This window comes from Endozoicomonas sp. PH6C (genome assembly GCF_059322965.1).
This window is the reverse complement of sequence record NZ_CP185342.1, coordinates 3,582,044-3,812,729: the sequence shown is the minus strand read 5'-3', so window position 1 is coordinate 3,812,729 and position 230,686 is coordinate 3,582,044. Positions and strand designations below refer to the sequence as shown.

The 230,686-nt window shown below is 46.7% G+C and carries 187 protein-coding genes, 4 tRNA genes, 1 other RNA gene and 2 pseudogenes (2 of these 194 cut by a window edge); 97 read left to right on the top strand and 97 right to left on the bottom strand.

The annotated features are described in order from the left end of the window. The 9 genes and pseudogenes from ACOMG9_RS14605 to ACOMG9_RS14565 all read left to right on the top strand — a co-directional run. On the top strand, positions 1-1,048 hold the 3' portion of the coding sequence (locus tag ACOMG9_RS14605) for a glycosyltransferase family protein (RefSeq protein ID WP_494529004.1). Its footprint begins 1,244 nt before the window's first position; the window shows 1,048 of its 2,292 coding nt (coding positions 1,245-2,292); its start codon lies off the left edge, out of view; it ends in the stop codon at positions 1,046-1,048. Then, positions 1,039-2,694, top strand: a complete 1,656-nt coding sequence (locus ACOMG9_RS14600) for a glycosyltransferase (protein WP_494529003.1) — start codon at positions 1,039-1,041, stop codon at positions 2,692-2,694. Before ACOMG9_RS14605 ends, ACOMG9_RS14600 begins: the two co-directional genes overlap by 10 nt. Then, entirely contained in the window at positions 2,691-3,329 is a 639-nt protein-coding gene (locus ACOMG9_RS14595; protein WP_494529002.1) for a NeuD/PglB/VioB family sugar acetyltransferase, read from the top strand. Before ACOMG9_RS14600 ends, ACOMG9_RS14595 begins: the two co-directional genes overlap by 4 nt. Before the next feature lie 12 nt (positions 3,330-3,341). Further along, on the top strand, positions 3,342-4,475 hold the full coding sequence (locus ACOMG9_RS14590) for a glycosyltransferase (RefSeq protein WP_494529001.1): 1,134 nt from the start codon (positions 3,342-3,344) through the stop codon (positions 4,473-4,475). A gap of 85 nt (positions 4,476-4,560) precedes the next feature. Further along, positions 4,561-5,523, top strand: coding sequence for a UDP-glucose 4-epimerase family protein (locus tag ACOMG9_RS14585; RefSeq protein WP_494529000.1), 963 nt, complete (start codon positions 4,561-4,563; stop codon positions 5,521-5,523). Between the two features lies 1 nt (position 5,524). Then, positions 5,525-6,073, top strand: a complete 549-nt coding sequence (locus ACOMG9_RS14580; RefSeq protein ID WP_494528999.1) for a sugar transferase — start codon at positions 5,525-5,527, stop codon at positions 6,071-6,073. Between the two features lie 224 nt (positions 6,074-6,297). Further along, positions 6,298-6,405, top strand: a pseudogene (locus tag ACOMG9_RS14575) (IS5/IS1182 family transposase); the annotation flags it as partial. Between the two features lie 222 nt (positions 6,406-6,627). Beyond that, a complete protein-coding gene (locus tag ACOMG9_RS14570; RefSeq protein ID WP_494528998.1) occupies positions 6,628-8,658 on the top strand; it encodes a polysaccharide biosynthesis protein in 2,031 nt (676 codons plus the stop codon). A gap of 90 nt (positions 8,659-8,748) precedes the next feature. Continuing rightward, positions 8,749-9,309 carry a Uma2 family endonuclease gene (locus ACOMG9_RS14565; RefSeq protein WP_494528997.1) on the top strand — a complete coding sequence of 187 codons (561 nt, stop codon included), beginning with the start codon at positions 8,749-8,751 and terminating at the stop codon, positions 9,307-9,309. Here the strand turns inward: ACOMG9_RS14565 and ACOMG9_RS14560 are convergent. Both ACOMG9_RS14560 and ACOMG9_RS14555 read right to left on the bottom strand, forming a co-directional pair. Then, the gene (locus ACOMG9_RS14560) at positions 9,306-9,740 is read right to left on the bottom strand and encodes a DUF29 domain-containing protein (protein WP_448217399.1); all 435 of its coding nucleotides are present in this window, start codon (positions 9,738-9,740) and stop codon (positions 9,306-9,308) included. The genes ACOMG9_RS14565 and ACOMG9_RS14560 overlap by 4 nt on opposite strands. Positions 9,741-9,809: 69 nt before the next feature. After that, positions 9,810-10,244, bottom strand: coding sequence for a DUF29 domain-containing protein (locus ACOMG9_RS14555; protein ID WP_422134183.1), 435 nt, complete (start codon positions 10,242-10,244; stop codon positions 9,810-9,812). Between the two features lie 408 nt (positions 10,245-10,652). On the opposite strand from ACOMG9_RS14555, the gene ACOMG9_RS14550 reads away from it, so the two are divergent. From ACOMG9_RS14550 to ACOMG9_RS14520, 7 genes are all read left to right on the top strand, one after another. Next, on the top strand, positions 10,653-10,901 hold the full coding sequence (locus ACOMG9_RS14550; RefSeq protein ID WP_448217398.1) for a type II toxin-antitoxin system HicA family toxin: 249 nt from the start codon (positions 10,653-10,655) through the stop codon (positions 10,899-10,901). Beyond that, positions 10,898-11,287 carry a type II toxin-antitoxin system HicB family antitoxin gene (locus tag ACOMG9_RS14545; RefSeq protein WP_448217397.1) on the top strand — a complete coding sequence of 130 codons (390 nt, stop codon included), beginning with the start codon at positions 10,898-10,900 and terminating at the stop codon, positions 11,285-11,287. Before ACOMG9_RS14550 ends, ACOMG9_RS14545 begins: the two co-directional genes overlap by 4 nt. Before the next feature lie 465 nt (positions 11,288-11,752). Next, a complete protein-coding gene (locus ACOMG9_RS14540; protein ID WP_422134180.1) occupies positions 11,753-12,037 on the top strand; it encodes a ComEA family DNA-binding protein in 285 nt (94 codons plus the stop codon). A 112-nt stretch (positions 12,038-12,149) separates the two neighbouring features. Further along, entirely contained in the window at positions 12,150-12,647 is a 498-nt protein-coding gene (locus ACOMG9_RS14535; protein ID WP_494528996.1) for a CvpA family protein, read from the top strand. Between the two features lie 175 nt (positions 12,648-12,822). Continuing rightward, entirely contained in the window at positions 12,823-14,334 is a 1,512-nt protein-coding gene (purF, locus tag ACOMG9_RS14530; protein WP_448217396.1) for an amidophosphoribosyltransferase, read from the top strand. Between the two features lie 100 nt (positions 14,335-14,434). Then, on the top strand, positions 14,435-14,695 hold the full coding sequence (locus ACOMG9_RS14525; RefSeq protein ID WP_448217395.1) for a type II toxin-antitoxin system Phd/YefM family antitoxin: 261 nt from the start codon (positions 14,435-14,437) through the stop codon (positions 14,693-14,695). Next, positions 14,692-15,003, top strand: coding sequence for a type II toxin-antitoxin system VapC family toxin (locus ACOMG9_RS14520; protein ID WP_448217394.1), 312 nt, complete (start codon positions 14,692-14,694; stop codon positions 15,001-15,003). The genes ACOMG9_RS14525 and ACOMG9_RS14520 overlap by 4 nt, the downstream gene beginning before the upstream one ends. A gap of 83 nt (positions 15,004-15,086) precedes the next feature. Here ACOMG9_RS14520 and ACOMG9_RS14515 read toward each other — a convergent pair whose 3' ends face one another. Further along, the gene (locus ACOMG9_RS14515) at positions 15,087-15,866 is read right to left on the bottom strand and encodes a 5'-3' exonuclease H3TH domain-containing protein (RefSeq protein ID WP_448217393.1); all 780 of its coding nucleotides are present in this window, start codon (positions 15,864-15,866) and stop codon (positions 15,087-15,089) included. 366 nt (positions 15,867-16,232) lie between these two features. Here ACOMG9_RS14515 and ACOMG9_RS14510 point away from each other — a divergent pair, with 366 nt between their 5' ends. The 4 genes from ACOMG9_RS14510 (at position 16,233) to ACOMG9_RS14495 (ending at position 21,436) form a co-directional block, all read left to right on the top strand. After that, a complete protein-coding gene (locus tag ACOMG9_RS14510) occupies positions 16,233-17,432 on the top strand; it encodes an O-succinylhomoserine sulfhydrylase (protein WP_448217392.1) in 1,200 nt (399 codons plus the stop codon). A gap of 113 nt (positions 17,433-17,545) precedes the next feature. Further along, the gene (locus ACOMG9_RS14505) at positions 17,546-18,445 is read left to right on the top strand and encodes an AAA family ATPase (RefSeq protein WP_494528995.1); all 900 of its coding nucleotides are present in this window, start codon (positions 17,546-17,548) and stop codon (positions 18,443-18,445) included. Positions 18,446-18,450: 5 nt separating this feature from the next. Further along, complete coding sequence (locus tag ACOMG9_RS14500; RefSeq protein WP_494528994.1) at positions 18,451-19,443, top strand: DUF58 domain-containing protein; 993 nt, start codon at positions 18,451-18,453, stop codon at positions 19,441-19,443. Beyond that, positions 19,433-21,436, top strand: a complete 2,004-nt coding sequence (locus ACOMG9_RS14495) for a transglutaminase TgpA family protein (RefSeq protein ID WP_494528993.1) — start codon at positions 19,433-19,435, stop codon at positions 21,434-21,436. Before ACOMG9_RS14500 ends, ACOMG9_RS14495 begins: the two co-directional genes overlap by 11 nt. A gap of 165 nt (positions 21,437-21,601) precedes the next feature. Here ACOMG9_RS14495 and ACOMG9_RS14490 read toward each other — a convergent pair whose 3' ends face one another. Then, positions 21,602-22,780 (bottom strand): macro domain-containing protein, encoded by a 1,179-nt coding sequence (locus ACOMG9_RS14490; protein ID WP_448217388.1) that lies wholly within the window; start codon positions 22,778-22,780, stop codon positions 21,602-21,604. Positions 22,781-23,024: 244 nt separating this feature from the next. Then, positions 23,025-25,616 carry a bifunctional aconitate hydratase 2/2-methylisocitrate dehydratase gene (gene acnB, locus ACOMG9_RS14485; RefSeq protein WP_422134170.1) on the bottom strand — a complete coding sequence of 864 codons (2,592 nt, stop codon included), beginning with the start codon at positions 25,614-25,616 and terminating at the stop codon, positions 23,025-23,027. A gap of 563 nt (positions 25,617-26,179) precedes the next feature. On the opposite strand from acnB, the gene solA reads away from it, so the two are divergent. Next, positions 26,180-27,310 carry an N-methyl-L-tryptophan oxidase gene (solA, locus tag ACOMG9_RS14480; protein ID WP_422134169.1) on the top strand — a complete coding sequence of 377 codons (1,131 nt, stop codon included), beginning with the start codon at positions 26,180-26,182 and terminating at the stop codon, positions 27,308-27,310. A gap of 48 nt (positions 27,311-27,358) precedes the next feature. Here solA and ACOMG9_RS14475 read toward each other — a convergent pair whose 3' ends face one another. After that, a complete protein-coding gene (locus ACOMG9_RS14475; protein WP_422134168.1) occupies positions 27,359-28,072 on the bottom strand; it encodes a hypothetical protein in 714 nt (237 codons plus the stop codon). A gap of 222 nt (positions 28,073-28,294) precedes the next feature. Then, the gene (locus ACOMG9_RS14470) at positions 28,295-28,702 is read right to left on the bottom strand and encodes a hemerythrin domain-containing protein (RefSeq protein ID WP_448217387.1); all 408 of its coding nucleotides are present in this window, start codon (positions 28,700-28,702) and stop codon (positions 28,295-28,297) included. Positions 28,703-28,926: 224 nt separating this feature from the next. Here ACOMG9_RS14470 and ACOMG9_RS14465 point away from each other — a divergent pair, with 224 nt between their 5' ends. After that, complete coding sequence (locus ACOMG9_RS14465; RefSeq protein ID WP_448217386.1) at positions 28,927-29,640, top strand: Fic family protein; 714 nt, start codon at positions 28,927-28,929, stop codon at positions 29,638-29,640. A gap of 111 nt (positions 29,641-29,751) precedes the next feature. On the opposite strand, the gene ppnN is transcribed toward ACOMG9_RS14465, so the two are convergent. After that, on the bottom strand, positions 29,752-31,125 hold the full coding sequence (ppnN, locus tag ACOMG9_RS14460; protein ID WP_448217385.1) for a nucleotide 5'-monophosphate nucleosidase PpnN: 1,374 nt from the start codon (positions 31,123-31,125) through the stop codon (positions 29,752-29,754). Between the two features lie 252 nt (positions 31,126-31,377). On the opposite strand from ppnN, the gene ACOMG9_RS14455 reads away from it, so the two are divergent. Together ACOMG9_RS14455 and yfcD are read left to right on the top strand one after the other, a co-directional pair. Beyond that, positions 31,378-31,536 carry a hypothetical protein gene (locus ACOMG9_RS14455; RefSeq protein ID WP_448217384.1) on the top strand — a complete coding sequence of 53 codons (159 nt, stop codon included), beginning with the start codon at positions 31,378-31,380 and terminating at the stop codon, positions 31,534-31,536. Positions 31,537-31,659: 123 nt separating this feature from the next. After that, on the top strand, positions 31,660-32,199 hold the full coding sequence (yfcD, locus tag ACOMG9_RS14450; protein WP_422134164.1) for an NUDIX hydrolase YfcD: 540 nt from the start codon (positions 31,660-31,662) through the stop codon (positions 32,197-32,199). Positions 32,200-32,208: 9 nt separating this feature from the next. Here the strand turns inward: yfcD and ACOMG9_RS14445 are convergent, their stop codons facing one another. Further along, positions 32,209-35,427, bottom strand: coding sequence for a hypothetical protein (locus ACOMG9_RS14445; protein ID WP_448217383.1), 3,219 nt, complete (start codon positions 35,425-35,427; stop codon positions 32,209-32,211). Positions 35,428-35,479: 52 nt separating this feature from the next. On the opposite strand from ACOMG9_RS14445, the gene ACOMG9_RS14440 reads away from it, so the two are divergent. Continuing rightward, positions 35,480-35,623 (top strand): hypothetical protein, encoded by a 144-nt coding sequence (locus ACOMG9_RS14440; RefSeq protein ID WP_494528992.1) that lies wholly within the window; start codon positions 35,480-35,482, stop codon positions 35,621-35,623. Positions 35,624-35,971: 348 nt separating this feature from the next. Here ACOMG9_RS14440 and lon read toward each other — a convergent pair whose 3' ends face one another. Further along, positions 35,972-38,470 carry an endopeptidase La gene (gene lon / locus ACOMG9_RS14435; RefSeq protein ID WP_448217382.1) on the bottom strand — a complete coding sequence of 833 codons (2,499 nt, stop codon included), beginning with the start codon at positions 38,468-38,470 and terminating at the stop codon, positions 35,972-35,974. A 149-nt stretch (positions 38,471-38,619) separates the two neighbouring features. Here lon and ACOMG9_RS14430 point away from each other — a divergent pair, with 149 nt between their 5' ends. From ACOMG9_RS14430 to ACOMG9_RS14405, 6 genes are all read left to right on the top strand, one after another. Then, complete coding sequence (locus ACOMG9_RS14430; protein ID WP_448217381.1) at positions 38,620-39,207, top strand: DUF924 family protein; 588 nt, start codon at positions 38,620-38,622, stop codon at positions 39,205-39,207. 93 nt (positions 39,208-39,300) lie between these two features. After that, positions 39,301-39,876: a chalcone isomerase family protein gene (locus tag ACOMG9_RS14425; protein ID WP_448217380.1), complete on the top strand. Its 576-nt coding sequence runs from the start codon at positions 39,301-39,303 to the stop codon at positions 39,874-39,876. Positions 39,877-40,108: 232 nt separating this feature from the next. After that, complete coding sequence (locus ACOMG9_RS14420; RefSeq protein ID WP_422410530.1) at positions 40,109-40,387, top strand: hypothetical protein; 279 nt, start codon at positions 40,109-40,111, stop codon at positions 40,385-40,387. A 283-nt stretch (positions 40,388-40,670) separates the two neighbouring features. Beyond that, the gene (locus tag ACOMG9_RS14415; protein WP_448217379.1) at positions 40,671-41,846 is read left to right on the top strand and encodes a thiolase family protein; all 1,176 of its coding nucleotides are present in this window, start codon (positions 40,671-40,673) and stop codon (positions 41,844-41,846) included. Positions 41,847-41,971: 125 nt separating this feature from the next. After that, positions 41,972-43,129: an acyl-CoA dehydrogenase family protein gene (locus ACOMG9_RS14410; RefSeq protein WP_448217378.1), complete on the top strand. Its 1,158-nt coding sequence runs from the start codon at positions 41,972-41,974 to the stop codon at positions 43,127-43,129. Between the two features lie 3 nt (positions 43,130-43,132). Next, positions 43,133-43,906: an enoyl-CoA hydratase gene (locus ACOMG9_RS14405; RefSeq protein WP_494528991.1), complete on the top strand. Its 774-nt coding sequence runs from the start codon at positions 43,133-43,135 to the stop codon at positions 43,904-43,906. 36 nt (positions 43,907-43,942) lie between these two features. Here the strand turns inward: ACOMG9_RS14405 and ACOMG9_RS14400 are convergent, their stop codons facing one another. The 4 genes from ACOMG9_RS14400 to ACOMG9_RS14385 form a co-directional block, all read right to left on the bottom strand. Continuing rightward, positions 43,943-44,224, bottom strand: coding sequence for a peptidylprolyl isomerase (locus ACOMG9_RS14400; RefSeq protein WP_422475602.1), 282 nt, complete (start codon positions 44,222-44,224; stop codon positions 43,943-43,945). Between the two features lie 4 nt (positions 44,225-44,228). Next, positions 44,229-44,744 carry a ProQ/FINO family protein gene (locus ACOMG9_RS14395; RefSeq protein ID WP_448217375.1) on the bottom strand — a complete coding sequence of 172 codons (516 nt, stop codon included), beginning with the start codon at positions 44,742-44,744 and terminating at the stop codon, positions 44,229-44,231. A 102-nt stretch (positions 44,745-44,846) separates the two neighbouring features. Next, positions 44,847-45,230 carry a DUF2237 family protein gene (locus ACOMG9_RS14390; protein WP_448217374.1) on the bottom strand — a complete coding sequence of 128 codons (384 nt, stop codon included), beginning with the start codon at positions 45,228-45,230 and terminating at the stop codon, positions 44,847-44,849. 171 nt (positions 45,231-45,401) lie between these two features. Then, entirely contained in the window at positions 45,402-45,659 is a 258-nt protein-coding gene (locus ACOMG9_RS14385; RefSeq protein ID WP_422134152.1) for a hypothetical protein, read from the bottom strand. Between the two features lie 694 nt (positions 45,660-46,353). On the opposite strand from ACOMG9_RS14385, the gene ACOMG9_RS14380 reads away from it, so the two are divergent. From ACOMG9_RS14380 to recR, 5 genes are all read left to right on the top strand, one after another. Next, positions 46,354-47,715, top strand: coding sequence for a L,D-transpeptidase family protein (locus tag ACOMG9_RS14380; protein ID WP_448217373.1), 1,362 nt, complete (start codon positions 46,354-46,356; stop codon positions 47,713-47,715). A 98-nt stretch (positions 47,716-47,813) separates the two neighbouring features. Beyond that, positions 47,814-47,910, top strand: an RNA gene (gene ffs / locus ACOMG9_RS14375) — signal recognition particle sRNA small type. Positions 47,911-48,036: 126 nt separating this feature from the next. Next, positions 48,037-50,046 carry a DNA polymerase III subunit gamma/tau gene (dnaX, locus tag ACOMG9_RS14370; RefSeq protein ID WP_494528990.1) on the top strand — a complete coding sequence of 670 codons (2,010 nt, stop codon included), beginning with the start codon at positions 48,037-48,039 and terminating at the stop codon, positions 50,044-50,046. 91 nt (positions 50,047-50,137) lie between these two features. After that, entirely contained in the window at positions 50,138-50,464 is a 327-nt protein-coding gene (locus tag ACOMG9_RS14365; RefSeq protein WP_317146116.1) for a YbaB/EbfC family nucleoid-associated protein, read from the top strand. 108 nt (positions 50,465-50,572) lie between these two features. Beyond that, complete coding sequence (recR, locus tag ACOMG9_RS14360; protein WP_422134149.1) at positions 50,573-51,172, top strand: recombination mediator RecR; 600 nt, start codon at positions 50,573-50,575, stop codon at positions 51,170-51,172. A gap of 28 nt (positions 51,173-51,200) precedes the next feature. Here recR and ACOMG9_RS14355 read toward each other — a convergent pair whose 3' ends face one another. The 13 genes from ACOMG9_RS14355 to ACOMG9_RS14295 form a co-directional block, all read right to left on the bottom strand. Beyond that, positions 51,201-52,112: a hypothetical protein gene (locus ACOMG9_RS14355; RefSeq protein ID WP_494528989.1), complete on the bottom strand. Its 912-nt coding sequence runs from the start codon at positions 52,110-52,112 to the stop codon at positions 51,201-51,203. A 68-nt stretch (positions 52,113-52,180) separates the two neighbouring features. After that, a complete protein-coding gene (locus ACOMG9_RS14350; protein WP_422134147.1) occupies positions 52,181-52,789 on the bottom strand; it encodes an acyloxyacyl hydrolase in 609 nt (202 codons plus the stop codon). A gap of 325 nt (positions 52,790-53,114) precedes the next feature. Further along, positions 53,115-54,404 carry a capsule polysaccharide biogenesis protein gene (locus tag ACOMG9_RS14345; RefSeq protein WP_494528988.1) on the bottom strand — a complete coding sequence of 430 codons (1,290 nt, stop codon included), beginning with the start codon at positions 54,402-54,404 and terminating at the stop codon, positions 53,115-53,117. 588 nt (positions 54,405-54,992) lie between these two features. Next, positions 54,993-56,990, bottom strand: a complete 1,998-nt coding sequence (locus tag ACOMG9_RS14340) for a capsule polysaccharide biogenesis protein (protein WP_448217368.1) — start codon at positions 56,988-56,990, stop codon at positions 54,993-54,995. A 187-nt stretch (positions 56,991-57,177) separates the two neighbouring features. Further along, positions 57,178-57,480, bottom strand: coding sequence for a nucleotidyltransferase domain-containing protein (locus ACOMG9_RS14335; RefSeq protein ID WP_448217367.1), 303 nt, complete (start codon positions 57,478-57,480; stop codon positions 57,178-57,180). Then, the gene (locus tag ACOMG9_RS14330) at positions 57,480-57,899 is read right to left on the bottom strand and encodes a nucleotidyltransferase substrate binding protein (RefSeq protein ID WP_448217366.1); all 420 of its coding nucleotides are present in this window, start codon (positions 57,897-57,899) and stop codon (positions 57,480-57,482) included. The genes ACOMG9_RS14335 and ACOMG9_RS14330 overlap by 1 nt, the downstream gene beginning before the upstream one ends. Before the next feature lie 117 nt (positions 57,900-58,016). Further along, on the bottom strand, positions 58,017-58,277 hold the full coding sequence (locus tag ACOMG9_RS14325; protein ID WP_448217365.1) for an adenylyl-sulfate kinase: 261 nt from the start codon (positions 58,275-58,277) through the stop codon (positions 58,017-58,019). Positions 58,278-58,525: 248 nt separating this feature from the next. Beyond that, positions 58,526-58,840 (bottom strand): nucleotidyltransferase domain-containing protein, encoded by a 315-nt coding sequence (locus tag ACOMG9_RS14320; RefSeq protein WP_422134137.1) that lies wholly within the window; start codon positions 58,838-58,840, stop codon positions 58,526-58,528. Continuing rightward, a complete protein-coding gene (locus ACOMG9_RS14315) occupies positions 58,833-59,267 on the bottom strand; it encodes a nucleotidyltransferase substrate binding protein (RefSeq protein ID WP_422138243.1) in 435 nt (144 codons plus the stop codon). The genes ACOMG9_RS14320 and ACOMG9_RS14315 overlap by 8 nt, the downstream gene beginning before the upstream one ends. Before the next feature lie 480 nt (positions 59,268-59,747). Further along, positions 59,748-60,053 (bottom strand): HigA family addiction module antitoxin, encoded by a 306-nt coding sequence (locus ACOMG9_RS14310; RefSeq protein ID WP_448217364.1) that lies wholly within the window; start codon positions 60,051-60,053, stop codon positions 59,748-59,750. A gap of 629 nt (positions 60,054-60,682) precedes the next feature. Beyond that, entirely contained in the window at positions 60,683-60,796 is a 114-nt protein-coding gene (locus ACOMG9_RS14305) for a DUF4160 domain-containing protein (RefSeq protein WP_448217363.1), read from the bottom strand. A 48-nt stretch (positions 60,797-60,844) separates the two neighbouring features. Then, positions 60,845-61,069, bottom strand: coding sequence for a CopG family antitoxin (locus ACOMG9_RS14300; RefSeq protein ID WP_448217362.1), 225 nt, complete (start codon positions 61,067-61,069; stop codon positions 60,845-60,847). Further along, positions 61,066-61,320: a BrnT family toxin gene (locus ACOMG9_RS14295; protein ID WP_494528987.1), complete on the bottom strand. Its 255-nt coding sequence runs from the start codon at positions 61,318-61,320 to the stop codon at positions 61,066-61,068. The genes ACOMG9_RS14300 and ACOMG9_RS14295 overlap by 4 nt, the downstream gene beginning before the upstream one ends. A gap of 115 nt (positions 61,321-61,435) precedes the next feature. Between ACOMG9_RS14295 and ACOMG9_RS14290 the strand changes: the two genes are divergently transcribed. Next, entirely contained in the window at positions 61,436-61,672 is a 237-nt protein-coding gene (locus tag ACOMG9_RS14290) for a hypothetical protein (protein WP_448218683.1), read from the top strand. On the opposite strand, the pseudogene ACOMG9_RS14285 reads toward ACOMG9_RS14290, so the two are convergent. Beyond that, a pseudogene (locus ACOMG9_RS14285) lies at positions 61,583-61,863 on the bottom strand (ISAs1 family transposase); the annotation flags it as partial. The gene ACOMG9_RS14290 and the pseudogene ACOMG9_RS14285 overlap by 90 nt on opposite strands. Before the next feature lie 269 nt (positions 61,864-62,132). Here ACOMG9_RS14285 and ACOMG9_RS14280 point away from each other — a divergent pair. Further along, positions 62,133-62,618: a DUF29 domain-containing protein gene (locus ACOMG9_RS14280; protein WP_448217360.1), complete on the top strand. Its 486-nt coding sequence runs from the start codon at positions 62,133-62,135 to the stop codon at positions 62,616-62,618. A gap of 394 nt (positions 62,619-63,012) precedes the next feature. Here the strand turns inward: ACOMG9_RS14280 and ACOMG9_RS14275 are convergent, their stop codons facing one another. The 12 genes from ACOMG9_RS14275 to ACOMG9_RS14220 form a co-directional block, all read right to left on the bottom strand. After that, a complete protein-coding gene (locus ACOMG9_RS14275; protein ID WP_448217359.1) occupies positions 63,013-64,164 on the bottom strand; it encodes a glycosyltransferase in 1,152 nt (383 codons plus the stop codon). Between the two features lie 6 nt (positions 64,165-64,170). Next, positions 64,171-65,520 (bottom strand): phosphoglucosamine mutase, encoded by a 1,350-nt coding sequence (glmM, locus tag ACOMG9_RS14270; RefSeq protein WP_448217358.1) that lies wholly within the window; start codon positions 65,518-65,520, stop codon positions 64,171-64,173. Between the two features lie 222 nt (positions 65,521-65,742). Then, the gene (locus ACOMG9_RS14265; protein ID WP_448217357.1) at positions 65,743-67,191 is read right to left on the bottom strand and encodes a hypothetical protein; all 1,449 of its coding nucleotides are present in this window, start codon (positions 67,189-67,191) and stop codon (positions 65,743-65,745) included. Between the two features lie 7 nt (positions 67,192-67,198). Then, positions 67,199-69,934 carry a glycosyltransferase gene (locus tag ACOMG9_RS14260; protein WP_448217356.1) on the bottom strand — a complete coding sequence of 912 codons (2,736 nt, stop codon included), beginning with the start codon at positions 69,932-69,934 and terminating at the stop codon, positions 67,199-67,201. A gap of 54 nt (positions 69,935-69,988) precedes the next feature. Then, a complete protein-coding gene (locus tag ACOMG9_RS14255; RefSeq protein ID WP_448217355.1) occupies positions 69,989-71,266 on the bottom strand; it encodes a nucleotide sugar dehydrogenase in 1,278 nt (425 codons plus the stop codon). A gap of 18 nt (positions 71,267-71,284) precedes the next feature. Further along, on the bottom strand, positions 71,285-72,427 hold the full coding sequence (locus tag ACOMG9_RS14250; RefSeq protein WP_448217354.1) for a hypothetical protein: 1,143 nt from the start codon (positions 72,425-72,427) through the stop codon (positions 71,285-71,287). A gap of 232 nt (positions 72,428-72,659) precedes the next feature. Then, on the bottom strand, positions 72,660-72,959 hold the full coding sequence (locus ACOMG9_RS14245) for a nucleotidyltransferase domain-containing protein (RefSeq protein ID WP_448217353.1): 300 nt from the start codon (positions 72,957-72,959) through the stop codon (positions 72,660-72,662). After that, a complete protein-coding gene (locus ACOMG9_RS14240) occupies positions 72,956-73,450 on the bottom strand; it encodes a hypothetical protein (protein WP_448217352.1) in 495 nt (164 codons plus the stop codon). Before ACOMG9_RS14240 ends, ACOMG9_RS14245 begins: the two co-directional genes overlap by 4 nt. 99 nt (positions 73,451-73,549) lie before the next feature. Next, on the bottom strand, positions 73,550-73,861 hold the full coding sequence (locus ACOMG9_RS14235; protein WP_448217351.1) for a nucleotidyltransferase family protein: 312 nt from the start codon (positions 73,859-73,861) through the stop codon (positions 73,550-73,552). Continuing rightward, positions 73,858-74,283, bottom strand: a complete 426-nt coding sequence (locus ACOMG9_RS14230) for a nucleotidyltransferase substrate binding protein (RefSeq protein WP_448217350.1) — start codon at positions 74,281-74,283, stop codon at positions 73,858-73,860. The genes ACOMG9_RS14235 and ACOMG9_RS14230 overlap by 4 nt, the downstream gene beginning before the upstream one ends. 9 nt (positions 74,284-74,292) lie before the next feature. Further along, positions 74,293-74,685: a type II toxin-antitoxin system VapC family toxin gene (locus ACOMG9_RS14225; protein WP_448217349.1), complete on the bottom strand. Its 393-nt coding sequence runs from the start codon at positions 74,683-74,685 to the stop codon at positions 74,293-74,295. Further along, positions 74,672-74,983, bottom strand: a complete 312-nt coding sequence (locus ACOMG9_RS14220; RefSeq protein WP_448217348.1) for an AbrB/MazE/SpoVT family DNA-binding domain-containing protein — start codon at positions 74,981-74,983, stop codon at positions 74,672-74,674. Before ACOMG9_RS14220 ends, ACOMG9_RS14225 begins: the two co-directional genes overlap by 14 nt. Before the next feature lie 381 nt (positions 74,984-75,364). Between ACOMG9_RS14220 and ACOMG9_RS14215 the strand changes: the two genes are divergently transcribed. Then, the gene (locus ACOMG9_RS14215; protein WP_448217347.1) at positions 75,365-75,595 is read left to right on the top strand and encodes a hypothetical protein; all 231 of its coding nucleotides are present in this window, start codon (positions 75,365-75,367) and stop codon (positions 75,593-75,595) included. Positions 75,596-75,735: 140 nt separating this feature from the next. Here the strand turns inward: ACOMG9_RS14215 and ACOMG9_RS14210 are convergent, their stop codons facing one another. Genes ACOMG9_RS14210 through ACOMG9_RS14195 form a run of 4 tightly spaced genes read right to left on the bottom strand, consistent with a single transcriptional unit; the run spans position 75,736 to position 80,136 of the window. Next, positions 75,736-77,373: a polysaccharide biosynthesis/export family protein gene (locus ACOMG9_RS14210; protein WP_448217346.1), complete on the bottom strand. Its 1,638-nt coding sequence runs from the start codon at positions 77,371-77,373 to the stop codon at positions 75,736-75,738. Positions 77,374-77,431: 58 nt separating this feature from the next. Further along, on the bottom strand, positions 77,432-78,685 hold the full coding sequence (locus ACOMG9_RS14205) for a KpsE/RkpR family capsule polysaccharide export protein (RefSeq protein ID WP_448217345.1): 1,254 nt from the start codon (positions 78,683-78,685) through the stop codon (positions 77,432-77,434). Positions 78,686-78,706: 21 nt separating this feature from the next. Further along, a complete protein-coding gene (locus tag ACOMG9_RS14200) occupies positions 78,707-79,360 on the bottom strand; it encodes an ABC transporter ATP-binding protein (RefSeq protein WP_448217344.1) in 654 nt (217 codons plus the stop codon). Next, positions 79,357-80,136, bottom strand: a complete 780-nt coding sequence (locus ACOMG9_RS14195; RefSeq protein ID WP_448217343.1) for an ABC transporter permease — start codon at positions 80,134-80,136, stop codon at positions 79,357-79,359. Before ACOMG9_RS14195 ends, ACOMG9_RS14200 begins: the two co-directional genes overlap by 4 nt. A gap of 867 nt (positions 80,137-81,003) precedes the next feature. On the opposite strand from ACOMG9_RS14195, the gene ACOMG9_RS14190 reads away from it, so the two are divergent. Further along, positions 81,004-81,189 carry a hypothetical protein gene (locus ACOMG9_RS14190; protein WP_448217342.1) on the top strand — a complete coding sequence of 62 codons (186 nt, stop codon included), beginning with the start codon at positions 81,004-81,006 and terminating at the stop codon, positions 81,187-81,189. 51 nt (positions 81,190-81,240) lie between these two features. Here the strand turns inward: ACOMG9_RS14190 and ACOMG9_RS14185 are convergent, their stop codons facing one another. Beyond that, complete coding sequence (locus ACOMG9_RS14185) at positions 81,241-81,684, bottom strand: helix-turn-helix domain-containing protein (RefSeq protein WP_448217341.1); 444 nt, start codon at positions 81,682-81,684, stop codon at positions 81,241-81,243. A gap of 229 nt (positions 81,685-81,913) precedes the next feature. Further along, positions 81,914-81,990, bottom strand: a tRNA-Pro gene (locus tag ACOMG9_RS14180). Between the two features lie 215 nt (positions 81,991-82,205). On the opposite strand from ACOMG9_RS14180, the gene ACOMG9_RS14175 reads away from it, so the two are divergent. The 3 genes from ACOMG9_RS14175 to ACOMG9_RS14165 are packed head-to-tail and all read left to right on the top strand — an operon-like array spanning position 82,206 to position 86,004. Beyond that, on the top strand, positions 82,206-82,823 hold the full coding sequence (locus ACOMG9_RS14175) for a peptidylprolyl isomerase (RefSeq protein WP_448217340.1): 618 nt from the start codon (positions 82,206-82,208) through the stop codon (positions 82,821-82,823). Between the two features lie 57 nt (positions 82,824-82,880). Continuing rightward, entirely contained in the window at positions 82,881-83,810 is a 930-nt protein-coding gene (locus ACOMG9_RS14170; protein ID WP_422134101.1) for a sulfurtransferase, read from the top strand. Further along, positions 83,803-86,004, top strand: a complete 2,202-nt coding sequence (locus ACOMG9_RS14165) for a tRNA(Met) cytidine acetyltransferase TmcA (protein ID WP_448217339.1) — start codon at positions 83,803-83,805, stop codon at positions 86,002-86,004. Before ACOMG9_RS14170 ends, ACOMG9_RS14165 begins: the two co-directional genes overlap by 8 nt. Positions 86,005-86,008: 4 nt before the next feature. Here the strand turns inward: ACOMG9_RS14165 and ACOMG9_RS14160 are convergent, their stop codons facing one another. Further along, positions 86,009-86,251, bottom strand: coding sequence for a hypothetical protein (locus tag ACOMG9_RS14160; RefSeq protein WP_448217338.1), 243 nt, complete (start codon positions 86,249-86,251; stop codon positions 86,009-86,011). Between the two features lie 313 nt (positions 86,252-86,564). Between ACOMG9_RS14160 and ACOMG9_RS14155 the strand changes: the two genes are divergently transcribed. Beyond that, positions 86,565-86,822: a GrxA family glutaredoxin gene (locus ACOMG9_RS14155; protein WP_448217337.1), complete on the top strand. Its 258-nt coding sequence runs from the start codon at positions 86,565-86,567 to the stop codon at positions 86,820-86,822. 67 nt (positions 86,823-86,889) lie between these two features. Here ACOMG9_RS14155 and ACOMG9_RS14150 read toward each other — a convergent pair whose 3' ends face one another. From ACOMG9_RS14150 to pdxH, 3 genes are all read right to left on the bottom strand, one after another. Then, positions 86,890-87,321 (bottom strand): hypothetical protein, encoded by a 432-nt coding sequence (locus tag ACOMG9_RS14150; protein WP_494528986.1) that lies wholly within the window; start codon positions 87,319-87,321, stop codon positions 86,890-86,892. Positions 87,322-87,484: 163 nt separating this feature from the next. After that, positions 87,485-88,381 carry a DNA replication terminus site-binding protein gene (locus tag ACOMG9_RS14145; RefSeq protein ID WP_448217335.1) on the bottom strand — a complete coding sequence of 299 codons (897 nt, stop codon included), beginning with the start codon at positions 88,379-88,381 and terminating at the stop codon, positions 87,485-87,487. Continuing rightward, positions 88,378-89,043 (bottom strand): pyridoxamine 5'-phosphate oxidase, encoded by a 666-nt coding sequence (pdxH, locus tag ACOMG9_RS14140; protein ID WP_448217334.1) that lies wholly within the window; start codon positions 89,041-89,043, stop codon positions 88,378-88,380. Before pdxH ends, ACOMG9_RS14145 begins: the two co-directional genes overlap by 4 nt. A 653-nt stretch (positions 89,044-89,696) precedes the next feature. Between pdxH and ACOMG9_RS14135 the strand changes: the two genes are divergently transcribed. The 5 genes from ACOMG9_RS14135 to ACOMG9_RS14115 all read left to right on the top strand — a co-directional run bounded on the left by ACOMG9_RS14135 (position 89,697) and on the right by ACOMG9_RS14115 (position 98,236). Further along, on the top strand, positions 89,697-91,256 hold the full coding sequence (locus tag ACOMG9_RS14135) for an AbgT family transporter (protein WP_448217333.1): 1,560 nt from the start codon (positions 89,697-89,699) through the stop codon (positions 91,254-91,256). Positions 91,257-91,808: 552 nt separating this feature from the next. Next, positions 91,809-94,610, top strand: coding sequence for an insulinase family protein (locus tag ACOMG9_RS14130; protein WP_448217332.1), 2,802 nt, complete (start codon positions 91,809-91,811; stop codon positions 94,608-94,610). A gap of 243 nt (positions 94,611-94,853) precedes the next feature. After that, positions 94,854-96,146, top strand: coding sequence for a 2-hydroxycarboxylate transporter family protein (locus ACOMG9_RS14125; RefSeq protein WP_448217331.1), 1,293 nt, complete (start codon positions 94,854-94,856; stop codon positions 96,144-96,146). 134 nt (positions 96,147-96,280) lie between these two features. Continuing rightward, the gene (locus ACOMG9_RS14120) at positions 96,281-97,381 is read left to right on the top strand and encodes an enoyl-CoA hydratase/isomerase family protein (protein ID WP_448217330.1); all 1,101 of its coding nucleotides are present in this window, start codon (positions 96,281-96,283) and stop codon (positions 97,379-97,381) included. 123 nt (positions 97,382-97,504) lie between these two features. Next, on the top strand, positions 97,505-98,236 hold the full coding sequence (locus ACOMG9_RS14115; RefSeq protein WP_448217329.1) for an SDR family NAD(P)-dependent oxidoreductase: 732 nt from the start codon (positions 97,505-97,507) through the stop codon (positions 98,234-98,236). A gap of 486 nt (positions 98,237-98,722) precedes the next feature. Here ACOMG9_RS14115 and ACOMG9_RS14110 read toward each other — a convergent pair whose 3' ends face one another. Genes ACOMG9_RS14110 through ACOMG9_RS14100 form a run of 3 tightly spaced genes read right to left on the bottom strand, consistent with a single transcriptional unit; the run spans position 98,723 to position 101,605 of the window. After that, positions 98,723-99,400: a type 1 glutamine amidotransferase domain-containing protein gene (locus ACOMG9_RS14110; RefSeq protein ID WP_422134088.1), complete on the bottom strand. Its 678-nt coding sequence runs from the start codon at positions 99,398-99,400 to the stop codon at positions 98,723-98,725. A gap of 18 nt (positions 99,401-99,418) precedes the next feature. Beyond that, entirely contained in the window at positions 99,419-100,576 is a 1,158-nt protein-coding gene (locus ACOMG9_RS14105; protein WP_448217328.1) for an iron-containing alcohol dehydrogenase, read from the bottom strand. A gap of 18 nt (positions 100,577-100,594) precedes the next feature. Further along, positions 100,595-101,605, bottom strand: a complete 1,011-nt coding sequence (locus tag ACOMG9_RS14100; protein ID WP_448217327.1) for an NADP-dependent oxidoreductase — start codon at positions 101,603-101,605, stop codon at positions 100,595-100,597. A 98-nt stretch (positions 101,606-101,703) separates the two neighbouring features. Here ACOMG9_RS14100 and ACOMG9_RS14095 point away from each other — a divergent pair, with 98 nt between their 5' ends. From ACOMG9_RS14095 to ACOMG9_RS14085, 3 genes are all read left to right on the top strand, one after another. After that, entirely contained in the window at positions 101,704-102,648 is a 945-nt protein-coding gene (locus ACOMG9_RS14095; protein WP_422138192.1) for a LysR family transcriptional regulator, read from the top strand. A 102-nt stretch (positions 102,649-102,750) separates the two neighbouring features. Continuing rightward, positions 102,751-103,065, top strand: coding sequence for an SEL1-like repeat protein (locus ACOMG9_RS14090; RefSeq protein ID WP_448217326.1), 315 nt, complete (start codon positions 102,751-102,753; stop codon positions 103,063-103,065). An 811-nt stretch (positions 103,066-103,876) separates the two neighbouring features. After that, on the top strand, positions 103,877-106,828 hold the full coding sequence (locus tag ACOMG9_RS14085) for a TatD family hydrolase (protein ID WP_448217325.1): 2,952 nt from the start codon (positions 103,877-103,879) through the stop codon (positions 106,826-106,828). 122 nt (positions 106,829-106,950) lie between these two features. On the opposite strand, the gene ACOMG9_RS14080 is transcribed toward ACOMG9_RS14085, so the two are convergent. Both ACOMG9_RS14080 and ACOMG9_RS14075 read right to left on the bottom strand, forming a co-directional pair. Continuing rightward, positions 106,951-107,041: transfer RNA gene (locus tag ACOMG9_RS14080), tRNA-Ser, on the bottom strand. A gap of 84 nt (positions 107,042-107,125) precedes the next feature. After that, a tRNA-Ser gene (locus ACOMG9_RS14075) sits at positions 107,126-107,216 on the bottom strand. A gap of 238 nt (positions 107,217-107,454) precedes the next feature. Here ACOMG9_RS14075 and ACOMG9_RS14070 point away from each other — a divergent pair. The 5 genes from ACOMG9_RS14070 (at position 107,455) to ACOMG9_RS14050 (ending at position 109,553) form a co-directional block, all read left to right on the top strand. After that, positions 107,455-108,126: a Bax inhibitor-1/YccA family protein gene (locus ACOMG9_RS14070; RefSeq protein WP_317146175.1), complete on the top strand. Its 672-nt coding sequence runs from the start codon at positions 107,455-107,457 to the stop codon at positions 108,124-108,126. A 67-nt stretch (positions 108,127-108,193) separates the two neighbouring features. Then, positions 108,194-108,586: a sulfurtransferase complex subunit TusD gene (gene tusD, locus ACOMG9_RS14065; RefSeq protein WP_448217324.1), complete on the top strand. Its 393-nt coding sequence runs from the start codon at positions 108,194-108,196 to the stop codon at positions 108,584-108,586. Positions 108,587-108,588: 2 nt separating this feature from the next. Then, the gene (gene tusC / locus ACOMG9_RS14060; RefSeq protein WP_422134080.1) at positions 108,589-108,948 is read left to right on the top strand and encodes a sulfurtransferase complex subunit TusC; all 360 of its coding nucleotides are present in this window, start codon (positions 108,589-108,591) and stop codon (positions 108,946-108,948) included. After that, a complete protein-coding gene (gene tusB, locus ACOMG9_RS14055) occupies positions 108,948-109,235 on the top strand; it encodes a sulfurtransferase complex subunit TusB (RefSeq protein WP_448217323.1) in 288 nt (95 codons plus the stop codon). The genes tusC and tusB overlap by 1 nt, the downstream gene beginning before the upstream one ends. A 3-nt stretch (positions 109,236-109,238) precedes the next feature. Beyond that, positions 109,239-109,553 (top strand): TusE/DsrC/DsvC family sulfur relay protein, encoded by a 315-nt coding sequence (locus ACOMG9_RS14050; RefSeq protein ID WP_448217322.1) that lies wholly within the window; start codon positions 109,239-109,241, stop codon positions 109,551-109,553. Positions 109,554-109,618: 65 nt separating this feature from the next. On the opposite strand, the gene ACOMG9_RS14045 is transcribed toward ACOMG9_RS14050, so the two are convergent. The 7 genes from ACOMG9_RS14045 to ACOMG9_RS14015 form a co-directional block, all read right to left on the bottom strand. Next, on the bottom strand, positions 109,619-110,875 hold the full coding sequence (locus ACOMG9_RS14045) for a hypothetical protein (protein ID WP_494528985.1): 1,257 nt from the start codon (positions 110,873-110,875) through the stop codon (positions 109,619-109,621). A 170-nt stretch (positions 110,876-111,045) separates the two neighbouring features. Then, positions 111,046-112,320: a hypothetical protein gene (locus ACOMG9_RS14040; RefSeq protein WP_448217320.1), complete on the bottom strand. Its 1,275-nt coding sequence runs from the start codon at positions 112,318-112,320 to the stop codon at positions 111,046-111,048. 151 nt (positions 112,321-112,471) lie between these two features. Then, positions 112,472-113,953, bottom strand: coding sequence for a hypothetical protein (locus ACOMG9_RS14035; protein WP_448217319.1), 1,482 nt, complete (start codon positions 113,951-113,953; stop codon positions 112,472-112,474). Between the two features lie 93 nt (positions 113,954-114,046). Then, positions 114,047-115,324 (bottom strand): hypothetical protein, encoded by a 1,278-nt coding sequence (locus ACOMG9_RS14030; RefSeq protein WP_448217318.1) that lies wholly within the window; start codon positions 115,322-115,324, stop codon positions 114,047-114,049. Between the two features lie 95 nt (positions 115,325-115,419). Then, on the bottom strand, positions 115,420-116,976 hold the full coding sequence (locus ACOMG9_RS14025) for a hypothetical protein (protein WP_494528984.1): 1,557 nt from the start codon (positions 116,974-116,976) through the stop codon (positions 115,420-115,422). Positions 116,977-117,146: 170 nt separating this feature from the next. After that, complete coding sequence (locus ACOMG9_RS14020) at positions 117,147-118,625, bottom strand: hypothetical protein (RefSeq protein WP_494528983.1); 1,479 nt, start codon at positions 118,623-118,625, stop codon at positions 117,147-117,149. Between the two features lie 149 nt (positions 118,626-118,774). Further along, entirely contained in the window at positions 118,775-120,295 is a 1,521-nt protein-coding gene (locus tag ACOMG9_RS14015) for a hypothetical protein (protein WP_448217315.1), read from the bottom strand. 278 nt (positions 120,296-120,573) lie between these two features. Here ACOMG9_RS14015 and ACOMG9_RS14010 point away from each other — a divergent pair, with 278 nt between their 5' ends. The 6 genes from ACOMG9_RS14010 to ACOMG9_RS13985 all read left to right on the top strand — a co-directional run bounded on the left by ACOMG9_RS14010 (position 120,574) and on the right by ACOMG9_RS13985 (position 133,863). Further along, the gene (locus tag ACOMG9_RS14010) at positions 120,574-123,651 is read left to right on the top strand and encodes an ankyrin repeat domain-containing protein (RefSeq protein WP_494528982.1); all 3,078 of its coding nucleotides are present in this window, start codon (positions 120,574-120,576) and stop codon (positions 123,649-123,651) included. A gap of 159 nt (positions 123,652-123,810) precedes the next feature. Continuing rightward, on the top strand, positions 123,811-125,517 hold the full coding sequence (locus ACOMG9_RS14005; protein WP_422134066.1) for a mechanosensitive ion channel domain-containing protein: 1,707 nt from the start codon (positions 123,811-123,813) through the stop codon (positions 125,515-125,517). Positions 125,518-126,046: 529 nt separating this feature from the next. Next, a complete protein-coding gene (locus tag ACOMG9_RS14000) occupies positions 126,047-128,335 on the top strand; it encodes an ATP-binding protein (RefSeq protein ID WP_494528981.1) in 2,289 nt (762 codons plus the stop codon). Positions 128,336-128,773: 438 nt separating this feature from the next. Continuing rightward, positions 128,774-129,484 carry a TetR/AcrR family transcriptional regulator gene (locus ACOMG9_RS13995; protein ID WP_448217312.1) on the top strand — a complete coding sequence of 237 codons (711 nt, stop codon included), beginning with the start codon at positions 128,774-128,776 and terminating at the stop codon, positions 129,482-129,484. Between the two features lie 174 nt (positions 129,485-129,658). Next, positions 129,659-130,804 carry an efflux RND transporter periplasmic adaptor subunit gene (locus tag ACOMG9_RS13990; protein ID WP_422134063.1) on the top strand — a complete coding sequence of 382 codons (1,146 nt, stop codon included), beginning with the start codon at positions 129,659-129,661 and terminating at the stop codon, positions 130,802-130,804. 2 nt (positions 130,805-130,806) lie between these two features. Next, positions 130,807-133,863, top strand: coding sequence for an efflux RND transporter permease subunit (locus ACOMG9_RS13985; RefSeq protein ID WP_494528980.1), 3,057 nt, complete (start codon positions 130,807-130,809; stop codon positions 133,861-133,863). Positions 133,864-133,930: 67 nt separating this feature from the next. On the opposite strand, the gene ACOMG9_RS13980 is transcribed toward ACOMG9_RS13985, so the two are convergent. Then, on the bottom strand, positions 133,931-134,827 hold the full coding sequence (locus tag ACOMG9_RS13980; RefSeq protein WP_494528979.1) for a hypothetical protein: 897 nt from the start codon (positions 134,825-134,827) through the stop codon (positions 133,931-133,933). 171 nt (positions 134,828-134,998) lie between these two features. Between ACOMG9_RS13980 and ACOMG9_RS13975 the strand changes: the two genes are divergently transcribed. Continuing rightward, on the top strand, positions 134,999-135,406 hold the full coding sequence (locus ACOMG9_RS13975; RefSeq protein ID WP_422138176.1) for a hypothetical protein: 408 nt from the start codon (positions 134,999-135,001) through the stop codon (positions 135,404-135,406). Between the two features lie 282 nt (positions 135,407-135,688). On the opposite strand, the gene ACOMG9_RS13970 is transcribed toward ACOMG9_RS13975, so the two are convergent. Together ACOMG9_RS13970 and ACOMG9_RS13965 are read right to left on the bottom strand one after the other, a co-directional pair. Continuing rightward, a complete protein-coding gene (locus ACOMG9_RS13970; RefSeq protein WP_422134059.1) occupies positions 135,689-135,994 on the bottom strand; it encodes an RNA recognition motif domain-containing protein in 306 nt (101 codons plus the stop codon). An 87-nt stretch (positions 135,995-136,081) separates the two neighbouring features. Beyond that, on the bottom strand, positions 136,082-136,282 hold the full coding sequence (locus ACOMG9_RS13965; protein WP_494528978.1) for a hypothetical protein: 201 nt from the start codon (positions 136,280-136,282) through the stop codon (positions 136,082-136,084). A 326-nt stretch (positions 136,283-136,608) separates the two neighbouring features. Between ACOMG9_RS13965 and ACOMG9_RS13960 the strand changes: the two genes are divergently transcribed. The 5 genes from ACOMG9_RS13960 to ACOMG9_RS13940 all read left to right on the top strand — a co-directional run bounded on the left by ACOMG9_RS13960 (position 136,609) and on the right by ACOMG9_RS13940 (position 142,629). Then, positions 136,609-137,604, top strand: a complete 996-nt coding sequence (locus ACOMG9_RS13960; protein WP_448217308.1) for a C45 family autoproteolytic acyltransferase/hydrolase — start codon at positions 136,609-136,611, stop codon at positions 137,602-137,604. Positions 137,605-137,717: 113 nt separating this feature from the next. After that, entirely contained in the window at positions 137,718-140,150 is a 2,433-nt protein-coding gene (locus tag ACOMG9_RS13955; RefSeq protein ID WP_448217307.1) for a DNA translocase FtsK, read from the top strand. 6 nt (positions 140,151-140,156) lie between these two features. Next, the gene (gene lolA, locus ACOMG9_RS13950) at positions 140,157-140,870 is read left to right on the top strand and encodes an outer membrane lipoprotein periplasmic chaperone LolA (RefSeq protein ID WP_448217306.1); all 714 of its coding nucleotides are present in this window, start codon (positions 140,157-140,159) and stop codon (positions 140,868-140,870) included. A 62-nt stretch (positions 140,871-140,932) separates the two neighbouring features. Then, positions 140,933-142,210: a replication-associated recombination protein A gene (locus ACOMG9_RS13945; protein ID WP_448218647.1), complete on the top strand. Its 1,278-nt coding sequence runs from the start codon at positions 140,933-140,935 to the stop codon at positions 142,208-142,210. Between the two features lie 104 nt (positions 142,211-142,314). Further along, a complete protein-coding gene (locus tag ACOMG9_RS13940) occupies positions 142,315-142,629 on the top strand; it encodes a hypothetical protein (RefSeq protein ID WP_448217305.1) in 315 nt (104 codons plus the stop codon). A 3-nt stretch (positions 142,630-142,632) separates the two neighbouring features. Here ACOMG9_RS13940 and ACOMG9_RS13935 read toward each other — a convergent pair whose 3' ends face one another. From ACOMG9_RS13935 to ACOMG9_RS13925, 3 genes are all read right to left on the bottom strand, one after another. Next, positions 142,633-143,340, bottom strand: coding sequence for a class I SAM-dependent methyltransferase (locus tag ACOMG9_RS13935; protein ID WP_448217304.1), 708 nt, complete (start codon positions 143,338-143,340; stop codon positions 142,633-142,635). A 266-nt stretch (positions 143,341-143,606) separates the two neighbouring features. Next, entirely contained in the window at positions 143,607-143,888 is a 282-nt protein-coding gene (locus ACOMG9_RS13930) for an addiction module antidote protein (protein ID WP_448217303.1), read from the bottom strand. Further along, positions 143,872-144,219, bottom strand: a complete 348-nt coding sequence (locus tag ACOMG9_RS13925; protein ID WP_448217302.1) for a type II toxin-antitoxin system RelE/ParE family toxin — start codon at positions 144,217-144,219, stop codon at positions 143,872-143,874. The genes ACOMG9_RS13930 and ACOMG9_RS13925 overlap by 17 nt, the downstream gene beginning before the upstream one ends. Before the next feature lie 250 nt (positions 144,220-144,469). Here ACOMG9_RS13925 and crcB point away from each other — a divergent pair, with 250 nt between their 5' ends. The 9 genes from crcB (at position 144,470) to serS (ending at position 156,768) form a co-directional block, all read left to right on the top strand. Then, a complete protein-coding gene (gene crcB / locus ACOMG9_RS13920) occupies positions 144,470-144,859 on the top strand; it encodes a fluoride efflux transporter CrcB (protein ID WP_422134050.1) in 390 nt (129 codons plus the stop codon). A gap of 112 nt (positions 144,860-144,971) precedes the next feature. After that, complete coding sequence (locus ACOMG9_RS13915) at positions 144,972-146,462, top strand: hypothetical protein (RefSeq protein ID WP_448217301.1); 1,491 nt, start codon at positions 144,972-144,974, stop codon at positions 146,460-146,462. 190 nt (positions 146,463-146,652) lie between these two features. Beyond that, a complete protein-coding gene (locus ACOMG9_RS13910) occupies positions 146,653-148,251 on the top strand; it encodes a hypothetical protein (protein ID WP_448217300.1) in 1,599 nt (532 codons plus the stop codon). Positions 148,252-148,369: 118 nt separating this feature from the next. Beyond that, entirely contained in the window at positions 148,370-149,476 is a 1,107-nt protein-coding gene (locus ACOMG9_RS13905) for a hypothetical protein (protein WP_494528977.1), read from the top strand. Positions 149,477-149,545: 69 nt separating this feature from the next. Then, positions 149,546-150,709: a hypothetical protein gene (locus tag ACOMG9_RS13900; protein WP_448217298.1), complete on the top strand. Its 1,164-nt coding sequence runs from the start codon at positions 149,546-149,548 to the stop codon at positions 150,707-150,709. A 193-nt stretch (positions 150,710-150,902) separates the two neighbouring features. After that, the gene (locus ACOMG9_RS13895; RefSeq protein ID WP_448217297.1) at positions 150,903-151,952 is read left to right on the top strand and encodes a hypothetical protein; all 1,050 of its coding nucleotides are present in this window, start codon (positions 150,903-150,905) and stop codon (positions 151,950-151,952) included. A gap of 143 nt (positions 151,953-152,095) precedes the next feature. Further along, positions 152,096-153,643, top strand: coding sequence for a hypothetical protein (locus ACOMG9_RS13890; protein ID WP_494528976.1), 1,548 nt, complete (start codon positions 152,096-152,098; stop codon positions 153,641-153,643). Positions 153,644-153,789: 146 nt separating this feature from the next. Then, complete coding sequence (locus ACOMG9_RS13885; RefSeq protein WP_494528975.1) at positions 153,790-155,307, top strand: hypothetical protein; 1,518 nt, start codon at positions 153,790-153,792, stop codon at positions 155,305-155,307. A 177-nt stretch (positions 155,308-155,484) separates the two neighbouring features. Next, positions 155,485-156,768 (top strand): serine--tRNA ligase, encoded by a 1,284-nt coding sequence (gene serS, locus ACOMG9_RS13880; RefSeq protein WP_448217294.1) that lies wholly within the window; start codon positions 155,485-155,487, stop codon positions 156,766-156,768. 38 nt (positions 156,769-156,806) lie between these two features. On the opposite strand, the gene ACOMG9_RS13875 is transcribed toward serS, so the two are convergent. Further along, positions 156,807-158,198: an MATE family efflux transporter gene (locus tag ACOMG9_RS13875; protein WP_494528974.1), complete on the bottom strand. Its 1,392-nt coding sequence runs from the start codon at positions 158,196-158,198 to the stop codon at positions 156,807-156,809. 509 nt (positions 158,199-158,707) lie between these two features. Between ACOMG9_RS13875 and cysG the strand changes: the two genes are divergently transcribed. Beyond that, positions 158,708-160,096: a siroheme synthase CysG gene (cysG, locus tag ACOMG9_RS13870; protein WP_448217292.1), complete on the top strand. Its 1,389-nt coding sequence runs from the start codon at positions 158,708-158,710 to the stop codon at positions 160,094-160,096. 59 nt (positions 160,097-160,155) lie between these two features. On the opposite strand, the gene ACOMG9_RS13865 is transcribed toward cysG, so the two are convergent. The 5 genes from ACOMG9_RS13865 to ACOMG9_RS13845 form a co-directional block, all read right to left on the bottom strand. Further along, positions 160,156-161,895 carry a hypothetical protein gene (locus ACOMG9_RS13865; RefSeq protein ID WP_494528973.1) on the bottom strand — a complete coding sequence of 580 codons (1,740 nt, stop codon included), beginning with the start codon at positions 161,893-161,895 and terminating at the stop codon, positions 160,156-160,158. Between the two features lie 158 nt (positions 161,896-162,053). Continuing rightward, positions 162,054-162,179, bottom strand: a complete 126-nt coding sequence (locus ACOMG9_RS13860; RefSeq protein ID WP_494528972.1) for a hypothetical protein — start codon at positions 162,177-162,179, stop codon at positions 162,054-162,056. A gap of 26 nt (positions 162,180-162,205) precedes the next feature. Beyond that, the gene (locus ACOMG9_RS13855) at positions 162,206-163,483 is read right to left on the bottom strand and encodes a hypothetical protein (protein ID WP_494528971.1); all 1,278 of its coding nucleotides are present in this window, start codon (positions 163,481-163,483) and stop codon (positions 162,206-162,208) included. Between the two features lie 5 nt (positions 163,484-163,488). Next, positions 163,489-163,917, bottom strand: a complete 429-nt coding sequence (locus tag ACOMG9_RS13850) for a hypothetical protein (RefSeq protein WP_494528970.1) — start codon at positions 163,915-163,917, stop codon at positions 163,489-163,491. A gap of 418 nt (positions 163,918-164,335) precedes the next feature. Continuing rightward, positions 164,336-165,550, bottom strand: a complete 1,215-nt coding sequence (locus ACOMG9_RS13845) for a hypothetical protein (protein WP_494528969.1) — start codon at positions 165,548-165,550, stop codon at positions 164,336-164,338. Between the two features lie 269 nt (positions 165,551-165,819). Between ACOMG9_RS13845 and ACOMG9_RS13840 the strand changes: the two genes are divergently transcribed. Then, on the top strand, positions 165,820-167,478 hold the full coding sequence (locus ACOMG9_RS13840; protein ID WP_494528968.1) for a hypothetical protein: 1,659 nt from the start codon (positions 165,820-165,822) through the stop codon (positions 167,476-167,478). Positions 167,479-167,885: 407 nt separating this feature from the next. Here ACOMG9_RS13840 and ACOMG9_RS13835 read toward each other — a convergent pair whose 3' ends face one another. The 8 genes from ACOMG9_RS13835 to ACOMG9_RS13800 all read right to left on the bottom strand — a co-directional run bounded on the left by ACOMG9_RS13835 (position 167,886) and on the right by ACOMG9_RS13800 (position 181,588). Further along, complete coding sequence (locus ACOMG9_RS13835; RefSeq protein WP_494528967.1) at positions 167,886-168,869, bottom strand: transposase; 984 nt, start codon at positions 168,867-168,869, stop codon at positions 167,886-167,888. Positions 168,870-169,090: 221 nt separating this feature from the next. Further along, on the bottom strand, positions 169,091-170,641 hold the full coding sequence (locus ACOMG9_RS13830) for a hypothetical protein (protein WP_448217285.1): 1,551 nt from the start codon (positions 170,639-170,641) through the stop codon (positions 169,091-169,093). 88 nt (positions 170,642-170,729) lie between these two features. After that, positions 170,730-172,739, bottom strand: a complete 2,010-nt coding sequence (locus ACOMG9_RS13825) for a hypothetical protein (RefSeq protein ID WP_494528966.1) — start codon at positions 172,737-172,739, stop codon at positions 170,730-170,732. A gap of 93 nt (positions 172,740-172,832) precedes the next feature. Next, positions 172,833-174,329 (bottom strand): hypothetical protein, encoded by a 1,497-nt coding sequence (locus ACOMG9_RS13820; RefSeq protein ID WP_448217283.1) that lies wholly within the window; start codon positions 174,327-174,329, stop codon positions 172,833-172,835. A 228-nt stretch (positions 174,330-174,557) separates the two neighbouring features. Continuing rightward, entirely contained in the window at positions 174,558-176,108 is a 1,551-nt protein-coding gene (locus tag ACOMG9_RS13815; protein ID WP_448217282.1) for a hypothetical protein, read from the bottom strand. Positions 176,109-176,328: 220 nt separating this feature from the next. Beyond that, entirely contained in the window at positions 176,329-177,942 is a 1,614-nt protein-coding gene (locus ACOMG9_RS13810) for a hypothetical protein (protein ID WP_494528965.1), read from the bottom strand. 121 nt (positions 177,943-178,063) lie between these two features. Then, a complete protein-coding gene (locus ACOMG9_RS13805) occupies positions 178,064-179,839 on the bottom strand; it encodes a hypothetical protein (protein WP_448217280.1) in 1,776 nt (591 codons plus the stop codon). A 144-nt stretch (positions 179,840-179,983) separates the two neighbouring features. Then, entirely contained in the window at positions 179,984-181,588 is a 1,605-nt protein-coding gene (locus tag ACOMG9_RS13800; RefSeq protein ID WP_448217279.1) for a hypothetical protein, read from the bottom strand. A gap of 720 nt (positions 181,589-182,308) precedes the next feature. Between ACOMG9_RS13800 and ACOMG9_RS13795 the strand changes: the two genes are divergently transcribed. After that, a complete protein-coding gene (locus ACOMG9_RS13795; protein ID WP_448217278.1) occupies positions 182,309-188,707 on the top strand; it encodes a polysaccharide lyase domain-containing protein in 6,399 nt (2,132 codons plus the stop codon). Positions 188,708-188,754: 47 nt separating this feature from the next. On the opposite strand, the gene ACOMG9_RS13790 is transcribed toward ACOMG9_RS13795, so the two are convergent. Further along, entirely contained in the window at positions 188,755-189,801 is a 1,047-nt protein-coding gene (locus ACOMG9_RS13790; protein WP_448217277.1) for an alpha/beta hydrolase family protein, read from the bottom strand. Positions 189,802-189,920: 119 nt separating this feature from the next. Further along, the gene (locus ACOMG9_RS13785) at positions 189,921-191,525 is read right to left on the bottom strand and encodes a peptide ABC transporter substrate-binding protein (protein WP_494528964.1); all 1,605 of its coding nucleotides are present in this window, start codon (positions 191,523-191,525) and stop codon (positions 189,921-189,923) included. 232 nt (positions 191,526-191,757) lie between these two features. Here ACOMG9_RS13785 and ACOMG9_RS13780 point away from each other — a divergent pair, with 232 nt between their 5' ends. Then, positions 191,758-193,365, top strand: a complete 1,608-nt coding sequence (locus ACOMG9_RS13780; RefSeq protein ID WP_494528963.1) for a hypothetical protein — start codon at positions 191,758-191,760, stop codon at positions 193,363-193,365. A 27-nt stretch (positions 193,366-193,392) separates the two neighbouring features. On the opposite strand, the gene ACOMG9_RS13775 is transcribed toward ACOMG9_RS13780, so the two are convergent. Both ACOMG9_RS13775 and ACOMG9_RS13770 read right to left on the bottom strand, forming a co-directional pair. Further along, a complete protein-coding gene (locus ACOMG9_RS13775; RefSeq protein ID WP_448217274.1) occupies positions 193,393-194,259 on the bottom strand; it encodes a DMT family transporter in 867 nt (288 codons plus the stop codon). A 77-nt stretch (positions 194,260-194,336) separates the two neighbouring features. Then, a complete protein-coding gene (locus ACOMG9_RS13770; RefSeq protein ID WP_422411159.1) occupies positions 194,337-195,485 on the bottom strand; it encodes a pyridoxal phosphate-dependent aminotransferase in 1,149 nt (382 codons plus the stop codon). Positions 195,486-195,841: 356 nt separating this feature from the next. Between ACOMG9_RS13770 and uvrB the strand changes: the two genes are divergently transcribed. After that, complete coding sequence (gene uvrB, locus ACOMG9_RS13765; RefSeq protein ID WP_448217273.1) at positions 195,842-197,848, top strand: excinuclease ABC subunit UvrB; 2,007 nt, start codon at positions 195,842-195,844, stop codon at positions 197,846-197,848. An 89-nt stretch (positions 197,849-197,937) separates the two neighbouring features. On the opposite strand, the gene ACOMG9_RS13760 is transcribed toward uvrB, so the two are convergent. Beyond that, on the bottom strand, positions 197,938-198,687 hold the full coding sequence (locus ACOMG9_RS13760) for a hypothetical protein (RefSeq protein ID WP_448217272.1): 750 nt from the start codon (positions 198,685-198,687) through the stop codon (positions 197,938-197,940). Positions 198,688-199,062: 375 nt separating this feature from the next. Between ACOMG9_RS13760 and ACOMG9_RS13755 the strand changes: the two genes are divergently transcribed. From ACOMG9_RS13755 to ACOMG9_RS13735, 5 genes are all read left to right on the top strand, one after another. Then, positions 199,063-199,139: transfer RNA gene (locus ACOMG9_RS13755), tRNA-Val, on the top strand. A 248-nt stretch (positions 199,140-199,387) separates the two neighbouring features. Next, on the top strand, positions 199,388-200,026 hold the full coding sequence (locus ACOMG9_RS13750) for an RING finger domain-containing protein (RefSeq protein WP_422134016.1): 639 nt from the start codon (positions 199,388-199,390) through the stop codon (positions 200,024-200,026). Between the two features lie 291 nt (positions 200,027-200,317). After that, entirely contained in the window at positions 200,318-201,205 is an 888-nt protein-coding gene (locus ACOMG9_RS13745) for a protein kinase domain-containing protein (RefSeq protein ID WP_494528962.1), read from the top strand. Between the two features lie 46 nt (positions 201,206-201,251). Beyond that, positions 201,252-201,467, top strand: a complete 216-nt coding sequence (locus tag ACOMG9_RS13740; protein WP_448217270.1) for a SecY-interacting protein Syd — start codon at positions 201,252-201,254, stop codon at positions 201,465-201,467. Between the two features lie 173 nt (positions 201,468-201,640). Continuing rightward, entirely contained in the window at positions 201,641-203,500 is a 1,860-nt protein-coding gene (locus tag ACOMG9_RS13735; protein ID WP_448217269.1) for a DUF3858 domain-containing protein, read from the top strand. A 7-nt stretch (positions 203,501-203,507) separates the two neighbouring features. Here the strand turns inward: ACOMG9_RS13735 and maiA are convergent, their stop codons facing one another. The 3 genes from maiA to hmgA all read right to left on the bottom strand — a co-directional run bounded on the left by maiA (position 203,508) and on the right by hmgA (position 206,858). After that, positions 203,508-204,137, bottom strand: coding sequence for a maleylacetoacetate isomerase (gene maiA, locus ACOMG9_RS13730; RefSeq protein ID WP_448217268.1), 630 nt, complete (start codon positions 204,135-204,137; stop codon positions 203,508-203,510). A 4-nt stretch (positions 204,138-204,141) separates the two neighbouring features. Next, entirely contained in the window at positions 204,142-205,452 is a 1,311-nt protein-coding gene (fahA, locus tag ACOMG9_RS13725; RefSeq protein WP_448217267.1) for a fumarylacetoacetase, read from the bottom strand. Between the two features lie 92 nt (positions 205,453-205,544). Next, the gene (gene hmgA / locus ACOMG9_RS13720) at positions 205,545-206,858 is read right to left on the bottom strand and encodes a homogentisate 1,2-dioxygenase (RefSeq protein WP_448217266.1); all 1,314 of its coding nucleotides are present in this window, start codon (positions 206,856-206,858) and stop codon (positions 205,545-205,547) included. Positions 206,859-207,057: 199 nt separating this feature from the next. On the opposite strand from hmgA, the gene ACOMG9_RS13715 reads away from it, so the two are divergent. Continuing rightward, the gene (locus ACOMG9_RS13715; RefSeq protein ID WP_494528961.1) at positions 207,058-209,430 is read left to right on the top strand and encodes a DNA polymerase II; all 2,373 of its coding nucleotides are present in this window, start codon (positions 207,058-207,060) and stop codon (positions 209,428-209,430) included. Positions 209,431-209,666: 236 nt separating this feature from the next. On the opposite strand, the gene ACOMG9_RS13710 is transcribed toward ACOMG9_RS13715, so the two are convergent. The 5 genes from ACOMG9_RS13710 to ACOMG9_RS13690 all read right to left on the bottom strand — a co-directional run bounded on the left by ACOMG9_RS13710 (position 209,667) and on the right by ACOMG9_RS13690 (position 215,200). Continuing rightward, a complete protein-coding gene (locus ACOMG9_RS13710; protein ID WP_448217264.1) occupies positions 209,667-210,800 on the bottom strand; it encodes a hypothetical protein in 1,134 nt (377 codons plus the stop codon). 604 nt (positions 210,801-211,404) lie between these two features. Next, a complete protein-coding gene (locus ACOMG9_RS13705) occupies positions 211,405-212,739 on the bottom strand; it encodes a hypothetical protein (RefSeq protein ID WP_448217263.1) in 1,335 nt (444 codons plus the stop codon). A gap of 143 nt (positions 212,740-212,882) precedes the next feature. Further along, a complete protein-coding gene (locus ACOMG9_RS13700; protein ID WP_494528960.1) occupies positions 212,883-213,503 on the bottom strand; it encodes a hypothetical protein in 621 nt (206 codons plus the stop codon). A 165-nt stretch (positions 213,504-213,668) separates the two neighbouring features. Then, positions 213,669-214,115 (bottom strand): hypothetical protein, encoded by a 447-nt coding sequence (locus tag ACOMG9_RS13695; RefSeq protein ID WP_494528959.1) that lies wholly within the window; start codon positions 214,113-214,115, stop codon positions 213,669-213,671. Between the two features lie 59 nt (positions 214,116-214,174). Next, positions 214,175-215,200: a helix-turn-helix transcriptional regulator gene (locus tag ACOMG9_RS13690; protein ID WP_494528958.1), complete on the bottom strand. Its 1,026-nt coding sequence runs from the start codon at positions 215,198-215,200 to the stop codon at positions 214,175-214,177. A 479-nt stretch (positions 215,201-215,679) separates the two neighbouring features. On the opposite strand from ACOMG9_RS13690, the gene hsdR reads away from it, so the two are divergent. The 8 genes from hsdR (at position 215,680) to ACOMG9_RS13650 (ending at position 228,700) form a co-directional block, all read left to right on the top strand. Continuing rightward, positions 215,680-219,114, top strand: a complete 3,435-nt coding sequence (gene hsdR / locus ACOMG9_RS13685; RefSeq protein ID WP_494528957.1) for a type I restriction-modification system endonuclease — start codon at positions 215,680-215,682, stop codon at positions 219,112-219,114. Positions 219,115-219,156: 42 nt separating this feature from the next. After that, positions 219,157-220,680, top strand: coding sequence for a class I SAM-dependent DNA methyltransferase (locus ACOMG9_RS13680; RefSeq protein WP_494528956.1), 1,524 nt, complete (start codon positions 219,157-219,159; stop codon positions 220,678-220,680). Further along, on the top strand, positions 220,677-222,185 hold the full coding sequence (locus tag ACOMG9_RS13675; protein ID WP_494528955.1) for a restriction endonuclease subunit S: 1,509 nt from the start codon (positions 220,677-220,679) through the stop codon (positions 222,183-222,185). Before ACOMG9_RS13680 ends, ACOMG9_RS13675 begins: the two co-directional genes overlap by 4 nt. Further along, positions 222,182-223,780 (top strand): AAA family ATPase, encoded by a 1,599-nt coding sequence (locus tag ACOMG9_RS13670; protein WP_494528954.1) that lies wholly within the window; start codon positions 222,182-222,184, stop codon positions 223,778-223,780. The genes ACOMG9_RS13675 and ACOMG9_RS13670 overlap by 4 nt, the downstream gene beginning before the upstream one ends. Beyond that, positions 223,780-224,658 carry a hypothetical protein gene (locus ACOMG9_RS13665; RefSeq protein ID WP_494528953.1) on the top strand — a complete coding sequence of 293 codons (879 nt, stop codon included), beginning with the start codon at positions 223,780-223,782 and terminating at the stop codon, positions 224,656-224,658. Before ACOMG9_RS13670 ends, ACOMG9_RS13665 begins: the two co-directional genes overlap by 1 nt. Before the next feature lie 279 nt (positions 224,659-224,937). After that, a complete protein-coding gene (locus ACOMG9_RS13660) occupies positions 224,938-225,321 on the top strand; it encodes a hypothetical protein (protein ID WP_494528952.1) in 384 nt (127 codons plus the stop codon). Next, a complete protein-coding gene (locus ACOMG9_RS13655; RefSeq protein WP_494528951.1) occupies positions 225,269-225,586 on the top strand; it encodes a hypothetical protein in 318 nt (105 codons plus the stop codon). The genes ACOMG9_RS13660 and ACOMG9_RS13655 overlap by 53 nt, the downstream gene beginning before the upstream one ends. A gap of 318 nt (positions 225,587-225,904) precedes the next feature. After that, a complete protein-coding gene (locus ACOMG9_RS13650) occupies positions 225,905-228,700 on the top strand; it encodes a UvrD-helicase domain-containing protein (RefSeq protein WP_494528950.1) in 2,796 nt (931 codons plus the stop codon). 2 nt (positions 228,701-228,702) lie between these two features. Here ACOMG9_RS13650 and ACOMG9_RS13645 read toward each other — a convergent pair whose 3' ends face one another. Continuing rightward, on the bottom strand, positions 228,703-228,936 hold the full coding sequence (locus ACOMG9_RS13645) for a hypothetical protein (RefSeq protein WP_494528949.1): 234 nt from the start codon (positions 228,934-228,936) through the stop codon (positions 228,703-228,705). A gap of 13 nt (positions 228,937-228,949) precedes the next feature. Further along, positions 228,950-230,686: the 3' portion of a hypothetical protein gene (locus ACOMG9_RS13640; protein ID WP_494530381.1), read on the bottom strand. It continues 105 nt past the right edge of the window; only the last 1,737 of its 1,842 coding nucleotides appear in the window; its start codon lies off the right edge, out of view — the gene reads right to left on this strand; the stop codon is at positions 228,950-228,952.

Sequence of the window (230,686 nt, the reverse complement as noted above, 5' to 3'; positions counted from 1 at the left end):
GAATATTTATTCTGAAAGTGATTTTGATGATTTGCATAACTCGATCAAGTGTCGTTCATTTAAATGGAAGAACTTAAATGGTAGTAGTGCTCGACGAGCTATGCGCTATGCTGGTTTCGACGACTGGGAACCAACTCATGATGGCTATATCGTTATTGATGACGGTATTAAGCAACTTCTAGATTGTGATTTATGGGTTATAGTATCAGATCGATTAACTGGTACATTATTACCTATAAGACCAGTAGTTTATATGGTATACGATTATCTTCAGCGTTACTTAGCAATTATGGACGTAGGCATAGACCAGCCTTTTCTGGATGCAGTCCGTTCAGCAGATAAAGTTTTAGTTACTACTAAATTTACTTTTGAGGATGTCACCCAGTATGCAGGAGTGTGTGCTGATAAAGTAGAAAAGTTACCCATGCTTGCACCAACTTTCCATCAATGCAAAAAAATGATAACGACAGAAGGTAAACCTTATTTTATTTGGACCACTAATAAAGCAAAACATAAAAACCATATCAGAGCAATTAAGGCACTACAGATCTATTATTGTGAACTCCAGGGTGAATTTCATTGCGAAGTTACAGGCGTTGGAACTGATGATTTATTCGATGATGCAAATGAGTATATAAAAAAAGCTGGGCCATTATTGAATAATAGTGAACATGTTTACCAGAAATCTATTTCATGTAGGGGGAATTTATCAAATAAACAATATATAGAATTGCTTTCTAGGGCCGCATTTTTATGGCATCCTGCTTTGATAGATAATGGCACTTTCAGCGTTATTGAAGCAGCAAGCTTAGGAGTACCATCATTAAGTAGTGACTATCCTCCTATGCGTGAAATTGATCAGCAGTTTTCTCTTAACCTTGCTTGGATGAACGCAAACGATGCACGCTCCATGGCGATAAGCCTGAAGGAAATGGAGCGAAATTATCTGGAGTACCGAGCGACACTACCGACAATTGAAACACTATCTTCACAGAGTGTGAGTGAGCTATCACAAAGTTACTGGAAATCAATACGCCAATGTCTTTAAAAAAATACGGAATATATTTAGCATATCCTCCAACGGTAGATCTCCGATATGAAGGCCTTGGCCGATATCTAGCTTCATTTCTGAAAGGTGCTTCAATCCGTGAAGACATAAAATTTATTATTGTTTGTCCAAGTTGGTCACGTGAAGGACTAGAAAAACTGTTTTCTTCGGAAGGTGTTTCTCAAAATGGATTTGAAATTATTTGTCCTCTTCAAAAACCTGTTGTGCTTAGGTTATATGAAAAACTGCTTTTTATTAAAAATCGAAAAAGTAAGCTGGGCCCAAGTTTCGGCAGACTGTATTTAATAATCGAAAACGCTAGACGGTTTTTAATCAAAGTGCCATTGATTAATTCCTTAAAAGCTTACACATATAGCTCTTTTATTAAGTATCTGTCACCTGTTTTGTTTGTTATACCTTTGGCTGTGTTAGCACTGCCTTTATTGGTTTTTTTATCCTGTCTCAAATTAATTAATTTCACATTGGGTAAATTGTATTCAATTTTTCGAAAATTATTTAATAATATTCTTACTAAAATCCATGATGTATTTATAGCACCAAAAAATAATGATCATTTGGTTAGAATGTATAGGGAGCTGGAGCATGTTGAAATTCAACGGATGATCAACATAGCAAATAACCTAAAAGATGTACGGTCTTGGTACTGCCCTACAGCTTTTTGGCCTTCATTTAACAAAATTTTAGCGCCTAAGTTGATGTGTGTTCCTGATGTCGTCTTGACTGATTTTCCTATTGGGTTTTCCGATGTAGGTGGTGATCGATTTTTAGAGACCTTTAATATGGTTAATTCATCAATCAATGGCGGGAGTAATTTTGTAACATACAGTGAAAATGTCAAATGGGAAACATTGGTAGATCGATACTTGATTAAACCGTCAAATATAACTGTTATACATCATGCGCCTAATGATCTTAGTGCCTTGATCAACTCTTATGAAGAGAAATGTTCTGAGGTATTTTTAAAGGATTTCTACCAAAAAATATTTTTGCAAGCATTTAAAAGTACAAATTTTAATAATACTTATACATCAAGTTTTCAGAACTTTAATGTGAAATTTGTTTTTTATGCTAGTCAGATTAGGCCAAATAAAAACATTATAAATCTTCTGCGAGCTTATGAATATTTGTTACGAAAGCGTTTTATTCGTCACAAATTAGTTATGACTTGTAACCCTGTTGGACTACCAGAAGTAGAGGAGTTTTTAAAAAAACATTATTTAGAAAATGATGTGATTTTTCTACACGGCCTTAATGTCTCTGAGTTAGCAGCATGCTATAGATTGGCTGACCTAGCTGTAAATCCAAGCCTTAGTGAAGGTGGGTGCCCATTTACTTTTACAGAAGCTCTTTCTGTTAATACTCCTGTTGTTATGTCAAGGATACCAGTCACAGAGGAAGTGTTGATTGGTAAAGAGATACAAGAGCTATCTCTTTTCGATCCATATGCCTGGCAGGATATTGCTAACCGCATAGAATGGGCATTAGGTAATTTAGATGATTTATTAACTATTCAGCAAAAAGCCTACTCAGAGCTGACTAAAAGAACTTGGGGTGATGTGGCTAATGAACATTTAAAAATTATGGATGATATAGCTGATACATATACGAAACTTCATAATCAATGAACAAATATAATTATACCTTGTTAATTTTCGGTTTCGGAGGGCACGCCAGAAGCGTTGCTGATTTAGCTCTCTCTTGTGGGTATAAGAGTTTAGAATTTATCGATGAAAACGCCGAAAAAAATGAGACTTACCTTGGTTTTCCTGTACTCAAACAGCATAGGGCTTGTTTGCTGCCAGATCGAAAAGCCTTTGCAGCAGCAGGCAACAGTACTATTCGTCAACAACAAGTCAACCTAATAAGCAGCTTTGGCATGAAACTTACTACTTTGGTTTCACCATTGGCAAGCATTGCAAAAGGGTGCCAGATTGCAGATGGATGTTTTATAGGTCATAACGCACACATTGGCCCTCAAGCATCTATCGGTTTATCGTGCATCATCAACACAGGTGCTATCGTAGAGCATGATAGTACTATTGGTGATTTTTCTCATATTTCAGTAAATGCGACTGTTGCAGGCAGCAGTAGCTTAGGCTCTTTCTCTTTACTGGGTGCTGGCGCAACTTTGATCGATCAGGTCGATGTTTGTGATCATGTGATTATTGGTGCTGCTGGTGTAGTCGTTCAATCTATAACACAGCCAGGTACATACATTGGTATACCCGCGCGTAAGAAATCAAGTGTTATAACAGAGTAAGTCGAATTAGTTTTGTCACACATTAAATTACATATTTTACATGTTTATAGAACCTACTTTCCTGATACCCAAGGCGGACTGGAAGAAGTTATCCGCCAGATCTGTCTTAATAGCCACCCCCATCAGATAGAAAGCAGGGTTCTTTTCTTAAGTGATAAACCTGAACCATCGGTCATCCAGCGTGCTGAGGCCACTATTTACCGATTTCGAAAAACGTTTGAAGTCGCGTCATGTGGTGTTGGTCTGGGTTCTTTCAAGGGTTTCAGAGATTTGGTCGAGTGGGCAGATATCGTTCACTACCACTTCCCTTGGCCGTTTGCCGACTTTCTCCATCTTGTTTCACGGGTAAACAAACCTTCATTAGTTACCTATCATTCGGATATCGTCCGACAGAAATTTTTGCTGCAATTTTATCGCCCACTAATGAATCGGTTTTTGGGAAGTGTCGACAGGATTGTGCCAACATCACAAAACTATTTTGCCAGCAGTGAAGTGCTAGGGCAGTATGCTGAAAAAGTAACGGTGATGCCAATCGGGCTTAATCACGATAGTTATCCTGTATTGACTGATGAACAACTGGCTGCCCAGAAAACCATTTATGGAGAGGGTTTCTTTTTGTTTATTGGGGTTCTGCGCTATTACAAAGGGCTTCACATTCTTCTGGATGCTTTAAAAGGAACTGATATTCCTTGTGTGATCGCCGGAACAGGGCCTATTGAACAAGAATTAAAGAATCAAGCTCAACAATCAGGCTTAACTAATGTCCGTTTTCTTGGACGGGTCAGTGATGAGGAAAAGGTAGCACTTTTGAAGTTATGTCGTGGTGTGGTTTTTCCTTCCCATATTCGCTCTGAGGCTTTTGGGGTTACTTTGCTGGAAGGAGCCATGTATAGCAAACCTCTGATCTCTTCGGAAATTGGTACTGGTACCAGTTATATTAATCAGGATGGTGAAACCGGGTATGTAATACCACCAGCAAATCCAGCTGCCTTGCGTAACGCCATAGAGGCAATGCACCATAACCCTGAACATGCTGAACAAATGGGAAAGGCAGCCAGAGTCCGTTACGAACAAGAGTTTACCGGTGCCTTGATGGGTGAACGATATGTTCAGTTATATCGGGAAATTTTGAAGGAGAAAAAATAGCACATTTCGATACGAGGCGAAATTTTCTTTCGCCCCAGCAAGACTAGCTTTTATCAGACTAACCCTCATAGAATAATTCCAAATCGTGAGTATATTAACTACCGGTGCCAGTGGCTTTATAGGTAAATCACTGGTCGGCAAATTGAAGACTATGGCGCTAGCTTACCGTTGTGCGGTAAGAAAGTCAGCTTCATCTTCTGATTTTGTCTCTGAAAAAAACATGATAACCATCTGCGATATTAACGGTACAACTGATTGGCAGTTGGCTTTAAACAATATCAAGATTGTTATCCACCTGGCCGCCCGTGCCTATTTCGTGAAAGAATTATCCACCGATCCGCTCAATGAATACAAAAAGATAAATACTGACGGCACATTGAACCTTGCTGTGCAAGCTGCCAGAGCGGGTGTTAAACGTTTCATTTTTGTTAGCACCATAAAAGTCAACGGTGAAACCACTACCGAATTACCCGCTTTTACCGAGCAGTCCAAGCCTGTTCCACAGGATCCTTATAGCATTTCAAAATGGAAAGCTGAAACCGGCTTGCGTCGTATTGCCATTGAAACCGGTATGGAAGTGGTCATTATTCGTCCACCTCTGGTTTATGGTCCCGGCGTTAAGGCTAATTTTTTCAATCTTATGAAGCTCGCAAATAGCTCACTGCCTTTACCATTCGGTGCTATAAACAACAGCCGAAGTATGGTGTACGTTGGCAATCTGGTGGATTTTATCGTCACATGTATTGACCATCCGGCAGCAGCAAACCAAACCTTTCTGATCTCAGATAATGATGATTTGTCGTTAGCCATGCAGGTTAGTCTATTACGAAGCTCGCTTGGGAGACCTGCTCGTCTATTTCCAGTTCCGGCCTACTTGTTATGTGCAGTTGCACGACTTGTTGGTAAACGAGATCTGGTAGACAAGCTAATTGGTGATTTAAAGGTCGACCCGGCAAAGGCAATCAACCTTTTAGGATGGCAACCGACTTATTCTGTGGAGCAGAGTATCCGGGCTACCGTTGAGTCTTATTCCAAAGGTCAACAATAAAGTGTTTCGTTTTTTCGATTGCCTGCTGGCTTCATTTGGTCTGATACTTGGCTCACCTTTGTTTCTTCTGATTTATATTATGGGCCTTTTTGATACCGGTTCACCCCTGTTCAGGCAAGAACGTGTGGGACGTAATAAAAAACCGTTTGTTCTTGTGAAGTTTCGAACCATGCACGAAGATACTGTCTCTATTGCCAGTCATCTCGTCTGTTCATCTTCCATCACACCGCTGGGAGGTTTCCTTCGAAAAACCAAGTTGGATGAACTGCCACAGCTCTGGAATGTTCTGGTTGGCGACATGAGTCTGGTAGGTCCAAGGCCGAATTTGTTTAATCAGGTAGAGTTGATTAAAGCCCGTGAACGACTCGGTGTGTATGATGTCCTACCCGGCGTTACCGGGCTCGCGCAAATCAGCCACATTGATATGTCAACACCTGAACTGCTGGCAGAGACAGACAGCCAAATGATCCGATCTTTAACCCTCCGGGATTATTTTCAATATATTTTGATGACTGCGACCGGGAGGGGTCAGGGAGACCGGGTCCGTTGAGCAATGAGGAACTTGCGAATGCAGCGAAGGTATGCAGGGTTTGCTTTATGAAATCACTTCGGTGCGCTTGTTCGCAGGTTTATTTTGGGTCTTGCTACCCTGTGCTGAGCGACTATCATGCATTTTCGCCAGCTGCGCTAAAAACAACATCTCCGAAAGCTATTTTTGAGGAAATCAACTTCTTGCTTATGTACGTAGCTGTTGTTTTCAGATAAGGAGCATTGGTCGATGCCAGATCATCGAGATTGACTCACACTTTGAAGACAGCTGCCGCTAATCAACATGATTTGAATAAGACCATTGAACTCCTACATGAAAGAGAGAAGATGATTGTCGATTAAGAAGGGGTAGTGCAGCTGAAATGCTCACAGTTTTTCGATATATGGCATTTAATATGTTGAACAATACCAAAACCTTTAAAGCAGGCTTGAAGCGTAAACGGAAAAAGGCAGCCATGAGCAAACAGTACCTGTCTGAAGCTATTGCTGGGTGCGGGTTCTCATGATTATTCTCTGTGTTCGCATAGTTTCTTTCAATTGATTTTCAGGTAATAAATGCGCCAAATATTGCTGTCCCTCCCCCGCTCGGGTAAACGTCTGGTTGCACTATTGTTTGACACTGGAGCGATAACTCTATGTTTATGGGTGGCGTTTTATATTCGCCTGAGTGTGGTGGATTCGTTTTCTCAATATTACCCTGCGTTCATTTTAGCTGTTGCAGTCACCTTACCTTTTCTGGTTAAAATGGGGCTTTATCGTGCTGTGCTCCGGTACATGGGGTCTGACTCTATTATCGCTATCTTTAAAGCCTGTACCTATGCTGCCATCTGTCTGATGTTGGCTGGGTTTCTTTTCGGACAGGTGCATATTCCCCGCTCTATCCCTTTTATATACTGGCTCTTGCTGCTGCCAACAATGACGATCTCTCGATATCTAATCAGAAGCTGGTTATTAGAGGAATCCATAGCAGATATTTTCCCTGAATTTTTCCCTCGCAGGCAGCGTCACTCGAGCAGGGGAATTCCTGTCGCCATCTATGGCGCAGGCGCTGCAGGTGTGCAGGTAATGTCCGCTTTAGACAAAGGGATTGAATACCAGCCAGTCGCTTTTTTAGATGATAAGCAGGACAATGCTGGTCGTGCTATTCAAGGGAGGCGCATATACCGACCATTATGTTTTGAGCAGATGGTTCAGGAGACAGGTGTTCAGGAGGTGTTACTGGCTATACCCTCTGCGAGCAGGCAAAGGCGAATGGAGATAGTTCATACTCTTGAACAACATGGTCTACCTATTCGAACTATACCCGCCATGGCTGACCTGGCCAGCGGCCGCATGAAAATGCAGGAAATTCAGCCAGTTGATATTGGTGATGTGCTTGGAAGAGACGAGGTGGAGCCAAGGCAAGAGCTTTTGGAGAAATGTATCACCGGTAAGGTTGTCATGGTGACTGGGGCAGGAGGTTCTATCGGTTCTGAACTCTGTCGTCAGATTCTTAAAAAGAAACCTTTATGTCTTGTGCTTTATGAGCACAGTGAGTTCAGCTTATATTCTGTCGAGCAGGATTTAATAAAAACGCAAAAGAGTACCAATGACTGTAAAGCGGTACAGCTTGCGGCAGTGCTGGGTTCGGTCAACAATCCGGAACGGTTAATTGAAACCTTGCGAAGATTTGCTGTGAATACGGTTTATCATGCTGCTGCCTATAAACACGTACCTATTGTTGAACAAAATATTGAAGAAGGTTTACGCAATAATACTTTGGGTACGCTTTATACGGCACAAGCCGCCATTGTTGCTCAGGTAGAACGCTTTGTCCTGATATCTACCGATAAGGCAGTACGTCCCACAAATGTTATGGGTGCCTCAAAGCGTCTGGCAGAAATGGCTTTGCAGGGATTGGCTGATGAAAGTTCAGTAAATCTGTTTCATTCCGACAGGTTTGGCTTTAGGCCAGAAACAAAAATACCCGTTAATACCTGTTTTACAATGGTGCGGTTTGGAAATGTATTGGGCTCGAGTGGTTCAGTTATACCAGCGTTTCGCGAACAGATTCGGGTCGGTGGTCCTGTGACAGTGACTCACCCAGACATTAACCGTTATTTTATGACGATTCCTGAGGCTGCACTTCTGGTGATTCAAGCCGGTGCGATGGCCAGCGGAGGGGAGGTTTTTGTGCTGGATATGGGGAAACCTGTCAAAATAGCCAACCTTGCAAAGCGTATGATTAATTTATCTGGCTTGACCCTGAAGGATGAAAGTAACCCTGAAGGCGATATTGAAATTGTCTACACAGGATTACGCCCTGGTGAAAAGCTCTATGAAGAACTGTTGATTGGAGACAATGTGACAGGTACCAGTCATCCTAAAATCAGCATGGCTATGGAAAGCAAAGAATTATGGAGTAACTATAGGCTGGCCCTGGAAACTGTTTTTGAAGTGGCGAGAAGTGGGCGTTTTACCGATCTAAGAGATCTGCTTTCCAGCTGTGTGAATGGTTTTAATCCAACTTCTGATGTGGTGGATTGGATGGATCAGTCCAGGCAAACCGAATCAAAATCTGAGCGAGAAGTTCTGAGCTACCATTGAGCTGTCGTTTGCTATGATGTCTGCTAAATCCCTGTCTATATTGAACGGCTCATATTTCATAATGATCAGTGAGCCAGATGCAAAAACGCTATGAGAAATCCACTGTTATCCGTTGATGAATATTTAGAGTCTGAAAAGACGGCTGAATCGAAAAGCGAGTACATCAATGGATATGTCTTTGCTATGGTGAGTGGCAGTCGAAAGCATAACTTGCTAACAGTTTCTCTTGCAACGAGGCTTCATCAGCATCTGTCTGGCACAGGTTGTGATGTCTTTGCTTCTGACATGAAAGTCAGTGCAGGTTCTGAAAACGATAATATCTTCTTTTACCCTGACATAATGGTGTCCTGTGGCAGTGGCTCTGGTGATGATTATATTGAAGAGAATCCAAAACTGATTATTGAGATCCTTTCAAAATCTACAGAACAGCATGATCGTTTTGCCAAACTTGAGGCATATACTCAAATAGCAACTCTGGAAGAATACATGCTGGTTTCTCTATACGAGCTTCTGGTGGATCTACACCGACGGGAAGGAGGACAATGGTGTACACAGCGTTACGGAGGAGGAGACTCTTTGCTGTTGCGCTCAGTCGGTCTCGAACTTTCTGTTCTGGATATCTACAAGGATATTAGAAGAGTTGAGCATTAAGGCCAGAATTCCGGATCCATTGCCTGCTCATAGCTCCAGGGGCATTCTTTTGGGAAAGTAGTGGAGGGGAGTTCTGTTTCATCTGAGGCATCTTCCATAGCGTCGGAGTAGGCTTCAAGCAGAATTTCTGGCAGCTTGCCTTTCAGTCCTGGATTTTTTCTTAGAATCCGTCTGATCTGCTTGCGTTGCTCCCGGATAGTCCTTTCCCAGCTGTGTCCGGTTTGTCTTTTTTCAGGCTGGTACCGCCATTTCAACAAATGCATGAAAAGCAAACATATTCTGGATTCCAATGCCCTGTAGTCACTGCGCCCCATGCTTTCGATTTCCTCCAGGATATTTTCCAGATCGAGTTCTGCGAGTCGGCCCTCACGGATCAGTTTTGCCTGTCTCTGGGTCCAGCTGTAAAAATCGGTATCGTATAAATCACGCACAAAGATCACCTGCTGTTTTTATAAGATTTCATAGTCACCTTTCAGTTTATATTATTGCCTGGAGAATTATCAGGGCCAGAACTCAGGGCTCATAGCTTGCTCATAGCTCCAGGGACGCTCTTTGGGGAAGGTTGAAGGTGATAGTCCAGTTTCTTCAGTAGCATCTTCGACGGCTCTTTTATAAGCGACAGGAAGCATGGCATCAATTTTGTTTTTCAGACCCGGAGAATCCTGGAGAATTCGTCGTGCCTGTTTTCGTTGCTCACGAATGGTGCGTTCCCAACTGTGACCCATCTGCCTTTTTTCTGGCTGATACTTCCATTTCAACAAGTGCATGTAGAGTATTTCCAGCCGGGATTGTAAAGCTCTGTAATCACTGCGACCCATACTCTCAATTTCCTCAAGGATATTTTCCAGATCGAGTTCTGCGAGGCGACCTTCACGGATCAGTTTTGCTTGCCTCTGAGTCCAGCTGTAAAAGTCGGTATCGTACAAGTCACGCATATAGGCCACCTGCTTTGTCCATTATCAAACTTTCCTACAGTCTATCTTACCCACCTTGCACCTTACGAATCAAAACTGCACCGATAACGATAGTGCAAGTTTCATTTATTGGGCTGGGCGTAGTTTAATACAGAATCAGTAGATGATACTGGCTGCAGTCATGAGTGTACTCATACTCTGGCTCGTTTTGTTCTGAAATTAATACTTGAAGGCTTCAATCCGAAAGGCTCCTGAGGGTTTGTTTTACTCTTGACTTTTTGTTGTCAGAGTCTGAAGAAATAGTTTTATTCATGCTTTTATCGAACTTCAGAGTAAGACCCCCACCGAACTGGGTAGGGGATGTAAGCTTGGCAGTTGCCACAGAGAGCCAAGCGACTATAATTAGTCGCATACTGGAGAGCAAATATTGTGGCTCAGAAAAAGAACATTGAAAAACTGAAGGAAGGCCCGAACACCTTTCCATGGAAAGATGTCTGCTCACTATTGAAGTATTTTGGCTACAAGCAGGAGGAAAAGGCTGGCTCACGGGTACGATTTTACAACAAAAACACGAAACGAATGATAAGACTGCACAGGCCACACCCGGACAAAAATCTGAAAGGGGGAGCCCTGAAGGCACTCATCGAGTTTCTGGATAACGAGGGGCATCTGTCATGACTCAATACCTCAAATACAAGGGCTATCAAGGCACAATAGAGCCACAGATTGATGATGGTACGCTGTTTGGCAAAGTAGCCTTCATCCGAGATCTGATTACTTATGGAGCGGACACGCTGCCAAAGCTGATAGAGGAGTTTCAGCAGTCAGTAGATGACTACCTGAAAGACTGTGAGGAACTGGGCAAAGCCCCTGATAAACCATTCAAGGGCTCGCTGAATGTTCGCGTCGGTGAGGAACTTCACAAGGCCATGGCCATAGCCATCCTCGAAGCACCACTTAATCACACAAGGCCAAAGTCTATCAACGCGTTCATTTGTGAGGCGATAGAGGAAAAGCTAACCAGGGAAAGAAGCAAAGGGATTAGCACCAACACGATTAATTAATTATCGAGTGAGCGTAAAAAACCGTCCCTTAGGACGGGGCGGACATCAAGTTTCATTTATAGGGCTGAGCGTAGTTTAATACAGAATCGATAGGTGATACTGGTTGTAGCCATGAGTGCACTCAATAATCCGGCTCGTTTTGTTCTGAAATTCATACTCTAAGTCATCAATCCGAAAGGCTCCTGAGGGTTTGTTTTACTCTTGACTTTTTGTTGTCAGAGCCTGAAGAAATAGTTTTATTCATGCTTTTATATTGTCAAAACATTGGCTTCGCTGTCTGAGTACTTATTTTGGAGACTGTCCCGAGTTCTTTATAAAATCAGTCGTTTACACCAAATGGCTCTGACATAGTCATAGTTTTTTTTCAATGCGTTTGGTTTTTTTTTAAAATCCGTCTAGAACTGAAAATAACGGTTTTGGAAATATCTAAAGCCAAACTCAAATAATCAATAAGGAAGTTTGATTATGAATAATTTTTTCCCAGCTATCGCTCTTTCCAGTCTTTTGATGTTCTCTGCAGGCTCATTTGCCAATAGCGACGAAAAAGAATGGGTCGTTAATGTCAACACAGCCACCGTTCAGGAACTGGACGAAAAGCTTATAGGTGTAGGCCGACGAACAGCAGAAGAGATAGTCAAACACCGCAAAGCCCATGGTCCTTACAAGAATATGGATGACCTTGATCAGGTGAAGTTCATCGGTGAAGCCTTTATGAAGAAAAACGAATCCAGAATAATTTTTGAAGAGTAGGAATAATACACACAAAAAAGCCCGTCCATAGAGACGGGCTTTTTTGTGTGTTGAGTAGCTGTTCCAAAACCGATAATCTGACCCGAATAAAGACTAATGCAGGAGTTTTCCTTTGACGTTTACCTGGATCGACTGGGTCATTGTGGCCATAGTGGCTGTGTCCTCTCTTATCAGCCTTAAACGTGGCTTTTTTAAGGAAGTCCTTTCTCTTCTGACCTGGGTAGTGGCTATTTTTGTGGCCTGGACTTTTAACGGCAGTGTTGCCAACTTGTTGACCCAGTATGTAGAGACCCCATCCGTTAGAGTAATTTCCGCATCAATCCTGCTTTTCGTCGCAACTCTACTGGTGGGGGGGTTAGTGAATCGTTTGTTTGCAGAATTGGTGGAAGCCACTGGCCTTACTGGGACTGACAGGGTGTTGGGTATGGTTTTCGGAGGGCTCAGAGGCTGCCTGCTTGTAGTGCTTGTGGTGGGACTAATGACATTTGCCCCATTAGAGAATGACGAAGCATGGCAAGATTCGGTATTATTGCCCCACTTTTTGCTGCTTGCAGACTGGTCCAGGCAAACAGTGGTCCAGTGGGTTGAACCATTGATGCAAGCCGGTTGAAATAATCTCTGAAAGCTTCCCGGGAACAGGCAAACGTCCAGGGGGTGCTTTCAATGAACTTTTGAGAAAAAACAGGCTCTAAAGCCAACCAAAAGCATAAAATGCGGGGAGAGCCGATTTTCAGGTTACCCTGCCATAGCTTTAGAGCCGCTGATCCAGCCTGAGGATGTGATAAATGTGTGGAATTGTCGGTATTTCGGCGACAGTGAATGTTAACCAGCTGTTGTTCGATGCGCTGACCGTGCTTCAGCACAGGGGGCAGGACGCAGCCGGAATGGTCACTCTGGGGGGAGGGCATTTTTATCTGAGAAAAGATAACGGGCTAGTCCGTGATGTCTTCAGAACCCGGCATATGAAAAAACTGGTAGGGAATATGGGCATCGCTCATGTTCGGTATCCTACTGCAGGGACTTCGAGCTCAGCCGAAGCCCAACCATTCTATGTGAACTCTCCCTACGGGATTGCCCTTGCCCATAACGGGAATCTCACCAATGCCCAGAGCATCAAGCAAGAGCTCTTCGAAGCAGATCTTCGCCATATCAATACCAGCTCTGATTCAGAGATTCTGTTGAATGTCTTCGCTCACGAACTGGAGCAGTCTGGCAAGTTGCAGCCCAGTCCGGAAGATTTTTTTCAGGCGGTTCGTCGTGTCTATGAGCGTTGTGAAGGGGGTTATGCTGTCGTTGCTATGATCAATGGTCACGGTATCATTGGTTTTCGTGACCCTTATGGTATCCGCCCCCTGATTTACGGTAAGCGAGAAAGCGAGAAAGGCACAGAGTATATGATGGCTTCTGAATCCGTCGCTCTGAGTGCCTCTGGTTTTGAAGTGATCCGTGACGTTGAACCAGGCGAAGCCGTATTTATAGACTCAAACAATCAGCTGCACACTTTCCAGTGTGTCGAGGGCACCAAGCACCCTTGTATGTTTGAGTACGTCTATCTTGCTCGCCCTGACTCAATTGTGGATGGTATTTCGGTCTATCAGGCGCATCAGAGAATGGGGCAGATCCTGGCTAACAAGATTCTCAGAGAGTGGCCAGAGCACGATATTGATGTGGTCATGCCTATCCCTGATACCAGCCGAACATCGGCACTGGAGATTGCCAACCGGTTAGGGCTTCCTTACAAAGAAGGCTTTGTTAAAAACCGTTATATCGGTCGAACTTTTATCATGCCTGGTCAGGAGGTCCGCAAGAAGTCCGTTCGCCAAAAACTCAGTGCTATACGCCAGGAATTTGAAGGCAAGAATGTGCTGTTGGTGGATGACTCTATCGTCAGGGGCACAACCTGTCAGCAGATCATCGATATGGCCAGAGACAGTGGTGCAAAGAAAGTCTATTTTAGCTCTGCTGCTCCTGCGATTCGTTATCCTAATGTTTACGGGATCGATATGCCGACATCTGAAGAGCTTATAGCCTACGATCGGACAGATAAGGAAATTGAGCAGGAAATCGGGGCAGATCGTCTGATCTTCCAGGATTTGGATGATTTAAAGAAGATCGTTTCTTCGTTGAATCCCGAGATTACCGACTTCGACTGTTCTGTTTTTGATGGTAAATACATTGCTGGCGGTATCGACAGTGAATACCTCAGTCGTCTTGCTGCCAGCAGGAACGAACAAACCCGGGCGAATGAAGGAAGTGATTCGATCATTGATCTTCACAATGATGAAGAGCTTGCCTGATTTATCCCTCAACAGCGCCAGTTACCAGAGTCAAGCCCTTGTTAGCTTTGCTAACAAGGGCTAAACTCTACCTAGTTTAATTAGCTGGGGGGACGGCTTAATGTCAGGGTCACAACAAATTACCGTTGGAATGCATGAGGTAATAAGCAGGTTCCCAGAACTTGTCAGGCTGGCACTTGAAGAAGATGCCGATATCGTTATCACTCAGAGGAATAAGCCAGTTATTAGGTTGGTTCCTTACGAAGAGCAGCCTAAAGGCAGAGGTTTTGGTGCTCTGAGAGGGCGGATTGAGATATCCGATGATTTTGACAGTACACCTGATGACGTAATCAATCAATTTTATGGTAACTCCGATCAATGAGATATTTACTGGATACCTGTGCACTTCTGCGTTGGTTAAAAGGTGATTTCAGGATTTCCGGTCAGGTTATTGATGAAATCAATTCACCTGGTAATGAGGTTTATGTCAGTTCGGCGTCAATTTGGGAGATAAGAATTAAGCAGCAGATTGGCAAGCTGAGTGTCGATGAAAACTTTTCAGAGGTTATCGCGTCTTGTGGCTTTCAATCTTTACCCATCACTTTTTTCCATGCTAACAAGATAGTTGATCTTCCAATGATTCATAGAGATCCTTTTTTACAGAGTACTGATTGCCCAATGCCTTGTTGAAGGAATGACGATTGTGACGAGTGATGGCAACATATTTAAATATGAAGTCTCTTCCTTGCCACTATAATTTTCTCCTAAACAAGTTACCCTCTAGATACAGTCTCATACCTCAAATCCTTCATCCTTACTCCAACCTCAAGGTCACAAGTCAAAGTTGCCAATTTCAGGCTTAACAATGCCCGTTCTTTCTGCTTCACTACTTTTCCCGCCGCCCCTTTAGCCTCCTCTCCTAGCAAAAAGATAGTGCTTATTTCCTGATGTTCCAGAATCAGGGAGGTCGCTCCCTTATCGCCTACGCCCTGAACGCCGGGCACATCGCCCACACCGGCAATTGCCCAGAACTGGGTTAGCTTTTCAGCCCCGAAGCCGTAAAGGTTCTGTACACTCTCTCCCTGATAATCAATCTTCTGGAAGTGATCACGCAGTTTTATCTGCGGAACATTCAACAGTTGCAGGAAAATACGGTCGGTTGAAAGGATGGTGGTTTCGGCGTTGGCTTTTGATGCCTTGGAGGCTACAGCGGCAATGACATCATCCGCTTCCAGACCTGTTTTTCTCAATGTTTTTACCCCCATTTTCAGAAAAGCTCTGTTAAAGTCGCCCAGTCTTTTTCTCAGTGCTTCGGGCATGGGCTTGCGACCCTTTTTATAGTCAGGAAAAAGCTCATGTCGCCAGGTCGGAGGGTTGCCATCAAAAACCATCAGGCAATGCGTTGGCGATGTTTCCTTAATGGCCCGAGTTAGCGAAGCAACGGTAGCTGAAATTGCTCCGTCTATCTGGCTGTTTTCATCCGGGGCCCTGACAGCAGCGTGTACTCTTCGGATAAGATTCAGAGCATCAATCAAAAGCAGGTGAGGGCGCATTCTGTTTTTCCTGAACAGCCATGGATGTATAAATCAACACTAAACATTTAATAATCGTGTTCCCAGATTACCACATTCAGGGGCCGGGAATTTTCTTTTATCTTTCTAAAACCGAGCAGTGAGGGTGGTTATTTCTACTGTCAACCGCCGGTTTTTTTCGCTATCTTTGGCATCTCAGCCATCCGGGATATGTCAGACTCAAGGTTCTTTCAGGCCGGGTAGAAAACCTCAGCATGACATATAATCGAAGCCTTGGAATTGTAGGCTCAGAAACAGCCATGAGTGAAAAAATACAGCGTAATTTCTGAATAGCAGAACAAAATATTATTCATGGTAAACTGCCCTCAGCGGTACAAAGGATCAGAAATGAAAGACAACGATGTGAGTAATAACCAGGATCAATGGGCGTTTGAAACTCAGGCTATCAGGACTGGCGTCATACGCAGTGGTGAAAGAGAGCACAGCGAAGCTATTTATCTGACTTCCAGCTTCACTTATGACAGTGCCGAGCAGGCTCAGGCTGTTTTTGCCGGAGATGAACAGGGCAATGTTTACTCACGGTATACCAACCCCTCAGTAAAAATGTTTGAAGAGCGTATGGCGGCCCTTGAAGGGGGAGAGTTGGCCTGTGCCGCCTCTTCAGGCATGGCGGCTATCCTGGGTATGTGCATGGGGTTGTTGAAAGCCGGTGATCATGTGATTTGCTCTCGGAGTGTTTTTGGCACGACGGTCACCATTTTTGCCAAATACCTGGGCAAATTTGGCGTAGAAACCACTTTTGTTGATTTCACGGATTACCAGCAGTGGCGAGATGCAATGCGTCCTGAAACACGTCTTTTGTTTCTGGAAACGCCTTCGAACCCTCTGGGCGAAGTAGTGGATCTGGAAATCATGGCCGCCATTGCTCATGAGAATGATGCTTTACTGATGGTGGATAACTGCTTCTGTACACCGGCTCTGCAGCAGCCTCTGAAGCTTGGGGCAGATATTGTCGTCCACTCTACCACCAAGTTTATCGACGGTCAGGGACGCTGCATGGGGGGAGTAGCTGTCGGCAGCAAGGAACTGATCAGTGAGATGCATCTCTGGCAACGAGCGGCTGGTGCTTCAATGAGTCCTTTTAATGCCTGGAATTTCTACAAGTCCCTTGAAACACTTAATCTCAGGGTCAATGCTCATTGCTGCAATGCAATGGCTCTGGCCCAATGGCTGGAAGCGCATCCTGCTGTTGAAAAGGTTCACTACAGTGGTCTTGAGTCTCACCCTGGTCACAGTTTGGCGAAACGTCAGCAGAAAGCTTTTGGTGGTGTTCTTGCCTTTGAAGTCAAAGGCGGTCGAGAGCAGGCCTGGAAAGTGATGGATGCGGTAACCTTTATTTCCAGAACCGCTAATCTGGGTGATACCCGCACAACGATCACTCATCCGGCCACCACCACGCATTGTCGTCTTTCTGATGAAGACAGAGCAAGAGCCGGTATTACCGAAAATCTGATCAGGGTGGCTGTAGGTCTTGAGAACCTTGAAGACCTCAAGGCTGATCTTGAAATAGGATTAGCCCAGCTTTAAATAAGCTCCCCGTAACAGAAAAGGAATTCTGTTCTTTTGTGTCGATTGACCGATAAAACAGCCTTGAGTACAAAAAGCAAAGTCTTCAAAATAATAAGAACGGTTCCCAATTAATGAATGAAGTCAATCAATGTATTCATGCGCTGAATACGATTATCCGTGGTAAGGACCTGGAAATTCGGCTTGCGGTATGTTGTCTTCTTGCCCGAGGTCACCTGCTCATCGAAGATCTGCCCGGAATGGGTAAAACAACGCTGGTTCATGCACTGGCCCGGGTTATGGGCCTGGACTATCAACGGGTGCAGTTTACCAGTGATTTGTTACCTGCTGATATTATCGGGGTCACCGTTTTTGATAAAAATACCGCCAGCTTTGCCTTTCAGCCCGGGCCGGTTTTTTCCCGGCTGTTGCTGACAGATGAAATCAACAGGGCTTCACCCAGAACGCAAAGTGCCTTGCTTGAAGCCATGGAGGAGCGTCAGGTTTCGGTAGATGGTCAGCCGCAATCCCTGCCCGAACCTTTTTTCGTGGTGGCAACCCAGAATCCTGTCTATCAGGAAGGCACTTTTCCCCTGCCAGAATCCCAGCTTGATCGGTTCTTGATGAGATTAGAGCTGGGCTATCCCGACCCTGAATCAGAGAAAGCCATTTTGAAAGGCGAAGCCGGCAGGGAGGAAATGAATGCGCTGCCTGTCATCTTCAATGCAGATCAATTGATCAAGGCTCAGAATGCATCAGCCCGGGTACATGCCGGAGAGATGTTATTGGATTATGTCATGAGGCTGATTTCTCGTACCAGGGAAGTGGGATGCTTCAATGTTGGACTCTCGCCACGAGCGGGGCTGGCATTAATGGCCGCCGCAAAAGCCTGGGCCTGGATGGAAGGTCGGGACTATGTTATTCCCGAGGATATTCAGGCTGTGTTTGTCTCTGTTGCCGAGCACCGATTACATGCAAAGGAAAAAGGTCAATCGGTCAGGGAGTTGCTGGCTACCACTCAAGTTATGGGATAACAGGTATGTCAGAAGGCGTTGTAAAACGGCGATATCGTCAATGGCTTGATCGACGCATTCCTCCGGCTACCCGGGTGACTCTGGATCAAAAGCGGATATTTATCCTGCCCACAAAAGGGGGCTACATCTGGCTGTTTGTTGCTGCCCTTATTTTTATTCTTGCCGCCAATTATGCTAACAGTCTGGCGTTCGGTCTGTCTTTTTTTATGGTCAGTCTGTTTATGCTGTCCATTCTTCATACCTGGAGAAACCTGGCGGGCATCACTCTGATTTCAAAGTCTGCCGGTTCGGGACATGTTGGGGATCTGATACCGGTTCATCTGCAATTGCAGACAGGTGAGCGAGGTCGACAATCAGTGAGATTAGGCTGGCCCGAAAATGAGCAAGTGATCTATTCATTCGAATCGGATCTGGACTTGAGCCTGAGGGTAAAAGCAACATCCAGAGGCTGGTTTCGTCCAGGAAGGATGAGAGTAGAGAGCCTGTATCCTCTGGGATTTTGCAGAGCCTGGAGCTGGGTTCAACTTGAAATGCACACACTGATCTATCCCCGGCCTGATTACACCCACCCTGTTCCAAGCCCACTGGGTGCGGGGGAGGAAACCGGTGTCCAAACACGATCAGGGCAGGATGATTTTGCCGGCTTTCGCCGCTTTAAAGAGACGGATCTTGCGGGTCATGTTGACTGGAAAGGGTATGCGAGAACCAGTGAGCTGAATACCAAGCTGTTTGAAGAGCCTATTGGTCATCAGGTTAAGCTCTCCCTGGAGCATAATCCCGGCGTAAGTCTGGAAGATAAACTGTCTGTTCTGGCTGGATGGTGTCTGAGATGCGAAGCCACTAACAAACCTTTCAGCTTGTCTGTTCCCGGGACAGAGTTGGCAGCCAATGGAGGGCGCAAGCATTTAAAACAGTGCCTTGAGACTTTGGCTCTATTTGCTTCTGGCTCTGACAGGGCTTCGGGCAGTGTAAAGTCAGGAGGTGGTCGTGCTGAGTAATGCTCAGGTGAGCAGAACCTCAACACTGTGGTTAACTGCAGCCCTTCTGTCAGTCCTGTTGCCCATTTGGAAGCAAGTTCCGACGCTGATTATTTTACTGGGTTGTCTTTCAGCAGGCTGGCGGATTACTATTTTGCTGGGTAGAGGGCAGTGGCCACCTTTTTTGTTGCGTCTGGGACTGATTCTGATTGCACTGGTTACGGTGATAGTCAGTTTCAGGCCGTTGATATCTCTGGAATCATCGGTCTCTGTTCTGGCAGCAGGGTATGCACTCAAACTGTTGGAAATGAGAAGCCAGCGTGATGCGCTCATTGTGGTTTACATCGGCTATTTTCTGGTGGCGACAGCCGTTCTTTTCTCCCAGTCGTTACTACAAACACTCTACCTGATGTTTTGTCTGGTGATGTTGATCGCTGCCCAGCAGGGCTTGTTCCGATCAACGAATGCGACACCTGTTGTTTCCAGTATAAGGTTTGCAGGCCTCCTTGTTTTGCAGGCAGCTCCTTTAACCATTCTCCTGTTTGTCCTGGTGCCCCGGATGGGGCCGCTCTGGTCAGTCCCCCTTCCCGATAATAGTGCCAGAACTGGCTTAACCGATGCCATGACGCCAGGCGATATAGCAAGACTCAGTCGTTCAGATGAGCTGGTGTTTCGGGCACGCTTTGCTGGTGATGTACCACCACCTCAGCAAAGATACTGGCGGGCTGTGGTTCTGGATCAGTTTGATGGCAAGACCTGGAAGCAAACGGACAAGCCTTTTTCTGTTGCCGCCATGTCGCAGAAAGATTGGGTCAGCAGGCAACCTGAAATTGAAGGCTGGTGGAAGAATCGTCAGGGAAGCTATCAATATGAAGTGATGATGGAGCCTACCGGAAAACCATGGATGTATACATTGGGAGCTGCTGGCACAGTGGCTGAAAACAGCTTTTTATACAGGACAATGAGACTGGCATCGGAACGACCGATTGACAGCCGATTGTTGTACTCACTGGATGGGATGTTGCCTCAGGCTCGATCTGTCTTAATGCCTGACTGGCTTGCTGCCTTGAATACTCAGATTCCGGATTTTGGAAATGACCGGAGTCGACAATATGCCCTCAGGCTGTTCAACCAGGCAGGTCAGGATCCCGTCAAAATGGCGGCTCGATTGCTGTCGCTGTTCCGTCTGGATGATTTCTACTACACCGTTGCACCGCCTTTATACGATCAAAACTCTACGATTGATGAATTTCTGTTTGAAGGTAGGCGAGGTTTTTGTGCCCATTATGCCGGAGCATTCGTTTATCTGATGAGGGCTGCGGGTGTTCCGGCCAGGGTCATTGGCGGTTATCAGGGTGGAGAGTTTAAGAAAGCTGATAACCTGATTCAGGTTCGACAGTTCGATGCTCATGCCTGGGCTGAAATCTGGGTGGCAGGGCAGGGCTGGCAAAGGTTTGACCCAACTGCAGCGGTTTCACCCCAGCGAATAGAGTCTGGTCTGGAAGCGGCTATCGGTAACTCCGAAACTTTTTTGCCAGACAGTCCTTTGTCTCTCTACCGTTACCGTGAGTCAGGCATTATTAACAGAGTCAGGCTGGCCTTTGAGAAGGCAGAATATCAATGGCAGAGATCGGTCGTGAATTTCAAGCAGGATCAGCAGGAAGCGTTCATGAGAGGCCTATTGGGTGATAAAGATTTTTATTGGCGACAAGGGATGGCTCTGACGATAGGGGTAAGCGTGATACTGACTATACTGTCCCTGACTTTACTGTATCGCCGACAGACTCTGCCTCCGCTCCAGGAACTCTATGCCCGCTTCCTGAAAAAAATGGCTAGAAGAGGCTTTGTCCCTCGAGAGGGTGAAGCAGAGTTGAGTTTTGCCCGTCGTATTTCCCAATCGGATGACTCGCTTGCAGAACCTGTAATGTCGTTTTGTGAGGCTTATATGCGAGCGGCTTACGGAGAACAACATTCGGAAATGGACGAGTTGAAGCGGCTTTTGGCTAATTTTTAGGGCTAGCAGCCTGTCGGACTTAAGACTGTCCTACTGCGGTTGCAATAAATTGGTCTAAAAATCTCTGTTTCTTCGTCAAATAGCTCGCTATTCTCCTCAGAAACAGAGATTTTTATCCTCAATTTCTTGCAATCCTCGCTACGGACGCTTAAGTCCGACAGGCTGCTAGATGATTTCTCGTTTAGGTGACTTTGGCATCTTCTGGCTCAGATAATGGTTAATATATCGCTGGGTTTCCTGACCTTTTTCAGTGCCGGGGCAAACCAGATACACTTTTGGCGGTTTGGTTTCATAAGGGTGACTGCTCATGTATCGGCTGATGGCTACACAAACAATGGTCGCTGCTCTTTGTGGGGAAAGGTTCATTTCAGAGCTGAAAATGGGGATGGCTATGCTCGACAGATTTTTCCTGTGAGCGGCTTCAATGGTGGATTGGTAGGCGGCGACCAACTCTGAATGAATATTCCCGGAACCGACATGTGGCAGCATGGCATGAACCATGTGACTGAAGCCCCTGTCCTTCAGTGCAGGGCTGGGTGCAATGACGGCCAGTCCTGGTTGCACCTTTTTAATAGCTTCCAAAAAACCTTTTTTTGCCAAACTGCTATCAATTTCGGAAAGCTGCTTCAGTAAAGCCGTCTCATTTTCTGATCCTTTGGGGGTGTGAGGGCAGGCAATGGCTTGAATAGGTGGGGTTTGTAATTCATTCATTCGGCTGATATCTCCGGACATCAAAAAGAGCTCTTTTCCCAGCAGCTGGTCAGCAGGAATTCTGACATCCGTTTGCATCAGAGTGTCTGTAGATTGTTGCCCTGAGGGAGTGATAAGAAGCTCAAGAGGCCTGACAAAATCGGCAAGTTTGTGAGCCCCTCCAACAGGATGTCTCAGAGTCAGATCATTCAAAACAGCTGGCCAGTTAGCGGCGCCCACCCGGTTCACAAGTTTGGAAAAAGCCTGCATGTCTTCCAGCGTTCCCTGTTTGTAGGTTTTGATTTGAAGGCGCCTGGCTTGGGTTAGCAGTTTGTTCCGAAATTCAGATAACAGGTCGGTCTCTTCAGTGAGTGAGCTGACATCAATACCAATGCGGGCAAAGTCAGTCCTGAAGTGTTGAGCGGCTCTATTAATCCTGGACCTGGGACTATCATGGCGTTTGATGTCTCGAAGTCTTATGCCCGAATAAGGATTGTCGCCTCTGGCTCTGGCTTCCTGGAGCAGGGCGGCAGGGTCTTCCAGTACCCGGGTTTTCCGGTTCCAGGTAAAGGCTGAGCGCAGTTTGTGTTTTACCCAGCTTTTGAAAATCTGCCAGTTGGACGCCGAACTGACCGAGTCAGACGTTGGAATCATGCTTAAGCCAGAAAATCTACTGATAGTCTTCAGTATAATCAGTTCATTCCTGATCTCGATTTACAGGGCTAAAAGGTATCTGGCAAGGCTGGCTGACAACGTCAGCCGGATAAGTTATCGACTTTCTGACGAGTCTTTCTGCTGGCTGGAAATACGCTGTCAATTTTTCCACTTCGGCAACCAGGCTTAGAAAAAAAATCCCCGCACAATGACGGGGATTTGAGGTTGACAATCAGGTTACTGATCAGCTTGCTTTGGCGATAACATCATCAGCTGCCTTCTGGTAGGACTCTACCTGATCAAAGTTCAGGTAACGGTAGACTTCACTGGACATGGAATCCAGATTTTGAGCGTATTCCATGTACTCATCAGCTGTAGGAATCTTACCCAGAATCGCGCCAACAGAAGCCAGCTCGGCAGAGCACAGGTATACGTTAGCCCCGTCACCGAGACGGTTCGGGAAGTTACGGGTAGACGTTGACAGTACTGTAGCACCGGGTTCTACCCGTGCCTGGTTACCCATACACAGTGAGCAACCCGGGATTTCGGTACGTACACCGCTGTCCTGATAGATGTTGTAATAGCCTTCTTCTTCCAGTTGGGCCTTGTCCATCTTGGTGGGAGGAGACATCCAGAAGCGGGTTTGCAGAGGGGCCTTGTTCTGCTCCAGCAGTTTACCGGCTGCACGGAAGTGACCGATGTTGGTCATGCAGGAACCCAGGAAAACTTCGTCAATCTTGTCGCCAGCCACGTCAGACAGTGTACGGGCATCGTCCGGATCGTTGGGAGCACACAGGATAGGCTCTTTGATTTCAGACAGATCGATTTCAATCACTTCAGCGTACTCTGCGTCAGCATCAGCGCGCATCATAACCGGGTTGGCCAGCCACTCTTCCATCTTGCGGGCACGGCGCTCCAGAGTACGAGGGTCACCGTAACCTTCACTGATCATCCAGCGCAGCATGGTCACATTCGACTTCAGGTATTCGGCGATGGACTCTTCAGACAGAGTGATAGTACAACCTGCAGCGGAACGTTCAGCAGAAGCGTCAGACAGTTCGAAGGCTTGCTCGGCTGTCAGGCTTTCCAGACCTTCGATTTCCAGGATGCGGCCGGAGAAGGCATTTTTCTTGCCTTTCTTCTCAACGGTCAGCAGGCCTTGCTTGATACCGTACAGTGGAATGGCGTGAACCAGATCACGCAGAGTGATGCCGGGCTGCATTTCGCCTTTGAAACGAACCAGAATGGACTCCGGCATATCCAGAGGCATAACACCGGTGGCCGCAGCAAAGGCGACCAGACCGGAACCGGCAGGGAAGGAAATACCCAGTGGGAAACGGGTATGAGAGTCACCCCCTGTACCCACAGTGTCTGGCAGCAGCATACGGTTTAGCCAGCTGTGGATGATACCGTCACCCGGGCGCAGGGATACACCACCACGGTTCATAATGAAGTCTGGCAGAGTGTGGTGAGTTTCAACATCAACCGGCTTTGGATAAGCCGCCGTGTGACAGAAAGACTGCATCACCAGGTCGGCAGAAAAGCCCAGGCAGGCCAGATCTTTCAGCTCATCACGGGTCATTGGGCCCGTGGTGTCCTGAGAACCGACGGTGGTCATTTTTGGCTCACAGTAAGTACCGGGACGAACGCCTTCAACACCACAGGCTTTACCGACCATTTTCTGAGCCAGGGTAAAGCCTTTCTCGGAGGCTTCAGGAGCAACAGGGCGACGGAATATCTCGGAATGTCCCAGACCCAGAGCTTCACGGGCGCGGTCGGTCAAGCCACGACCAATGATCAGGTTAATACGGCCGCCAGCTTGCACTTCGTCCAGGATGACATCGGATTTGAAGCCAAATTCAGACAGTACTTCACCGGATTCGGACAGGATTTTGCCGTCGTATGGACGGATCTCGATCACATCACCCATGCCCAACTTATCAACGGGGGCTTCGAAAACCAGTGCGCCAGCATCTTCCATCGTGTTGAAGAAGATGGGTGCTACTTTTCCGCCAATACAGATACCGCCTGCACGCTTGTTAGGTACGCCCGGAATATCATCACCGAAGAACCAGAGTACAGAGTTAGTCGCGGATTTACGGGAAGAGCCGGTACCTACTACGTCGCCCACAAAAGCAACGGGCAGGCCTTTGGCCTTGATGTCGTCGATCTGCTTCAGAGGGCCGGTAACACCGTGCTCTTCAGGTTCCAGACCGTCGCGGGTCATTTTGTACATGGCTCGGGCATGAACCGGAATGTCTGGTCGAGACCAGGCATCAGGGGCAGGAGAAAGGTCGTCGGTGTTGGTTTCACCGGACACTTTGAAGACGGCAACCTTGATGCTTTCCTGAACCGCTTGACGCTGGGTGAACCATTCGGCGTCTGCCCAGGACTTCAGGACAGCTTTAGCATGGGCGTTTCCGGCCTTGCTTTTCTCTTCGATGTCGTGGAAAGCATCAAACACCAGCAGGGTGCTTTTCAGTTGTTCTGCGGCCAGCTCTGCCAGTTCGGTGCTGTCCAGCAGTTCAACCAGCGTCTCAATGTTGTAGCCACCATGCATCAGGCCCAGCAGTTCAACCGCTTTTTTCTTGTCCAACAGTGGGGATTCTGCCTCACCTGTAGCAATGGCAGACAGGAACCCGGCTTTCACATAGGCAGCTTCGTCCACGCCGGGCGGAATGCGGTTTTCCAGCAGGTCCAGCAGATACTCTTCTTCACCGGCGGGTGGGTTTTTAAGCAAGGCTACCAGTCCGGTGACTTGCTCAGCGCTTAATGGCTTTGGTGGGACACCTTCTGCTGCACGCTCTTCGACATGTTTTCTGTAGGCTTCTAGCACGGATCAACCCTCATCATCTGTGCGGCCTGCCCGTTCACCCTTGCTGTAATGTTTACAGTGATGGGGCGGACAGTTGCTGATGTTCCTGTGAATATAGGTCCTGCACGGTATGGCTGGGCGGGTAAAGAAGAAAGCTCTGCCGGATACTTCTGCTCCTCCTCCAGAACAGGAGTTTACTTTAGATCACTTTCATGCCCATGACGATGTGTGCAGGCATCGTAAACCGGTCGGAATTATTCTGTATAGATTAGCAGTGAAAAGAACTGTAACCTTCGCTTATTCAGCCAACCGGCGGCGCGGGCAGTATAGCGGATAGCGTTATTCAAGTTAAGGGAAGCCCGCAATCTTTGATATAAATTTGGTGAATACTGGTTGAATCGGTCGGAAAAGCCCTTGTTGCGCCGGTTTTTTTCGTATATCGCTGATTATTACCGCAAATAATGACTGCCATCTGGTCTGAATGAACTTCGATGTCTATTCATTGAAATGACTTAACCCAACTGATCAAGTGATCGGTTTAAGTAGGTCAAGTTCCCATAAAGGTGGGGCAGGGGCATTAGAATATGATGCACTATGATGCCATTATTGTGGGTATGGGGATTATGGGATGCGCTGTTGCAGCCCGACTGACCCAAGCTGGTTTAAGTGTGCTTTGTCTGGAGCAATATGAGTTAGGTAATAAAAGAAACAGTTCTCACGGCCAGACCAGACTCTTTCGACTCTCTTATTTTGAAGACTCTCGCTACGTTCCCCTGCTTAAAGAAGCTCTGGTCGACTGGCAGGATATCAATCGTGTTACAGACGGGAAGATACTCTCTCTGAACGGGCTGCTAATTGCTGGTGATCTGATGTCAAGCCAGACTTTAAAGGGAGTTTTAAGCAGTGCCTCTGAGTATGATCTGGACGTTAATATCCTGAAAGGCAGTGAATGCAGCGAACTTGTTTCCGGTCTGAAAGTCCCTTCAGTCTGGACAGGCATACTGGACCGGCAAGCCGGGTTTTTGGATCTTGATAAGTCATTGCAATATTTCCTTGAAGTATTGAGAAGTCACTCAGGTCAGATACTGGAGAACACTTTAATGGAGTCATTTAAGGAGCATGATAGTGGCGTTGAGGTTACAACCAGTAAAGATGTTTTTTCCTGTTCACACCTGGTCGTAACCGCAGGCTCCTGGCTGAACAGCATTGTCGGTGGAAAGTATCCGCTGGAAATTGAGATGAATCTTCAGTATTGGTTTAAGAGCAGAAACAGTGAGAATTTGTCAGCGGATGCGCCAGCTTTTGCCTTCGACACTCCCGATGGATTTTATTATGGTGTGCCTCAATATGGCGCTGAGCGACTGGTGAAGATTGGCAGACACAAAACGGGTTTTCTGTTGGATAATCCTGAACAGTTGCTTCAAGATTCTCGCAGAAACCTTTCAGAGATCCAGTCAGTTATTGAAAAGTATTTGCCAGGGGTGGTGCCTGAAGTTATCAGGGAAGAGCCATGTCTTTACACTAATAGCCCCGATGGGCATTTCATTATGGAGGCATTACCGGATCACCAGAGAGTCATTGTAGCAGGGGGCTTTTCAGGTCATGGCTTCAAGTTTGCCCCTGTGGTAGGGAGTATTATTAGAAAAATGGTTTTGGAGGAGCCACTGCCTGAAGTATTGGAGCTTTTTAAGCACTCAAGGTTTCAGAATATGTAAAGAAGCAAAAATAAACTATGGCGCTTTGTTTATTTATGAGAAAGGCAGTTATGTGCTTAGATCTTTAACAACCCTTAGACTTCCTTTTTTCCATAGTTCAAAAGTATCTAATATTGATTCAAGATCCTGAATGTAAATATCTTCCTTAGAAAGCTTGCTAATGTATTTTCCATTACCGATATAAACCACACTATGAAAAACTAAAGGTTTTCTTTCAGTGTGGGAAGTATTGTTTGTTATTTGCACAATGTCTCCAAAGTCTAAATCCTTTTCTCCAGTAAATTCATAAATTTTTATGTTCGAAAGCGATTCGTAAAAAGAATCATGAGTGTTATCTCTCGTAGATATTAAAACTGAAAGCCCAAAGCTCAAATAATAAGCAAAGTCGTGACATACACCCTCTATTTTTGATTTATCATCTGGATAGAAAACAGTGCAAACATTTCTAAAGCCTTTTGTTATGATGTCAGAGAGTCTCTTTATTAATTGTTGGTTTTTTTCTTCTTGTTGTCCTGCACAATGTTCTATAAAAATCTCATCATTTTCTGAAACGGAGTCACAACCTGAGGCTTTGTCAATATGGTAATAAGTCTTGCCGTTTAGAATAAATGGATAGACTTTAAAGTCTCCCATATTGTCTCTATTAGTTACTTTATATTGGCATATCTCCAGTTTTCGATTTACTGGCTGATCAGTTTGAGAGATGGATGGGATGTCCATTGCTGGTTGAATTGATGCCGTGCTATTTTGAAATGGTTGCATGGTTCTTCCTTGATAACAGATTGAATGATTAATTAAATCTGTATAAAAAGAAGATGTCACTAACATTCGAGTCAGCGAATATAACAAAGAACTAAAGGGAACATCGGTTATGTCATACTTCGTCTTTGGGATGATTCGGTGGGTCGTGCTATCTGGATTTGTATTCTTCTGGAAGGGAATGATGATCGGCCGGGAACCAGCCGATCATTTGTGCTGGTGGTTTCAGAGACCTTTGATTTTGTCGTAAGTCTTGTAGAGAACGGCTTCTTCTTTGGAAATTCGCTTGCTTAACGCCCTGATGATATTGTTGCAGTCCTGCTGAAAGTTTTCGATGGTGTTATCACCATTTTCATAAAGGTTGAAAAAAACCATCACTTTGGCAGAAATCTTATCCATATCAAGCGCATAGTCAGTCAGAGTAGACTTCAGGCTTTCATCGTTCTCGGCGGCTTCTCTCAATACGGGATACAGGAGCCTATCTTCTTTGTTTAAATGTGCTAGCAGTATTTTTTTGGCGGACAGTATCAAATCCCGACCTTTCTGGTTACCAATGCCAATATCACGTGCTTGTAAAAGTAAGTCACTGATTTGCACATGTTCGCTTTTGAATTCCTCAATTAACTGAGACATTTTTGTTCGCTCCCTGAACATAATGGTTACTAATAGTTTAGGAGGTGATTGCCAGATTTGTCTCAAATCATTAATTATTTACCGTTATGTGTGACTGACTTACCATCCGGGAGTTTTTCATGGGGGCGTTATCTTTTATTGCCCAGACTCTTCGAGCTGCATGACGATAAGAATTCGTGCAGATATAATGTGGAAATTTCAACCACATCTTCTGGGATGAGCCAATGACAACGGCAAAAGATACTGTTTGGGGAATGAACCCTGATCGCGCGATGGCCAGACAGCTTGCCGTTCGTGATATTCCTTCTTTGGTCTATGACGCTGTCAACCTTGAAGGGGTTGCGATGACTCTACCAGAAATTCAAACATTATTAGATGGGATAACTGTTGGAGGCCACAAAATAAGTGACCAGAATATGGCTCTACATCAGGCAGAGGCTTGGAAATATCTGTTTGCACTGGCTGCTGAAGGAAAGTTCTCTTTTTCCAAAGACGTTGCCCTGGCAATTCACAACATTGCGGGTAAAGCAGAAGCTCTCGTGTGGGGGGCTTTTCGAACTGGTAACGTCACGATAAGTGGATCAGCATACGAACCTCCCTCGCCCAATGAGCTGGATAACGTCTGGGCTGAGATTGAGTCGGAAATCGCTACTTGTAACGATGTTTATGATATGGCATTTACCGCTTTTTTGAGAATGGCAAGAGCACAGTTCTTCTGGGATGTGAATAAGCGTATGGGGCGATTTATGATGAACGGTATTTTGCTTTCTCATGGGTTTCCCATTGTCAATGTTCCAGCAAAACGTCAGAAAGAGTTTAACCAGTTGATGCTTGATTTCTATGCAACGGCAGACACAACCCGGATGAATAAATTTCTGAGATCGTGCCTTAATGAGAAAATTATTGAAAATTTTAAATCCGATCCATCGAACGGCTAAAAAAAATCATGGGATTGCCTTTGGATGAGGCATTAAATGGTTGGGTAAGAGTCATTGTGCTAAAAAAGGAGAAAGCGAAGATGTATCACTTCGCTTTCCAGAACTACTTTTTTAGCTTTCGATCTCGTAACAGGGGACATAATGACTGCCCGGCAGCTTCATTCTGAATTGTTCTACAAAAGACTGAAGCAGGCTATCGACCTGTTTCATCAGTTCAGGCTCTCCCTTTAATTGATAGGGGCCTTTTGCCCTGATCTGGCAAACGCCTTCTTCTTTTATATTGCCTGCCACAATACCTGACATGGCGCGTCGAAGATTGGCCGCCAGAATATGGGGAGGCAGCTGGGTATTTAACTCGAGGTTCGCCATGTTTTCATGGGTTGGGTCAAAGGGGGTTTGAAAGTCCTCGTCAATTTGAAGCAACCAGTTAAAGTAGTAGGCGTCGCCATGCTTTCTGCGATAGCGCGTAACCTGCTCCAGTCCACTTCTCATCACCCGGCTGACTTCCAGCGGATCATCAATAATAATCTGGTAGCGTGACTGGGCTTCTTCCCCCAGTGTGTTGCCGATAAATTCATCAATTTTTTCAAAATATTCCCTGGCGGCTTCTGGCCCTGTAAAAACCAGTGGGAAAGGGATTTCCCTGTTGGCAGGGTTGAGTAAAATGCCGAGAATATAGAGAATTTCCTCACAGGTTCCCGGTCCACCCGGAAAAACGGTGATACCATGACCCAGACGAACAAAGGCCTCCAGACGCTTTTCAATATCCGGCAGGATAATCAACTCGTTGACAATAGGATTGGGGGATTCGGCCGCAATAATTCCAGGCTCTGTTAAACCAATGAATCGTCCACGGGACATTCGCTGTTTGGCATGACCGATATAAGCCCCTTTCATGGGGCCCTTCATGGCACCCGGACCACAACCTGTGCAAATGTTCATGCTTCTCAGGCCCAGCTGGTAACCCACTTTCTTGGTATATTCATATTCATGTCGGGCAATGGAGTGTCCGCCCCAGCAAACCACAATACTGGGAACCTGTTGGGTAATAAAAGCGTCAGCGTGTCTGAGAATCTGGAAAACCAGATGCGTGATATCCGTGGAACTGTTTACAGCAAAGCGAGGGTCTTCTGTGATGCGAGACGACACATAAAGTATATCTCTGAGGACAGAAAACAGGTTTTCCCGAACGCCGCGAATCAGTTTTCCAGCGACAAAGGCGTCGGCGGGAGCATTAATTAATTCCAGTTTTAGTCCGCGGTGTTCCTGAACAATACGAATGTCGAAATCCTGGTATTGCTCCATGATTTCTTCGGTGTCATCACCTTCCTGTTCACAGTTGAGTATGGCCAGGGCGCACTGCCGGAACAAACGATGCAACCCTTTCTGACTGGTGTCCTGAAGGCTGCTGACCTCATGGTTTGAGAGAACACGCATGGAGCCTACAGGGTTAACAATAGTGGAAACAGTATTTCTGGCGGTCATGGCACCCCCTGGTTTTTTTTATCGTGAAAATCGTCCAGCGATTTGGATAGCAAAGTGGTTCTGACCTTGTGGCCATGTTATTTAATCGGCCACAGTCTGATTATATGTGGATATAAGACATTTTTTCAGTCTTGACGGATTGTTCATCCTCTGACAAATTGGGAGTGTTAACACCTTGTTGAGAGCCGAATGGTTGACTCACTGGCTCACATTTCATTTCGGCTCTTTCAGGCTTTGCCAGAGGTAGTGAAAATGGCTAAACAAAGAGTAGTGGGCTATCTGAATCATCACCATGTGACCTTTTCAACCCATCGCCAGCCATCCGCTTTTACGGCTCAGGAAGTTGCCGAACAGGCACAGATCAGTGGTCATAATTTGGCCAAAACAGTGATGATATCTCTGAACTTTTGATACTGGGTTGGCAAGACTTTCAGGAGCTCGTGCATCCGGTTGTGCTCTCGAAGAGACAGAGAGATACGATTGCGTGAAAATGTCTCACGGTAAAATAAAACGAATATCCGGAGTCTGGTATTTATGCCATCTAACCCAGAACTGCAGCCTGCATCAGAAAAGGTCATTATTGTCGATGAAAGTAACCAGGTGCTTGGTGCTTTACCCAGAAGCCAGATGAGAGAAAAGAAACTTTGCCACCGGGCTACTTACGTCTTTGTTTTTAACAGTAAAGGGCAGCTCTACGTTCAGGAAAGGACGTTGAGCAAGGATATTTACCCGGGTTATTTTGAGCCGGCAACGGGAGGCGTAGTCGCTGAAGGTGAGAGTTATGACGTGGCTGCCGTCAGGGAACTGGCGGAAGAGCTTGGCATAGAAGACACACCTTTGGAGCCTCTGTTTCACTTTTACTTTCAGAATGATGACTGCAAGGTTTGGGGGAGGGTCTACAGCTGTCAATATGAGGGGGAGCTGAGGTTGCAGGAAGAAGAAGTGGCAAGGGTAATCATGGAGTCGCCTGAAGAGATTCGGTCAAACCGCTTCAACCGGACATACACACCAGACAGTCTCGTGGCTCTTGAACGTTTGATGAATCTCTATGGTGACAGAGAAATATCTGCCTGAACTTTCCGGTCAAATCGACATCATCTTAAGTATTGAGGCCCACTCACGCTTGAGCCCCGGGTCAAGAAAACCTTTCGAAGATCTGGAAAATACAGGTTGGCTAAGCAGCGATGCATAGCTTGAGAAAGAGTTTGAAAGCAAGAAGTTCTCTTCTTCCAGATGGCCCGTTTCATCGGTTGGAGAGATCTTTATTTCCTTATCTTCATCATCGATTGCTATAGGCAAGTCTTCATTGACGGCAGTGGACTTTTGATCAATCGTTGGGTTGTAGGGTGTATCCAAAGCATCGAAAAACTCATCATCTTCTTCCATGCCAGATATTGTCTCAGAGGCCGTGTTGTTTTCGATGCTGGTTTCGGCAACCGGGCCTTGAGATGTCAGCATGGTCAGCAGGTTGGGCTCAACAGGTCCCCTCACTTTTATCAGTAATTCCATAACCCGATCAACCTGCTGATTTGCATCCTGAATCTTCTTCAGCAGCAGAGGTTTGCTTAAGTAGGCTGACTCATCAGTTCGGGCAGTTTTCAGATGCTGTTCAACCTGATTCAGGATTCTCATGCGATCATTCAGACTCAGCGCTTCTCCCTTTTGAAGGTTAAACAGCTTATTGACTGCTTTCACGAAAGAAGCCTTTTTTTCCTCTGTCATCAAAAGATCTTCTGTGAAAATCCCTGCAAGTTCCGGATGGGGTTCTTCTGTAACAAGATCAGCCAGGACGGAAATAGCTGCCTCTCTCATGACCTCCGGGGTTGAGGGAGTCTCTATCAAATGCCTGAGGCGACGAACTTCCTTTTCTAACGTTACACCTTCAGCTAGCTCATCCCTTACCGCCAATTCCACTTTCACCTTAAGAGCTGATGGGTTGCCCTGCCTGATACCAAGGTCAAGCATTCTTGCAGCCTGTCTGGGATCCCCTGACTCAATCAAAAGTTCAGCGGCTTCTTTAAAGCGACCATGCTTGATCAGCAGGATTTTAAGAAAATTCAGAGTGCTATGAGCTTGAATGTTGTCATCTGTCCAGAGGTTTTGAAGAAGAGTCTGTATCGGAAAGTGTTCCAGTGAGCGGGCAACGATGTCCGGATGGCTTTGGTCAAGCAGGTTTAATAATGAGATGAGATGATGAGGGTCTGCAAAGTAGGGATGGTGACTGACCAAGTCTTGAATAAGATCATTCAGCTGCTTTGTTTTATAGAGATTGTTCTTATTGCAGTCGATAAGCAGCTTGATCAATTCTTCTGCTTTTTCCGGATTGGATTTATAGGCAAACTCGGCTAAACGGAAGGCAATGGCTTTTTCCTCGGGCGTGTTTTTAGGGAGGTTTTTTGCCAGATGGATCAGCCATTCAGTGTCAGTCACCAGTTTACTGGCATTTTCGATGTCCTTTCTTTTCAACAGCTGTCTGTATAGCTCAAAGGCTTTCTGTCGTTCAACGACAATCAGCCTGTGTGCGACACTCTCAAGCCATAGCCATTGCTCATCATCCGCTTCTGCAGCTTCCCTGGCGTAGAAAGCTTCAGGGATAGCCTGCAGGGCCATCATGCAGTCACTTTCATGCTGAAATCTTTCCTGATCCCGGACAAAGTGGAGCAGGATCCGGCAGGCAGCCTCGTCACCTCTTGCCGCTTCTATGCAACGTTTTTCCATTAATCTTGGCACCATCCTTACTGGCTGGGCTAAAGCCTGGTCTTCTGAGATGATGTCACTGAGCACTCTACTGAAGGCATCGGGTACAATGAGTACACCCTCTTCTTTTTTGAGTGCTTCTATATGCTGGTGGTGAAGTGCAGGTGACACTTCATCTGACGTATTGCCTGATTGAGATTGACCTGGTATTGAAGCATCTTGAGTGTGCATCTGATTCAGTCGCTCATAGGTGACCTGATCGTGATCTTCTATTCTGGTTGCCGGTTTTCCAGGGAGCAGACCGGGTATCTCGATTTTGCATGCGATAAATTCAAACGGCCAGCCTATTTGCAGTCCTGTTCCACCTTCGTAGGGAACCAGGCGTGTTTCTTTGGCTGTTAGCGCTTTTTTTACCAACCACCCAGTCAGACTTCCACCTGAAACCCTGATACCGTGTTTCAAATCTTTTATCATGACTTCGCCGTGCTGCATAAAAGCGAAGATATCGAGATGAACAGGTTTTGAGAAGAGAGGAGCTAATAGCCAACCAATGTAGGGGATGTTTCGAATGGTTTTGGGGTGAATGATCAGTGAGCTGTTGAAGGTTCCATTATGAGTATCATCGAAGTGCTGAATGTTGACTTTCTTAACCTCCAGCAGGGCAGGCCGGGCTGACTCGTTGACAAGCTTTAACGCATCGAAAGCAAGTATGGATGTTTGTTTTGGTGAAGCTTTAAGCAGGTCGAGAGGTTTGCAAAAGCGGACGCCTTTCATGGTCAGCTTTCCTCTCTCATAACCTACTATGCAGTCTGATTCTTTTGAAGGGTCAGGTACTGCCGTCAGCTCTTCATAAGAGTCCAGATTTTCATATCGGACTTCAACTCTTTCAGCGGAAAGTTGCACCGCTGTTCGATCCTCGGAAGAGGAAATGAATGAGTTTTTCAATATCTGGGAGATGCTGATATCGGTGCCGACTGAGATAGTCGTGTTCTCGAGTCTGATTTGCAACGTCAGTGGAGGTTTATCTTTAACCGGAATTTCAACCGTACAGGAAAGATCCCCTACTTCAAAATGGTTTTTTGTGGCTTGTCCATTGATTAAATAGCTCTCTGATGCCTGGACGACTCTTTTCGAGTCGAAGTTCAGCGCTGTAATTCTAACGGGCAGATCATCGCCATTCTTTATGAGTATCTCATTAAAGTTGAATGGAGTTTGCTCTCCGTCGACAATGACCGCCGTATAACTGCACAGCAAGTCATATAATAAAGAGCGCCACTGGCGTCTTTCATCCTCACGGCTGATCTCAATGCCAGCCTGATGATTGACGAAATTATCAAGCTTTGATGCGACTTTCTCGAAACCTGCTCCAGGAAGGTTCGCCAGTGCTCCGACAGCTCTGCCTGGAAGATCTTTCAGTAAACCAAGGTAACCGGTCTGCTTTTCCGCTTCTTCAGGTTCAAAATCCTTAGTAGGAGGGAGTGTCGAGTTTTTCTTGCCGATGTAACTTTTGTACCATCGCCGGAAGAACCAGGGGCGTCTTTCAGCTTTTCGCTCATTAATCTGAGGGGATTGAGGTGCCCGTTGATCAGATGATTCGTGGCTCAATTGACTCCTGGTGCTTGTCTCACTGATTTGTCTGCCCAGATGGTCCTGTCCAGTGAGTGGAGAAGGGGGCGGATTACGATCGCCAGAAGATCTGGAGGAAGGGGGCGAGTTGTTGCTGCCAGGTGTAAGAGGTGATGACATGTCGCTGCAGTCCGTTATGAGCTTTCGGGTTCATCAGCATTTCAGTATTTATTAACACAGCTTAGCTGATAGCAATAGAGCTTGGCAGCTTGGCTGAGGCGGTAGGAGAAATTGTGTTTTTGCGCTGCTAAAAAGTGTCGAATGAATGGCAGATTGTCAAAGGAAATGGCTGGCATTTTGCAGCGTGACGAAAATTGACTTAAAAAAAAATTCTTATGCTTCAAAATTCTTGATTGCAGATGGACAGCAATCTTCAAGAAGTCAATACTTAGTTCGCTCACTAATGTGTCCTAACGGGGGTCTCCCTCGTTGTTAGAGCATTGAATCATGTGCCGCCCCCTAAGGGGCGGCACAGTTCGTTGTGGGGAAAGAAATTTCCAAGTCCGGGTCGATCTGATTGAACTCAACGCTTCCTCACAGGCTTTTTACGTGCGGTTTTCTTTGTGCTTTTCTTTACAGGCGATATCTTTACAAGCGATGTCTTTACAGGCGATGTCTTTTCAGGAAATGCTGCTTGGCGCACATCTTCGAAGGTTGTGGCAAAGTGAATGGTCATATCTTCTCGAATATAATCCGGCAGTTCATCGTAATCTCTTCGGCATTCTTCCGGAATGATCAGGGTATGAATACCTTGTCGTTTGGCTGCTATGACTTTTTCCCTGACCCCGCCAACAGCCAGAACTTTTCCGGTTAGAGTCAGCTCTCCGGTCATGGCTAGAGAGGCGGGCTTTTTGCTCGTGGCAAGAGATAATAGTGCGGTTGCCATGGTAATCCCGGCTGAAGGACCGTCTTTGGGAGTTGCGCCTTCAGGCACATGAAGATGGATAAAGGCTTTTTCAAAATAGGCTTCCGGAATGCCTAATTTTTCAGCTTGGCTTGAAACAAAGCTATAAGCTATTTCAGCAGACTCCTTCATGACATCCCCCAACTTACCGGTCAGTTTGAAGCCAGCTCGCTGATGATGAATAAGGCTGGCTTCTACTGGCAGGGTTGCGCCTCCCATGGCAGTCCAGGCCAGACCTGTCACTACACCAATGCCTTCAATGCGCTTCTCTTTTCTGAAGTAAGGTGCACCCAGATAGTCAGATAGATTCCTGCTAGTCACACTGAGACTCTTACCGGTGCCTTCAAGCAGTTGAACAACGACTTTGCGAATAATTTTATGAAGCAGTTTTTCAAGGTTTCTCACGCCAGCTTCCCTGGCATAGCCCTCAATGACTGCCTTAAGAGTGAGGTCGGAGAGCCTGATCTGGCTCTTTTTTAAACCCGACTGTTTCAACAGTTTTGGCCACAGGTGATTTTTGGCGATAGCCATTTTTTCTTCTGTGATATAGCCTGAAAGTCTTATGACATCCATTCGATCCAGAAGAGGGCCGGGAATCGTGTCCAATTGATTGGCAGTACTGATAAACAGCACTTTTGAAAGATCGATTCTCATGTCCAGATAGTGATCGAGAAACTCACTGTTTTGTTCCGGGTCGAGCACTTCCAGCATTGCGGATGCGGGGTCTCCACGATAAGAGGCACCGATTTTGTCTATTTCATCCAGCATGATAACGGGATTGGCAACATCGACTTCCTTAAGGGCCTGAACCAGTTTACCCGGCAGTGCACCGATATAGGTCCGGCGATGACCTTTAATCTCTGCTTCATCCCTCATGCCGCCCAGGCTGAAACGATAAAACTTTCTGCCTAAAGCACGGGCGACGGATCGTCCTATGGACGTCTTACCAACGCCGGGAGGGCCTGCCAGTAACATGATAGTGCCTGATATTTCCTGTTTGTAAGCACCAACAGCCAGAAACTCGATGATTCGGTCTTTGACGTCTTCAAGTCCATCATGATCTGCATTTAAAATTTTTCTGGCATGGGCAAGATCAAATATGTCTTCGGAGTATTTGCCCCAGGGGACCGAGGTAGCCCAGTCAAGATAGTTCCGGCAGATGGCATATTCAGGGGAGCCCACTTCGAGAATTGAGAGCTTTTTCATCTCGTCATTGATCTTTTTAAGGGGCGTTTCCGGAATAGCCAGCTCGGCAATCCGTTTTTCAAATGCCTCAATTTCAGCCGTTCTGTCGTCTTTCGAAATGCCAAGCTCTTTCTGAATGACTTTCAGCTGTTCTTTCAGAAAAAATTCACGTTGATGCTTGCTGATCTTGCGGTTTACCTCAGCGTTAATCTCACCCTGAAGGCGGGCCACTTCCTGTTCCTTGCGGATGAGAATCAATACTTTCTCCATTCGACGCTGAACAGAGAACGTTTCAAGGACTTCCTGCAACTCCTTACCCGGCGCAGTGGTGATGGCGGCTGCAAAGTCCGCCAGTGGGGACGGGTCTTTTGGACTGAATCGATTGAGGTAATTTTTCAGTTCTTCGCTGTAGAGCGGGTTCAGCGGGATTAATTCTTTGATGGCCTGAATCAGCGCCAGTGCGTAGGCTTTGATTTCATCGGTGTCATCTTCGATATTGTCAGGGTACTCTACCTGAACCAGGTAGGGTGGGCGTTTTCGAAGCCATTGCTTGATACGAAAGCGCTGCATGCCCAGAGCGATGAACTGGATCTGGTCGCCTTCCGGAAGGATATTATGAATTCTTACGGTGCAGCCCACCTGCGGGAAGTCTCCCGGACTGACCACATCGCCAGCTCCTGTCATGCCAGCAACATAACTGAGTCCCACTACTTTATGTGGGCTCTGGGCGACCCGATGAAGTGTTTCTTCCCACTCCTGACTACTGAATACCAGAGGTTGAACCTGTGCCGGGAAAAACGGCCGGTTTGAGACAGGGATGAGGTAAAGCTTGTCAGGCAGAGCGTGTTCCGGGAGCACCAGTCCGGTACCCATATCCTCTACCTGTTCATCAGCTGAAATAACTTCGGGTTCCTGATTGTCCTGATCTGTCATAGTCTTTTCGGATAACGTCTCGGAATGAATAGTAAGCGGATAATGACTATCTGGAGTCATCTCCAGTGATTTCAATAGGCGATGTAATTAAGTATGGTTGAGTAAAATCTGCGTGCCACTCAACTGACGCGATCAAGGGAGTTAATAATATGAAAAGTTTTCAGGAAGTTTTGGGTTTCTGGTTTGAAGGTGAACCTCTTGGCGATGTGCAAATGTCCCGCTGGTGGAAGAAAAGTGAGGCTCAGGATCAGCAGATCCGCAATCAATTTGCTGGCTTGCCGGAGGCGGTAGAGTCCGGAGAGTGCGACGAATGGCTGGAATCCGCTGAAGGGCGGTTGGCAGCGATTATTGCGCTGGATCAGTTTCCCCGGAATATGTTCCGGGGCCATCCCGGATCCTTTCAGTACGATCATACTGCTCTGACGATTTCCAGAGAGGGTGTAGAGCTGGGTCAGCTGGATCAGCTGACAGAGCTGCAACAGGTTTTTTTTGTCATGCCTTTCATGCACAGTGAGTCGCTTGAAGATCAGGAGCAATGTGTGAGGCTGTTTGAGAGCATTCTTGGCGGGGCTGGAGATGGCTATCAACAATACCTCGCAGGTTCACTGGATTTTGCTGTCAGACATCGTGATATTGTTGCCAGATTTGGACGCTTTCCTCATCGCAACAGCCTGCTGGAACGTGAGAGTACCGATGAAGAATTGAGCTTTCTTCAGCAGCCTGGATCATCTTTCTGAGCTTTTTTCGCCATGTCAGTGGTAAAAATGGGAATAAAGTATCAGCTGCTGTAATATGTCGCGACAAACAATAATAATACCCAAAGGATACTTATGAAAAAGTTGTTTATTGTCGCATTTGGGATGGCCCTCTGGCAGTCAGCTCAGGCTCTTTCGATGAAGGGTATGGAGATCCCTGATGTTGTGAAGTCAGACGACACTGTTTTGCAACTTCAGGGTGCAGCAGTTCGAACATGGTATTTGGTGGTAGACGGTTACATTGGTGCACTCTATCTCGAAAACCCCACCACTGACGTATCCCGCATACTCTCTGAAGAAAGTTATCAGAGAATGAGCTTCACCATTCTGTTATCGAAAATGAGTGCGAGACGTATGGCCAATGCCTTTTACGAAGCGATTCAGATTAATACATCTGAGGAAGAGCAGAAGGAGCTGGAAAAAGGTATCGCTCAGTTTATGGGCATGATTGATGGTACTCTGAGCAAAGGAGAATCTGGAACCTTTGAATACATCCCTGGTAAGGGAGCCAGAGTCATTATTGCCGGGGAGGAAAAGGGGATCATACCCGGCAAGAAACTATTCAACGCAATACTTAAAGTTTGGATTGGTGAAACCCCGCCCAACCAGAAGTTTAAGGAAGGTATTCTGGGTTTGAATGCCAAGGGGTAGAGCTTTTCACAAGATAGAGCTTTTCACAAGATAGTGCTTTTCACAAGATAGTGCTTTTCACAATAGGTTGCTTTCGGTTTTGTCTTCGGGGCTGCTCACAAGGCCACTTTCCTCTGCTGCTAATGTCGAAACTAACCGGTCAGGTATTTATGACCTGAATTCAAGCAATGTTTTTCTCTTCTCAGCCGATGCATGGATAGAGGTGCCTTCGATCAGCCAAGAGGAGAAACTGATGAGTAAGTCTATAGAAAAAGCTGTTCTCACCATGACTGAATCGACCCAGGGGGAATATGTTATCCGGGTAACCCAGGGTGGCACGATTCTCTTTGGGGATGTCATTCTCCGCCTGCCTGCGGGTTTGGGAGAGTCGCTAAAAAGTGATCTGGCTTCAGTCATGGCCAATGCTGTCCTGAGGCACATCAGTTGTGCTGACAAAGAAGCTATCCGCGAAGTTGAAGGCCTCTTCCTCGAGTGGGGATGCTTTGATATTGCGGATGATAGCTGCATCTAACTGAATTAATATTCCCCCCCCCCAAACATCTTGCCTTCTCAGGTTAGAGGTGCCTGTCACAGAAGTGCAATCACGAGTCCAAATGTTCAGGGTGGTATTTTTTGTCCTCTCTTGCAGTAGAATGTTTGAGAGTCGGTCAGTTCTGTCGGATACTGGCTGTATTGTATCGCTGTTCTGCCGTAATCGTTTCAGTGCGATGAAGTGCAGACGAAGTGCAGATGTATTGTACAATGGAGCTTTTTGCCGTATGTGCATTTAGCATCAACAAAAACAAGAGATTACCATGTCTGATCAAGTTAGTATTGTCATCGTTTCAGCTTCACGTACTCCCATGGGAGGTTTCCAGGGGAGCCTTTCAGACGTCTCAGCGCCTGAACTGGGCGCTGTCGCTATCCGTTCTGCCCTTGAGAAAAGTGGCCTTTCTCCCTCCGATATCTCTGAAGTTCTGATGGGCTGTGTGTTGCCTGCAGGCTGTCGTCAGTCTCCCGCCAGACAGGCAGCCAGAGGAGCAGGTCTGCCGGACTCTACTTGCACGACAACTGTCAATAAAGTGTGTGGCTCAGGCATGAAAACCGTCATGATGGGCGCGGCTCAGCTAAAATTGGGCGAGGCTGACGCTGTGGTTGCAGGCGGTATGGAGAGTATGACGAATGCGCCCTACTTTTTGGAAAAAGCTCGCTCAGGTTTGAGATTAGGGCACGGAGAGATTAAAGATCACATGTTCACTGACGGGCTGGAAGATGCCTATGAAGGCCAGGCCATGGGCGTTTTTGCCGAGCAAACCGCCAAACGATTTGAAGTGTCCAGAGAATCAATGGATGACTATGCTCTGGAATCACTGAGAAGAGCCCTGGCTGCCAATGAGGAAGGGGCATTCGCAGATGAAATTGCTCCGGTGGAAACACGTCGTAATGGTGAAGTTACGGTGGATGAACAGCCCGGCAAGGCCCGTCCTGAAAAGATCCGGCAGCTGAGACCCGCGTTCGAGAAGGACGGGTCTGTCACAGCAGCAAACTCCAGCTCTATTTCCGACGGTGCGGCGGCCCTCGTTTTGATGCGTGAAGAAGATGCTTTGGCCAAAGGTTTGGCACCTGTTGCACGCATCAAAGGCTATCAGAGCCATGCCCAGTTACCGGCGGAGTTTACTATTGCCCCCATTGCTGCTATCAGTAAATTGCTGGAAAAGGTGGATTGGCAGGCAGAAGAAGTAGACTTGTTTGAAATAAATGAAGCTTTTGCGGTTGTCACCATGGCGTGCATGCAAGAGCTGGGTCTGGATCACAGCAAGGTCAACGTCTACGGTGGCGCCTGTGCGCTGGGCCATCCACTGGGAGCCAGTGGCGCCCGAATTATTGTGACGCTTCTTAATGCCCTGAAAAAGAAGGGGGGCAGCAAAGGTGTTGCATCCCTCTGTATTGGTGGTGGTGAAGCTACTGCTATCGCACTTGAGCTTATTTAATGTGTCTTGAGCTCAGGATTTTTGACGACTTGGTCGTTTATTAATCGCCACAAGCAAAAGGAGTCTGTAGTGATTTTCTGAAGTCCGGCAGGCTCCTGAGGCTTACAAACAATAAGAGGCCGTTAATGAACTTTACCCTGACAGAAGATCAAATCGCTTTCCGTGATCTTGCCGCCCAGTTTTCCCGGCAAGAGCTGTTACCCCATGCGGCTGACTGGGATAGAGATAGCACTTTTCCCATTGAGACCCTCAGAAGAGCTGGAAAACTGGGATTTTTATCCCTGTATGCACCTGAATCAATGGGGGGGATGGGGTTATCACGGCTCGACTCAAGTCTGGTTTTCGAACAGCTTGCCATGGGATGTACGTCAACCACGGCTTATATGACCATCCATAACATGGTCGTCTGGATGGTAGGACTGGCTGCCAGCGATGAGGTGCTGTCCGAGTGGAGTGAGACTCTGGTGACGGGTGAAAAACTGGCTTCTTATTGCCTGACAGAACCGGGTTCCGGGAGTGATGCTGCTTCTCTGAAAACCCGTGCCGTCAGGGAAGGAGACGAGTATGTCCTTTCCGGTTCGAAAATGTTTATTTCAGGTGCGGGCAGCACCAGTCTGCTGTTGGTCATGGCCCGAACGGGGCAAGAGGGTCCAAAAGGTATCTCTGCTTTTGCGGTTCCTGCCGACAGTGAAGGAATTACTTATGGTCGTAACGAAAAGAAAATGGGTTGGAAAAGTCAGCCAACCCGGCTGGTAAGTTTTGACAATGTCAGGATTCCTGCCAGCTCTCTTCTGGGTATGGAGGGAGAAGGCTTCACTCTTGCTATGAAAGGTCTGGATGGTGGTCGAATTAACATAGCCACCTGCTCTGTCGGTACTGCTCAGCAGGCGCTGAATACTGCCAGAGAATACCTTAGGGAGCGTAAGCAATTTGGAAAAGCTCTGGCCGAGTTCCAGGCCTTGCAGTTCCGGCTGGCCGATATGGCCACAGAGTTGACGGCAGCCAGACAGATGGTCAGGCTCGCAGCTTTCAAGCTGGATCAAAAAGACCCTGAAGCCACTGCCTATTGTGCTATGGCGAAACGTTTTGCCACAGATGTTGGTTTTAAAATCTGTGATGAGGCGCTGCAACTCCATGGGGGTTATGGTTACATCAATGAGTATCCTCTTGAGCGGCATGTCAGAGATACCCGGGTGCACCAGATTCTGGAAGGGACCAATGAGATAATGAGACTGATCATTGCTCGTAGAATTTTGGCTGATGAATACGCAGGACTGGAATGAACTATGTCTGATCTTTTGAAGCTTTCTCTCGAAGGCCATATCGCCACCATCCAACTGAATAACCCGCCGGCCAACACCTGGACACTGGAAAGTCTGGAGCTCCTTCAAGAGATGGTTGATGAATTGAATGAAAATCCGAGGGTGACCGCCCTGATTATTTTCTCTGAAGAAGAAAGATTTTTCAGTGCCGGAGCCGATCTTAAGCTGTTTGCCGATGTTTCGCCTGAGGAGGCCCGGCCCATGGCAGAAGCATTTGGCATGGCTTTTGAGACACTGACAGAATTTAAGGGCATCTCTATTGCAGCAATCAATGGGTTTGCCCTGGGGGGTGGGCTTGAAGTGGCGCTGGCCTGTGATCTGAGAGTGGCTGAAAGACAGGCCTTGTTGGGGCTGCCAGAAGCATCAGTGGGTCTGCTGCCTTGTGCAGGTGGTACTCAAAATTTAATGTGGCTGGTGGGCGAAGCCTGGACCAAGCGGATAATATTGCTGGGTGAGAAAGTGGACGCAGAGAAAGCCTGTCAGATTGGTCTGGTGGAAGAAGTCGTAGAGCAGGGGCAGTCCTGTTCAATGGCTCGGGAGCTTGCTGAAAAGGTGAGTCAGCAAAGCCCTGATTCTGTTGTCGCCAGTAAAAAGCTGATTCAAATGAATCGGCTTTCCTCAAGCAATAGGTACGCTGTTGAGCGAGATCTGTTCCTGAAGTTGTTTAAAGGTCAGAATCAAAATGAAGGTGTTAAGGCTTTTCTGGAAAAGCGCTCACCTGATTGGCGCTACGAGTAAAGCCAAACCCGGCTTGGCCGGGTTGCTATTTGAGTGTCAGTCGTTGCGAAACAGTGTTTGTACCAGGTGGAAGCCGAATTGAGTTCTGACCGGGCCATGAACCTTAAGAACTTCTTTTCGGAACACCACCTGGTCAAAGGCTTTTACCATTTGTCCCTGACGAAACTCTCCAAGGTCTCCTCCCTTCTTGCCAGAGGGGCACTGGGAGTATTTTTTGGCCAGCTGGCCAAAGTCAGCCCCTTTGTCCAGCTGTTTTTTGAGCTTTTCTGCTTCTTCCTGCGTTTTAACCAGGATGTGTCTGGCACCGGCAGTCGCCATAAGATTACTCCTGAGTGGTTGAGCTTTGGTTAGTGGTTGTTTTGCAAGTGTCACTTTGAGCGGGTTGTCCGGTCACCACCAGTTTGAGTTGCCCCACAAAGACTCGTTGATTCTTTTTCTGGCGAGTCAGTTGTCTCTGATACAGAAGAATTTCGGCGTTGACAGCTTCTTTCAGTTTGACTTTGCCGGCAGGTTTGCCATTCAGGTCGACGCGGTTTCTGCCTTCCTTGATCGATGATAGGTAGCGATCCTGCTGAGTAAAGAGTTTCAGGGCTTTTTTGATGGTACTGGCCGGAAATTCACCGGTCTGATTCATTTCATTATGGATGCCGACTTTAAGGGGACGCGGTGAAGCCACCCGAAAGGCTTCAGGCCAGCGTTCCCTGATCAGGCGGAGTGCTTCAGAACTGGATATTTCATCTCTATCGTTAGCTGAAGTCTGTTCATCAGAAGAAGAAAGGTTACTGCATTGAGTATCTGCCCTTGAAATAGTCAGATCTTCTCTTTCTGCATTGTGCATATTGTGCTCATGACTGATTACTTGGGATGTTTGTTCTGTGCAATTGTACTGCATTGTGGACTTCTAATGATATGTTTTGAAACCGAATACTTGTGTCGTTTATTAATGAATATCAAGGGCTTTAGATTTCAATACACCAAAGCTGATCATTTCAAGAGCCTTTTCGTGTGTCGATCTCAAGTAGACTGGAGGGGCGACGCCGGCTTCATAAGCTTGTATCCACCTCTGTGCACACAGACACCATTGGTCACCTTCTTTGAGTCCGGGAAAACGGTAGGCCTGATTGGGGGTAATCAGGTCGTTACCCTGTTCGAGGGAAAACTCCAGGAAATCCTTAGTGACTCTGGCGCAGACAATGTGCTGTCCAATGTCATTCTTGTCAGTATGGCAATACCCATCCCGGTAGATTCCGGTAACAGGATCAAGGCAACAGGGTTGAAGAGGTTCCCCGAGAACATTTTTTTGATCAGAAGCCGATGTGCTCATGCCGTTTTCCGCAGACAGTCCTGAGGTGAGAGTTAACAGCAGGTTGCTTCGGCAGTCAATGAAGAATTTTCAGTAAGATCCTGACGGTAAAGAGAGGAGTATCAGGACCTTGATTCTTATTGCTGTTTGTAGACACAGTCGTTTACTTTGTTTAAGGCATCACTGCTTGTATCAAGGTCTGATAGAGGTGTGGTTTTTTGCCTGTTTGAGAGTCATTTGCAGGGCCTGTTCTCTTGGCAGGACTTTATAAATACTTCTTAGATATTCGGCTTCAAGCGCTAAAGAGTCTTTAACGTTTAAAGAACCTTCTGTCTTGACAGTTTCTTCTAATCTGAGGTTGTTGATTTCTTGATGTTTTTCTTTCAGCTGCACATTGGCTCTGAGGTATTTCAGATAAGCTTCCATGTGACTTTGTTCAGGTTTGCTCATTCTTGTTCCAAATCGCCTTGGTCGAAAAGTGCGTGTTTAGCTAAAAAGTGATCTGTTCGAGCTAAACGTACTTTCAACATTAAAAATAATGAATCCTGTTCACCTGCTGTCCTGACGTCCTTTCTTCGGACAGGCTGCTCGTTGTGGGAGGATAATATGCACAGCCCGTGCCAATGATAGAAGGCGGGTATTAATACCTATTTTGGTGCGTTTTTCCTTTGTTTGGGGTGACTGCGTAAGTGGCTTTTTTTGAGTTGTTCCCCGTAGTGCTACGTTACGATTGGGATCGCGGGTTACACATTGTTCCAAATTAAATCCCGTCGGGGAGTGCTTTTTTTTCATTGAGTTGACAGATTTTTGTCACTGCAAATCATACGGGCAACCACCCACTAATGAAATCTGCTCTTTGTCGGCCAGTCAGGCCTCCTCTTTGCCTGATCGTTTGCAGCGCTCTTTAGTCTTCATATAAGTACCTAACCAGTTGGTTTCGCATATTCTGGACGGCGGCTTTTTCCATCCTTCTGCGTTCCAACTCTGGTTGCGTAGCTAAGGCTACGCGCCCGTCGTTGCGCCTTGAAGGATGAAAAAATCCACTCGCCAGAATATGCGAAACCGACTGGCCAGGTACTTAGCCACTGATTTTGTTTCCCCAGACATTGTCTGTCCCCGGAGCGCAGCTGAAGACGAGGATATTATGCATAGATGGGTTGTCATGCTGATTGGGTTCACGCTTTATGCCAAGGCCGATAATACTGCTTATATCAACTGGATTGCCGGTTTACCAGAACAGGGTATTCCTGTGGAGGACCTGGACTGGCAGCGCCTGGTTGCCAGTCCTTCTTCTGCAGCACTTCAACAAATAGTTCGTCGGTACGCTTTGTATGTTGATAGAGGGCGTCTTGATAAAAGATTGTTTCAGCCAGGCTGGCAGATAGATGACCAGCCACGTAAAGAAAAAGATCAATCGCAACGCTATTCCATTGATGACCTTAAGGGTCTTGAGCCTGACCTTCCCCAATATCGTGCTTTGATCAACAGTCTGAAAAAACTCAAGAACTGGAGCCTGGTGGCTGCTCAGGAATTTCCGGATGATCTGATTTTCTTCAAAGATGACCGGCACTCTGCTGTTGTCCGCCTGAATCAGTGGTTGATGGATCTGGACCTTGCAGAGCATTTGGAAGGAAGTGTTTACACTCAAGCGCATAAGGATGTCCTGACGCAAGTACAGCTTCAGTTTGATCTGATGCCGGATGGCAGGCTGGGGGTCATGACGCGTCAGGCATTGTTAGCCATAACTCACGAAAGAATCAGAACGCTTAAGGCTAATCTTGAGCGTCTTCGCTGGTTGCCATCGACACTGCCATACCCTCACATTCGTGTGGATATTGCGGGTTTCAATGTTGCCTGGGTCAAGAATAAAACCAATCAGAAGATTCATAAGGCGATCGTTGGAATGCGTCATAAGCAGACGCCGGTTTTCAATGATCATGTCGAAAGTGTGACATTCAATCCCGTCTGGAAAGTTCCTCATTCTATAGCCGCCCATTCGATGTTAAGGGCAGAAAGGAAAGAACCGGGATTTTTAAAGCGTGAAGGTTTCGTCGTCTATGAAAGCTGGGAGGACCGGGCACCTGCTGTTGCTATCGATAAAGTCAATTGGCGATCCTTGACGCCCGGAACATTTCGTTACCGGCTTGAGCAGCAACCCGGTGAGAAAAACCGATTAGGGCGCTTTAAGCTGGATCTGCCGAATCCGTTCGGTGTCTATCTCCACGATACGGATAAGCCTGAGTTGTTTGCAGAGGAAAGGAGGATGTTTAGTTCAGGCTGTACCCGGGTTGAAGGGATTGCCGATTTGATCCAAACCATCTTTCATCAGCAATCTATGGCGTGGGTGCACAAAACCACCCCTGAAGAGCTGACGTACAAAAGAATGCTTTTCCAGCCTGTGCCTATCTATTTTGTTTACTTTACAGCCTGGCCCGATGAATCGGGCAGAGTCCGGTTCAGAGAAGATATCTATCAGCAGGACGCTGCCATGACCAGCTGGTTTTGAACATCTGGCAGAGAGACACTATAAGTAGTTGACGGAGTAGGGCGTTTTGTGGAAAATGCGCTGCATCCAGACGAGACGTCTGTTTTTTTGGTGGGCCCTGTCGGTCCCCTCGCAATGATCAGCTGTGAACCCCGCCAGGCCCGGAAGGGAGCAACGGTAGCAGTGACATCATGTGCCGGGGTGTGGCTGGTGGGGTTTGCCTCCATCTGTATTGCCCTGTCCTTGAAATATCCTTATCAGACCCCTGTGAATCGTGCATTCTTTCGTTTTCTTGGTTAGCATAGAGTCCTCAGTTTCAGTTACCGGTATTTAAGCTTTTCAATGAGCTATCAGGTTCTTGCACGCAAATGGCGACCCCGTTCTTTTAAAGAGCTGGTGGGCCAGACTCACGTATTACAGGCTCTGGTCAATGCGTTGGACCAGGATCGGCTGCATCATGCTTATCTGTTCACGGGCACACGAGGCGTGGGTAAGACAACGATTGCCAGAATTCTTGCCAAGTGCCTTAACTGTGAAACAGGTGTCAGCTCTACTCCCTGTGGGCAGTGCGCTGCCTGTTGCGAAATTGATGAAGGTCGTTTTGTTGATCTTATTGAAGTGGATGCTGCTTCCAGAACCAAGGTGGAAGATACCAGGGAGCTGCTTGATAATGTCCAGTACGCTCCCACCAGAGGGCGTTATAAGGTTTATCTGATTGACGAAGTGCACATGCTCTCGGTGCACAGTTTTAATGCGTTGCTAAAAACCCTGGAAGAACCACCTCCCCATGTAAAGTTCCTTTTGGCTACCACTGATCCTCAGAAGTTACCGGTCACCATTCTGTCGCGATGTTTACAGTTTGGGTTGAAAAATATGACACCGGAAAGGATTGTCGGTCACCTGGAAAATATTCTCGGCCAGGAAGCTATCCCTTTTGAAGGTCCGGCCCTCTGGCAGCTGGCCAGAGCAGCCGATGGCAGTATGAGAGACTCTCTGAGCCTGACCGATCAGGCCATCGCGTTCGGTAATGGTCAGGTAACCGAGCAGGAAGTCAGTGCCATGCTCGGTACCATTGATCAGGGCCAGGTCATGAAGATGGTCAGGGCACTTTCTTCGGGTGGGGCTCCTGAAGTCCTGGCCGCTGTTGCCAGCCTGGCTGAACATGCACCGGACTATGGGGCAGTGCTGGACGATATGCTTTCCATGCTGCATCGGATTGCCATTGCCCAGGCAGTGCCAGAGGCAGTGGACAATAGTCAGGGTGATCGTGAGCAGGTTCTGGAGCTGGCAGGTAATATGCTGGCTGAAAACGTTCAGCTGTATTATCAGGTCGGTCTGGTCGGGAAAAGAGATCTTCCGCTGGCGCCGGATCCACGGGGCGGCTTCGAAATGGCTCTCTTGAGAATGCTGGCATTCAGACCTGAGCCTGTTGCCATTCAGGTGCCACAAAGTGCCCGGCGTGAAGTGGAGGCTCAGTCAACAGAGGCTTCAGAACCTGTTGTATCCTCTCCTGATCCGGAACCTGAGCCTGCTGCTGTATTGCAGTCCGAAAATCAGCAGCAGAGGGATAATGAAACAAGCGAGCCTGAAAGTCCTCTGTCATCGCCTGTGACTGAAGAATATCAACCTCAGGCTTCAGCTGGGCAGCCTGTTACCGCTATTACAGAAAATTTCTTGCCGGAAGATTTTTCTCCTTCAACGCCATCCAGTCTGGAGCCAGCTCAGGTATGCGGGCCCGATCAAAATGTCGATGAAGAAGTTCCGCCAACGGTAGAAGCTTCTCAGAAACAGCAAGTGGAGGAGGATGGAGTTCCGCCATCGGTATCCACTTATGAAGCTTATGCATCTGAGCAGGCATCAAGAGAGACGGTCGCTCAGCCAGAGCCAGAGTCAGCACAGGTGATAGAAGAACCTGTTCAGAGTTCTGCTTCTGAAGAAAGAATTTCTTTTGCTGATCTGAATGTTCAGTCCTGGGTGCCTGTTTTCAGAAGTCTTCCTCTGGGTGGTGTGACCCGAACGATTGCCTCTCACTGTGAGTATGTCAGTCATTCAGCAGGTAGAGTCGATCTGCGACTGGATAGTGGCAGAAGTACTTTGTACAACGACATGCATCGGCAAAGGGTTGAGAAAGCGCTGAGCGACTATTTTGATCAGCCGCTCAGGGTTCAGGTGGAAATTGGTCAGGTTCAGGCAGAAACGCCTGCCGCCTGGCGAGAGCGCAAAATGGCTGAACGAATGGCTGATGCTCGCTCCAGTATTTTTAATGATCAGCATGTGCAAAGTCTGATTGATAAATTTTCTGCTGTCGTCATCGAAGACAGTATTCAGCCAGTTGGCAATGTCGTTAAGTGATGAATAGCCGGGTATTTCAATCATCCGGCGGTCGTATTTGTGTTTAGTTCGTCGCTTTTAATAAGCCAAAAGATAACGTAAAGGAGTTTTTATGTTTAAGGGCGGTATGGGTAACCTGATGAAGCAGGCCCAGAAAATGCAGGAAGACATGCAGCGTATCCAGGAAGAGCTGGCGAACGCTGAAGTGACTGGTGAGTCTGGTGCCGGTCTGGTGAAAGTGATTATGAACGGTCGTCATGATGTCAAGGATGTCCAAATCGATCCAAGCCTGATGCAAGAAGACAAGGAAATGCTGGAAGATTTGCTGGCGGCAGCAGTGAATGATGCGGTGCGTAAAGTGGAAGAAAACAGCAAGGATAAAATGAGTGGTCTGACCGCTGGTATGGGTCTGCCGCCTGGCTTCAAGATGCCTTTTTAAGCGTCATTTTCTTGCAGTAGGCTATTCGTTCAAAACACCTTTGGACAGTCATTGGCTACCAGGGTCTACTCAAGGTGAGTGGGCCCTGACCGGAATTTGAGTGCATTTATGTTCAGTCCTCTGATCAAGGAATTGATAGAATCCCTGCGTTGTTTGCCCGGGGTGGGGCCCAGGTCATCCCAGAGAATGGCGTTGCATCTATTGGAAAAAGACCGGGAGGGTGCACTTCGGCTGGCTAAAGCTCTCACCGAAGCAGCAGAAGGGGTTGGGCGCTGCAAGTCTTGCAGAACATTATGTGAGAGTGAATTGTGTGATATTTGCAGTCATCCGGGTCGCGAGAAATCAACACTTTGTGTGGTAGAAAACCCTTCTGATGTAATGGCCCTGGAACAGGCCGGTGGCTATTCCGGACGCTATTTTGTTCTTATGGGGCACCTTTCACCGATCGATGGGGTTGGTCCTGACGAAATCGGTGTGACCGACTTGCTGGAGCGAGTGTCCGATTTTCAGGTTAAAGAAGTCATTCTGGCAACTAACCCGACGGTTGAGGGTGAAGCCACGGCTCACTTTATTGCAGAAGAGCTCAAAAATATGGGCGTTGAAGCGAGCCGGATAGCACATGGTGTGCCGTTGGGTGGTGAGCTGGAATACGTTGACGGCGGCACTCTGGCCCACGCATTGGCAGGCCGACGAAAGCTTGAACTGTAAAGCAGCAGAGGCTGGGAGATGTCGTAGTTCATTTAGGACAAAAGTACTGAATTCGATTTACAAGGCCTGTGGTTTTCGCTTCACCTGTTCGTATTCGGGTGTACTGGTCCGTAGTCATCCAGTCAATGGTTTTCTGTGTGCCTGTTAAAGAATCCGGAAAATAAGTGTTGATATAGAGGGTGAAGCCGCCATTATCTGTACCAAAAGCGGTTTGCCAGCTTGTGTCACTATCGAGCTGCACTCGATAAAAGCAATTTCTGCTGAAGCTGCTGGCCTGAAGCTTTCTGCCTCTGGCTTCATGAATCACTTTTTCAGTTGAATCCGGATCAGGAAACTCTTTCCATTCAATATTCTGACACTGGCTCAGTATTGTGTGGGTCAGCACTTTGATGGCTTGCCCATCCGCTTTCTGAACAAGGGTAGTATTTTTTCTGTTCGACTGAATATGGGCTTTCAGTACGGTTTTCTGGTCGCCGAAGTCTTCGGGTATCAGTTCAAGCCGGGTTTTGTTGTAACAGGTGGACAGGTAATTGTAAAAAGCCTGTTCTTCATTGATCCAATGGAAACAGTCAGGATTAAAGCTGCTGTTGCTGTTGAGATCCAATTTCTCTGCAACAGAAGGGCACCATCTGCGAATGGATTTAAAGCCAAGAGGTTTTTCACTGGTGCCGTCACTGCTTTCAACGATCAGAGTGTTTTTCTGTGCGGCAGAAATTTTGAGTATATAAGTCTCGGCATTTTCCAGGCTGCCGTAGGGGGTAAGCAAGAGAGCATCTTTATTGACGGCGGCTGCAAAGAACCAGGCTTGATCGAACTCAACCTGATAGTGGCAATTAGGGTTGAAATCCTCCGGGGTGTCTGTTGCTACATCCACCCAGGGAGATTCCAGAGGCATCCAGGCAGCAAAAAATCCAAAAATTGTCGATAAGCCAACAGCCATTGGAATACACCATAACACTATGATGTATCCATTCTAGTTATTGTTTTAGAAGGCTGCCGACTAAGTGATTACCAGTTGTAGCCAAATGTCACCGAATGAAAATCAATGGATTCATTCATGCTGTGCAGTCCGGCATTGGAGTAATGGAACCAGCCATAGCTGAGTTCAAATTGCTGATTAGCTCCAAATTCAATACCTGCCATGAGCCGGATCTCGAATTGGGAGTGACCGCCCATATTAATAGGTGATCTCTTTTCTTTCTCCAAATCTTGTTCAGACAGGTAGGCGGCACCCACCCCAAGATCTATAAACGGACGCACGCTGGCGTTGGGGAGAAATCCCATTCTTAATACTGGCGAAAAACTAATAGTAGTTACTTTGTCTTTGCCATCAGGACTGGGATTGTCACTGGCCGAGAGATTACTTTTCCATGAGCTGGCAGCCAATTCAAAATAGCTGCTGAGTACAATGCTATCAGACTGATAAAAGTCCTTTTTCCAGTCCCAGGTGATACCCAGGCGCAGATTGGTGTAATCCGCTGAACGACCTGAAACAAGGTCAAGGTACTGGCCATAGCTAACATTGATACCATCTGGAACAAAGTCCTCTGCGTGAACGCTCTGTGTCTGGATCAGCAGCGACGCTGATAAGCACAGGCTGGCAATAGCACTCTTCATATACTTCCCCTTGATATTATTCTCTTAGTGGTTTCCACGCATTAGCTATCGGCCGATAAAATTGAAACTTTATGAGGAATTTGCTGATAGCTTATTGCCGGGGGGATTTGATGAGAGAAGAGGGCTAACATCCTTTGCGCATTGGTCACGCAGACTTGTTTGTAATAAAGAGTAGTTCTTCCACAACTGTTCTCAACTGGCTGGACATTTCAAGTGACTAACAGGAATCTCCCACCGATATTAGGTAGAGAAGGGTGTTGAGCAGAGGTGTATACGAAGAGAAGGAGAGCCCTGAATGAATATGGCTCGGGTGGTCAATGCTGCTCTACGCAGCACTGCTATAAGAGGAGGGCAGGGGTTTGGCTTGTTCAGAGATCAGGACAGGCGCTTGTTCTGATGGTCTGAATGTTGAAGCGGGTTTCAGAAATTCTTCGTAAAAGCGCAGACTGCTATCACAGGTAAGCCGGTAGTATTTGAAAAAACTGCCATTGATCTGGGTTTTCTGAAACAGGTAGGAATGCAGTTGTTTGAATAAATGACGATCAACAGGCTCCGGACTTTTCCAGAATGACTCCAGAGATCCCTGATGGGTAATGCCCTCGATATCATAAAAAGCTCGTCCCATGACCTTGGTAGGCAGGTGGTGCAGAAGGGCGGAGATCCCAACGGTACTGTTAACGGTCACTACGCCACAGGTGTGATGATATAAATCGGGTAATGGGATGTCGTGGCAGTACAGCACTCTGTCCTGGATGCCCAGATTTGTTGCCAGGTCTTCAATAAACTGCCCGTATTCTGTGTAGCCCCTGTCCATCGGGTGGTGTTTGAAGCACAACACCTTGTCTAAATCTGCATGCTTCCAGAAGGAGACTATGACTTCCTGAATAAAAGCTTTCACTGACTCATAAGGAGAGTGAAAAATCATCTGGGAGTCGTCGTGAACTTGTAGCGGAACCAGATAAAATCTCTGATCAAACTCATTATCCAGACGAAATTGCGTTTGCTTGTCATAACTTTTAAACAGCAGTTTTCTGGCAAACCCTCTCAACCAGTAAAAGCCTTCTTTGACCGGATTAGTAGCCCTGTGATGCCTGTACTCAGAAAATTCATCCCTTGAGAAAGAACTGGCCCAATAATAAAAAGCAGCGTAGCGGGTCCTTCGTTTCATGGTGCCGCCGATTGTCTGGCTGGATTTAGCTGAGCATGGCGTTATTCTCTCCAGGCTTTCGCGGCTGAGATCCATCTGGCTCAGTGAATTAACGCCTCCGGACTCCAGTGTAATGGTATCAGGTCGTAAGTAACCTTCTTCGAAGACACAAAATTGAACCCCCAAGGCATCACAGACCGGCTTTGCAGTTCTGTGATAATAACGGCAGTCACCAAGGAGAAAAACGGCTTCGATACGATGTTCGGTGAGGTACTGTTCAAGAAAAGCGGCCCAGTCAGCTGGTTTTCCCTTGTAGTGGGTCTGAACATCAGCCCATGAAAAAAACCGGTCGCCGCCATTAAAGTTGATTTTGTGGGTGGTGTAACCCGCTCTGGAAAAGGTGCGTGCCAGCCGCTTGAAAAATGGCCCCAGTGGGCCTTGAAGAAAAAGTACGGCAGATTTGGTCATAGCCTAAATCCGATCCTTGTGTATGACCTTGGTCGCTTATCGGTTGTCGTGTGTTGTGCAAATCCTAGCATAAGCCAGTCTAAAAATATAACTGAATGTAATTGAATTGCTGTAGCAAGCAAACTGGTTTGGGTTTTAATATGGTTGTCTTAAACAATACTAGGTTCTGCATTGAGAAGGCTATACGTATAGTACGTGGTAATGATTAAACTCACCTTAACATTGGGTCCTGAAGTGGTTAAACAATTTAAAGTTGATGCAGCCAGTCAACAGAGCCTGTCCAGGCAGGTAGAAAATTGCCTGAGATCACTGTCAATGTCTTGAGAGCGCGATGAGATAAAGTCAGAGGGAGTGGTTGCAGAGCTGTCAGGAGTGATATGCGAGAACGATTATACTGAACCTGATTATACGGACAGTGTCAGGTACGGAGTGAAATGACACTGTGACACATTACGTGAAAATCCACGTCCTTTCGACGTGGTCATGAATTTAAGTTAAGTTTTCTGGCTGCAACATGGCCCTTCAGGAGGGAATCGTGAATACCAATTCAGCTATCTCAGAGAATGCCACTGAATGTATAAGAAATATCTAACTAAACAGAGCCTCTATTAAATAGCCCACCTTTCGTCGTTTTCTGCTCAACCATCGGTTTATAAAGTGCCCACTCTTTGATGTTGAACAACGTTCTTGCTCGATAGCAGCAATAACCCTCTCTGGTGTCGTATACCTTCGGGTTTGCCAGTTGATATACATGGGGTAATAACAGTGCGCAAAATAGATCAGCTCCTCCAGGTTTCTCGTACGATAACGCCTGTTGCAGGTTAAATGATCAACGGTTACCCCCCATCCCCCATAAAAAGGCTGGCCCCAGCAGTGGACTGTTTTTCCGAGTGTCAGGGCTTCAAAACCTGCCAGAGAGGTCATGACGTGCAACTCATCACATTGCTCTATGCAATCAAAAATATCACCATTCGCCACAACATGGTCAACCCAGTTCAAGGCCAGACTGTCAGGAATATGTCCCTCTCTTCCTGCTAAAAGAACATCAGGGTGAGGCTTGTAAACAATAAAAGCATCAGGCGCACAGGTTCTGACCGCCTTGATCAATTCAAGATTGGATGAGATCTCGGGGCTGCCCCATTGAATGGAAGCATCGCTGTCTACCTGACCGGTAATCAGTATCTTGCGCTGATCCGTTCTGGCTGACACAAACAAGGATTGTTCTGAGCCTTGCAGATTATATTTGCTGATTCTTTGCTCTTTCAGCGTTTTACGCAAAGCCTTCGCCTGTTCGAGCTGCTTATCATTGAGCTCAATGGTATTGATCGCAGTTTCAAGATCAGAAGGTCGTGAAGCATCAAAATAGATACCCGTCTGATCCAGAATCAATGAACTGGGTCTTCGCAGGTCTGCGCCCAGACCTACTGAACGAATAAATGCGTCTTCTGCTCTGAAAAGCTTAATATTTGATGGAGGTTTATAATCATGATGTTTAGCACCCCAAACCAGAACGCCATCTTCTGATTTGGCCTTTGCTTCAGCCTGCTGAACTGATTTTACAAACTGAACCTTCTCTGAAATTGCCCGGGTAAAACTCTTTAAAAAGGCTCTTTTCCATAGGCTGAAGCCGACCGCATAGAGTGTTTTGACGGGTTGGCAGCGTGATCTTCTCTGCAGGGGGATAAGCTCAAGAATAGCTTCCAGCTCACACCGTTCAAACGTTTCCGGATCGATATAACGAGTGTATTTCAGGCAGGCAGCAGCAAAGAGGCTTTCAATAGTATGCGTTTGTTTCCGGCGAGGGCAGGGAACCCGGTCATCGGTTAATCCCCAGCCACTGTAAAACGGGACACCAAAACAAACGACATTTTTCTTGTGCCAGAGTGCTTCAAAGCCTAATTGAGAGGTAACAACGTAGACTTTTTCAAAATAGGGGAAAAGCGACTGGGCATTAACCTTGTCGGCAAGAATGCGTATTCTGGGATTATCAGGAAGGTTGCTGCCGAGGTAGCCCTTTTTGGTACCCAGAACAACATCGGGATGAACTTTTATCCAGACTTCAGAATCCGGATTCTCCGCAAGAGCTGCATTCAGCATTTTATTAAAGCTGGAGTCATCGGCTAACCCAAATTTGACGGAACAGTCCCCGTAAGTCTGATCAACCACAAGAATACGTTTCTGCTCTCCAGCTTCAGGCTTCCAGCTATCAACTGGCTCATGATTATATTTAGTGATTTTGTCTTCAGTAATCAGAGTCAGAAGGTTTGAAGACCGCTCTTTTAATGCTGAGCTGAACCAGTCTGGATGGTTGAGAAGATCTTCAATATCTGAAGGGCAGGTAGCATCGTAATAAATGCCCCGTTTATCAACGATCAAAGCAAAGCGTTTGTCACCCAGGGCAGGGTGGCCCAGGTAGCTGATAAAGCCGTCTTCAAGGTGCCAATAAGGTACCTGGTGTTTTTCTGCAAGTTTTACAGCCTGTTGTGTGTTGGCTTTTTTACCCCAGCCGAGAACAACGTGATATGGCTGTATTTTTGTGTAAGGCTTTTTCTTTTCTATGCCATCGCAGTGCAAGAGAGCGGTCAATTCTCTTGCTTTACTGATCCCGCGAGAAAGGGTGATAAAAGCTGGTTTTGGTTTTGGAGAAGACAGCAAGGTAGTCACTGATAGTTGATTGAAATAAATAACCTGGAATCTGAAAATCGATAGGTCTGAAGTGAAAATGTATAAGACAATGTGTTACTTTGGGTAGTACAAGACCTGCCTACGGTACCTACCTCTCCAAAATCAGAGGTTTTGCCTTATCATCAATATGAGCCTTCAAAGGCTCATGAGTGATTGTTCCATAATCCACCACATCAAACAAATAAGGTGTTGGAAGTTCATCCAGAGCCGCAGCAATATGAGCTACTGTGTGAGGGTTATCGGTGGTTAACCAAATTACGATATCAATATCAGATCCTGCCCGATAAGTGCCGATAGCACGGGAACCAAAAATAGCCGCCTGACTGATTTCAGTGAAGCCGGACAAGCAGGCAATAATTTGTTGCAGGGTTGCTTCAGGAAGCCCAAACATCAGGGTGTCACTCGCCCGGTAAAGTAATCTGACAGCGCCACTAAAGCTGGGTGATAACTGTGCTGTATAGCCTTGGCAGCTTGTTGCGCCTTCTGGTTGTCATAGGCATGACTCATGGTATTACGGGCTTCCAGCATATCTATCCATAACTGGCCATCTGATATTATCTGCTGTTGAAATGCCTGCTTAATAACCTGTCTGGGCGACGGTTGAACCTCGATACCCTCATGGTTCAGGTAGTCTTTCATTACTTTCCAGCCAAGCTCCCAACTGAACTTGAAAGACTGGATCAGGGCGATTCGATATAAAATATCTTCGGGTGCTGCCTGAACAGCAGCTACTGCGGAGTCCAGAACAGCAAGGGCATTCTGATAGTTCTCGAAGCGCTGTTTCCAGCGGTTATCAGGCGTTGGGGTCATGTGGATAAATCAGCAATGATAAAAGGATTAAAATAACAGAAAAACGTACATCAGGTGAATTTTTGGATTGTGGTGCGCAAGAACGGTTACCCGAAGCAGCTCTGGTTATTAAACGTCTTATAAGGCAGCACAGAGCCGCAATGATTGGCTCAGTTCTGCAAGAGGTGCTAACTTGTTCAAACGACGCCGAACATTATCACCATCCAAGACATAGGTATGATAACCCTGTCCATGCAGGAAACCGTCAACTGTGTTGGCAACGGTAAACTTACCTGAGCCACTCAGGCCAGTGAACCAGAACAGGCAGGGCTTTTGCGATTTCAGGTTCGAACGTGCTTCTCTGGAAACCCTGTGACTATGCCAGGCAATATTTTCCATAAGACGAAGCTCCGGCTTCGGAGGCTGTAACATGGCAAAATCATGAAAGTGCCAGTTCAGCAAGAGCCTGAGCGAGGAAGTGTGTGCTCTTTGAATTCGACACTGATTTTCTCATCGTAACATCAAACTTCCAGTTAAGCTTATACTCGATGTGCTAATGTTTCCCGACCGGCCTTACCCAATTGCTCTGTCGTTAAGTCTGCCAGGCTGATGAAAGAGCAGGGGAGGGGGTTAATCTTTTCCTGTCTTCAAACCAGGCAAAGCTCTTGATAACAGGATTTAATATTAGTTTTAAAAGACTCTGGTATCGCAGACCAGGACAGTGCCTGCACAATTATGGGAATGTTGGAGTCACGTAAGGCTTCATTAAACGCCGCTAGCTGAGCGAAGCTATCATTCTCATCTTGCTCATCAGGAAAGTGAACGACAATGTCCAGGTCACTGGCATCATAATTAGTACCTTTTACACGGCTTCCATAAGCCCACAGCATGGTACCAACGGGGAATATCTGCGATGCCAGATCACAGACGGACTTGCGATCTTTTTCTCGTAAATCAATCATCTCTGACTCTTCCCAGATGCTGCACTATAGCTTTCTCCAAGGTAATGGCATCAGCGATAAAACCTGGCAGCAACGTTAGCGTGTATTCAGCAAATTTCTTACCATAATCGTGGGCCGTGTTATTACGATTATCCCGATAAATCAACCAGCGTTCGGTTTCCTCAACAGACAAAAGGCTATGTTGCCCCGCCTGCCTGAAGACTTCTTTGAACACAAGGCGATTTATCGCCTTGGGGCTATGAGCAAAATCCTTCAGACACTTGCGGAGAAGTTTACCAGCCTGTTCGAGGATGATTTCAAACTCTTTCACACAGGCTGAACGGTACATATCGTACTCTATACTGCCTTCTTCACAGCCGAGTAAACGGTTATAAGCAGTATCCAGTGTCTTGATGCAACGAGAAAAAAAAGTAGTGTCTATAGTCATGTGTCTTACTGACAATTGATATTTAGACCATCATATCTCAGAAATTTGATTAGTACAGTCAGTGAAGCTTATTCTCAATGTGTCAATATTCCCGGATGGCCTCACCAATTGTTCAGCGGTTAGCTCTTCAGAGCTGATGTAATGGTGAATGCAGACATCATTCAGGCTCACTAGGAGCCTGACCGAGAATAGACTGCCCTACTGCGGCGGCAGCAAATTGGTCTGAAAATCCGCTTTTGTTCGTCAAATAGCTCGCTATTCTCCTCACAAAACCGAATTTTCATCCTCAATTTTCTGCCGTCCTCGCTACGGGCGCTATTCTCGGTCAGGCTCCTAGCTCACTCTCAAGTTATCACCGATAAATTACAACCCAATAATTACGACACATTCAAGTCAATCAAAAAGGCAGGGAGGAATCCGGAGTATAACAGAGTTAAAGGATGTCAAGAATCAAGATCTGACTCTGCTTTCTTCTCTTCGCTACGCTACCTGATTAAAATCAATGCGTTCAAGGTTTGCTGTATCGACCACTTGCCTGGCTTTCCACAAGTCAAAGCTTTCCTGAAGTGTCATCCAGCTTTCAGCAGAACCACCCAGTACTTCGGACAATCGAATGGCCATTTCCGGTGAAACACCTGCTTTTTCATTCAACAAACGATTGAAAGTACTTCTGGCCACGCCCAGTTGGTCGGCAATTCTGTTAGCAGTAATTGAGGTGAACGGCTCAATGTAGGTACGGTAGATCAACGCCCCTGGGTGAGGTGGGTTAAATGGTTGTATAGCCATCAGTGGTAATCCTCATAGTTTACGATATAGGCATCACCGTCTTTAAATTCAAACACAATGCGGCGGTTAACTGAGACGTTTACGGCTCAAACACATGACACCGGTTTTGTGTTGCCGGGTCTCACCACACGGGTTTCTCCGAGTTTCTTCTTTTGGTTACGCGGCATCAAACCTGACTAGCTTACCTGCCTTATCCAGTTTCTCATGCAAGCTACCTGGACTCAGTTCAAAACCATTAGGCCAGCACAAGGCGCCCAACTCAAGGAAAAAACGGCAAAAATACTGTGAACTCTCCAAGGAGCCTGACCGAGAATAGTCTGCCCTACTGCGGCGGCAGCAAATTGGTCTGAAAATCCGCTTTTGTTCGTCAAATAGCTCGCTATTCTCCTCACAAAACCGAATTTTCATCCTCAATTTTCTGCCGTCCTCGCTACGGGCGCTATTCTCGGTCAGGCTCCAAGGGTAATGTCATAGCTGTTTTTTTAGACAGCAACGGAGAAAAATCCATCAATCCGTGGGAACCATCAGAAAAAGAAAGTCGAATTTCTTTATCGTATAACCACTCAGCTTTTATCAATCTAATCATAATCAGCACCCGGAATACGCTCTGGCGGCTGAAGCTCCACTGCTTATTGACAGTTATCAAGTAGTGATGTTTTATGGTCACCACACCAGTCAGATACCAACCTTGCGGTCTTCTTTGGAAGATGGCCATTGAGAACTGTACCATCATTAATACACACTAAAGCCTCGTGACCTTGGCTGAAGGTTAGATACCTCCGACTACCAATTTATGTCCTGGCTTGCCATGTGATGTCGATTTTACGATGCTCTATCATACAATCTTTGAGATAGAGATTGATCAGACTTTGATAAGGTACACCCGTTTCTTCTGCCATTTTTTTGAAATATTCAATGACATCTTCACTAAGGCGCATTGTCACTGATTTTTTCAGCTTTGAAGCGTAAGGGTTTCTGCGGGCTTTCATTTTTGAAAAATCATATTCATCTTTCATGACAAGTTCCCTTCATAATAACTGCGCTCAGTATTAGTGGCTTTCCTTGCTGAGATAATACGGATGGTCTCACCATCGTCTCTCTCGCAATGACACACCAGTAAAACACGGGATTGTTGACTCACACCAACCATCAAAAATCTATCTTCGGCCTCAGAACTTTCCTCGTCATAAAACTGAATAGCATATTCATCATAAAATATACTTTTTGCCTGCTCAGCAAGGACTTCAGCGGGAGAGCCTGTACTCATATTGGCAATAACTCTTGCCTTGAGGGAGGCAGGACACCGGGTGATGTTCATGAGCCTTAACAAGTTGATGGCCACGCTGGAAAAAACACAAGAGGAAAACTGGCTTGAGAGATAAGTGCAGCAACTGCTGTATTCAAGTTGGCTGATACTGGATGAAATCAGTTACTTCCTCATGCATCAGGATGAAGCGTCCGTGATACAGGACTCATTAATGCATTACGCAACCACTCTGAATTATCAAGGGTCAAAGCAACTGAGAGACGTTATGACAGGCATTCATCCAGTCAATAAAGCACTTCTGGAACCGCTTTGGGCTGATGGCACTCACGACTCGCGCTATGGTGTCATTTGAAGGAATACCTTCTTCAAAATCACCCTACTGCTTAAGCCAGTCCAGTGGTTCATGACCAAAGTCTTCGATTTCACCCCAGCCTTCTTCGTCGGCAATGACAGCACAGATGGTCAAAAAAAGATGTCTGTTAGCTTGTGGCCGACTTTCCAAGCTTGGCGAGGGTCACTGATAATAGAGAGCTGTGAAATCAAATCGTGAGCATCATGCTGAGGCCTTATCTGATGTGCAGGTATAAGACCATAGACGTATTAGAAAGAAAACAAATATAAGCTACAGGTCGATAATTTCAGGGGGGTTCATGAGTTTTCCCTGGTCCAACAGTTTGTTGGATATTGGGTTCTTAGGTGAAGGTCGGCCAGGCATCAGCAAAGGCACGCATATGCATTATGAAATCACTGGATAACTTACAAAAGTTGATCTAGGTTGGAAGGTCAATGGAGTTAAACATTAAGAGATGATCATGGAAAACCTCTATAACACCGACTATCACGGCTGGATCGCCCGGCAACGTGAGCTACTGAAAAACAACAGGTTTAACGAACTGGATATACCCAACCTGCTAGAGGCAATGGAACAGGAAATGGGGAATAACCATCATACCCTTGAGTCACATCTGAAGATTCTTTTATTACATTTGCTGAAATACCAGCATCAGGTAGAAGTTATCAACCCGGTGCTGCCGGAGCCATATAATTGTCGTGAATGGTTTGCAAGCATAGACAGGGCGAGGGATGCCATAGGGTCGCTACTCCGCAGAAATCCATCTCTGAAACGGGAGACCGACAAAACACTCCGTGAGGTTTACCCTAGTGCCAAGCGCATGGCTATTAAAGAAATGAACCGCTACGTGCAGAAGCACCAGCAGCTTAATAACAACAGTTTCACACCTGAGTGCCCCTGGACCTTCGGGCAAGTTATTGAGGATGACTGGCTGCCCTGCGATTAAATAGGCTACTCAGCTAACTGCATCTGGCTTTCTGTGCGAACATGGTCTGTTTTGCGGCTCGTTGATAAACAGATTGCAGCGACTGTGCTGGCTTGCGATTTGATCGCTGTAGCCAGAAGTTAGAGTAACTTTTCAGGAATAGGTGTTAAATGGCTGAATCCATTTTTAGACTAGAGCAGGATTAGAGGGGGTCAAGAATCAACACTTGACCCCGGTTCTTTTTGGATGAACATCCTAATCTTCCGGTCAGATTAAGGCAGTTTCGACTATGGCCTGGACCATATCTTACTGAGGTCCCGTGGCATCGAGTGTTACAAGTTAGCCCCTGATTTCCAAGAGTTTCAGGAGTTCGGGGTTGTCGGTTATCACATTAGGCTCCTCTTATAAAATTGTTTCAAGGATTTTCATAATTTTTCCTGATGAACATACTATCTTGAAAAAAAGCTCTTGGATTTAAAATTAGCTTTCGCAATTTCCGCCAGAAACCGCCATTCTTTTTTTTTACACCGGCCTGAAAATGAAACAGACCGGGATATTCCTCAACTGGAAAGCCATTCAATATTTGTTGCTCCCGTAACCAGCAAGGAAAATCAGAAAGTATCGTATCAGAGTCGAAAACACCGTTTTTTAAAACAGCCAATATCTCAGCATCTGCCTGAAAGCCCGGTAAAGGTTCTGGCAATGTCACCGTGGCGTCCTTGAGGATCTCGGCAAAACGGGCTTCATTCTCCTTTCTTTTACGGTGGTACTGTCGAGTCAGTGGCCTTGGGTGCCACTGGTGCAGCAGAAATGTACCCTTAAAAAGATGCGGCACTGCGTAATAACTAAAGTAGCGGCGAAAGCCCCGGTAATCCCCCGGAAACTGACTTTTCACATCCTCAGGATAATCGGCAGGCCGTTTGCCAACAGGGTAATACATGGCCAATCGGTGGATCAGATCAAAGTCTTCATAGCCATGGCCAGCAAACGTCTGACGAAAGCCACCCATCGCCAGAAACCATTCACGATTGATCAGTAAACAGCTGGAGGCCAGGGCGATGCCATCCACTTTACATACTTCACCACGAAACCAGGACTCAAACGCCTCCTGGTAAAAAGCCTGCTGCAAAACAGGCTTAAAAAATTCTGCCGTAAAATGGGCAGAATAGCGTTCTGAAAGGTAAAGGCAGGGGTACATGCGAAAAGCCGGCGGCCCTTCCAGTGTCAATTCCTGAACAAAGCCTGATAGCTGATCAACCATTCCCCGGGCGATCAATAAATCCGCATCAAACAGAAAAATATACTGACCGGTTGCATGGGCAACCGCCGCATTACGGACCTGCCCCGGTGCGAATACACCTGGCTGATACTGATGGAAATAGCGCAGGTTGTCCTGCTGTCCATTAGTCAATTTTAAGCGCGTTGATTGTCGCCCCGTATCAAAAACCACGAGTTCGATATCTGGTTGATCTGCAAAACAGGCAATGGCCTGATCAAGACGCTGAATAGAAGCCCGATCGCCTGACCGCTTCCGAAAAGGGATAATAACGGAAAGAAGCTTATTCAAGGTCTATTACCCGTTCAACACCTTCAATACCTGCTCAACCTTCTCCGCCAACACCTGGCAGTGTTGAGTAATTTCTGCCTTATCCTCACCTTCTACCATCACCCTAACTACGGGTTCAGTACCGGAAGGGCGCAACAATACCCGGCCACAGCCAGCCAGTGCCTGCTCGCATTCGGTAACGGCACGGGTCACTGCAGGAATACGGGCAAGGTCCCGGCGCTCAGTCATAACAATATTGATCAGATGCTGAGGGTACTTGTTCATGCCTTGCTTCAGTTCCGCCAGGGTTTTACCGGAATGCTGAACCGCTGCCAGTACCTGCAAAGCGGCTACAATACCATCACCCGTAGTGGTCACCTGTCGGCAGATCAGATGGCCGGAGGATTCACCGCCCAGATACCAGCCATTGGACAGCAGCAACTCATTAACATAACGGTCGCCCACCGCTGCACGGGCAAACGGAATATTGCGCTGGGCCAGAGCGTGTTCCATTCCCAGGTTGGACATCACCGTGCCCACTACACCGCCCTGCAACAGACCACGGTCTTGCAGTGAGCAGGCCATAATAAACAGCAACTCATCACCGTCCAGCTCGGCGCCATTGCCATCCACCATAATCAGCCGGTCACCATCGCCATCAAAGGCAATGCCCAGATCTGCACAATGTTCCAGCACTTGCTGCTGCAAATGGTTAATACAGGTGGAACCCAAACCGTCATTAATATTGGTGCCGTTGGGCTCAATACCGGTGCTGATCACCTCAGCCCCCAACTCAGCAAATACCGCAGGCCCTACCTTGTAACAGGCGCCGTTGGAGGCATCCACCACAATCTTCAGACCATGCAGATTCAGCCTTGGTTGTACGGTACTTTTGCAAAACTCGATATAGCGACCAGCGGCATCATTAATACGGCGCGCTTTACCTAACTCATTGCAGGGTACACAGCTGAACGGTTCTTCCAGCATTGCTTCAATCTGAAGCTCAACCTCATCGGGCAACTTCAGGCCATCACCACAGAAAAACTTGATGCCATTATCGTAATAGGGGTTATGGGAAGCACTGATAACAATACCGGCACTGGCGCTGTAGGTATGGGTCAGGTAAGCGACAGCTGGCGTAGGCATTGGGCCTAACAAATACACGTCCATCCCCGCCGCCGAAAGCCCGGCTTCTAAAGCCGATTCGAACATATAGCCGGAGATACGGGTATCTTTACCGATCAACACCCGGTTATTGCCCTGGCGGCTTAGTACACGCCCGGCAGCCCAGCCCAGTTTCTGGACAAAATCAGGGGTAATAGGAAATTGACCGACACGGCCACGGATGCCGTCGGTACCGAAGTATTTTCTGGTCATAATAGAATTATATGAATACTGGTTCTGATAGATTTACACAGACAACGGGTGTCAAATAACTGAGAAAAGAAGAACCGGGAAAAATTGAATTGTCAAAATTCCTTGACTTTATTCAAGAATTAATACCTGACCCCGGTTTCTACAGTTTTTCTTGGTTTAGTGAACTCCCTAACAAAAAATATAAATCAGAAAGTTTGCTTGATTTTGATATCGCCAGTTAATTTAATTTATGTAACTAGCGACCCTTTTTAATGTATTGTTTTCAATATTTTTATCCAAAATAACTTCACCTATTTTATTAATTCTGGTAATTAGACTAAAAAAAGACATTGTTTCGTCAAACTTTTCCGTTTTTACATCTGCCCCAGATGAAAATTGAAATACACCATTATCAATGACAAAGGATCTTTTCAGTACCCCATCTACTTCTAACAAATAATCTTTTATAAATATTATGTTGCTTAATGCATCTACATAACAAAATTGTTGATCATACCAAGAGACAATAGATTTATTTCTGTATGGTAAGGCAAAATCGATGTTGTTTTCTTTGCAATAAGAAACCACATCTTCTATTTTCATAAAATCTGAGAAAACAAATAGTTTGTTTTTTCTGTATCTTCTTTCTGAAAAAATTAAATCCCAGTTTTTAGAGACTGTGGCAATAGAAAAATTATTAACAACTTGCTCTCTCGAAAGCCTTGACTCAAAATTAAGTAAAACTTCATTAGAAGCAATCTTCTCCATTTGCTTTATAAGATTCCCAATAGATGAATATCTCCTCCCTAGAGCAGGGTAATTATCAACAACAAACCTTGCTCCAATCTTTGTGCAATACATATGATTTGGGTAAAAAGTAATTGCTCCGAGAGATTTAGCATCATTTAGACAATAACTAAATGTTTCACTATTCGAGACAAATACAAAAAACATTGTTTCAGACATTAAATCCCAATACTCTTTGCTGGAGTATGGCGGGGCAATGACTTTAATTTCAAACCTCTCGGCTAGACTTGTTTTTTTTATCTCTTCAATAATATCATCAATTGCAGAATTATTTTTTGTTACTCTACCTTCTGGAGCTTTTACAAAAGTTATGTATTTTCTATCTTTAACGTCTTTTCCAAAAGAAAGAACATCAGTATCAATACCGAGCTCAAACTCTTCAACTCTTGCTCTAATATGATCATTAGCTGCATAAACTTCACGGTCTGTTTTAGCTGTATGCCTCAGCAAAAGATGAGCAAAGTAAATATCATTTATATTCTCATCTGTTAAGAATTCTTTTGTGGTACCCCATGTGCCTTCAGTACCAAAGATCAACTTAGCCTTTATTTTTTTATTGTTTATAAAATCCAACAATTCACGAACAATAGAAAAAGTATTTTTACTGGCGTTTTGATGAATTACAACAAAGTCAAAGTTACTTAGAGCCGACTTAAAATTATCATCAAAGGATGTGCAATAATAGTGTTCAATTTCATATTTATCAGATAGCATATCGAGAGCTTTATAATTAGCTATATTCAATCTGGCCGTAGAATTAGCTCTAGGCGGCCAATGGCTAGAATTATAAAAAGAAATGTCATTAATAGATAAGTTATCACCCAGCGTTTGAATTTTTTTAATAATAACATCAAAATAGACTGATAAAATTTTTGCTTTTTTCATAAAGACCTCAAATAATCATTTCGCAAGGAGCATTAAATACCCTGCTTTTCTGTTGTTTCGGCAAAAACAGACTGTTTTTTGAATGACAATTTTTATGCCATTCCGAGTATGATTTACGATACTTTTTCCTAAAACTAGATATGCCTATAATTGGATCAATACTGAATAATCCATAAGAAGTCAACGATCTTTCATGATAGCTTGCGATGTATATAGGTGCTTCATAATGATCCAGCATATTAGGTGAGAAATAAGCCTCAACCCTAGAATAGAATTCACTATCAGCAGATGTGCGAACGCTATCAAAAAAACCTACACTATCTAAGACCTCTCTCTTCATGAATAAAGATATAAATGCTTTTCGACACAATGCTTTATTTTGAAAATTTAACTGGCTCAGACTATTGACTCTTACATAAGAACAAAGAGTTGCTATAAGTGAAGAATTATTGTTAAGCCGGATTAATTGGAGTTGAAAACGCTCTGGATGCGACCAATCATCCGAATCCTGAAAAGTAATATACTCACCACTCGCAAGAGACAAACCATGGTTCTTGGCTCTGTATGTGCCTGAGTTCTGCTTTAGCCTGATAACCTTAATCCGTTTATCCTTTTTGCCTCTTACAAACTTTGCCAGCTTTCTGTAAGCATTTTTCTCACTGTGATCATCGATAATAATCAACTCAAAGTTACTGTGAGTCTGATCCAGTATTGATTGTATAGCCACCGGCGTATATTCAGACCAGCCAAAATTGGTCATTATCACCGAGATCAGCGGCTGTGTATCATCACGAATAATAGGAGCCGTTGACTTCAGGTTCATTACTGCAAAAGATTGAGAAACCTTATCCGTACTGGTAAAGCAGCGATGCTCTTCAGGAAAAATGCTGGCAAATAGCTCAAATGACCTTTGATTATCCCCCGATAACCGTGCTGAGTTGGCCAGCAAAAGTTTTCTCTCGCTGGCACCCTTTTCCGTGGCATTGAATACCTCTGATCGTCGGTTCAGGTAGTCATCCGCTTCTGCCAAAGCGCCAGCTTGGATTAAAGAATGTGCATAATACTTGGCAAATAAAACATCAGAATCCAGCTGGTTGTTACTGATTAATGACATACAAGCTTGGTAGTCTTTTTCAACAACCGACTTCAACAATATGTAGTGCAGGGCATTGCGCCGGTTAACCCTGATCTCAATGGCTTCAGTAATCTGTTCAATCGCTTCCGGATAGGCTTTTCGTTCGCAGTAGAGGTAGGAAAGGTAGTAGTGAAGATCACCATTTTTTTCCCCTGCCGCTACTCTGGCTAACAGTTCATGCTCAATGGTAGCTAGTGTACCTTCCTGAAAATGAATCAGCGGCAGGAGCGTTGCTGCGTATTGTGGATGTCTGGCAACATATACACGGGCTGACTCAAAATCACCTTCTGCCCCCATCAGCTCTACAGTGGCAAAAGCCCAGCGCTGCTTATTTCTCTCGGGCTGAAGTTCATAGACCTTTTTGGCTCTTTGCAATGCACTGCCAAAGTCCTTTTCCTTTTTATAGAGATAGTACTCCTGGGTCAGAACAGTCAGTTCAGGCAATTTAGCAGATGCAGCCTTCAGCAGCTCTTTTGCCAACTTAACCTGGTCCTTATTTCTAAGCGCACCAATATAAAAAGTAAAAATTTGATGTTGCTCACGGTGCGCATCAGGCAGCTGTGTAAAAAGATCAATAATCAGATCGTAGCACTGACCGTCGAATAACTGCTTGAAGAGCTTGGCAACGAAAGTTGGTGTTTTCCATAAACAGGCGTTTTTGGCAAAATGCTGGGTCAGCTGCTCTTTGCGCACTCCTGTCACTAATCGAATAAAATAGTATCTTGACGAGGCTTTCTTCAGTTTGAAGAAAAGCTTTTCAATGTCAGACAGATCAGCGCTAGATTCTGAGGCTTCTAATGCCAGCAGTAGTGTTTTTTCATCCCCTTCTGGCAATATAGGAATCGAGCTGAATAAATCGCTTAGAGTTAGCGCTCTAAAACTTAAATCTAAACCTTCTACCAGTGTTGTCAGGTAGAGTTCTACATAACTGGCAGATAGCTCTCTATTTTGAGATTGGTATTGATGCAAAAATGCGATAATCAGTTTACGAATTAAAGGATCTCTGAGTCCTTTTCTAAGCATGACAAAAACGGAGTCACGACATTCGCTACCCTGATATAGCTTTTCCTTCAAGTAGAACAGGTAGAATCCCTTTAGTTTACCTGTGTGCATATAGTTATTTACGGTTTGTGTAATACTTTCTGAAAAATCAGCGAATTTATCGATTGACTGAATTCGGTGAACCAATGCCTGAATCGCCAGGTAGCGTGTATGTTTATACGCTTCATAACCTTTTTCAGCCAGTAATTGTATTTTTTCTGGTTGCCATGCATCAATGCTTCTGAGAATTTCTGTATCAATATTTTCTCTTTGTCGGTTTCTGATTCTCAGAGAGTAGATAAAGCAATCGTATGCTTTATCATTTTTATTTTCTTGAACAAAGTAGTTATTGGCTTCGTTGAGTGTGCGTACAACTGCAGGTGAGCACAGTACTGAAAATGTTGCTTCATTTGCATGAAGATTATTATTTTCTGAACGGGTAATTAAGCTATGCACTGAGGAGTAATTTTTATTAACCCCCGCATTAATAATATCTTTTTTTAACGCTTTGGCTTTTCTTATTTTTTTAAACTCAGCTATAAAATTACTTTTCACTGCAATCGCCACTGGTATTTCAAAGCCCCTGCATTACAGGGGCATGTTATTTGGGTTGAATCGGTCTTAGAGACGACCATCAATCTGATCTACTGGCAGAACGCCTTTAACATCAAAAATCACCCGCTCAGGCTTGGCAAATCTCTCAACTTTTTTGTTATAGTTCTGGACAAAACGATCATGGCCTACTGCAAAAATAACCGCATCATAGGCATTGGTATCTGGTCTGCTGACGATATCACGACCGTACTCTTGCCAACACTCCTGAGGGTTGGCCCATGGGTCATAGACATCCACTTCAGCATTATGAGCTTCTAGTTCTGTGACCAGTTTTTCAACCTGAGTGTTTCTCACGTCCGGGCAATTTTCTTTGAAGGTATAGCCCAAAACTAAGATTCGAGATCCAACCACATGGATACGTTTACCATTCATTAGTCGAACCACTTTGCCTGCAACGTGAGCAGACATACCTTCATTAATCCGACGACCAGACAGTATCATTTGTGGGTAATAGCCAGAAGATTCTGCTTTATGCGCCAAGTAGTATGGGTCAACGCCTATGCAGTGGCCACCAACAAGACCTGGCTGCATCTTAATAAAGTTCCATTTTGTGCCTGCGGCTTCGATTACATCTTTTGTATCAATGTTCAGACGATCAAAAATCAGTGAAAGTTCGTTTACCAGAGCAATGTTAACGTCGCGCTGGGTGTTTTCAATGACTTTAGCTGCTTCCGCAACCTTGATGGTAGGGGCTTTGTGAGTACCGGCAGTAATAATTATGTTGTAAAGATTATCAACATAATCGGCCACTTCAGGAGTAGAGCCAGAAGTGATTTTTTGAATAGTTGTGACGGTATTTACTTTGTCGCCCGGATTGATTCGCTCAGGGCTATAACCTGCAAAGAAGTCTTTATTAAACTTTAAGCCAGAAACACGTTCAACCTCAGGAATAGCATCTTCTTCTGTTGCACCAGGGTAAACGGTGCTTTCGTAGATGATAATATCACCTTTTTTTACCACTTCACCCAACATGCGGCTAGCAGACTTAACAGGTGTCATATCGGGAGTTTTGAATTCGGTAACAGGTGTTGGAACCGTTACTATGTAAACATTACAGTCACGAATTTCATCAAGCTTATCAGTGAACGTTATTTTATCTGACGCTTTTAACTCTTCGCTGGTTACTTCTAGAGTATGGTCAACAAATTCGCACAACTCATTAATGCGCTTTTTACTGATATCAAACCCTTTGGTTTCCAACTTTTTGCCGAATTCAACTGCCAGTGGAAGTCCCACATAGCCAAGGCCGATTACTGCGATTTTTGTGTTTTCTAAATTAAACATACTGTTTGTTGTACCGATTTACTTGATTTTACTACCTAGGTAGCTGTCCTTAAAAAATTGCCTGGGATTATTTATCAGTTTTCTAAATTTTGCATTTAGTTTTATATATGCAAAGGGTTTGAAAATTGAGTAGCCTCCCCAAGGGCTATTATTGGTTAGTAATTTGTTAACTGAATTTTTAATATCTTTGAAATTTTGTTTTTCTTCATGTAAACCATAAAGCATGTATGGGGATGACTCTAGCCACCCTTCTTCATGAGATAAACATAACATTTCAATATTGTTTTTCTTGCAGATTACTGCAAAAGCTGGGTCTACTGCATATGGATATTCGTTTAAAATTTGGCTATTCACTTTTGTAAATAGGCTAGTATGAAATCCACTAACACCAGTCCCCAATAAGTGGCAGACTTTGTCTTCTTTAACCGTTTCAGTGAACTTATAGAACTCCTTTCTATCGGCTTTGAAGTTTGCTACATATTTCTTGAAAATAATACCGTGATAACCAACTATTTTTTTGCGGTTATACTTATCGATTGCAGATACTGTTCTTAGAACATAATTCTCAGGATAAATGATATCATCGTCACATGTCAGATAGTAACCATTTGTTTTTTGTAACCAATGAAATTTTGCTTCTGCTCTGCGGTTACCTGTCTCATCAATAATACAAATAATTTTATTTCGTTGGCTATGCTCTTTGATCTCTAGTGGTATTTCTTGATATTCATTTAAATACAAGAGTAAATAGTCAACCTGATTTATCAATGAATTAATAGTTATGAATAAGCTTCTTTGCCTTGCAGGATAAGTCGCAATTGCAGCGCAAATAGTATCTTGACTGGTATTGAGTTTGATGTTTTTTTGAGTGCAGCCAACTTTTTCTAGACGAAAGTATTTAATAGTCTTATTTGTATTAATTGGTTTTTTGCACTTGCTTGTTAGTTGAATATTAAGGCATTCGGGCTTGTCTTTGGTAAAGAATATTGTTGATATTTCACCGTCGCTTTTTAAATCACGATTTAGTATTAAGCTGCCATCTTTGTTTTTTCCAGTCAGCTTTAATGCTGTGTAGTTGTCTACGTTTTCGACTTTAACTGTGCAGCGATAGACAGAGCTGTCTTCGACATTTGCTGTAGTGGGTAAAATACTATCTTTCATATTAATAAGAACAAGTCACGGAATAGCCTATCGAATAGCATTTTGACAGGTCGTAAAGGGTTGGTGAGTTCAGAAATCAGATCTATCTGTTGTAGGGAAAAATATAAATTACTTGGCCGTTGGTTAATTCAATCTGAACTGGGTTTTCTACCAGTCCATTAAAAGAGGTGACACCTTGTCGTGTGTTGAAAGCCAGGGTATCACCGTAGCCCGTTTATTCAACTGATAGACCCTAAACCAACCGAACACCTTCCAATTTGGCAATTTGGTGAATGGGTTGTTCCGGGTGCTGTGTATCGTGAATCAAAATATCTACTTTTTGCTCACCCCATCGGTCTTCCAGGGCGAGGCGTAAGTTGATTTTCTTTTCGACCGGGTTGCTCAATCCATCGACTTCAATCAACAAGTCAATATCGCCACCTCGTGCGTCATTTCTGGCCCTTGAGCCAAAGAGCCAGACCCGGGCCTGCTCGCTGAGCTCTTTCCTGACCAACTCTATGATGTCGTTTTTCTGCTTTGGACTGATTCTCAATTGTCACCACCTAACTTTAAATTGTGGAGCTTGAGTAGGTAAGCTTCGATCTGATCGGTGATTTTAATCAGTTCGGGAGCCACAGCCCATGCCATGTTGAGAGCTTCAGCCCGTTGTGATTCAGCTTCCGGGTAGTCGTGAGAAAATACATTGCGAATTTCACGCATTTTCCGCCAGCTGTCAGCAGAACTCAGGATATGTCGCTTTTCCATCCGAGATAACGTATCTGCCATATTCAAGCCTTCTTCATCTTCCATTCGTAGTAAGTTTCTGAAGAGCTTGTTGCCAATACAGTCTTGCAGGCCTGCAAATCGAACTCTGAAAGCGTCGAGTTTTTCAAATAGCGCTTCATCTTCCGACTTGAGTGCCTGAGCAGTCAATGGAAAGTGCTCTTCAAGCCTCCTGAGTGAAGCTTTCATGCGTTTAACGGCTATTTGAGATTCAGACCAGTTTTGCTCAAAAAGAGATAGATATTTTGTATTGAGTGGCATTGTTCGTCTCAAGGTTCAGAAGGCTTTGAACCCAGTATGCTGCCAAGATTGCTAACTTACCAGTTTCGCCGTAAAGCTTTGCCCGATAAGCGGGGAGAGTTAGCTCTGATAAAAAAGCTGCCCCACCCGATGAATATGCTCAACCAGCGCCGGGTTATCAATGTCTGCAAGAATCGAGAGATCAAAACTGTAAGGCAGTAACAGGTTATCCAGCGCATCATCGATTTTGAACAGCAGGTTTAAATCCAGTGTTTCACCCTCTGCAGCCACCAGGGTTAGATCAATATCTGAGCCAGTGCGGTAGTTTCCTTTTGCCCTGGAACCATAAATAATGGCGCTTCCAACTTGCTGGTGTCGGCTTAATACGTCTTGAATGGCTTCTATGGTTTTATTACTTAAACCAAATTTCATGGTTGATCATCACTCAGGCTTTTTAACATCTGCTCTAGTGCGTTGAATTCGTTTAAGTACTGGTTGATGATGTTTTCATAGATTTCCTGAGCGACTTCTTCCCGATAGGTGTGGGATGTCAGGTTTCTGCTTTTGATCATACTCATCCAGGTCTCACCCTGCTCTATAAGCCCTTCTTTGAAGGCGAGACGAGTAACATCCCTGGAACCGAACATCTTTTCAGCCCCGCGCTCAGTCAAAAAGTCTTTCAGGGTATTCCAGGCCAGTTCATGAGTGTACTCAAAGGCTTTGATCAAACCCTGTTTCTCAAGCTCACTTAACTCTCGACTGTGTGAAAGACTGACTGCTGCCTGCAATCGGCCCAGGGCGCGCTGGTAGTTATCAAATCGCTGCTTCCAGCGACTATCTTGTTGCTTTTCCATCCTGTTATCTCAGTGATCTGGTTGAATCAGGCTAAAGGCTGCCAGCCTTGATGCTTTTCGGTCAAAGGTCCAGGTCTTTTTGCATTGATGAATGTGGTTATGGTGGCCAATCATTGCATCTGCAAAGTCATACCCTTGTTCATAGTCATCCAGTGCAGCTATGACCGCTTGCCGGTCATCGGTGACAACGCCCTGTTGGCAGATAAAAGCCTTTAATATCTCGCACTGTCGTAGCCGCTTGACCTGATAGAAATGACTGAGTACCCATACCGTTTCTACTAGCACGATGGGGGAGAGATAAACCTTCGGCATTCCGATAAACAGTGACAGTGCCTGTTGGTACTGCTGCGGGTCATCTTTGACCAGGAAGCGGATAAGTACATTTGTATCAACCCCTTCCATTGTCAAGCTCCTTGTTCTGCCCCCAATCCTTAGTGGCGCCCTCCCTGATAGCGGATTCCATATCTTCAAGGGATGCCCGGCGTCCGCCCACATCGTCGGCAAGGCAACCGGCCAGGTGGGTAATATCCTGTTTCATGGGTACCAGGGTGATTACCCCGTCTTTTTCTAAAAACAGCACCTTATCGCCCGGTTCCAACTGGAATTTCTCCCGCAAGGCGCTGGGGATGGTCACTTGTCCCTTGGTGGTAATAGAGCTGCTGGCCATGGCTGACTTCCCGAAAACAAAGGTATTACTCAAAGTAATACCTGGAGGTCTACGTGTCAAAGGGTGCAAGCCGATGTTTGGCACTCAGTGGATACCATGTCATTTAGGAACATCATTTCACCATAGGCTCTCACCAGAACGGTATTGTTTTGCATATACATGGTCATTTATCAATAAAGCAAAGGTTGCACTGAAATTATCGGGATTAACCGTGTAAGCAGACGACGGATTTATTATATATTAACCAGTCATTTGCAAACCGTTCCATTAATAATCAATAGCCCCAGCTATTGACTGGATACTACTGGAAAGGTGAGTGTCCAAAATCGGTTCTGTTAATGATGATTTGCCAATGCACCATGATGCACTATTATCACATTCATGATGTATCAAACTAAAAAAAGGGCTTAAACCATGAGAACAACACTGGATCTAGAGCCGAGCTTGCTTGCCCAGCTCAAAGAGCAAGCCGCCAGGGAGCGCACAACCGTGAGCCAGTTGGCAAACCAGCTCATTCGCATGGCTATTTCCACACAGCAGAATAAACCGGAGCAGGTGCCTTTCCAGTGGCATGTGGCAGAAAATGGCAAACCTGCCGATGGTTTTGATCCATCGGGTCGCGGCTACCTTGATGACCTGGCTTAATGCTCTTCGAGTTGAGCGGAATAAGCCGTATCAGAGATTTTACCCACATTACCAGTCATTCCGATTTGATTGGCTTTTCTACGGATAAGCATTAAAGGGTACTGCCTAAAGTAATACCCTTTCATAACGGCAAAAAAGTGCTATAGCCTCAACACCACCGCCGCACTCATAGCCACCTGATAAATGACCTGCATAATATCACTGGTATATTGCATGGTTTTTTCATCGACTTGTGGCATCACCAGGATTTCGTCTCCGGGTTTAACGTCGTATTTCGCTAAACCACTACTGAACAGACCATCGTTGTATTCAATGCGAGAAATCGTTCCATCCTGATGCAGGACCAGCACTCGGGATTGATCGGCTTTTTGAGAGTAGCCCCCTGCTGCGGAAACGTAGTCGTTGATGGTTTTTTCATTATCAAAGACCATGGCATTGGGGAACATGACTTCGCCATGCACCTGAACCAGAACGGTGTCATTAGGAATAACGATTCTATCCTGGTCTTTCAGCATGACATCCATGCGGGTTTTATTCTGGCCCAGCAGCACCTGACCACGAGGGACTGCCTGTCTGGCTCTTTCTACAAATTGCAGGATCGATTGTGCATCGGCCTTTCTCAAGTTGGCTTCGCCTATGCTTTTGCTTCGTGCCGAGAGTGCCGCTTGCTCAAGCTGTTTTAGCTGCACATCAAGCATGGCTTTCTGGCGTTTTGCTACAGACTCTCTGAAGAGTTGCATGGCTTCCATATTGGACCGGTCGTTAGGGGAGAGCCGGGCCATCAGATCTTTAATGGTGCTGCCGTAAGGAAGGATATAAATAGCCTGACCGTTGTGTTCCCCCTCGACTGATACACTGATGGTTCCCGGCATTTTGTCAGAAACAACGGTGACTTCATCGCCACTATGAAGTTGTACGTCCGCTGTTTTGGCAATAGACAGGTATTCCACGTTGCGCTTGGCCATCTGGTTTCTGGCAATCCGAACGTGGGTGGCTTCGGGTAATACACCGACCATATCCAGAGCGTCTTTCAAAGCCGTCTGGCCGTTGGCGAATTCAATTTGAACCGGGTTTTCAACCAGTCCATCAAAAGCGGCTACCCCTTGTCGTGTGTTGACTACCAGAGTGTCACCGTCGCCCAGTTGAACCTGTTCAATGGTACCTGTGAGAAGAAACTCATAGAGGTTAAAAATGGCTCGGGTCTTGCCGTTGCGTTTTAGCTCAACGTTCAGATAACTACCAGACTCTGGACGTATACCCCCGGCTTTTGCCAGAAAGGCCAGTATTGAATCCGATGAAAAGCCGCCATAAAGGCCGGGTGATTGAACAAAGCCGGTGACAAACAGTTTAACCGGTTCTGCTGCATTCAGGCTGGAGTAGACGTTGACATTTTTTTGGTAAACACTGCGAACTTTTTTCTCGATAACCTGGTTCAGGTCTTTGTTGGCAACACCTTGCAGCTTTACGGGTCCTACCTGTGGAATAAAGACATTACCTTGTGCATCAACCGTAAGTTCTACGGCCACTTCATAAGCTCCCCACATTTGCAGGGTTACTCTGTCGCCAATGGCCAGAGTGTACTCAGGGTTAAAGCCTTTAAACTCGGCCTGTTTGAACCCTTCAAATAAATTTTGACCGAATACCGGATGTTGCTTGACGGTTTCAACGAGTTCCGGGCCCACTGTTTCCGTTTCAGTAGATTCGGGGATCGGTGTGTTTGCGTAAGCAGCCATACTCAGCATGAGTGCGGCTGTTGATGAAGTGAGTTGTAGTTTCATAAATTCATAGTCTGGGAAATCAGGAATGCTTAAACGATGCTTTTTTATTGATCCTTCGTCAATCACGATGCTCACGGATTGTGGCGCGAACCATTCGGGCCAGTGCAAAAATCATCAGCAAAATCAGCATAATGTTAATGAGGGAGTAGGTCACCCTGGGGTACTTGGCATCTTGCGCCTGGTATGGGCTACTGACGACAACCAGCTGCTTTAATTTACGGCTTGCCTCGGTACGTGTTGTTTCCAGGGCAACCAGTGCTGACGTATAGGCCTGAGTGGCCAGGTCCAGATCCAGCTGTAATTCTTGTTGTTGGGCAGCAAGTTCGTTCAGCGAAGTGGCTTCACTATCGACCAGTTTGTCCTTTTCTGTGGTGATCTGAGATTGAAGGGCGTTGATCCGTTGCTTCAATGCAATGACCTGGGCGGAGTTTTCGTTCAGATAGGAAGTCAGGGTCTGTAATTCGGTTTGGCTTCTGATTAATTCAGCCTGCAGCTCATTCATAATGCCACTGAGTGCGGCTCCTTGTTCCTCAACGCTCAGCAATCCGGTTTTGTTCTGAAAATTCAATAGTCTGCGGGTGAAGTCCTTGAGTCTCTCTTCGGACCGCTCTACTTCAGATCGGACAAAGGTCAACTGTTCGTTGGCCAGATTGTGACTGATTTCATTGACAAAGTTTTCGCTTCTTAAAAGAATCAGATCGGTGACTTTTTTGGCGTATTCGGGCTCAAATCCTTGAACCTCCATATCCAGCATGCCATTGGTATCATTGTATCGAACATTGATATGACTGCGATAAAAGTTGAGAAAATCTTCCTGGCTGGCAGACGACGATAGTCTGGAGATCCAGTCGGCAGATTCAATGTAATGCTGTCTTAAGTCCAGCTCTTGATTGAGGTACTCCAGCATGTCGGGGGACTGTATAAAGGTCTCCAGAATTCTCTGGTCATTGCTGGCTTGTGGCGTTACGCCAAACAGACTGAGGCCTTCAATGGCAGTGCCGCCTGAGTCACTTCTCTCAATAAGAAAGCTGGCCTCGGAAACATAACGATCCGATGCTATCAGGGTAAAGTAAATTGCACAGAGTACCCAGGGAATAAGAACAATAGCGGTAAACCACCGTCCGGTTTTATGGGTCAAAAGCGCTGACTTGAGTTTTTGAGTGAGTTTAAGCTGTTTTAGCTTTTTCTTGATGGTATAAACAGGAGCGCCGAGCTGTTCAGGCTTCTGTGGGGTTCGAAGAGCTTCGCTTTTGCTGGCGGGTTGTGCTTCTTTCGGTGGGGCTTGAGGCGGTGCTTGAATTGTATCTGGCATGTCGATAGGGTCAGGTCAAATTTACATGGAGTTATAGGCGGCAATGGCATCATCTATGCTGTTATGAACATGGATAGAGCCGTCTTTTATATAAATGCCAATGTCACACTGCCGCTTTAGCTCATTGATGTTGTGTGAGACAAAAAGAAAATTGGCTATCCCTTTTTTGGCATCGAAGGTTTCGCGACATTTTTCTCTGAATCGCTTGTCACCCACGGCTGTAAGCTCATCAATCAGGTAGTAGTCAAAATCAAAAGCCATGCTGACTGCGAATGAGAATTTGGATCTCATCCCGGAAGAGTAGCTTTTGAGAGGCATTTCGAAAAAGTCATTTAATTCAGAAAAGTTTTTGATGTATTCGATCTTGTCCTTGATCTCATCTTTATCTTTTCCGTATATCCGGCAGATAAATTCAGCATTCTCACGGCCTGTCATACTGCCCTGGTAGCCGGAAAGGCCCAGGGGCCATGAAACATTGCCTGTCATTTTAATACTGCCCTTGTTGGGGAAGTCGACTCCGGCCAACAGCCGCATGAGTGTGGACTTGCCACTTCCGTTGGCTCCGAACACGCCGATGTTTTTATCACCGGGCAAAACCAGGTCTACATCTTTGAGTATGTAGTGGCGGCCTTGGGGAGTCGGGTAATATTTTGTGACGTTTTTGAAAGTAATCACTGCGTCAGCATCCTGCGCCAGTTGGCCCGGAGCATCAGAAGGCCTAAAGTTAGCGTTGTTAAGGCCCACATCTCTACGTATTTAAGGCTGAGCAGGCTGGTATCATAGTGGTATGAAAAAGCTGAGCGCATAAATTCAAATACATGGATCAGTGGGTTCCATAGTAAAAGTTCTTGTATGGCAGAAGGCATCTCGTTGATGGAGAAGAATGTGCCAGAAATGAACATAAGTGGTCTGAGTAAGGCGGGTATAAATTTACCCGGCTCAGGGTAAATCGTATTGATGACACCAAATATCAAACCCAACCCGAACGCAATGATGCTTAGCAAGCAGTAGGCATAAATGAAAATCAGACTGTTGACCAGAGTGACTTCATAACCCACCCACCAGGTGATCAGAATGATCGCGGATAAGACGATAAAAGAGGTAATAAATTCAAGTATGAAACGGGTCAAAAAGGTATCAAATACTCTTACCTGTCGGTATATAAGGAGATTTTGATTGGCGCTAACAGCACCCAATGATTGTGTGATGACTTTATTGAAGTACAGATAGGGCGCAATACCGGTGGCCAGAAATAATGGTATTTCTAGTCCGCCAACAGAGCTTCTTCCACCAAAGTAAAACAGCCCCATAAAAACGGCTATCTGCAGGATTGGCTCGATAAAGGCCCAGGCTATGCCAAGCCGGTAGGCTCCAAAGCGGGTCTTGAGTTCACGTATGAGTAGTGCATGCAGTACAGCATACTGTATTTGTAAGGGAGATCTTGATTGCATCAGAAAAATAAGGGCAGTCAGTCTGAACTATTAGCAGGTTTTAAGCTTGTAGCAGGCTTTAAGCTTGAGTTTTCATCGATTTATATCCAGACACGCTACCGCCCTTCGAGATTTGCTTCATGAATTGTCATAGGACAGGTACGAGCACGCATATACTGAAACAGCGTGTTAGGAAATTTGGCTGAGTACTATAAGCTTTGTGTTTTATTCAGGTAATTGTGTATTGTCGCACTTGATTATTTCGTTTTTGTTACACCGATTATTGCGGCTATGTTCTTGTACAGGTGCGAAGACAAGGAAGGCAATAAACTCTAGGTATAAAGGCGGATCAGGTAGCTCGATTGCTGTTGTTTATATTCATGCTTTGTTCATAAAATGTCTGGTTTTGTAGTCTTTTTGTAATTTATATGGCACTAATGTTTCATGCAATAGGTAGTATACCTGCTTGGAAAAATAAGAAAAGCATGATAATCGTCAATGTCCTATTGGATGACCATGTTAGTGTATTTTAGTGTTTAACCAGTTATGAAAGACTTGATGTAGAGTTAGTGTCGTTTAAAGAGTCGCCAGCATCGCGCAATCCAATCGCACTTTCTGTGCGGTAATGTCTGTGGTCATTTTGCTCAGCGGTGCTGGGTGATTTTTCGCCTGGTTTCCTTGCTTTTAGGCCCTCTTTGTAACTGAGTTGCAGCTCTTCTTCTATCTGCTACGTTCCAATCTCGAATAAAAAACCATTGGGGTAAGTAGTGTGAGTCTTGTGGAGAGGGTCACAGCATTGGAAGAGCATTGGGACAAGGTGCTTGTTGGTATTGAAGCTGCTGTGGGGTTGATTCTCAGGGAACAGGAAGGGATGAAGTAAGAGATGGGGTGAAGAAAGAGATGGACAGGCGCTTTAGCGAGCACGATCAGATACTCACTGGCCTCATAAGCACAGTGGCCTGGATTCTGAGGTGGCAAATATGGGTGAGGGAAGAATTGGCGGATCACACTAGACGCTTCGACAAAGTTGAAGAGCTGCTGGTCCAGATCGTCAACAACCTTGCCAGCAAGTAATCAACTTGTTTCCATGCATTGACCAATAGAGCCTCAGAGCGTATGAACAAGTCAAATCGCTAACGACCACTGATTATTTACAGCCTTGAGCGTCAGCTGTTTGATGGCCTGAGCCTCTTCGCTCTGTGCAAGAAGGTTGAGGAAAAAGCTGATTTTGCTGCTCGTGTTTATGGTTTCCAGATAGATAGATCGAAGTACTGCGTCCGAGGTTCTTGGTATAGCGATTTGATCCTTCTCCCAGCGAGCAACTGTTTGGCTATTAACACCCAATATTTCCGCCATGTTTTTTTGAGACATGCCACACTCGATTCTCAAAAATCGCACCTCCTCACCCAGGAGCGGGGTTTTCTTTTCAGTAATATATTTGGCAATGATTCGGTGAAGACCATGAACATCTTCCACGCCCACATAAGTCTCACCATCTATGGTTTCAATATCGTACCCATCAGCAAGGTAAATGTAAGATAAACCACACTCTGTATAGTGATAATTCATATCTCAGTCCTTTATTCTCGCTGAATGAAAATTGTGCGCGGTTTTTTCGAACTTACCTGCGAATGATTATTTTGAAATTTGTCATCATGATAGACAGTTTTTGAAATTCAGAGTGGGCAAAAGAGAAAAATTCAGGAGGGTGAAAAACTAATGAAAGACTTGCATGTCCCAGACGTGTCCCGCCCTGTTTTTTGAAATGGGCGAAAAACTCTGGAACCCATGGTATGACTGGTCGGAGCGAGAGGATTCGAACCTCCGACCCCCACAACCCCATTGTGGTGCGCTACCAGGCTGCGCTACGCTCCGACGTGCCGCTCTGTGCGGCGGAGCTGTATATTACCTTTCTAATGCGGATTTGCAAGTCTTAGTCTGATTTCCTTCTATAGCAACCTCTATGACAACAATGGATTAGCGAACAGAAAATGAAGAAATGTTTACTTTTTCTCCGTGTCAGACTATAGCCTTAACGACGAATCCAGTAGGATAACGACCTTAATCATCTTTCTTATGGGTTAACGCCAGTGTTAAATGCAATCAAAAGGGTTCTGACGCTATCTTTTTTACTCTTTGCCAGTCAGCTACTGGCAGAGCAGAAAGCAACAGCTCCAGATAAACCCGCTTCAGAAGCTGTGCAGCCTGTTGATGTAGTGATCAAGACCAGCAAAGGTGATATGACAGTTCGCCTGAATCCCGAGAGGGCCCCCGCCACCGTAGAGAACTTTCTCGCTTATGTAGACCAAGGGTTCTATGAAGGTCTGGTTTTTCACCGAGTGATGCCTGGCTTTATGATTCAGGGCGGTGGCATGACCGCAGATATGAGTCAAAAGTCGACGGAGGCACCTATCACGAATGAGTCTGGTAATGGCCTCAGGAACAGTCGTGGCACTGTCGCTATGGCAAGAACCTCTGACCCGGACAGCGCTACCTCTCAGTTCTTCATTAATCTCGTTAATAATGATTTTTTGAATGATCGTCCGGGTCGTCCGGGCTATGCAGTGTTTGGAGAGGTGATTAAGGGTGAAGAGGTTATGGATTCCATAGCTTCCGTGAAAACCGGGAATAGAGGGCCTCATGCAAATGTTCCTGTTGACCCGATCACCATTCTGGCAGTTGAAAGAGTCAGAACGGCACCCAATTAAGTAAAACAGCTATAAGCGTCACTGTTACCCCAATAACTATCAGGTAAATAAGGTTCCATGAAGCGTTGGGCAAAAAATTGTCTGTTAATCATCTTGTTGCCGGTTATCACAGCCTGCGACAGCTTTTGGAATAGCAGGCTGGCATTAAAATCCGTTGATCAACCTGAGATGGAAGCATTGGTCCGGGAGCAGGGCTGGGTCCTGGTCGATGTTCGAGACAGTAACTGGTACAACGGGTGGCCTTCGGGTAATGATCCGGATGGGGGGCATATTCCGGGTGCCCGAAACTTTGACCTGGCTTTGATGACAGCCGACCCTGAACCTGTTCAGAACCTTTTGGCCAGTAAGGGAATATCGCCTGACAACAATATCGTTGTTTATGGTCGCGACAAGCAGGATGCCCAGGTGCTCGCCCAGTGGCTGGTGGATGAGCAGGGCTTTAATGAGGATCGGATTCGTGTGTTTGAAGCAGGCTTTTCTTCCTGGCTGACCCAGGGTGGCAAGCCTGCCAAGTTGCCGGGTTATGAGCGACTGGTTACACCTGAGTGGCTGGATGAGCAGCTTAAGGTAAATTCCGATCTTATGGTACTGGATGTCTCCTGGGGCAGGGGCGCTCGCTATGTCGTTGAGCATATTCCCGGTGCCCTGCATGTTGAAACCGGCAGTCTGGAGTCGATTATCAAGGAGTCAAAAAAACTGGTGTCGGTCCTGCTCAGGCTGGGTATCACTAAAGATACGCCTATAGTCGTTTATGGCGATGATATGATTGCCGCTGCACGAGTTTTGTTTGTTCTTCAATACGCCGGTGTCAAAGATGTACGACTTCTCAATGGTGGACTTAAAGCCTGGACGGGTTCAGGCTTCCCGGTGGAAAGAGGCATTAACCACGCGACACCTGCCAGACAGTTTGGTAGCCGTATTCCTGCTGATTCTGAACTATGGATAGTGACGTTGGCATTAGAAAAAATTGCGGCGGCAAATGGATAAAGTTGAGTCTATCCTGAGGCAGGCGGCTGAAAACAATCATCGTGCTCTATTGGTTTTATCCGGGACAGAAGTCTGGGCACAGCAGCAGGCTGAATGCCTGTTTCAAAATGCACTCCTGTGCTCAAATAATCCGGAGCTACAAGCTCTTTGGGTAGGTGAGCGCAAGCGGGGAAATGAAAGTTCGATCTCTGCATCTAAAGCTACAAGCTGGTTAGGGCGTGAGATTGACTTCCTGGTATTTAACGCCTTTTCCGGTTTTGATGTCGATGCCTTTGGTCAACTCAGTGGTGCTTTGAAAGGGGGAGGGCTTTTCGTACTTCTGGTGCCAGACCTGGATAACTGGCCAGATTACTGCGACCCGGACCATAAAAGACTTGCTGTTTACCCCTATCAGCCTGAGCAGATCGGGGGGCTCTATCTGAAAAGGCTGGCAAACCTTATCAAGTCTGAAACGACGCTCTCTCTGTTATGCGAGAACAGCGATGCTCGATGGCAACAAACTGTTTGTTACACCGATTTATCTGATTCTTGTCAAGCTGGATCAAAAGGCGACAGTGCTTGTAGAACATTGGATCAATCCGGGGCTGTTGAAGCTATTCTTCGCGTGGCAAAAGGCCATCGGCGTCGTCCATTAGTGCTGACTGCAGATCGTGGTCGGGGCAAGAGTGCTGCACTGGGTATTGCCTCCGCCCGCTTACTGCAATCGGGGCTTTCAAGGATATGGGTAACGGCCCCCTCTCTGACTTCTGTCGAAGTCGTCTTTAATACCGCTGAATCATTGCTTGATGGGTGTAAAGTCCACCGGGGAAGACTGCTTTGGGAAGGCAGTATACTTGAATTCAAAGCACCCGACGAACTCCTGCATCCTGAAGATGACTCTGGTTGCGACCTAATGCTGGTCGATGAAGCCGCTGCTATCCCGGTGCCACTGTTGACCCAATTGTTAAGGAATCATTCCAGAATCGTTTTCTCATCCACCCAGCATGGCTATGAAGGAACGGGCAGGGGATTTGCCATCAAGTTCAAATCAACACTGTCTGAACTGACGCCAAAATGGCAGGGTCTGCATCTGAAACAGCCGATCCGTTGGGCTGGTAATGATCCTTTCGAGGCGTTTGTTTTCAGAGCGTTGATGCTGAATGCCTCACCTGTTTCAGAGGAAATGGTAGAGGGTGCAGGTATTGAGAACTGTTCATTTGATCGTCTTGAGTCGACTGAACTGATTCATGACGATCAGTTGCTGACGGATGTGTTTGGTCTGCTGGTATTCGCCCATTATCGAACCCGTCCTTTTGATCTCAGGCATTTACTGGATGGCCCGAATATCGAGGTGCACTGCCTCAGGTATCAGGAACGTGTCGTGGCAACGGCGTTAATGGCGCTGGAAGGTGGCATTGAAGACAGCTTGCAGGAAGCGGTCTGGCTTGGGCAGCGCAGGGTTCGGGGTCATCTTATTCCACAGTCTCTCAGCAATCATTGTGGTTTTCCGGAGGCTTCAGGCTTTAAAGGTTTGAGGGTTATTCGAATTGCGGTACATCCTTCATTGCAGGGAAATGGGCTCGGCACTCATCTGTTGAAATGCATTGAAGAGCAGGCAAAGCTCAGAAAACTGGATTATCTGGGCAGTAGTTTTGGTGCAACCTCAGAACTGGCGTCTTTTTGGGGAGGTTCGGGCTATCTTCCTGTTCGAGTGGGTATTACCCGTGAAGCGGCCAGTGGCTGTCATTCAATGATGGTTTTGAAGTCACTGAATGAAGCATTTTGTCTTCTTGTTAAAGAAATGCAGTGTCGTTTTACCTCAGGTTTTCTGATCCAGCTACCCGGGGTATTCAGAGAAATGGCTCCTGATCTGGCTCGAGTGATACTTCGCTTGAGTCATTCAAACATTGAATCGGTTCTGGATCAGCGAGATCAGATGGATCTGAAATCTCTTGTCTGTTCGGATCGTCTGTTTGAAAGTTGTCTGCCTGCCATTCGCTCCCTCCTTTTATCAAAAATTTCTGACAGCTCTGCCTCTAAGGTCGCTTTGAATGTCTTAATAGCCAAAGTACTTCAGTTGAATGACTGGTCGGAGATAGCCAGGGCAAATGGCCTGACGGGCAGAAAGCAGGCCGTTCAATTTTTAAAGCAATGTGTCCGGGGCTTATGTACGCAACAAAAAATCGCTGAAAGCCAGAGTAGCTCCCAGCTTTAAGGAGTCAATCGGAGAAATTTGAGCATTTAACCACGCCGCCAAAGTTCTCTTTCTTGCAAAGCTTAACGTTTCCGTTTTCAGAATCCAGAACCCATATTCTGTGATCCTGATCTTTACTCTGGACGGGGTAAGCTACAAACCTGCCTGTAATGATGCTTCTTAAAGAATCCGCCGCCCAAACTGCACTACTGAATAAAGCGGCTGTCAAAATAATCATCAGATAGTTTTTTGGATAGTTCTTTTTCATAAATGATATTTCCTCAACTCTTGAAAATGGTTGACTTCAATGCAAACTGGTTAGGTACTTATATATAGACAACAAAAAAAGGTAATCGTTCACCGCTGAAAGTCCAGTCTGCTGTAAAAGAGGCGTCTGGGAGAGCGGGGCAATCCGTTGTTGAAGCCGGACTGACAGGCAATAAGGAGGTTCGGTAATGACGGATAGACTTTCTCTATCAAACCGTTAAAAAATACTGATTTCAGGCATTACACTGACTCGTTTATAGTCAGTGGCATACTTTTATATGAATTTGAATCCTGATTAGGGTTAGGTGGATTTTATGGATCGTTTTACCGTTTTTGGACGTCCGGGCTGTGGCTACTGTGTGCGGGCTAAAGAAGTACTGGAAAGCTGTGGACTGCCCATGCTGTATGTGGATATTCATGCGGAAGGTATCACCAAGGCAGATCTGGAAAAAACCGTTGGAAAGCCGGTTGAAACCGTGCCTCAGATCTTTCACGGCCAAAAGTACATTGGCGGTTACACAGAGTTGGCTGCCTATTTGAGAGAAGAGTTGGTGGAATCCCTGCAAGGCTGAGGTCAACAGCCAGCCGCTGCACTACCGCCAGCTGCTGCACAACCACTGCAACCAATGAGCCTTTGCGCTAGTGAAAGTGCCAGTTGATGATAAAGACGCTGACAATGGTGGTTATCAAAATGAGAAAGGTAATGATGTATTGCCGGGTGAAGGAACCCATTTCGGCTCGAGCATCGGTAATTTCAGCACGTACACCGGCTATCTCTTTATGCAGCTCAGTAAGCACACCGGCTATTTCCGTATGCATCTCAGTGCGCAAGGCACTGATATCCGAACTCAGTGACTGATAATTGCGATCACTTTGCAGCTGTATCTGCATAATGGCTTCCTGCATGATCAGGATATCCTTTTTACTGGCATTGTATTCCGGATCAAGGGAAGCACTGACCTTACTGGCCAGTTCTTCATCAATGCCAATACGCTTGAGCTCTGAAAATAACGACTTTTCCATAACCACCCCGACAAAAACTGAAAAAACAGCATAGATCAGGGATGACATTATGACCAGCTGGCATAACTAGACCGCAGACCCAATTTTTCAACAGGCCGACGATGCCGAAAAAGAACGTCTGCGCAACCATTACCGGGATCAGAATCTGGCCCCTGCCATTGCCATGGAAAACCGGGCCGAAGCGAAAAGCATTTTTGATGAGCAGGCACGTTCAGGCATATTTATAAATTCGAGAGTGCGGGTTTTCCGAGATTTTCACCAGTCTGGTGTCACTGCGTGTGAGTCGCTCCTGTTTCGCAGAGGGGTCAAAAGGTTTGATCCGGTTGAACTCTGGTAATGGCTGGCCTTTTTCCAGCTGGACAAAAACAGGCAGGGGCGTATTGATCTGGCCAGGATAGAGTTTGCGAAAATCTTTATCCGTTTTTCTCAGTTGCTCAATATCCTTTGCCCAGGTCAGGTTGGCACGCAGATGAGGGCTCAGCATTCTTTTAATAATAACGGTCTCAGCGGCAGGCATCTGCTCAAGCATCTGGATGTCTGTCTGGATGGCGTTGGAAGTCAGGTATTTCTTGCGCAGGTGATCAATCGCCTCATTTGCAGAAAGCTTCACAGAGCCGCTGTGGTGGGCTGCCCAGCTGAAGCCAATGCGACGGGGTGGAGTCTCAAAGAGTTTTAGTTGACGGTAACTCTGGACGAAATGTATGTGGGCAAACTGCAAGCCGCCCAGCATTTTTTCCCTGATCTCGTCCGAGGTTTCTTCAATGGCCTCAATACTGTCTCCGTAGAGTTTCCTGAATTCGGACATGGCCTGTTTGAAGCTTTCCCGGGCTTCGTTAAGTTTTATACCCGTCTGCAACGTTTCTTTGGCAATGCCAACTATTCCGGGCAGTCGGGCTGTCTCCTGTTTGTTTTGCTGATCGGTATAGATCAGTCGGGTGCTGGTTTCTGCCGCCAGAGCACGGTCATTCTTGTCCTCGTCCGGGGATTTCATAACCCAAACGGGCAGGAGCTGGTCATCATAGACCTGATCACGAAACTGTCTGTTGACGGTCACCATATGAATCAGGGTGTCTCTGACGGCAATCCTGGCCGCCGTCTTCTGACTCATGGTGACAGCCTTTCTATTGACCAGTTGGATTCTGTTCGTTTAAACAGGAAACGGTCGTGCAGACGATTGGGGCGCCCCTGCCAGAATTCTATGGCTTCAGGGATGATCCGATAGCCCCCCCAGAAATCCGGTAAAGGAACCTTGCCTTCCTTGAATTTTCTTTTCATTTCTTCCAGCTTCATCTCAAGCACTTTTCTGCCAGTGATGACTGAACTCTGCTGTGAAACCCAGGCTCCCAACTGGCTGCCGTGAGGGCGGCTGGCGAAATATTTTAGCGAGTCGGTTTTGGAAATCTTTTCGGCCCGACCCCGAACAGTGACCTGTCTTTCCAGGGCAACCCAGGGAAACATAATGGCTACATTGGGGTTGTCGGCAATGTCCTGAGCCTTGCGACTGCTGTAGTTGGTGAAAAAGACAAAGCCCTCGGGGCTTACGTATTTCAGCAGGACGGTGCGCAGGCTGGGTAAACCATCTCTGGATGTTGTTGCCAGGCTCATGGCGTTGGGTTCAGGCAGTTGTGCTTCGACCGCTTGTTGAAACCACAGGTCAAACTGTTGGAATGGATCGGGATCAAGAGAGTCCAGATCGAGACCCGCCTGGGTGTAATTCTCTCGCAGATGGCTGATATCCATGTTCATACTTCGCTGATGCAGTGAGTTCATTGTATATGAACCGGTCAGGTCGTGAAACCGCTGTCAACTCTGATCAGTGGCGTTGTACTTAAGACCTGAACCCTTGCATTGGGCTTGTCGAAGTGCGATACCATTTTGGGTATTAGTTAATAGAAAATGATTAACGACACCGTTAACCTAATGCCCCGATTACACGTGTTTTTTTAAAAGGCCGCATTTGTGAATAGGGTATTACTTTGTTTTTATTTGAAGTTCTGGTTTATTTCTCGTTGTGCGAGTTTTTATTGGTTGAAAGTACTGTGTTCATTGGTATTAATACGATTTGTTGAGCTGGTCTATATCAATGAGAATACAGCCTCTTGTTCAAGATTATAATGGTGTGTGGGGGCAGATGCTTGAAGGTGGAAGGGTTTCATCTCTGAGGGTTTTTCTCCGTCGATGCGGTGAACGGACCACAGAACTCACTTCATGCCCTGTCCCTTGAGGTAGGGTAATTGATTTAATCCAAGTCATTCTGACTGAAATTAAAGTCAAACATACTTAATACCTTAATCCTGTCTTTCCAATTCCTTTCAGAAGGGAAGGGCCCTCAGGCCTTTGGCTTCCTATACCCTGAGAAAGGGCAAATGAAAAATACGAATACCTGGTTAGGTATTTAACTCTTGTTAAACAGGCTGGTTTTAATGAGCACAACGTCAACGGTCGCACCTTCTGCCAATGACGGCAAGAAGTCCATTATTGAAAGAATCGGAAAAAAAATACCTGACCCGGTCATCATCTTTATCTGGTTATTCGGCCTGACTCTGGCAGGTTCTTTCCTGATGGGAGGCCACAGCTTTGAAGTTATGGGCGCTGATGGTGGTCAGATTGTTCATACTGTCAAAAACATGCTGACCACAGAAAATGTCCGCTGGATGTTTGAAAATGCCATTCTGACAAACTGGTTGTCCTTTGGTCACGGCGTTCTTGGCATCATCCTGATTGTTATGTTGGGGGTCGGTGTTGCAGAAAACTCTGGTCTTCTATCCACCCTGATCAAGAAGGCCGGTCTTAAAGTGAACGATAAATACCTGCCTGCTTTGCTGGTATTCATTGGCATCATGAGCAGTGTAGCCACCGATGCCGGTTATCTGGTTCTGATTCCACTGGCAGGCCTTTTGTATGCGGGCCTCGGCAAGAATCCTCTGATTGGCATGGCGGCAGCGTTTGCCGGTGTCTCTGCCGGGTTCAGTGCGAATCTGCTGCCTGCTACTCCGGTGGATGTTATCGTTGGTGTCAATGCTCAGATTTTTGCTGAATCTCAGGGAGTGCCTTTCACTAACGCAGCCGGTGAAGCACTGACGCCTGCCACCATGCACTATTTCTTTATTTTTGCATCGACTTTTATCCTGGCGACTGTGGGTGCCTGGGTGACCCATAAGTTTGTTACTCCCAAACTTGAGAAAATGGATTATCAGATACCTGAAGATCTGGATATCACTAATTTCGAAGTCACCAAAGCTGAGAACAAGGGCCTGAAGGCCGCATTTTTTGGACTGCTGGTTTCCATTGCCATTATGACAGGTCTGGCAATGGGGCCGCTGGCTGAATACACCAATGAAGCCGGTAAGGTGGTCAACCCATTCCTTAATAACATCATCCTGATGATTACCATGACTTTCCTCATTGTGGGTGTTTGCTATGGCAAATCGACAGGTAAATTCAAGGTTATGCAGGATGTTATCAGTGCCATGGTCAAGCAGATGAATACTGTCGGCTATGTACTGGTGTTGACCTTCTTCTGCTACAACTTTCTGGCCCTGTTGAGCTTTACCGGACTGGGGACCTACATTACCTTTCTGGGAGCGAGTTTCCTTCAGTTCCTGGGGTTGGATAATTTCCCAATTCTCTTGATCATTGGCTTCATTATCACCACCGCAGTCATCAACCTGTTTGTCGGCGGCCTGACATCCAAGTGGATGCTGCTGGGTCCAATCTTCGTACCTATGCTTTACCAGGCTAACCCGGCGATGACTCCTGATCTGGTGGCCGCAGCATTCCGTGTTGCTGACTCTTCCACCAACATTATTACACCGATGATGACTTATGCGGGTGTTATTCTGGCCTTTATGAGGAAGTACAAGCCAGATCTGTCCATTGGTGACATGATCGGAATCATGATGCCTTATTCCATTGCCTTTATCACTATCTGGACGACTGCATTGATAGGGTTCTTCGCCTTCAATATTCCCCTGGGCTTCTGATCCCTCAAAGAAGAAAACCAGCCTTCAGGGCTGGTTTTCTTTATTTTCAAATCTTCAGCGCAACAGGGCGTTAGAAAGTTTGATTGGTATAAGTACTCAACCATACGAAATCATATTTTCTGACTTATTGTTCAGGCACTCGCGGCAACTGCTCCTGCGTTGCTCTAGCTCCTGCATCCATGCAGTCGTGATGCGTTGCAACTCTGGTCACATAGCTTGCTATGTGCCCGTCGTTGCGCCTTGCAGAGCACCTGCCCAATAAGCCAGAAATATTCGATTCCGTATGGCTGAGTACTTAATACTCGAACCTTTAATCCTTTCTGTGGTACAAGTGTAATTAGATTACGACTGCTACTTTTGTACTCTGGTTTAAAATCTTGACGAATAGAAAAATAGATATAAATACAGGCACCCTTTGTACGTGCGTCTATACGGACATCTTTGCGAACAGTAAAAGGATGGTAAATTGGCTGTCTCAGTGCTTGATAATTAGCCCTGTCTGCAGAAAGTATTCAGCTGGGATCAAGACCTTTAGAAGGTGTGGGAACTTTTATGCTACGAAAGCACATGTCTCTGATTGTGGGAGTGCTGGCAACGATACTGGCAAGTGGGTGTACAGTGACAGCTGAACGTGATGCAATGGAAAAAAGTCGGGTGGTGGTGAAAAGTCCAGCGGATGATCGGGACTACCGTTTTGTCGAGTTGGACAATGGTCTCAAGGCTCTTCTGATTTCTGATCCGGATACCGATAAGGCCGCTGCCGCAGTGGATGTGAAAGTGGGTAGTTTCCAGGACCCGGACAATCGTCTGGGGCTGGCTCATTTTCTTGAACATATGTTGTTTCTGGGCAATGAAAAATACCCGGAAGTGGATGGGTATTTTGAATACATCCGGGCCAATGGCGGCAGTGCCAATGCCTATACGGCTGATACCCGAACCAATTATTTCTTCGATATTAACAGTGACAAGCTGAGACCTGCGCTGGATCAGCTGGCACAGTTTTTTGTCTCCCCTACGCTGGATCCTGCTTATGTTGATCGTGAGCGTAATGCGGTTGATTCAGAATATAAGCTTCATGCCAATGAAGATGGCTGGCGTCTGATGACAGCTCAGAATGCTACTTCAAATCCGGCTCACCCTCGCAGTCGTTTCAATATCGGCAGTCTGGAAACCCTTGCCAATGAAGACGGCAGGTCGCTCTGGAAAGACCTTAAGAGGTTTCACGATGCCTACTATGTAGCCGAGAATATCGGAGTTGTTATCTATGGCAGGGAATCAACAGATGTTCTGGAAAATTGGTTAAAAGAGTCTTTTGCCGGAGTACCTGAAGGCCAGTCGCCGGACACTCATATTGGTCTTGCTCCCTATACACCTCAGCAGCTGGGTGTTCGTATTGATCTGGTACCTCTAAAAGACGTCCGGGTACTCTCTTTGAGCTTTCCAATGCCCAGTCAATATGAGAATTACCGCAAGAAGCCTCTGGGCTATCTGGCGAGAATACTGGGTTATGAAGGTGAGGGCAGTCTGCACAGTTATTTGAAGGAGCGTGGTCTGATAGAGTCGCTGTCTTCTTATTCCAGCCATTTACCCGGAGAGTTCAGTGAGTTCACGGTTCGAATGGAGTTGACTCCAAAAGGTCTGGAGCAGGTCGACGAGATGACTGCCCTGGTGTTTGATTATCTGGATCTGGTTCGCAAACAGGGTTTGGAGCTCCGGATATACGAGGAAGCTCGTCAGCTGGCAGAACTGGGATTCCGTTACCAGGAAGATGCCAATCCACAGCAGACCGCATCCGGACTGGCTTCTCGCATTCACGATATCCCGCCTCAGGATATTTTGCGGACCAGCTACCTCTACGAAGACTTTGATCGCGAGCTGATCAGTGATCTGCTTGATCAAATGAAGCCTTCGAACATGAGGCAGGTTGTTATTGCCAGAGGCCTTGAAACGGATCAGGTCGAGCCCTATTTCAAGACTCATTACAGTATCAAACCTCTGTCTGATACCCTGGTGAAGCAACTTTTATCGCCTCAGGTTCATGCAGAAATGACCATTCCCGAGCCTAATGACTTTATTGCCCGGGATTTGAAGCTGCGTGAAAGCAGTTCCGGTGATAAGCCCGGGGTGTTACTGGAAGAGCCCGGCTTTCAAGTCTGGAGTATGACAGACAGCAGCTTTGAAGTGCCCAAAGCCAATGTTCGCATCAAGATATCCTCCGGGAAGGCTTCCGAAACAGAAGCCGATCTCGTAGAGATGCAACTCTACAGCGTCCTCCTGAGACGAAGTCTGAATGAATACGGCTACCCAGCCAAAGAAGCGGGCCTGAACTACGGTGTTTCATCCAGCCGGGAAGGGCTGACCATTGCGCTGTCTGGCTATCAGGATAAGCAGGAGCTTCTGCTAAAAGACATTCTCAAGGCCATCAGGCAGTTCAACCCCGATCAGGCCGGTTTTGACCAGGAGAAGGCGCTGCTGATCAGAAGGCTCAAAAACAAGCAGTTCCAGCCACCCTATCGACTGGGTATGGATCGTTTGAGCCAGGAACTTTATCCCACCTATCGTGACGATAAGACGTTACTGGCAGCCGCTGAAAAGGTGACCTTCAGTGATGTTAAACAGTTTGCCAGTGACTTCTATCGTTCAATTTATATCCAGATGCTGGTCCATGGAAACCACAGTTCACAAGAGGCTATGAAGCTGGCTGAGCTGGTGGAAAAAGCTTTGTTAACGAAAGACAACCGTGGCCGTCAATTCAGGCAGCCTCTTAATCTTCTGAAGGATAAGAAGCGCACCATCAAGACTGACTTTAACCACAATGACTCTCTCTATATCACTTACTACCAGCGCCCTGGTACTAATGACAGAGATCGTGCCGTGTACTCCCTGCTGGGAAGATTGTTGGCGACCCCCTTCTTCAACCAATTGCGGACTGAGCAGCAGCTGGGTTACATCGTCTTTGCTGGTCCCCGTCCTGTTGAACGTCATCCCGGCTTAATCTTTGTGGTGCAATCTCCCGTGCTCGGGCCGGAAGGTATTGAGGAGAAGGTAGAAGCCTTTCTTAAGGGCCAGAAAGAGAAGATAAAATCCCTGACCGATGAAGAGTTAGAGCAGTATCGTCAGGGCCTGTTGGGTGATCTTTTGAAAAAAGATGCCAACCTGGATGAACGCAGCTCCCGTTTCTGGCAGTCCCTGGATGGTCAGGAAGCCGGTTTTGATTTCCAGAAGCTTATTGCTGAAGAAGTGAAGACCGTCTCTGTTAAGGAGATTCAGCAGGCGCTGGATACCCTTCTCGAAGATAAGGGAAGATTGACTGTAGAGTCTGTTGGCAAAGCTCAGGCGGAAGGGGAAAGCTGAGTTCTCGTATCCAGGCCAGACTAATTCTCTGGCCTGGGTTTATTCCAAAAGAATTTCTCAAGCTCATGGATAATCGGAATAACGAATTAGTTCCGCCGCACTTTTCTTGAAGCCCACCTTGAAAATCTCCCGGTTTTTTTCTGCCCGAAGAAAATGTCTCCCTGAAAAAGCACCACTATTTCCCAACTTTGCTATTAGTTAGAGACATCGTAAAACTAACGCATAGCGACGGTTATTGATGAAATGTTGTTGCAGCAGGTAGGGAGGCGATCACCCCGGCGGGCGATGCTGTTCTGGCTGAGTTTGCCTGGTGTGGTTGTGATTGCTGCCGGTTGTACCGGTCACCTGCCAACCGGGATGGTCGGACTGATTCCTTTTATTATGGCTCTGGGTGCTCTGCTCAATACCCTTGGCGAACGTTTGAGCTGGATTCGTAACTATTTGGGCGGAGGGCCGATTGTCATCATTTTTGGCTCCAGCCTGATGGTAGCGACGGGGGGTATTCCAGCCGAGACCAGTGACAGTGTCTCTGATTTTGTCCGAAATCAGGGTTTTCTCACTTTGTTTATATCAGGCCTTATTACCGGCAGTTTGTTCGGTATGGACAGGCAGCTGCTGCTGCGATCAGCACTCTGGTATTTACCGGTGATCGTCGGCGGTGTTCTGGGTGCCATTACTCTGGTGGGGCTGGCAGGTATGCTCATTGGTACTGGCTTTGTTGAAGCTGTCTTCTATGTTGGACTGCCCATCATGGGTGGCGGTATGGGTGCTGGAGCTGTCCCGCTGGCAGAGATCTTTGCCAATATTCTGAACTCCGACGTTACGACGGTTTTGTCAAAAATGGTCCCGGCGGTTGTACTGGGTAATCTGGTCGCCATTATTGCAGCGGGGTTGCTGGAAAGGCTGGGCAAGATCAAGCCCGGTCTGACAGGCAATGGCAAACTGATGAAAAGTCAGAAGGCCACTCCCCATGAAGAGCCCCATGAAGATAAAGTCGAGCCTGTTCCCGATCTGGCGAAGATAGGGATCGGACTTTTTGTTGCGAGCGGTTTCTATGTTTTAGGTTATTTGCTCAGTCTGTTCATTTCTCTGCATCCTTACGCCTTAATGATTTTCTCTGTCGGCCTTGTCAAAGCGCTGGGAGTGTTTCCTTCCAGCGTTGAAGAAGGAGCTGCTCTGTGGGGCGATTTTATGGTGATGTCTCTTACGCCTGCTTTACTTGCCTGTATAGGAATAGGCTTTACGGATCTTCATCAGATTGCACAAGTGATCTCTTTGCAGTATTTCATTCTGGTAGTGACGACTGTCACAGGGGCCATACTGGGTGCAGGACTGGCTGGAAAAATACTGGGTTTTTATCCCATAGAAGCCTCTGTAACGGCGGGGCTGTGTATGGCAAATATGGGGGGAACCGGAGATGTGGCGGTATTATCAGCCAGCCGTCGTATGTATCTCATGCCCTATGCACAGGTCTCTTCAAGAATAGGAGGGGCCTTTATTTTGCTATCGGCAAATGCACTGGTGTGGTTGATGTAGATCAGATCAGGTTTGAAAAGCCCACGTTGGTCTCATATAGTGGATCAGTGAGAGAACTACCTATCCAGTGACCCTGGGTGAGCACAGAATAACGATTGAACGGTTTATCGCCGGTCATTGCAGGAGAAGAAGAAATGACCGAAAAGGTCCTATTTGACAGGCTTGATACAGCCTCCGGGCATAAAGTTGGTGTTATCACTCTGAATGCTGAGGGCAATCTTAACTCTCTCGACAAAGCGATGTTAGACAGCCTTTATGAACAATTCAGTGAATGGCAGGAAGACAACAAAATCGTCTGTATTTTTCTTCAGGGGGCTGGGGAAAAAGCGTTTTGTGCGGGTGGAGATGTCCGTTCTCTCAGGCAAAGTGTTCTTGATGGGGATACCAGTGCCCCGGGGCAGTTTTTTGAAAAAGAATACCGTCTTGACTACCTGATTCATACCTACCGAAAACCCGTGATCTGCTGGGGTAACGGAGTCATTATGGGGGGCGGTTTTGGCCTCATGGCCGGGGCAGACTTTCGTGTAGTGACCGACACTTCTGTTATGGCCATGCCTGAAATTACGATAGGACTTTATCCGGATGTCGGTGGTTCATGGATCTTGAATCGCCTGCCCGCAAAAATTGGTCTGTTTATGGCTTTGACCGGGTGTCGTTTAAATCCTGCGGATGCTATGTACCTGGGTCTGGCTAACCGATTTATTGATCATGCCTTTAGAAAAAATGTGCTGGAATCACTTCAGGAGGCTGACTGGTCCGGAGACCATTATCAGGTGACCTCTGATGTTGTTCAATATTATGCAGATAACAGTGCTGGCTGGTTGCCTTACTCCAAGATCAGGGAACACCGTGATTTAATAGCCCGAATGATGGACAAGTCAAACTTTTCGGCGATCATTGCTGATCTGAAAGCGCTGGAAACAGAAGACAGCTGGCTTGAGCAGGCACGCAATATAGCTCTGACGGGTTCGGCTCTGTCGGCTGTGGTTGCCTACGAGCAATTTAAAAAGAGTCGGCATGTCTCTTTGAAGGAAGTCTTTCAGAGTGAACTCTTGCTCTCCATCAACTGTGTGCTGAAAGGCGATTTTCAGGAAGGGGTCAGAGCGCTTCTGGTGGATAAGGATAATCAGCCACAATGGGCTTATCCAGTGATTGAAGAGGTTCCTCAGGAAAAAGTAGTCGAAATGTTTACCCCCCCCTGGGGAGAGTCAGCCAATCCATTGTCTAATCTCTGATGTATATCGGTAGCTGGTTCCCATGTGGAGCGCGGGAGCCAGTTGAAATTGATTATTGCGATAAAATGTGATCCAGATTCATCGGAATGCGTAGGATGAGTGACGCATCTAATTGAGGCTTCTATGAAAATACTGGTTGCTGGTGGCAGTGGTGGAATTGGTCGGGCCTTTGTCGAAGAGATCGTGCATGAAATGCCAGAAGCGCAAGTACATGCCACTTTTTTCAGAAGCTCTCCGGATTCCAAAAACTCTCCAGAAAATAATAATTCCGTAAACTCCGTTCAATGGCACAGGTCAGACCTTACCGATGCCGATTCCGTTGAACAGCTTGCCGATAGCGTTGGGCCAATTGACTGGATTATCAATGCTTCGGGAATGCTGCATACTCCCACTCAGATGCCTGAAAAATCGATTACTCAGATAGATTCAGATTTTTTTCACAAAACAATGGCTGTGAATGTTCTGTCGACACTTTTTTTGGCCCGTTACTTCCTGAAAAATTTTAAAGGCAGTGAATGCCCCCGGTTTGTTGCACTGTCTGCAAGGGTGGGTAGTATTGAAGATAACAGGGTGGGGGGTTGGTACAGCTACAGGGCATCGAAATCGGCTCTTAATATGGTGTTGAAGACACTCAGCCATGAGTGGCGAAGGAAAAAGCCCGATGGTTGTATTGTGGCCATTCATCCCGGAACGGTAGATACTCAGCTTACCGAGCCATTTAAAAAAAATGTTCCACCCGAAAAACTCTTCTCTTCGCAGCACTCAGCCCAGCGGATGTTGGAGGTGATTCGTCGTTTAAGTTCTGAGCAGACTGGTCAGTTTCTAGCATACGACGGCTCCCTGATTCCCTGGTAGTTAATTAGTATTGATTTTCCCGGATAGTCAGAGGCATTGATAGTCAGAGGCATTGTTGGTCAGAGGCATTGTTGGTCAGGTTACTTCATAAGAGAAGAGAGTGGCTGTTTCCAAAGCCTGCTTTGAAAAGAGAATACCAAAGCAGGCCTAGGAGCCTGACCGAGAATAGCTGCCCTACTGCGGCGGCAGCAAATTGGTCTGAAAATCCGCTTTTGTTCGTCAAATAGCTAGCTATTCTCCTCACAAAACCGAATTTTCATCCTCAATTTTCTGCCGTCCTCGCTACGGGCGCTATTCTCGGTCAGGCTCCTAGCAGCCTGTCGGACTTAAGACTGTCCTACTGCGGTTGCAATAAATTGGTCTAAAAATCTCTGTTTCTTCGTCAAATAGCTCGCTATTCTCCTCAGAAACAGAGATTTTTATCCTCAATTTCTTGCAATCCTCGCTACGGACGCTCAAGTCCGACAGGCTGCTACAATGCCAGCGTCAGCTGAGCATCGACAGGACAACTTCTGCAACAGCTTCTGAAGAAGCTGGATTTTGCCCGGTTACCAGTAAACCATCGGTAATACAGTAGGGTGACCAGTCATCTCCCTGGCTGTATTGGCCTCCCTTGTTTTTGAGCTCATCTTCCAGAAGAAAGGGAACCACATCGGTTAAACCTACAGCGGCCTCTTCGCTGTTGCTGAAACCGGTGACTCTCTTGCCACTGATCAGTGGTGTATTGTCTCCTTTCTTTGCATTCAGCAAAACGGCTGGTGCATGACATACGGCAGAGACAGGCTTTCCCTGTTTCGCGAATGCTTCTATCAGGGCTATAGAGTTTTTGTCATGGGCCAGATCCCATAAAGGGCCATGGCCACCCGGATAAAAGATGGCATCGTATTCGTCAGCAGAAACCTCAGACAGCTTTAAGGTATTTGACAGCTTGTTTTTCAGGGCACCGTCCGAATCAAACCTTTTTGTGGCTGCAGTCTGAGAGTCCGGTTGGGCACTTTTGGGGTCAATGGGCGGCTGGCCACCCTTCGGGGATGCGAGGGTTACCTCGGCATTGTGATCCGCAAACACATAGTAGGGCGCTGCAAACTCCTCGATCCAGAAACCCGTTTTCTCACCTGTATCTCCCAGCTTGTCATGGGATGTCAGGACGAATAACACCTTCATAAGTTCATCTCCATATGGTCAGGCGGCATGCCTGAGAATTTTGGTGGCAACTTCAGGAGTAATATTCTGCTTTTCTCCCAGTGCAGTCATTTTGTGCCGTTTCAGCTGATCAACAAGGTCAGCGATGGCGCTTTCCTCAATGCCATAATCGGACAAACGCGTTTTAATACCCATCTGTTCAAAGAATTCGCGGGTTTTGCTGATGGCTGAATCCATCTTCTCCTGGTCGTTGCCTTCCTTAATGCCCCAGATCCTGTCAGCATACTGAAGCAGCTTGGACGCTTTCTCTTCTCTCATGACATGCATCACTGAGGGGAGCACGATGGCCAGTGTCTGGGCATGGTCGAGGCCAAACAGGGCAGTGATCTCGTGGCCAATCATATGAGTAGACCAGTCATGGGGCACACCCACGCCAATCAGACCATTCAAGGCCTGATTTGCAGCCCACATGATGGTGGCTCTGGATTCATATTCCCGGGGTTGTTTGAGTACAACCGGGCCTTGCTCAATCAGGGTTAACAGCAAACCTTCGGCATAGCGATCCTGAACAGGGGCATTTTCGCGGGTCGTCAGATACTGCTCCATTACGTGGACAAAGGCGTCTACGACACCGTTAGCGGTCTGGCCTTGCGGAAGGCTATAAGTGGTTTCCGGATCCAGCACAGTAAATTGTGGAAAGACTTCGGGGCTGCTAAAAGCCAACTTGTCATTGGTGGCTCTGCGGGTAATAACTGACCCTGAGTTACTTTCCGAGCCTGTTGCCGGAAGGGTAAGAACGTTGCCAGCAGGTATGGCCTGATGAATCCTGGCGTGCTCACTGAGAATGGTCCAGGGATCTCCTTCAAATGGAATGGCTGCGGCAATAAACTTTGTGCCATCAATGACCGAGCCACCACCTACGGCCAACAAGAAATCAATGTTTTCCTGTTTTGCCAGAGCAACCGCTTCCATCAGTGTTTCAAAGGAAGGGTTAGGCTCAATACCGCCAAACTCGGTAATGGACGTATGCTCTTTCAGGGCTTCCCTGACTTGATCAAGAGTGCCGTTCTTTTTAATGCTACCACCGCCATAGGTGATCAGAATTCTGGCATTACGAGGGACTTCATCAGCAATACGGGCGATCATGCCTTTGCCAAAGTGAATGCGTGTTGGGTTGTGAAATGAAAAGTTTTTCATGATTAAACCTAATACTGATTAGCTGAGTTTAACGAGCATTTTGCCGGTATTAATGCCAGAGAAAAGCCCGAGAAAAGCTTCAGGGGCCTGCTCGATACCTTCAAAAACCGTTTCTTTCCAGGAGATCTTGCCTTCCTGTATCCAGTGGCCCATCTGTTGGACAAACTCGGGGTAATGCTCCCAATGTTCGAACACAATAAAGCCCTGCATTTTCAGTTTTTTTACAATTATCTGAGCCAGATTGGCTGGTCCGGGAACAGGAGCAGTTGAGTTGTATTGATCTATCATGCCGCATACAGCTATACGTCCATGATCGTTCATTAGATTGAGGGCGGCTTCAAGGTGCTGGCCGCCGACATTGTCAAAATAGACATCAATGCCTTCAGGGCAGGCTTCGGCAATGGCATTCGCCAGGTCAGGTACGGTCTTGTAATTGACCACTGCATCGACTTTCAATTCTTCCTGCAGGTAACGGGCTTTATCGTCGGAGCCAACACTGCCGACAACATAACAACCCTTGAGCTTTGCAATCTGGCAGACGGTCGACCCTACTGCTCCGGATGCAGCAGAAACAAAAACACGGTCGCCTTTTTTCAGTTCTGCAATTTGTGTTAATCCCACCCAGGCTGTCATGCCAGGCATACCCATTATTCCCAGGAAGGCCTGATCGTCAATTTCTGTCTGGGGTAGCAATTGAAGGTCTTTATCATCAGAAATGAAATACTCGCGCCAGCCTTTCATGCTGGACACTTTGCTACCTGTCGGCAGGGATGGATTTCGTGACTCTATGACTTCGCCGATGGCTGCACCTTCGAGGGCGGCATCCAAAGCAAAGGGTGGCACATAGCTTTTGCGATCGACCATGCGTCCACGCATGTAGGGGTCAACAGACATCCAAAGGTTTTTAACCAGAACTTCACCCTCTTTCAGCTCTGCAACGGGCTGAGAAACCAGTTTGAAGCAGGTGCTGTCTGGCAAACCTTCGGGGCGTCTGGCAAGATGAATCTCGCAATTTTTCTCTATAAACATGAACGAATGTCCTGAAACAGATAGTTCAGGGGATAATTTATCGTTGTACTCAATATGACTCCAATGCATCATTGTTATATTGATCATGATTGTGAGTAATGAGTTTGCCTGTTGATAATCTGTCGTCTTCCGACTTAAATTTGCTGCCGGTGTTGCAGGTCCTGATGGAAGAGCGAAGTGTGACCCGTGCTGCTGGTCGATTAAATCTGACTCAGCCTGCCATCAGTCGAAGTCTGGCCAGACTTCGGGTACTTTTTGATGACCCTTTGTTCACCCGGACTCCCCAGGGGTTGGCACCGACACCACGGGCCCAGGGTATAGCCCTGGACTTGCAAAAATCATTGCAAGACATCAGCCAGTTAATTGAGCCTCCCCGTTTCATAGCGGCAGAGTCTGAGCACAGCTTTCGAATGGCCTCTTCAGATTATGGGGCTCACGTTTTACTGCCTGAAGTCATCAGGAGGCTAAGTCGTGAGGCTCCGGGAATTTCGCTCGAAATTGTGCCCTGGCGTTCGCATTTGCTCCATGAGATGGATCAGCAGAATGTCGATCTGGCTGTCTGCTCTATCACCGACGCGCCGGCAATGATTCATGGGCGAGGAATAGGTCAGGACAAGTTTGCCTGTGTTGTCAGAGATTCACACCCTCTGCTGGAGCAGGGCATGGATATTGAGCGCTATGCCAGCCATTCCCACGCACTGATTACCATGGGGGGGGAGCGTAAGGGTGCTGTTGACTACCTGTTGGAAGAGCGGGGATTGTCCAGACGAATTGCCCTGAGGGTGCCGCACTTTATTGCCGCACTGGCTCTGGTAGCCAATACCGATTATATATTGACAGCACCTTATGGGTTGGTGAGAAGCTGTGCCAGTCACTATGGATTGGCGATACTGCCTTTTCCCATGGAGCAAAAGCCTTTTACCTACTCAATCATCTGGCATGAGAGGTATATGAAAGAACCGGCTCATATCTGGTTCAGGCAGCTTGTTTATGAAGAGCTGACTCAAAAGATCAGTCGGCTTCAGCTTGAGTGCACGGTTTGAGCAGCTATGGTTGATAACGCAAATTTGAGAAGAAAAATTTCATTTCTTTGTTAATTTTCTGTCAATATAGGAAGCACACATAACTAACAGGGAGTGTTTGACATGAAGGCTAAAGGATTAGCACTGTTGCTGATTTTATTTCCATTGCATTTGATGGCTGAACAGATGGTAGATAATAAACGCTGTTCATCAGGTCTGGCCATCTATATCGCAGGTGATTATGCCAAAGCGTTTGAGGTACTCAAAGTAGAAGCCGACAATGGGCTGGACTGTGCTCAGCATTGGGTGGCCAGAATGTACCAGATGGGTCATGGCATCCCCATGAACAAAGAGCTTTCTGAAACCTATTATAAATTGGCCGCCGGTCAGGGATTTGAACAGTCCATTTTGCAGCTTGAGTTGTTGAAGAAGAATTGAGAAGTGTTGCTGAAGAGTGTCTGGCGCAGCATAAGCATTTTCTCTGCAGCAGTGATAGCACGGAGTTATTGAAATGAAAAAAGCCTCTGACCACTTTTTATGCTGATCAGGGGCTTTTTATAATGGCGGAGGATTAGGGGGCGAGTCTGTCCAACTATCTCAATAGCTTAGGGTAATAGTTGTAGAGAAATATCCTCCCCGTGACACACTGTCATCACCATAAGTCGAATACCAGTCTTTAATAAGATGGTCGGGGTCACTACGTATCCGCAAATAAGGTAATATGTTATCTGCGAGCTTGTACCATCTTATGAGTGCCTCATGTCCCTGGACATCACTGACAGTGAAATCGAACCAGGACTGATGCCATGCGCAGTTAAAAAACGACGAGGAATAGTATATATGTGTCACAGCTCCCGGCGGAACCCGGGTTCTAAGTCCATTGAAACCAATATCATCCATAGGATTATCATCCATACACTTACCCTCATCCGTGTGCTTGGCCCAGTAGCTGTTATCTGTATTGCTTTTAAAATATAAAACAGCGGTTTTTGCCTGTGCAGCCGAACAGATTACCAGTGCGACAATCAATACAGCACAGCGTACATATTCTTTCTGTATCATTGTATTGACTCTAAAGGACAAGTTTATTAGGACAATTTAGCAAATAGTTAGACAGAAGTATGAACCCATTTTTGGAGGACCAGTGTTTTCTGACAGGTACGAAAACAAAAGGAAGATAAATTAAATATCTTCAAATTTAGGGTCTATTGTTATGTCTCAATTATAAAGCCTGCAGGCAAATCCAATTATGAAAACAGCAAGATTTCTCACTATGACTCACCTGTTTCTCTTGTTCGTAGTGTCTGTCATTTTGCCGTTTGTTGCTCAAAGTGCTGAATTTACCAACCTGTTGAGCTGGACTGGTTGGTTGAGTTCTTCCAAAGCCATTGAAAAAAAGAGTGAGACATCGGAAGGGATTAGCAAACTGTCATTTATAGGTGGCAGCCCGCCTCTCCATCTTAATTATGATCGCAAGGCGTTTGACGAGAACATCAAAACAATTTCTGAACTGGAGAGCAATCAGCTTTATATCATCCTCAATGGCCAACCAGGTCACTTGTTTAATTTTTGTTTCAGGACGCCACCCGCATTTTCAACGGGAAATTTGCCTCACCCCCCGGTAATTGCAGAGCCTCTGACGGGCCAGGCTATGCCGGATATACAAAACGGGGGAGTGAGGCTGGTTCCATTGGCGCCAGACAGTGATCACTGGCAACATGAGTACTCGGCCAGTTGGCGCTTGCCGAAAGGAAATAAGTCGTTGGTTCTGTCCATTGAAGACAATGAGAATGGATGGGTTTTAGAGCCGGAATGCAGCAGTATAGTTTCAGAAAGTACTGGTTTACCGTCGCCTTTGAGAAGCAATAATTATGGCAGTATTACTGACAGAAACAAAAAAGCATCATTTGTCGAAATTTTTTTCCGCAGTAAACAGGCTGTAAAAAATGGGCCTGATTATCTCGATGACAAAACACGTTTAGATGGCCCTTTTGTAATACCCGGAGCCGCTGATATTGCCGATAGCAGTCAGCCATTCGCAAGCTCTTCTGGTGGTGGCGGTTTTGGCGGTAGTGATGACTTAGACGACTTATTCAAGAAAAGGCCGGGAAACGGGATAGCCCCACTTTACGCTTTTGAATGGGTGAGTGAACTGGTCAGCAGAATGGTGCTGCTGCTTGTTCCTGACACTAACGGTCAGACTGTTAAAAAACAGGTCTGGGATAACCGGATTGTGCTAAAAATCAGGCAGGGTTGGAATGAGCAGGCGATCATAATTTCGCAGGAACTGTGGAACAGGATAAGGGAGGCAAATCTTGAACGGAATTCAGAACTTTTTCTGACATTGTCTGCAAATCCCGCTAATCCGGAAGCTGCATTTGATCATTACCTGGGCAGCAACCCGGCACAATCGCTGCAACCAGAAGACTACAGTCGCTATGCAAAGCAAGAGTTCATCCTAAGTCCTAAACAATTACGAAGTGTATCTGTTTTTCCGGGCCATTGCCCCTCAGTGATCGGTTGCTCCGGAGAAACCGCTCAGGTTGAGAAGGCAATGGCTGACCTTAGTGTGAAACCATCGACCAATGCCCAATCTCAAAGAGGTTATGGTCGGCAAAATCAAGGCAGCCGCAGTGGAAGAAGGAGTGGAGGAGATGATGGGTCAGGAGGGGCACCCAACACTGGGTTATGCCAACATTGTAATAAACCTGCTGTCGCCTCCAATAAGTGTCTCAAATGCCTGAATCGTGAATCTCAACTCGATGAGCAGGAAGTGACTAAAGGATCGCCTCCTGGAATGAGAGGAGAAAAGAAAATACCGGAGCTTCTGGCAAAAGGTGTTGATAATTCAGCAGCCCGGTATCAGTCATCAGAAGCAGGCAAACTGAGCTCTGAAACCATGGTCTCTGACGCTTACAGGGAAGAAGTACAAAATGCCAGGCTTCATTCTGACAGACAGGGTTCGGAAGCAGGCTGGGCGTTGGTCGCTGATTCACGAGCACGGAAAGGCAAGAAGAAAAAGCGCTCAGACAAGTCTGTTGCCGACTATCCACCCTGTGCTGCCCGCCATCGAACTAACCCAAGCCAGGGCGCAGCTCAGGGGCAGCAGGCTTTGGTTAACATAGGACTTAAGTTCCGATATCGCCAGAACTCAACCCTGGCTGGTTTGCAGCGGACTGATTCTGACAGAGGTGATGCTTCCACTGGTTCTCAGTTAATTCCTGCAAAAAAAGGGGCAAAAGTAAAACTGAAATCACTGCTGGAGAGACCCCGGTATGATACTCCGCTGATAGATATTGGTGCCAATCTGGTCGGGAATAGTAGGTTTCAAAACTTGCACGCAGTTGTTGCTGATGCTGCCCGTTCGGGGGTCGGCACTATAATTTTAACCGGTTCGTCTATCCCGGTATCCAGACAGGTTCAAAATGAGGTAATGAAATGGGGGAAACCCTTCCCTGTGTCAGGCAGAGAAACTGATCAGGCAATGGCTATTGGCGATTCCTCTGATGCCTTACGATGTTCTTTATACTACACAGTGGGTTGTCATCCTCACGATGCCAGAGACTTTTTGAAAGATGGTGGCATCCCGGCGATGAAAAAAATGCTTAAGAAGGATCGCAAACGCTGCATCGCAGTGGGTGAGTGCGGGCTTGATTACAATCGAAAATACTCGCCTGTGGAAGATCAGAAAGAAGCTTTTCGGCAGCAGCTGGCACTGGCTGTAGAAATGAAAAAACCGTTGTTTTTGCATGAGCGTGACGCTCATGACGATTTCAAGGAAATTCTGGTGGATTATATTGAGCAACTGCCCGTGAAAAAAATGGCCTGCGTTCACTGTTTCACCGGCAATAGCGAGGCTCTGCAAGATTACATCGATCTGGGGTGCTCTATTGGAATTACAGGATGGATTGCTGGTGGCTGCAACAGAGATCTGGTGGAAGCATTGCGTACTGTTGGATGGGATGTTCTGCGGGATCGTCTGATGATTGAGACTGATGCACCCTTTTTATGCCCCTTCCAGGTGATGCCCCGAAAAGATAATCCTGTGAAGGGTAGTAAAAAAAGAGTTGATAATGTTCCTGCTAATCTGCCCTATGTGGTCCATGCACTGAGTGTAATACTGGGTGTAGATGCTGAAGAGATTGCTGCTGCAACCACCCGTAATGCCAGGGAGATATTCACTATATTTGATCATGATTGAAAAATTTCGAAGATCTGGAGTCTTAAATAAAGCGTTCAGATAAGGATGTCTGAAGCAATAAGGTTTCAAACAAATGAAACTCGCAAACAGACCAGCATGATTCCAGAGGTTTTCGTAATAGATGGCGGTGGGTCAGAGATTCGAACTCTGGGTAGGCTATTAACCTACGCCGGTTTTCAAGACCGGTGCTTTCAACCACTCAGCCAACCCACCGTATCAGGTGAAAATTCACAGTAAAAGCAAGCTGTCACCCAAGTAACTGCCTACAGATATCTGATTTCAAAGGAAATTTAAATATGGCGGAGGGACAGGGATTCGAACCCTGGGTGGGCTATTAACCCACGCCGGTTTTCAAGACCGGTGCTTTCAACCGCTCAGCCATCCCTCCGCAGCAACGGGAATGAATATTACCTGAAAACGATCAACTGTCAAACCCTTGAAAACCAAAGGATATCTCCTGAATGGAAAAATATTTATGGCAAAGCATCGGAAAAAGTAACGATTGTTACGATTTTGTAACGCCATCAGGGTACTGTGGGCATCATGTAAAACGAAGTTTTGGATATAGCCGACATGTTCAGCTCTGGTATACTCCTTATATATCTCCCAACGTGAGGAATAAAAAGATGGAACGAAAATCTACCGTTATAGCGTCAAGGCCGACACAGGTTGGCAGCGGCATTGAGATCAACAGTGTTTTGCGCAACACCTACCTGTTGTTGGGTATGACACTGCTGTTCAGTGCTTTTACTGCTGGTGTGGCCATGGCACTGGAAATCAGCCGTATCACTGCCCTGGTGCTCAGCCTGGTAGGTTTTGGTCTGATTTTCGTTGTCAATAAAACCGCTGACTCAGGCAAAGGTCTGGTGGCTGTTTTTGCTTTCACCGGTGTTCTGGGCGCAGCTCTTGGCCCTATGCTGAACTTTTATCTGGCTCTGCCTAATGGTCCTTCTCTGGTGATGCAGGCCCTGGGCGGAACAGCCGTCGTATTCTTTGCTCTGTCTGCCTATGTACTGGTTACCCGCAAGGACTTCTCATTTATGGGGGGGTTCTTGATGGTTGGCCTGATTGTGGCCGTCATTGCCAGTATCGCCCTGATCTTCTTCCAGATCCCGGCGGCATCTATGGCACTGTCTGCTGCCATTGTATTGCTGATGTCCGGTTTTATCCTGTTTGATACCAGCCGTATCATCCACGGCGGCGAAACTAACTATATCCGCGCTACCGTCTCTTTGTATCTGAATATCTACAATCTGTTTACGGCTCTGCTTTCTCTGCTGGGCATGTCTGACGACTAAGTATTCGATGGCCCATATAAATACCCCGGTATCCCCGGGGTATTTTTTTGTCGAAGGGAGTCTTTGAATGAAATACGCACTGGCTGTATACGGTGCCTCCGGCACCGGGCAGTCTTCACTGACAGCGCTTTCTTTTGCCAGGGCCCTGCTGGCTTGTGGCCATGAGATTATTCGGGTCTTTTTTTATCAGGAGGGTGTGCACAATGCTTCCAGCCTGGTTTCTCCACCACAGGATGAGGTGAATCTGCCAGAGCAATGGCAAAAGCTGATAACGGAGCAGGGTATTGATGCCGTTGTCTGCGTCGCAGCGGCTCTTCGCAGAGGTGTGGTGAATACTGAAGAAGCTGAAAGGTACGAACTGTCTGGAAGCAATCTCAGAGAGGGGTATGATCTCTCGGGACTGGGCCAGTTAATTGAAGCGACGATTGTGGCCGATCGTCTGGTTACTTTTGGAGACTAAGCATGAGTCAATCCATTTGTATTATATCGACTCAGGCCCCTTACCGTGGTCAATTTGCCAAAGAAGCCCTGGACGCTGTGCTGGTTTCTGCATCCTACGAGATCCCAACCCGTCTGTTGCTGATGGGGGATGGTGTTTATCAGATCCTGGATGGGCAGTCTCCCGGACAGCTGCAAAGGAAAAAACTTTCAGCCCTTTTTCAATCCCTGGAGCTCTATGGCATTGAAACAGTTTATGTGGATGGAGAATCCCTGACAGAGCGTCACCTTGATCCAGAGCAGTTATTACCCCTGTACACACTGCTGGAAGGGGACGCGGTGGCCTCTTTCCTGGCACAGCAAGATAAGGTATTGAGTTTCTGATGGCTACTCTGCATACCGTCAATAAAACCGGACAACCCCTGGAGCTCTGCCTGAGAGCCCTTAATGCCGGTGACAGTGTTCTGCTTCTGGAAGAGGGCGTTTACGCTTTGTACGAAGCCAGTGATGTTTTATCGGATCTTCTCAGGCATGTAACCGTCTATGTGCTGGAGGCGGATGTTCTGGCCCGGGGAATCACAAACAGAGACGATCTCGATATTGGTATGGTGGACTATCAGGGCTTTGTTGAGCTGACGGTGGCCAACGACAAGGTGGTGAGCTGGTTTTAGAATATGTCGGATTTGATGCTTGATAAAGACGGTTATCTGGTCAACCTCAGTGACTGGAATCCAGAGGTAGCGGGTCAGTTAGCTGCTGAAGAGCAAGTTATTCTGACCGATGAGCACTGGGAAATCCTTAATCTGCTCAGAAAGTATTATCAGCAATTTGAACACGCTCCCAGTCAAAGACCTTTTGTGAAATACGTTGCCAACCAGCTGGGAAAAGAGAAGGGGAACAGTCTCTATCTGATGAAGCTGTTTCCCGGCAGTCCCGCCAAACTGGCTGCCAGAATTGCAGGTCTGCCGAGACCTACAAACTGTTTCTAGAACAGCCTGGTCTGTGTATCCCCACCACAAAACCGGGCTGTCCGGTCGACAGCCCTCCGGTAGCTTCAATTTGATTTAGCCGCCTGGCTGGAAGATTCTGAGGCACTGACATCCTGGCGATAGACATGCCAGCAAAACAGCCCCAGGTTATGTATTGCGACCTCGGATTTGATGTTTTCGTAGGATTTAATCCCCACGTCCTGTGACATGGGTTCAAGAGCCGAATGGAAGATATAATCCGGCGAGTATTGCCAGGGTGCTAAGGATATTTCCCGTTCAAACCTTTCTGTATTTATGGAGGTAAAAAACAGATAAATAGCCTGCCGCGAAGGAAGTGTTGCCAGCAACTGGTTTAACCGGTAGATATCACCGTTTTCTGCGTTCATTTCTGCGGCTATTGCCTGGCGACGGGGTTCTGTCTGACGCTCCTCCAGCGTAATGCTTTGAGCGAGCGCGTGGTAATGTTTGGTGTACACCAGTTCCGGGGGAATATATTGCTGGGGTGAGGATGCGTGCGGGTCTTCGGTGATCAGGACAAAACAACCAGGATTGTTTTTTATGAGTGTGGTGAGATAAAAATCAGTTTTCCCCTGTGCAATCTCTTTACAAAGTTGTACTTCTTCCGAAGGCAAGCCGGTATAAGGGTGTATAGCGGTAAACAAAGTGGTCGCAGGATTAGCGCCAGCAATTTCCTGAGCCGGGATTATGTTGATGGGCAGCGGGTCGTCACAGTAAGTTCCATCCTGCATAGCATAAGCATTTCCGATATCTACAGGAATTACTTTGATCTGGGGGTTCAGCTCTTTGAGATAGCTTTGCATTAACAGGGATATTTTTCCAAAACCACAGCCAACATCAACAATGTATTTGATTTCGCTGTTTTTGCTTAAAAAATCAGCCAGAAAGCTGAAGTTAAAGAGTTCCAAATGACCCCTGTTTGACTCCAGGGCCGCATCAATAAATGATTGCGAAGTATCCAGTGTCATCAGTTTCTGGTTGCCGATCTGGACAGTTTTCGGTTCAGACGTACCGGGTACATTGGCATAGCTCGCACAGCAATAACGCCGGGGATTATTATCCATATGCTCACATTCCCAGTAAGTTTCAGGTGACGACGCAGAATGAGGGTTCAAGCCAGTAATGGTTTGGCTTGAAAGACTGGTGGCCTGTTGTTCCTGAATTCCATCGCCGTCGGTTTGCAATTGTGGGGCGATGTTATGTTTTTGCCTGACATGATCAGGTTTGTCAGGGGGAGTTTCTCTGGTAAATTCCTGTTGTGTCGTCGGAGCCTGTAAATTGGCAGTGTCCATACTTCTAATCATGACATTTCTCCTTGTCGATGAGTCATCAAAAAGATCAAACATTTTATTCAGCTTGGGCCGGTTTTAGTCTGTGCTTACATATTTAGACCAAAGTACTAGTTATTAGTTCAATCCATAAACCGGGCGTTGTTGACGGCTCGTTCCCAGGCTGGAGAGGGTGTCTGGCAGCTTCAATTTGAAGAATAGGGCTCTTTCGCAGTTTCGCTGGTCACTTTTGAGGCACTGATGTCCTGACGATAAACATGCCAGCAACGCAGCTCCAGTCCATAATTTTCCAGGACAGATTTGATATGAGCGCGAGACCTGATTGCCTTATCGTCTAGCCTTTTTCCCCAGAGATAAGCATTAAAAATATAATCCGGCGTGAATAGCCTGGGTTTTAAGTCCATTTGCCGTTGTAATCTCTCTGTAATTGCAGAAGTCATAGCCAGATAATGACTCCGCTGCTCAGGAAGTTTTGCCAGAAACTGGTTTAACCGGTCAATATCACCATTTTCTGCATTCATCTCTGCAGCTTTTGCCTCTTGAAGGGATTTTGTCTCAATATCTTCCGACGAAACGCAATTCGGTAATGCATGGTAATGTTTGGTGTACACCAGTTCCGGGGGAATATAAAGCTGGGGTGAGGATGCATAGGGATCTTCGGTGGCCAGGACAAAACAACCGGGATTGTTTTTTATGAGTGTGGTGATGTAATACTCGGTTTCCCCCCTTACGATCTCCCCGGAGAGTTTTTCTTCTTCTGAAGGCGTGCCGGTAAAAGGATGTAAGACGGTAAACAAAGTGGTTGCCGGTGTAGCGTCAGCAATTTCCTGGGCCGGGATTATGTTGATAGGCAGTGGCTTGTCGTGGAAAACTGCATAGAGACTACCGTAAATATTTGCGATATCCACAGGAATCACTTTAATCTGAACTTCCTGCTCATTGAGATATTTTTGCATTAACAGAGATATCTTTGCGTTACCGCAGCCAATATCAACAATGTATTTGATTTCGCTGTTTTTGTGCAAAAAATCAACCAGGAAGTTGAAGTTAAAGAGTTCCACATTGTCCCTGTCTGCCTCCTGGGTCGAATCAACAAATGATTGCGCAGTATCCAGTGTTATCAGCTTCTGGTTGCCGATCTGGGCAGTTTTCGGTTCAGCCGTACCCGATACATTGGCATGGCTCGCACAGTAATTGCGCCGGGGATTATTATACATACGGGCATATCCATACGAGTGAGTTTCAGGGTACGCTGCGGAATGAGCGTTTAAACCAGTAATGGTTCGGCTTGAAAGACTGGCGGCCTGTTGTTGCTGAATTCCATCGTCGTCGGTTTTTAATTGAGGCTCGATGTCACGTTTTTGCCTGACATGATCAGGTTTGTCAGGGGGAGTTTCTCTTGTAATTCCCTGTTCTGTTGTCGGAGCCTGGAAATTGGCAGTGTCCATACTTCTAATCATGACTATACTCCTTGTCGATGAGCATGTAATAAGACTGCAAACGCTTACTCAGAATGAACTGGTTTAAAGGTTGTCCTTACTTTTTGGACCAGAATATCAATAGAGAGTTCCATTCATAAACCGGGCTGTCTATTAGTTTCAATTTAAAAAATCAGGGCTCTTTAGTGCCTTGCTCGGTAACTTCTGAGGTAGTAATATCCTGACGATAGACATGCCAGCAACGCATCTCCAAATTGTTTCTTGTTAAGTCACGTTGAATTCCAAGATATGAACTTATTGGCTCGAAACATGTGATATTTCGAAGAAACGAATTGAAGATGTTGTCTGGGCGAAGTTGCTCAGGTTCCTTGGGTAATTCCTTTTGTAAATTTCCCCTGATTAGAGGGATCGAGTACAAATAAATATTCCGATCTCTGGTAGGAAATTTTTCCAGCAACTGGTTTAAACGGTAAATATCACCGTTTTCTGCATTTATCTCCGCAGCCTTTGCTTGACGATCAGACAATGTCTCATAATCGTGCGGCGAAAAGGCATTTGCGAATGCATGGTAATGTCTGGTGTACACCATTTCCGGGGGAATGTAACGCTGGGGTGAAGATGCGTACGGATCTTCGGTGGTCAGTACAAAACAGCCGGGATTGTTTTTCAGGAGTGTGGTGAGGTAATAATCGGTTTTTCCCTGTGCAATTTCCCTGGTCAGTTGCTCTGCTTCCCGGTCCTCTTCGGTAAAAGGGCGTATGGCGGTAAACAAAGTGGTTGCTGGTGTAGCGCCAGCAATTTCCTGAGCCGGGATAATGTTGATGGGCAGTGGCTTGTTGTGGTTATATACATTGTCATAAGCATTGGCAATATCAACAGGAATCACTTTAATCTGAACGCCCTCTTCTTTGAGATAGTTTTGCATTAACAGGGATTTTTTTCCGTCACCACAGCCAATATCAACAATGTATTTGATTTCGTTGTTTTTGTTTAAAAAATCAACCAGGTACCTGAAGTTATGGTGTCCCAAATCTTTCCTGTCTCCTTCCAGATCCGGATCAATAAATGATTGTGATGTATCCAGCGTTATCAGTTTCTGGTTGCCAATCTGGACAGTTTCCGGTCTAAACGTACGCGGTACATTGGCATAGGTCGCATAGTAGTTGCCCCAGGGGTTATTATTCATATGGGCTTCACGTCGACGCCTGGAACTACCCGGGTAGGGTTTGCGAGGAGTGTTCAGTTCTAAGGGACGTTCATCTTGTCCAACGTGTTCACTGGCCTCAGGGGCACTCTGGCTGTGCGAGGCTGTCTCAGAAGTCTTGCATTTTTGTGATTCGCTGGGATCAAAACATTGCTTTAATACTTGTGAACTGTGTTTGTTTGCCAGTTTTTGCCTTGTCTGAGTTTTGCTGGTTACTTTTGCGTCTGCCTCGCGCGCATTGGGTAATGGGCTTTTTATATCTGCATTCAAATCAGTAACGGTTCGGCTTGAAAGATCAAGTCTCTGTTGTTGAATTTCGTTGCCGTCGGTTTTCAGATGAGGGGGGATGTCATGTTTTTGTACAACATCATCAGGTTTATCAGGGCGAGTTTCTTTAGTATTGCCCGGTAATGTCGTCGGAACGACAGGGTTTTCTATACCTCTAATCATGACTGTTCTCCTTGTCGATGAGCACGCAAAAAGTTTAAAAACGTTTATTCATTAATAGTCAGTGCTTATAGATTTAGACCAAGGTACAAGTTATTAGTTCAATCCATAAACCGAACTTTGTTCTGGGGGGCTGTATCCACAGGCTTCTGAGGTATTTATATCCTGACGAAAGACGTGCCAGCAACGCAGCTCCAATGCCTTTCTTTTTACGTCATATTGGATATCATCATAAGGTCTGACACCTTCGGTAAAGGACCTTTTATCAAGATATAACCTGAAGATTTCATCTGGCCAAAATCGATCGGGCTTTTTGACTATTTCCGGCTGTAATTGATCTTTCAATGCAGAAATCTCAGCTTGATAGCTGTTCCGCATTTCAGGAAGTTTGGCCAGCAACTGGTTTAACCGGTGAATATCACTGCTTTGCGCATTCATTTCTGCAGCTTTTGCCTGACGAATGGCTTTCTCTGTCTCACAAGCCGCTGGAACAAGGAAGTTCGGGTATGCATAGTAATGCTTGCTATACACCAGTTCCGGGGGAATATAATGCTGTGGTGAGGATACATAAGGATCTTCGGTGATCAGGACAAAACAGCCGGGATTGTTTTTTATCAGTGTGGTGAGATAAAAGTCAGCGATCCCCTCTCTAATTTCCTTATTCAGTCTTCTTGCTCCTGAGCCTGAGCCGGTATAAGGGTGTGTGGCGGTAAACAAAGTGGTTGCGGGTGAAGCATTGGCAATTTCCTGGGCCGGGATCAGGTTGATGGGCAGTGCCCTGGCACCGTCAGCTTCATTGGCATAATCATTACGGACGTCCACAGGAATTACTTTGATCCGCAATCCCTTTTCATTGAGATAGTTTTGCATTAACAAGGATATTGTTCCGCGGTGACAGCCAATATCAACAATGTATTCAATTTGGTTGTTTTGGTATAAAAAATTAACCAGAAAGTCGAAGTGATACAATCCCAAAAAGCGCCTTTCTGCCGCCAGATCCGAATCAACAAATGGTTGCGAAGTATCCAGCGTGATCAGTTGCTGATTACCAATCCGGACTGTTTCCGGTGTAACTGTTTCCGGTAGATTGGCATAGGTAGCCGAGTAGTTCCCCCGGGGATTATTATCCATATAGACTGATGTACATCTGGAAGTACCGGGATATGGCCTGGAAGGAGTCTTCAAATCAGCAACGTTACGGCAGGAAAGACTGAAGACTTGTTGCTCGTGGATTTCGTTGCCATCGGTTTTCAGAAAAGGGTTGACCTCTTGTTTTTGCCTGCAATAAACAGGTTTGTCAGGGGGAGTTTTTTCAGTACTGACCTGTTCTGTCGTCTTGACGTTTAAATGAGAAGTCTCCATATCTCTAATCACGATGGTTCTCCATGTTGATTAATAAGCAATAAGATCAAAAATCCTTATTCAGTTTGAACTGGTAAAAGTTTTGCGTTTTCTCTTCAGACAAAATATTAATATTGAGTTCCATTCATAAAACGGACTGTCTGGTAGTTTCCATTTGAAAAATACGGCTCTTTAGCAGCCTGGCTGGAAACCTCTGAGGCATTAATATCCTGGCGATAGACATGCCAGCAACGCATCTCCAATCTATTTTTTGCCAGGTCATGTTTAATATCAGGGTATAACCTGAAACCCTTGATAGATGCCATCTTGTCAAGATACAACTTGAAGATTTTGTCTGGCCTGGCTCGCTCAGGTTTTCCGGGTAATTCTACTTGCAATTTTTCTTTAATTGCAGGGATCGAGGCCAGGTAATGGGCCCGCTCTTCAGGAAGTTTTGCCAGCAAATGGTTTAACCGGTGAATATCACCTTTTTCTGCATTCATTCTCATGGCTTTTGCCTCTTGGTTGGGGTTTGTTTCATAATCATCCAGCTTCATGTCATTCGCGAATGCCTGATAATGTTTGGTGTAAACCAGCTCAGGAGGAATATAACGCTGGGGCGAGGAGAGGTAGGGATCTTCGGTTGCCAGGACAAAACAGCCGGGATTGTTTTTTATCAGCGTGGTGAGGTAGTAGTCAGTCATCCCCTGTGCAATCTCCCTGCTCAGTCGTCTTGCTACTGAGCCTGTGTCGGTATAAGGGTGAATAGCGGTGAACAAAGTGGTTGCCGGTGCAGCGCCAGCAATATCCTGGGCCGGTATCAGGTTGATGGGCAGTGTCGTGGCGACGTCAGATTTACCGGCATAAGCATTGCTGACATCCACAGGAATCACTTTGATCGGTAATGTCTTTTCGTTGAGATAGTTTTGCATTGACAGGGATGCTTCTGCATTACCACAGCCAATATCGACAATGTATTCGATGGTGTTGTTTTGGCGTAAAAAATCAGCCAGAAAACTGAAGTTATAAAGTTCCGAATCAATTCTGTCTTCCACCAGGGTTGGATCAACAAATGCTTGCGACCTATCCAGCGTAATCAGCCGCTGGTTGCCAATCTGGACAGTTTCCGGCTTAACCGTAACGGGCACATTGGCATAGGTTGCAGAGAAATTGCTGCGGGGACTGTTATCCATAAAGGCAGACTCGTAACTGGAATGACCAGGGTATGGTCTGGAGGGAGCGATCTGCTGTGTGGCACGTCTGTCTTGTCCAATAGGTCCACTGGCCTCAGGGACGCTCTGGCAATGCCAAGCTGTCGCTAAAGTGGGTCGCTTCGCTGATATGGCGTTAAAAAGTGGCTCAAAATACCCATCTACTTCTTGTAAACGACGATTTTTACCCACTTTTTGCTTTGTCACAGCGTTGCTTGCTACTTTTTCGACAGTCTCGTGCAGAGAGGAGGGTGATGGACTGATTTCAGGGTTGTTTGAGTCCGAATTTAAATCAGTAATCACTCGGCTCGAAAGACTTTTGGTTTGTCGTTGTTGAATTCCGTTGCCGTCGGTTTTCGGGGTGATGTTATTTTTTTGCGCAATATCATCAGGTTTGCCAGAGGTTTTTTTTTCTGTACTGCCCTGTTTTGCCGTCTGAATGGGAGAATTGGCTGTGCCCGTACTACGAATCATGACTAGTCTCCACGTCTATGCAACAAGATCAATAACTTTATTCACCTTGAACGGGTTAAAATTTGTAATTGTATGTTTAGACCAAAATATCAACGCTTAGTTCAACTCAGGCTCTTCAGGGATAACTGTGCCGTTTGGGGCCTTCAATTTAAAAATCGGGCTTTTTTCGCCTACTGGCTTGCCACTTCTGAGGGATTGATAGCCTGACGATAGACATGCCAGCAAAGCATCTCCAATTGATTATTTTCTACTTCACGTTTGATACTTTCAAAAGTTCTGCCAACTTCCGTTAATAAGTCATTATTAATGTGCAACTCAAAGATGACATCTGGCCAGAATTCAGAAGGCTTTCTGAGTATTTGCTGCTGTTGACAGCTGGTAATTTTATTGATCGAAGCCAGATAACTATCCCGCTGTTCAGGCAGTTTTGCCAGCAACTGGTTTAACCGGTAAATAGCACCATTTTCTGAATTCATTTCCGCAGCTTTCTCCTGACGAAGGGCCTTTGCCTCATCGGTCTCCGACGGAATCCTGTATACGAATGCCTGGTAATGTTTGGTGTACACGAGTTCCGGGGGAATATAACGCTGTGGAGAGGAGGCAAAGCGGTCTTCGGTGGCCAGGACAAAACAGCCGGGATTGTTTTTTATGAGTGTGGTGATGTAATAGTCAGTTTTCCCCTGTGTAATGTCCCTGCTTAGCTTTATTGCTTCATAGTCGTGGCCGGTAAAAGGGTGTATGGCGATAAACAAAGTGTTTACCGGTGTAGCGCCAACAATTTCCTGGGCCGCTATTATGTTGATGGGCAGTGACTTGATAGCTTCATCGTCGTGATAATTGTAAACATCTACAGGGATTACTTTGATCTTGAAATTCTTTTCGTTGAGAAGGTTCTGCAGTAACAGGGATATTCCTCCGCTACCACAGCCAATATCAACAATGTATTCGATGGTTTTGTTTTTATCCAAAAAATCGAGCAGGTAGCTGAGGTTAAACTCCTCCCAATTGCTCCTGTCTGACTCCAGGTCTGGATCAACAAATGATTGTGAAGTATCCAGGGTCATCAGGTTCTGGTTGCCAATCCGGACAGTTTCCGGTTCAACCTCAGCCGTTACATTGGCATGTCTCGCACAGTAATTGTGCCGGGTAGTATTATCCATCAAGGCAAATACGCGTCTGTAACCGGAAGTATCAGGGTATGGCATTAAGGGAGTGTTCTGCTGTGTGGGACGTTTATCTTGTCCAATGTGTTCACTGGTCTCAGGGACGCTCTGGTTGTGCAAGGTCATCTTAAAAGTTTTGCGCTTCTTCGGTACGGTGGGATCAAAACGTTCATTGACTTCTTGTGCACTGCGTTTGTTCGCCACTTTTTGCTCTGTCTCAGTTTTGTTGGCTACTTTTGCGTCTGCCTCGCGCGGTTTGGGCAATGGGCTGGTGTCAGAGTTGTTTATACCTGAATTCAAATCAGTAACGGCTCGGCTTGAAAAATCGACAGTCTGCTGTTGAATTTCGTTACCGTCGGTTTTCAGATGAGGGGTAATGTCATGTTTTTGAGCAACATCATCAGGTTTACCAGGATGAGTTTCTTTAGTATTGCCCTGTTTTGCCGTCGGAACGAGAGAGTTGAAAGTGTCCATACCTCTGATCATGACTGCTCTCCTTGTCGATGAGTATGTAATGTGACTAAAAACCCTTGTTCAGAAAGAACTGGTTAAAAGTTTATCCTTAATTTTTTGACCAGAATATCAATTGAAAGCTCCATTCATAAACTGGGCTGTCTTTTAATTTTAATTTAAAATCAGGGTGTTTTTGCTGCCTGGCCGGTAACTTTTGAGGCATTGATATCCTGGCGATAGGCATGCCAGCAATGCATCTCCAATCTATTTCTTTTTATCTCATCTTCGATGCTTTCGAATGTGATACATTCGGAAGATTTGTTAGTTGCCATGAATAATGTGTCATTAATATGCAAATTGAAGATATTATCTGGCCAGAATTTCTCTGGCTCTTTGAGTATGTAACTTTTTATTCGATCTGTAATTTGGGAGATTGAAGCCAGATAACCATCCCGCTGTTCGGGAAGTTTCGCCAGTAATTGGTTTAACCGGTGAATATTACCGTTTTCTGAGTTCATTTCTGCAGCTTTTTCCTGGTAAAAAGGCACCCTGTCATCATCCTCCAGCCACTTTATCCAAAAGCTATTCGCGTAGGCGTGATAATGCTTGGTGTACACCAGTTCTGGTGGAATATAACGCTGGGGTGAGGATGTGTGTCTGTCTTCGGTAGCCAGGACAAAACAGCCGGGATTGTTTTTTATGAGTGTAGTGATGTAATAGTCAGTTTTTCCCTGTGTAATCTCACTGCTCAATCCTTTTACTTCATCGTAGTCGCCGGTAAAAGGGTGTATGGCGGTAAACAAAGTAGTTGCCGGTCTAGCGGCAACAATTTCCTGAGCCGGGATAATGTTGATGGGCAGTGGCTTGTCGTCGTTATATACATTGTCATAAGTATTGGCAATATCAACAGGAATCACTTTAATCTGAAGTTCCTTTTCATGGAGATAGTTTTGCATTAACAGGGATTTTTTTCCGTCACCACAGCCAATATCAACAATGTATTTGATTGAGCTGTTTTCGCGTAAAAAATCAACCAGAAAGCTGAAGTTAAAGTATTCCAAATATTCCCTCTCTGCCTCCAGAGCCTTATCAACAAATGATTGCGAAGTATCCAGCGTAATCAGTTGCTGGTTGCCAATCTGGACAGTTTCCGGCTCAATCTCAAGCGGTACATTGGCATAGGTCGCATAGTAGTTATCCCGGGGGGTATTATTCATATGCTTCCAATGAATACGCTCGGAACTGCCCGTGTAAGCTTTGCCAGGAGCATTCAGTTGTATGGGACGCTTATCTTGTCCAATGTGTTCACTGGCCTCAGGAACGCTCTGGCTGTGCAAGGCTTTCTTAAAAGTCTGGCGCTTCTCCGATACGGTGGGATCAAAACGTTCATTTACTTCTTGTGAACTACCTTTGTTCGCCACTTTTTGCCCTGTCTCAGTTTTGCTTGCTACTTTTGCGACTGCCTCGAGCACAGAGGACGACGGGCTGATGTCTGAGTTGTTTAAGCCTGAATTCAAATCAGTAACGGTTCGGCTTGAAAGATCGACGGTCGGTTGTTGAATTTCGTTGCCGTCGGTTTTCAGATAAGGGGTGATGTCACGTTTTTGCGTAACATCAACAGGCTTATCAGTGGGAGTTTCTCTAGTGTTGCCCGGTATTGTTGCCGGAACGAGAGATTTGAGAGTATTCATACCGTTAATCATGACTTTTCTCCTTGTCTATAAATATGCAATAAGATTAAAAACGTTTATTCAGCTTGTAATGATTAAAGACTGTTCTTTTTATTTAGACCAAAGTACCAGTTTTTAGTTCAATCTATAAAATGAACCTTGTTACGGTGGGCTGCATCCAATACGAAGATACACTTGATGAGGCTGTTCCCGGTATCGAATAAAAGTTCCCTGAGACAGAACTTTTTTAGTTATCAGTTGTCTAAAAAAAGCTGGCTGATGCTGGCAAGATTTTCAGGAGGGAAACAACAATGCTGCCAAAAGGAGGGGCATCTTCCAATCCAGTAAACCTGAATGGTGGTGATAAAAACACATCTGAAAAGCACAATCCCGTAACAGCCCCGGCTACCGGAATACCTTCTGTCCAGAGCGTGGCATTACGGCATAGTCAAAGCTTTATGCCATCTGAAAGCTTACGCGCTACAAGAACAGTAAGACTGATCCAGGCTCGCTCCATTCTTGGTCATCCTTACTCCAGACCCGAAAGTAAAAAAGCACTCCCGGAATCATCTGATAATGTGCTGATGCAACAAGTGATGATGGAAATGGCGGAACTGCAAGTCTCTTCGAAGGAGGCACCATGGCGTCAGCGCAATCTTGCGGATAACTCCTCCCCGCAAGTCCTGATAAACCTGATAAGGCAGGGGGATACAGAAAGCGTAAAAGAATGCATTAGCAAAAACCCCCTTGCTCTGGCTATTAAAGATGAAGAAGGTAACTCCGTTCTGCATCTGGCGCTGCTACACGGCCATGATGACTTATCTCGGCTGTTGGTGAGTGGAGCTCAGCACCTGTTGCTGGCAATAAATAATAACGGCGAACGACCTCTGCATATCGCAGCTAAAGAAGAACAAAATAATTTTTTGAGATTTTTTCTGGATAATTGCCCCAACTTGTCATTATTGGAAAAAGAACTGCTGGCAACAGACAAATCAGGAGCCACCCCGGTTCACCTGGCAGCGCAACACGGAAATAAAGCCGGTTTAATGGCCATGTTTGAGTATGAAAGTCTCCGGAATCTGTTTGTTGGCAATTATTCACTTATTGGGTTGGCGATGGAAAATGGTCATAAGGAGTGTGCAGAAGTTATTATCAGCAGTGCAAAAAATGCGGGTACTTTTTTTCGACCCAATAGCCTTCTTCGCCATGCGGTAAAGTGTGGGCATTTGGATTGTGTAAAATGGCTCGTTCAAACCTGTCCAGATACTTTCACACCTGACGAGGTTTATTTAAATGACTTGGAGCCGCTAACTCAGCTGGCTATAAAACGTGGCCATGATGAAATTCTAAAATATCTTCTCGAGCAGCCGTTCTTCATCAATCGACTGACGAAAATGGGATATGCCTCTGAATTTCAGAGTAAAGAAAATGGTATCTGTGCAAAACTGATCAGAGAGGCCCGGGAGAAAGTGAAGTTGCCGTTTTGCCCGGTGAAGAATTTCGATAAAACGCTATTCCAACAGACCTTGCAGCAGGAAGAAGATAAAATTTTCAATAAAAATATCAGGGGAGAAAATTTATCGGATCAGCCCGACAACAGTTTTGCCGAGAGATCATCATCCGACAAATATTTGCCACAGGTTAAAGCCTTGTTAAGTGGGTTGCAGGAAATAGGGGTGTATGTACATTGTATCATTGAAGAAAATTTAGATAAAAAAGGTCAATTCATGTCTATGGGTGATACCGTGGCATCGGTTGGACTCATTAAAACCCTTGTTGACCTGGGCGCCAAAACTATTCATGCGCAATTGTCACCCCCGGATTACAGTGATTTCATTACACGACAAAAATTTAATCATAAAGAACAGGCAGGATACTTAAAGAAACAGCGAATAGCATTATCAATGTTGGCTTACTTGCTGCCAGGAATAAAGATTAATCAGGACATTCAGGAAATTTATATAAAAGACACCAGGGTTATCATTTCCAGCTGTAATCTTCGAAGCGAGAATAAAATCAATGCAGCCGTTACCCTTTCATTTTTTCGACCCGAAATGCTTTACTGGCAATTGGGGTGCATACAAGAATCCTACATTACTTTAAAACCCTATCGTTTTTTCATTGAGCATGAAACGATGTATTTGGATACCAAAACATCGGTTAAAATGAATGATGAAAATAACGAATACTCTCTATGGTCACAGCCTTGCAACGTTTCGAAATCCACTTTCACCGATAAATCACCCACAACTTCCATTGACGACAAGGATGCAGTGTCTGATTGTAATATCGTCTCTTTGCATCTACCGGCAAACGCCATTATTCCCGGCGAAGATCTGCAACCACAGGGAACGGAAATAGCCAACGAATCCGTCGATAGCCATCGAGCAACATTAATCTCTGCTATTGATGATCTTTGTGATTTATCTGCCAACGAAAAAATACATATTGCGGTAGTTTATGGTTTGCACACTGTTCTGCGCCAGAATAAAGCAACGATACTAAGCAATTGGCTTAGTGCTATTAAAATAAATCAGGGTCAGGCAGCAGACGCCCTCCCGGTAGTGGTGACCACCACGGTCAGCGCTTTTAGGGATAAGGATAGAGAGGGAGATGAATATATGGATGAAAATGGAATAAGTTCGTTAAAAGAAATCACCAGAACCACGGGCTTTACACTGGTTGACTTTCGGGATCAGCAGGACCGGGCCTCTTTGATGGCCTCGGGCAGGAGCCAATGGTTACTGTGTCTTATGCCCAGTCTGCCGCAGCAAAGTTTCAATAAGCTGGTGCAAAGCACCCGTTTCCCGGTATTAAGTGAAGGTGCCAATCTGACCACGACTCTGTTGCAAAGTGGCCAACCCCATCTTTCTCTCCTTCCCTATGGAAATACGCCAGTGGCCCAGGACATGGGAGTGCCATTGGAGGCTTTAAAGGCCCTGGCCTTTTCCTGCAAGCTACAGATGGAAAGGGAAGGCACCGGGATTGAAGTCCTTAAAAAGTTGTCCAATTTTGTCAGGGAAGGTCGCTATGCAGAGGCAGTTTCTTATATTGACAAGATAAAGACCAACGAGTTTGAATTTGAAAATGAGGCGTTGGATTTTGTATGGGCAGACCCCCAGCCATCGCCTTTGCAATTGCGGCCAGTCACCATTATGAGCCTGTTACATAAAGCAGAAAAACTGGGCGGGATTGAAAAAAAGGCGTTGCTCGCAGCGCTTGATCCTTCTGAGCAAGCCCTGGCTGATTATATTGATAGCTGCCTGGATAAGGACTCAATAACAAACCATCACTTCAGGCTGCAGCAAATGCATGTGAATAAGCCTTTCAATAACAAGGTGGTGGCAGCGCTGCTTCAATTTGGTCGCTATAAAAAACTGTTGCCTTGAGAGTAATCATGAAGCGGTTTACTGGTCTTTATGCCTATAAACGTCGGCTGACGTTCTTTACAGACCCCGAACTAATGCTAAGGTATCAAATTTTCACATAGGGAATCCCATCACCACCTAAACTGGAACAGAGACTCTTGTTCTTTTCGGAGATTTCCGATGTTCAGAAACCTTATCTGGATATTCCTGTTTTTTTCTTTCAGCGCCTTAGCAGAAAACACCACTAGCCAGTCCCTGCCAGCAACCGAGCTTGTTGCTTCACAGGCTTCGGTCATCAGCAATATTGAAGCTGCCAGCAAACGGGTGGTTCAGATGGAGGCCAACTGGGAGGATACCAGTTCTGAGATGACCCGCGATTTAATTCAGCAACAAGTCGTTTCCGATATTCGCACCACTACTCGTCTGGTTAATGATTTCCTTGACCAGGTTCAGGCTATTAATACCCCAGAGACCATAAAGCTGGGTGAAGAGGTGGTGAACGCAGAAAACCGCTTTTTTGAAGCCCGGCTAACCCCCGCCTCAACTGATCTGCGCAAACTGTTTGAACAATATGAGAAAGCCAGTGCCGATGAGCAGTTACTGGTGTTGTTCAACATCAACGACTTCTACGCCTACATAAACTGGCTGCTGAATGAACGGCTGGATAACCTGAAATTACTGAAAAGCTGGAAGGTCAATAGCGCCGCTGCGCAACAGCAACTTGACCGGGAGATAACCCTTTACGCTGAGTTTATGGCTACCTATCTCCGTAATAATAACCGCCAGAAAGAGTTGTTACAGACGGAGCTGAAATCCCTTCCTGCAGATGCCCGAAGTTCTTTGGAAAGTAAAATTGCCACTCAGGACCGTCTGGTTCGCAGTGCCGTGGCGAATCTGAAACAGATCGTGATAATGATGCAAGAACAGGGACTGCCGGTGGAACAGTATAATGAACTGATTTTCAAAACTACCGGTAATCTGGCAGAAGCCGTCGTTAACATCGAAACATTGCACACGGTCATTGCCGGACTCTGGGGTGATTTGATTCATTGGTTTAAATCAAATCTGGGCGGCATACTCTCCCGCCTCTTACTGTTTGTCGCTCTGATGGCAGTCACCATAATGCTATCTCGTCTGGTTCGGCGGGGGATATCCCGGGCCGTTACTCTTAAGAAAGCTCGTTTCAGTACATTGGTTCAGGATTTCTTTATCAGTGTTGGCGGTAACCTGGTGGTGGTTTTCGGCCTCCTGTTTGCCCTGGCACAGGTGGGACTGGATTTAACACCGGTACTGACCGGTCTGGGTGTGGCCGGTATCGTTATCGGTTTTGCCCTGCAGGATACCCTGTCCAATTTTGCCTCCGGTATGATGATCCTGATCTATCGCCCTTTTGATGTGGGTGACTATGTTGAGGCCGGAGGTGTTGCAGGCAAAGTGGGCAAAATGAGTCTGGTCAACACCACAATTCGCACTTTTGATAATCAGGTCTTTATGGTACCCAATGCCAAAATCTGGGGAGAAACCATTAAGAACATCACATCGGAGCGCATCCGCCGGGTCGATATGGTCTTTGGGGTTGCTTATGGAGACAATGTTGAGCAGGTTGAAAGCCTTCTTGAAGATATTGTCTGCAGCCACCAGAAAATACTGAAAACACCGGAGCACATCATTCGTCTGAATATTCTCAACGAGTCATCCGTGGATTTTGTGGTTCGTCCCTGGGTAAAAACAGACGACTACTGGGATGTATACTGGGACATCACCCGTGAGGTGAAAGTCCGGTTTGACCGGGAAGGTATCACCATTCCATTCCCGCAACGGGAGCTTCATTTTTATAGCAAGGCGCCAGCAGACCTGCCGGGCGAGCAGGTAACAGGCTGTCAGTGAGCAATTCTGTAGGTCATGGTTCAAACTCCTGAACCGAACACCTCCATTTAGCAATGAACTAAATCATTTCTTCGTTGTCAAAGATATTAAGACTTTAGTGTCAGATTCATATAAGCACGCTCTCTTGAGATTACCTGAAGTACTCTCAGGCAGGATTGAACGTGCTGACTAAATATGATGGCTTCAAAAAGGTATTAACAGCAAGCATAAGAAGTGGAGGATAAGAAATATGTATACTGAACCTGCAAGCTTTCAACCCGGCACAAATCTCCAATTCCCGGCGGGAGAGTCTACTGAAAGAGCTTCTGAAGTAGGGAATACCAAAACATTTTTGGGTAACCCCTCAAGGCTTGTATCATCTTTGTCATCAGATTATGAAGATGATTCAAAACTTTTTAGACCAATCGATATCGATGGGAAACTGATACAGACAGCTATTACGTCCAGGTGTGTATTATCTTCTGGTGCGGAGTTCATTCATGACGATCCTAATGAAAAGGTGGATTCATGCGTGCAGAAGTCGAATATAATGAATGGAGGAAACCATGATGTTGGAATTGGCGCAGGCTTTTCTGTCGTCTTTGACTCAATTCCTAAAAAAGTCTCATACCACGATAAGCGTGTTTTTAGAGATCATATCAAATCTTTACACCAGATAACCCCCCCTTACAACGCCTTCCCGAAAAGTCTCAGCACTAAACCCTTCGCTGAGCAGTTCGCCGAAAAAACAATTCACTGGCTCCAGCTCGTTAACACACCATACGATCGACGGGGCTCAGTCACGACAAGCTTTTGTCATGAAGCGGATAATTGTTGGGCAGAAGAAGAAAAACGTCTGGGTGTTTTTTATGGGGTGGATTATCAGGCTCACGAACTTCGCAAGCTGACAAAAAGTACCTACCTCGGGGCGCACTCACTACCGGAATATTTTGACACGATGAACAGGCGTAGCTTTGTAGCAAGGGACAATGGGCATAAACCAAGTGAGTGTCTGAATGCTTTTTTTCATGGCCCCACCATTGCAGACTGTGCAATGACCCTTTTGGCCTGTCAGTATCGAGCCATAGAAACCATCATTGGCACAGACGAATTCGACCGCATCTTTGGCGCACCGATCTCAAAGTTTAGAATTCCCTGCGACCTTTTCAGTCACATCAGCCATGTTTCTGAATTCTTCCAAAAACTCGCAAAAGAAGGTGAATCTTTAAAACTGACCGATTTTAGCAACCCTCTCCATCCTCTGTTTGATTATCTTGAGTTTTACAAGGGTTCATGGAGCACTGAGCAGTCAGAACAGGAGATAAAAAAAGGTGATATCCTCTATATTCAGGGCGTAAAAGGCTACCATTTGAAGCACGCGAGCGGTTCTGCTGCGGGTTTCAATCTGGTATGCACCGGGCAAAACAGCAGCGGACAGAATCTCTATCTGGGGTTTGGTCCGGGTGTATTTGATGAGCCGAAAACCTACGACCAGGTCAAAAAAATACTGATTGATGGCTACAATAAACCACAGAGTCCTGAGACAATTTTTGCCATTAAAGAAGGGAGAACGAACTATACAGAGCGGGCCAGCGATATCCTGCCCTATGACCACCCTATTGGTGGTATCCATACTGCGGCTCGCTTTCGTACTGAGTTCTGGGAATATTTTTTGTCCCAGTGCGATCAAGTCTGGCACCGTCAACCGCTTTTGTCTGTCACTGCGACTATGAAACCAAAGCCGGTGCATTACGGGTCACAGCTCCACACTGAAAATCTTGATGCTGATATAGATCAATACAAACCCTGCTCAACACAGCAGGAACTCATGCATGAGAAGGCCCTGAAGTTTACGCACGCTGTGATTAATAATCAGGGTGAAGCATGGAGTAAAAAGCCCATGGGACTATTCCTGACCGGATCACCAGGAATAGGAAAAACACATCTTTGTGTAGCTGTTGCCAAAAAAGCAGCCAAGTATGGTGTCAACACCCTCTATCTGGACGCAGATAAGGTTGGTGAGCTTTATCAGCACTTCCAGGCTAAATGTAATGTAAAGATTGACGAAATGCTTGCCGGTAAGGATTTGGTGGTCATCAATGATGCCCGCAGCGATTGCTTTAGCAAACAACTTCTGGCAAAAACAATGAAACATGTGATGGATTATGATAAGGCCGTCATGGTCAGTTCAAATCATCATATTCCTCTCAAAGCTGCATTCCCTTGCAATATTGATCCCTTAACCGAGTACGCACATAATTTTCTTTATCTGAGCGATTTGCAGGGAGACAGTCACCGTTCCCGATGGTGGCACAGCCCTGAAGTACAGGCTGCTGATGCAATATCGCAACTGGCTCAGTATCACGGCCGCAATGCGGCAGCAGTGATCACTGAACACGCAGTATCAATAGAAGAATTGGTCAGAGTACTCAGTATTCCGGCCGAACAGATCCGTCAGGTGGGGAGCCCCTTTTTACCCGGAATATATGTTGTAAGCTCGGATTACGATCTCAGAGATTTAACCAAAACACAGCATCAGGCTGTTTTGATGGAGTGTGATGTTACTGATGATGATACTCATATCAAGCAGTTCTTAAATGTTATTCAGAGAGTACACAACGAAGGCTTGAAGCTGGTGGTCAAAACCAATGACCGCTTATTATTGTTAAAATCTGTACGGGTTTTTTTAAATCAGCCAGATTTATCTCTTAAGTATAATGAGGTCTGTGTCAGGGAGCGGCTAGCGCATATGTTCCCGGACTTTGCGGAGTTCGGACTGCAGGACCAGCTCAAACAGCAAAGTTTGCCGGGAGCGTTTGGTGGGAACAAAGCTTCTTGATAAAATTGCCCAAAGTGCAGTCATGATGTCGCCAGAAGAACGGGGTCTGTTGACGTGCTTTGGGCCCAAGGCAAATAACTGCAACCATGCAGACCAACCAGCGGTGTTTGTCAACGAGGTTGAGTCTCGGCCCGCAAAACTGCTTTTACGTCAGAAAAATCGCTGAATTAATGTTTGTAATGCGGAATTTCCACTCTTTGGCACGCCTGCACTGACCGGGCAGACGTTGCCATCGATCATGACAGTGGAGCGCAGACAGTGACCAATCAGGTTTAATGACGCAATTCAGTAGATCATGGTTCAAATTCCTGAACCGAACACCTCCATTCAGCAATGTGAAAAATCCGGATCGTGGCTCCTTCCAATCTAAAAAATAACTTGTGTCAGTTGAGCAAAAACGAATATTATTCGTTTTTATTTCCAAGTATTAGCGTCCTTATGTCCAGACAGCAGAAACGTATTCAGAGAGAAGCCGAGATCGTTGCTGCCACACTCCTTCTGATGAAAGAGAAAAGTTTCCTCGATCTGCGAATGTCCGATGTTGCCCAGGCGGCAGAGTGCTCCATGGGAGCCATCTATTCTCATTTCTCCAGTAAAGAAGATCTGCTTCTGGGGTGCGCTTATTTTCTGGCCCGGCAAAAAATTCAGGTGCTGCATCGTGTTCTGGATAAAGATCTGGCTTCGGTCGAAAAGATGGTCATGATCTGTCTCTGCCTGTGGCAGGTGAATCAGGATAATCCAGAGCACTTTTCACTCAGTCAGCTGGCCATGAACCCGAGTATCTGGCAAAGAGCCTCTGCCAATCGCAGCAATGCCATGAATGAGTTGGGTAACTATATTGACAATCAGCTCAGGGCTCTGGTTCGGCTGACGCTTGTTGAGAATGGCTATGAAGACGTTTCTGATGCGCTGGTTGCTGAGCTGTTGATGGGGCTTTGGGGCTTGTCCTGCGGTCTTTATCAGATTAAGGAGTCAGGCTTTGGCGTTTTCAATGCAGACTTTCGAGAAGACGACGGAGTGGATCTGCACTTGTCAAATATTGAACGCTATCTGGCGGGTTGGAATCTTCATTCTGTCGTTCCCAGATCACGGCTTAATCAGCTGGTGGGCGTTGTGACTAGCTATACAGTCCTTGAAGCAGACTACTGAAAGTCTTACTTTAACACGGTTTGATTTGCCATTTCTGAAATGTGCAGCTGGCACAGAGTGTTTTTCTTTGCTTATTGCTGTTTATGTTGATCCCCTCGCGCAGGGGATTTTTTAGGCTGTTTTGCGAATGATATTCGGGGTTGGGATGCCCTGTGTCCGCGAGGGAGAAAGTTTATGAAATCGATGTTCAGCCTGCCCAAAGGTAAGGCTTCAATCAATAACAACAAGTTGGGTTACTCGCCATTCCTTCTGACCTCACTGGTCGCTGCGGTTCTGGTTCTTTCAGGTTGCTCGCAGCCACAGGAAGAACAGAAAGTGGTGACTCGTCCAGTGAAGCTGTTCAAGGTGGAAGATTCCAATGCCGGCAACTTACGACAGTTTCCGGCCAAGGTCTATGCCAGCAAGGAAGCCGAGATTTCTTTCCGTATTCCCGGCGAACTGGTGGAGTTTCCTGTCAAACAGGCTGAAGAGGTTAAGAAAGGGCAGTTGCTGGCCAGGCTGGACGACCGTGATATTCGCAATGAGCTGGCTGCCCGACAGGCAGATTTTGATCTGGCAGAAACGGACAATAAACGGATTAAATCGCTCTATCAGAAAAAAGTGGTCTCTCAGTCCGAGCTGGATAACTCCAACGCCAAACTCAAGTCAGCCAGAGCCGCCCTGGAGTTGGCCAGGGATAAATTGAAGTACTCTGTACTCAAGGCGCCGTTTGATGGTCGGGTTGCCCAGACTCTGGTAGAGAATTATCAGTTTGTTCAGGCGCAGCAGGCCATTCTTATTCTGGAGGGCAGCAATACCCTGGATGTCAGTATTCAGGTTCCGGAGAGTATTGTCGCCAATGTCCGGGAAGAGGAGGTGGATTTCAGCTATCAGCCGACGGTCACTTTTGCCGGAAGACCCGGTACGGAATACAAAGTCAGTTACAAAGAGCACGCCACCAGAGTGAGCCCCGGTACCCAGTCCTATGAAGCCGTTTTCACCATGCCTATTCCTGAAGACTTAACGGTTTATCCCGGCATGGGCGCAACCCTGACAATGGATTTGGCAAAAGTTTCACCGGGAAGCAACGGCGGTCAGCACTTTATTGTGCCTCTGTCGGCGGTTTTGAAAGACAATACCAGCGGCAGGGAGCAGGTCTGGATATACGATGAGCATAATAACACCGTGAATCCGGTTGCAGTGACCACAGGTACCATTCTCCAGTCGGGTATCGAAGTCACTTCAGGGCTCAAAGAAGGTGAGCGCATTGTTTCAGCCGGTGTTAATCGGCTGCGCCCCGGCATGACTGTCAAGCCACTGCAGCGTGAGCGGGGGCTGTAAGCATGAATATTGCTGAGTATTCGATTCGAAACAAAGTGATCAGCTGGATGTTTGTGGTCCTGCTGCTGATTGGCGGTACGGTATCCTTCTTTGGTCTGGGCAAGTTGGAGTTCCCGGAATTTCCGATTCCCCAGGCGATGGTCAACACCGCGTATCCCGGAGCTTCACCCCAGCAGGTTGAAGAAGAGGTCACTTTACCTTTGGAACGGGCCATTCTGGAGATGGAATACGTGAAGAATATCGATTCTGTCTCCAGTGCCGGTCTCTCCCAGATCATGATAGAGCTGAAAGATGAGTTCACGGCCAGCGATCAGCCGCAAATATGGGATGAGCTTCGCAGTAAGGTCAATGATACCCAGTCGTCTATGCCTCAGGGTGTCTTGCCTTCGAGTGTCAATGATAACTTCAGTGATGTCTTTGGCATCATGCTGAACATCAGTGGCCGCGACTTTAATTATCGTGAGCTGGAAAGTTATGGCGACTTTCTTCAACGTGAACTCTCTCTGGTCGACGGCGTCAAGAAAGTCAGCCTGGCGGGTACGGTCGATGAACAGGTGGTTATTGAGATTTCTCAGCCCAAAGCCGCCGCCCTGGGTGTCGATCCGGCCTATATCTTCAGTTTGATCCAAAATCAGAATGTTGTGTCCAATGCCGGAAAGATGTTTATTGATGGCTTTTCGGTACGTATTCATCCCACGGGAGAGTTCAGGGACATCAGTGAGTTGAAGCAATTGCTGGTCAGTTCACCCGGCACCACTGAACTGATCTACCTGGGTGATATTGCTGATGTTCACACTACCTTTGATGACACGCCTCAAAACCTTTATCGAAGTAATGGTGAGCAGGCGATTTCTCTGGGCATCTCATTTGCCAAGGGCGTGAACGTAGTGGATGTGGGAGATGCCGTTAATGCCCGTCTGGCCGAACTGGAGTCAAGCCGTCCTGTAGGGATCGATGTTACCACTGTCTATGACCAGCCTGAAGTGGTCAGAGCTTCAGTAAATGGCTTTCTGATCAGTCTGGCTGAAGCTATTGCCATTGTCATAGTTGTCTTGCTGTTTGCCATGGGTCTGCGTTCCGGTCTGTTAATGGGTGGTATTCTGTTGCTGACCATTCTGGGCACTTTCATCGGCATGAACTTGCTGGGAGTCGATTTGCAGCTTATTTCACTCGGGGCATTGATCATTGCCCTGGGGATGCTGGTGGATAATGCTATTGTGGTCACCGAAGGGGTTCTGGTGGGTTTGCACAGAGGGCTTTCCCGAATGGACGCCATCAGGCAGGTGGTGGTTCAGAATCAGTGGCCTTTGCTGGGCGCGACAGTGATTGCCATTATCGCCTTTGCGCCCATTGGTCTGTCACCTGATACCACCGGTGATTTCATGGTTTCCCTGTTTCAGGTGCTGTTTTTGTCCCTGATGATCAGCTGGGTTCTGGCTCTCACTTTGACACCTTTTTTCTGTCATCTGGTATTCAAGGAACCGTCCGAGGCCATGGTGGGCAGTGAATCTGATCCCTATAAAGGCGCTCTGTTCTCTTTTTATCGCTGGTTTCTGAACAAAGCCCTGAAGCACAGAATTATTTCTCTGTTATTGACGGTGGCCGCTCTGTTCACGGCCATTGTCGGTTTTGGTTATGTTAAGCAGTCTTTCTTTCCTCCTTCAAATACACCGATCTTCTTTGTCGATGTCTGGATGCAGGAAGGCAGTGATATTCGTGCCACTGAAGAAGCCATCAAGCAACTTGAGCAGGATGTACTGACTTACGAGGGCGTCGTGAATGTCACTTCGGTGATGGGCAGGGGGGCTCAGCGTTTTATTCTGACATATGCTCCGGAAAAGAGTTACAGCAGCTACGGACAGCTGATTATCGAGGTCGATGAAAGGGATCGGATGAAAGCGCTGATTGGTCCCATGGAAAAGGCTATGAACGCCAAATACCCGGGCATTGAATTCAAGTTCAAGCTGTTGCAGAACGGTCCTTCACCCGCCGCCAACATAGAAGCAAGGTTCTACGGCTCAGACCCCGCTATTCTTCGGGAACTGGGCGCCAAAGCCATGGCCATCATGGAGGAAGAGCCCTCAGCCGTAGACGTGAGACAGTCCTGGAGAGAGCAGGTTACCATTGCCCGTCCTCAGTTTGATGAAGCGGCAGGCCGCCGAAGCGGTATTTCAAAACAGACGCTGGATGAAGCCTTGCTGGTGAACTTTACCGGCAAGCAGGTGGGTGTGTATCGGGATGGCAGTCATCTGTTGCCTATCATAGCCAGAGCTCCGGAGGAAGAACGCCTGAACGCCAATACCCTGACCGATCTTCAGGTATGGAGCCAGGAGCGTAATGCCTTTGTGCCAGTAGCTCAGGTCGTGAGCAGCTTCGAATCGGCTACAGAAAATCCGCTGATTGTGCGTCGTAACCTGAAGCGTGTTCTCACGGTCATGGCAGACGCAAGACCCTTCACAGGTGAAACCCCCGAATCGGTTCGATTGAGGCTCAAGGATAAAATTGAGTCCATCAGCCTGCCAGAAGGTTACACCCTGGAATGGGGCGGTGAATTCGAAATGTCCAGTAATGCCCAGGGCAGCATCTTTAAGTCATTGCCGATGGGTTACCTGATAATGTTTATTATTACGGTTTTGCTGTTCAGTACGGTTCGGCAGCCACTGGCTATCTGGTTTACCGTACCTCTGGGTGTCATCGGGGTGTCGGCAGGTTTGCTGTTACTGAATATGCCTTTCACATTCACAGCGCTGCTTGGTTTACTGAGTCTTTCAGGTATGTTGATCAAGAATGGCATTGTCCTGGTGGAACAAATCAACATTGAAGAAGAGAAAACCGGCAATCTTGCCAGGTCCATTGTTGATGCTTCTGTCAGCAGGGTACGCCCGGTTTGCATGGCTGCATTGACCACCATGCTGGGTATGATACCGCTGGTGTTTGATGCTTTCTTCAGTTCAATGGCGGTGACTATTATCTTTGGTCTCGGCTTTGCAACCGTTTTGACGCTGATTGTACTGCCAGTGACTTATTCACTGCTTTACAGGGTTCGATACGACGGATAGGGCAGTTGCTGACAAAAAAAACGAGCCGTGACTTTTATAAGCACGGCCCTTTTTTTATGGAGGATGTTCAGTTTTGAGTTACGACTGGTTCATGAATACTCTGGTCATTTCGAAGGGCATAGTAATAAAGGTTGTTAAAAACCTCCGGATAATCCACACCAGCAAATTCCAGAATTTCAGCGAGCTGACGTGCAGTGTAACCCTGGCTCAGTAAAGTGCTCACGCTCCCCTGAAAATCTTCTTTCGACGTGATAAATGCCCGGTAGTAGGGACGACCGGACACATCTATTAATCCCTGGGCATAAGAGGGAATCAATTTCAGCATGGCGCTTTTCAGCAGGTCAGGGCCGATCACTGCACTGGATTCAATTCTGGTCAGGGATTCGGCCTGGTGGCAAGAGCGACGTTTGGCGGGATCACTGGAGGGTTGAGGCGTCATTCTTTTGCAGGCCTTAATCTGCTGTTCGAGTTTGGGCATGATTTCAGTGGACTCCAGGGAAGGCGTAATCTGTCCTGACAGGCTTTTCTGGCTCCACTCGGCCAGTTTGTCCTGCATGCCATTTTTGATACTCAGGAGTGTCTCAGGTCCAAAACCTTCACGGCCCAGCCTCATCATCCACTGTGCCAACAGTGTCTCATTAATTTTTTCAACGGTATGACCCGGCTTTGCCAGCATCTCTTTCAGATAAGACAGGTAGAGGCTTCTGATTTGAAAACGATAGCCTTCTGTCACCATCCCACTGGGGCTGTTCAAATAAGCACTGGCCATCATTCCATAGCGCACCGCAGCAGAAACCAGTGGCAGAGGAGATTTATCTGAGAGTTCGGGTTGAGTGGCAGATTCAACGGTCATTTCAGCCTTTACGGGTTCAACCGGTTTTATAGGTTTTTGGTTAGCTTGTATGACAGGAGAGAGAAGCAGAGCAAGGGAAAGCAAATACTTTTTATTCATCACATTATTCATCAGGACATCCATTAATCAGTTGCAGGGAGACGTTAGATTTGTATCGGCAAAAGTGGATAGGGATGAGGCTTGCGAAAGAGGTTTTTATTTATTTTTTTGTAAGGAGTGAACGAAGTATCGTTTTGTTGGTCTAACCTATATCTGGTTTTTTTAGAGTGTTCAGATTAAATTATGTTGTTAAGAAATAGTCATCGAATTGCCGGTCTATCACTACTGGCCGTCACGCTGCTGCAGGCAGGCTGTGCAGGCAGGGATGCACATCCGGTTGCTGTACGACAGTACGGGGATATCAATCGCTCCTGTGCAGCTCTGGAAAACGAAATAGTCTTTATCGAGGAGGAAATCAGAAGGCTGGTTCCCAAGACCGATAAAACCGGTAAAAACGTAACCCTGGGGGTGGCCGGTGCGTTTCTCTTGGTTCCCTGGTTCTTTATGGACCTCAGTCAGGCAGAGCAGATTGAAATTAATGCCTTTCGTCAACGTTACAATTACCTGCTAGGTCTGGCACAGAATAAAAACTGTAGCAGCACTTCAAGAGTGCCCATTCCTGAATTCAGTAATTCCGGTTCAACCCGATAGCAAAAGCCATTCAACAACCGCAAATGCAGATTCAACGAGCGATGGATCTGCAAGTGCCGAGAAAAATACCCATCAACCCGATGAAGTGACAGCAGGGAATGATGAAAAATTCTGGAGAAAAAAGACAGGGTCATGATCAGGGAAGCCGGGAACCATTTCCCGCTTCTGATTGAAGCCAACCAGAGCCGACCAGGTGCCCGGAAAGCATAGCTTTCATCACTGTCATATCGGGTACTGAAATTAAATGACCGATCTGTTTCCCTGTCAGGTTCGTCGCCTTAATCAGACATTGTTTCTCGTAGGAGTTTGATTGCGGGACTTGCCACGGGTCTTTCCAGCATTGCGTTCGGTAGCAAAATTGACTCGAAGGGGTCTGCCATTCAATTCTTTACCATCCATAGTTAAAGCAGATTGAGCGTTATCACTTTCTGCAAAAGTAATAAAGGCAAAACCTCTGGAGCGACCGGTTTCCCTGTCGGTAATCACGCGAATTTCATCGATCTCACCAAATTGCTCGAAGGCTTGCTGAAGGTCACTTTCATCACTGCTGAAAGGAAGGTTACCTATAAACAGTTTATTCTGTTGCATGGTAAATAGGTCTCCAATTATCCAAAGCTACTGTAACCCGGAATCGAGACACACAATTTGGCTCGAACAAGGCATTGGGCAGCATCATTATTTAAATTCAGGACGACATCTAAGGGCTTTCAGCAGAAACCCGGCAGAAACATTTTGATCTCTCTTGTTGTTATGAAGGGAGGGGCCAATGGCCTCTTTGCACAGGGTTTCCGGAATCATATCCTGAATGTTCTGGTTTTCGTGAACGGAGCACTCAGTGCAGCCAGACAGTCCATATTCTGACATCATGAGTATCATTATTATCATGGCCTGTCAGCCAAGCCATGCATCCAGATTATAACCTCATTGCTTTATGTCAAGTATGAAGTTGAAACGGGTGATATTTAAAGACATCAGTGAAGGTAAAGCAGCAAGGCTCAATAGCTTGATATCGAAAGATACTCTCTGCCGGGGATTTTGATACAGGAGCGACTCCTGAAATCATATGATCCTGATTTTTTTCTTGGCTTTCTGTTGTGTTATCTTCCACGAAGAGTGACACAAGAATCGAGACCAGCAGCGTCAACGGAAGCCCATTGAGCATTGGGCTGTTAATGAATCGGGACATTTCGGGGCTCATATTGATGAAAAAACTGGCGCTCAATGGATCAGCCAAAAACCGGGGGCGTATCCATGGTGAGCAGATGCGCGATGAAATCAGCGCAGTGCTGGATTACTACCGGTCACGTTTTCTTAGAGACAGGGAACGTTTACAGTCTCATCTTGATCTGCTGATGCAGAAAGTTCTGTCATTCAGACCGCACTATAAAGTGGAGATGGATGCTATTGCCGAAGCCGCAGACATTGAGCCTTTTTGGATTTATTGCATTAACGCCCGCAGTGAGCTTATGTCCTCGCCCATTGAGTGTTCTTCTGTCGCATTCCCAAGGCAGGGGCTGATAGGGCAAAACTGGGACTGGGCTGAAGCACTGGCAGGCAAGTTGGCCCTGGCAGATGTTGAACTCGAAAACGGTCATCGATTTCTGACCATGACCGAGCCGGGTATGCTGGCCAAAATCGGAATGAACTCTGCGGGGCTGGGTGTCTGTCTGAATATTCTGCCCGCCACCCGAAAACTGACCGGCTTGCCTGTTCACATTTTATTGAGAGCATTGCTGGAATCTCAAAGCCTTCAGGAAGCCCGATCTCTGATCGAGGCTCACGGGGCAGGCAAGGCCAGTCACATTATGGTCGCGGATAAAAAAGAAACCATAGCGGTTGAGTTGGCACCTGATCAGCCCTGGTTCCAATCCACGGAACAGGATACTTATCTGCATACCAATCATTACTTTCAGCCGGGTCAGGCCCAGCCAACTTCATCAAAGCCGTGTACTGAGACCCGGCTCAAACGGCTAGAGGATGGGTTACTGTATAACCCTCAACTGAACCTTAAGACCATGATGCAAATGCTTGATAATAATGAAAAACCTTTTCCGGTTCTCAGGCCCTACAGTTATCATGAGCTGACCGGAAATGCGGGAACTCTGGTGACCCTGATAATGAATCTTGGTAAACGACAAATGTTGTTGAGGGAGGGGCACGACCCTGAGCAGGGGTTTGAGAGTTACCGCCTGGCGTAATATTCAATGCTGGGACCCTGTGTTGGTTGCATGGTATCTTGAAATAAACCGTGAGCTGCTCTGCGCGCAGAGCAACTGTTGATGAGACTGTCAGGAGATTAAACGGGAGTCGAATGTCCGAATCGATCACCAAGAAGCGTAAGCGAGCCGCAGAAGAAAAGCCGATGCTCAAAGCCATAACGGGTATTCGTGATGCGGACTCTGGCGCAGGGACTGAAGAAGCCAGTGCTCTGGTACTGAGACTGAGAGAAGCGGGTATGTTATTCCTGCTGGTGCTGGCTGCTTTTACTGCATTGGCGCTGTTTTCTTACAGCCCTACAGATCCCGGCTGGAGCTACGTGGGCCATGAAGGAGAAGTGGCAAACAGCACAGGCAGAGCGGGAGCCTGGTTCAGTGATGTCCTGTTTTCCCTGTTTGGTGTATTTGCCTGGTGGATACCGGTTCTGCTGGTCATCAAAACGGTGCTGGTTTTTCAATATCGATACAGTGCCTGGCGCTGGCAACCCGGCTGGTTTGTTATGCGCTCACTGGGATTACTGCTGGCTCTGGCTACAGGGGCAGCATTGGCTGCTATTCATCTGGAAACAGTCGGCAGGGGCTTGCCTGCCCGGAGCGGTGGTATTCTCGGTCGCATGATTATGGAACAGTCACTGCCTGTTTTTAATCTGGTCGGCAGCACATTGATTTTGCTGGCCATTTTTCTGGTGGGATTCACTATATACACCCATCTGTCATGGTTTCAGGTTCTGGATACAATCGGGCGGTTATTAAAGATAACTTTTGCCAGAACAGGCAGGGGCATTATCCGTTTGGTTGCAATCATCCGGGCTCGCATCGCTGATTGGAAAGAGCAACGTGAAAGGGATCGTGAAGCCTTTCAAGCCGCTCAGCCTGAGCCGGAGCCTGCCGACTTTGCTCCAAGGCAGCGTCAGGAGCCTGTAGTGGTTCTCCCGGCTCCTGAGCCCGAATCAAAACCCACCAGACTCGGCAAAATTGCCGTGCCCGGGAAAAGCCCTTTAGCCGATATAGAAGATGCCATTGAAATACCGCCGGAAGGTGAACTACCCGGCGTGGGCTTACTCGACAAAATCAAAGATCATGGCAACGGTATTAACCAGGAAGAGCTGGACATTGTCTCCCGCCTGCTGGAAGCCAAGCTGGCAGACTTTGGTGTTAAAGCTGAAGTGGTCGCTGTGCATCCGGGTCCGGTGATTACCCGTTATGAGATTCAGCCTGCGCCCGGAGTCAAGGCCAGCAAGATTTCCAATCTGGCCAGGGATCTTGCCCGTTCTCTGGCTGTGGTCAGTGTCCGGGTGGTTGAAGTGATTCCTGGCAAGTCAGTGATGGGCATCGAAATTCCCAACGACGACCGGGAAACGGTGTTCTTTGCAGAATTGATTGCTTCCAGAGCTTATGAACAAGCCGCATCCCCACTCAGTCTGGCGCTTGGACATGATATTGCCGGTCAGCCGGTGGTGGTAGATCTGGCAAGAATGCCGCACCTGCTGGTGGCAGGGACTACCGGTTCCGGTAAGTCGGTTGGCGTTAATGCCATGCTGCTCTCCATGCTCTTCAAATCCGGGCCGGAAGACGTTCGTCTGATTATGATTGACCCGAAAATGCTGGAACTGTCGATTTATGACGGTATTCCGCATTTGCTATCTCCCGTAGTGACCGACATGAAAGAAGCCGCCAACGCCCTGCGCTGGTGTGTGGCAGAAATGGAACGTCGCTACAAGCTGATGGCGGCTCTGGGGGTCAGGAATATTGCTGGCTACAACAAAAAGGTCAAAGATGCGGCGGCTACGGGCGAGCCTTTGCGTGATCCATTCCACGAAGCCATGACCCTCGGTGATCTGGCCCCTGAGCTTGAATCACTGCCGTTCATTGTCGTGGTGGTGGATGAGTTTGCTGACATGATGATGATTGTCGGTAAGAAAGTCGAAGAACTGATTGCCCGGATTGCCCAGAAAGCCCGTGCGGCGGGCATCCATTTGATACTGGCAACCCAGCGTCCTTCGGTGGATGTCATTACCGGCCTGATCAAAGCTAATGTTCCGACCCGAATCAGTTTCCAGGTGTCCAGTAAAATTGACTCCCGCACCATCATTGATCAGGGTGGGGCAGAACAATTGCTGGGTCATGGCGACATGCTCTACCTGCCGCCGGGAACCAGTGTTCCTATTCGTGTTCACGGTGCTTTTGTCAGCGATGATGAAGTGCACCGGGTGGTTGCTGACTGGAAGAAGCGGGGCAAACCTGATTATGTGGAAGCCGTTCTCAGTGGCGCCGATACGGCTTCCGACGGCAGTGCTTTCAGTGGTGGACTGGATGAAGATTCAGAGCAAGACGCCCTGTATGATGAAGCGGTCGCCTTTGTGACTGAAAGCCGAAGAGCGTCAATTTCGTCAGTGCAGCGTAAATTAAAGATTGGTTATAACCGCGCTGCGCGTATCATAGAGACTATGGAAACAGCCGGTGTGGTGAGTCCGGCAGGTCATAATGGTAATCGTGAGGTGATCGCACCACCTCCCGTGAAGGGTTGAAGTTGAGTGTTTAATAAAATTTCCCAAGTGGTTGTAATTACTGCTATTTTCAATGTCTCAGCGCAGGTCATGGCGGCCCCGCTGGAAAATGTTTCAGCCACCACCCTGAAGGCTCAACCAGTCAAGAAGCTGGATGTCAGCAAGGGGCTGAACGATGAGAAAGCCTCTCAGGCTCTCGCCAAAAAACTGCAGTCCATAAAAAGTCTGAGTGCTCATTTTCAACAGCAAGCGGTCTCTTCTGATGGTCGTACCAAGACAGAATCCGGGGAGATGCAAATGAAACGTCCTGATCTTTTTCGCTGGCTTACCAGGGAACCTTTTGAACAGGAGATCGTTGCCCAGGGCAATAAAGTCTGGATGGTAGACCCTGAACTCCAGCAGGTGATCATCCAGAAGCAGGATGCACGCAGGGCCAATACGCCAGCCAAACTGCTGACAGGGAATGCCCGTGAGTTGCTGAAACAGTACAAGGTTTCTGTCTATAGCAAGGATCGCAATGAGAGATTCACTCTGACACCCAGAGAGGAGTCAGACCTGTTTGAGAAGCTGGATATTGATTTTCGCCAGGGGAGGCTAAGCGCTATTGAGTTGTCTGATTCTCTGGGTGGCAAGCGCAGAATCCTGTTCTCCGGGGTGAAGGAAAACACTCAGTTGAATGACAGCCTGTTTGAGGTAAAACCTCCCAAAGGTTTTGATGTCATTGATGAGACCCGGGGTTAGCTGTGTATTCTGCCGGTTTGTTTGACGACGAGTCATCCCGTTATGAGCCCCTTGCTGCACGCATGAGGCCCCGCAACCTGGATGAGTACCTGGGGCAGGAGCATATTCTGGCCAGAGGCAAACCTCTGCGTGAAGCTTTGCAGCAGGGTGCCATTCATTCGATGATTTTCTGGGGGCCACCAGGGGTCGGGAAAACAACTCTGGCCCAGTTGGTTGCCGGTGTCTGTGATGCCCACTTTGAAACACTGTCTGCGGTTCTCTCTGGTGTCAAAGACATTCGGGCTGCGGTCGCCAGAGCTCGGGACGAGCAGATGACCCGTCAGCGCAAAACCATTTTGTTCGTGGATGAGGTGCATCGTTTTAACAAGTCTCAGCAGGACGCTTTTTTGCCCCATATTGAAGATGGCACTATCACATTTATCGGTGCTACTACCGAGAATCCTTCCTTTGAGTTGAACAACGCCTTGCTCTCCAGGGCCCGGGTTTATGTATTAAAACCGCTGACGGACGATGCGCTCAGAGAAGTGCTCCATCAGGCTCTGTCTGACGAACGGGGTTTTAAGGGCAGTCCTGTTTCACTGGAGCCTGAAGCTGAAGATATTCTGATTCGTTATGGCGATGGCGATGCCAGACGGGTTCTGAATACTCTGGAAGTAGCGGCAGATCTCAGTGAGGATGGCCAGATTAAAGTGGCAACGGTGACCGAGATTCTCGCCGACAGTGGCCGACGTTTCGATAAGGGCGGTGACGCATTTTACGATCAGATATCAGCCTTTCATAAATCCGTGAGAGGTTCTGATCCCGATGCCGCACTCTATTGGGCTGCCAGAATGGTGGATGGTGGCGCTGATCCACTCTATATCATTCGCAGACTGGTAGCGATTGCCAGTGAAGACATTGGCAATGCCGATCCAAGAGCGCTGGAGATGACCATGAATGCCTGGCAGGCTTATGAGCGGCTGGGCAGTCCGGAAGGGTTGCTGGCTCTGGCCCATGCCACAGTTTATTGTGCCTGTGCGCCCAAGAGTAACGCCGTCTATCTGGCCTGGAAGGCGGCGATGGCCGATGTCAAAGGAAACCCTTCCTTTGACGTTCCGCACCATCTCAGAAATGCTCCCACCCAGCTGATGGGATCCTTGGGCTACGGTTCTGAATACCGCTATGCCCATGACGAGCCCAATGCCTATGCAGCCGGTGAATGCTATTTTCCAGAGAATATGGAGGCCCGAAAGTACTACCAGCCCAATGATCGCGGACTGGAAATCAAAATTCGGGAGAAGCTCGGGAAACTGGCGCAATGGGATCAGCAGAGTCCCGTTCGCCGACGTCAGGAAGACTGATCCATACCGGTTCTCGTGACAACTGAAAGATAGCCATGGGCCCCGATGAACCTCAATCATGATGAAGTTAATCTGCAAGCGCAAAGTTTCCCCGGGTATTTAAAATGAAGTTCTGGATATTCCTGTCCAGCCTGCTGATGTCAGGCATAACCCTTGCCGGTGAATATCGCACCTGCTCAATCAGTCATGGTCAGATCAGCCAATGTGGTGGCATGTATACCGGCACAGCGGTGATTAAAAACAATGGCGCCTACCGTCAGTGTGAAATCATTCAGGGAAAGGTTTCCGGCTGTGACCGTAAATACAGCGGGTCGGCTATTGTGGCGGATAAGGGTATTTACCGCCAATGTAAAATCACCACAGGGTCTGTTTTTTTCTGTAGTATCAGGTTCAGTGGGACGCTACCGGTTTACAGATAATACTCAAATCGCCTGAAAGACCATGATCGCTGCCGGATAGTCCGGCAGCTCTTTCACTATCTGGTGATCCAGCAGCTGCCACCGAGCCTGCTCACCTATTTCACAAAGCTGCGCAATACTTTCCGGGAAGTCGAACTGGCTGACGTGATCCAGAACAAGGTTCTGCCAGTCGCCCTGAAGCTCCGAAATACTTTTGAAGTACTGGCCAACTTTTTCGATGTATTGATCCCGACTCTGTTGATCAAGCCTGATGGCATCAATCATCACAAACAGGCTGTTGGGTTCTGCCTTGTTCCTGAGTTCCGAGAAAAGCGCCTGTTTTTCCGACAGGGAGCCATGATGAATGGCGAAACTGCTGAAGATCAGGTTGTAGGCGCCCTTAACTGGCAGGGGGTCGAAAATATTACTGAGAAAGAACTGTGAATCAACCCCGGGTTTTTGCATGTTCTGTTTAGCCATGGCTAAAACAGATTCAGCAAGATCGACTGCCGTGTAGGAGGTTAGCGATAGCTCTCTGGTCATCTCTACTGCCAGTGACGCATCGCCACAGCCAAGATCGAGCAGGTCTACTTTTTGATCGCCGTAGTGCTGCATGAGTTTACTAGTAGCAAGACGCATCAGCTGCTGGTGGCCCATGACATTGTTATCGACCAGCCAGCGGTAGCACTGCCATTGTTCATTAAAAATATCGACTTCTGAACGATGTTTCATCGGCTTACCGGGGTGTACTCTGATGATGGAATGAAAGACGGGAGACCCACTGTTATTGAAGCAGGTCAGAGATATCTGTCCAGTCGGCTGACCTGTTTGTCCCACTGCCAATGCCAGGGAGCCCGCAGCGCAGAAGCCGGAAAACATAGAATAAGGTGCTCTTCCGCTGAAAATCAGAGCACCAGACGCTGGTCGAGATCAACCCTGAAGCTTATGGTCGTCAACGACATTGATCATATGGAGCAGATAAGAACCGCGCTGGCAATTCAGGCTGTAACAGTGAGTTTGACACCCAGTGATTTCAGCAGGCGGTGAACCGTATCCCAACGGGGCTGCACCCTGCCATTGAAGGTTTTGTAAAGGCTCTCCCGGCTCAGCCCGGTTTGCCTGGCCAATTGAGCGACCCCTTTTTTCTTAACCACGTCACCCAGAGCGAGTACGAAAACAGCGGGGTCGTCGTCCAGATAAGCCTCAGCCAGAAAGTGTGCAATCTCATCATCGGTTTCCAGCATTTCCACAGGGTTAAAAGGTTCAAGTTTCAGTGCCATCGTCATTCCTCATTTGTTCTATCAATGTGTGGGCTTTGAGAATATCCCGCTTTTGGCTGCTTTTGTCGCCACCGCATAAGAGTGCGATTAGCTGACGGTTCCGGATTGTGAAATAGAGGCGGTATCCTTTACCAACAAAAATTCTCATCTCACTGACCTGGTTTCCAACGGACTGGACATCTCCGAGGTGGCCGGCCCTGGCCCGCTCAAGCCTTATGGCGATAGCCTTCGCCGCTTGGCGGTCTTTCAGGCCTTTGCGCCACTTCTGGAATACCTCTGTGGCCACTAAATCGAATTTCATAATTTCCAGACTGTAACCTATAGGATACATTTTTGCAAAGTGCTCCGTCCTGAAGTGTCTGATTTTTTGGAACCTTTGGCGTGATTTTTGGCGAACCGTTCTGGCAGTTCAATTGAAGCAGGTCAGAGATATCTGTCCAGTCGGCTGACCTGTTTGTCCCACTGCCAATGCCGGGGAGCCCGTGTTATCTTGGCACAGATCAAACTCTATCAGTCTGGTCACGCCTGACGTAGCAAAAGCGGCTACGGGCAGAACTGTGACCAGAAAACAAACAGGAATTATGATGCAAGCTACACACTGGATAGCCGTCGCTGCGGGTGGTGCACTGGGAGCCCTTCTCAGAGCATTTGTCTATGAGCTGTTTGTGCTGACCCGTAATCCCCATCTGCATCATTTTCCGACGCTGACGGTTAACCTGGTGGGATCAGTTATCATGGGGGTTTGCTGGTACCTGCTGACAGAAAAAGCCATGTTATCACCCACCTGGAAGGTCTTTGTGATGACCGGTTTTCTGGGCGCACTGACCACTTTCTCAACCTTCTCTCTGGATCTGATGAGATTGCTTCAATCCGATCAGCTTCTGACTGCCCTGGCCTATGGGCTTGGCAGTGTTCTTGTTTGCCTGCTGGGAACCTGGCTGGGTTATCAGGGGGTCCGCTGGGCGCTTTAGAACCTGGATACAGGCTCAACCGTTTATCGCTATTTCTGCACCTGCCAGTAGATTGTCCTATGCTTCCGGGGTTTGTTAAGGAAAATATTCTTTAAAGAAAAGGAGGTATAGGATGTATCTTTTTCGAATAATTAGTTCCGTTTTTGTCAGTCTTGTGTTGGTTGCTTCCTGTTGGGGCAGTGTTGATTCACCTGAGCAGAAAGCGCTCAGGTACGCCCGGGAAAATCTCAACAGACTCTATTTTGACTACGTCTTTGCAGAAGAAAACGAGAAGCTGTTAAAAGCCATCATGGTTTCTGTAAGGCGACTTTATGACCACTATGAGCTGGATCATTGGCTGGAAGGCCACTCTGCAACAGGCAATCAGACCGAAGCCCGACAGCAGCTTCTCACCGGGCTGGTCCAGCAGGCAACCCGGCATACTATCGCAAAAATCAATGGTGACGAGGAGCTGGATGGCAGTGATCGTTCCATGTTTCATCTCCTGCAGGCAGTCAGCAATGCGCCATCCATGCGGGAATCCCAGGATGTTGCTCACTGGTTCCACACTCGGCCCTTACTGCTTCAGGGGGTTCTCGCTGAAGATCGCATGGATTCCATGGAAAGCCTGATTCAGGAGGCTGTGCAAAACAGTTTCAGAGAATTCCCGTCCAACCAGCTTTCCCGGGAGCAATTAGCTCAGCAAATCGGTTTTATTCTTCTGGAAATGCAGGAGCGTTTTCTGCGTGGCAAGGTGCTTCGTTCTCTAAGCCACAAGGTAGATCGGCAAAAGCAGAACCCGAAGATTGCCAGAGACCCGGCATTTAGCATTTACCTGTCCCTGCTGACTAAAACCTTTAACAACCATCCCACCCTCTGGCATACAGACAGCAAACGTCGTGAGTATCAGGAAAATCTCTCCGCGCTGTTTATGAAAGCCACAGATCGTGAGGATTATGGTCATGAGTGGTACCAGCAGATCCGCAGGATTCTGGCTGTTGAAAAAATGGTGCCTGTTACACCACCGCCGCCCGGTCAGAATCCGGGCAGCCATCACAATCGGCATGAAAGTAATGGGGAAGCCTGGTATCAACCCACTGTGTTAAAAGCAGCGCTTGGGATGGGGGCTATGCTTGGCGTGTTGACCTGCGCTGCGGTTTACATAGTGATCTCCTTCGAATATGACACAGAATCGGGCATCGACAAACCCGGGCGGAAAGGTCCCCAGGGAAGGAACTTGAGACCTAACAGCGCTGAAGGGAAGCAGGTCAGTTTCATGCAGTCTCCACAGCCAAGGCTATACAGCTATTCGTGGGAAGAAGGCGATATCTGGGCAGTAGAAGAGGAAAGACGCCTGAGAAGACAGGAGGAAGAGGAAAGACGTCTGAGAAGGCAGGAGGAAGAGGCTAAAAGACAAGCCACTCAATCAACTCATCATCAAGACGGGTTTGGGGAGGCATTCGGCTCCATTTTCAGTCTTCCAGGCAGCGGTAATGGCGGCAGTGGTTATGACATCTTTGGTAGTTATGACAGCTCTGGTGGTTACGGCAGCTCTGGTGGTTATGACAGCTTTGGTACACCCTCTACTGAACAAGTTCAGAGTCGGGATGCGGTCTGGGACTGAAGTCATGTATCTGTTTGATTCTACGTCTTTGTGCCCGGCATTTTTCCTGTCTGCCTGCCGGGAGCCAGTCTGGGTTATCAGGGTATCCGGCCGCTCTTTAAACCGAATGCAGCCTGAGCCAATAATTTTTCAGAACCTGCCAGACGCTTGTCCTAAGCTTTCTGAATTTGTCAGGGCGCAGGGGTGGCAGATGTTTTTTTTTCGTGGTTTGTGGTCCGTGTTTTTCAGTCTGATGCTGGTAGCTTCCTGTTGGGGCAGTGTTGATTCACCCGGGGAGAAAGCTGCCAGGAATGTCCGGAACAATATCAACAGACTCTATTTCGATTACGTCTTTGCAGAAGAAAATGAGAGGCTGTTAAAAGCCATCATGGTTTCAGTGCGGCGTATCTATGACCGCGATGAGTTGGATAAAAGGCTGGAATGTCAGTCTGAATCTCTCTATCAGACAGAAGCCCGACAGCAGCTACTCACCGAGCTGGTTCAACAGGCCACCCGCCATGCTATTGCAAAAATCAATGGTAACGATGACACGGATGACAGTTATCTTCCCATGTTTCATATTCTGCAGGCACTGAGCAATGCGCCATCCATGCAGGAATCCCTGGATGTTGCTCATTGGTTCCAGACCAGGCCGGTGATGCTTAAGGGGGTTCTGGCTGAAGATCGTATGGACTCCATGGAGAGCCTGATTCAGGAGGCTGTGCAGAACAGTTTCAAAGAATTCCCGTCTGACCCGCTTACCCGGGAACAGTTAGCCCGGCAACTCGGTTTTATCCTGGTCGAAATGCAGGAGCTGTTTCTCCGGGGCAAGGCGCTTCGTTTACTCAGTTACAAGGTAGACAAGCAAAAAAAGAACCCGCAGATTGCCAGAGACCCTGCATTTACCATTTACCTGTCCCTGCTGACGGAAGCCTTTAACAAGCATCCTACTCTCTGGCATACCGACAGCAAACGTCGTCATTATCAGGAAGACCTCTCCGCCCTGTTTATGAAAGCCGCTGATCGTGAAGGTTATGGCAATGAATGGTACCAGCAGATTCGCAGGATTCTCGATGGTGAAAAGCCAGTGCCTGTTACCCGACCAACGCCCGCTCAGAAACCGCACAGGCATTACTACCGGGATGATGATGAGTGGGAAGGCTGGTTTGAACTCACTCCCTTTAGAGTGGTGCTTGGGATGAGTGTAATGTTTGGCGCATTTGTCACCACCATGGTCTGTCTGGGAATGTCTGAACATGAAGCGGAGCAGGGCAGGCAGGAGCGGCGGCAGGAGGAGAATCTGCAAAGGAAATTGGGCAAAACACTCAACAAACCCGGGCGGGAAGATCCGCAGGGAAGGGACTGGAAACCCAACGAAACTGACAGGAAGGAAGTCAAAGAAGCTGCGGAAGGCTTTGAAGAAAAGATCATAAAAAATGTACTGATCCAGGCTGGGGTTCTGAATCCCCTTTTCTGTAACATGGATATAGCTGATATCTACATGCAGATATCGCTGACAGAGCTCTACAGGTATTTGAGGAAAGAACGCTATATCTGGACAGAAAAAGATGAAATTCGCCGAAAAAGGGAGCAGGAAGAATATAAAGAACGCCGCAGAAAAGAGCAGGAACAGGCTAATGAAAGAGCCTGGACGCCCTCATACACTGAAACAACCTCGCAACAAAACGGGTCGGAGTCTTTATCGAGCTTCACTTATAATTTTCCAGGCAGCGATGACGACAGTGGTTATGTCAGCTTTGGTACTGCCACTGCCACTGAGGTTCAGGGACGGGATGCGGACTGGAATTGAGGTCATTTATGTGCCTGATTCCATGTTTGGAGGCCCGGCAGTGTTCTCATTTGCCTGCCGGGAACGTCTGAATCTGAACCATTAATTAGTTTTTCGGCACTTGCCAGTGGATTGTCCTATGCTCCCTGAATTTGTCAGGACATTGGGGTGGCGGATGTTTATTTTCTGCGGTTTATGGTCTGTGTTTTTGAATCTGATGCTGGTGGCCACCTGTTGGGGCAGTGTTGAATCACTCGAACGGACAGCTCTCATAGATGTCCATTACGACATCAACGGTCTTTATTTTGGTCACGTCTTTGCCGAAGAAAATAACAGGCTGTTAGAAGCCATTATGGTTTCAGCACGGAAAGTTTATGACCGCTATGAGCTGTATCAGTGGCCGGAAAGTCATTTTGCTTCTGACAATCAGACAGAGCACCGGCGGCAGCTGCTCACCAGACTTGTCCAGCAGGCTACCCGCCATACTATTGCGAAAATCACGGGTAACGATGATATAGATGACAGTTACCGGGACCGTTCCATGTTTCATCTCCTGCAGGCATTCAGTGGTTCTCCTGCCATGGAGGAATCCCGGGATGTTATTCATTGGTATCGAAACCAGCCGGTGTTGCTTCAGGGGGTGCTGGCTGAAGATCGCAGGGACTCCATGGAGAGCCTGATTCAGGAGGCGGTACAGAACAGTTTCAGAGAATTTCCGTCCAACCCATTTTCCCGGAAACAGTTAGCCCGGCAACTCGGTTTTATTCTGCTGGAAATGCAGGAGCTTTTTCTCCGTGGCAGGGCGCTCCGGTCTCTCAGCTACGAGATAGAGCAGCAAAAACAGAACCCGAAGATTGCCGGTGATCCTGCATTTATTCTTTATCTTTCCTTTTTGACTGAACTGTTTAACAGCCATGAAGCCCTCTGGCATAGAAAGAGCCTGGGGAGCAAATGGCGTCAGTATCAGGAAGACCTCTACGCCCTGTTTATGAAAGCCGCTCATCATGAAAATTATGGTATTGAGCGGTACCAGCGGGTTCGCAGAATTCTGGATGGTGAAAAGCTGCTCCATGAAAAGCCGGCCAGGAAATACTACTCGTACTGGAATGACATCAAATACTACCTGTACTGCATTGAAGTGGGCCCAAGGGAGAAATTTACCCTTTGGCTTGTGGTTGATTGGCTGATGATCGTTATTGTGGAAGATTTTGCGTACCGTATACGCCTTCACCAAGGGCAATTCTAGTGACTTTGTCTGCACCCACTAGTCGATTGTCCTATGCTTTCTGAATTTGTCAGGGAATAGGGGGGGCGGGTGCTTCTTTTTCGTGGTTTATGGTCTCTGCTTTTCAGTCTGATGCTGGTGGCTTCCTGTCGGGGCAGTGTTGAGTCAGTCGGGCGGAAAGCTCTCATAGATGTCCAGTACGACATAAGCAATCTCTATTTTGGTTACGTCTTTGCCGGAGAAAATAAGTTGCTGCTAGAAACCATCATGGTTTCTGCACGGAAAGTCTATGACCGCGATGAGCAGTATCAGTCGCTGGAAAGTCATTTTACTCCAGACAGTCAGAAAGAAGATCGGCAGCGGCTGCTTACCAGTCTTGTTCAGGAGGCCATCCGTCATACTATTGCAAAAGTCACCGGTGACAATGGTATGGATGACAGTCGCCCTTGCAGTCCCTCGCTTCATTTTCTGCAGGTATTCAATAGTATTCCTGCTCTGGAGGAATCCCGGGATGTTATTGATTGGTATCAAAATCAGCCGGTGTTGCTTCAGGGGATTCTGGCTGAAGATCGTACGGACTCCATGGAGAACCTGATTCAGGAGGCGGTAAAGAACAGTTTCAGAGAATTCCCGTCTCACCCACTTACCTGGGAACAGTTATTACCAAGATTTGTGGTGAAGAGGGCATTCTATTATGAGCCACTTACCCGGGTACAGTTAGCCTGGCAACTCGGCTATATTCTGCTGGAAATGCAGGAGCTTTTTCTCCGTGGCAGGGCGCTCCGGTCTCTCAGCTACAAGATAGAGCAGCAAAAACAGAACCCGGAGATTGCCAATGATCCTGCATTCACTCTTTATCTTTCCTTTTTGACTGAGCTGTTTAACAGCAATGACACCCTCTGGCATACAAAGAGCCTGGGGAGCAAATGGCTTAAGTTTCAGGGAGGCCTCTCCGTCCTGTTTTCGCAAGCCGCTAATCATAAAAATTATGGTTTGGAGTTTTACAAGCTGGTTCGCAGAATTCTGGATAGTGGAAAGCTATTCAATAATAAGCCGGTCAATAATGAGCCGGTCAATAAAAAGCCGGTCAATAAAGAGCCAGTCAGGAAAGACTACGTGAACATGATCAGCGATTTACTGGATCGAAAGATCGGACTTGAGCTGATTGCTATTTTTAGCATGTTGATGATCAACGCGGTGGCTCATCTTTTGAGAACTGCACATGTATATGAAATGTTTGTACCAAGGGTATGAGTAGCTGTTTGAGGATAGGCTGCAAAGGACATCAGGCAGAGCGCTCAACCTGATTTACCAGCTTCAGTTGGGATTTTTTGACTCGTTCCGCTCCAGCGTGGAAACGAGTTGTTGGGGTTTATTTTAATGACTTTTTCAGCCTCCTAGTTGATTGTCCTATGCTTTGTAAATTTTTCAGGAAATAGGGGGGCAGATGCTTCTTTTTCGTAGTTTATGGTTTCTGTTTTTTAATCTTATGCTGGTGGCTTCCTGTTGGAGCAGTGTTGAGTCACCCGAGCAGAAAGCTCACAGGAATGCCCGGCTCAGTGTCAACGGCCTCTATTTTAGTTTCGTCTTTGCCGAAGAAAATAAAAGGCTGTTAGAAGCCATCATGGTTTCAGTGCGGCAAGTCTATGACTACTATTATCAGGATCTTTGGTCGGAAGGTCACTCTGCAACAGAGAATCGGACAGAAGCCCGACAGCAACTTCTCACCAACCTCATCCAGCAGGCTATCCGGCATACTACTTCGAAAGTCATTGGTAGCGAAAAGGTGGTTGACAGTCACCCAGACTGTTCCATGTTCCATCTCCTGCAGGCATTCAGTAATGCTCCTGCCATGGAGGAATCCGGGGATGTCGTTCATTGGTATCGAACCCGGCCTGTGTTGCTTCAGGGGGTCGTCGCTGAAGATCGTATGGACTCTATGGAGAGCCTGATTCAGGAGGCTGTGCAGAACAGTTTCAGAGAATTCCCGTCTAACCCGGTTTCCCGGGAACAGTTAGCCCGGCAACTGGGTTTTATAGTGGTGGAAATGCAGGAGCTTTTTCTCCGTGGTAAGGCGCTCCGTTCTCTTAGCCACACGGTAAACCGCTTCAAACGGATACCGGAGATCGGCAGTGATCTTTCATTTGCTTTTTTTCTTTCCTTTTTGACTGAACGGTTTAACAGCCACGGCACCCTCTGGCATACAGAGAGCGGGGGGAGCAAATGGCGTCAGTATCAGGGAGACCTCTCCGCCCTGTTTATGAAAGCTGCTGATCATGAAGAATATGGTATTGAGTGGTACCAGCAGATTCGCAGGGTTCTGGATGGAGAAAAACCGGTCATTGAAGAGCCTTTCGGGGCTGACAATGATTGGGAACATTGGATCAAACCTGTGATCATGATTCCGTTTTCCTTGGTGGTCATCTTCACGGTGGTATCAATAGTGAAAGAAATATGTGAACCGGAACCTCCGCGAAGAAGAGCTAAAAGAGGATAGGCTGTAAACATTAGCCAGAGCCCCCGTTTCGCTGAACAATTTCCACAATTAAACGTTCTGCCCTAAATTCATTGGTTTTTTCTCTGCAGCTGCCATTACCTTGTTCTATGCTTCCTTAATTTGTCAGGACACAGGGGTGTTGGATGCTTCTTTTTCGTGGTTTTCTGTTTTTGTTTCTCAGTCTGATAGCAGTGGCTTCCAGCTGGAGCAGTGTTGAGTCAATCGAGCAGAAAGCTGAGAGGAATGCCCAGAAGAATCTTGGCAATCTCTATTTTGATTATGTCTTTGCCAAAGAAAATGAGGGGCTGTTAAAAGCCATGATGGTATCTGTCCGGCAAATCTATGACCTTTATAAGCCGAATCAGTGGCCGCAAGACCAACTGGTTCCAGACAATCAGAAAGAAGCTCGACAGCAGTTTCTTACCAGACTCGTCCAGCAGGCTGCCCGCCACACTATTGCGAAAGTTAACGATAAATTGGACGACAGTGACCCGGACCGTCCCATATTTCATCTCCTGCAGGCATTCAGCAATGCTCCCGACATGAAGGAATCTCAGGATGTTGTTCACTGGTCTCAAACCTATCCGGTCATGCTTCTGGGGGTGATGGCTGAAGATCGTCTGGACTCCATGGAGAGTCTGATTGAGGAGGCTGTGCAGAACAGCTTCAGAGAATTTCCCGCCAACCCGCTTTCCCCGGAGCAGTTAGCCCGGCAACTCGGTTTTATTCTGCTGGAAATGCAGGAGCTTTTTCTCCGGGGCAAGGCGCTTCGTTCACTTAGTTTTAAGGTTGAAAAGCAAAAACAGAACCCACGGATTGCCAGAGACCCTGCATTTAACATTTACCTGACCATCCTGACTGAAGACTTTAATAATCATCCCACCCTCTGGCATAAAGACAGCAAACGTCGTGACTATCAGGAAAACCTCTCTGCCCTGTTTATGGAAGCGGCTGACCGTCAGGATTACGGTCTTGGGTGGTATCAGCAGGTTCGCAGAATTCTGGATGGTGAAAAACGGGTCAGTAAAAAGCTGGTCATTGAAAAGCCGATCAGGCAAAGCCATCAGGATGACAATAACTGGGAACGCTGGTTTAAAATTGGGGTGATCGCTTCGGCAGGCGGCGTGGTCATCAGCATGATCAGCATAATGGCCTTTTTGATGGTCGATGAATATAAAATGGAACGCAAGTGGCGGCAAGAGGAAAAGCTGCGAAAGAAGCTGGGCAGAGCACTCAACAAGCCTTGGCGGAAAGATCCGAAAGGAAGGGACTGGACACCTAACAGAAGGGACAGGAAGAAGGTAAGAGATATCATCGAAGGCTTTGATCGAAAGATTTGGGAAAAAGTCATGATCAGAGCCGGGGTTCTGGATCCCCATTTCTGTGACATGGATCTGGATGATCTCTATATGCAGTGGTCGCTGGCAGATCTTTATAGCCATTTGAGACAAGAAGAATATATCCTGACAAGAGAAGATAAAATACGTCATGAACAGCAGCGGCAAGAAGCGGCTGAAAGAGCCAGAACAGCCGCCTACACTGCAACAACCCATCAACAAAATAAGCTCAAGACCCTATCCAATTCCGGCTTCAGTTGGGATTCTTCAGACAACGATGGTGGTTTTGGCTTTTCCAGTTGGGATACACCGACCACTCTTTCAGTTCAGGGGCTGGAGGCTAGCTGGGATTGATTATTTAAAGCTTTGTCAGCTGATTTATGTTCGGTAAACAATTTCCGCCATTAGAAGGTTCTGGCCATGGATTCATTGTTTTTATTCCGCAGCGGCCAGTTGCTTGTCCTATAATTTTTTAATTTGCCAGTTGACAGGGAGGTCAGATGTTTTTTCTTCGAGGCTTATTGTTTGTGTTTTTCAGCTTGATGCTGGTGACTTCCTGTTGGGGCAGTGCTGAGTCACCCGAGCAGAAAGCCGCCAGGAATGTCCGGGATAATCTGAACAGTCTCTATTTTGATTACGTGTTTGCCGAAGAAAATGAGAAGCTGTTAAAAGCCATCATGGTTTCGGTTCGGCGAGTCTATGATAGCTATGAGCAGGATCAGGGGGCGGAAGGCCACTCTTTACCAGACAGTCAGACAGAAACCCGACAGCAGTTTTTGACCAGACTCGTTCATCAGGCTGTCCGGCATACTATTTCGAAAGTCACCGCTAGCGACAATCCGGACCACCCTATGTTTCACCTTCTGCTCAACAAAGCACCTGGCATGGAAGAATCCCCGGATGTTGCTCGTTGGTATCGAACGCGACCTGTGTTGCTTCAGGGGGTCTCGGCTGAAGACCGAACGGACTCAATGGCGAGCCTGATTGAAGAGGCAGTGCAGAACAGTTTCAGAGAATTTCCGTCCAACCCGCTTTCCCCGAGAGAGTTATCCCGGCAGCTTGGTTTCATTCTGGTAGAAATGCAGGAGCTTTTTCTCCGTGGCAAGGCGCTTCGTCATCTCAGCTACAGGGTCGATGAGCAAAAACAGGACCCGGAGATTGCCAGAGACCCAGCCTTTGTTCTTTACGTTTCCTCTTTGACTGAACTGTTTAACAGCCATTCCACCCTCTGGCGTACAGACAGTGAACGTCGTCATTATCAAGAAGATCTTTCCGCCCTGTTTATGGACGCCGCTGGTCTTGAAGGTTATGGCACTGAATGGTACCAGCAGGTTCACAGAGTTCTGGAGGGTAAAAAGCCGGTCACCTACCACCCCCGAAGTGGTTATAATCTCGATGGTCTCAATTATAAAGTACTGTTCCTTTCAGGCGCATTGCTCGGAGGTTTTTTAACCGGCGTGATGGGTATAGTCATTGCTCATGGCCAGAGGCTATCACAAAGAGAGCAATGGACATGGGAGATTGAACAGGCGGAGGAGTTGCAAAGAAAGTTAGGCAAGGCACTCGAGCTGGAAGATCAGGAAGGAAGGGACCGGGAGCCTGACAGGAGAGACAGGAAAAAGATCGGAGAGATTATGGAAGGCTTTGATAGAAGGGTTACGGAGAAAGTACTGATCAGGTCCGGGGCTCTGGATCCCTATTCCTGTAACGTGGATATTAATCTCAGCATGCAGATATCGCTGATAAAGCTATACGACTATTTGAAGGAACGCAGGTATCTCTTGACAAAAGAAGAGAAAAGACGCCGGGAGATGGAGATGGAAATGGAGATGATGCAGGAAGAGGCGGATGAAAGGGCCCGAACAGCCACCTGCAGCGGAACTAGCCATCAGCAGGGGAGGGCGACCACACATTCACCCTCCAGTAGTTCTTCAAGTCAGCAAAGAGCAAGTGGCTGTTCCAGCTGGCGTACCCCAAGGACTTCTGAGGTTCAGTGTCGCAAGGCGACCTGGAGCTGAATGGCACCATTAAAAAGACTCCCCAATAAACAATTTCCGCAATTAAAGAACCTGCCCCTTGTGAATTTGCAGACTTTCCTTATTATTGATGTTTCACGGAGATCTGCTCAGGATCTCTGCACTCGTCCTGGTTCAGGACCCTCAGAATTGTTTAAGACATAAGGTTACGGAATTCACATGCTGGATCCCAAATACGTTCGCAGCCACCTCGATGAAGTGGCTGCCTTGCTTCGTAAAAAGCATTTCGAGCTGGATGTAGAGCGACTAAACGCTTTGGAAGAGCGTCGCAAGTCCCTGCAGATGCGCACCGAACAGCTTCAGAGCGAACGTAAATCCGGGTCGAAGGAGTTCGGCAAGATCAAATCCCGAGGCGGTGATATCTCCGAACTCAAGGCTCGTATGGACCAGCTCTCTGCGGAGGTGAAAGAGTCCGAGCACCAACTGTCAGCCCTGCAGGTAGAACTGAATGACTTGTTACTGGGGGTTCCCAATCTGCCCCATGAATCAGTACCGGAAGGAGCTGATGAAGAAGACAATGTTGAAGTGCGTCGTTGGGGAACCCCGGCTGATTTCCAGTTTGATATCAAGGATCACGTTGATCTGGGTGAGCCCCTGGGTCTGGACTTTGAAACCGGCACCAAACTGTCTGGTGCACGTTTTACACTGATGCGTGGTGGCATTGCCCGACTGCATCGTGCCCTGGCTCAGTTTATGCTGGATGTTCAGGTTCAGGAACATGGTTATGAAGAGGTCAATACACCGGCTCTGGTTCATGATACCGCTCTGCTGGGGACTGGACAGCTGCCAAAGTTCAGTGAAGATCTGTTCAAGACCGAATGCGCTGAAGCTGAGAAACCTTTCTACCTGATTCCAACCTCCGAAGTGACCCTGACTAACGTCGTACGTGAGAGCATTCTGGATGCCATTGAACTGCCACTGAAACTGACGGCACACTCTTGCTGTTTTCGCAGCGAAGCAGGCAGCCATGGTCGTGATACCCGTGGCCTGATCCGCCAGCATCAGTTTGAGAAAGTGGAAATGGTTCAGGTAGTGCATCCGGAAAAGTCGTTCGAGGCGCTGGAAGCCATGACCGGTCATGCTGAGGCTATTCTGCAGAAACTGGGACTGCCTTATCGCGTAGTCGCGCTCTGCGGCGGTGATCTTGGCTTTGGTGCCGCCAAAACTTACGATCTGGAAGTCTGGCTGCCGGGTCAGGGCAAGTACCGTGAGATTTCTTCTGTCAGTAACTGTCTGGATTTCCAGGCTCGCCGCATGCTGGCCCGTTTCCGTAATCCCGAAACCGGCAAGCCGGAACTGCTGCATACCCTCAATGGTTCGGGTCTGGCAGTGGGCAGAACGCTGGTGGCTGTTCTGGAAAATTATCAGAATGAAGACGGCTCCATTACTATCCCGGAAGTGCTTCAGCCCTACATGGGTGGCGTCACTGTGCTGGGCAGATAGATAGCTCTGAAACAGATAGTTCTAAAACCAGAGCACCTTCAGGTGCTCTGGGTCACAGGCTCCGAGACCAGGTTCTTCAACCACCGTCGTGAGAATACTCTGAACAACACCATCATAGCCTTAAACAGCTCTTCAAACAGGCTGAAAATAAACACCAGGTACAGCGGCAGTCCCCAGTGCGCTGCGAGCCAGGCCATGGGGATGCCAATCCCCCACATGGCAAAGGTGCAGATGATAGCGGTGGCTTTAACATCTCCGCCACTTCTCAGCAGGCCGATAATTCCCATCAGGTTGATAACCCGGATACACAAGCCCACACTGGCTACGATCATTGCCTCCTGAGCCATAGTCATGGTGGAGCCTTCAAACTTTCCGAACAGGGTAACCACATCCGTCCGGAAAACGATCAGCAGAGTACCAATAAACAGCGCAATAAAGGGTGACATGACCAGCATCATCCAACCCTGTCGCCAGGCTCTCTCAAAACGGCAGGCTCCCAGTTCCTGACCCAGAATAATAGAGCCGCCCACACCGAATCCGAGAAACAGTGAAATCAGGATGGCCTCGATAGAGGAGATCGCTGACATGACTGCAAGCTCATTGACACCAATACCGGCATAGATGACGCTGTATATAATCAGACCAAAAGCCCAGGATCCGTCCTGGAGCACGATGGGAACACTGACTTTGAAATAGCGAATCAGCTCTTTCGTTTTCAGGCCCAACTCTAAATCCTGTTTTTCGGGAATCAGGTAGCTTCTGAATTGTTTGATGTACCAGAGCAGAAGGACTGTCTGGAAGAGTCTGGACAGCGTTGTTCCCCAGGCCGATCCGGCAACGCCCAGTTCCGGGAATCCAAAGTGCCCAAAAATCAGCACGTAATTCAGGAATACATTCACCAGAATGGCATAAAAGCCAATGAGGGTGGGTGTTCTGGCATCGCCAGATGCTCTCATCGCGGCTTCCAAAGGTACGACAATTGCCGCACAGATAATCGAAGGGGCGGTAATCAGGAGGTATTCAATAGCCAGTCGGGTTAGCTCAGGGTCGCGGGTTGAAAGCCCGATCACGACATCAGGCAGCAGCATGTAAAAGGCCACGATAGGTACCGTGATGAGTACTGAGGTCAGCAGCGATTGCACCAGCGTTCTTCGCAAGCCCGCAGGATCGCCCGAGCCGATAAACTGTGAGGCCAGAATACTCATACCGCTACCCAGAGAGGCAGTCAGAATCAGGTTAAAGAAAAAGATTCGGTTTCCCAGGCCCACCGCAGCAACGGCTGTCTCACCCAGCTGACCGACCATCAGAATATCGATGAGTCCGAGCAGGGAAAACATCATGGATTGCAGGGAAACAGGCAGGGCGAGGCGCCAGAGTTTATGAAAAAACTCCCTGTCCGCACTAAAACTTAGTGAAGCGGATGTATTCATGCAGTTCCTGATAAAAAGGGTATTAAGTACTCAACCATACGAAATCATATTTTCTGACTTATTGTTCAGGCACTCGCGGCAACTGCTCCTGCGTTGCTCTAGCTCCTGCATCCATGCAGTCGTGATGCGTTGCAACTCTGGTCACATAGCTTGCTATGTTCCCGTCGTTGCGCCTTGCAGAGCACCAGCCCAATAAGCCAGAAATATTCGATTCCGTATGGCTGAGTACTTAGACTGTTCTAGATTCAGTCTTGAATTATTCGGCGTAGATTATATGAACTAAAGTATCGCTCATCTGCTGGGAAATACCGAACTCTGAAGTGAGACAACCAGGCATTGGATTTTAAGGCTTTAAAAGAGGGTATAAGGATCAAATTTATTCTTATTAAAGGATAAGCATTCACTGGTATAATGCCGGACAATGAGAGGAACAGGTTCAGTATCAGGTTAAGCCGCTGAAAAAACCGTTTCCCGGATACAATAATGATAACTGAAAGAGAGTCGTCCGAGTGGATTATTTGCCATTATTCCTCGAAGTTCGTGATCGTCCCTGTCTTCTCGTTGGGGGGGGGGACATTGCCTTGCGCAAAGCCAGATTACTGTCTGATGCGGGTGCGATGATTCAGCTGGTAGCGCCCGAAATTCACCCGGACCTGATGACATTGATCAATGCCGGAGATCATCAGTTCCGGCAGAAAGCCTTTGAGCTTTCTGATTTGAAAGGCGTTTGTCTCGTTATTGCAGCAACCGATGATCCTGAAGTGAACTCGGAAGTGGCCCGGCAGGCAAAGCTGCAAAATTTGTTTGTCAACGTCGTCGATGACGCTCAATCCGGTAATGCCGTAATGCCTTCTATTGTTGATCGCTCACCGGTTATGGTGGCTTTCTCAACGGGAGGAAAAGCACCTGTTCTAGCGCGAATGCTGCGACAGCAATTGGAATCCATCTTGCCGGCTGGCTATGGCCGTCTCGCCGAAATGGCGGGGCAGTTTCGTGCAAAAGTGTCCCGGAAATTCAGTCATATCAATGATCGCAGATATTTCTGGGAGCGTGTGTTAACCGGGAGTGCTGCGGAAAAAGCCATTTCCGGCGATGTTGAGGCAGCCCAACGTTTAATGGAAGAAGAGCTCGCCAGCTCCGAAGCGGTGACAACCGGGGAAGTGTATCTGGTGGGTGGTGGGCCAGGGGACCCGGACTTGCTGACATTCAAAGCACTGAGGTTGATGCAGCAGGCTGATGTCGTGTTGCATGACCGACTGGTTTCAGAACAGGTATTGTCACTCTGTCGCCGGGATGCGGATTACATCTACGTAGGCAAGAAGCGCGATCGACACACCCGCCCTCAGGAAGAAATTAATCAGCTACTGGTCGATCTGGCAAAAGAAGGTAAACGGGTGTTGCGTCTGAAAGGAGGAGATCCATTTATTTTTGGTCGGGGAGGTGAAGAGATTGACACTCTGGCTGAAGAGAATATTCCTTTTCAAGTGGTGCCGGGTGTTACGGCGGCATCCGGCTGTGCCAGTTATGCGGGCATTCCCCTGACGCACAGAGATCATGCTCAGTCTGTAAGGTTTGTAACCGGTCATCTTAAAGACGACAGCTATAACCTGAACTGGCAAGAAATGGTTGACACTTCCCAGACTCTGGTTTTCTACATGGGTCTGATGGGGTTGCCACGAATCTGTGAAGAGTTACACAAACACGGGCGCAGTTCAGACACACCCATTGCTTTGATTGAGAAGGGAACCACCCAGAAACAAAGGGTATTCACCGGAACTCTGGATACTATTTGCAGCATTGTTGAAGGGAATGCTGTAAAGGCACCCACTTTGATAATTGTTGGTGATGTGGTGCAGCTCCACGACAAGCTTAAGTGGTTTAATCCTCAAACTTCTTAGTTCAAACAATACATCCCCCACCCACTGCATTCCCGCCCTTTGCGCGGGAATGCATCAGGTTATAAGTTCGACAATATGGCCAGAGTGGCCATGACACCCAGAGCAGTCGTCACTGCGGCTTTACCTGCTGATGAAGTGGGCAGGACTGTCATATTTGTGCTTGATGCAGTGGGTACGACGGTCATATTTGTATTTGATGAAGTTGGGAGTGCTGTGGTCGTAACTGTGTTTGATAAGTTGGAGGCCGCTGCCGAACTCATATTGACGGCATTGAAGAAGGCTGCGAAACCTGCAGCTGGGTCAGAGGACGGACTGACTGGCTGGCAGACCTCTGAAACAAAGAAGAGCTCACCTTCGAGGTTGACCAGCCCGGCGCAGGCATTGGCTGTGGAACCATTCATGGCGGTCCAGATATTCACGGTTGTTTGAGTGGGAATTGGCCAGACACTGGGTGAACTTACAACTTTTTCGCACAGTTTTTGTTTTTCCGCGTCATCCAGTGTTATGTGTGCTGCTTTCAGGCTGAAGCGTTCCAGAGGTTGCCACCATGGTTTGACTGCCTGAAGGTGGTTACAAACCAAATTCAGAGCAAGCAGTCCACTGACGGTCAGAGCGGTCTGTGTTGTTTTGATCTGATTACCAATCAGGTAAAAAAGAGGAAACTTTGTTTCCTTATCTGCGGTACCAACAAGTACAAACCCTCCCTTGCGAAGAGGGTCGAGTCGTGTGATACCCTCATTGGAAATATTAACATTGTTTTTGAACACATCCATGGAGATTCTGGGGCCCAGTCTGAACTCTCCCGCCTCTGCCATATCGCCTTGGAATGTGTTCCCAGTCACAGTCAATAACCTGGACTGGTACTTGATGGCGGGAAGATTGACTAATACTCCTTGATCGGGAATAAGATCGGAAAGAATGCCGTTGTGAAGCCCGGTGTATTTTTTTCCAATGACCGTGTTATTGGCAAACTGTAGACCTGGACCTCGATACCAATAAGTGGCGGATAAATTCAAAGGTAATTTGCAATCCAGGTTAACTGCTGCCCGAACAGGAAGATGGAATACGTTTTTTTCTAATATCAGTCTGCGGTTATAACACTCTGCAAAAACAATGGAGTCAATTTTGGGGAGGTTATTCTCACGGGTTGGCCGGAAAGTAATGTGTTGTATATTACTTTTTCTTCTTTCTCCGAAGAGGAAGTTATCAGGGGCTCCAATCCTGATCATACTACTGCCTGTAAATCCTGGCCGATCCTCGATAACGATTTCATGATCGACCTCGGCAGCTCCAAGAATGTCCTGACCGTCTTTCAAACGAATTTCACCGTCAATAAAGTATTTAGCGGTAATTTTACCAGGCGCCGAGGTCGTTGACGGAGGAGGCATCGCTGTGGTGCTATTTGACAGAACCATTGAGGAAGAGGTCATATTCATCGAAGAGCTGGTGGTGACATTGGCAGTGGTTGGGGCAGTGGTTGAGGTCTGCACGGTTTCGGAGGAGAGCAAAATAACAGTGTTCTCTGGAATCCGTTCGATCAGCTTGTTTAAATTCTCTGTCGGGTCAGCTTTGAGAACAATACACTGTCGATTGTAAACAAGGTCGCTATAAAGGTTCACTACCGCATCAACCCCCATTGCCTGTGGTGAAAGACGGTCGCACAATTCAGTCGGAAGGAGGGGGGGAGCAGAAGGGGTTACACTGGGTGATTGAGTTGTGTTCTGTGCCTGCAGAATCAGAGCCTGTGACAGGAGTACAAGAGCGATTAAGCAGGCTGAATAATACTGTAGCTTGGTCATGTTAAAGACTCCCGATAAGCCTCCCAGATAAGAAGCCTAGACTCCGCATTTATACTTATCCATTAATATGGTTGAGATGTTTCAGGAAAAACAGTTGGATTTTTCTTACTACCCTCTCTTCAGTGCTCTTGCCCGGACAGCCAGCCCTGACTCCAGAGCTATTTCATATCACTCGTTTTGCCCTCGACGGGAATGTCTATCTCCTGAGATGATGTACGGATTCCCGGGCCGGGACCACCCACAGCACCTGAAAGCACAGCAATCAGAATAAACGCTGGGTACATTTATATCAGCGCCTGGTTGCACCTGGCTATAGATTCAACAATACAGCCAGAGTGGTTATAACACCCAAAGCAGTCGTCGCGGCGGTTAAACCTGCAGTTGAAGTGGTCACAACATCAGAGTCGTCTAAACCCGCTGATGTGGTGTCAATAACAGCAGGGGTAGCAAGTGTCGGGCAGTTTGCTGCATTGTCAAAGTAGAGCTGACCCTGGATATTTTTCAGCCCGGATAGAACAGAAGCTCTGGAATAATTGATGGGAGTCCAGGTATTCACGATCTGGTCGACTGTCGGTCTTCTGGTCGTCGCTATGCCGGCGGTTGAACTCACGGATGTTTGGCACTCAGTTCCCAGCCGTATGGGGTTAACTGCTATCAGTGAAAAATAATCGCTGTATTGTTTCCACAGAATCATTCCCAGAAAGCGGTTACAGGCCAGGGCCAGTTCAATCTGATTAATGATGGTTAAAGCTTGCGTTGTGACCCGGATATAATTACCGGCCAGATTATAGCGAGGAGCTTTTCTCACAGTAGATGAAAGTCCCCTTAAAGCCAATCCCCCTCGTCGGAGCACTCTTCCTGTTCTAATTTCGCTTCGTGTTATGTCTTTATTGTCAATGTAAATGGAAGCCGTGTTTCTAAAAATATCAATACTGCTACCGGACCCAATTGTAATCTCAGCCAATTCTGAGATTTTGCCCCGAAATGTGTTTTCAATTATTTCGAGCTTGTTTGATTGGTTAGTGATGTTGGCAAGAGCAATAATTATCGCCTCCTCAGGAATCATGCTGTGTTGTGATGTGCGGATGGTTTCAGCTATGACCTTGTTGTTGGCGAAGCGTAGGCCCGGGCCCGTGTGCAAATTATTGGCGGATGCATCCAGAGCTAAACTGCAACTCACTTCAACTGCAGCCCAGGTAGGGAGATATAAAACGTTGTTTTCTATAGCCAGTGTCCTGTTATAACAGTTTGTGTAAAAAATAGTGTAAATTGGATTATCGGGATCAGTTCCAGTTGGCCGGAAAGTTATGTGTTTTATATGATTGTCTATTGTTTCGCTAAAATTGAATCCGCCATTGTATTCAACTCCAACCTCGATCATGTTTCTGTCTGCAAAACCTGGATGAAGCTTGATAACAATTTCAAAACCGTCATCAGCAGCCCCGATGATGTCCTGACCGTTTTTCAAAGTTATTGGACTGGCAATAAGATAATCAACAGTGGGCTTACCTGTTACGGGGGCAACGGTTGGAGAAGTTGTATTGGAGGAAAGCAAGATAATGGTGTTATCAGGAATCTGTTTTATCAACTCACTTAAATCATCTGCAGGGTCGGCACTGAGAACAACGCACTGTCGTCCGCTAACAAGACCACTGTATTGCTGAAGTCGTCGTTCAACCCCAGTCGTTTGACCTCTGAGAGAGCTACATAATTCCCTTGGAGGGGGAGTTGCAGTAGTAGGAGCTGCAGTCGTAGGAGCTGCAGTCGTAGGAGCTGCAGTCGTAGGAGCTGCAGTTGACGATTGAGCTGTAGCTGTCGATTGAACTGCGGCTGACGATTGAACTGCGGCTGACGATTGAACTGCGGCTGACGATTGAACTCCAGCTGTCGATTGAACTGCGGCTGACGATTGAACTGCAGCTGTCGATTGAACTGCGGCTGACGATTGAACTGCGGCTGTCGATTGAACTGCGGCGAACGGTTGAACTGCGGCTGTCGTTTGAACTGAGGCTGTCGGTTCAACTGCCGTTGTCAATTGAACTGTGGTTGTTGGATGAACTGAGGTTGTTGATTCAGCTGCGGCTGTCGGTTGAAGTGCTGCTGTCGGTTGAGCTGTGGTTGTTGGATGAACTGCGGTTGTAGGTTGAGTCGTGTTTTGAGCCTGAAGGTTCAGGGGCAGTAACAGAAATACAGGAGCGATGAACAGGGCCGAATGGTGCCGCAACTTAATCATTTTCAGGACTCCTTGGAAAAGTCGTTAGGAAGACTAGACGCTGTGTTTATACTTATCCATTAATGTGATGATGGTGTTGCAAGAAAATAGATGGATCTTTTTGTCAATCCTCTCTTTAGTGTTGCTAATCAGGGTATTAGCCTTGATTCCTGAGCCTTTCATATACAGGGTGCGGGCATGCTCTTTTAACCGAGGAATCAGCTCAGGCTATAGATTCAACACTATGGCCAGAGAAGCTATGACCCCTAAAGCATTGGTCACTGGAGTTGTACCCGCTGATGAAGCAAAGGATTGAGGCTCTGTCATGCAGACAGCTGAGTCAAAGTAGAACTGAACCTCGACGTTGGTCAGTCCAGTCAAAGCAGTGGCTTTGGAATCATTGACAGGAGTCCAGCTATTCACAATCTGGCAAAGTGTCGGCGCACTGGTCGTTGCCACGCCGACGGTTGAACTCACAGACCCTGGGCACTCATCTGCCAGTGGCAATGGATCAACGGCTTTCAGGGAGAAACCTTCGTCGTCTACTTTCCACAAAGTCATTCCCCGAAAGTGGTTACAGGCCAGTGCCAGATCAAGCTTCTCATAGATAGTTAAAGCTGTCGTTGTGACGTTGATATTGTTACCAGCCAGATTAATGAGAGGAGCTTTTCCATAGTCAGACGAGGAAAGACCCACTAAAGCGAACCCTCTTTTAATTCTTGTACGAATTTCGCTAGGTGTCTTGCCTTTATTGTCAATAACAACAGTGTTTCTGAAGATATTAATATTGCTTCCGGACCCAATTGCAATCTGAGCTAATTCCGAGATTTTGCCCCGGAATGTGTTACCAATTATTTCGAGTTTGTTTGACAGGTTATTGATGTTGCGAAGATTAATGAATAATGCTTTCTCGGGAATCATACTGAGTTTTGTTGTGTGGATGGTTTGACCAATGACCTTGTTATTAGCGAAACGTAAGCCCGGAACCGTGTGCAAATCACTGGTGGATGCATCCAGATTCGCAGAGCAAACAATGTTAACTGCGGCCTGGACAGGGAGATAAAAAACGTTGTTCTCTATAGATAATGTCCCAGAATAGCAGTTTGTTTGGACAATAGCGTCAGTTTGAGTATCTGGATTAACTCCGGTTGGCCGGAAAGTAATATGTTTTATATGATTGTCTGCTGTTTCTTCAAAATTGAATTTGTCATCGTAGTCAACGCCAACCCCGATCATGTATCTATTTTTAAAGTTATCATGGAGCTTGATAACAATTTCATAACCGTCATCAGCAGCCCCGATGAGGTCCTGACCGCTCTTCAAAACTATTGTATTGGCGATAAGATATTCAACAGTGAGCTTACCTGTCACGGGGGCAACGGTTGGAGAAGTTGTTTCGGAGGAAAGCAAGATAACGGTGTTATCAGGAATCTGTTTTATCAACTCACTTAAGTCATCTGCAGGGTCGGCACTGAGAACAACGCACTGTCGACCGCTAACAAGATCACTGTCCTCGATAAGCCGTTGTTGAACCCCCGTCGTTTGACCTCTGAGAGAGCTGCATAATTCCGTTGGATGGGGAGTTGCAGTAGTAGGAGCTGCAGTTGACGATTGAGCTGTAACTGTCGATTGAACAGCGGCGGACGGTTGAACTCCAGCTGTCGGTTGCACTGCGGCTGTTTGTTCAACTGCGGCTGACGATTGAACTGCGGTTGTCGGTTCAACTGCGGCTGACGATTGAACTGCGGTTGTCGGTTCAACTGCGGCTGACGATTGAACTGCGGTTGTCGGTTCAACTGCGGCTGACGATTGAACTGTGGTTGTCGGTTCAACTGCGGCTGACGATTGAACTGCGGTTGTCGGTTCAACTGCGGCTGACGATTGAACTGCGGTTGTCGGTTCAACTGCGGCTGACGATTGAACTGCGGTTGTCGGTTCAACTGCGGCTGACGATTGAACTGCGGTTGTCGGTTCAACTGCGGCTGACGATTGAACTGCGGTTGTCGGTTCAACTGCGGCTGACGATTGAACTGCGGTTGTCGGTTCAACTGCGGCTGACGATTGAACTGCGGTTGTCGGTTCAACTGCGGCTGACGATTGAACTGCGGTTGTCGGTTCAACTGCGGCTGACGATTGAACTGTGGCTGACGATTGAACTGCGGTTGTCGGTTCAACTGCGGCTGACGATTGAACTGCGGTTGTCGGTTCAACTGCGGCTGACGATTGAACTGCGGTTGTCGGTTCAACTGCGGCTGACGATTGAACTGTGGTTGTCGGTTCAACTGCGGCTGACGATTGAACTGCGGTTGTCGGTTCAACTGCGGCTGACGATTGAACTGCGGTTGTCGGTTCAACTGCGGCTGACGATTGAACTGCGGTTGTCGGTTCAACTGCGGCTGACGATAGAACTGCGGTTGTCGGTTCAACTGCGGCTGACGATTGAACTGCGGTTGTCGGTTCAACTGCGGCTGACGATTGAACTGCGGTTGTCGGTTCAACTGCGGCTGACGATTGAACTGCGGTTGTCGGTTCAACTGCGGCTGACGATTGAACTGCGGTTGTCGGTTCAACTGCGGCTGACGATTGAACTGCGGTTGTCGGTTCAACTGCGGCTGACGATTGAACTGCGGTTGTCGGTTCAACTGCGGCTGACGATTGAACTGCGGTTGTCGGTTCAACTGCGGCTGACGATAGAACTGCGGTTGTCGGTTCAACTGCGGCTGACGATTGAACTGCGGTTGTCGGTTCAACTGCGGCTGACGATTGAACTGCGGTTGTCGGTTCAACTGCGGCTGACGATTGAACTGCGGTTGTCGGTTCAACTGCGGCTGACGATTGAACTGCGGTTGTCGGTTCAACTGCGGCTGACGATTGAACTGCGGTTGTCGGTTCAACTGCGGCTGACGATTGAACTGCGGCTGTCGGTTCAACTGCGGCTGACGATTGAACTGCGGTTGTCGGTTCAACTGCGGCTGACGATTGAACTGCGGTTGTCGGTTCAACTGCGGCTGACGATTGAACTGCGGCTGACGATTGAACTGCGGTTGTCGGTTCAACTGCGGCTGACGATTGAACTGCGGTTGTCGGTTCAACTGCGGCTGACGATAGAACTGCGGTTGTCGGTTCAACTGCGGCTGACGATTGAACTGCGGTTGTCGGTTCAACTGCGGCTGACGATTGAACTGCGGTTGTCGGTTCAACTGCGGCTGACGATTGAACTGTGGCTGTCGATTGAACTCCAGCTGTCGATTGAACTCCAGCTGTCGATTGAACTGCGGCTGTATGTTGAGTCGTGTTCTGAGCCTGAAGGTTCAGAGGCAGTAAAAGAAATACAGGTGCGATGGAAAGGGACGAATAGTGCCGCAACTTAATCATTTTCAGGACTCCTTGGAAAGTCGATAGGAAGCCTAGACGCTTTGTTTATAGTTATCCATTAATACGGTTAAGGCGTTGCAAGAAAATAGATGGATCTTTCTGTCAATACTCTCTTTAGTGCTGCTACTCAGGGTATTAGCCATGACTCCTGAGCCGCTCATGTACAGGAAAAAAAGACACCCATAAAAAATGTCTCTTCAGGGGGAAAAAATAAGACATTCAAAAACTGTACTCCCAAAAAGGATCAGAAAAATCTATCTTCAAGTCGCGTATCACCGAACCACACAGCGCCACCCAACGAACAGAGGCTGTTCAAGCCATAATTCAGACAATGCAAATTCATTCCGACATAAGTCGAAGAGAGATAAAGAGAGGGTCTTTGACGTCTTAACTGACTTCTACGCTAACCTGTCAGGTACAAACGACTGCAGGCGTTTAAACCTCGAAGCCACTTCTGTCCGGCTTCAAGTGCATAAGCCTTCATCGCCTTCAGACGGCCAACTGCCCGATAAAAACGATTATTCCATTGCATGGTTTTCAGCCACTCATCCGGATCAATTTCCAACCTTTGAAGAATCGGAGGGGGGCACGACGGGATGGAACCTTTCTTATCTGTTCTGACAATGCGACCGCTCCAGTCAACCAGTTCCAGATAGTCGTGAAGAAGGTAGGGAAGGGCAACGTCCGTTTCCTGTCCCTGCAAACAGAAAGGTTTCAGGGTCAGCGGCTGTTTTTTAGTCTCAGAATGTGTAACCTGCTCCACCCGTTCCTGAATCGACGTGTAGTCCGACTCTTCGGGTGTTTCTGCCTTTCCAGCCCGAATCGGATTCAAGTCAACGTAGGTCATGCAGGTCAGTAACGCTGCTTCGTCCAGCAATGCCTGGCTTTTAAAGCGTCCTTCCCAGAAGCGTCCTTTACACTGGTCTTCTTTATTAGCCTCACGAGCAAGATGTTCATTCAGGCAGCGCATAAACCAGCTGATATCCGTTAAACGACGCCGGTATTCCTCAGCATATTCATCAATACGGGCCAATTCAGCGCTGCCCAGTTTGTCAGCGGCCAGATGCCTTTGCACCAGAAGTGGGCCTGTAAACAAGGTCGTCCAACGGTGAAGCACTTCATTCCGTGACCAGCCTCTGGCAGATGACTGATTGATGTGCAAAACCACATGATAATGATTCGACATGACAGCGTAAGCGCAAACTTCGATAGCAAAGACTGAAACCAGTTCCTGAAGTTTATCCACCACCCATTGGCGGCGATGCTCGTAATTCTTGCCAGTCAGGTGGTTCTCTCCACAGAGGTAAGCCTGACGAACACATCTTGCCATGCAGTGGTAATAAGGCGTTGAGCCGGGGTCAATCAGAGTATTGCGAGCTTGGGCCATGAACTCACCTGTCTGGGTAAAAAATCAGTGATGGGTGAAAAAGTAGACCAGGTGGATGGTAAAGCAAATTTATGGGTGTCTTTTTAAGTATTCGGGCGCTGCGTTTAAACTTGCCGTCAGTCTGTGCTCCTGATGGGACCTGCCGAGCCTGAAAGCAAGTGAGCCAGAGTAAGTGAATTCATGCCTCTGGCTTTTAAACCGAAGGGACGGATTCTCTCGGGTTACAGATTCAACAATAGTGTCAGAGTGGTTATGAGAGTGGTTATGACACCCAAACCCGTTGTTACTGAGGTTGTAGCTGTTGATGAATCGGGGTCTATGTCAGCGGCAGGCCTGCTGCTGTTGCCTGGAGATAGTGTAGTCGTTTTCAGGCAGTCTTCCCGGCCAAAGAAGAACTGTCCTTCAAAGTTGGTCAGTCCACTCAGGGCCTTGATCCTGCAGTCACTGATGGCTGTCCAGCTATTCTCGATCTGGCTGATTGTATAGGAACCGTTAGTGGGTGTTGGCACAACTAAGGTTGAACTCACGAAGTTTTTGCACTTACTTCCAAGTGGAAATGGAACAGCGGCTTTCAGGGTGAATTCTTTGTAAAGTTGTCGCCACGGGCTGGATCCCTGCAGGTGGTTACAAGCCAGGGCCAGTTCAAGGGGTGGACTGACGGCCAGAGCTATTCCTGTTACCTGGATCTGGTTGCCTGCCAAATTATAGAGTGGACGTTCTGCATCACTTTCTGAATGACCTTTGAGAACGAAACCACTCCTTTGTGTTATTCGAAGGCCAGTGGTGTCGCGAACAGTGGGGCCAGCATTGGTAATGTTGACCGTGTTTCTGAAGACATCCATACTGGTTCCGGGTCCGAGTTCAAACTGACCTGCATCTGCTATTACGCCCCGAATGGTGTTCCCGATAAGCGCGACTCTCTTTGACTGATTCTTTGACTGATTCTTGATGAAAGGGAGATTAATAAATATCCCTTCCCTGGGAATGGTGATTCTGTGGTCTATTGTGCTGATGATCTTACCGATAACTTTGTTCTTGGTGAACAGCAAGCCAGGGCCCTGATGCGAGACATTGACAGACGCATCCAGACTTTTTCTGCAATCAAGGTCAACCGCAGACCAGTTAGGAAGATGAAATACATTGTCTTCTATGATCAGTTTCCGGTTATAGCACTCTGCGAAAAGAATGGTGTGAACGGGGTGCTGGTCCAGAGGCCCGGTCGGAAGGAAGGTAAGATGACTCAGACGATTTTCATGAGTTCTGCCAAAATGGAAGTTGTCAGTGGTTCCAACCCTGACCATATTTTTATCTCGAAAACGTTCCCAAAGCGAAATAACGATTTCAAAACCGTCATCAGCAGCCCCAAGAATGAACTGACCGTTCTTCAAAACTATTTCATTCCTAATATAATAGTGAATCCGGGTTTTACCCGTCACAGAGGGAGTGGTTGGCACAGAGGCAGTGGTTGGCGAAAACGTGTGTGAGGAAAGCAGTATAACTCTGTCATCCGGAAGCTGTTTTATCAACTCACTTAAATCTTCTGCAGGGTTAGCGCTGAGAATCGTGCAATGTCGTCCGCGAATCAGGTTGCCGTATTGGGCCACCCGTTGCTTAACCCCCGTCGTATGCTTCAGCAGTGGCAATGTAACAGAATCGCACTCGGTCGGTTCAAGTTTATTATTTCGATGAGCGCCCGGAACCTCCTGGTTCAGAGCCTGTAACAGAAACAAAGGAGTAATCAACCAGACCAGATAATGTTGCAGTTTGATCATGCTGGGTCATACTCCTGAACGCTGCGATTTTACCCATCTATTAATCAAAACCGGTTGCCACGCTTGCGTAGGGATGAATAAGCTCAGGTCAAGGAGATAGCAATACGGCCAGAGTGGTTATGATTCCCAGGCCAGAAGTAGTCAACAGATTTGTGCCCGCTGACGAAGTGGGGACCATAGAGGTAATGATAGTCTTGACGGTATCATGAGTCCTGCTGTTAATGGATATCGTATCGGTAATAAAAAAAGCGTGGGTCATGGCAACTGTCAGGCAGTCTTCTCTGTTAAAGAAGAACTGACCTTCGAAGTTGAACAATCCGCTGCAGGCGTTGGCGGTGGAATCATGGATGGCGGTCCAGGTGTTCCTGATCTGGTTGATTGTATAGGATTTGTGTGTTGGCATGACAACGGTTGAGTATGGAGTTGGCCAGTCAAAGGTTGAGTTTGGTGTCGGCGTGCCAATGGTTGATTCCAGACCTGACATGACAGAGGTTGAGTTTGGAGTTGACATGCCAACGGTTGATCCCGGATTTGGCATGACAGAGGTTGAGTTTGGAGTTGACATGCCAACGGTTGATCCCGGACTTGGCATGATAGAGGTTGAGTTTAGCGTTGACACGCCAACGGTTGATCCCGGACTTGGCATGACAGAGGTTGAGTCTGGAGTTGACACGCCAACGGTTGATTCCAGACTTGGCATGACAGAGGTTGAGTCTGGAGTTGACATGCCAACGGTTGATCCCAGACCCGGCACGACAGAGGTTGAGTTTAGCGTTGACACGCCAACGGTTGATTCCAGACCTGGCATGACAGACGTTGAGTTTGGCGTTGACATGTCAACGGTTGATACTGGAGCCTGTCTGGAAACGGTTGGGTCAGGAGTGAGCATGGCAATGGATGAACTCATCACACTTGGGCACTCTTTTCCCAGTGGCAATGGATTAGCAGATTTCAGGCTGAATTCTGGTTGAAGTTGTAACCAGGGACTGATTGCCCGCAGGTGATTGCAAGCCAGGGCCAGTTCAAGGGGGCCTCTGACGGTTATGGCGGCGGCTGTTGTCTTAATCTTATTGCCCGCCAGATTAAAGCGAGCAGGCCCTGAGTCGCTGTCTTTGTGACCTATGAGAGCAAAGCCTCCCAGCAATGATTGTCGTTGTCGACGGGCGCTGCGGAGTGTGATACCGATATTGGAAATGTGGACCCTGTTTCTGAAGACATCTAAACGGGCACCGGGTCCAAGAACAAATTCACCGGCTTCAGCCATTCTGCCCAGGAATCTGTTCCCAATAACCGCGAGTCTCTTTGACTGGTTCTGGATGGCTGGAAGGTTAATGTGTATCCCTTCCTCGGCAAAAAAGAGGCCGAACCGCGTTCTGATACCACTACCGATGATCGTATTATTCGCAAACCGGAGGCCCGGACCCGGCTGATCAACATTGGCGGATGCATCCAGAGGTTCTTTGCAATCAAGGTCAACTGCCGTCCAATAAGGAAGAGAAAAGTGGTTGTTTTCTATAATCAGATTTCGATTATAGCACTCTGCTTTAACAATTGCGTATACTTGGCTGCGGTACCCGTCGCCTTTTGGCGTGAAAGTAACGTGCCTTATATGACTGCTTCCTGTTTTTTCAAACTGGAAGTTGTCACGGGTTCCAACCTTGACCATAAATTGCTTTTTATAACTTTGCTTAGGAATAATGACTATTTCAAAACCTTTATCAGCTGCCCCAATAATGTCCTGACCGTCCTTCAAAACGATTTCACTATCAATAAGGTAGATAATCAGGGTATTACCTGTTGGGGGGATAACGGGTTGAATCGTCGTACGGGACGAGAGCAGTATGACAGTATTTTCAGGAATTTGATTGATCAGCTGAGCGGTATCCACCGTTGGGTCTGAAGTGAGAACAACACACTTTCGTCCACGAACATGTTCACTATTGTATTTAAGCCATTGATCAACCCCCGTCGGTTGTCCTGAAAGAGAGGCGCAGTCTGTTGGAAGTGGCGGCTGAGTCGCTTGAGCTTCCGGATTCAGAGCCTGTAAAAGGAATACAGGAACGATTAAACGGGCTAAATAATACTGTGACTTGTTCATATTAAGGACTACTACCGATAAATCTAGATAGGAAGCCTAGACTCTGCATTTACAATTAGCCATCAGTCTCTTTGCCGGAGACATGACTTCAGATTAGTTTTTTAACAAAAGGAATAAAGAGGTCACGACGCTTAAAGCCGTTGCTGCGAGGTTTGTGCCCTCTGATGAAAGGGTAGATGGAGTGGTGACAGGAGCAGAGGTCGAATTGATTGCCGGGCAGACTAGCGGGTCAAAGTTGAACTGACCATCGACGTAGGACAGTCCACTCAAGGCAGTAGCTGTGGAATTATTGATGGCAGTCCAGGTATTGACAATCTGACAGAGTCTGGGCGGCCGGGTCGTTGCCATGGCAACGGTTGAATTCACCGAACTTTCGCACTCACCTGCCAGTGGTAACGGATCAGCAGCTTCGACGGGGTGTTGTTGTTTGTCTTGTTGCCAGGGTTTATAGGCCCGCAGGCGGTTACAAGCCAGGGCCAGTTCAAGTTTTGCCTCGACACTTATAGCGGTGTCTGTTACATAAATCTGGTTGCCTGCCAGATTATAGAGAGGCGGTTCTGAAGCGCGTTCACTATGACCGATAAGAATGAAACCACCTTTTCGTATTTTTCCTCCTAAATTCATTTCTCTATGTGTCAAGCCTGAGTTGTCAATATCGATAATATTTCTGAAGATATCCATACTGCTTCCGGGTCCAAGACCAAAGCGACCCATGCTGCCCATCTTTCCCCGGGAAGTGTTCTCAATAACACTGACCCTCCCGGACTGGTTCTCGATGCCACGAAGATAGATTTTTAACGCATGCAGAGGGATACGCATGTGACCGTGAGCGTTGATTGAGTCGGCCAGTAATGTGTTATTGACGAACTGCAGACCAGGGCCCGGATGCAAATGATTGGCAGCTGCATCGAGAGGTTCTGTGCACTCAAGTCTGACCCCGATCCAGTTTGGGAGATAAAATACGTTGTTGTCCAGAAACAATCTGCGGTTAGAGCACTGAGCGAAGATAATCGTGTGAATGGGTGAGCTGTTGTCAGGTAGAATGGGTTGGAACGTGATGTGCCTTATATGACTGTCTCTTGTTTCTCCAAACTGAAAATCATCATAGGAACCCATCTTGAGCATATAATTTTGTCGGAAACTTGGCCAAGGCGAAATAACGATTTCAAAACCGTCATCAGCAGCCCCTATAATATCCTTTCCACTTTTTATAAGTATTGGACTGTCAATGAAGTAGTTAACCGGTTTTTTACTTGTCGAAGGGGTCATGGAGGGAGTAGGCGTCACTCCATGGATAATGTTGGAGGAGAGCAGTATCACGCTGTTTTCAGGAGCTCGATTAATCAGCCCTGCGGTATCTTCTATCGGATCGGCACTGAGGACAATGCACTGTCGTCCACGAACAAGGTCATTATACTGGCTTAGCCGTTGCTGAACCCCCGTCGTTTGTCCTGTAAGAGTGTCACACCGTGTTGATGGCAAGAAGGATGTTGTGGTTGCAGGCTGAGTTGTCTGGGCGAACAGGCTCAGGGCTTGTATCAGAAATGCAGTAACGATTAACTGAGCTGTAAAACGCTGCAACTTAATCATTTTCAGGGTTCCTCGGGAGGGTCGTTAAAAAGCCTAGACGCTGTATTTGTAGTTATCCATTGGTCTGTGTTGAGAAAGTACAACTTGTTTCCATGCTCTGCTTATCCGAAAACCGGTCTCAATAACTTGAGATAGCCTGTTGTTTCCAACTCCGGATCCCACAGAGCCTGAAAGGGAACCAGAGTTTTCTAAAAGCCTGCCTGAACCGGAAGGGTGAGTCAGCTCAGATTAATTAGCGAAGATCAGAGCCATGAGGGTCAGGAGAAAACACACACTAAAAAATTGCAAGGTATGCTCTGGTAATCTACTGCAGATCATGCAGATACTTTCAGTTGTAGTGCTACTGCCAGTTTTAGTGGAGCTGGCAGTTTTGCGGGTACTGGAAACAAAGGATGGCGTGAAGGACTGGCAGTTTTCTGTGTCAAAGAAGAGCTGGCCTACATAGTTTTCCAAACCGGAGCAAGCCGTATCAGAGGAATAAGGTGTGCCCGTCCAGGTATTTGCAGGCTCGATGTTTTCATGTGGAGTTGGCATAACATTGTTTAAACTCACCACGTTTTCACACTGTCTTCCAATATCACCAAATGTTGCAGGGGACGCCTTGAACTTGTATTGCGGCTGGATTTGCCACCATGCATTGAAGGCTTGCAGGTGGTTGCAAGACATAGACAGTTCAATCAGTCCCCTGATAGTTATAGCGGTTGCTGTCACCTGGATTTTATTGCCAATCACATTAAAGAGAGGCGTTTTTGCACTGGTATCAGTATGACCTAAAAGAGCAAAACCCCCTTTGCGGAAAGCGGGGCGACCAATGCTGCCGTAATTGGTAATATCAACCGTGTTTTTGAAGATATTTATAGCGCTTCCTGAGCCAGGTTTAAAGGCACCTGCCTCTGCCATTTTGCCCTCAATTTTGTTTCCGGTAACAGTTAATGCCTCTTGCTGATTTCTGATGGCAGGCAGATTAATAGACAGGCCTATTTCGGGAACAAGCGTTTTGGTGAGCTTTTTGAAGCTTGTACCTTTGAGTGTGTTTTCGGCGAACAGCAGGCCCGGCCCCTGGCGGTTGACATTGTCTGATGCATCCAGAGATTCTTTACAATCAAGGACAAGTGAAGCCTGGAGAGGAAGGTGAAATACGTTTTCTTTTAAAATGAGTTTCCGGTTATAGCACTCTGCAAAAACAATGGTGTCAATTGATGGGGAGCCATTCTCCCGAGTGGGCTGGAAGGTGAGGTGTCTGATATGGCTGTCTTTGGTTTCGTCAAACTGGAAGTTGTCAGTGGTTCCGACCTTAATGAAATGTTTATCTACAGATCCCGGCCGATCCCTGATGACGATTTCATGGCCATCATCAGCTGCCCCGAGAATGTCTTGACCGTTTTTTAGACGTATTTCACCGCCAATAAAATACACAACCGGGGCTTTGCCCGAGACAGGGTAACCTGATGGAGAAGGCGTCTTCACTGCGGTGGCAGTATCGGAGGAGAGCAGTATCACGGTGTTTTCAGGAATTTGATTGATCAGCTGATCTGCATCCACTGTCGGATCGGCACTGAGAACAGCGCACTGCCGACCGCGAACGAGGCTTTTATGCTCGATAAGGCGACTCTGAACCCCTGACGTCTGCCCCGAAATAGCCTCGCAGGACATCGTCGGAGGGGGTGTTGAAGGAGAAGGGGGTTCGGGTATAGTCGATTGAGTTGTCGTTTGGGCATGGAGACTCAGAGCCTTTATAAGAAACACAGGCGCGATTAATCGGGTTAAATTATGAATCACTTTAAAAACTTCCGGAAATCCTAAAATGAGGAAGCCTAGACTCTGCATTTATAACTATCCATTAATATTATTCGATCTCATGTAATTCGATCATGAAAAAATTGGCAAGAACGTATCGGTTCCCAGGTTGCGGCTCACAGGGCCTGAAAGCATGGGAGCCAGGGTTCTGCAATGCTGTTTTGCGGGGAATGATGGTGTCAAAAGGATGAATTAACTGAGGTTACAGATTCAACCATATGGCCAGACTAGCCAAAACACCCAAACCAGTAATCTTTGCGGTTGTTCCCGCTGCTTTAGTTGGGGCCAGAAGGGAACTGGATGTTGTATCAGCAACAGAGACAGAAGAAGCAGAAGCAGAAGCAGAAGCATAACGCAGAGTGAATGGTTGGCAGGTTTCTAAGTAAAAAAAGAACTGACTCTTGGAGTTAACCAGACCGTCACAGGCAGTGGACGAGGAATTGTTTATGGGAGCCCAGGTATTTGCAAACCGGATGCTTCCATGTGTAGTGGGAGTTGGTATGGCAACCGTTGAATTTACAGCGGGAGTTGACATGGCAACGGTTGAATTTGGAGTGGGAGTTGACATGACAGCCGTTGGGCCCACAAGGCTGCCGCACACTCCTGACACTTTTTCCAAAGGTGCCGACATTGCTCTGATGCTGGATTGTTTTAAGGGTTGCCACCATGGATTGAAGGCCTGCAGGTGGTTACAAGCCAGAGTCAGTCCAATGTGTCCCCTGACGTTTATAGCGGTCTGTGTTACCTTGATTTGATTGCCTGCCAGGAAAAAAACAGGCAGTTTTGAAGGGCTATGTGCAGGCCCAACCAGAATGAAACCTCCTTTGCGAGCAGAGCTTCGAATTGTGAGGCCAGCATTGAATATATTGACAATGTTATTGAAGACATTGATTTTAGATCCGGGTGCAAGTCTGAACTCAGCCGCTTGTGCAATGTAGTACTCAAATGTGTTGCCAATAACCGATAGTCGATCTGACTGGTTAATAACAGAAGGAAGATTAATAAATATCCCTTGTTCCTGAGTAACATAGTAAGAAGTATAATCAGCAATCCAGCTGTATTTTCCTCCAGAGATTTTGTTATTAGCGAACAGCAAGTTTGGGCTCGGGTTCCGGGTTGAGTCAGAGGCATCGGAGGATTTTTTGCAATCAAGAGTGAAGGCGGCCCTTGCAGGACTTATGAATAGGTTATCTTTTACGATCAGCTTCCGGTTGAAGCACTCTGCAAAAACAATGGATTCAATGGGATGGTGAAAACTTTTCTGCCATGGCGAGAAAGCAAGGTGTCTTATATGGCTGTCTTTCGTTTCTTCAGTTTTGAAGCTTTCAGGGTATCCAACTCTGAGTATGTGTTGTTTGTATTCAAAATATGACCGATCCCTGATGACAATCTCAAAACCGTCATCAGCCGCTCCAATAATGTCCTGACCGTTTTTCAAAACTATTTCAGTGTCAACAAAGTACACAGCCGGGATTTTATTTGTCTCGGGGAAAGGGGACGGAGAAGGTGTCGCGCCAGGTGCAGTGGCGGAGGAGAGCAAGATAACGGTGTTCTCCGGGATCTTTTTTACCAACCTGCCTAAATCCTCTGATGGGTCGACACTGAGAACAACGCACTGTTTTCCATTAACAAGTTCTCTGTATTGCTTCAGGCGTTGCTCAACCCCTGACGTCTGTCCCATGAGAGTGTTGCAAGGTGATATCTGAAGGCATGATATATAAGAAGAGACTGTCGGCACATGGGCCTGAAGAACCAGAGCTTGCAAAAGCAATAAAGGCGCAAACAATCTGTTCAGATAATTTGGCAGCTTGGTCATGTTCCGGGCTCTTTAGGGATATCTGTGGGTCATTGAACCCACAAGGCCTGAAAGCACAGGAACCAAGGTTTTGTAACAGACGCTTTGTGGGGAATGATCGCCTCGAAAGAATTCGCTCAGGTTACAGATTCAACCATATGGCCAACGTAGCCAAAACACCCAAACCAGTAATCTCTGCGGTTGTTCCCGCTGCCGTAGTTGGGACCAATAGGGAACCGGACGTTGTATTGGCTACAGAAGCAGAAGCCAGAGTGAATAGTTGGCAGATTTCTTTACGAAAAAAGAACTGACCCTCGAAGTTAACCAGACCGGTACAGGGAGTGGACGAGGAATCGTTTATGGGAGTCCAGATATTTGCAAACCGGATGCTTCCATGTGTAGTGGGCGTTGGTATGGCAACCGTTGAATTTACAGCGGGAGTTGACATGACAAGGGTTGAATTTGGAGTGGGAGTTGACATGACAGCGTTTGAATCTGGAATGGGAGTTGACATGGCAAGGGTTGCATTCGGACTGGAAGCCGACATAACAGCGATTGAGTCCGGACCGGATGTTGACATGACAGCCGTTGAATCTGGAGTGGGCGTTGACATAACAAAGGTTGAATTTGTACCAGATATTGGCATGACAGAAGTTGGACCCACAAGGCTACTGCACACTCCTGACACTTGTCCCAAAGGTGCTGGCATTGCTTTAATGCTGAATTGTTTTAAGGGTTGCCGCCATGGGTTGACGGCCTGCAGGTGGTTACAAACCAGAGTCAGTCCAAGCTGTCCCCTGACGGTTATAGCGGTTCGTGTTACCTTGATTTGATTGCCAGCCAGGAAAAAAACAGGCAGCTTTGCAAGGTCATGTGTTGGCCCAACCAGAACGAAACCTCCTTTTTGAGTGGTGCTGCGAGTTATGGGGCCAACATTGGATATATTGATAATGTTATTGAAGACATTGATTTTAGATCCGGGAGCAAGTCTGAACTCAGCCGCTTCTGCAATATCGTCCTCAAATGTGTTTCCAATAACCGATAGCCGACCTGACTGGTTCACGACAGAAGGAAGATTAATAAATATTCCTTGTTCCTGAATAACATGGGAATAAATTCTGTCCGTAACCGAAGTGTATTTTCCTCCATAGATTCTGTTTTTAGCGAACTTCAGGTGTGGGCCAGGGGGGTGGGTTGGGTCAGGGGCGTCGGAAAATTCTTTGCACTCAAGCTTGAAGGCGGCCTTTGCAGGAGTGCGGAATACGTTATCTTCTATGATCAGCTTCCGGTTGAAGCACTCTGCAGAAATAATAGAGTCAATGGGAAGGCGTGGATTATTCAGCGATGGCCAGAAAGTAAGGTGTCTTATATAGCTGTCTTTGGTTTCGAGAGGTTTGAAGCTTTCAGGGTCTCCGACTGTAAGTAAGTGTTTGTGATTGAAAGTTGACCGATCCCTGATGACAATCTCAAAGCCGTCATCAGCTGCTCCAATAATGGACTGACCGTCTTTCAAAACTATTTCACTGTCAACAAAATACTCAACCGGGGTTTTAGCTGCCTGGGTAGCGGGAGAAAGCGTTGCGCTGGGTGCAATACTGGATGCGGGGGTAGCTGGAGAAAGCGTTGCGCCGGGTGCAGTTTTGGAGGAGAGGAAGATAACGGTGTCCTTTGAAGTCTGTTTTACCAACTCACCTAAATCCTTTGAAGGGTCGGCATAGAGAACCTTGCACTTTTTATCAAGCTCGCTGTATTGCTTTAGCCGTTGTTCAACTTTCGTCTGTCCCATGGAATTGCACGATGGTTTCGGAGTGCTTGCTGTAGAAGAAGAGACTGTCGGCATCTGGGCCTGAAGAATCAGCGCTTGCAAAAGGAATAAAGGCGCGATCAATCGGGCCAGATAATATTGCTGCTTGATCATGTTCCGGGCTCCTGGCGAACCTAGATAGGAAGCCTAGACGCTCCATTAATAGTTGGCCATTATCAGGTGTTAACAAAATATACAGGACTTCCTTTTAATCGTTCTCAGGTTCCCGGAATGCCTGCAGGGATCAATGGGCTCTGGTTATAGATTCAGCAATATGGCCAGAGTGGTCATGATGCCAAGAGGGGTTGCCACTGTAGCTGTAATTGTTGATGAGGAAGGGACTGCTGTCGTGCTGGTATCGGGAGCAGAATGGGAAATGACAGGCTGGCAGACTTCTGTAGCAAACAAAAATCGACCTTCGAAGTTGACCAGACCCTTACAGGCAGTGAAGAAGGAACCGTTGATGGCAGTCCAGGTATTGGCAAACCGGCTGCTTATTGCAGGTGGAATGGATGTTGACCTGTCATGGGCTGAACCTGAAGCAGTGGGCCTGACAGTCGTTGAACTCACTATGTCATTGCACCATTCTGGTTCTCTTCCCGAGGGCAATGGCAGTGCTTTCAGGCTGAATTGTTTTTGGGGTTGCCACCATGGATTAACTGCCTGCAGGTGATTACAAGCCATTATCAGGCCGAGCTGCCCCCTTACGATGATAGCTGTCCGTGTTACCCTGATCTGATTGTCAGCCAGTAAAAAAACAGGGGGGATTTCCGTGTTATCTGCAGGCCCCGCGAGAACGAACCCTCCTTTGCGAACAGAGTTGTGCTCTGTGTCGCCCTCATTGGAAATGCTGATAGTGTTATTGAAGACCTCCATGCGGGTCCCGGGTCCAAGCGTGAACTCAGCCGCTTCTGCAATGTAACCTTCGAATATATTCCCGGAAACAGCTATCTTGTCCTGCTGATTCACGATGCCAGTAAGATTAATAAACAGGCCTTGGTCGGGAATAACATAGGGAAAAAGTTTGTCGCTAATCGAGTCGAACTTTTCACCGATGATCCTGTTATCTGCAAACTGCAACTCTGGGCCCTGGAGCCATTTGACAGATGCATCCAGATGTTTTTCGCAAGCAATAATAACAGCGGCCCGGAAAGGAGGCTTATGTAAATCATTTACATCAATAATTTCGGCCAGGATAGGGGGATAAAATACATTTTTTTCTACAATCAGTTTTCGGTTATAACACTCTGCGTAAATAATGGATTTAATGGAGTCGCGCTTTTTTTTTCGGGTGGGCCGAAAAGTAATGTGTTTTATGTTGCTGTCGTCTGTATGGGCGGGCTGAAAGTTGGCAGATCCAAACCTGAGCAGATATTTGCCTTCAAATACTGGCCGATCCCTGATGACGATCTCAAAGTCGTCATCAGCCGCGCCAATAATGTCCTGACCATTCTTTAAACGTATTTCATGGTCAGCAAAGTACACAACCGGCGTTTTGCCCGTCAAAGAGGTAGCTGTTGGCGAGGGTGTCACGATAGGGTCAGTATTGGATGAGAACAATATGACGGTGTTCTCGGGAAACTGCTCTATTAACTCACTTAAATCTTTTAAGGAGTTGGCACTGAGAATAACGCACTGCTGTCCCTTAACAAGTTTCCTGTGCTGGTTCAGTCGTTTTTGTACTCCTTTCGTCTGCAGTGCAAGATTCGTCGGCTTCAGAAGATCGTCGCAGGGTGTCGTCTTATTTATGGCAGAAGGGGTTGCTGTTGAAGATTGTAATCTTGTTTGAGCCTGGGTATTCAGGGCCTGAAACAGTAATACAGGCACAATTAAACGTGCCAGATATTGCTGTAGCTTCATCATGCTCTGAACTCCTGAGAAATTTACCGAAGCCTAGACGCTACATGTATGGTTAGCCATTGATCGAGGTTAAGAAAACGGTGCGGTTTTCCAGCCACTCCAGCCACCGACCGGCACATCTGTTCTGTATTTCTTATACCAATCGTATTTTCTAACTCCCGCAATGAGCATGGAGATTTGAGCCTTAAGACAAGGCGGCGTGAGGAGTCATAGCCTTAGCTATGGCGACGATCGGCAACGCAGGATTAAGGCTCAAATCTTCAGCGCAATAGGGAGTTAGAAAGTTCGATTGGTATTACAGGTTCGAACACCAAAGCCTGTGCTTTGGCCTTATCCATTGTCCATCTGGGCAATTTGTGAAAAAAGATCTATGTCAATAGCCAGATATAATAAGACAAATGTCGTTCTTAAAATGGGGCTCCAGCCCATTTTTGGTGCGTTTCATTAGCTGACAAATCAACCTCTACTTTGGAGTTTGAAAGTCTTGTCGGTTATTGTGGCTTTGGTGCATGAAAATCTACGAATTCATCTTTCCCTAAAGCCGTTCAATGTAAAAAATCCCACATCTATTTCAAACTATTTTAATTGTTGGAAATATTTTTCCTAACTTATTAACTATCAGTTTTTATAACTGAAGTTACACGACTAATTACTCAAACATTCTGTCATTGAAGATGCGTTTGATTTTTTATTAATTTTTATAGATATGGCTTACTAATTATTATGAAAAGTTCATGTGCAACTGTTTGTTATCCGTCGTATAAAATACGATGTTTTTTATCGGTTTTTTTTCTGGCATTCTGCACTCTGTCTCTTTCCGCTTATAGTGTCGGTGGCGGCAGTGCCCCAGACACGACTACGCCCCCACCAGACACCCCGACTGATACGACTGCTCCCCCACCAGACACTCTGACAGACACGACTGCTCCTCCAAAAGACACTCCGACTGGCCTGTCACCAAACAGAACTTCAGCTACGGCTACGACAATAGCCACAACAATAGCTACTACAATAGCCCCGACAACGGTATTCAGCAGAAGCAATCCCTGTGATGATTTATTCCGTAATCAGTTAGCCCTGGAGACTTGCAACAGGTTTTTCAACAATGAAACAGCGGCCGGAGAGACGGAATCCTTTGAAACGGCACGGGTTGTCACTAATGCCAGTGAACTTGTCAGTGCGGTCGAAAGCGCCAGGCCCGGAGGCACTATTATTGTTCTGGCTCCCGGAACTTATAAGCTTACCAAAGCATTGAAGCCCGCTCAGAGAATGGCTTTGGTGGGTATTAAATCGGCCGGGACCCGAGTAAAGATCACTGCAAATGTTGATTTGGCGGGGAGTAATCCAACCGGTCTGGTTTATTTGCAGCAGCCAAAAGAGGGGGCTTCAGCTGGCTTTTACAGCGCATTTATAAACTGGGAAACCAACGTGATTTCGAATTACGGCGATGCTAACAAATACAGCACCATTTTCGGGGAGAATTATCCGGGGGAAATCAGGCTTTATGACAACATTTTTACACAAAAGAACAATAACTTTCATGGCAGTGAGCTTGTTTATCTGGAGAACAGGCGTGATACAGCCAAAAAAATAGTGATCGACAGTAACCAGTTCAATACCAGTAACATCAGACTTTCAGCGGTATTCTCAGAGGCAAGTGCCTCCGGTAGAGACCAGAATGAAATCATTATTACCAACAATGTATTAATGAGCGAAAATGGTGCGAACACCGTCAGTAAGAATGCCTTTCATCTTGCTCATCACAAAAAATTCACGATCAAAAATAATATTTCTCTGAGCCGTCGGGCTAACGCATCCATATTGGTTGAGTTACTTAACCAGCCCGGGGTGCAAGGCTCTATTAAAGACAATATTGCTGATCCTGCCGCAGATGAGTCCAATCGCTTAATCAATTTACAAGTAGCAAAAAAAACAAGCGAGGAGAATTCCAAAGTTACGGGTCTTCTGGCCATTTCTGACAATGACTATTTCGACGTTAAGCGCGAGGATGAAGAGGGCGCCTATATTGCCTTCACGCGAGGAAAAAAGATTCCTGCCGGAGGTTCTCCATTACCAATCTGCGGCAACTTGAGTCGGGATGCTGCTGCCTTCAAGATCTGTAACGACTTTCTCAGTCACTCGCTGGCAACAGGCGGCGATAAAAACTTCTCTCACGCCTTCGTGGTAAGCAACGCAGAGGAGCTGCTTAACGCCGTTGAGCGATATTACCCTGACGATAGCGGATTCACAGGCAGCATTATTGTCTTACGTGCAGGAACCTACCTGCTACCCAGACAATTAATCACCAATCATAAAGTGGCTTTGGTTGGTGAGAAATCCGGTGACTCTTTTCCCAAGATAAAAGCCAGTAACGAGATCCTCCTGACGTCCCGTGAAAGGTCATCGCTGGTTGATTTGAGGAGCAGTTCTTCACAACCATCCTCCGGTTTTTACAGTGCTCATATCAAGTGGGATACCGGCATTGATGATATTGATGATATTTATCATATACATGAAGTGGTTTCTGAAGACAGCACAATCAGCGGGGTGTCTTATTCGGGCAAGATCAGGATTTTTGATAACTACTTTATGCATCATTTGGACGCTAACAACATTCGCCACTTCCTGATGCTGAATAATTTTAACGACGATGCTTACATAGGGCATAATACATTTGATACCACCCGTCTTAAATTTTGTGCGGTTGCTGCCCAATGTGCCGATTGTTCTGAACTCGGTACAAAAATGGAAATTGTCTCAAACCGTTTTATCAGTGATCAGGCTTCAACGACCTATTCAGTTGCTCACGGCATTGAACTTAAGGGCTACAAACGATTCCAGATTGAAAACAATCGACAGGAAAACAGCAAAGCTGCCGCCAAAATCAGTGTTTTTCTGAAAGATAATACCAGTGGTGTCAATGGTGTAATCCGCAACAATACCGTGAGCACAAGTGCTCCGGGAAATCAGCGGATGATAAGAATCGAGTCCTACATGCTTGAAGGGCTCCCACGTGTCACCGGATCGCTGATTGTGACGCAAAACAGCGGTTATACACTCTTTGACCCGGACAAACTGATGGCTGGATTGACCGTCGAAGCTACGACTGCCAGGGCATCATCCACTACTCAACCCGTGGTGTCGCCTTCGCAGGTCGTCCGGACATCCGCCCCGGGAATGTCTGCTCCAGCACATCGGGATATTACCAATAGCACAACACCCTTACCGACCCGGGCAATGTCGCCAAGCTATTCCGTTACTCCAACAGGTTCTTCTGTGGCAATCTGTGATCGCATGCAATCAACTGCAGAGGTCACGGCCAGTGAAATTGACGCCTGCAAAGCCTTTCTTAACAATAACAAAGCATCGGGTGGTCACTCTTTTTCTCTGGCGGTTGTCGTCAGTAATGCCAGGGAACTGGATGAAGCCGTTACCGGCAAGTTCCCGGAAGGCAATCCCGATGCCAGCAGACTGGTTGTATTAAAAAGCGGTACCTATCCACTCACCAAGTACTTGGATATTACGCGCAAGGTGGCTCTGGTTGGAGTCCTTAAAGACGGTGAATATCCTACTATCAAAACCACTAAGGACTGGGGATACCGTTTGTTGGCTTATCTTCGCCAGGATCCAGAGGTAGCTGAAACCGGCTTTTTCAGTCACCATATTCACTGGGACATCTCTAGCACTCCAATATACTCATTTTTTTATGGGTTAATAAAAAAACGAGCTATCTACAGTAATTCCTATCAAGGGGATATCCGAATTTATGAAAACAAATTCTCGGAAGCAAGATTGAGTTATATCAACTCTTATATCGAGTTAGTGGATGCTATTGGTGGTACGTTTATAGAAGACAACAGGTTTGATACCGCTTATTTAACCGAGTGTACTATTATCGCCAATTGTCAAAGTAAAGTCTGTCAGGCTGCAGAACCTCCGCTTGACGTTAGTAATAACCATTTCTACATCGAAACCTCCCCATCCCCAGACGCCTTGAAATTCCTAAAGAGCTATAGAAAAGAACCGCCGAAATCGATGTGCGTTTTAGGTTATATGCGCTTCCGGATCGCTGGTAACCAGCAGAAAAACAAAGATGCAACAGGTAGCATTCTTTTAAGAGATCATTACGACGTTAAACGCTTGCATGGCTACGTGTTGAATAACATTGCTCATAAAGATGCTCCTGAGCTTCAGCGCAAAATTATCTTCCAGTCTTCCCACTTTGCCGATCATTATCTGAGGGTTACCGGAAAACTTCATGTTTTAGGAAATGATTATTACACCTTTGATGAATCCGGACTTGCCCCGAGTTTTATTGATTACATCCCGGGTAAACAGGTTATTGCGCCTTCACAGACAATTTCAGCGTCATCGACGGTAAAAGCGGCCTCATCAGTCAGTGTGTCTCCTGATGCCATTACGCCAACCGGTTCACTGATAGCTGCCACCGCCTCTGTTCGCCCGCTGCCTGCAAAAACGGAACCCTGCAACGATATCCGGGATCATCCAACCGCATTTGAAATTTGTAAGGCATTTCTGCAAGACGAACTGGCCTCGGGGACGACTGCCAATAAGCCTGCCTTTTCTCACGCCATTGTGGTTAGCACTACTCCGGAATTGATCGATGCCATCAATAAAACGACCGGTGATGATGGCAGACCTGTTAGCGGTAGAATTATTCTATTGGAGCCGGATACCTATGAACTATCAAAAGCTCTGAGTGCCAACCACCGGGTTGCCATGGTCGCCTTAAAAAGTGAAGACGGCCGATTGCCTGTTATCACAGCGGCACGCGACTTCAGTGGCAGCGAAGGTCCCGATCGTTCACTGCTTTACCTTAAGGCTGTCTCTGATCCTCTGGATACCGGCTTTTACAGTTGGAACCTGGAGTGGAAGACCAGTATGCCTGAAGGCCGGTACTTTTTTAAATTTCAATCCCTCATCTCCGCAAAAGGTTACAACGGTGATATACGGATTTACCAGAATCGCTTCAGTGACCGGAAACACTCCATATCCTGGCCCTTGCACTCTGTAGTGCTGAACGATAATAAGGGTTATGCGTACTACGTTGGTCATAATATATTTGATACAGAGGCAGTGGAGTCTAATGTGATTGAATCCACTGCCAGCCCAAACTCCCGGGCGGCTATCGAGGTCGACGCCAATGAGTTCAGAAGTGACGATCCATTTCATAGCGACAGGCCAGATGCTATTGTTCTTGCTAATTACCAACAGCTGAAAATTCACAACAACATACAAAAAGACAGCAGTGCTGCGGGTGCGATAAAAGTTGGATTTAAAAACAACCAGAGCATTGAAAGCGCTACCATAAAAAACAACAGAGCGCATATAGACGCATCGCAACAAGAAAGAATCATTCAGCTACAAGTCCACAAGAAATCACCTTATGAAAAGCTCAACTTATCGGGTTACGTAGAAGTAACCGGAAACGACTACTATAAACCACCGGAACTTCTGGATTTTGACGAGAAGAATTATCGCTACACCCCCGGTCTGGAGGAAGCTACTGCAAGGTTGGCGCGCTCCAAATCCACTGTAACGCCCTCTTTGCCAGCAGCGACCGTTGCAATGAACGGCTACGGAACTTCAGAGCCAAGTCCGGGCGGAAAGATCCGTTCAGCGCCATCGTCTATCGTGCCGACCCGGATTCAGACCACTGTCGTATCATCCGTCACATCAGGCTCGACACCTTCATCTCTACCACCACTCAGCAGCCCATGTGATCAGCTAACCGATTCAGACAAAGCTCAGCTCTGCCAGCAACTTCTGAACGAGCTTGAGGAAATGAATATAAGGACTACGTTTTCTGAAGTGGTGATTGTACAAAATACTTGGGAACTGCTTCACGAAGTAGACATGACGTCGGAGTCTGGCAAGGTTATTTTACTTCAGGCAGGCAGCTATGAACTGTACGAGCAGCTTCGTGTGGTTCGGCCTGTGGCACTGGTCGGTATTGGCAATACGGTTATTAAGCAAGCCGTTGATTATCCTGCCGAGGCAGAATCGCTGGTTCTGCTCGATTATGCCAGTACGGGTTTGGGTTTCTTCAGCAAAGGCATAACCTGGGATATTTCCGCTTCAGACAGTATCCGGAGCAACCCCATCAGCACGGCAATCAAGGCCGTCCACTATCGTGGAAAACTCGTCATGAGCGGTGATGAGTTTCAATATAACGCCATCAGGGAAAACGAAAAAGCGCCTTCCCACTATATTGAGGTACGGGACTCATCAGGTGATGTGATAATTACTGGCAGTACGTTTTTTTCCGGAGGTCTGACAAAAGCCGCCATTTATGCCGATTGTAAAAATTGCCTGGAAGAAGTCCAGAAGATGGATATTTCCGGTAACCGCTTTACAGACTCAAATTCTGGCGAGTCTGCACCGGCTGCTATTGACGTCCGTCACTACAGAATCCTGAAAGTTCGTAAGAATGTTCAGGAGACCGAGTCTGTTTCGGTGAACATCAGTGTTGTACTGCCAAATAATAACAGGGACGATATCTATGCTTATATCGCTGACAACATTGCCATGGGTTCAGCTATTGACGAGAAGAAAACCATTGATGTCACGGTTGGCAGACTGGCTAAAGAGCCTGCCAGAATTAATGGCCTGGTTCAGGTGTACAGTAACCGTTGCTTCTCCGTTAACCTCGATGAAATACCTTCTGATATTCTTGAGTTTGCAGAGGGTAACTGTAGCGCTTTGCCCAATATTCAGGCCTTGAGAGGGTCTCCGACACCTTCACACAATGGTCTGAGCACGGGCCAATGGGTCGGCATAGGGTTCGCTGTCGGTGCAGCTGCTGTATACGGCGGGTGTGGTCTCTATGGTCTTACCAATCTGCCTGGACATGGGAGAGCCTGGTCGTTCTTTATCTTACCCAAAACCCTTGCACTGGCTGCCACTGCAAAAGTGCTTGCATGGTGTAACCAACGCAAATGGCGCGGTTTAAGTGAGGATGATGATGAAGTCATTTATTCGCCATCTGCGGGCGTAGAAATGAAAACAGGTTTGACGAAAGATCCTGAAATGAATTTGGGCGAAAGCGAAGGTGATCAATTCCCTTTGATTGAAAATCCGATAATGGAACGTGAGCTGTAAGTTTGTTTGAGAGGGTTTTAAAAGCCCTCTCAATCAAACGTAAAGGTTCAGTGGGACTCATTTTTGGCGTAATGCTCAATATGTTTTGTGAACTTATCATGCCGATCCAGAAACGAATCGTAAGCATGTTTGGCTGGAAGCGTGATGACTTTGCCGGTATGGGACAAACCGCTGATAAACTTTCCGGCAAGCGTCACCGGGTCTTTGCTGACCTTATAATGGGTTACCTTCTCGTGGGCGCTGGCCAGATTTTCTCTGGGAATGTCTGATAGAGCTGCACGACTCAGCTCCGCACTTGAGAAGCAAACCGCTTCGACTGGAGGCACCATGGAGAGTGCTGCATAGCTTGCTTCGGCTCCTCCTTTGGAATGGCCATTGAGTTTCAGAGAAAAAGGCTCGCCTTCAGGCGTTGCAGGCAGATTTTTCATAAGACTGGCGGTCAGGGCTTTGGCTTGTTTATAGCTGTCAGGGATGCCTTTTCCCGTGAGATTCTTGAGATTGGCTTGCCATTGCTTGCCTGAAAACTGCATGTTTTTTCTCGAACGTTCGATTAGCCCTCCTGCTGCCAGTCCCGATGTCGTGCCGCCAAACACCAGACGGACTTCCTTACGTTCAGGATTGGTAAGAACGTAAGCCGTGAGTCCTGTTTTCTTGTCATACAGGAATCCGGGTTCCTTGGTGCTGAGGGTCACTCCTGTCTCATCGGAAATCAGTTTTGCGATATCCTCAGAAGGTTGCCATTGAGCGGCAAAATCCTCTTTCTCTGGTTTGTGAATATCTCCGGCTTCGCTGATTTTCTCAAGCGATCGGTGGTAGGGATAAGCGGCCAACTGAGCATCAATGGCCATAGATCTGAGAACTCTGGGTTCTGTGGGCGGTTTACTGTTCATGGCCAGTTTTTTGATTTCCCGCTGCTCGAGTTTCACAGGGGCATCGTTTTTAAGAGTGGCTTTTTGGGGGGAATATTTGCCCATGGACTTGGAAAGTTTGACTTTCCACCGGCCAAACACACCTGTTTTCTGAGACTTATCGAACTGTTTTTCAGAAATAGGCCTGAATTGAGTCGCTTGTGTATCGAGTCTTGATCTATCCATGATGATCTGATTCTTATGCCTGTTGTGAAACTTTTCAACTCAGCTCTCAAAGCAGAGTGTCTTTCCTCAGTATAGGGGGGCGTATTCAAAGTCTGGTAACACTGCTTTTTATCGGCGGGTCAGTCAAGTATTCGGTACAGGTGCCAGCTTTGAACCCAGCCTTCCGGATTGGAGGCGTAGAAGCCACCAATATCAGGATTGACGAGTGTTATCCGGGAAGGGTGGAGGACAGGAATCAGTGGTAATTCTCTGGCCAGAATAGCTTCGGCATTCTGATAGTTCGGTAAACGGGCTACAGCGGTTTTCTTGCTTGCAGCCAGGGCAAGTTCCCTGAGATAGGCTGGATCCCTGAAGGGGCCAAAGAATTGACTTTCGGTTAGAGGAATCAGAAAAGCCGTGGCATCATTGTAATCAGCTAACCACTCATACCATGCCAGCTCGTAGTCTCCTATAGATATATGCTCGAGGTAACTACCCCAATCCTCACTCTTACTGCTCAGGGATGTGCCCAGAGTGCTGTTAATCTGATGACAGATCTCCGGCAGAATATCCAGAGAATCGTACCTTGGGCTTGATAATACAGTTAGTTTTATATCACTTCCTTTAATGCCTGATTCAGCCAGTAACTTGATGGCCTGTTCTTTGCGATCCGGATTATCGAGCAGCCTTTTGCAGTTTGCCGGGTCCGGGTTGAAGCCCCGGGTATGGGGAGGCACAAAACTGCACGCTGGTGTGGTATGACTGTGGGGGTATATCTTCTTGACCAGCGCATTCCTGTCAATAGCCATCGATAGAGCCTGCCTTGCTTTTAAATTATGCAGGACCGTTACCTTCGGGCTGACCATCAGGCTGGCGGTGGCAAGAACCTGATCTTCAAACACAGACACAGGGTGCTTTTTCTTCAATTCCTGAATATGCAGCGCTGGCAATTGAGCCGTTACATCCAGTACGTGATTCTCAAATTGTTCTATTTGACGATGGACGGATGGAATAATCTGGTAATTGACCCGTTGCAGGTCAGTATCCAGATGACGGAAATAATGGGGGTTGCTGCTTAATTCTATACGGGTTTCAGGGATCACTTGACGAATTTTGAAGGGACCGTTGGTGACCGGAATGGTTGAGGTATCGCCCTTGAGATTACTCTTATGGACAGGCAGAAAGCTGGGAAAGGTCATCAGGTCCAGAAAATAAGGAGTGGGCTGATCCAGTTCGATAATGACTTTATCGTCGTATGCCTTCACCGCCAGGGCATCAAGATCGCCATTCAGAGCCTGCTCGGCTCCTTTTATTTTAGCGACTTTCAAGTACCAGCGGTAGGTGGCTCGACGTTCAGGATCGGCCAGTGCCCTGAAGCTGCGGGCAAAGTCTTCAGCCGTGAGGGCACTGCCATCTGACCATTTCAGATTTTTTCTGATGATAAAGGTATATCGGGTGCCGTCAGGGGCGCGTTCAACATCGCTGGCCACTCCGGGCACGGGTTCACCGTTTTTGTTCTGCACCATTAACCCTTCAAAAACATCCTTGAGCACCTGGGCGTTGGGTGAGCCGCCAAAATAGTGGGGGTGCAGGGATTTTGGGTTGGCCAGCAGACCCCTCTCAAGGGGCAAAGAGAAAACCTGCATGGAAGCAGTGAAGGCCAACAGGAAGCAGGGCAGGGCAAGGAGAGTTCTATGCAGCCAGCCACGAACCCTGAATGTAAGGGGCTTGAATATAAAGGACATTTAGGAGGTCAGATCAAAAAACTACACGAATCTTCTGTATAGCTTATTCATAAAGCTTCTGCCGAAAAAAGTCAGAAAGATGCGTCTGGTTTTCCATGGTAAAGGCTTTTTTGATGGCTAGGCTCAACCACTGGGCAGACTTCTATATTGATCTATCCTTCCTCTCTGGAAATCAGAAGGCAAGGATAAAATTATTAAACACTCCCGTTTTGCAATACTGCTGTTATTGTCGTTGTCTGTCATCTGCCTGGCCAAACCGTTGAACGGGGGTTTTATTGTCGAGCTTGATAGACCTGACAGTTACGAGATGGAAACCCCTCCCGTTGAGTCGACCTCCTTGCAATGGCCTTACGTCAGGAATCTGCTGGTTGCTTATGAACTGATCCTGACACCCAAAGACAAGCCTCTAAGCGCCATCCCCTATTCTCTAGAAGCAGCTATCGTTGGCTGGCTTTTAAAAAGCTCTTGGAACCGGGATTCACCTCTGTTTAACCCGATTGAACAACAAGAAGTGTCTCAAAATCACCCGTTTGCGGTCACCATTACGGTGCCAGGTTCTGAACAGGACCAACCACAGGGGCAACCTCCAGAATCATCCGGCCAGCAGGCAATACAGTTCACTACCCACCCTTTGGGCTATTTAACCCATTTGCTCTACTCTGACTCTGGCAAAGGTAACGAAGAGCCACAACAACACTCACATACTTTGGGCTTAAATTGTTTCGTCCACCCCTGTAATGGCGTTTGTCGATTTAGACAATCTTCCGGTTCAACCGATGGTAAAGTGCAGAATTGTGAAGAAAGTTCTACAGACAAAACGGGTAAAACATCCGAAAAAAGCTTCTCCCAGCATTTGGCAAGGAGACATTGTTATCGATGTAACTCTCTGGACGGGGTCGCCTCAGACGGGGTCGCCTCAGACGGGGTCGCCTCAGCCTCAATAGCTACAGTGACAGACGCTATAAACACTACTGCCGGGCGATTAGCCTGCAATGTGATAGTCTTCGAAAAGGATGGCCATCTGCGACAATGCGGGAAGGTCTGTAAAAACGAAAAAAGACTATCGTGTCACAAAAGCAAATGCCATACCGGGGAAAAAACCTGTGACGTCATGGTGACCGGGGAGGATAACCAGTCGCAGCCATGTGGAACCTTCTTCAAGAATGCCGGAGCCCTGTCGGTTCACAAAGCCAGAGTCCATGGCAATCAACGAATCTGTAAATTGACCATACTCGGGAAGGGTCGACAGCTGCGGCCTTGCGAGAAAGTCTTCAAGAACAATCGATCTTTTGCGACGCACAAATACAAATTCCACACCGGGCAAAAAACCTGTGACTTGATGGTGACCGGGGAGGGTAGCCAGCAGCGGCCATGCGGGGCAGTCTGCAAGAATGCCCAAGACCTGATGATCCACAAAAGAAATGGACACACCAAGCAAGCAAGCTGTGACCTGATTGTGGTCTCGGAAGATGGCCAGAAGCGGTCATGCGCGTTTGTCGGCAAGAATCCTCAGGCTCTGTGGTCTCACAGAAGCAAAATCCACAGTGGAAAACGAACCTGTGACGTAACCGTGATCGGTGAGAATGGCCAGCAGCAATCATGTGCAAAGGTCTGCAGGAATGCTGGAGCCCTGACGGATCACAAGAGAATTGACCACAGCGGGCAACAAACCTGTTACTACACAGTGGTCGGAGAGGGTGGTCAGCGTTGGCCATGCGGAAAGATCTGCAAGAATACAAAAGCCCTGTTGGACCACAAAAGGGCACATCGAAAACACAAGACTTTTGATATGAACCAGCACGTCGACCAGGGTTCCCAAAAAAGTAAAGTGAAGAAATAACGATCAAAAGTGATTGAGTTTTCACTGCTACTTTGTTTGGTTGTTGGCTCGCTGAACAAAAAAGTGTTTTCCTGAAATCAAGGTCAAGATACCGCCGAGTATCATCAGTGAAGACAGAACAAGTCTCATAGATAAGGTCTCGTTGGTAAACAACACACCTCCTATTGCGGCAATAACAGGAACGAGCAACTGCACGACAGCCGATTGTGTGCCAGAAAGCCCCGCCAGCGCGATATACCAGATCATGTAACCAATTCCCGATGTGACGCCACCAGATACCACTGCCAATATGACACCTTCGGTGGACAAGCGGCTCTCCTGAATGGATACAAGCCCCAAAATCAATACAAATGGTAGCGTACGAACAAAATTATAAGTGGTGTCTGCCAGCGGATTTTGTGAGCTCCTGCCAGCAAGCGTATAGAAGCCCCAGGCTACGCCGGAGAAAGTCATCAGGATAAATCCCGTCAGTGATGGCGTGGACAAACCGGGTATCACCAGATAAACAAAACCCAGAAATGCAATAAAAGCACCCAGCCACTCAACAGGTAAAAGTTTTTTTCCTGTAACAAGCTCAGCAACAATAATCGTAATTTGTACCGAAGCGAACAAGATTAATGCCCCTGTTCCCGTATTCAGAGAGAGGTAGGCAAAAGAAAAGGCGATGGCGTAAAGAAATAACATGAAGGAAGCTTTCCAGCTCCCTTTTGATGTTGAAACGCAATTGAATCGGGATAACTTGAGTATCAGCAGCAATACCAAAACGCCGCTAAGTAATCGAATCCACGTAAAGCTAACGGCGTCAATCTCGTTATCACCCAAAGCCAATCTGCACAGAATGGAATTTCCCGCGAATGCTATGAGGGCCAGGCTCGTTAACAGAATGGTTTTCATTTCAAGAGGTAATTGCGGCGAAAGGTAATTCTACGACCAGCATTCGGAAAGAATGCTGGCTGGGATGACGAGAAAGATCAACTGAGTGCTGCTTCCATTCGATCCAGGGCTTTTTCCAGGGCTTCATCACTGGTGGCGTAGGATAGACGCATACAGCCTTCCATGCCAAAGGCTGAGCCCGGTACCAGGGCAACGCCTTTTTCCAGGAGCATCTCTGCCAGTTGGGTGTCTTTTTCAAAGCCCAGCTTCTGCATGGCTTCGCTGAAATCAGGGAAGGTATAGAAAGTACCGTCGCTTTCAATGGTGGTAACACCAGGCAGCTTCTTCAGACGACCTACGACATAGTCATGACGCTTTTTGAAAGAGACCAGCATCTCTTTTACACACTCCTGTGAACCGGCCAGAGCTTCAGTCGCCGCAGCCTGGGCAACAGAGCAGGGGTTCGAGGTACTCTGTGACTGAATCTTTTTCATGTTTTTGATCAGCCAGGCGGGTCCACCGGCATAACCAATACGCCATCCGGTCATGGAGTAAGCCTTGGATACACCGTTCAGAACAATTGTTCTGTCGTACAGTTCCGGGCAGGCCATCAGGATGTTGCAGAAAGGCTCATCACTCCAGAGGATGTGCTCGTACATATCATCAGTAGCCACCATAACATGGGGGTGTTTCAGCAGAACAGCGGCCAGACCTTCCAGCTCTTTGCGGGTGTAGGCTGTACCGGACGGGTTGGAGGGGCTGTTCAGAACTACCAGCCTGGTTTTTGTTGTAATGGCCGATTCCAGAAGCTCCGGAGTCAGTTTGAAACGGTTCTCAAGGCTGCCCTTGACGATCACCGGGACACCTTCAGCAATAGTGACCATATCCGGGTAGGAAACCCAGTAAGGGGCAGGAATAACGACCTCATCACCCTTATTGATCAGTGCCAGACAGAGATTGAAGAAGCTCTGTTTACCACCGGAGGAAACCAGAATCTGGTCTGGCGCATATTCGTGACCATTGTCGCGCCTGAACTTATCGATAATGGCCTGTTTCAGTTCTACAGTACCGTCAACGGCAGTGTACTTGGTTTTTCCTTCGTTAATGGCCCTGATCGCAGCAGCCTTGATGTGATCAGGGGTATCGAAGTCGGGTTCACCGGCACCCAGGCCAATAATGTCGTGTCCGGCGGCGCGAAGTTCAGCGGCTCGGGCAGTGACTGCCATGGTAGGTGATGGTTTGACCATCTGAACGCGGTGGGAAGGTTGACCAGTCACGATGTTCCTCGTTAATCGTTTTTCAAACCCGTATAAAGTCAGACAATCTGGCGCAATGCTTAGCCTGTGTCCTGACTGATACTGATTCCGGTGCGAATCTTATAAGGTTGACAAGCTGACTTGTCAGGGAATCACGCATCAGCAATGCGCATCATACACAAGCCCTCTTCACTGCGCCATCTGAAAACGGAAGTCTGATTACATTTTTGCGACACACCGATGGTGGTTGCTTTTCCTGATTAAGTGCAGTGTTCTCTGGCTGCATTTCCTGTCCTGGGCTGTTTATAATCAACAAATAATTTAAGCGCTTCTGCCAGTGGATACGTATGGGAAAGACATTCAAGGTATCATCAAAATTTCAGCCTTCCGGAGATCAGCCTGAAGCCATTGAAAAGCTGCTGTCCGGCATTCATTCGGGACTGGCCTGCCAGACATTGCTGGGGGTGACCGGTTCAGGGAAAACCTTCACCATTGCCAATGTCATTGAAAAGCTGCAAAGACCCGCTATTGTTATGGCCCATAACAAGACTCTGGCTGCCCAGCTGTATGGCGAGTTCAAGGAGTTTTTCCCTGGCAATGCGGTTGAGTATTTTGTTTCCTACTACGATTATTACCAGCCTGAAGCATACGTGCCCAGTTCGGACACCTTTATCGAGAAAGATGCCTCGGTCAATGAGCACATTGAGCAGATGAGACTTTCGGCCACTAAAGCGTTGATGGAAAGGGAAGATGCCATTATTGTTGCGACGGTTTCAGCGATTTACGGTCTGGGTGATCCCAAATCTTACCTGAAGATGATGTTGCATATTTCCCGGGGTGAAATGATTGACCAGCGGGAGGTTTTGCGCAGGTTGGCCGAGCTGCAATATACCCGCAACGATACAGAATTGAAAAGGGCTACTTATCGTGTTCGTGGTGATGTCATTGATATCTTCCCGGCAGAATCTGAAAAAGAAGCCATCAGGCTGGAGCTGTTTGATGAAGAGGTGGAGGAAATCAGTGAATTTGATCCTCTGACCGGCGAAGTGCTCAGAAAACTGCCCCGGGTGACTATTTACCCCAAGACTCACTATGTCACACCTCGTCAGACCATCATTGAAGCCACAGAAGCTATCAAAGACGAAATGGTTGAACGTCTGGAAGTGCTCAGAAATAACAATAAGCTGGTGGAAGCACAGCGTCTGGAGCAGAGGGTCAAGTACGATCTGGAAATGATGCTGGAGCTGGGCTACTGCACGGGTATCGAAAACTATTCCCGCTATCTCTCAGGCACTCAACCCGGCGAAGCACCACCGACACTGTTTGATTATATTCCTGACAATGCCTTGTGTGTGATTGACGAATCACACGTCACGGTGCCCCAGGTGGGTGGGATGTACAAAGGCGACCGTTCTCGTAAGGAGACCCTTGTGGAGTATGGCTTCAGACTGCCTTCTGCGCTGGATAACCGGCCCCTGAAGTTTGAAGAGTGGGAAGGACGACGCCCGCAAACTATTTTTGTTTCCGCGACTCCCGGTCCTTATGAAGCGGAACATCAGGGACAGATAGTGGATCAGGTGGTTCGACCCACCGGGCTGGTTGATCCGGAGATTGAAGTTCGTCCTGCCACGACCCAGGTGGATGATCTGTTGACTGAGCTTAATAAAACCGTGGCTAAAGGCGACAGGGTTCTGGTAACGACCCTGACCAAGCGCATGGCGGAAGATTTAACCGATTATCTCCATGAAAACGGTGTTCGCTGTCGCTATTTGCATTCTGGTATCGATACAGTAGAGCGGGTTGAGATCATTCGTGATCTGCGGATAGGGACGTTTGACGTGCTGGTAGGCATTAACCTGTTAAGAGAAGGTCTCGATATGCCGGAAGTTTCGTTGGTGGCTATTCTTGATGCCGACAAGGAAGGTTTCCTGCGTTCTGATCGCTCTCTGATTCAGACCATTGGTCGTGCAGCCCGTAATATTAATGGTAAGGCTATTCTCTACGCCGACAAAATCACGGGCTCAATGCAGCGGGCGATTGATGAAACCGAACGTCGTCGAAAAAAACAGCTTGCCTACAACGAAGAGCACGGGATTACCCCGAAGAGTGTCCATAAATCGGTTGCGGATATTCTTGAAGGCGCAGTCATTCCCGGCAAGAAGAAAGGGCAGCCCAGTCGCAAGGTTGCTGAGCCGAAAGCCGACTATCACCATGAGATGTCGGCTCAGGAACTGGCTAAAGAGATCAGTAAGCTGGAAAACAAGATGATGGAACATGCCCGCAATCTGGAGTTTGAAGAAGCGGCAGCTGTCCGTGATCAGGTGGCCAGGCTCAGGGATCGGGTATTGAAATGAATTGACTCTCTTCCTAAGCCAGCCCAGCAGCGATTGTCTGTGGGGTTCAGCGTTCTGACGCACCGGTATTAAGCCCGGTGCGACGGGTATTAATGGATAAAATTGTGAGAAAAAGCCTCAGCCATATCCATTGTATCGAGCAGTTGACCATTGTGGTTTGAAACAGTTTGTAATTCAGCTCTGACCGTCTCACCACCATTATCTATAAATACTTCTTTTACCGGGAAGTTGGGGGTCTCAAAGCTGGCCAGCTGAATATTACCAACATATACATTGAATCGTTTAGTAGCGCCACTGACAGACCAGCTTAAATGAGCTTTACCGTGAATGGCACTTGCACCTCTGTTGATTGGGATGATGCTGTTGGTACTTTTTTTCTGATTTGAAAATGCAGTCTGAGTTATCTGGAAATAGTGTGGCTGATTGAAAAGTGTCAAGGTTACATATTGCCCCTTGTCAGCACCCATCAAAGAAATCTTGATTTCATTACTTCCACTTTTAATGTCAGAGCTGATAGTCAATAGACCAGCCCCGGCATAAAAATCATGACGAGTCAGGCTCTGTGGTCTATTGATTACAGAAATGATCTTGCTATTGTGTGAGTGACTTTTTATTTGTTTAAAGCTCTTTAGTTTTCCATTAACCGATTTGCTTTCCGTCACTGTGGTAGTGGTGCTCTGAAAGATAGTAGCCTTGACTAAAAAACCACTTGCTTGAGCTTTTCTTTTCTCTTCCTCAATGTCAAATGCTCGTGCTTTAATAGCGCCGATGCTTGAAGAAAAAACAAAAAGAAATAAGAAGGCGGTTTTTAAACGAAGTTTTTTATTAATTAGTAACATGTTTCTCTCCTAAATCAGTTAATTGATACGAAAATATATCCTTCTGGATAAAAATTAATATTTCTGAAGGGATGATTAGTTCACCTACATAATACTTTGACTTGAAAAATGAGAAATAGTTCAAAAGTACCAGGTCAGGGAATGATGCGAAGGGACGCCTCAAAAAAATTACCGACTGCCTGCTGGCGGTAAAAGGGCAAAAAAATGAACGTTTTTTGCACAGAAATCTGGACTGATTTTCAGCTATATCCATGCTCTGTTTTGTACATATTTTAACCAAGCTGATGTTCAGCTAATCGCCTGATTTTCTTTTAGATTAATCGGGAATCGGGGGTTGCATTTTTCAGCAGCGTTGATACTATACGCAGCAACTTCAGGCGGTTAGCTCAGCTGGTTAGAGCGTTACGTTGACATCGTAAAGGTCGCTGGTTCGACTCCAGTACCGCCTACCATATAAGTGATTGATCTCACCAACGAAAAGCCCATTTTTTACAGTGGGCTTTTTTTGCGTCGTAAAAAAACGATCAAATCTCCAAACCTTCCAAACTCAGTTCAGCTTCTACAGACTCGTATCTGATCTCGTGTCCTTCCTGGTATTCCGTCGTCATTTTTCCAGTTGAGTGGCCCATGTGTATCTGAACATAGCTACTTTCAGGTCCCTGTTTTTCTGCCGGTCCGACTCGGAAACCTGGAGAACGCCATGAACGAAGAAGTCCAATATCTTCATGCTCACCACGGGAGTTGGAAAACACGATTGGTGTTACAACTCCGATTAAATGGTTACGGCTATTCAATAACGACAAAAAATACCAGGGACCAAGGAACTGAAAGAGTTAACGCAAGTCAAACAAGCACAATCAGCCGATCAGGAATAAATATTATGAACAGAATCACAAGCTCTTCTAGCCAATATTACCAGCCCGCTACTGAATACATGCAAGAGGACGAATGTACAATTTGTAAATTCTGTTTTGCAGGAAAAAAAGTATCGGTTACCAAATGCAACCATTATTTCCATACATCTTGTCTGGAAACCTGGCTACAGCGTGGAGATCAATGTCCTTTGTGTAGAACTCCCCTCAAAGATAGGACAATCCAGCAAGAGGACTCACCTGTTGATGCCTTGATGGCAGCTTATAGCTTCACACCTATCCAGCATCCGGAGGACCCTGACACTGATCACTCGCAAGCGCTAAATGTGTTGATTGGAGCTGACAACTTTAGATTTAACAGGCACCCGGAGGACCCTGACCTTAATCGCTCGGAAGGGCTAAATATGTTGATTGAAATTGGCCGCAGCCTGGGGAATGGCGGTAGAACGCAGGCCAGCGGACTTTAAGCTTTGAGATAAGAGCTTGCTCCTGTTGTTGTATCTCCTACTCATATATACTTTGAGTCGAAAAATGATGACTAGTTCAAAAGTACCAGTTCAGAGAGTGTTGATGCCAAGGGACGTCTTAAAGAATTGCCAACGAGATTATAAATGAGTTGGTCAGATAGTCTGGAGTGACATAAGTTCAGAGTTCAGTGAGTTTTTGAATACATCGAAAAACATTTATTTTCCAATGAACTTTAAAGAGAAGTAATGCTCTGATGTTATAAATTGAATTTGAATTATCAGGTATATAATGTGGACAGAATACCGACAAATTGTTTAAGACAAGAAATTTCATCACTTGTAGCCACTCAGCAAAGTGATAGACGTGTCAGAGGTGCTTGTGGTGACCTTCCCTATGCCTTTTCAAAGAGCGTTGAACGACATGAAATGATAGGAAAAGGACTTTTTTCCCATGTTTATGCCGGGTCATCGTCTATTGGAGATAAACGGCTGCCTGAGAGATTTGCGGTAAAAGTTTACGATGGTTTTTTTAAGGATGTAAGGTTTTTTAATACAGAAGTTAAAGCCCTGAATTTGCTGAAAGAATGCCCCTTTATCGTTGATATCTTCGCATCTTATATTGATAAGTATCCACACGTCTTATTGGAATTGGGAGATATTGATTTAGATAGCCTGATAAGAGAAATGATTGGACATAAAACTAAGTTCACTGAAGGTCATTTAAATTTTATCATTGATAACCTGTCAAGAGCTGCTGAATTTATGTTGAAAAATGGGATTCAAAACAAGGATCTTTTTGATGATAATGTCGTGTATTTTTTTAATCAGGGAGTTTTGAAATTCATAGACTTTAACAGTGCATGTTTTGACATTCCTGCCGAGAAAAATGAAATCATGAAAAATATCGGATTAATTGTTCTTTATTGTAAATTGAAAGAATCTCATGAGTGTAAAGAGAGTGTTACTTATAAATGCAAAGCCTGCTATCAGGTTGATGACAAGCTTAAAGATAAAGTTGAACTTGATAAAATCATAGATGAAACAATGCGGGGAAGCGGTTCTTTAAATACATTGATCAAAAGCTTAATAAAATTTGACCCTGCTTCCCCAATAGACCCTTCACAAGTATACAGCTCACTTGGATTAAAAGAGGCTCTCCCGCAATTGACTCGCACCTGACGACTGGTTCAGGTGCGCACGGCAGCCTCCAGAATATGGGAACGAATTGAGACAAGGTGAAAGCTCAGCACTATCACTCCGACAGCCTCTAATCCTGTTTTTTGCCTTCACTGACATGAAAGATATCAATCTTATGCTGAATAATGAAACCGGTGAGGTTTGGTTGGAAAAAGTTGGCAAAAAACTTCATTGCAAAGTATCAGACAATATGGCTGAGTTTCTAACAATGCTTGAGCCTCGCGAAGCGGCCAGCGTGCAATAAGGTTTCTTGAGTTGCTCTGATGTCAGATACCGAAGGAATCCTGGCCTGCTTCAATGTCTTTTAGTGTTTAAAAATACACTCTGCCCTGAACTTTTTTATATATTGACGGTCAAAGTTATTGAGTGAGTTTCATTAATTTTTAGAAAGTTCCATTAATTGTTAAAGGGGGAGTTATGTCTGATTCGAGATATTTTATGCGTGCTTGTTCTGCTCTTCTGTCTTTCTTGTTGCTGGTTATTTCGGGGTTGGTTCTGGCGGATGAAGCTGTTCAGGACTATCGCAGTCTGTTGGCGGAATATCATATAGAGATCAACGACGATCTGAGTTACACCCGTATTGTCACCTTTGAGTATCAGGTGTTGACTCCTGCAGGTGCTGAGGAGTTGCAGGAATACCACTACAGTTATTTTTCCGAGAATGAATCCCTTAAGGTTCTGGAAGCTTCGATTACCCATCCGGATGGTAAGGTGTTCTCTGTTGAAAAAGATAATATTTACGAACAGGATCTGGGAGGGCGTGATCAGGAGCGGCGTTCCAGGGAAGTCGTGGTGATTTTCTCCCGGTTGACACCAGGCAGCACCATGAAACTGAAGTTTGAGCATGTGGTGAACAAGGACAGCCCCATGGGCTTTAACATGGTGCTGCAACCCGAATTGGAACTGGAACAAAAGAAATTGGCAGCTACCATTGTGCTGCCTGAAAACAAACCCATGAAATGGGGGAGTAGAGGCAATTTCTCTGTTAAAGAACTTTGGAAAGGCAAGCGTAAAGAGTTGACGGTCAGCCTTGAAAACTTCCCTTATCAGGAGATGGAGCCAAATATGGTCAGCCCGGATGATGTGCTGCCCATGTTTGCGATAACCTCTCTGAAAAGCTGGGAAGAGATCGGCCAGATATACTACGAAAGTAGTCTGAACAGACAGGCTGACAGTGAAGAAATCCGTCAGTTGGCTGAAGAGATCACCCGCGGAGCCAGGCATCCACGGGAGGAGGCAGAACTCATCTATAACTGGGTGGCCCAAAATATTAATTACCTGTCTCTGAGCTACAACCTTGAAGATACGCTGGTCCCTCACCCGGTGGAAGAGATTCTTCTTCATGGTTATGGCGACTGCAAAGATCAGGCTCTGTTGTTGCAGGCATTGTTAAAAGCCCGTGGTATAGAGTCAAAGTCGGCATTGGTCAGCTGGGATAACAGCTATAAGGATTGGCCGGTACCGACTTCCATGCAGTTTAATCATGCGCTGTTATACATTCCTGAAATGAACACCTGGCTCAATCCTGTTTCACCCCTGTCTCCATTCGGATCACTGGATTACAGTCTTTCGGGCAAGCGAGTGGTGCTGGCCAGCCCTGAAGGTGAAACTCAATTTCTTCCCGTCATGCAACCGGATCAGAACCGTTATTGGGTAAAAAACCAGTCGGTGCTGTCCGGGAATGGATTTTTGAGAGGAGAGAGTAAAGTCACCGGGACTGGAACCATCGGAGAAGAGATTCGCGAGCTGCTGGCAGCCAGTGGCAGCGGTGAATGGAAGGCCAGTAATCTGCTGGCGGACACCCTGATCGGCGGTTTTGGCTCTATCTCTCAGGGTGCGTCTGCTTATGATCTGAAAACACAGCCCGCCTATAAGGGTAAATGGCACAGCCCTCACGCTTTTGAACTGGGCAAGGAAGGATTTATCACCACTGCACCAGGGCTGGATTTTCAAGATGTGCTGGCGCTGAGAACCTATCTGGTGGATGGAGAGCGCAAGTACCCGTTTACGGTCGGACCCAGGCATTATCATTGGGAGCACCGAATGAAACTCCCCAAAAATTATAAAGTCACCCGGCTTCCGGAAAATTTGAAGGTGGATAATCAGGCCGGCACTTACAGCAGTCATTACAGGATGGAGGGTAATACTCTGGTTGTGAAGCGGCAGATCGTCATTAAGAAAAACCTCTATCAACCCGGTGAATACCCTGAATTCGAGCGGTTGGCCTACCTGGCTATTAATGATCGCCGTGCCGTCATTGCTTTGAAGCGACGCTGAGCTTCAATCATAAGGTGCTGTCAGGCTGTTGCTCTGGACTGGCATCAATAAATGCATTGAGTTCATTACAGTGCTGGTGGATCCTCTGGATTTTTGGATAATCCGTTAATGGCACGTTAAACCGCAAGGCATTGTAGACCTGAGGTATCAGACAGATGTCGGCCAGGGTAGGGGTGTCTCCGATACAGAAAGGGTCATCCCCCAATTGCTGCTCACAGGCATCAAAACCTGTTTTTATCCAGTGCTGGTACCATTGGTTTTTTTGCTCGTCACTGATTGCAAATTCTGACTTCAGATATTTTAGTGTTCTCAGATTATTCAGAGGATGGATATCGCAGCTGATGATATTGGCCAGACTTCGAATCCGGGCTTTCTGCCAGGCATCACCGGGAATAATGGCCGGTTCCGGACAGGTTTCTTCAAGCCATTCCAGAATAGCCATGGACTGAATCACTCTGTTATTGCCGACTTCCAGTGCCGGTACCAGTCCCTGGGGTTGAATGTTTTTATATTTATCCTTTGTCTGTTCTGACTTCAACAGGTTAACCGGAACCAATTCGTAATCCACCCCTTTCAGGTTCAGGGCGATCCTGACCCGATAAGCCGCTGAAGATCGGAAGTAGCTGTATAGCTTCATTGCGTTATCCCTTTGCTGGCAGAAGAGTGGCCGAGACGTCACCAAAGCCGATTCTGGCAGCGCCTTCTTTCTCGCACCAGCCTCTCATGACCACGGTATCTCCGTCCTGCAGGAACGTTCTTTGTTCACCATTGGTCAGGTTTATAGCCTCCTTACCACCCCGGGTCAGTTCCAGCAGTGAGCCTGCTTCCTCTGGCCTGGGGCCTGACTGGGTACCCGTTCCCAGCAAATCGCCGGATTGCAGGTTACAACCATTACTGGCGTGATGAGCCACCATCTGACCCACACTCCAGTAGGAATGTTTGAAGCTGGATTGAGACAGCTTTTCCATGCTTTGTTGAGAACCTTTCATGGCGGGTGTTTGCAGGAGGACTTCCAGCTGAATGTCCAGAGCGCCCAGACTAGTGTTTTCTTCCGAGCTTAAATAAGGCAGAGGTTGAGGATCATCGGCAGGACGAAGGTAACCGGTTCGATACGGAGCCAGTGCTTCCAGCGTCACAATCCAGGGCGAAATAGTTGAGGCAAAGCTTTTCGCCAGAAACGGTCCCAGGGGCTGGTATTCCCAGGCCTGAATGTCTCGTGCAGACCAATCATTGAGAAGACACAGGCCAAATACATGCTGATCGGTCTTATCCAGCGCAACAGGGTCACCCAAAGGGTTGCCCTGACCGATGAAAATGCCCATTTCAAGCTCATAGTCCAGTCGTTTACAGGGACCAAAGGAAGGTTGTTCTGCGTCCGGTGCTTTGGTTTGACCAACCGGACGGTGAAAAGTTTGTCCTGAAACCCCAATGGATGAGGCCCTGCCATGGTAGCCAATGGGCACCCACTTATAGTTGGGAAGCAGGGGATTGCCGGGTCTGAACAGTGAACCGACGGCTGTGGCGTGATAGATAGAGGAATAGAAGTCTGTGTAATCCCGAATCTGGCAGGGCAGGGCGAATTCGGCTTTGTTCATGGTGATCAGACAGGGCTTCAGTTGGCTTTCCAGTTCCGACCCTGTTCTCAGTGCCCTGGACAGGCTGAGCCTGAGAGCGCTCCAGTATTCAAAACCCAACTCCATCAGGGGCGTCAAATTTTCCTGAGTACAGGCTGTCAGTGCCACGGCTGCCTTGCCGTCAAATGGCTTCAGCGCGTCTGTTGCCTTCAGGTCCAGAATCTGGTTGCCAATGGCTACGCCACATCGGAAAGGCTCACTGCCTGTGCGAAAAACAGCAAAAGGCAGATTCTGAATGGTAAAGTCGGCATCAGATTTGTTGGCACAAATTACCCAGCTGGTTAGATTAACGTCATGGGTCTCGTTCAGTGAAATCATTAGTTATCCTGAATGCATTGAGAAACAGGGTACCAGCTACTGCAAACAGCCTATCTGGCACGCGTGATTTTTCTTGTTAATGACTGTCTGACTTAAGGCTTCTGACCGGGATCAAAATGCTTCTTCAGGCCAGACCAGCATTTAAGATAGTCTTTTTGTCGCAGGTCGCTCTCCATGGCAAACTTTGAGGGTACGTAGACATATCGGGATTCAAACATGAACGCCAGAGTGTTTTCATAACGCACGGGCTTCAGCTCCGCTTCACTGGCTTTCCTGAATACGTCTGCCTCGGGACCATGGGGTGACATACAGTTATGCAGACTGCTGCCACCGGGTACAAACCCTTTTTCCTTGGCGTCGTAAACACCCTGAATCAGCCCCATGAACTCACTCATAATATTCCGGTGATACCAGGGGGGGCGGAAGGTGTTTTCAGCCACCATCCAGCGGGGAGGGAAGATGACAAAATCCAGGTTGGCTACGCCGGGTGAGTGAGATTGGGAGGTCAGAACCGTAAAGATAGAGGGGTCCGGATGGTCGTAGCTCACCGTATTGATGACATTGAAACGGGACAGCTGGTATTTATAGGGTGCCGAATTTCCTACCCAGGCAACGACATCCAGGGGTGAGTGATCGAGCTCACAGGCATAAAGGTGACCGGCAAATTTAGCGATCAATTCGAAGTTACCTTCTTTGTCTTCATACCAGGCAACGGGGTATTGGAAATCCCGGTCATTGGCGAAGCCATTGGCGCCTGCCGGGCCGCGTTCCGGCAGTGTCAGAGGGGCTCCATAATTTTCGCAGAGATAGCCGCTGGCCTGACTCTCCAGAAGATCCACCCTGAATTTCATACCTCGCGGAATCACGGCGATATCTCCCGGGCTGACCTGTAATTGACCCAGTTCGGTACAGATCATCAGAGCGCCTGACTGTGGCACAATCAGCAGCTCGCCATCGGCATTATAAAAAAAACGCTTTTCCATGCTCTGGTTAGCGGCGTACAGATGAATGGCACTACCGATCTGTGTAATGGCTTTACCATTAGCCGCAAGAGTGGTCAGACCGCTGATAAAATCAGTGGGTTGCTGTGGAGCGGGCAGCGGGTCCCAACGAAGTGGACTTGGCACAGGCGGCAGGTCTGTCAGGGGAGCGGTTTTAAGCAGGGGATTGTTGTCCCAGGGCTGGTAGTCTCCCTGCACAACAGAAGGGCGGATTCGATAGGTCCAGGTTCGGCGGTTCTGGTGTTTGGGTGCCGTGAAGGCCGTGGAGGAAAACTGTTCACAATAGAGCCCGTAAGCCACTTTCTGAGGGTTGAAGCAGGCCTTGGGCAGGGCACCGGGTAATGCCTCTGTTTCGTGTTCGTTACCAAAGCCCGTCTGGTATTCAAGATCGTCAGGTAATGTCATCAAACTGAACCTATGGTTTTTCTTATTTTCAAGCCTAATTTCCGGGTAAGGGTGAAAGTTGTTTGTTGAGGTCTTGAATTGTTTCCATTTTTAGCCAGTCATGAGCGTTTGTCCATACGGATTCTGGATTTTTAATCTCCCGGCGCTGTTGCGGCAGTGTTAATATCTCTCAGAACCTGATTGACCGAATAGACAACGTTTGAGAACTGACTTGCTAAATACCCAGCCTGTACGCAAAGGCTTTCTTCTGAGCCGACATAGCCAGGACCGCAGAGGACAGACGGAAGTTGTTTTGTGGGTTGTCACTGATGATGGTCCTGCAAAGCTGGTGGTTGAAGGGGAGCGTCCCGTCTGTTTTGTTGTTTCCTCGAGGTTTGAGCCGCTAAAGAGTGAGTTTTTCAGGAGTTATCCAACGATTGAGGCAAAGCCTTTACCTCTGAAGAACTTTCGTCATGAGCCAGTCACGGCCCTTTACAGTCAAAACGTGAACCAATCGTTTCAGATGCATGATTATTTTCGTACCAGAGGCGTAGAGTTGCTGGAAGCCGATGTCAGGCTGGCAGATCGGTTCCTGATGGAGCGTTTTGTAAACGGTGGCATGGCATTCACTGGTGATTTGGTGCAGAAGTCAGGCTATCAGGAATACCGCAAGGTGCGAATTCGTCCTGCTGAGTTTAATCCCGACTTCAAGGTGGTCTCCCTGGATATTGAATGTTCCGAGCGAGGTGAACTTTACTCCATTGGACTTTCGGCCGGGGACTTTGAACGGGTCATCATGGTGGGCGATCAGGAGCCGGTTGACTGGATACATTGGGTTGCTGATGAGAGAGCGCTTCTGGAGGCACTTGAAGAGACGCTCGGAACTCTGGACCCCGACATAGTGATTGGCTGGAATGTCATTAATTTTGATTTTCGGCTGCTGCTTAAACGGGCAGAACGCCATGGCATGCCGTTGAAACTGGGCCGGGGGCAACAGGCAGCCAGCTGGAGAAGTCGCAGAGGTGATAGTGGGCAGGGGTTTATTACCCTGCCGGGTCGAATGGTCATTGATGGCATTGAGGCATTAAAGGCAGCCACTTATCAGTTTGACAGCTTTAGTCTGGAGTTTGTGGCACAGACGCTTCTGGGCAAAGGTAAGGCGACAGAAGACGTAGATAACCGGATGGCTATCATTAATCATGACTTCCTCCATAACAAGGAAAAACTGGCCCGTTACAACCTGCAGGACTGCCGACTGGTTGCAGAGATTTTTCAACACACCAACATTCTTGATTACCTGAGATTACGCAGTCATCTGACCGGGCTGGAGCTTGATCGCATGGGTGGCTCAGTCCAGGCATTCACCAATCTTTATATGCCCCGTTTGCACAGGGCCGGTTATGTGGCTCCGAATTTACCGGAAGGCGGAGGGCTGGCCAGTCCGGGGGGGTATGTTATGGATTCCATTCCCGGACTCTATCGCAATGTCATCGTTCTGGATTTCAAGAGCCTCTATCCTTCGATCATCAGAACCTTCAAAATCGATCCACTGGGACTGGTGGAAGGTTTGCAGAAACCAGAAGGGGCGATTCCCGGTTTTCGTGGCGGCCTGTTCTCCCGTGACCGGCATTTTCTTCCAGATATTATTGCTTATTTCTGGGCCCAACGGGATGAAGCCAAGAAGCAAAAGGATGCTGCCCGCTCCCAGGCGCTGAAGATTATTATGAATTCCTTTTATGGCGTGCTGGGCTCAGGCGGTTGTCGTTTCTATGATACCCGGCTGGCCAGCTCCATTACCCTGCGAGGGCATGAAATCATGCAGCAGACGGCCCGTTGGATAGAAGAGCAGGGCTATCAGGTGATTTATGGCGATACCGATTCTACTTTCGTGCTCCTGAATGAAGCCTATTCCGATGAGCAGGCCAGATCCACCGGGAAAGAACTGGAGCGGCTGATTAACGACCGCTGGACAGCTAAATTAAAAGAGGATTATCAACTGGACTCGGCGCTGGAGCTTGAGTTTGAAACCTGCTACCGAAGGTTTCTGATGCCGACCATTCGTGGCGCGGATACCGGCAGTAAAAAACGCTACGCCGGTATTACAGCCACTGCCAGCGGGCAGCAACTGGTATTCAAGGGACTGGAAACGGTCCGTTCTGACTGGACGGCACTGGCAAAATATTTTCAAACGGAACTGTTCTCGTTGGTGTTTAACGATCAATCTCCGGAAAACCTGGTCAGGGAGACTGTGCAGAAAACGCTGGCCGGAGAGTGGGATGACAAACTGGTGTACCGAAAGCGACTGCGGCGTAATCTCAGGGACTATGTTAAACACATTCCTCCTCAGGTCAGGGCGGCCAGAAAAGCCGATGAGATCAATCAGTCACTGGGAAAACCACTAAAGTACCAGCGCAAAGGCTGGATTCAATACCTGATCACCGTCAACGGCCCTGAGCCGCTGGAATATCGCACCAGCCCCATTGATTATCAACATTACATCGACAAGCAGCTAAAGCCGGTGGCAGAGGGTGTTCTTCCGTTTATAAATCTTGATTTTAATACCTTGATTGACGAACAGATGGGACTGTTTTGACGGTTCAACCCGTCGTGCCAGACTGGGCCTTAACCATCATCACCCATAAGTACCTAACCAGTTGGTTTCGCATATTCTGGACGGCGGCTTTTTCCACCCTTCTGCGTTCCAACTCTGGTTGCGTAGCTATGGCTACGCGCCCGTCGTTGCGCCTTGAAGGATGAAAAAATCCACTCGCCAGAATATGCGAAACCAACTGGCCAGGTACTTAGGTCGTCTCTCGCCTAAACTGCCTGTCAGTTAAACAAGGTACACAAATAATCCAAAGGATTATGAAATTTCTTCCATTGGTTACGGACTGTTTCGGTGAAACTTTCTTCAAGTGAGTAGCCATAAACCGCATTGTTTGAAAAGCCATTGATCAAAGCGAGAGTCAATGCGGGAGCCAGAGTAAGAGCAACGTTTTTCAATAAATGACCTGAGTCCAGTGCTGAGCGTTGATGACTGAGAAGAGCCAAGACCAGGTTTCCGGCCATCAATCCTCCCACCATTCCAACAGTGATGTCGCTTCTTCTAGCACAAGGAGAAATCAAAATCGCGGTATAAACTACCATGGCGATGCTCGCTAATAGATCTTTTGATATGTGCGCGGCCCTTACGCCTCCGGATATGGCTGTAGCCCATGATCCAGCCAAGGCTCCGACTCCTGTTCCAGCCAAGACATCTGCTCCTGCTTCTGCTTTTGCTTCTGTCCAGACGCTATCGTCACAGTTTGAATTGTATTTTGAAAGAGGGCTTATTGCTGATAATCCCTCTACCAATGCGTGGGATACTATGTAACCAAAGATTGCTTTTACGTGTGAGCCATCTCTGGCGATCATCATGTCATAGACTATCGACCCGAACGTCATGCCAGCGACTGTTGACAACATGGAATATTCACTTTCAGCATAATCCAGAGGATGGGTTGTGCTTCTGTCCTGATACCTTGAACTCCGGATAGCAGTGGCTCCGGCTACCGTTCTTGCCACTACCTCATGGGTAAAGTAACTCGCAGTCACTATGGGCATAAGATAAGGATTGCTGTTAGTGTATGCTGCATAACCACTGTAGGCTGTTCCGGCATATCGCAATGTCTGCCACCAGGGTTGCTTAAGGGGCCAGGATGATACGTGCCCGGCTAAAGCGACCTCGGTGGAAGTGATAACGGCTGCGAGTTGATTACAAAAAGATGATTTGACCTTTTGTAGCTCATTTTGCTCTGTGCATGACAGATCAAAGCGACCTGCAAGGGCAGAGACCACCTCGGGTGATTTGCAGATGCCGTACCAGAATCCATAATTGATCACGGTGGAAATGGCCAGGCCGGAGCTGCTGGTTGCCAGCTTCAGGCTGTCTTCAACCAACGATGTATTACTGTAGTGGCTCAATAATTTAAATTGTTCTTCTTTTGATAGGCCTGAATGAGCGACTGAACATAAAAATAATAAGCACGAGAAAAGCGCTGTTAGTTGACCGGATATTTTCATTATTGAAATCCATAAACAGGGTATCTGATTTGCTATAAAGCAAATGACCAGTCAAATCTTTCCTGCCAGAATTAACCTGTTTCTTTTAAGTATCTGGTTAGGTACTTATAGCATCCAGTACGAGGTTCAAAAGGGACAGACGCTTAACATATGCTCTCCTTTGGCTGATCTTTGCAGTTATGAGAATTCGATCTGCATATAAGTACCTAGCCAGTTGGTTTCGCATATTCTGGACGGCGGCTTTTCGCATCCTTCTGCGTTCCAACTCCGGTTGCGTAGCTAAGGCTACGCGCCCGTCGTTGCTCCTTGAAGGATGAAAAAATCCACTCGCCAGAATATGCGAAACCAACTGGCCCGGTACTTACAGGAAGCTGTAGTGGCTGACCTTTTATTGTTTCCGGGAGAATTTATAGTACAGCAAATGAACTTTCGCTATTCAGTAACGGTCATTGTTTGGCGATTCACGAAATAAAATCTGGTCTCTCGCATCAAACCTAACCATTTGTTAATTAAACAAGGTATACAAATAATCCAAAGGAGCATGAAATTTTTTCCATTGGTTACGGACTGTTTCGGTGAAACTTTCTTCAAGTGAGTAACCATAAACCGCATTGTTTAAAAAGCCGTTGATCAGAGCGATTGTCAATGCAGGATACACGGTAATAGCGATGTTTCTCAATAAATGGTTTGAGTCTAGCTCTAAGTTTTGTTTTAACAGAATCATCAGGACTGTGAGTCCGGTTCCAGCTCCGGCCATGGCTCCAAGCAGGACTTCGTCTTCAATTCCGGATAAAAATTCAGTTTTACTGAGTGAGAAGGTCATATAACCCACTACGGCTGTGGACAATGCCAGGTCAAAGAACCCAACATAGAAGGCTCCGGTTAAGGCTCCGGCTATTGATCCAGCCAAGGCGCTGGCTAAGGTTTCTGCCGCTGCTTCCAGATCGACTGCGTGGGCACTGTCTGAATGAGATGCTGAAAAATAGCTTATGGGTAGTAATAACTCTACCAATGCAGCAAACCCAAGATAAGCAGAGATTGCTTTACCAGTTGAAGCGCCTGCGGCGAGAAACTTGTGATAAAAAATTGCTCCGAACATCACGCACGTGATTGATTTCACTACGGCATATTCACTGCAGGTATAATTTTCAGGTTGGATTGAAGGACTGTCACGAGTCCTTAAAGCCAGTGAAGTCATAGCTCCGGCTACCGTTCTCGCCACTATTTCATGGGTAAAGTAAGTCGCAGTCATTATGGGTATAAAACGAGTGTCGCATTTTGTGTATGCTAAATAACCAATGTATCCGGTTCCAACAAATCGCAGTGGCCGCCACCAGGGCCGCTTAAGGGGCCAAAGCGATACCTGACCTGCTAATGCAACCTCAGTGGAGGTGGTGACGGCTGCGAGTTGATGACAAAAAGAAGATTTGAGCTCCTGGAACTCATTTCGCTCTGGGAGATTCAGGCCAGGGCGACCCGTGAGGGAAGAGACCAGCTCAGGTGATTTGCACAAGATGCCGTACCATAATCCGTAATTGACCACGGTGGAAACGGCCAGCACGGAACCTCTAACGACCAGTTCCAGATTGTCTTCGACTAATAATGATGCATTATTGTAGTGACTTAATAAGTTGAATTGTTCTTCTTCCAATATGCCTGAATGGGCGACCGAACAGATAAATAACAAGCACAGGAACAGCAGTATTGATTCAGGAATGTTTTCATTGTCTGTGTTTTTAATTCGGGCAACTAATTTATTGATCACTAAATGACGGACTGAATCTTCCCAAACCGGGAGTAGTTTGTTTTTTGTAGCTGTAAAAACACGACCAGCACACATAGGAGTCTCTCATTCGGTTCGGGTTCTTTGTGTCTTGCTGTTACCAAGAGACGATATAGTACAGCAACGGAACTTTCGCCATTGACAGTAAGTGTTAAATAAGCGAAAAGCCCTGTGTCTCTGAAGGATTTCAGGGCGTTTTGTCAATTAAACAAGGTGTACAGATAATCCAAAGGAGCATGAAACTTCTTCCATTGGTTACGGACTGTTTCGGTGAAACTTTCTTCAAGTGAGTAACCATAAATCGCATAGTTTGAAAAGCCATTGATCAGAGCGAGCGTCAATGCGGGAGCCAGAGTAAGAGCAACGTTTTTCAATAAATGATTTGGGTCCAGTGCTGAGCGTTGATGACTGAGAAGAGCCAAGACCAGGTTTCCGGCCATCAATCCTCCCACCATTCCAACAATGGTGTCCCTTCCTCTAGAATAAGGAGAAACCAAAATCGCGGTGTAAACTACTATGGCGGCGCTCGGTAATAGATCAGATGTGTGCGCGACCCTTACGCCTCCGGATATGGCTGTAGCCCATGATCCAGCTAAGGCTCCTACTCCTGTTCCAGCCAAGACATCTGCTCCTGTTTCTGTCCAAACGCTGGCAACACCGTTTGAATTGTGTTTTGAAAGAGGGTTTATTGCTGATAATCCCTCTAACAATGCGTGGGATATTATGTAAGCAAAGATTGCCTTTGCGTGTGAGACATCTCTGGCGATCATCATGTCATAGACTATCGACCCGACCATCATGCCAGCGACTGATGACAACATGGAATATTCACTTTGTGCATAATCCAGAGGTTGGGTTGTGCTTCTGTCCTGATACCTTCATTGCAAGAATATTATAATTATTTTTTAACTGTATGATTTTGCATGGATTTTATTCAGAGCCTGTGTTTCAGGCTCGTTCAGAAAGGAACTTTCAGCAACGCTGATCTATGGTTCTGGTAGATTTTTTGTAGACCCTTGGCACAGCATTTCCACGACTTTCAGGTTCAGGATAGACGGTAGCTCGTTATCGTTCTCCACCATAAAGTCCTTCAGGTCATTCACTGGCATCTCGTAAATACTGACGAACTGCTCTTTCGGCAGGAAGCAGTTTTTGCCGATAACTGTCGGGTCGTAGTAATCATCCCTTACACGAATAACCGCTTTACCAAAGAGGCAGTGATCGTGGCTGATGCCGAGCACATAGTGTATGTCATCAAAGTCCTGCTCATGGAGGTTGAGCAGATAGTCAGCTGCGGTCTTGTAGCTGTTATGGGGAGTAACCGGAATATCCAGTTTTTGAATGGATGCTGGAAGCGGATGCAGGGTTACCTCCTGAACTTTTGGGGTTACTCCGAAGTGTTGAAAGTACTCCTTGATATAGTCTGCCATCATAACGTTGTCCCTATTGTTATGTTTTTGAATTTGATCGCCAGAGATAACCCGCAACCGATTTATTCAGCTATTTCCTCATCAACTGCTTGGTAATCGATGTTCCAGGCGTCTTTGCCAAAACCGTTAAGCCAGAGCTTGAGCTGAAGCGAGTCCATAGTGGTGGCACTGATTTCATAGCAGTCCTCATGCTCAATGTAGGTTTGATCTTCTGATAATTGGGATTCAAGAATATGAAGCCCAGCTTTCTTATTGACGCAGAAAGACAGTTTTACTTTTCTGCCTTCCCCGAATGCAAACCGCGCCTCATCATTGTATTGCTTCAGGTCAAAGCCCTCTGGTCGTTCAAAGGTCATTGAGGTTGAGCGAGCGGTTAACATCCTGTGCATCGCCAAATTCCGCTCATCGTCATAGCCCTTGAACCGGCAGACCAGGTACAACCGAGGTCCTTGTTGAGCCAGTCCCAGGGGCATGACGGTTTTTTCTTTTACCTCTCCACCTGCATTCCTGTAAGCAATATCCAGCCAGCAGTTGTTGTAGAGAGCGCAGCTGACTTCATTGAATACATCCGGTTGTAACTCGGGCGGTAACAATGGCTGCATCTCAGGTGCCACAACCACCTTGGATAGCCACTGAATCTCCTTGGTGGGATCCTGGGCATGGCTGATATTGCGGTTTGCCTCTTCAAAAAAACCAGACATGGAATCCATCAAGCTGCTGGGTAATAGGTTCTTCAACGTCTTATGTGCCATTTGCAGGATCAGTGACTCTTGGATACTCAGGGAGTTCACCGTAAAGCCTACCGCCTGTAAGCTCCACCGGTAGCCATAAGGCTTGCTTCGGTCATTCATATCAATGGGGAAATGACTGCTTTCCATCAGTGATTTTAAATGTCGTTGAATGGTGTGAATATCTCTATCCAGACCAATCTCGGCCAGCTGTTGTTTCAACTGTTGAGCAGTAATCCACCAGCTTTTGGGGATGCGCTTCAGTAACTCAATAATGAGAATGGTGGTTTCCAGAGAAGATTGTCGTTTATTCATGCTATTGTCAGACTCCGCAAGACAGGTGTAGCATGGAAAGCTCACTTCAGCGCCATTCGGCAACGCTTTCCCGTTTTAGAATCCCATCATAAAACAACCCTGCGACGAGTTGTGTCGCATATAAACCATTTTTGCAAAATTTTTCTTTGCTCCTGCTTCGCCAATACCCGACTACCGCCCAACACCTTACAAGCGTACAATTACTATCTTCCCAATATTTACCTTTGAGCTATCTGGTCCCATGCTCCCCGGCGTCAATAAAAGACAATGGTAAAAACCACGGGCGGTAGCGTGGCTGCGACCTGATTATTGGGCGTTTAGTCTTGCTTATAAGGGTAAGTTTGAGAGGCTGACACAATTTGTGTTATTCGTACTGCTGGACATCCAAATACTCATACCCGGACATACTGCAGAGTCATTCAAGGTATTATGAAGACTGGGGCAAAGCCCCTATGCTGAAAGCGTGAACCAGCGACGAACCAGAAAAATGAACGGAAGTGAATAGTCTTGAAGGATAATACATCATGGCTGATTTCAGTAATTTTGAGTTCCTAAAAAAACATCATGACTGGCTTTTCAAGCTGGCAGAGAGTGCTGAACGAAATTTTGTACCTTACCCAAACACTACGCTGGTTAACATCCGTCAACTCGGGGAAGCAATTGCCCAGACAATCGCCTCACGAGTTGGTGTTGAGTATGGCGCTAACGTCAAGCAAATTGACCTTCTGAAAGAACTTGATTGTGCTCTTCGCCTTGATGATAACGTTCGTGATGCCTTTCATACGATCCGAAAACTTGGAAATAGTGCAACACATGCCTTTGAGAGCAGTACCCATAGAGATGCACTAAAAGCCCTGATGGTCGGCCATGCTCTATCTGCGTGGCTTCATAAAACCCTTGGAGGATCAGCAGCAAAGGGCTTTAAGATTCAGAAGTTTGTAAAACCTGAAGACCCGTCAACCTATGTTCGTCAGCTTGAAGAACAAGTTGAGAGATTAAAGGTTGAATCTCAGCGAACAAAAGATCGTATCAAAGTTGCAGAAGAACTCAGCAAGGTTGAAGCGGATAAAGCGCAAGCAGAGAAATTACGCGCTGAAAAAATGGCTGAGGAAAAGGCTGTTTGGGAAGAACTGGCAGAAGAGCAAGAAAAAACTTTGTCCACTTATCGACTCAAGATGGATGAAGCAAACATTGTTTACTTAAAGACTTTCCAATCTAAATCCAAAGCAGAGCAAGCCTCTGAAATTCAGCGCATTGAGAAATCTCTTTTTGAGATGGATGAAGCTGAGACACGCGTAATTATTGATCAGCAGTTGGTTGACGCTGGGTGGGAAGCCGATACCGAAAACCTTCGATACTCAAAAGGTACCAGACCAGAACCAAATAAGAATCGTGCTATAGCGGAATGGCCAACAAAGTCAGGTCCGGCAGACTATGCCCTTTTCATGGGAATGACGCTGATAGCAACCATTGAAGCAAAAAAATCAGCTAAGAATGTTTATGGGGCTATCGATCAAGCAAAACGTTATGCAAAAGGCATCCAGAACTTACCAAGTAGTGTTGAGGTATCTAAACATGAAGAATTTCTGATGCCAGCAGTCTTTGCAACTAATGGCCGGGCGTATCTAAAGCAGCTCGAACAAGAAAGCGGTATTTGGTTTTTAGACGTCAGAGACAGCACCAATCGTAGAAAAGCCCTGAAAGGTTGGTACACACCTGCTGAGCTGAAAGAGTACTTACGCCAGACACCTCAACAAGCCAACGCAGAGTTGGATGAAATGGGCTTTGAGTACGAGCTAAAACTCAGAGATTATCAAAAAGAAGCAATTCTTTCAGTTGAACAGGCCATCAAAGATGGAAAAGAAAAAGCGCTGGTGGCAATGGCAACCGGTACCGGTAAGACAAAAACCTGTATTGCCCTGGTTTACCGGCTATTAAAAGCGCAACGTTTTCGTCGAATTCTGTTCCTGGTTGATCGAAGTGCCTTGGGCGTTCAAGCTTCAGTTGATTTCGGCGAAGTGCGTATGGAAAACCTGAATACGTTTGCCGATACCTTTGACGTTATGGGGATGGAGCCAGAGAAAGCGCCCAAAACGTTACCGGATGACGACACGAAAGTGCACGTGGCAACGGTGCAAGGTTTAGTCAAACGCATTATGTACCCATCCGAAAACGGTTCAAAGCCAGGCGTGGGTCAATATGACTGTATCGTTGTCGATGAATGCCACCGTGGTTACTTGCTTGATCGTGATCTCAGCGATACAGAGATTAAGTTTCGAGATCAGAAAGACTACATGTCAAAATACCGGGCCGTTATTGAGTATTTTGATGCCTTCAAAGTAGGCCTAACCGCTACACCCGCGATTCATACGGTACAAATATTTGGTGAGCCAATATTCTCATACAGCTATACCGAAGCCGTGATCGATGGCCACTTAGTCGATCATTTACCGCCTGTTCGTATCCACACGAAATTAAATACCGAAGGGATCAATTATCAGGTCAACGAAGAGGTTCAAGTTTATGATCCTCATACTCAGCAGCTTGATCTGATTCATACGCCAGATGAGCTGGATTTTGATGTCTCTGACTTCAATAGAAAGGTAATAGCCCCTGAGTTCACCAAAGTCATATGTAAATGGCTCATCGAAAGTGATTCTCTAAATCCATACTCGCAAGAAAAATCACTGATTTTCTGCGTAACAGACCGTCATGCAGATGACGTTGTGGAAGCATTAAAGCAAGCGTGCGAAGACTACCACGGTGAAGTGGAAGACGATGCTATCCAAAAGATCACAGGGGCTTCTGATAAGCCTTTGGAAAAGATACGCCTGTTCAAAAATGACCGCTTACCCAATATCGCAGTAACCGTTGACCTGCTGACTACCGGTGTCGATGTGCCGAGTATCTGTAACCTGGTGTTTTTACGGCGGGTTAACAGCCGCATCTTGTTTGAGCAAATGCTTGGTCGAGCAACGCGCCGTTGTGATGACATCGATAAAGAGCGTTTCCGCATTTACGATGCAGTAGATATCTACAAACAGCTCGAAAAAGTGAACACAATGAAACCCGTTGTGACCAACGTGGATATTACCTTCACAGAGCTGGAAGAAGAGATCACGAAAGGGACAGACACCAAGCTGCAAGATCTGGCTAAAGATCAATTTCTTGCCAAGCTGCAAAGCAAAAAGAACTACTTAACGCCTGTTCAGCACGATGAATTTGAACGAATTGTCGGCAAGCCACCAAAAGAGTTCGCCAAAGAACTCAAGGCCATGAACACGGAGGATGTGGCGAAATGGTTTGTCAGTCATCCAGGCTTGGGTGAACTTCTGGATATGAAAGTGCAAGGCGGCAGCGGACGAAATAAAATCGTCATATCAGACAAGTTCGATGAAGTAACCGGCACATCAACAGGCTATGGTAGCGGCCAGAAACCAGAAGACTATTTGTCATCGTTTACAGCCTTTGTGAACGCCAACAGCAACCGGATGATGGCATTACAAACGGTTATTCAAAAGCCGTGGGAGCTGACGCGCAATGACCTCAAGCAACTCGTTGTTGAGTTAGATAAAAATGAATTCAGGGAAGAAAAGCTAAAAGTAGCCTGGAAAGAAGTGAAAAACGAGGACATAGCCGCCCGCATTATTGGTTTTATTCGACAAGCAGCCATTGGTGAGGCTTTGCTTCCCTATGAGCAGCGTGTTGATAACGCATTACAGGAAATACTCTCAAGTCGCGTTTGGAAAACACCGCAGAGAGATTGGTTGGAAACCATCGCAGCGCAGATGAAAGCAAACATTGTCGTTGATGAGTCAAACCTCAACCAGGGCATTTTCAAGCAGCGTCTTGGTGGCATCCAGCGTGCAAACAAACTGTTCGACCAGCCTATAGTTGACGTACTCGCACAATTCAACCGTGCTATCTGGTCGGATGACAACCATCAGGCAACTGCATGATCGGTTACAATTCCCAACAATTCAGATGAACTAAGCAGAACGATGAGCACACAAAATTTAATCAACAAACTTTGGGGCCTTTGTCACCTGTTACGTGATGATGGCGTTACCTACCATGAATACCTTAACGAGCTGACCTTCCTCGTTTTCTTGAAAATGGTAGAAGAAACAGGACAGGAGGAGCTGATCCCTGAAGGGTACCGTTGGGCAGATATCGAGAACTTCAATGCTGCAACACGGCTTGAAGAATATAAAAAACTACTGGTTCACTTAGGCTCTCACGGTTCACTGATCACCAAAGCGATTTTCAACAATGCATCTACCTGCATTCGCAAGCCTGCAACACTGACAAAGCTGGTTACAGAAATAGACAAGCTTGATTGGTACTCGGCCAAACAAGAAGGCCTGGGCGATATGTACGAGGGCTTGCTTGAAATCAACGCCAGCGAGAAAAAATCGGGTGCAGGCCAGTATTTTACGCCTCGGGTGCTGATTGAAGTGATGGTTGAGCTGATGAAGCCAGCCCCAAAAGATAAACGGCACAATCAGAATGGTGACGTTATTGTTGACCCAACGGCGGGCACGGGCGGCTTTTTGATTGCAGCCCATCAATACATAGAAAATAACTTCGATGTAAAAGGGTTGGGTGAGGCTGATTATGACGACTATCAGCATGACACCTTCTTTGGCATGGAGTTAGTGCCAGACACACGCCGACTGGCAATGATGAACCTGATGCTACATGACTTGGCAGTGGATGATGAAAACTCAGGTGTTCTATACGGCGATACGTTATCGAACGAAGGCAAAGCATTACCAAAAGCATCGCTGATTCTCGCTAACCCACCCTTTGGTACCAAGCAAGGTGGTGGTGTGCCGACGCGTGATGACCTTGTGCACTACACCAGCAACAAACAGTTGGCATTTCTGCATGCCATGTACCACGTTATGCTGAAACCGGGTGGTAGAGCTGCCGTAGTATTGCCTGACAGCGTACTGTTTGAAGGTTCAACTGGCCGTAAAATTCGCAATGATTTAATGGAAAAGTGCAATCTGCATACTATCTTGCGTTTGCCGACAGGCATCTTCTATGCAGCAGGCGTAAAAACCAATGTACTGTTCTTCGATAAGCCCACAGATATCAATCAAGACAAAGGCAATACCAAGAAAATTTGGGTGTACGACCTTCGCGTCAATATGCCGAAATTTGGCAAACGCACCGTTTTAGAAAAAGGACACTTTGAAGAATTTTACCGTGCCGTGGGCAGTGATTTAACGCAGGTAGATGAAGCTAAACGCCAAGCTTTTATTGATAACCACCAAAACTTCAGTTCTATAGGTAATATCGATACCTGTCGTTTGCGCTCATTTACTCGTGATGAGATTAAGGCTAAAGATGACTCGATTGATCTTGCTTGGATTCGCGATGATAGTCTGGAAGACTCTGCGTGCTTACCTGAGCCAGATGAGTTAATTGCAGAAGCAATTGAAGAGTTAGCAGGTGCAATAACGGATTTGCAATCGATTTTAGTTGAGTTGGATGGAGCTGAAGAGGTTGGGGTATGAGTCAGTTTCCACAAGATTGGGAAGTTAGAAAACTAACTGAGGTTGCTAAGGTTTCTACTGGAAAAGTAGATGCGAATCATGCCACAGAAGATGGTGAGTATACTTTTTTTACATGTGCATTGAAGCCGTTTAAATCACCTACATACTCTTTTGAGGGTGAATTAATTACATTGCCTGGAAATGGTGCTAATGTTGGTCACGTAAATTATTACGAAGGAAAAATTGAAGCGTATCAGCGAACTTATGTTTTAAGTGATATCTCGATTCATCCTAAGTATTTATATTGGCAGTTAAAATACAAATGGAAGTCCACAAATTTAGATAAGCAATTTGGTTCGGCGACAAATTATCTCAAAATAGGCAATTTCAAAAATTACGAATTACCAGTTGCTTCCATTTCAGAACAAAAGCGCATTTCAGAAAAACTTGATTCGGTTTCAGCCAGAGTAGAAGCGGCACGAACTCGCCTTGATAAAATCCCGTCCCTTCTAAAACGCTTTCGTAAGTCTGTTTTGTCGGCGGCTGTGTCGGGAGAGCTAACAGAAGAGTGGCACGAAGAAAACAACGCAGATGCTTGGGAACACGTAAGCCTAAAGCAAGTTGGAAAAGGTTTCAATTACGGCTCTTCTGCCAAGTCTAAAAAGGAAGGAACCGTACCTGTACTGCGAATGGGTAACTTGCAAGAAGGCAAATTAGATTGGGTGGATCTTGTTTACACGTCAGATGAAAACGAGATTGCAAAATACAAGCTTGAGCCTGGCGATGTGTTATTTAATCGTACTAATAGCCCCGAGTTAGTCGGAAAGACATCTATTTATCGCGGTGAAAGAGAAGCAATTTTTGCCGGATATCTGATAAAAGTTCAGGGAAGCGATCGACTTAACAGTGAATACCTGAATATCCAGCTTAACAGTCCGCATGCAAGAGATTATTGCTGGCAAGTGAAAACCGATGGAGTTAGTCAATCAAATATCAATGCTCAGAAGTTGAAAGCGTACGAGTTTAACTTACCTTCTGTTAAAGAACAGGAGGAAATAGTAAGGGCTGTTTCAGAATTGCTGGCTAAATCTGACTTGGTGAAAAAGCAGTATGAATTGGCAAAGCTTCGTGTGGACAAGCTCACGCAATCCATTCTGGCAAGAGCATTTCGTGGTGAGCTGTTTGAGCCTTTCTCTGAAAAGTCAGAAAGAGCGTCTCAACAACAACCATCAGATGCTATTGCTGAGCATCCTGAAGAGTTAGTCGTCAACAGAAAGCAGGATGATGGGAGTGTGGCCAAACATCAGTCATCGCAAAAAATCTCCGACGATAAAAGTGAAGTGCTGACACAGTTAAAATCTACCAAAAAAGCCATGTCGGCACAGCAGCTGTTTGATAGCGCCTCTATGGAAACATTTAAAGCCATCGATGAATTGTTTGTTGAACTCAAACGACTTTTAGAGCTGAACTTAATTGAAAAAGAGGGCGAAGGTACCAACTGTCAGTTTAAGGCCACGAAGAAGTGAAAATAGATTATTTGCATATTCGTAGTGGCTTTAAAAACGTTCAGGACTTAGAGATTGAATTTGATAACAAACAGCTGCTTACCGTTCTTATCGGGCGAAATGGTTCCGGTAAATCGAACATTATTGAAGCTCTGGTTCGGATTTTTAGAGCGTTGGATCTGGGTGATGAACACGCGCCGTTTAGCTATAAGCTGAGATACTCTCTGGGCGCTTCTTCAGATAGGCTTATTGAGGTTGATGCGTCTCCGGAGTACGGCTCTACTCCAATTCAGCAGCACAAAATTCAAGTATCTATTTTGGGCGACAATGGTCAGTATTCTCTGGCAGAAAGTATTTCTTTGTCCAAAGTAAAGCGAGATAAAAACGGCAATTCCGATTACCTGCCAAAGCATTTGTTCGCTTATTACTCCGGCCCCAGTGATCGGCTAGAAGATTTGTTTAAACCACACAGAACCAGGTTTTATAACCAGCTGCTAAAGAATCAGGTTAAGATTGAGGATGAGGTTCGCCCTCTCTTCTACGCCAAGCCTTTCCATAGCCAGTTTGTTTTGCTGGCATTCTTCTTAAACCAACAGAGAGGCGTAGGGCGGGAGTTTCTTGAAGATCAGCTCGGAATTGAGTCATTCCATTCTGCGCACTTCGTTTTCAGGCGACCTGAGTGGGGAAAAAACAATAAAAAGGATATCTTCTGGGGCGCAAGGGGCGTAGTCCGTGATTTCCTTGAACGCTTATTGCCTCACAGCTTGGGTGCAATTAAGACGATACGGGAAGAGGAAACAACCCTAACGGGTAAGGGTGTGAATAATGAGTTTGTTCACCTGTTTTTACCTGATATTTATAGCCTAAAGAAAGTGGCTCAGGGGCTTGGGGCGAAGAATTTCTTCAAAATGCTTGAGAGCACTTTACTTTCAGACCTGTTAAGCAGCGTTCACATCAAGGTTCATTTGAAAAATGGTGAGGTTGTGTCGTTCAGTGAGCTCAGTGAGGGTGAGCAACAGCTACTGACAGTGCTGGGGCTATTAGAGTTTACTGTCGAAGAAGACTCTCTTTTTCTATTGGATGAACCGGATACTCACCTGAACCCGGCCTGGGCAGCAAAATACCACTCATTTCTGAAGCGTTTCATACCAGATAAGCGCTTTTGCCATATTTTGATGGTAACACACCACCCACTTGCTATTGCTGAGCTTGAGAAGGAACAGATTCAAGTACTCAGGAAAGATGCTAAAGGGTATTCATTTGCTGAGACACCACAGGAAAATCCGATTGGAATGGGTGTAAACGGCATACTGACCAGTGATATGTTTGGGATGGCAACTACTCTGGATCAGCACACCAGCAGAGTTATCGAAAACCGGCGAAGACTGCTTGAGAAAGAAAACCTGTCTGGTGATGAAGTAGCAGAGTTAAGAAAGCTTAATAACTCACTCGACAGATTGGGATATAGCTATACCCACCCGGATGAAGATTACCGACAGTTCCTCATTGCTCGTAAGAAAGTCATGCAACAAATGGAGGCTGAGGGTATGGATGCTACCGAATATCGCCTCACGTTGATTAACGCGATTTTGAAAGACCAGGGATTAATTGAGTAGTGCGTTACATAGATCCAAACATTATTGACCAGTGTAAACCAGATAATTGGGATACTGATGCTCAAACCTTGGGGCGAAGGGTACAAAACGCTGCAGACAAATCAAAAGAGATTAAGAGCATTGGTAGCAAGTGGAGTCAGTTTAAACCTAATTTTATAAGAGAGTTAGGGGATAAGTGTTGGTACTCCGAGGTACCAAGAATTGGTACCGATTTTGATGTCGACCATTTCAGACCCAAAGGAGATGTGAAAGTTTCCAAGAAAGCTCATGCCACCAGAGTTGTTCAAGGAGTAAGTCAAAAGCACCCCGGATACTGGTGGCTGGCATTTGAAGCGAAGAACTACAGATATTCTTGCATCGAAGCAAATAGACCGAGAGCAGATGGAGGCAAACATGATTACTTTCCGCTCATGGATGAAACTACACGAATTTGGAAACCCTGTAATATTGCTGGTCACGGCAATGAGTCAGTCAAGCTTTTAGATCCATGTAATTCAAACGACGTTGCTTTGCTTTCTTATGACCAGGACCCTGGCGCTGTTATGCCACGTTACAGTGATAAAACTCACCCAATTGAGTATGCGCGAGCTTTCGAAAGCACTAAAAGATATAACCTGAACAGTAAAACAATTAAGGGAGCGAGAAACGAAGTAATCAAAAACGTAAGCCAATATTTAGATTTTTTAGAACATTACGCTTCATTTCCATTAGCCTTGAAAACTCAAATGAGTGGTCATTCAGTACAAATGGAACAAAATTTAGTAGATGCATGTAATAGGAAGGCTGCATTTTCTGCGTCAGCTGTAGCTTTTGTTCGTTTGAAAATGCATGAGCCTTGGTTAGCTCACCTTTTGCCAAGACTGGATTTATCAGACTAAATGGCTTTTGACTGCACACCTATCACAGAGAAGCTGCCTTATTAAAATATAAGAAAATAAGAAGGCTTGGGTCAGGTCTTGAAACTTGAATACATTTAAAAAGAATGAGTTAACTCTAGTTTTCCATTTTCTGATTCGTCAAGAATCAAGACCTAGTCCATTTTTTTGACTCTTTCTCAAGTCACATTTGAGGTTTTAAAAAAATAAAATCATCTCAGTGAACTGGTTTTTTCCCTGGGAACCTCAATCCTGAAGAATAATTTTAAAAAGGGTAGATCAGTGTCCGAAGAACACGATAAATTCAGCAGAGTTGACAGATTAAAAGAGTTAATGCTTACTCTAAGTAATCAAGCGAAAGAGTGTAATATTGAGATTCGTCTAGTTGGAAATTTTCTGAAATTTACGCCCATAGGGAACTATAGGAAAGTTTTATTGGAACTTGAGCAAACTGACTTTTATAAAGATATTGTTATTTATAAACATAAAAACGCAAAGCTTACAAATGATTTCAGAGGTCGAAAAGTATCAAAAAAATGGATTACCAGTTTCCTGATCCATAATTATGAGACAGAAAAAGAGCATAGTGTATTCTGCAATGTGTGTGGTGGTGATGGAGGAGCAACTGGTAACTGCTTTGAATGTGGTGGAAATGGTTTCGCTTAGCAAAAAAAAACAGAGGGATATTATGGAAGATAAGGATGTAGAAGATTTTCTCAAAGAACAAAATGATAAGCTAACTGACGGTGAAAAACTCGAACCAGACAGTGAACACGCAGTTATCGGTAATCATACCGGATATAGTCATCAAGGGAGCGAGAATTTTGAACATGATGATACGGGATGTATTCAGAATTATTCTGGAATTGAAGATGATGTATTTACATCAATAGGTGAGCATGAAGACTGGAAAGAAGATTATGATTATTAGTAGTTAAACAACCAACAGCATTCAAAAATTCTCGTGCTCTTTTCGCTACTGCATGTGTGGCTTTTTTATGACTGTAGTTTGCCTGTAGTTGTGGTTGTGGTTGATGAACGAGATGGTGAAGTTTCAGGGTGGTCGGATCTTTTTTAATACGGTGGATTTAGGGGAAAGATCCACTGTTGTACGAGGCAATTATTAAACATTCTCCTTAAATTTTTTAACCTAGACTCCTCTCTAATGGATACAGCTTAACATTTCACAATCCTTATTCTATTAAATAACGGTAACTTATATTACAGATAAATAAGATCAGGAGAGCTTATGGAAAAGGGTGATAAGGTCCGCCATGAAAAATTCGGAGAAGGTCAAATTATCAAAAAACATGGACATGATCTTTTATTTGTGAGTTTTAAAAATAAAAATATTTACGCTACTAACACAGAATTAAAGTTAATCGGCACCAGTACCAAAACAATACCCAACTATAACAGAGAGAAAGAAAATAAAATAAAGCGTAAAAAACAAGAAGAAGCCATACAAAAAGAAGCCTTGCAAGTAAAAGCGGAAAAACTGGCTGAAGCAAAACTGATCATCCAAGATTGGTTCAACAAAGATTTTTTGACTATGGACAAAAATTATCAAAAAAGTCAAATAAGGAATCACATATCTAATCAAGATTATACTGATATTAAAACGGATCTTGTTTCTCAATGGGTGAAAGAACACACAGGAACAATGTTAGATAAGGAACAAGCTCTGGCTTGCGGAACTACCGGTAAAAATCTTCAGCTTATCGCTCGTGCTGGCAGCGGTAAAACACGCACCCTTATCAACCGAGCACTATTTCTTATCCGACACTGCAAGGTTGCACCAAAAGAGCTTTTACTATTAGCTTTCAACAAAAAAGCAGCCAAAGAAATGCAGGAACGTTTCATTGAATTACTCGGTGATAACAACCTTCCTCACATTATGACTTTTCATGCTCTTGCCTATGCCTTAGTCCATCCGAAGGAAAATATAATCTATGATGAGCCGGAAGGAGCTCAGATAAAAAGTCGAAGTATTCAACAGATTATTGATAATTACCTAAGAACGCCTGAAGGTTTAGACAGGGTAAGATCTCTGATGATGGCAAACTTTCAGGAAGACTGGAATGCGATTATTCAAGGCAGTTACGATAAAAGCCCTGAAGAGTTCTTGGCTTATCGACGCTCAATTCCTACCGAAAGCCTTAATGGAGATTATCTTAAATCCTATGGAGAAAAAGTTATTGCTGACTTTCTCTTTGAACACAATATACCTTATAAATATGAGAGAAACTTTCTTTGGGACGGCATTAATTACAAGCCCGATTTCACAATCTCATTGAGCCAAAACTCAGGTCTGATTATCGAGTATTTTGGTTTTACTGGTGACCCCGATTATGACGAGATGTCAGAAGCAAAAAGAAAATTCTGGAAACAAAAGCAAGGATGGTTATTTCTCGAATTTACACCAGAGAATTTTAACTATGGTGGTGTGCCTGGATTTCATAAGTACTTAAAAGAATGCCTTGAACATTATGGTATAAAACCCATAAGACTTACTGAGCAGGAAATCTGGAACAGAATCAAACATAGGGCTGTTGACCGATTTTCCAGAGCAATGACCAGCTTTGTCCAACGCTGCCGAAAAATGTCTCTATCTCCCAAAGAACTACTCAACCTGATTATTAAACATACAGCTACGAATGAAATTGAGAGACAATTTATTGAGCTTGGGCATAAGTTTTATGAAACTTACCTCGATCAGTTAACGGAACAAGGAGAAGAAGATTTTGACGGGCTTCTACAAAGAGCTATTCAGCAAATACAATCAGGAAACACTACATTCTTAAGAAAAGCTCATGGCTCAGGTGATCTTAAGTTACTGAGATACATTCTAATTGATGAGTATCAAGATTTTTCACAACTTTTTATGCAAATGATTCACGCTGTTATGGACGTCAACAGTTCAGCAGAATACTTCTGTGTAGGTGACGACTGGCAAGCAATAAATGGCTTCGCTGGTTCTGATCTCAAATATTTTAAAAAGTTCGAGCGGTATTTTTCCAGTACAAGTAAAGAACCTTGCTGTCTCAATTTGTCAACAAACTATCGATCTGCCAAACAGATAGTGAACACAGGAAACGCCGTTATGAGTGGGCTTGGTAAACCTGCTTTAGCTGCACGAAATCACTTGGGTAATGTCTATAAGATAGATTTCGGTAGTTTTATTCCAACCGATTTAGAGAAGGAATCATTTGATGGAGATTTCATAACACCGATAATACTACGTTTAGTTACAAAAATTATAAAACAAGGTAAAACTGTTGTATTGCTAGGCAGACGCAATGGGCTGGGATACTATATCAATTTCAAAAAAAGCACCAAAGCTAAAGGAAATACTCTGGATGCCTTTCTTGAGCATTTACGTTCCTTCCTTCCGAAAGAAGACAGCCACAAAGTCACTATATCTACCACCCACCAATACAAAGGTTTAGAGAGTCATTCAGTTATTCTTCTTGAAGTTACGGGTCAGACCTATCCTCTTATTCACCCTGACTGGGTTTTTAATCAGATATTTGGAGATAGCCTGAATAAGTTGATAGATGATGAGCAGCGACTTTTTTATGTCGCTATAACTCGGGCAGCTGATGATTTATATATACTGACAGACTCAGACAAACCATCTCCATTCCTTCAAGAGATTCCCTGGAGCACTATTGACTGGCTTTCCTTTCCTCCCCCACAACCAAAGGAAAGCCGACTGACTGCCAGAGTCATGAGCATGATTGGTTATGGCTCAACCCCTACCCGATCAATAAAAGATCTGTTGAAATCTGAAGGCTACAAATTCAATAATAACTGGGAAGGTCGACCGGTATGGTGGAAAACCATTCCAGATGACAAAAGTTCCTTCCTGATCCTGTTAAAATCTTCTTGTTGGTTCACTGCGGCTGATGGAGTTGAGGTTTTGATTAAAAATGATCTTAAGAAACAAACTCTTGCTCACTACACTCGTCAGAACGGTGAGCTGCGATGTATCTGTGATGCTCAGATCCTTGAAAGCAATAATCAGCAAAACTCTTCACCCTGAATTTACACTTCAGCCTCATACAACGGCAAGCTTGGTGCTTGCCCGGCTATTTTCTCCTTATCAATAAAAACACTTGTCCCGGCTGAAACTGACTCACTCTTGACGGTGATAATTGAACCATCCCGCAGGATTGCCTGACTAGTTCCATTGCCATTGAGTGCGGTGATCGTAGCTATAACCTTGCCCCCTTCCGGGATCAGTGATTTGAACTGCTGCCAGATATTAGTGGTGGCCATGTTTTTTCTCCTCTCAGTAATGACGTTCAAGCTCAATGCTCTGACTGACTTTTCCCTGTCTGGTACTGATGCTGGTGGACAGACATAAACCTCGCCAGTTGCCCGTAATATCCTGAACCTCTACCAGCTGGCCTGGTTCAATCAGCCCGGGCGCAGTTGTGCTGTCTGTGAGTAGCATCTCCAACGTGGTGATACTTTGATGGCCACCTTTGGCCAGTTCGTTCCTGCCTCGCTCAGTATTGACCTGTGTTTCCGTCAGCCAGTCTTCCAGAATGTCCGGTGCTGGGTTGTCACCTGCAGTGCCCTGGCGTTTAACGTTGACTGCGACGCCTGTATGGGTGCCCGATACGTAGACGGCATTGTATTCCGGCTCTGGCCTCCAGCTGGCACTAAGGTTAATGACCATGCTGGCCGGTATTATCTTGTCCATGGTGGCAGTATTCCAGCTCCAGGGGCTGGCCGGATAACGGGGTTTGATGTTCAGCTGGTCGGCATCCCGGGAAGGAATAATCACAGCACCTGCAGTGCTGGCCAGTCGAGCGATGACGGTCATGGCGGTTTCGCTCTGATAGCTGAAGCTGCCGCCTGGGATGATCCAGTCGGGTGTGCTGTAATCATCCAGTTCCGGATAGAGTGCAGAGAAGCCGGTGTTGGCCAGCTCTTCAGTGATCGCCTGTTTTGCATTGAGGTTGCTGCTGTTGGACTTGCTGCGCTGGGGTGCATAAGGAGCGGCCAGCAATTGTGTACGACTGGTTCCGTATATCGAGTATTTTTCTTGTCCGAACGCCCTTGAGCCGGTGTAGCGCTCCACAATGAAGACCCACTTCCAGCCATTGATGTCGACCTCGATCTGTTTGGGCCCGTCCTGATCGGGTTCCACCAATGTCAGGCTGCTGGCTCCCCAAAGCTCACCTCTGAGTGCCCAGCTGAAGCTGTCGATGTCGAGGCTGATGTCCATGTTGCTCATCTCGATCGGTGTCCTGTCGGGCAGCGTCACGACACTGATGGTGTTCATAAGCAGATAAGTCTCCCTGATCTCTGGTTCTTCGGGTTGTGGCTTTTCGATGACATCGATCTCACCGCCATAGTCACTGTCGACTGTGTCATCTTTCGCTTTTCTGCCGGGTCCCCATGGGATGATGACGGGTTCATCCTGAGTGCCGTTACTGCTGAAGGCTGACTGCTGCAGGGAGTCTCTTGGCTGAATGGCTCGGTCGGCTGTTCTCTCGCCCAGATTGAAATACACGTCTGGGGTTGTTAATGGTGAGTAACGTTTGGCCGCAAAGGTAAAGTTCAGCAATGCAGGTGCTGGTACCTGGTAGCCACTGGCGGTGATTTGATGGACTGCGCCATACTCGTCACTGCGATCAAAGCGCTCTGTGTTTTGCCGATCTGTCTGCCTACCTTGCTGCCACTGTTCAGAACTTTGCTGCTCTCTTGGCTGGATACTCTGGTCCCTGGACTCATCGATGCTAAGTTCTTTTGCAGGCGGTTGCTGCCAGAGAGCCTGTTGCTGACTCTGGTGATCAATGGCTTGCTGGTGACTAATTCTGACTGCTTCCCCCAATTCAGGCACCTTGCCCCAGAACATTCCGAGCTGTGGAGCTTCCAGAACGGTGCCTTGATGACTACTTTGCTGAACACTGGCCTGAATCGTCACTGAGTGCTGGAACGGTCCCCGGGCAGATACCTGGTAGGCGTTACCTCTCCGCCACTGGCTCTGACAGACACTGACGACAGTGGGCGGTGG

Excerpts from the sequence above, each read along its gene's own strand:
- ACOMG9_RS14600 (WP_494529003.1), top strand. The coding sequence starts at position 1,039 with ATGTCTTTAAAAAAATACGGAATATATTTAGCATATCCTCCAACGGTA.
- ACOMG9_RS14595 (WP_494529002.1), top strand. The coding sequence starts at position 2,691 with ATGAACAAATATAATTATACCTTGTTAATTTTCGGTTTCGGAGGGCAC.
- ACOMG9_RS14570 (WP_494528998.1), top strand. The coding sequence starts at position 6,628 with ATGCGCCAAATATTGCTGTCCCTCCCCCGCTCGGGTAAACGTCTGGTT.
- ACOMG9_RS14565 (WP_494528997.1), top strand. The coding sequence starts at position 8,749 with ATGAGAAATCCACTGTTATCCGTTGATGAATATTTAGAGTCTGAAAAG.
- ACOMG9_RS14555 (WP_422134183.1), bottom strand. The coding sequence starts at position 10,244 with ATGCGTGACTTGTACGATACCGACTTTTACAGCTGGACTCAGAGGCAA.
- ACOMG9_RS14545 (WP_448217397.1), top strand. The coding sequence starts at position 10,898 with ATGACTCAATACCTCAAATACAAGGGCTATCAAGGCACAATAGAGCCA.
- ACOMG9_RS14540 (WP_422134180.1), top strand. The coding sequence starts at position 11,753 with ATGAATAATTTTTTCCCAGCTATCGCTCTTTCCAGTCTTTTGATGTTC.
- purF (WP_448217396.1), top strand. The coding sequence starts at position 12,823 with ATGTGTGGAATTGTCGGTATTTCGGCGACAGTGAATGTTAACCAGCTG.
- ACOMG9_RS14525 (WP_448217395.1), top strand. The coding sequence starts at position 14,435 with ATGTCAGGGTCACAACAAATTACCGTTGGAATGCATGAGGTAATAAGC.
- ACOMG9_RS14520 (WP_448217394.1), top strand. The coding sequence starts at position 14,692 with ATGAGATATTTACTGGATACCTGTGCACTTCTGCGTTGGTTAAAAGGT.
- ACOMG9_RS14515 (WP_448217393.1), bottom strand. The coding sequence starts at position 15,866 with ATGCGCCCTCACCTGCTTTTGATTGATGCTCTGAATCTTATCCGAAGA.
- ACOMG9_RS14510 (WP_448217392.1), top strand. The coding sequence starts at position 16,233 with ATGAAAGACAACGATGTGAGTAATAACCAGGATCAATGGGCGTTTGAA.
- ACOMG9_RS14505 (WP_494528995.1), top strand. The coding sequence starts at position 17,546 with ATGAATGAAGTCAATCAATGTATTCATGCGCTGAATACGATTATCCGT.
- ACOMG9_RS14500 (WP_494528994.1), top strand. The coding sequence starts at position 18,451 with ATGTCAGAAGGCGTTGTAAAACGGCGATATCGTCAATGGCTTGATCGA.
- ACOMG9_RS14490 (WP_448217388.1), bottom strand. The coding sequence starts at position 22,780 with ATGATTCCAACGTCTGACTCGGTCAGTTCGGCGTCCAACTGGCAGATT.
- solA (WP_422134169.1), top strand. The coding sequence starts at position 26,180 with ATGATGCACTATGATGCCATTATTGTGGGTATGGGGATTATGGGATGC.
- ACOMG9_RS14475 (WP_422134168.1), bottom strand. The coding sequence starts at position 28,072 with ATGCAACCATTTCAAAATAGCACGGCATCAATTCAACCAGCAATGGAC.
- ACOMG9_RS14470 (WP_448217387.1), bottom strand. The coding sequence starts at position 28,702 with ATGTCTCAGTTAATTGAGGAATTCAAAAGCGAACATGTGCAAATCAGT.
- ACOMG9_RS14465 (WP_448217386.1), top strand. The coding sequence starts at position 28,927 with ATGACAACGGCAAAAGATACTGTTTGGGGAATGAACCCTGATCGCGCG.
- ppnN (WP_448217385.1), bottom strand. The coding sequence starts at position 31,125 with ATGACCGCCAGAAATACTGTTTCCACTATTGTTAACCCTGTAGGCTCC.
- ACOMG9_RS14455 (WP_448217384.1), top strand. The coding sequence starts at position 31,378 with ATGGCTAAACAAAGAGTAGTGGGCTATCTGAATCATCACCATGTGACC.
- yfcD (WP_422134164.1), top strand. The coding sequence starts at position 31,660 with ATGCCATCTAACCCAGAACTGCAGCCTGCATCAGAAAAGGTCATTATT.
- lon (WP_448217382.1), bottom strand. The coding sequence starts at position 38,470 with ATGACAGATCAGGACAATCAGGAACCCGAAGTTATTTCAGCTGATGAA.
- ACOMG9_RS14430 (WP_448217381.1), top strand. The coding sequence starts at position 38,620 with ATGAAAAGTTTTCAGGAAGTTTTGGGTTTCTGGTTTGAAGGTGAACCT.
- ACOMG9_RS14425 (WP_448217380.1), top strand. The coding sequence starts at position 39,301 with ATGAAAAAGTTGTTTATTGTCGCATTTGGGATGGCCCTCTGGCAGTCA.
- ACOMG9_RS14420 (WP_422410530.1), top strand. The coding sequence starts at position 40,109 with ATGAGTAAGTCTATAGAAAAAGCTGTTCTCACCATGACTGAATCGACC.
- ACOMG9_RS14415 (WP_448217379.1), top strand. The coding sequence starts at position 40,671 with ATGTCTGATCAAGTTAGTATTGTCATCGTTTCAGCTTCACGTACTCCC.
- ACOMG9_RS14410 (WP_448217378.1), top strand. The coding sequence starts at position 41,972 with ATGAACTTTACCCTGACAGAAGATCAAATCGCTTTCCGTGATCTTGCC.
- ACOMG9_RS14405 (WP_494528991.1), top strand. The coding sequence starts at position 43,133 with ATGTCTGATCTTTTGAAGCTTTCTCTCGAAGGCCATATCGCCACCATC.
- ACOMG9_RS14400 (WP_422475602.1), bottom strand. The coding sequence starts at position 44,224 with ATGGCGACTGCCGGTGCCAGACACATCCTGGTTAAAACGCAGGAAGAA.
- ACOMG9_RS14395 (WP_448217375.1), bottom strand. The coding sequence starts at position 44,744 with ATGCACAATGCAGAAAGAGAAGATCTGACTATTTCAAGGGCAGATACT.
- ACOMG9_RS14390 (WP_448217374.1), bottom strand. The coding sequence starts at position 45,230 with ATGAGCACATCGGCTTCTGATCAAAAAAATGTTCTCGGGGAACCTCTT.
- ACOMG9_RS14385 (WP_422134152.1), bottom strand. The coding sequence starts at position 45,659 with ATGAGCAAACCTGAACAAAGTCACATGGAAGCTTATCTGAAATACCTC.
- ACOMG9_RS14380 (WP_448217373.1), top strand. The coding sequence starts at position 46,354 with ATGCATAGATGGGTTGTCATGCTGATTGGGTTCACGCTTTATGCCAAG.
- dnaX (WP_494528990.1), top strand. The coding sequence starts at position 48,037 with ATGAGCTATCAGGTTCTTGCACGCAAATGGCGACCCCGTTCTTTTAAA.
- ACOMG9_RS14365 (WP_317146116.1), top strand. The coding sequence starts at position 50,138 with ATGTTTAAGGGCGGTATGGGTAACCTGATGAAGCAGGCCCAGAAAATG.
- recR (WP_422134149.1), top strand. The coding sequence starts at position 50,573 with ATGTTCAGTCCTCTGATCAAGGAATTGATAGAATCCCTGCGTTGTTTG.
- ACOMG9_RS14355 (WP_494528989.1), bottom strand. The coding sequence starts at position 52,112 with ATGGCTGTTGGCTTATCGACAATTTTTGGATTTTTTGCTGCCTGGATG.
- ACOMG9_RS14350 (WP_422134147.1), bottom strand. The coding sequence starts at position 52,789 with ATGAAGAGTGCTATTGCCAGCCTGTGCTTATCAGCGTCGCTGCTGATC.
- ACOMG9_RS14345 (WP_494528988.1), bottom strand. The coding sequence starts at position 54,404 with ATGACCAAATCTGCCGTACTTTTTCTTCAAGGCCCACTGGGGCCATTT.
- ACOMG9_RS14335 (WP_448217367.1), bottom strand. The coding sequence starts at position 57,480 with ATGTTTGGGCTTCCTGAAGCAACCCTGCAACAAATTATTGCCTGCTTG.
- ACOMG9_RS14330 (WP_448217366.1), bottom strand. The coding sequence starts at position 57,899 with ATGACCCCAACGCCTGATAACCGCTGGAAACAGCGCTTCGAGAACTAT.
- ACOMG9_RS14325 (WP_448217365.1), bottom strand. The coding sequence starts at position 58,277 with ATGGAAAATATTGCCTGGCATAGTCACAGGGTTTCCAGAGAAGCACGT.
- ACOMG9_RS14320 (WP_422134137.1), bottom strand. The coding sequence starts at position 58,840 with ATGATTGATTTACGAGAAAAAGATCGCAAGTCCGTCTGTGATCTGGCA.
- ACOMG9_RS14315 (WP_422138243.1), bottom strand. The coding sequence starts at position 59,267 with ATGACTATAGACACTACTTTTTTTTCTCGTTGCATCAAGACACTGGAT.
- ACOMG9_RS14310 (WP_448217364.1), bottom strand. The coding sequence starts at position 60,053 with ATGGCTATACAACCATTTAACCCACCTCACCCAGGGGCGTTGATCTAC.
- ACOMG9_RS14300 (WP_448217362.1), bottom strand. The coding sequence starts at position 61,069 with ATGAAAGATGAATATGATTTTTCAAAAATGAAAGCCCGCAGAAACCCT.
- ACOMG9_RS14295 (WP_494528987.1), bottom strand. The coding sequence starts at position 61,320 with ATGAGTACAGGCTCTCCCGCTGAAGTCCTTGCTGAGCAGGCAAAAAGT.
- ACOMG9_RS14280 (WP_448217360.1), top strand. The coding sequence starts at position 62,133 with ATGGAAAACCTCTATAACACCGACTATCACGGCTGGATCGCCCGGCAA.
- glmM (WP_448217358.1), bottom strand. The coding sequence starts at position 65,520 with ATGACCAGAAAATACTTCGGTACCGACGGCATCCGTGGCCGTGTCGGT.
- ACOMG9_RS14265 (WP_448217357.1), bottom strand. The coding sequence starts at position 67,191 with ATGAAAAAAGCAAAAATTTTATCAGTCTATTTTGATGTTATTATTAAA.
- ACOMG9_RS14255 (WP_448217355.1), bottom strand. The coding sequence starts at position 71,266 with ATGTTTAATTTAGAAAACACAAAAATCGCAGTAATCGGCCTTGGCTAT.
- ACOMG9_RS14250 (WP_448217354.1), bottom strand. The coding sequence starts at position 72,427 with ATGAAAGATAGTATTTTACCCACTACAGCAAATGTCGAAGACAGCTCT.
- ACOMG9_RS14240 (WP_448217352.1), bottom strand. The coding sequence starts at position 73,450 with ATGCCACTCAATACAAAATATCTATCTCTTTTTGAGCAAAACTGGTCT.
- ACOMG9_RS14235 (WP_448217351.1), bottom strand. The coding sequence starts at position 73,861 with ATGAAATTTGGTTTAAGTAATAAAACCATAGAAGCCATTCAAGACGTA.
- ACOMG9_RS14230 (WP_448217350.1), bottom strand. The coding sequence starts at position 74,283 with ATGGAAAAGCAACAAGATAGTCGCTGGAAGCAGCGATTTGATAACTAC.
- ACOMG9_RS14225 (WP_448217349.1), bottom strand. The coding sequence starts at position 74,685 with ATGGAAGGGGTTGATACAAATGTACTTATCCGCTTCCTGGTCAAAGAT.
- ACOMG9_RS14215 (WP_448217347.1), top strand. The coding sequence starts at position 75,365 with ATGAGAACAACACTGGATCTAGAGCCGAGCTTGCTTGCCCAGCTCAAA.
- ACOMG9_RS14210 (WP_448217346.1), bottom strand. The coding sequence starts at position 77,373 with ATGAAACTACAACTCACTTCATCAACAGCCGCACTCATGCTGAGTATG.
- ACOMG9_RS14205 (WP_448217345.1), bottom strand. The coding sequence starts at position 78,685 with ATGCCAGATACAATTCAAGCACCGCCTCAAGCCCCACCGAAAGAAGCA.
- ACOMG9_RS14195 (WP_448217343.1), bottom strand. The coding sequence starts at position 80,136 with ATGCAATCAAGATCTCCCTTACAAATACAGTATGCTGTACTGCATGCA.
- ACOMG9_RS14185 (WP_448217341.1), bottom strand. The coding sequence starts at position 81,684 with ATGAATTATCACTATACAGAGTGTGGTTTATCTTACATTTACCTTGCT.
- ACOMG9_RS14170 (WP_422134101.1), top strand. The coding sequence starts at position 82,881 with ATGAAGCGTTGGGCAAAAAATTGTCTGTTAATCATCTTGTTGCCGGTT.
- ACOMG9_RS14165 (WP_448217339.1), top strand. The coding sequence starts at position 83,803 with ATGGATAAAGTTGAGTCTATCCTGAGGCAGGCGGCTGAAAACAATCAT.
- ACOMG9_RS14160 (WP_448217338.1), bottom strand. The coding sequence starts at position 86,251 with ATGAAAAAGAACTATCCAAAAAACTATCTGATGATTATTTTGACAGCC.
- ACOMG9_RS14155 (WP_448217337.1), top strand. The coding sequence starts at position 86,565 with ATGGATCGTTTTACCGTTTTTGGACGTCCGGGCTGTGGCTACTGTGTG.
- ACOMG9_RS14150 (WP_494528986.1), bottom strand. The coding sequence starts at position 87,321 with ATGTCATCCCTGATCTATGCTGTTTTTTCAGTTTTTGTCGGGGTGGTT.
- ACOMG9_RS14145 (WP_448217335.1), bottom strand. The coding sequence starts at position 88,381 with ATGAGTCAGAAGACGGCGGCCAGGATTGCCGTCAGAGACACCCTGATT.
- pdxH (WP_448217334.1), bottom strand. The coding sequence starts at position 89,043 with ATGAACTCACTGCATCAGCGAAGTATGAACATGGATATCAGCCATCTG.
- ACOMG9_RS14135 (WP_448217333.1), top strand. The coding sequence starts at position 89,697 with ATGAGCACAACGTCAACGGTCGCACCTTCTGCCAATGACGGCAAGAAG.
- ACOMG9_RS14130 (WP_448217332.1), top strand. The coding sequence starts at position 91,809 with ATGCTACGAAAGCACATGTCTCTGATTGTGGGAGTGCTGGCAACGATA.
- ACOMG9_RS14125 (WP_448217331.1), top strand. The coding sequence starts at position 94,854 with ATGTTGTTGCAGCAGGTAGGGAGGCGATCACCCCGGCGGGCGATGCTG.
- ACOMG9_RS14120 (WP_448217330.1), top strand. The coding sequence starts at position 96,281 with ATGACCGAAAAGGTCCTATTTGACAGGCTTGATACAGCCTCCGGGCAT.
- ACOMG9_RS14115 (WP_448217329.1), top strand. The coding sequence starts at position 97,505 with ATGAAAATACTGGTTGCTGGTGGCAGTGGTGGAATTGGTCGGGCCTTT.
- ACOMG9_RS14110 (WP_422134088.1), bottom strand. The coding sequence starts at position 99,400 with ATGAAGGTGTTATTCGTCCTGACATCCCATGACAAGCTGGGAGATACA.
- ACOMG9_RS14105 (WP_448217328.1), bottom strand. The coding sequence starts at position 100,576 with ATGAAAAACTTTTCATTTCACAACCCAACACGCATTCACTTTGGCAAA.
- ACOMG9_RS14100 (WP_448217327.1), bottom strand. The coding sequence starts at position 101,605 with ATGTTTATAGAGAAAAATTGCGAGATTCATCTTGCCAGACGCCCCGAA.
- ACOMG9_RS14095 (WP_422138192.1), top strand. The coding sequence starts at position 101,704 with ATGAGTTTGCCTGTTGATAATCTGTCGTCTTCCGACTTAAATTTGCTG.
- ACOMG9_RS14090 (WP_448217326.1), top strand. The coding sequence starts at position 102,751 with ATGAAGGCTAAAGGATTAGCACTGTTGCTGATTTTATTTCCATTGCAT.
- ACOMG9_RS14085 (WP_448217325.1), top strand. The coding sequence starts at position 103,877 with ATGAAAACAGCAAGATTTCTCACTATGACTCACCTGTTTCTCTTGTTC.
- ACOMG9_RS14070 (WP_317146175.1), top strand. The coding sequence starts at position 107,455 with ATGGAACGAAAATCTACCGTTATAGCGTCAAGGCCGACACAGGTTGGC.
- tusD (WP_448217324.1), top strand. The coding sequence starts at position 108,194 with ATGAAATACGCACTGGCTGTATACGGTGCCTCCGGCACCGGGCAGTCT.
- tusC (WP_422134080.1), top strand. The coding sequence starts at position 108,589 with ATGAGTCAATCCATTTGTATTATATCGACTCAGGCCCCTTACCGTGGT.
- tusB (WP_448217323.1), top strand. The coding sequence starts at position 108,948 with ATGGCTACTCTGCATACCGTCAATAAAACCGGACAACCCCTGGAGCTC.
- ACOMG9_RS14050 (WP_448217322.1), top strand. The coding sequence starts at position 109,239 with ATGTCGGATTTGATGCTTGATAAAGACGGTTATCTGGTCAACCTCAGT.
- ACOMG9_RS14045 (WP_494528985.1), bottom strand. The coding sequence starts at position 110,875 with ATGATTAGAAGTATGGACACTGCCAATTTACAGGCTCCGACGACACAA.
- ACOMG9_RS14040 (WP_448217320.1), bottom strand. The coding sequence starts at position 112,320 with ATGATTAGAAGTATGGACACTGCCAATTTCCAGGCTCCGACAACAGAA.
- ACOMG9_RS14035 (WP_448217319.1), bottom strand. The coding sequence starts at position 113,953 with ATGATTAGAGGTATAGAAAACCCTGTCGTTCCGACGACATTACCGGGC.
- ACOMG9_RS14025 (WP_494528984.1), bottom strand. The coding sequence starts at position 116,976 with ATGATTCGTAGTACGGGCACAGCCAATTCTCCCATTCAGACGGCAAAA.
- ACOMG9_RS14020 (WP_494528983.1), bottom strand. The coding sequence starts at position 118,625 with ATGATCAGAGGTATGGACACTTTCAACTCTCTCGTTCCGACGGCAAAA.
- ACOMG9_RS14015 (WP_448217315.1), bottom strand. The coding sequence starts at position 120,295 with ATGATTAACGGTATGAATACTCTCAAATCTCTCGTTCCGGCAACAATA.
- ACOMG9_RS14010 (WP_494528982.1), top strand. The coding sequence starts at position 120,574 with ATGCTGCCAAAAGGAGGGGCATCTTCCAATCCAGTAAACCTGAATGGT.
- ACOMG9_RS14005 (WP_422134066.1), top strand. The coding sequence starts at position 123,811 with ATGTTCAGAAACCTTATCTGGATATTCCTGTTTTTTTCTTTCAGCGCC.
- ACOMG9_RS14000 (WP_494528981.1), top strand. The coding sequence starts at position 126,047 with ATGAATGGAGGAAACCATGATGTTGGAATTGGCGCAGGCTTTTCTGTC.
- ACOMG9_RS13995 (WP_448217312.1), top strand. The coding sequence starts at position 128,774 with ATGTCCAGACAGCAGAAACGTATTCAGAGAGAAGCCGAGATCGTTGCT.
- ACOMG9_RS13990 (WP_422134063.1), top strand. The coding sequence starts at position 129,659 with ATGAAATCGATGTTCAGCCTGCCCAAAGGTAAGGCTTCAATCAATAAC.
- ACOMG9_RS13985 (WP_494528980.1), top strand. The coding sequence starts at position 130,807 with ATGAATATTGCTGAGTATTCGATTCGAAACAAAGTGATCAGCTGGATG.
- ACOMG9_RS13980 (WP_494528979.1), bottom strand. The coding sequence starts at position 134,827 with ATGAATAATGTGATGAATAAAAAGTATTTGCTTTCCCTTGCTCTGCTT.
- ACOMG9_RS13975 (WP_422138176.1), top strand. The coding sequence starts at position 134,999 with ATGTTGTTAAGAAATAGTCATCGAATTGCCGGTCTATCACTACTGGCC.
- ACOMG9_RS13970 (WP_422134059.1), bottom strand. The coding sequence starts at position 135,994 with ATGCAACAGAATAAACTGTTTATAGGTAACCTTCCTTTCAGCAGTGAT.
- ACOMG9_RS13965 (WP_494528978.1), bottom strand. The coding sequence starts at position 136,282 with ATGATACTCATGATGTCAGAATATGGACTGTCTGGCTGCACTGAGTGC.
- ACOMG9_RS13960 (WP_448217308.1), top strand. The coding sequence starts at position 136,609 with ATGAAAAAACTGGCGCTCAATGGATCAGCCAAAAACCGGGGGCGTATC.
- ACOMG9_RS13955 (WP_448217307.1), top strand. The coding sequence starts at position 137,718 with ATGTCCGAATCGATCACCAAGAAGCGTAAGCGAGCCGCAGAAGAAAAG.
- ACOMG9_RS13945 (WP_448218647.1), top strand. The coding sequence starts at position 140,933 with ATGAGGCCCCGCAACCTGGATGAGTACCTGGGGCAGGAGCATATTCTG.
- ACOMG9_RS13940 (WP_448217305.1), top strand. The coding sequence starts at position 142,315 with ATGAAGTTCTGGATATTCCTGTCCAGCCTGCTGATGTCAGGCATAACC.
- ACOMG9_RS13935 (WP_448217304.1), bottom strand. The coding sequence starts at position 143,340 with ATGAAACATCGTTCAGAAGTCGATATTTTTAATGAACAATGGCAGTGC.
- ACOMG9_RS13930 (WP_448217303.1), bottom strand. The coding sequence starts at position 143,888 with ATGGCACTGAAACTTGAACCTTTTAACCCTGTGGAAATGCTGGAAACC.
- ACOMG9_RS13925 (WP_448217302.1), bottom strand. The coding sequence starts at position 144,219 with ATGTATCCTATAGGTTACAGTCTGGAAATTATGAAATTCGATTTAGTG.
- crcB (WP_422134050.1), top strand. The coding sequence starts at position 144,470 with ATGATGCAAGCTACACACTGGATAGCCGTCGCTGCGGGTGGTGCACTG.
- ACOMG9_RS13915 (WP_448217301.1), top strand. The coding sequence starts at position 144,972 with ATGTATCTTTTTCGAATAATTAGTTCCGTTTTTGTCAGTCTTGTGTTG.
- ACOMG9_RS13910 (WP_448217300.1), top strand. The coding sequence starts at position 146,653 with ATGTTTTTTTTTCGTGGTTTGTGGTCCGTGTTTTTCAGTCTGATGCTG.
- ACOMG9_RS13905 (WP_494528977.1), top strand. The coding sequence starts at position 148,370 with ATGCTCCCTGAATTTGTCAGGACATTGGGGTGGCGGATGTTTATTTTC.
- ACOMG9_RS13895 (WP_448217297.1), top strand. The coding sequence starts at position 150,903 with ATGCTTCTTTTTCGTAGTTTATGGTTTCTGTTTTTTAATCTTATGCTG.
- ACOMG9_RS13890 (WP_494528976.1), top strand. The coding sequence starts at position 152,096 with ATGCTTCTTTTTCGTGGTTTTCTGTTTTTGTTTCTCAGTCTGATAGCA.
- ACOMG9_RS13885 (WP_494528975.1), top strand. The coding sequence starts at position 153,790 with ATGTTTTTTCTTCGAGGCTTATTGTTTGTGTTTTTCAGCTTGATGCTG.
- serS (WP_448217294.1), top strand. The coding sequence starts at position 155,485 with ATGCTGGATCCCAAATACGTTCGCAGCCACCTCGATGAAGTGGCTGCC.
- ACOMG9_RS13875 (WP_494528974.1), bottom strand. The coding sequence starts at position 158,198 with ATGAATACATCCGCTTCACTAAGTTTTAGTGCGGACAGGGAGTTTTTT.
- ACOMG9_RS13865 (WP_494528973.1), bottom strand. The coding sequence starts at position 161,895 with ATGACCAAGCTACAGTATTATTCAGCCTGCTTAATCGCTCTTGTACTC.
- ACOMG9_RS13860 (WP_494528972.1), bottom strand. The coding sequence starts at position 162,179 with ATGTACCCAGCGTTTATTCTGATTGCTGTGCTTTCAGGTGCTGTGGGT.
- ACOMG9_RS13835 (WP_494528967.1), bottom strand. The coding sequence starts at position 168,869 with ATGGCCCAAGCTCGCAATACTCTGATTGACCCCGGCTCAACGCCTTAT.
- ACOMG9_RS13830 (WP_448217285.1), bottom strand. The coding sequence starts at position 170,641 with ATGATCAAACTGCAACATTATCTGGTCTGGTTGATTACTCCTTTGTTT.
- ACOMG9_RS13825 (WP_494528966.1), bottom strand. The coding sequence starts at position 172,739 with ATGAACAAGTCACAGTATTATTTAGCCCGTTTAATCGTTCCTGTATTC.
- ACOMG9_RS13820 (WP_448217283.1), bottom strand. The coding sequence starts at position 174,329 with ATGATTAAGTTGCAGCGTTTTACAGCTCAGTTAATCGTTACTGCATTT.
- ACOMG9_RS13810 (WP_494528965.1), bottom strand. The coding sequence starts at position 177,942 with ATGACCAAGCTGCCAAATTATCTGAACAGATTGTTTGCGCCTTTATTG.
- ACOMG9_RS13805 (WP_448217280.1), bottom strand. The coding sequence starts at position 179,839 with ATGATCAAGCAGCAATATTATCTGGCCCGATTGATCGCGCCTTTATTC.
- ACOMG9_RS13800 (WP_448217279.1), bottom strand. The coding sequence starts at position 181,588 with ATGATGAAGCTACAGCAATATCTGGCACGTTTAATTGTGCCTGTATTA.
- ACOMG9_RS13795 (WP_448217278.1), top strand. The coding sequence starts at position 182,309 with ATGAAAAGTTCATGTGCAACTGTTTGTTATCCGTCGTATAAAATACGA.
- ACOMG9_RS13790 (WP_448217277.1), bottom strand. The coding sequence starts at position 189,801 with ATGGATAGATCAAGACTCGATACACAAGCGACTCAATTCAGGCCTATT.
- ACOMG9_RS13785 (WP_494528964.1), bottom strand. The coding sequence starts at position 191,525 with ATGTCCTTTATATTCAAGCCCCTTACATTCAGGGTTCGTGGCTGGCTG.
- ACOMG9_RS13775 (WP_448217274.1), bottom strand. The coding sequence starts at position 194,259 with ATGAAAACCATTCTGTTAACGAGCCTGGCCCTCATAGCATTCGCGGGA.
- ACOMG9_RS13770 (WP_422411159.1), bottom strand. The coding sequence starts at position 195,485 with ATGGTCAAACCATCACCTACCATGGCAGTCACTGCCCGAGCCGCTGAA.
- uvrB (WP_448217273.1), top strand. The coding sequence starts at position 195,842 with ATGGGAAAGACATTCAAGGTATCATCAAAATTTCAGCCTTCCGGAGAT.
- ACOMG9_RS13760 (WP_448217272.1), bottom strand. The coding sequence starts at position 198,687 with ATGTTACTAATTAATAAAAAACTTCGTTTAAAAACCGCCTTCTTATTT.
- ACOMG9_RS13750 (WP_422134016.1), top strand. The coding sequence starts at position 199,388 with ATGAACGAAGAAGTCCAATATCTTCATGCTCACCACGGGAGTTGGAAA.
- ACOMG9_RS13735 (WP_448217269.1), top strand. The coding sequence starts at position 201,641 with ATGTCTGATTCGAGATATTTTATGCGTGCTTGTTCTGCTCTTCTGTCT.
- maiA (WP_448217268.1), bottom strand. The coding sequence starts at position 204,137 with ATGAAGCTATACAGCTACTTCCGATCTTCAGCGGCTTATCGGGTCAGG.
- fahA (WP_448217267.1), bottom strand. The coding sequence starts at position 205,452 with ATGATTTCACTGAACGAGACCCATGACGTTAATCTAACCAGCTGGGTA.
- hmgA (WP_448217266.1), bottom strand. The coding sequence starts at position 206,858 with ATGACATTACCTGACGATCTTGAATACCAGACGGGCTTTGGTAACGAA.
- ACOMG9_RS13705 (WP_448217263.1), bottom strand. The coding sequence starts at position 212,739 with ATGTGTGCTGGTCGTGTTTTTACAGCTACAAAAAACAAACTACTCCCG.
- ACOMG9_RS13700 (WP_494528960.1), bottom strand. The coding sequence starts at position 213,503 with ATGTTGTCATCAGTCGCTGGCATGATGGTCGGGTCGATAGTCTATGAC.
- ACOMG9_RS13695 (WP_494528959.1), bottom strand. The coding sequence starts at position 214,115 with ATGATGGCAGACTATATCAAGGAGTACTTTCAACACTTCGGAGTAACC.
- hsdR (WP_494528957.1), top strand. The coding sequence starts at position 215,680 with ATGGCTGATTTCAGTAATTTTGAGTTCCTAAAAAAACATCATGACTGG.
- ACOMG9_RS13680 (WP_494528956.1), top strand. The coding sequence starts at position 219,157 with ATGAGCACACAAAATTTAATCAACAAACTTTGGGGCCTTTGTCACCTG.
- ACOMG9_RS13675 (WP_494528955.1), top strand. The coding sequence starts at position 220,677 with ATGAGTCAGTTTCCACAAGATTGGGAAGTTAGAAAACTAACTGAGGTT.
- ACOMG9_RS13655 (WP_494528951.1), top strand. The coding sequence starts at position 225,269 with ATGGAGGAGCAACTGGTAACTGCTTTGAATGTGGTGGAAATGGTTTCG.
- ACOMG9_RS13650 (WP_494528950.1), top strand. The coding sequence starts at position 225,905 with ATGGAAAAGGGTGATAAGGTCCGCCATGAAAAATTCGGAGAAGGTCAA.
- ACOMG9_RS13645 (WP_494528949.1), bottom strand. The coding sequence starts at position 228,936 with ATGGCCACCACTAATATCTGGCAGCAGTTCAAATCACTGATCCCGGAA.